The following is a 224913-nucleotide window of genomic DNA, read 5'->3' as shown; positions in this document are numbered from 1 at the left end:
ACCCGATCGCCGCGCTCGTCGTAGACGTAGGCGCCCAGGCAGCGGGCGGGCGCGTCGGGCATGGCCGAAGCATGGGGTTCGAGGATGCGGCTGGTGATGAGTTCCACCCCCGAGTGATATTCCAGCAGCGTGATGTTGCGGTGCGCCCGCACCTGCTGTTCCAGCGTCAGCTGCACCAGGTGGCCCGTCTCGTCGGCGGCGTGGATGATGCGTCGCTGGCTGTGGCCGCCCTCGCGGGTCAGATGAAAACCCAGCTCGGCGCCCTGGTCGGGCGTGAAGGGCACGCCCAGCTTGATGAGCCAGTCGATCGCGGAAGGCCCCTGTTCGACGATGTGCCGCGTCGCCTGCGCGTCGCACAGGCCCGCGCCGGCCACCTGGGTGTCGGCCATGTGCTTGTCATGGCTGTCCTGGGAATCCAGCACGGCGGCGATGCCGCCCTGCGCCCAGTTGCTGGCGCCGTCCAGCAGGGCTTTTTTCGACAGGACGGCCACTTTCTTGTCGGCCGCCAGGTGCAGGGCGACGGTCAGGCCCGCCAGGCCGCTGCCGATGATCAGTACATCGTAATGTGGATTCACCCATGTGCTCCGGTGCCATCGCCGCCGGCATGGAGCCGGCGGCGGCTGAGTTGATGCGTTCTGATGAAGGGAAAGTTCAGGAGTCCAAGCAAAAAACCCTGCGGCGGCCCGGAGCCGCGCGCAGGGTTCGGGACGAGCCGTCGATCAGCGGGGCGCGCCGGCGACCAGCCATTCGACCACGGTCTTGATGTCCGCGTCGGAAATGCCGACGTTGGGCGGCATCGGGATCGGGCCGTAGTTGCCGGAACTGCCTTCCTTGATGTGCTTGGTCAGGATGGCGGCGGCATCCGCCTGGCCTTTGTGCTTGGCGGCGACTTCGTCGTAGGCCGGTCCGATGACTTTTTTGTCGACGGCATGGCATGCCAGACAGGCGTTCTTCGTGAGAATGTCGTTGACCTGGGCGAAATCCGGAGCGGCCTGGGCAGTCTGACCCAGGGCCAGCAGGGGAATGCACAGAGCCAGTGCAGACAGTTTCATGAGTAAGTCTCCAGTATGCGGAAAAGAGAGATCGGGATCCTATCCCGCCGGGTGGCGCGGCTGCGCCCGGCCGGCGGACAAACCCCTTCGGGGCTTGTGGCTTCATTACACCATGGCTTGCGGTGCGATGCCGGAATACCGCCACGCATTGTAGGTCTTCCCTCGCCCTCATGGGCGGCCTATGATGAAGGCTGGCATACGTGAAGGAAACGGCGATGATCACGGGTGAAGCGGCCCCCGACTGGGATGTGGCAAGCTGGCTGAATACAGACGCCCCGCTGTCGCTGGAGGACCTGCGCGGTTCAGTCGTGGTCGTGCACGCCTTTCAGATGCTGTGCCCGGGCTGCGTGTCGCACGGCATCCCCCAGGCCAAATCCATCCGCCAGGCTTTCCCGCCGGGCCGGGTGCAGGTCATCGGGCTGCACACGGTCTTCGAGCATCACGCCGCCATGGGCGAAATCGCGCTGCGGGCCTTTCTGCACGAATACCGCATTCATTTCCCGGTGGGCATCGATCGCCCCGATCCCCGGGGCAACCCCATTCCGCTGACCATGCAGGCCTGGCACATGCAAGGGACCCCGACGCTGTTCATTCTGGACGAACAGGGTCGGATCCGCCTGCATCATTTTGGCCAGCTGGACGATCTTCGGGCGGGCGCGGTGATCGGCCAGTTGCTGGCGGAGTCGGACGCGTCTGGCCAATGAAACCGGCCAGCAGATCGATGGGAATCGGGAACACCAGCGTGGACGACTTGTCGCCCGCCACCTGGGTCAGGGTTTCCAGATAGCGCAGCTGCATGGCGGACGGTTCCCGGGCCAGGGTGTGGGCCGCCTCGGACAGGGCCTGCGCGGCCTGGCGTTCGCCTTCCGCATGGATGACCTTGGCCCGCCGGTCGCGTTCGGCCTCGGCCTGGCGCGCCATAGCGCGGACCATGGTTTCGTTCAGGTCGATGTGCTTGATTTCGACGTTGGTGACCTTGATGCCCCAGCCGTCGGTCTGGGTGTCCAGGATCGTCTGCACGTCCAGATTCAGTTTCTCGCGCTCGGACAGCATCTCGTCGAGTTCGTGCTTGCCCAGGACGGCCCGCAGCGTGGTCTGCGCCAGCTGGCTGGTGGCTTCCAGGAAGTGTTCCACCTGGATGATGGCCTTGCCGGGATCGACCACCCGGAAATACACCACGGCATTGACCTGCACCGAGACGTTGTCGCGGGAAATCACGTCCTGGGGCGGAATGTCCATGGTGATCACGCGCATGTCCACCCGCACGACCTGCTGCAGGAACGGAATGACGATGATCAGGCCGGGCCCTTTCGCGCCCGTGTAGCGCCCCAGCGTGAAGATGACGGCCCGCTCGTATTCGCGCAGGATGTGAAAGAGCTTGAACAGCACCAGCACCAGAAAAATCAGCACCAGCAGGCTGACGCTCGAGCCCAGATCCAGAAACATCATGTGGATTCTCCTAAGGAAACATCACTGTCCGCCACCAGTTCCACCTGCAGCGTCAGCCCCCGGGCCCGCACGACCCTGACGGTCTGTCCCGGGCGCAGCGGGACTTTGCACTGCACCTGCCAGACTTCGCCCCGCACCAGCGCCCAGGATTTTCCCCGCGCGTCGGACGGCTCGGTGACTTCGCCCAGCATGCCGGGCAGCTCTTCATTGCCGCCTTGCGCGCGGCTGCGATGGGCCTGGATGGCGATGAACACGGCCAGCAGCAGCACCAGGCCCAGCAAGCCCAGCGCCCAGGCCGATTGCGCCCCGAAATAGACCAGCAGCATGCGTTCTCCTGCCCTGCCCGCCCCGACGGCGGACAGTCGATGATTGGGGGCGGTCGCGCCGCCCCTAGTGGCGCCGGGCGCGGTCCGCCAGCACCTGCGCCAGCACGACCGCCTGATTGTGTTCGGTATCCCGGGCGCCGTACAACAGCGTGATCCTGCGGCCCCCGGCCGTCGACAGGATCTCGTCCATCAGGCCCTGGGCCGCGTCGGCCCGCAGTTCCGCCGTGTAGTCGCGGCGGAACTGTTCCCAGCGTTCGGGCTTGTGCCCGAACCAGGTGCGCAGATCGGCGCTGGGCGCCAGGTCCTTGCACCAGAGATCGTGCTTGAACGAAGCCTTGGACAGGCCCCTGGGCCACAAGCGGTCCACCAGCACCCGCAGGCCGTCGCTGTCGGCCGGCGATTCATAGGCGCGCTTGATCTGCACAGGGGTGGTCATGGTTCAGCCTTTGCTGGGATGGGTCATATCCAGGGGGACGATCCATTCATCGTACTGCGCATCCGTCAGGAAGCCCAGCGCCAGCGCGGCCTGACGCAAGGTGCTGTGCTCTTTGTGGGCCTTCTTGGCGATGGCGGCCGCCTTGTCGTAGCCGATGTGGCGATTCAGGGCGGTGACCAGCATCAGGTTCTTTTCCAGGTTCTGTTCGATGCGGTCCGTGTTGGGCTCGATCCCGACGGCGCAGTGCTCGTCGAAGGACAGGCAGGCGTCGGCCAGCAGCCCGATGCTTTCCAGCACGTTGTGCACCATGACGGGCTTGTAGACGTTCAGCTGGAAGTTGCCCTGGGACCCGGCGAAGGCCACCGCGGCGTCGTTGCCGTACACCTGGACGCAGACCATGGTCATGGCTTCGCATTGGGTCGGGTTGACCTTGCCCGGCATGATGGAGGAACCGGGTTCGTTTTCCGGGATGACCAGTTCGCCGATGCCGCAGCGCGGACCGCTGGCCAGCCAGCGCACGTCGTTGGCGATCTTCATCAGGGCGCCGGCCAGCGTGCGCAGAGCCGCCGACAGGCTGACCAGGGCGTCATGGGCCGACAGGGCGAAGAATTTGTTGGCGGCGCTGCGAAACGGCAGTCCGGTGATGTCGGAGATGCGGGCGGCGGCCAGTTCGCCGAAGCGCGGATGGGCGTTCAGGCCGGTGCCGACGGCCGTGCCGCCGATGGCCAGGTCGTACACGCCCGGCAGCGCCGCCTGGACGGCATCCAGCGCGAAGTCCAGCTGGGCCACCCAGGCGCTGATCTCCTGCCCCAGCGTGATGGGCGTGGCGTCCTGCAGGTGAGTGCGGCCGGTCTTGACGATGTTCTGGTAGGCCTTGGCCTTGGCGTCCAGCGTGGCGCGCAGCCGGCCGACCGCCGGGAAGAAATGCCGGGCCAGTTCGGTGGCCACCGCGATGTGCATGGCGGTCGGGAACGTGTCGTTGGACGACTGGCCGCGATTGACGTGGTCGTTGGGATGCACCGGGGCCTTGCTGCCGACGACGCCGCCCGCCAGTTCGATCGCGCGGTTGGCGATGACTTCATTGGCGTTCATGTTGGACTGCGTGCCCGAGCCGGTCTGGAAGACGACCAGCGGGAATTCCGCGTTCAGCTTGCCTTCGATGACTTCGTCGGCGGCCCGCACGATCAGGTTGCCGATGTCGGCCGGCAGCTCGCCCAGTTCGGCGTTGGCCTGGGCCGCCGCCTTCTTGAGCACGCCCAGCGCGTGGATGATGGGGGCCTGCCAGCGGAAGCGATCCACGCCGATCGGGAAATTCTGGATGGACCGCTGCGTCTGGGCGCCCCAGTAATGCGCAGCGGGGACTTCGATCGCCCCCATGGAATCGGTTTCGGTGCGGCTGTCAGCCATGATGTCGAGCTCCTTATCGTTTCGATGGAAAAATTTAGTGCGCCGGTCTGAAGAGGTCCGCCCAGATCCGGGCGATGTCCAGCATGCGGTTGGCAAAGCCCCATTCATTGTCGAACCAGACCAGCAGATTGGCAAAATGCCCGTTGTTCACCCGCGTCTGCCCCAGGTCCAGGATCGCGGAATGCGCGTCGTGGTTGAAGTCGACGGAGGCATGCGGCTGGCGGGTGCAGGCCAGAAGATGCGGGCAGGCCTGGGCGGCCTGCGCCAGCAAGTCGTTCAGGGCGTCGACCGAGGTCGCCTGCGCCAGGTTGACGGTCAGGTCGATGGCCGAGACGTTCAGGATCGGCACCCGGACGGCCTTGGCCTGGATGCAGCCGGCCAGCTGCGGCAACAGGCGTTCCACGCCCTGGGCCAGGCCCGTCGTCACCGGCACGATGGACTGCATGGCGGAACGCGTGCGCCGCAGATCGGAATGGTGGTAGCCGTCGATCATGGGCTGGTCGTTCATGACGGAATGCAGCGTGGTCAGGAAGGCGCTCTTCACGCCCAGGCGGCGGTCCAGCAGATCCAGCACCGGCACGATGGCGTTGGTCGTGCAGGATGCCGCCGAGACGATGCGCTGGTCGGCGCGCAGATCGGCGTCATTGATGCCGTGGACGATGGTGGCTTCCACGTCGGCGGCGCTCTGCCCGGGATTGGACACCAGCACGCGCGGGCAGCCCGAGTCCAGGAAGCCCTGCAGGCTTGCGCGGGTGCCATAGATGCCGGAACACTCCAGCAGCAGGTCCAGGCCCAGTTCCCCCCAGGGCGCGCCGGCGGGTTCGCGGGTGTGGAAGACCGGAATGTCGCGCCCCTGTATCCTCAGGCCGCCGTCGAGGGTCCGCACCTCGCCCGGAAACACGCCGTGGGTGGAATCGAAGCGGGTCAGGTAGGCCATGGACTCGAGATCGGCGGGTTCGTTGATGGCGACGATCTGGATCGCGTCCGGATCGCCGGATTCCATCCAGGCCCGCAGCACGCAGCGTCCGATGCGGCCATAACCGTTGATGGCCAATCGTAAAGGCAAAGACATGGGTTTCGATCCAATCCTAGAGGCAAGCGAGGCGGACGCCGGCGCGCCCGCCCCCGATGAGGTGTTCAGCCATGGAAGCCGGCCACGACGTTGCGCGGCGCGTCGCGGCAGAAGGCTTCGATGTTGTCGCGCACCTGGTGGGCCATGGCGCGGATGGCTTCTTCGCTGGCCCATGCCACGTGCGGCGTCAGGATGAAGTTGGGAAAGCGCAGCAGCCGCAGGATCGGATGATCGGGCGGAGGCGGTTCCCGCGTGGCGACGTCGAACCCCGCGCCGCTGATCTGGCCGGTCTGCAGCGCGTGTTCCAGCGCCTGTTCGTCGACCAGGCCGCCCCGGGCCGTGTTGATCAGCAGGGGCTTGCGGTCCATCAGGGCGAATTCGGCGGCGCCGATCATGCCGCGGGTCTGGTCGTTGAGCGGACAATGCAGGCTGATCACGTCGCTGGTGCGCAGCACGTGGGTGAACGAGGTGTAGTCCTCGACGGGCGATCCGGCGTCCCTGCGGGCGGCGAACTGCACGCGCATGTCGAACGCCCGGGCGATTTCGGCGACGGCTTCGCCCAGGGCACCGCGTCCGATGATGCCCAGGGTGGACCCCGCGAGGTCGCGCACGGGAAAATCGAAATAGCAGAACTGGCCGCTTTCGTGCCAGCGCCCGTCGGCCACCGACTGGCGATAGGCCAGCAGGTTGCGCCGCAGGGCCAGCATCAGGGCGAAGGTGTGTTCGGGCACGGTGTGAACGGCGTAGTCGCGCACGTTGGACACGATGATGCGGCGCTGGTTGCAGGCGTCCAGATCGACGTTGTCCGTGCCGGTGGCGGCCAGGGCCACCATGCGCAGGCGCGGCGCCTGCTGCAGCACGTCCGCGGTCAGGGCGACTTTGTTGGTGATGATGATGTCCGCATCCAGGATACGCTCCGCCACCTGGTCCGGACGGGTCCGCGCATGGGCCACCCATTCGTGCGGCACCGCCGGCGCCGGGATGTCGATGGAGGCCGGCAGGGTATCTCGATCCAGGAAGACGATGCGCAGAGGGTCCATGGGGGGCCTTTGAATGAGTGTTCCGTATTCAGAGAACCCTAGTCTACTCTAAGCGGACGCCCTGAGCCGGGGCCGCGGTGGTATAACAGCCCTGACATCCTGAACCCCTTTTTTTGGTCGGAAGCTTTATGAAACTCTATTATTTTCCGGGCGCCTGCCCGCTGGCGACGCATATCGTTCTGGAATGGATCGGCAAGCCCTACGAGACCGAGCGCCTGACTCGCGAGCAGACCAAGGAGCCCGCCTACCTGAAGCTGAATCCCGCGGGAGCCGTGCCGACCCTGGTGGATGGCGACTTCGTGCTGACGCAAAGCGCCGCCATCCTGGACTATCTGGCCGAACTGCATCCCGAGGCCAAGCTGCTGGGCGACACGCCCCGCGCCCGCGCGGAAACCCGCCGCTGGCTCGGCCTGTGCAATTCCGACCTGCATCGCACCTTCAACATGGTGTTCAGCGCACCCTACTTCAGCGGCGGCGATGAATCCTTTGCCAAGGTCCTGGCCGCCAAGGCCGGCGAGAAGCTGAAAAGCCTGTTCGCCATCGTCAACGATCGCCTGAAGGGCCGCGACTGGCTGACCGGCGAACGCTCGATCGCCGACCCCTACCTGTTCGTGCTGCTGATGTGGGCCGACGCCAAGCAGATCACCCTGCCCGGCATGGAGGAACTGCGCAAGTTCCAGCAGCGCATGCAGGCCGATCCCGGCGTCCAGGCGGCGCTGAAGGCTCAAGGGCTGATCTGAAAGAAACCGCCCGGCCAAAGGCCGGGCGATTTTCCATCCTGACCCGAACGGCGGTCAGGCCCCCAGGTATGCCTTGCGGACCTCGTCGTTGCTGAGCAGGTTTTCGCCGGTGTCGGCCAGCACGACCTTGCCGGTTTCCAGCACGTAGCCTCGATCGGCCACCTGCAGCGCCTTGTTGGCGTTCTGCTCGACCAGGAACACAGTGACGCCCTCTTCCCGGATCGTGCGGATGATGTCGAAGATCTGCGCGATGATCAGCGGCGCCAGGCCCAGCGTGGGCTCGTCCAGCAGCAGCAGCTTCGGACGCGTCATCAGCGCCCGGCCGATGGCCAGCATCTGCTGTTCGCCGCCGGACATGGTGCCGGCCCGCTGGTTGGCGCGTTCCTTCAGGCGCGGGAACAGGTCGAAGACGTGATCCATGCTTTCTTCGGTCTGGGCTTTGTCCAGGAAGAAGGCCCCCATGTTCAGGTTCTCCGCGACCGTCAGGTCGGGGAACACGCGGCGGCCTTCCGGAGAAATGGCGATGCCGCGCTGCATGATGGTGTGCGTGGGCTGTTCGGTGATGTCGTCGCCCAGGAAGCTGATGCGCCCCGACCGGGCCCGGGGATTGCCGCAGACCGTCATCAGCAAGGTGGTCTTGCCCGCGCCGTTGGCGCCGATCAGGGTGACGATCTCGCCTTGGTTGACTTCGACGGAGACATTGTCCAGCGCCTGGATGGCGCCGTAAAACGTGCTGACGTTTTCAAGTTTGAGCACGGTCATTCCCCCAGATAAGCTTTGATGACGCGGGGATCCGTGCGGACCTCCTGAGGCAGGCCCGTGGTGATGGGCTTGCCGTGTTCCATGACCAGGATGCGGTCCGAGACCCCCATGATCAGGCTCATGTCGTGCTCGATCAGCAGCACCGCGACGCCATATTCGCGCCGCAGCTGGTCGATCAGCGCCGACAGGTCGCGCTTTTCCTGGGGATTCAGGCCGGCGGCCGGTTCGTCCAGCATCAGCAGGCGCGGCTGGGTGATCATGCAGCGGGCGATTTCCAGGCGCCGCTGGTGCCCGTAGGCCAGGTTGCCGGCTTCCCGGTTGGCATACTGGCGGATGTCCATGAAATCCAGCCACTGGACGGCGCGTTTCTTCGCGTCGGCTTCGGAATGCCGGTACGACGGCAGTTTCAGCAGGCCCTGGATCAGGCCGGTCTGCATCAGGGTGTGCTGGGCCACCAGCAGGTTTTCCAGCACCGTCAGGTTCTTGAACAGGCGCACGTTCTGGAACGTGCGCACCAGGCCGTGGCGGGCGACCTTGTGGCTGGGCAGGCCCGTGATGGGCTTGCCGTCCATGGTGATGGTCCCGGTGGTGGGCTTGTAGAAGCCCCCCACGCAGTTGAACACCGTCGTCTTGCCCGCGCCGTTGGGGCCGATGATGGCAAAGACTTCGTTCTTGCGGACTTCGAATGCCACCTGGTCGACGGCCAGCAGGCCGCCGAAGCGCATGGTCAGTCCGCTGACTTCCAGCAAAGATTCACTCATGATTCCAATTCCACTTGCGGACGTTTCACCGGCAGCAGGCCCTGCGGGCGCCACACCATCATGACCACCATCACCAGGCCGAAGATCAGCATGCGGTATTCGGCGAATTCGCGGGCGATTTCGGGCACGACCGTCAGCAGCACGGCGGCCAGGATGACCCCCAGCTGCGAGCCCATGCCGCCCAGCACCACGATCGCCAGGATCAGGGCCGACTCGATGAAGGTGAAGGATTCGGGATTGACCAGGCCCTGGCGGGCGGCGAAGAACGCTCCGCCGAAGCCCGCGAACATCGCGCCCATGGTGAAGGCGGACAGTTTGATGTTGCGCGGATTCAGGCCCAGCGATCGGCAGGCGATCTCGTCTTCGCGCAAGGCTTCCCAGGCGCGGCCGATCGGCATGCGGATCAGGCGGCTGGTGAAATACAGCGTGAACAGCACCAGCACCAGCGCCATCAGATACAGGTACGTGACCACGTCCTGGCTGTTGAAGGACCAGCCCATCAGCTCGTGGAAGGTGGGCGACCCGTCCATGGAGCGGCGCACCATCTGGTAGCCGAAGAAGGACGGCTTGGGAATGCCAGAAATGCCGTCCGGGCCGCCGGTGAAGCTGTACAGGTTGATCAGCATCAGCCGGATGATTTCACCGAAGCCCAGCGTCACGATGGCCAGATAATCGCCCCGCAGCCGCAGCACCGGAAACCCGAGGATGAAGCCGAACATCGCCGAGACCATGCCGGCGAACGGCAGGGCTTCCCAGAAGCCCCAGCCCGCCCAATGGTACAGCAGCGCATAGGTATACGCGCCGGTGGCGTAGAAGCCCACGAAACCCAGGTCCAGCAGGCCGGCGAAGCCGACCACGATGTTCAGCCCCAGGCCCAGCATCACGTAGATCAGGACCAGCGTGGCGATGTCCACCTGGGCCCGGCCGGTGAAGAAAGGCCAGACCACGGCGAACAGCACCAGCACGATGATGGCTTTGTGGCGCGCCTTGTCGGAGAATGTCGGCAGCGTGAACAGCGGCTTGCCGCCGGGCTTCCTGCGCTTGATCAGGGGGCGCAGCATCTGCACCAGGAAGACCAGCAGCATGCCGCCGATGATCATTTTCCAGTCGGGTTGCAGATAGGTTTCCTGGCCGCGGCGCAGGATCTGCAGGCCATAGACCGGCGCGATGATGACGCCGGCCATGACGGCGGCGATCAGCGAGTTCTTGAGGTTGTGCATCATCAGACCTTTTCCACCTCGGGTTTGCCCAACAGCCCCGTCGGACGGAACATCAGGATGAAGACCAGCAGCAGGAAGGCCACGATGTCCTTGTACTGCGAGGAAATGAAGGCCGCGGCGAAGGTTTCCGCCAGCCCCAGCAGGACGCCGCCCAGCATGGCGCCGGGAATGCTGCCGATGCCGCCCAGCACGGCGGCGGTGAAGGCCTTGATGCCGGCGATGAAACCGATGAAGGGGTTCAGCTTGCCGATGGCCAGGGCGATCAGCACCCCGCCCACGGCCGCCATCATGGCGCCGATCATGAAGGTGTAGGAAATGATCCGGCTGGTGTCGATGCCCAGCAGATTGGCCATGTGCAGGTCCTGGGAGCAGGCCCGCGAGGCCTGGCCGGTGCGCGAATACTTGATGAAGAGCGTCAGGCCCAGCATCATCAGCACGGTCACGACGATGATCAGGATGCGGGAATACGGCGCCGTCACGGTGAAGTTGCTCAGGCCGATGGTGAAGTCGACGGATCCGCTGATCAGGGCCGGGACGGCCATGTCGCGGGCGCCCTGCCCCGTGGCCACCCAGTTCTGCAGGAAGATCGACATCCCGATGGCGGAAATCAGGGGCACCAGCCGGGGGCTGTTGCGCAAGGGAGCGTAGGCGATCTTTTCAACCGCGTAGCCGTACACGGCGGTCACCAGGATGGCCATGATCAGCATGATCAGGATCATGACGGGCAGCGGCAGGCCGCTGTTGACGCCGATGGCCGAGAGAGTCACCAGGCCGACATAGGCACCGATCATGTAGATCTCGCCATGGGCGAAATTGATCATGCCGATGATGCCGTAGACCATGGTGTAGCCAATCGCAATCAGCGCGTAGATCGCGCCCAGCGACAAGCCGTTGAACAGCTGTTGCGTCAATAGGGGGAGCAAGTCGGACATAATGGCAGGGGATGTGCAGGATGACGGCCGGGCCCGGGGACCCGGCCAGGAAAACAGCCCCGGCTGCTGCCGGGGCGCCGAGCCTTTACGGCTGGATCTGGGTCAGATTGCCGTTGGCGTCCCAGCGGAACACGGCAAATTCAAAATGCTTCAGATCGCCCTTGGCATCGTAATCGACTTTGCCGATGCCGGTGTCAAAACTGTGGCTGTGCATGTAGTCGGCCACTTTGGCGGGGTCGTCGCCCACGGCGGTGATGCTGTCGGCCAGCACCTGCATGGCGGCATACGCCGTCATGGTGAAGGCGCCGTCGGGGCTGCGCTTGTACTTCTTGAAGTTTTCCAGGATCTGCTCGTTGCCCTTGCGCTTGGTGAAGTCGGCGGGCAGGGTCACCAGCAGCTTGTCGACGGCCGGGCCGGCGATGGCGGCCAGGTCCTTGTTGGCGACGCCTTCGGGGCCCATGAACTGGGTATCCAGGCCCTGTTCGCGCGCCTGGCGCAGCAGCAGGCCCAGTTCGGGGTGGTAGCCGCCGAAGTAGATCAGGTCGGGGCCCAGGGCCTTCAATTTGGAGATGACGGCGGAATAGTCGCTGTCGCCCACGTTGATGCCTTCGAACATGGCGATGTTCACGCCGTTCTTTTCCAAGGTCTTCTGCACCTGGGTGGCGACACCCGAGCCGTAGGTCTGCTTGTCGTGCAGGATCGCGACTTTCTTGGGCTTGAGCGCCTTGGCGATGTATTCGGCGGCGAACGGGCCTTGCTGGTCGTCGCGGCCGATGGTGCGGAAGAAGAAGTGCGGCTTGATCGTGTCCGTCACCAGCGGCGAGGTGGCGCCCGGGGTGATGGCGACGATGCCTTCCTGTTCGTAGACGTTGACGGCCGGCACGGTCGTGCCGGAGCAGGCGTGGGCGATGGCGAATTTCGCCCCGGAGTTGACCACCCGGTTGGCGGCCGGCACCGCCTGCTTGGGTTCGCAGCCGTCATCGATCAGCAGGGGCTCGATCTTCATGCCCTTGACACCGCCCGCGGCGTTGAGCGCATCGATGGCGGTGAGCGCACCAGCCTGGATCTGATCGCCATACTGGGTGTTGGGGCCAGTCATCGGCTGGGGGATGCCGATCTTCAGCGTATCGGCATGAGCGCCAGCAGCCAGCGACAGCGCGCCAAATGCCAGAACGACGGGGGTGATGCGCAACGTGAACTTCATTGGGTATGTCTCCGGTAGAGGCGCCACTGGCAGCTGTAATGCCGGGTGCGGCATTGGGGCCAGGAGCGTCAAGCTTTGGTTTTTGCTTCCGCCCTGAGCGGCACGCGTATTCTGACGATTCGGTCCCTAAGTGTCACTACGGTTAATCCCTGATGACCAGGTGTAATCGACACCGGGTGACGGACCGCCCATCGACCGCGCGCGTCCGGCGGCGGGACGGCGACGGATCAGTCCGAGAATTCGCGGGCCAGCTCGCCCGCCCGCCGGGCGGCCGCGGCGACGGCTTCGCGCAGGATGTCGGTCTGCCCCCGCTGCTGGAACACGGCCAGCGCGGCCGCCGTCGTGCCGCCCTTGGAGGTCACCCGTTCGCGCAGCACGGCCGGGGAATCGGGCGAGAGCGTGGCCAGCTGAGTCGCCCCGTGGAAAGTCGCCAGCGCCAGCTGGCGCGCCTGTTCGGGCGAGAGCCCCTGGTCCACGCCGGCGGCCATCAGGGCTTCGAGGAACAGGAACACATAGGCCGGCCCGCTGCCCGAGACGGCCGTGACCGCGTCGATGGCGGCGTCGTCGGCCACCCACAGCACGTCGCCCACCGCGCGCAGCAGTTCCTCCGCCAGGGCGCGGTCCTGGGCATCGACGCCGGACAGCGCCGCCATGCCGGTCATGCCGCAGGCGATCAGGGCCGGGGTATTGGGCATGCAGCGCACCACCCGCGTATAGGGGGCCCCATCGGCGCCCAGCCAGCCGGCGATCGCCGAGCCGGGAATGCCGGCCGCGATGCTGATGACCAGGGTGTCCGGCCGCAGCCAGGGCCGGCATTGCCGGACGACCTGGGCCATGACCTGCGGCTTGACGGCGAAGAACCAGACCCGGCAACCGGAGAGCCTGGCGTCCGGCGCCGGCGCCGTCGTCGTGCCCAGGGCTTCCCAGCGCGCGCGGGTGTCGTCGCCCGGGTCGATGACGTGGACGTCGGCCGCCGCGCAACGCCGGCCGATCAGGCCGCTGGCCAGGGCGTTGGCCATGTTGCCGCCGCCGATCAATGCAAGTGAGAGTCCTTTTTCCATAGCGGAACATTGTACGATCATGTCCCCGGAAACAGAATCCCGCGATGTCACGAAGCCCGGCCCGCCCTTTGCGCCGGAACCCCGCCGCCGGATCGGCGGCCGCGGCCCGCGGGCGGCGCTTATTGCGGCAAACAGGGATTGTCAAAGCTGACATGAACTGGTCACAATACCTGCCTACAATCCCCCCGCCGCCACCCCGGCAGGCTTCGGGGAGGCATACACAGGAGACTCTGATGGCATTTTCCCTTTTCCGCATGACTGCGCTGGCCGCCTTGCTGGCCAGCGCCGGCGCCGCCCAGGCCGCCACCGACATCACCTTCTGGCATTCCATGGAAGGCCCCCTGGGCGAGCGCGTGAATTCGATCGCCAAGGCCTTCAACGCCAGCCAGTCCGACTACGTGGTGCATGCGGTCTACAAAGGCGCGTACGGCGAATCCATGAACGCCGGCATCGCGGCGTTCCGCGCGGGCAATGCGCCCGACATCCTGCAGGTCTTCGAAGTCGGCACCGCCACGATGATGTACGCCAAGGGCGCCGTCAAGCCGGTGCAGGAACTCTCCGAAAAGGTCGGCGACCCGATCAATCCCAAGGACTTCCTGGGCGCCGTCGCGAGCTACTACTCGTCCCCGGAAGGCAAGCTGGTCTCCATGCCCTTCAACAGCTCTACGCCGGTCCTGTATTACAACAAGGACGCCTTCAAGAAAGCCGGCCTGAACCCCGACGCGCCTCCCAAGACCTGGCCCGAAGTCGCCGACGCCGCCAAGAAGCTGCGCGCCGCCGGCATGGAATGCGGCTATTCCAGCGCCTGGCCGTCCTGGATCCTGCTGGAGAACTTCGCCGCCTGGCATAACGTGCCCTACGCGTCCAAGGACAACGGTTTCGGCGGCCTGGATGCCCGCCTGCTGCTCGACAGCCCGCTGTTCAAGAAGCACATGACCTTCCTGGCCGGCATGGCCAAGGCGGGCGAATTCACGTACGGCGGCCGCGGCGACGCGGGCAACGCTCTGTTCACGTCGGGCAAATGCGGCATGTACACCGGCTCCAGCGGCATGCGCGCCTCGATCATCAAGAACGGCCAGTTCGCCTTCGGGACCTCCACCCTGCCCTATTACCCCGACGTCAAGGGCGCTCCTCAGAACTCCATCATCGGCGGGGCTTCGCTGTGGGTGTTCTCGGGCAAATCCGACGCCACCTACAAGGGCGTGGTCAAGTTCTTCAAATACCTGTCCAACCCCGAACAGGCGGCCGCCTGGCACCAGGGCACCGGCTACGTCCCGGTGACCAAGGCGGGCTACGAGCTGACCAAGAAATCCGGTTTCTATGACAAGAACCCGGGCACCGAAGTCGCCGTCCGGCAGCTCAACGCAGATACCACGGCCAATTCGCGCGGCATCCGTCTGGGCTACCTGCCCCAGATCCGCGATATCGAAGACGCCACGATGGAACAGATCTTCGCCGGCAAGATGGATCCGGAGGCCGGTCTGAAGAAAATGACCACCGAAGGCAACGCCCTGCTGGAACGCTTTGAAAAGAGCGTGAAGTAAGCAATGGAGAAACGCGTCGTCTTCCACCATCGGACCCTGCCCTGGCTGCTGCTGGCTCCCCAGCTCATCATCACGCTGGTGTTTTTCTTCTGGCCGGCCGGGCAGGCCATGTGGCAATCGTTCCGCGTGGAAGATCCCTTTGGCCTGTCCTCGCAGTTCGTGGGCCTGGCCAACTTCGCCGATCTGTTTTCCAGCGCGGATTATCTGGCTTCGTTTCGCACGACGGCCGGGTTTTCCGCGCTGGTGGCGCTGGGCGGCCTGGCCATTTCCCTGCTGCTGGCGGTCATGGCCGACCGGGTGGTGCGAGGCGCCGCGATCTACAAAACCCTGCTGATCTGGCCCTACGCCGTGGCGGCCGCCGTGGCAGGGGTGCTGTGGCTGTTCCTGTTCTCGCCCTCCGTCGGCATCCTGGCCGTGGCCATGGTGCAGCTGGGCCTGCACTGGAACCCCCGCCTGGATGGCGGGGACGCCATGGCCCTGATCGTCTTCGCCTCGATCTGGAAGCAGGTGTCCTACAACTTCCTGTTCTTCCTGGCCGGGCTGCAGTCCATCCCCCGGTCCCTGATCGAAGCCGCCGCCATCGACGGCGCCGGGCCGGCGCGCCGATTCTGGTCCATCGTCTTTCCCCTGCTGTCTCCCACCAGCTTCTTTCTGCTGGTGATCAATTTCATCTATGCCTTCTTCGATACCTTCGCGGTGATCGACATCGTCACCCAGGGCGGGCCCGGCCATGCGACCGACATCCTGGTCTACAAGGTCTACAACGCGGGCTTCAAGGGCCTGGATCTGGGGTCCTCGGCCGCGCAATCCGTCATCCTGATGCTGATCGTGATCGCCCTGACCGCCATCCAGTTCCGCTACGTGGACCGCAAGGTCAATTACTGACAAGGACGAATATCATGGTTGAACGTCGTCCCCTGCTGGACCTGGTATCCCATGCCGTGCTGATCCTGGGCGTGGTCGTCATCGCCTTTCCGCTCTACGTGGCCTTCGTCGCCTCGACCCAGACGGCCCAGGAAGTCGCCCAGGCGCCCATGTCCCTGATCCCGGGCGGGCATTTCCTCGGCAACTACTGGACGGTGCTGACCGGCAATGCCGTCAACACCCCGCCGGTGGGCCGCATGCTGTGGATCAGCACCTTCATGGCGCTGGCCATCGCCATCGGCAAGATCATCATTTCCATGATGTCGGCCTTCGCCGTCGTGTACTTCCGCTTCCCCCTGCGCATGCTGTGCTTCTGGATGATCTTCGTCACCCTGATGCTGCCGGTGGAAGTGCGCATCGCCCCCACCTACGCCGTGGTGGCCAACCTGGGCATGCTCAACAGCTACGCCGGCCTGACCCTGCCGCTGATCGCCTCGGCCACGGCCACGTTCCTGTTCCGGCAGTTCTTCCTGACCGTGCCCGACGAACTGGTCGAGGCGGCCCGCATCGACGGCGCCGGCCCCATGCGGTTTTTCAAGGACATTCTTTTCCCCTTGTCGCGCACCAGCATCGCCGCCCTGTTCGTCATCCAGTTCATCTACGGCTGGAACCAGTACCTCTGGCCGCTGATCATCACCACCCAGGAAAACATGTATCCGGTGGTGGTGGGCATCCGCCGCATGATCGCCGGCGGCGACAGCGTGACCGAATGGAACCTGGTCATGGCGACGGCCCTGCTGGCCATGATTCCGCCCGCGGCGGTGGTCGTGCTGATGCAGAAGTGGTTCGTCAAGGGCCTGGTCGACACAGAAAAATAGGATAAACGTTTACATGGCAACCCTGAGTTTTCGCAATGTGCGCAAGACCTATCCCGGCGGCGTCGCGGTCATCCACGGCATCGACATGGAAGTCCAGGATGGTGAATTCGTGGTCATCGTCGGTCCGTCGGGCTGCGGCAAATCCACCCTGATGCGCATGGTCGCCGGCCTGGAATCCGTCACGGACGGGGACATCGCCATCGGCGACCGGGTCGTGAATACGCTGGAACCGGCCGAGCGCAACATCGCCATGGTGTTCCAGAATTACGCGCTCTATCCCCACATGAGCGTCTTCGACAACATGGCCTACGGCCTGAAGATCCGCCGCATGGACAAGGCCGAGATCCGGCGCCGGGTCGAGGACGCAGCCCGCATCCTGGAACTGGACCACCTGCTGGATCGCCGGCCCCGCCAGCTGTCGGGCGGCCAGCGCCAGCGCGTCGCCATGGGTCGCGCCATCGTGCGGGAGCCTTCCGTGTTCCTGTTCGACGAACCGCTGTCGAACCTGGACGCGAAGCTGCGCGTGCAGATGCGGCTTGAAATCCAGAAACTGCACCAGCGGCTGAAGACCACCAGCCTGTACGTGACCCACGATCAGGTGGAAGCCATGACGCTGGCGCATCGCATGATCGTCATGAACCAGGGCGTTCCGGAACAGATCGGCACGCCCGCCGAGGTCTTCGAGCGCCCGGCCACGACCTTCGTCGCCAGCTTCATCGGTTCGCCGCCCATGAACCTGCTGCGGGTCGACGCGGACGCCCAGGGCAATGTCCTGGGGCCGGAGGGCCATGCGCTGCCGGTGCAGGCTCCCGCCTCCGCCAGGGGCTCGTCCCTCATCCTGGGCCTGCGTCCCGAGCATCTGCGCCTGAACGCCCCGGGACTGCGGGCGCAGGTGGAAACCGTCGAGATCCTGGGATCGGAACAGCTGATCCATGCCCGCTGGGGAGACCAGGCCGTGATCCTGCGATGCGCCGTGACGGAAACCCGCGACCATCCCCTGACCCATGGGGATGCCATCACGCTGGGTCCGGACGGCCAGCATCCGGCCCACTGGTTCGACGCGCGGACCGGCCAGCGGATCGACGGCTAGGACGCCGCGCCCCAAAAGAAAAACGGGATCCCTGTCGGGATCCCGTTTGCCATGCGCTCGGGCCGGCTTACTTGAAGACCGTCTTCGAGCCGTCCGCGTGCCAGGTGAACACGTCGAACTTGAAGGACTTCAGGTCGCCCTGCTTGTTCCAGGCGATGTTGCCGATCGGGGTCTTGACCGAGTTGGCATGCAGCCAGGCGGCGACCTTGACCGGATCGTCCTTGCCCACGCCCTTGAGGCCGGCAGCGATGGATTCCAGCGCGGAATACGCAGTCAGCTGGAAGGCGCCGCCCGGATTGCGGTTCTTGTCCTTGAAGGCCTTGACCACGGATGCGTTGGCGGGATCGGTCGTGAAGTCGGCCGGCAGCGTCACCAGCATGCCTTCGACGGCCGGGCCGGCGATGGCATTGATGTCGGGGTTGCCCACGCCTTCCGGACCCATGAACTTGGCCTGCAGGCCTTGTTCGGCGCCCTGGCGCAGCAGCAGGCCCATTTCGGGGTGGTAGCCGCCGTAGTAGACGAAGTCGGCGCCCGCCGATTTCAGCTTGGTGATGACGGCGGAATAATCGCTGTCGCCGGCATTGATGCCTTCGAACATGACGACCTTGACGCCGGCTTTTTCCAGATCGTTCTTCACGGCCGTGGCGATGCCCTGGCCGTACGATTGCTTGTCGTGGAGGACGGCCACGGCCTTGGGCTTGATCTTCTGCACGATGAATTCGGCAGCGGCGGGACCTTGCTGGTCATCGCGGCCGATGGTGCGGAAGATCATGTCGTAGTTCTTGCCGTCCGTCACGGCGGGCGAAGTCGCGGACGGGGACACCATCACCACGCCTTCGTTGTTGTAGACGGGAGCCGCCGCGATCGTGGCGCCCGAGCACACGTGCCCGACCACATAATGGATCTTTTCATTGACGACGCGGTTGGCGACGACCGGACCCTGTTTGGGTTCGCATGCGTCGTCCATCACCACGGCTTCGAGCTTCTTGCCCAGCACGCCGCCATTGGCGTTGATGGTTTCGATTGCCGTGTCCACGCCTTCTTTGACCATATCGCCGTACTGCGTCAGCGCCCCGGTGTAGGGCCCCGCGATGGCGATCTTGATTGTGTCAGCGTTCGCCGCGGTAGACATCATCATGCCGGCAGCCAGCCCCAAAGCGGCGACCATCGGCGTCAAGCGAATGTTCATACAACCTCCTGTGAAAGACCCAGAAAGAATACACGAAACCCCCGCAGGGCGGATCATGCCACATACGGGGGTTTTCCCGATACCTTGACGCCGGCAGCGCTGCCGGCGCGCACGAATCGGCCGGATGAACGCGTCAGGCCAGCAGACTGCGCAGCATCCAGGCGTTCTTTTCGTGAATGTCCAGGCGCTGCGTCAGGAGGTCGGCGGTCGGCTGATCGTTGACGGCGTCGGCGCACTTGAATGCCTTGCGAGCGGTCTTGGCGACGGCTTCGTTGCCGGCGACCAGCAGACGCAGCATGTCTTCCGCCGAGGGCACCGACGCGGGTTCCTTGATGGAACTGAGGCGGGCGTATTCGGCGTAGGTGCCGGGCGCGTAGTGCCCCAGGGCGCGGATGCGCTCGGCGACGGCGTCCAGGGCCTGCCAGGTTTCCGTGTACTGCGTCATGAACAGCTGATGCAGGGTGCTGAACATGGGACCCGTCACGTTCCAGTGGAAGTTGTGCGTCATCAGGTACAGCGTGTAGGTGTCGGCCAGGGTGTGCGCGAGTTCGGCCGCGACGGCGGCGCGGTCCTTGTCGGAGATGCCGATGTCGATCGGCAGACCGGAAGGGGTCGTCTGGGCTTTGGGGGAAGAGGTCTTTTTGACGGCTTTTGCCATGAAATGCTCCGTTAAGACAAGACCGTTCCAGCATAGCACGGCCAAGGGGCCGTCCGGCCGCGCGGATCCCGTCGCGGCGCCATGTCTTGCGCGGCGTCAATCGGCCACGGCGGCGGCGATGGGTTCCTCCAGCATCGTGACGCCGGGCATGCCGCAGCCCCGGACGGCCTGCACCAGCGCCTCGATGGCCGCCAGCCTGGGAAAACTTTTGCGCCAGATCAGCACGACCCGCCGGTCCGGCGCCGGCGGCGCAAAGGGGATGAAGCGCAGCAGCTTGCTTTCGGCCCCCTGCATGCCCAGGGCGCTGGCGGGCATCACGGTGATGCCGATGCCGGCCGCCACCATGTGCCGGATTGTTTCCAGCGACGATCCTTCGAAGGTGCGCTGGATGCCTTCGCTGGACGCCGAATAGCGGGACAGTTCCGGGCAAACCTCCAGCACCTGATCGCGAAAGCAATGGCCGGCCCCCAGCAGCAGCATGGTCTCCTCTTTCAGGCGTTCCGAGGCGATGGTTTTTTCGTGCGCCCAGGGGTGATCGTGCGGCAGGGCCACATAGAAGGGTTCGTCGTACAAGGCGCATTGCGCCAGGCCCGTTTCCGGCAGCGGCAAGGCGACGATGGCGCAATCGATCTCGCCCTGGCGCAGCAGCTCCAGCAGGCGGGTCGTATAGTTTTCCTGCAGCAGCAGCGGCATCTGCGGCGTGCGGCGGATCTGCTCTGGCACCAGGTGCGGCAGCAGGTAGGGACCGACGGTGTAGATGACGCCCACCCGCAGCGGCCCTTCCAGGGGATCATGGCCCTGGCGGGCGATTTCGCGCAGATTGGCGCCCTCTTCCAGGACCTTCTGCGCCTGCGCCACCACCCGCAGGCCGATGGGCGTGATGCCGACCTCGGCGCCGCCGCGCTCGAACAGCACCACGCCCAGCTCTTCTTCCAGCTTGCGGATCGCCACGGACAGCGTGGGCTGGCTGACGAAGCAGGCTTCGGCGGCCCGGCCGAAATGGCGCTCCCGCGCCACCGCGACGATGTACTTCAGTTCGGTCAGAGTCATCAGATCCCCTTGATATTCTTGGTCTAACTTCGCAGATACTGGATGGCGCCCGCCATCCAGCGCTGCTGATGCGCCTGCGCATGGTCCGGGAAGTCCGCGGACAGCCAGGCGGCCGCCGCGCGCGCCTGTTCCAGCAGGTCTTCGTCCGCGTTCAGGTCCGCGAAGCGCAGCAGCGCCTGCCCGGACTGGCGCACGCCCAGCAATTCGCCCGGCCCGCGCTGGGCCAGGTCCCGCTGCGCGATCTCGAAACCATCCGTGGTTTCATACAGGGCCCGCAGGCGCTCGCGGGCCAGCGCCGAGAGCGGCGGCTGGTACAGCAGCACGCAAGTGGATTCCCGGGCGCCGCGCCCCACCCGGCCGCGCAACTGGTGCAGCTGCGCCAGGCCGAAGCGTTCGGCATGCTCGATGATCATCAGGCTGGCGTTGGGAACGTCCACCCCGACTTCGATGACGGTGGTGCTGACCAGCAGGTCCAGTTCGTTGCGGCGGAAGGCCGCCATGGTGTCGGCCTTTTCCTGGGCGGCCAGCCGTCCGTGCATCAGGCCGATGCGCAGATCCGGCAATTCGGCCCGCAGGTGCTCCCAGGTGTCGACGGCCGTCTGCAGCTGCAGGGCCTCGCTTTCCTCGACCAGCGGGCAGACCCAGTAGGCCTGCTGCCCTTCGCGCACGGCGGCGGCCACGTGCATCAGCAATTCGTCGCGCCGCTGGTCGGCGAACAGGCGGGTGCGCACAGGCGTGCGCCCCGGCGGCAGTTCGTCCAGCACGGAGACGTCCATGTCGGCGAAAAAAGCCATGGCCAGCGTGCGCGGGATCGGCGTGGCGCTCATGCTGAGCTGGTGAGGGACGTGCGTCGCCTGGTCTCCCTTGCGGCTCAGGGCCAGCCGCTGGCCGACGCCGAAGCGGTGCTGTTCGTCGCTGATCACCAGTCCCAGCGCCTGGAACCGGACCTTGTCCTGGATCAACGCCTGGGTGCCCACGGCCAGCCGCGCCTGGCCCGACGCGATATCCTGCAGCGCCTGGCGGCGCCGCGCGGCGGGCAAGGCCCCAGTCAGCCAGCTGATCGACACGCCCAGGGGCTCGAACCATTCGGAAAACTTGCGCCAGAGCTGTTCCGCCAGGATTTCCGTCGGCGCCATGACGGCCACCTGGGCTCCCGCGTCGATCGCCTGGGCGGCGGCCCAGGCCGCGACCAGGGTCTTGCCGCTGCCCACGTCGCCCTGCAGCAGGCGGTGCATGGGATGGGCGCAGCGCAGATCGGCCTGGATGTCCGCCATGGCGCGATCCTGAGCGGCGGTGGGGCTGAAGGGCAAGGCGGCCAGCAGCCGCCGGCCCAGCTGCCCGTCTCCTTGCAGAGGCAGGCTGTGCTGCGCGCGGCGGCTGGCCCGGGCGTCGGCCAGGGCCAGCTGCTGGGCCAGCAGTTCGTCGAACTTGATGCGCCGCCAGGCCGGGTGTTCGTGTTCGGCCAGCGAGGCCAGGGAAATGTCCGGGCCCGGATGGTGCAGCAGCCGCAGCGAGGCCTCGAAATCCGCCAGGCCGTAGGCCTGGCGCACCGCGTCGGGCAGCGTGTCGCGCAGGTCGGCCCGGTCGAGGGCCTGGGCGATGGCCTTGCGCAGGCTGGCCTGCGACAGGCCCTGGGTCGTGGGATAGACCGGCGTCAGGGTGTCGGGCAGCGGCGTGCCCGGCTCGGAGATCAGGGGATGGACCATTTCCAGGCCCTGATAGCCCATGCGCACTTCCCCGCGGATGCGCACGCGGCGCCCCGGTTTCAGGCGCGCCTGCTGGCCGGGATAGACATGCAGCCAGCGCAGCTGCATCCGTCCGGTGTCGTCCGACAGCGTGGCCTGCAGTTCGCGGCGCGGCCGCATCCGGATGTCGCTGTCGAGAATGTCGCCTTCGAACAGGGCGTGCACCCCCGGTCGGGCCTGCGCCACCGGGGTGACGCGGGTCTCGTCTTCATAGCGCAAGGGCAGATGCACGATGAAATCCGCCGGCGTACGCAAGCCCAGGCGCTCGAACAGGCGCGCCTGCTGGGTGCCGGCGGCCGGCTTGCCCGGGCGTCCGGGAGCCCGGGCGGCGCCCGCCGAGGGTCGTGGGGCCATCGGATGCCGCGCAATCAGAGCGCCAGGACGGCTTCGACCTCGAATTGGGCGCCCTTGGGCAGGCTCGCGACGCCGATGGTGGAGCGGGCCGGATAAGGCTGGGGGATGATTTCCGCCATGATGGCGTTGGCGCTGGCGAACTTGCTGAGGTCCGTCAGGAACAGCGTCAGCTTGACGATGTTGTCCAGAGAGCCGCCGGCCGCCTGGATCACGGCCTGCATGTTGGCGAAGGATTGACGCACCTGGCCTTCGAAGTTCTCCGACACCAGTTCGCCCGTGCCGGGCTCCAGGCCGATCTGCCCCGACAGGAAGACCAGCCGGTTCGAGGTCGTGGCCACAGCCTGGGAATAAGGGCCCACGGCGGCCGGAGCCGAGTCGGAGTGAACGATTTCCTTGCTCATGATGGACTTCCCTGAATAGGTTTCATAACTATCAGAGTTTACCGATCAATAGCAAAAAATAAAAGGCGGATCATTTTTCGGCGAAGGCGCGCTCGAAGACGTAATCGCCCGGCTCGCCCACCCCCGGGGACACCACGAAGCCCCGGGTATCCAGCATGGCGCGGATGTCCGTCAGCATGGCCGGGCTGCCGCAGATCATGGCGCGGTCGCGGGCCGGGTCCAGGGGCGGCAGGCCGATGTCCTGGAAGATCCGGCCGGTTTCCACCAGCGTCGTCAGGCGCCCCTGATGGACGAAGGGCTCGCGCGTGACGGTCGGGTAATAGATCAGCTTGTCGCGCACCAGTTCGCCCAGGAATTCATCCTGGGGCAGTTCGCGGGTGATGTAATCGGCATAGGCCAGTTCGCTGATGAAGCGCACCCCGTGCATCAGGATGACCTTCTCGAAGCGGTCGTAGACGTCAGGGTCCTTGATGATGCTCATGAAGGGCGCCAGACCCGTGCCCGTGGCGAACAGGTACAGGTGGCGGCCCGGCTTCAGGTCGTCGACGACCAGGGTGCCGACCGGCTTCTTGCTGACCAGCACCGCGTCGCCCGGCTGCAGATGCTGCAGGCGGGACGTCAGCGGACCGTTGGGCACCTTGATGCTGAAGAATTCCAGGTTCTCTTCGTGGTTGGCGCTGGCGATGCTGTAGGCGCGCATCAGGGGCTTGCCTTCCACTTCCAGACCGATCATGACGAAATGGCCATTGTGGAAGCGCAGGCCGGGGTCACGCGTGGTCTTGAAGGAAAACAGCGTGTCGTTCCAGTGATGCACGCTGAGGACTTGCTCGGAAATGAAGGCGGCCATGACGAAGGTCGATTGGAAATCGGGAAAGGGCGATAAAGGAATGGTACGGCGCGGGTCCTGGAAAGCAAAGATAGGCCCGGCGGGTTCAAGGGTTTTCTTGATCTGGCGCAAGAACATGCGTCAACGGCGGGCGCTCGCGCGCTCTCGGGCCTCATTGTAGCGCGCCCCGCTTGCTTTAAGCCGGGCGGCATGCTAACTTCCGCGCTAATTATGATAATCATTATCATTCATTGATGACCAGGTCGTCTTTTTTACGGAACCCCGCGATCATGCAGCCTCGTTTCAGCCCGTTTTCCTTTGCCCGCCGACTGACCCTGTGGGCCGCCGCCCTTCCCCTGCTGGCAGGCGGCGCCGCCATGGCCGCCGAGGTCAATCTCTACACCACGCGCGAACCCAAGCTGGTCGAACCGCTGCTCGCCGCCTTTTCCAAGGACACGGGCATCAAGGTCAATACGGTCTTCATCAAGGACGGCCTGCTGGAACGGGTGCGCACCGAAGGCGCCCAGTCGCCCGCCGACGTGCTCATGACCGTGGATATCGGCAATCTGCTGGATCTGGTGGACGGCGGCGTCACCCAGGCGGTCCGGTCCGAGCCGCTGGAAGCCGCCATTCCCGCCAATCTGCGGGGCGCCGACGGCCAGTGGTTCACGCTGTCGCTGCGCGACCGGGTCGCCTATGTCGCCAAGGACCTGGACATCAAGGCCCTGAACTACGAAGACCTGGCCGATCCCCGCTGGAAGGGCAAGGTCTGCATCCGTTCCGGCCAGCATCCCTACAACACCGCGCTGATCGCCGCCATGATCGCCCACGACGGCGCCGAGGCGACCGAACAGTGGCTGCGGGGCGTGAAAGCCAATCTGGGGCGCGCCGCGACCGGCGGCGACCGGGACGTGGCGCGCGACATCCTGGGCGGGATCTGCGACGTGGGCATCGCCAACGCCTACTACGCCGGCCATATGAAGAATGCCGCCCCGGACACCGACGCGCGTCGCTGGGGCGACGCGATCCGCGTCATCCGCCCGACCTTCAAGGGCACCCAGGGCACCCACGTCAACATCTCCGGCGCTTCGGTGGCCCGCCATGCGCCGCATCGCGCCGAAGCCGTCCAGCTGCTGGAATACCTGGTGTCGGACAAGGCTCAGAGCCTCTATGCGCAGGCGAATTACGAGTACCCGGTCAAGGCCGGCGTGAAGCTGGATCCGACGGTCGAGAGCTTCGGCCCGCTGCAAATCGATTCCCTGCCGCTGACCGAAATCGCCCGCAACCGCAAGCAGGCCAGCGAACTGGTTGATCGCGCCGGCCTGAGCCAGTAAGGCGCTGCCATGGCGGCGCCGGACTTCCGGGCCTGGCCGTGGCATGCCGGCATGCTGGCCGCCGCGCTGGCCGTTCTGGCGCCGATCCTGGCGCTGGTCGGCCAGGCGGCCCAGGGCGCCGGCGCCCACTGGACCCATCTGCTGCAGTTCGTGCTGCCGGGCGTGCTGGGCCAGACCCTGCTGCTGCTGGCCGGCGTGGGCCTGCTGGCCGCCGCGCTGGGCGTAGGGGCGGCATGGCTGGTGACGGCCCATGATTTTCCGGGACGCGCCATCCTGTCCTGGGGGCTGCTGCTGCCGCTGGCCGTGCCGACCTACATCGTCGCCTACGCCTACCTGGACATCCTGCATCCGATCGGTCCCGTCCAGGAAACCGTCCGCGCCCTGCTGGGCTATTCGAGCCCGCGCGAATTCCGTCTGCCGGACGTGCGCGGCCTGCCCGGCGCCATCGTCCTGCTGGCCTTCGTGCTGTATCCCTATGTCTACCTGACGACGCGCAGCATGTTCGCCAATCAGGCGGCCCATCTGATGGAGGCCGCGCGGCTGCTCGGCCATGGCCCCTGGTCGGCGTTCCGGCGCGTGGCCCTGCCGATGGCGAGGCCGGCCATCGCCGTCGGCCTGTGCCTGGTCCTGCTGGAAACCCTGAACGACATCGGCGCCTCCGAATTCCTGGGGGTCCAGACGCTGACGGTGGCCATCTACACCACCTGGGTCACCCGCTCCGATCTGGCGGGCGCCGCGCAGATCGCCCTGGTGGCCCTGGCGCTGGTGACCGCGCTGATCGCCATCGAACGCCACGGGCGTCGGCGGCTGCGCTACACCGGCGGCCGGCGCGGCGCTTCCATCAGTCCCCGCCGGCTTCACGGCGCGGCCGGGTGGCTGGCGACCGCGCTGTGCCTGGCGCCGATCCTGATCGGCTTCGTCGCGCCGGCCGGCTATCTGCTGGCGCTGACGCTCGAGCGCCTGGGCGCCGGATCCTGGCCCTCGCCCGCCCTGCTGCGCGCCGCCTGGCAGACGCTGGGCGTATCCGCCGCCGCCACCGCCGCCGCGCTCGCCATCGGCCTGGCCGTGGTCTGGAGCCGCCGCATCATGCATCGCGTGCCGGCGTGGCTGCGGGCCGCGCCCCGGCTGGCGACTCTGGGCTACGCCCTGCCCGGCACCGTGCTGGCCATCGGCCTGCTGTTTCCCGTCATGGCGGCCGAACGCGGTCTGGCCTGGCTGCGCGCCGCGGTCGGCCTGGATCCCGCCGGCCTGATCCTGCTGGGCACCCCGGCCGCGCTGGCGCTGGCCTACGTCATCCGTTTCCTGACCATTCCGGTGGGAACGCTGGAGTCCGGGCTGGAGCGGATTCCAGCATCGTTCGAGCAGGCCGCCCGACTGCTGGGCGAGAACGTCCACGGCACGCTGCGGCGTGTCCACCTGCCATTGCTGCGCCCGGCCCTGATCGCCTCGGCGCTGCTGGTCTTCGTCGATGCGATGAAGGAACTGCCCGCCACCCTGCTGCTGCGGCCCCTGAATTTCGACACGCTGGCCACGTGGCTGTACGGCGAAGCGGCGCGCGGCACCTACGAAGAAGGGGCGATCGCCGCCCTGGGCATCGTCGCCGCCGGCCTGATTCCCGTGCTCATCCTGGCCCGGCTGCTGGACCGCCCGACTCCCTGAGACTCCCACGACATGCTGGAACTCGATCATATTTCCCTGAGCTACGCCGCCGATCGCGGCCGGAACACCGTCCTGCGGGACCTGGATCTGTCCCTGGAGACCGGCCAGATCGCCTGCCTGCTGGGCGCTTCGGGCTGCGGCAAGACCAGCGTGCTGCGGGCCATCGCGGGTTTCGAGCCGCTGGATCGCGGCGCCATCCGCCTGGACGGCCGCCTGCTGTCCGACCGGGACACCCGCGTCGCCCCCGAACACCGGCGCGTGGGCATGATGTTCCAGGACTACGCGCTGTTCCCTCACCTGAGCATCGCCGCCAACGTGGGCTTCGGCCTGCGCCGCGAGCCGCCCGCCGGGCGCCGGCAGCGCGTGCGCGAGATGCTGGCCCTGGTCGGCATGAGCGGCCTGGACGAGCGCTATCCCCATGAACTGTCCGGCGGCCAGCAGCAGCGCGTCGCCCTGGCCCGGGCGCTGGCGCCCGAGCCCGCCCTGCTGCTGCTGGACGAGCCTTTCTCGAATCTGGACGTCGATGCGCGCGAACGGCTGGCGTTCGAACTGCGGGATCTGCTCAAGGCCTCCGGCCATACCGCCCTGGTGGTGACGCACAATCAGGCCGAGGCCTTCGCCGTGGCCGACAGGATCGGCATCCTGCAGGACGGCCGGCTCGCCCAGTGGGCGACGCCCTACGAAACATACCATCACCCGGCGACGCCCGAGATCGCCACCTTCGTGCGCCGCGAGGCCCTGCTGGCCCAGCGCACCCAGGCCTGTCTGCGCGGCGCGCCCGCCGCCGCCTGACCGCCTAGGCCCCGGGCGCCTTCGCCTGGGGATCGTCCAGGCCCAGTTCCTGGCACTTGCGCGTCAGGGTGTTGCGGCCGATGCCCAGCATCAGCGCGGCCCGTCCCCGCTGGCCGCCGGCCTGCGACAGCGCCTGGCTCAACAGCACGCGCTCGAAGTCCTTGCGCAGGGACTCCATCAGGTCGGGATCGCGCTCCTGCAGGCGGCGCAGGACCTCTCCGGCCAGCGCCGCGCGCCAATCGGCTGGCGGCGAGCCCGCACTGGCCGACAAAGCAGCAGCCGGCGCGGGCGCGGCGCCGCCGGCCGCCAGAATCTCGGGGGGCAGATCCTGCGCCTGCACCTGAGGGCTGGCGGTCATGACCGTCAGCCATTGGCAGATGTTCTCCAGCTGGCGGATGTTGCCGGGGTAATCGAATCGTTCCAGAGCCAGCAGGGCGTCGGGCCCCAGAGAACGGACGGGCACGCCCAGCTGCGCGGCGCTGCGGGCCAGGAAGTGATGGGCCAGGCGCTCGATGTCCTCGCGTCTCGCCCGCAGGGGCGGCAGGCGCAGGCGGATCACGTTGAGCCGGTGAAACAGGTCGGCGCGGAACAGGCCGGCCTGCACCCGGTCTTCCAGGGGCTGGTGGGTCGCCGCCACGATCCGCACGTCGACCTGCACGGCGCGGCTGCCGCCCACCCGATAGAAGCTGTTTTCGGCCAGCACGCGCAGCAGCCGCGTCTGCAGTTCTGCCGGCATGTCGCCGATCTCGTCCAGGAACAGCGTGCCGCCATCGGCCTCTTCGAAGCGTCCCCGGCGCATCTGCACGGCGCCGGTGAAGGCGCCGCGCTCGTGGCCGAACAGTTCGGCTTCCAGCAGATCTCGAGGGATGGCGGCGGCGTTGACGGCCACGAAGGGTCCGGCCGCCCGGCGGCTGTGCTGATGCAGCGCGCGCGCCACCAGTTCCTTGCCCGTGCCGGATTCGCCGGTGATGAGCACGGTGGCGCTGGACTGGGCCAGGCGGCCGATGGCGCGAAAGACCTCCTGCATGGCCGGCGAACGGGACGGCAGCATGGCGCCCTCTTCTTCCCGGGCGGCGTTCGCCGCAGCCGGCGCGGCGGCGGGCTGTCCGTCCTGCGACGGCGGCGCGGCGGCGCCGGAGGGCGCCTGAGCGGACCGGGCCGCGCGATCGACCAGCGCCACGGCGGCCTGGATGTCGAAGGGCTTGGTCAGGTAATCGAAGGCGCCCCGGGAAAAGGCGGCCACGGTGGTTTCCAGGTCGGTATAGGCCGTCATCAGGATGACGGGCAGCTCCGGCAGTTCCGCGCGGACCTGCGCCAGGACGCCGAAGCCGTCCACTCCGGGCATGCGCACGTCGGACATCAGCACCGCCGGGGTGCGCGGATCGTCGGCGCCGTTCAGTTCGCCCAGGGCCGCCAGCAGGGCCGCGCCGTCGGCGAAACACCGGACGGCCCAGCCGGCCTTGTCCAGGGCGCGTTCCAGCACCCAGCGCATGCCGGGTTCGTCGTCCAGGATCCAGATGGGTTTCATGCCGTCTCCAGGGGCAGCAGCAGGCGGAATTCCGTGCGGCCTGGTTCAGAATCGAATTCCAGCACGCCGCCGTGCAGGTGCAGGCACGCCTGGGCCAGGTTCAGGCCCAGGCCCGTGCCCTGGGCGCGCCCCGTGACCAGGGGATGAAAGAGTTTGTCCCTGAGGGCCGCGGGCACCCCCGGGCCGTTGTCCGCCACCGCGATCATCAGCCCCATGCGGCGCCGGGTTCGCAGGAACACCGGCTGATGGACGATGCGCGTGCGCAACTTCAAGGTGGGCGAAGCGATGCCCGGCGTCTCGGTCAGGGCCTGCGCCGCATTGCGCACCACGTTCAGCAGGGCCTGCAGCAGGCGGTCCCGGTCGGCGACCATGTCGGGCACCGAGGTGTCGTAGTCGCGCACCAGGGCCAGCCGGTCGCCGAATTCCAGCGCCGCCAGGGCCAGCGCCCGTTCGCAGATCTCGTGCACGTTGAAGCGCTGCGGTTCGATCTCCTGCCGCTGGGGCGATACCAGCCGGGCGACCAGGTCCGCCAGACGATCGGCTTCCTCGATGATGACCCGGGTGTAATCGCGCAGATCGTCGCGCGGCAGTTCCATGTCCAGCAGTTGAGCGGCGGCCCGCAGGCCGGCCAGCGGGTTGCGGACTTCGTGGGCCAGGTTGCGCAGGGTTTCGCGCTGCGCCGCCTGGTCGGCCAGCGCCTGTTCCTGGTCGTCCAGGCGGGCCGCCTGGTGCACGGGGATCTCGACCAGGCAGGCCCAGGGCTGCCCGGACAGCGGCGTCTTGAGCACGCTGTCCAGGCCGCCGAGATAAGGATCCAGCGCCTGGCCGACGAGTTGCCGCCGGGACGATCCCAGCAGTTCTTCGGCCGCGCTGTTGGCATAGGCGATCCGGCCGGATTCGTCGAGCAGCAGGACCGCGGTCTGCAGCAGTTCGAAGCCGGCCGGATCCATCGCCAGAACCCCTTACAGGGTGTAGTACATGTCGAATTCGACCGGATGCGGCGTCACGCGCAGGCGATTGAGTTCGTTTTCCTTCAGGTTCAGATAGGCGTCCAGCAGATCGTTGCTGAACACGCCGCCGCGCGTCAGGAATTCGCGGTCGCGGTCCAGGGCTTCCAGGGCCTGTTCCAGCGAAGAACAGACGGTGGGGATCTTGGCGTCTTCTTCCGGCGGCAGGTCGTACAGGTTCTTGTCGGCCGGGTCGCCCGGGTGGATCTTGTTCTGCACGCCGTCCAGGCCCGCCATCATCAGCGCCGAGAACGCCAGGTAGGGGTTGGCCAGGGGGTCGGGGAAGCGGGATTCGACCCGGCGGGCCTTGGGATTGCTGACGTAGGGGATGCGGATCGACGCCGAGCGGTTGCGGGCGGAATACGCCAGCTTCACCGGAGCTTCATAGTGAGGCACCAGGCGCTTGTAGGAATTCGTGCCCGGATTGGTGATGGCGTTCAGGGCGCGGGCGTGGTGGATGATGCCGCCGATGTAGTACAGGGCGAATTCGGAAAGGCCGCCGTAGCCGTTGCCAGCGAACAGGTTCTGGCCATCCTTCCAGATCGACTGGTGGACGTGCATGCCCGAACCGTTGTCGCCGACGACGGGCTTGGGCATGAAGGTGGCGGTCTTGCCGTAGACGTGGGCAACGTTGCGGATCACGTACTTCATGATCTGCGTCCAGTCGGCGCGCTGCACCAGCGTGGAAAAGCGCGTCCCGATTTCCAGCTGGCCGCAATTGGCCACTTCGTGGTGGTGCACTTCGACGGGCACGCCCATCTGTTCCATCAGCAGGCACATCTCGGAACGCATGTCGGCGAAGGAGTCGATCGGCGGCACCGGCACGTAGCCGCCCTTGACGGCGGGACGGTAGCCCTGGTTGGTGCCGTTGGCGTCGTCCGCATTGGACCAGGCGCCTTCGTTCGAGCTGATCTTGACGAAGCTGCCGGCCATGTCCGAATTCCAGCTGACGCCGTCGAACACGAAGAATTCGGGTTCCGGGCCGAAATACGCGGTGTCGCCCAGGCCGCTGGACTTCAGGTAGGCTTCGGCGCGGCGCGCCAGGGAACGCGGATCGCGGTCATAGCCTTTCAGGTCGGACGGCTCGACCACGTCGCAGGTCAGGATCAGCGTCGTTTCTTCGCGGAAGGGATCCATCCGCGCCGTGGCGGCGTCCGGAACCAGGATCATGTCCGAGGCCTCGATGCCCTTCCAGCCGGGCAGCGAGGAACCGTCGAAGGCCACGCCCGATTCCATGCGGTCTTCATCGACCTGGCTGGCGGGAACCGTCAGGTGGTGTTCCCGACCCAGGGTGTCGGTAAAGCGGAAATCCACGAACGCGACTTCGCGTTCGGCAATCATCTGGACGACGTGTTCAGGGGTGGACATACAGGCTCCTGCGCCAAAAGGGATAAGAAGAAAATCAAGCCTGAGGCTTTGTCATGGGCGGCGTTCGCGCCGCCGATATGGTTTAAGCAAATGCCGTGCCAGGTTTCTGGTCCGGCGCGGATGACTGCATCACGCAGCGATTGGATGCGTCGTTCGCACCATTGCCCGTCACAATGCACCAGATCGGTGCATATTTTAGAGCAGGACGCACCAGATCAGGGCAAAAATTCCATTTGCAGGTCGTTCAGGAAGCGCCAGCCCTGAGGCGTCGCCTGCACCCGTTCCAGACCGGGCATCAGCAGGCCGCGATCCACGGCGCGGCGCATGGCCGGCAGGATGGACATGAGCGACAGGCCGGTGCGTTCGATGAACAGGCCGCCTTCGACGCCCTGCCTGAGGCGCAGGGCGTTCAGCATGAACTCGAAGCCCAGATCGGCATGGCTCAGTTCCCGTTCCTCGACGACGTGCTTGCCGGCGCGTTCCTGGGCAAGCCGCATCCAGGCGTCGGGCATCTTGGCGCGCGCCTGGCGGATGATGCGGTTCTGGAAGGAGATCTTGGAATGCGCCCCGGGGCCGATGCCCAGGTAGTCGCCGAACTGCCAGTAGTTCAGATTGTGCAGGCAGGCCTGGCCGGGCCGGGCGTAGGCGGATACTTCGTAGCGCTCGAATCCGGCGGACTGCGCCAGTTCCGCCACGCGATCCTGCATGACCGCGCTCTGTTCGTCGTCGGGCAGGCGCGGCGGATACTTGGCGAACACCGTGTTGGGTTCCAGCGTCAGGTGGTACAGCGACAGGTGCCCGGTCTGGAAGGCCAGGGCCTCGCGCACGTCCTGCTCGCACTGTGCCAGGGTCTGCTGCGGCAGCGCGAACATCAGGTCCAGGTTCACGTGGTCCACGGCCCGCTGGGCCATGCCGATGGCCGCCCGGGCCTGGGCGGCGTCATGGATGCGGCCCAGGCGCTTGAGCTTGTCGTCGTCGAAGCTCTGGATGCCCAGCGAAATCCGGTTGACGCCGGCTTGAGCGTACCCCTGGAAGCGGGCGGCCTCGGCGGTGCCGGGGTTGGCCTCCAGGGTGATTTCCGCATCCGGCGCCAGGCTGAGCGTCGCGCGCAGCAGGCTGATGATCTGATCGATGGCGTCGGCCGACAGCAGGCTGGGCGTGCCGCCGCCAAAGAACACGGTGGACACCGGGCGCCCCCAGACGTCGGGCAGGGCCTGTTCCAGGTCGGCTTGCAGCGCCTGCAGATAGGCCTGTTCCGGGACCTCGCCCGAGCGTTCGTGCGAATTGAAATCGCAGTACGGGCATTTGTGCACGCACCAGGGCACGTGCACGTAGACGGACAGCGGCGGCAGGGCCGCCAGCCCCGGCTTGCCCCGGACCGCGGGGCGGCCGTCGCTTTCCGGTTCGGCCTGAGGAACGCGCACCAGCTTTTTCATGGCGGAGCCTTCAGGATTGCCGCGGACCGGCGTATTCGCTGCGCAGGGCCTGCAGCAGCTGGCGCAGGGCGCGCGCCCGGTGGCTGAGCTGGTTCTTCTGTTCCAGCGGCAGTTCGGCAGCGGTCATGCCCAGGTCCGGCAGGTAGAAATAGGGATCGTAGCCGAAGCCGTTGGCGCCCCGGGGCTGCGCCAGGACTTCGCCGTCCCAGGTGCCCTCGACCACGATGGGGCGCGGATCGTCGGCGCTGCGGATGTAGACCAGGACCGCCACGTAGCAGCCGCGCCGGTCCTCCCTGCCCGCCATGTCGGCCACCAGCCGGGCATTGTTGGCCGCATCCGAGCGCGCGCCGTCGGCGGTCGCGGCGTAGCGGGCGGAATGCACGCCGGGGGCGCCGCCCAGGGCGCGCACGCACAGTCCGGAATCGTCGGCCAGGGCGGGCAGGCCCGTGACCCGGCTGGCATGCCGCGCCTTGGTCAGGGCATTTTCGACGAAGGTGCCGAAGGGCTCTTCGGCCTCGGGCACGCCCAGGGCTCCCTGGGGCACCATCTCGATGCCCGCCGCCGCCAGACTGGCCGAGAATTCCTTGAGTTTGCCGGGATTGTTGGAGGCGAGCACGACCTGGGTCATCGGGCGGCCTCCAGGGCGTCGGCCTGGGCCCGGATCAGCTGGCGGATGCCGACGTCGGCCAGGTCCAGCAGGGTGTCGAGCTGCCGGCGCCGGAAGCTGCCGCCCTCGCCCGTGCCCTGGACCTCGACGAAGTCCCCCGCATCGGTCATGACGACGTTCATGTCGGTATCGCAGCCCGAGTCTTCCGCATAGTCCAGATCCAGGACGGCCGCGCCGCCGACCAGCCCCACGGAAACGGCGGCCACCTGGCCGCGCAAGGGATCGACCGCCAGCAGTCCCCGGGCCTGCAGGCCGCGCACGGCCAGGGCCGCCGCCACCCAGGCGCCGGTGATGCTGGCGCAGCGCGTGCCGCCATCGGCCTGCAGCACGTCGCAGTCCAGCTGCAGCGTGCGTTCGCCCAGGGCGCCCAGATCGAAGACCGCCCGCAGGCTGCGGCCGATCAGGCGCTGGATTTCCTGGGTGCGGCCGCTTTGCTTGCCCCGGGCGGCTTCACGGTCGCCCCGGGTATGCGTGGCGCGCGGCAGCATGCCGTATTCCGCCGTCACCCAGCCCTGCCCCCTGCCCTTCAGGAACGGCGGCACCTTGTCCAGCACGCTGGCCGTGCACAGGACGCGGGTGTCGCCCATGCAGGCCAGCACGGACCCTTCGGCGTGGCGCGTATAGCCGGTCAGCAGTTGGACGGGGCGCAGCGCATCGGCGGCGCGCCCGGACGGCCGGACGGCCGCGGCGGACAAGGAGGATTCGGACATGAATGAGATTCCAGACAGAGGAGCAGACTACAATGACGCCCTTATTGTAGAGAATCCCGAGACCCCCGATGATCCGTAGCATGACCGCCTATGGCGCAAGCCGCCTGGAAGCCGCGCAGGGAGCCCTGGCCGTTGAGGTGCGCAGCGTCAACAACCGCTTCCTGGATCTGAACCTGCGCATCCCCGAGGACCTGCGCTTCGCCGAAGGCACGGTCCGGGATCTGGTCGGCCGCCACGCGCTGCGCGGCAAGGTCGAGGTCAAGATCAGCTACGGCCTGGCGGATCAGAACACGCCGCGTCCCTTCGACGAGGCGGCCGTCCAGGCGCTGGCCGAGCAACTGGCCTGGGCCCGCCGCCGCATTCCGGACCTGCCCGCGCCCACGCTGGCCGAACTGCCGCGCGAAGGCCTGGCCCGCAGCGGGCTAGATGCGGACGTCTGGCTGCCCTTGTGCGAGCAGGCCTGCGCCCAGGCCCTGCAGGAATTCCAGTCCGCGCGCGAACGCGAAGGCGCCCGCCTGGCCCAGGCCATGCTGCAGATGGCCGATGACGTCGTCGGCATCGTCGATCAGGTCGAGGCCGTGCTGCCCGAACTGGTGCGCCAGCACCAGGACCGCATCGCCCAGCGGCTGCGCGAAGCCCTGCTGGCCGCCAGCCCGGAAGGCTTCTCCGCCATCAGCGGCGCCGAACTGACCGCCCGCATCGCCCAGGAAGCCAGCCTGTTCGGGCTGCGCGTGGACGTGGCCGAGGAACTGACCCGCCTGCGATCCCATCTGCAGGAACTGCGCGACATCCTGCGCGGCGAGCACCCGTCGGCCCGGCGCGGCAGCGGCAAGCGGCTGGATTTCCTGTTCCAGGAAATGAACCGCGAAGCCAATACCCTGGGGTCCAAGGCGGCGGCGCTGACCGTCACCCAGGCGGCCATCGACCTCAAGCTGCTGATCGAGCAGATGCGCGAACAGGCGCAGAACATTGAGTGAGATCGCCGTCCGGGGCGCCAGGTTCCGGCGCCCCGACGAAAATCCAGGGCTCCTGATGGAAAATCCCCGTTTCATCATGGATTTGATGCGCATCAATGCTTCTCGCCGCCTTTCCTGGCAGCCAGGGGCAGGATGCCTATCGGCATCCTGCCCGTTCCACGCCGGTTTTCGCCGTATCGCATATCGCGCCGCAGCATGAAGATTCGACAAATGTTGCGATCAACGTCCAACTGACAACATCCTATCTCCTTCCCCGCAGTGAGGGCACCTCCGCCGCGCGCCGATTGCCGTCCTAGACTGGATTCGCCATTCAGCCTGCAAGGGAGGACACCATGGCGCAGCGCGTGATTGATCTGGTCTTGTCCGCCATCGCCGCCTTGGTCAGCGTACTGCTGTCCTGGCCGTACTGGCGCGGTTACAGCTACTGGGCCGAATCCCCAGGCATGTGGCGGCTCTATTTCGGCCTGGGCTTCGTGCTGGCTGTCTACGTCTTCTATGTTTTCCTGGGCAGCCTGCGCACCCTGTTCCTGCACGACGCCCAGGGCCGCAATGCCGCGCCCTCGTCCCCGGAGAACGAATCATGAGCTGCCTGAACGGAACGGATTGCCGGGAAACCGCCAAGCGCCGCATCGCGCTGGCCATCCTGGCCCTGATGCTGGCGATTTTCCTGGCCCTGTCGGCGTGGTCCTTTCTCCCGTCGCGCTCGCAGGCGATCCCCTCCACGACACGGTACGGCGAGGCTGATGCGGTCCAAGGCAAGCGCGTCTTCCAGGCCTACAACTGCATGGGATGCCACACCGTCGTCGGCAACGGCGCCTATTTCGGCCCCGACCTGACCCGCATCTACGCCGAGGCGGGCCCCGCCTGGCTGGCGGCCTTCCTGCCCTCGGCCGGCGGCTGGCCCACGGCGGCCGCAATACAGGCGCAGCTGCAAAGCGCCACGGTCCGGAAAGAAGCCGGAGCCCAGGACACGCAAGACTATCTGAAGCGCTATCCGGGAGCGGAGGAACGGGTCCGGCAGCGCGGAGGCCAGCGCAGCCTGATGCCCAATCTGCCGCTGCAGGCCTCGGAAATCACCCAACTGATCGCCTTCCTGAAATACACGTCCGCCCTGGATACCGAAGGCTGGCCGCCCAAGCCTCGCGAAGGCCGGCGCCTGCCGGCGGCCGTCGTGGAGAGCGCCGCGCCGGCCGCCGGCGGCGCGGCATCGCTCCCGCGGACGGCGGCGACGGCGGACGCCGCGGCGGACCTGGTCGCAAGAGGCCGGCAACTGGTCAACGAACTGGGATGCGTCGCCTGCCACGCGACCGACCACAAGCGCCTGGTCGGGCCTGGCTGGGGTGGACTGGCGGGATCCCGGGTCGCACTGGCCGATGGCGGCACCGCGACGGCCGACGACGCCTACCTGGCCGAATCCATCCGCCAGCCGGACGCCAAGATCGTGGCGGGCTACCCGCCCCACGTCATGCCGCCTTACGACACGCTGATCGACGAGTCCGACATGAAGGCCATCGTGGCCTATCTGCGCAGCCTTTGACGGGGAAGCCATCATGATCAAGATCGAATACCACACGCAGCGGCTCAGCCTGCGCTTCTTCCTGCTGATGCTGGTGCTGTTCCTGTTCCAGACGCTGTTCGGCCTGCTGATCGCCACCCAGCACGTCGATCCGCGCCTGCTGGCCGGCATCGCCAATTTCAACATTCTGCGGGCGGAACACACCAACCTGGGCATTCTCTGGATCCTGTCGGGCTTCATCGGCACGATCCTCTTCATCGGCCCGCTGCTGTCGCGCCGAGAACTGGCCGCCCCATGGCTGATCCGCGTGCTGTTCTACGCGTTGGTGGCCGTCACGGTCTGGAACGTGGCCACCCAGAGCCTGGCGGCCGACGGTATCGCGGGATGGTGGCTGGGGCAGCCCTGGCTCCAGGAAGGCCTGGAGTACCTTGAAGCCGGTCGCGCGGCCGACGTGGTCATCTTCATCGGTTTCGCCATCCTGGCCTGGGTGGTGCTGCGCACTTTTCCACCGCGCCGCGACTGGAACGAAATCCACTGGGGGCTGGCCATCGGCGTCACGGCCCTGACCTTCGTCTGGCTGTTCGGGGTCTTTTTCGTCGAGCGCCTCGACTTGCAGGAATACTTCCGCTGGTACGTGGTGCACTATTGGGTCGAAGGCGTCTGGGAAGTCATCCACATCAGCCTGGTGGGCTTCCTGCTGGTGCTGATGTTCAAGGCGGACGTCAAGGCGGTGGGCTACGCCGTGTTCTGGGGGGTCGCCATGGTCTGGCTGTCGGGTCTGATCGGCAACGCCCACCATTACTTCTGGATCGGCACGCCCGCCTTCTGGCAATTCTGGGGGTCCTTGTTCAGCGCGCTGGAGCCGCTGCCGCTGGTATTCTGCTTCTGGCACATCTACCTGGACGCGCACCAGGACGGCAAGCCGCTGGACAATGCGCCCGCGTTCTATTTCATCCTGGGATCCGTGGTGCTGGAACAAGTGGGCGCGGGCATTCTGGGCTTCACCATGACTTTCGCCCTGACCAACGTCTGGTCGCATGGCACATGGGTGACGCCCAGCCACGCCCACCTGGCCATGTTCGGCACCTTCGGCATGCTGGGCATCGCCGCGGCCTACTACGCCGTGCCGCTGCTGCGGGGAGCGAAGGACTTCGACCAGCGCCTGGGAAAGGTCGCCTTCTGGCTGGTGTTGACCGGCATGCTGGGCATCGCCTTCGCCTTCGCCATCGGCGGCACGGTCCAGGTCTTCCTGTACCGCTCGATGGGCCTGAACTGGTTCGGCGGCCAAGTGTTTCCCGCCATGCAGCTCTTCAAGGTCCTGATCCCGCTGTTCGGCCTGGTCTTCGCGGTGGGCGCCGGCCTGCTGGTCTACGACCTCTTGACGCTGGGGCTGCGCCAGCGCTCGCCGGCCGCCGCCGAATCGCGGCCCGCGCCGGACGCGTTTCATCGCTCCGGCTGGCGATCCGCCTTGAAAGGCGCGGAAGCCAGCCTGTGGCTCATGGGCATGTGGATCTTCGGCGCCATCATCACGCTGGGGCTGCTGAGTTTCAACCTGGACACCGTGGCGGCGGGCGATCCCACCATTCCCTACGTCCTCGCGGGACTGGGCTACCCGGGCCTGCTGCTGATCACGTTGCTCTTCGTCTGGCGCTTCCTGGCCTCGCTGGCTGCGCGGCCGGCAGTCCGTCCCGCAAAGGTGGCCGGGCTGGCGGCCGCGCGCGGATCATGATCCGTCCCGAGCGCGGCGGCGCCGCGCCCGCATGCGCCGCCAGGTGCGCAGGCTGATCTGCCTGCGCCGTCGGTCGTTTTCGCGGATCCGCCGCGTATGCGCGGCGATCACATCGCCGCGGGTCAGCATGCCCAGCAGCCGGGACGGCTCGGCGGGGTCCACCACCAGCAGCCGGCCCACGTTCTCGATCGCCATAAGATCGGCCGCCCGCCTCAGGGTGTGGGTCGGCGAGATGACGACGGGCGGGCGCACGATCAGGTCCCCCAGCCGCGCCTGGTCCGACCACTGAGCGTCGAAGAAGGCCCGCCGGGTCAGAACCCCCAGCGGCCGGCCGCGGGCGTCCAACACCGGGTAACCCTGGTGCTGGGCGTCGATGCCGCCCTGGGCGATCCATTGCCGGATCTCGCCGATGGTCTGGTCGGCCCGCACCGTGACCATGTCCCGCGCGCAGGCGGCCCCCACCAGGATCTGTTCCAGGTAGTCCGCCTTGTACTCAGATGGCACCCGCACCCCGCGCCGGGCGATTTTCTCCGTCATGATGGTGTTGCGCATCATCAGGGCGGAAATCAGGTAGGCGGCCGTGCAGGCCCCCAGCAGGGGCAGCAGGCCGGCGGGCTGGCCGGTGGTCTCCAGCGCGAAGATCACCGTCGTCAGCAAGGCGCGCGAGGCGCCCGCGAACAGCGCCGCCATGCCGATCAGGGCGGCGATGCGCGGATCCACGCCCAGCCAGGGCATGGCGTGCGCCAGCAGCAGGCCGAACATGGCGCCCAGCGAGCCGCCGATCGTGAACAGAGGCGCCAGCGTGCCGCCGGAGGTGCCGCTGCCCAGGCAGATCGACCAGGACACGAATTTCATCAAGCATAGCCAGGCCAGCGCCCCCATGGCCAGATGGCCGTTGAGGATGTCCTCGATGTTGGTGTAGCCGACCCCCAGCGTCAACGGGGCCACCCAGCCCACCAGCCCGACGACGACGGCGCCCAGCGCCGGCCACCACATCCAATGCACCGGCAGACGCTCGAAGCCGTCCTCGATGGCGTAGACCAGATGCGTGACCGCCACGCTCAGGATCCCGATCAGGGCTCCCATCAGCACGTAGGCCACCAGGGCGCCGCCGCCCGGCGTGGTCACGGTGTCCATCAGGAACACGGGGGTGGAACCCATCAGCAGGTCGCGCATGCCGGTCGCCGTGACGCAGGCCAGCGCCACGGGGATCAGGGACCGGCCCCGCAATTCGAAGAGCAGCAGTTCGACCGCCAGCGCCACCGCGGAGATCGGCGCGGCGAACACCGCCGCCATGCCGGCCGCCGCGCCGGCCGCCAGCAGCACCTTGCGTTCGCTGGCCGTGACCTTCATCAGTTGGCCGATCAGCGAGCCCAGGGCGCCCCCGGTGGCGATGATGGGGCCTTCGGCGCCGAAGGGCCCGCCGGTCCCGATGACGATGGCAGAGGACAGCGGCTTGAGCCAGGTGATGCGGGTGGGAATCCGGGATTCGTTCAACAGGACCTGCTCCATGGCTTCGGGGATGCCGTGGCCCCGGATGGCCTTGGACCCCCAGCGCGCCATCACGCCCGCGATCAGGCCGCCCGCGACCGGCACGAGGATCACCCAGGCGCCCAGGTGCTGCACGGCGCCGGCCGGGGACGAGAAGTCCGTGGACCAGGTGCCGTAGAAGCTGATATTCGTGATCAGCCCGATGAGCTTCATCAGGCCCCACGCCACCAGCGCCGCGACGAAACCCAGGCCGATGGATACCGCGATCATGCGCAGCAGCCGCCAATCCATGCGCGTCACGTCGCGCGGCATCCGCGCCTGGACCAGGCTGGGAGCCAGGTCAGGCGCCAGCGGCAGGCCGCCGGACTGGCCCTGCTCCTGAAGCTTCGGGGCGGCGGGATCTGTCGTGGAAAGGGTCGGATCGGACATCAAATGGCGGGATTCTGCTGAAAACAGGGGAACCCGACATTATGACGATTCAAGCTTTAAACAAGCTGAGCGCCCGATGGGCGCAGCGCACCATCCAGGCGGCCAGCACGAAAGGAGCGGTCAGCGCGGGAAGATCCGCCCACTGGAACCCGCGCATGATCAGCAGGCTCAACCCCACTCCCGCCCAGAGCGCGATCCGGCGCCCCGGCAGGGCCTGGTGCACGGCTTCCGCCACCAGCACCGCATTGAATCCGTACAGTCCCATGCGCAGGGCGTCCATGGGAAAGCCGGCGACCCAGGCCGCGGCCAGCATGGCCGCCGACGCCCCCAGCGCCCTGAGCGCCGCCCCGGGCGCCGCCCATGCGAGGCCCAGGACGCACAGCGCTCCGGACCCGGGATCGTCCAGGAACATCACCTGCCCCACGCCGCGCAGCAGGCCGACCGCGACCGCCGCCAGGCCCTGGGCCGGCTCGGCGGGCAGGGCCGCGGCGGCCGGCGCCCAGCCCGCGACCGGCATCACGGCCAGCAGCAGCCAGATCATCAGGATGAAAGGGGCCGTGTAGGGCGAACCCGGCAGCCGCCGGCGCCAGGCCTGGGCCAGCGCGGTGGACAGGCCCGCCAGCGCGATCACCAGCCCCCAGGCCAGCAGCGAAGGAGGCAAGGCGACCAGCACCCCGATGCCGACCAGGGCGCCGTTGTAACCATGCAGGCCCATGACCGTTTCCGTCCGGTCGGCGCGCAGCGCGCCCCAGAGCGTGCCCGTGGCGGCGCCCAGCAGGCAGCCCGCGGCCAGCGTCGGAGACTGCCAGGCAATGGCCGCCAGCAGGCATGCGCCGGCGCCCGCATGGCTCTGCAGAAATATTTCCGCGACGCCCCGCAGCAGCGGACGAACGGCGTCCACCGCCCTGGTCCATGCCGTGCCCGGCCCCGCGCTCGCGATATTCATCCCGATCCTTTCCAGAAATCCTGCCTGTCTGCAAAATCCGAAATCGTACTCCGGGAACGCGCCGCAGCCATCATGATCCGCGCATAATTCTCATGCACCGGACGCGCGAAGAAGCTCCCGGCCGTTGTGGAGCGCCCCTGAGCAGGGTTTTCCCGGCGTACAATCAAGCGGGTGCGCCCCTGCCCGGAACCCTCATGAAAAACACGCTCGCCCCCGCCTCGTCCGCGCCCCTGATCCACCCCGACCCCCCGGCCGCCCAACCGGGGGTCGCCTTTCCTGTCCTGGGCGCCATCAGCCTGACCCACCTGCTCAACGACATGATGCAGTCGGTGCTGCTGGCCATCTACCCGGTGCTGCAAGGACGCTTCGACCTCAGTTTCGCCCAGGTCGGCGTCATCACCCTGGCCTTCCAGTTTTCCTCCTCCCTGCTGCAACCCCTGGTCGGTCGCTTCACGGATCGGCGGCCGCTGCCGTATTCCCTGCCGATCGGCATGGGCTTCACCTGCTGCGGGCTGCTGCTGCTGTCCCAGGCCTGGAACTTCCCGCTGGTAGTGCTGGCGGCCACCCTGGTGGGCGCGGGCTCTTCGGTCTTTCACCCGGAATCCTCCCGCGTCGCCCGCATGGCGTCCGCCGGCCACCACGGCCTGGCTCAGTCGATTTTCCAGGTCGGCGGCAATATCGGCTCGTCCATCGGCCCGCTGCTGGCCGCCCTGCTGATCGTGCCACATGGCCAGGGCAGCGTGGCCTGGGTGTCCCTGGCGGCCCTGCTGGGCATCTGCATCCTGCTGGGCGTCAGCCGCTGGTACGCCGCCAATCTCACCAGCAGCCGGGGGCGCAATTCCCTGAGCAAGACCGACAACGGCCTGTCCGACACCCAGGTACGCTCGGCGCTGGCGATCCTGCTGCTGCTGATCTTCAGCAAATATTTCTACCTGGCCGGCCTCAACAGCTATTTCACCTTCTTCCTGATCGATCGCTTCGGCCTGGACATCCAGCAGGCGCAGTATTCCCTGTTCGTCTTCCTCGTCGGCGTGGCCACCGGCACGCTGGTGGGCGGTCCGGTGGGCGATCGCATCGGCCGGAAACGCGTGATCTGGGGTTCCATCCTGGGCACGGCGCCCTTTTCCCTGGCCCTGCCCTACGCCAATCTGCAATGGACGCTGATCCTGGTGTTCTGCGCCGGGGTCATGATCGCCTCCGCCTTCCCGGCCATCATCGTCTACGCCCAGGAACTCATGCCCGGCAAGACCGGCACGGTGTCGGGCCTGTTCTTCGGGCTGGCCTTCGGCATGGCTGGCATCGGCGCCGCCGTGCTGGGCAAGCTGGCCGACGCCACCAGCATCGCCTTCGTCTATCACCTGTGCGCCTTCCTGCCCCTGCTGGGGATCGCCGCCTTCTTCCTGCCCGACACCCGGCGCCGCCCCGCATGAACGCGGGCCGACCCGCGACCACGGGGCGCTGGCTGGTGGCGGCCAGCCTCCTGCTGCTGGCCGCCAATCTGCGGCCGCTATTCTCCAGCACGGCCGTGCTGCTGCCCGACATCCGGCTGAACCTGGGACTGTCCGCGGCCGCCGTGGGCTACCTGACCACCTTGCCGGTGCTCTGCATGGGGCTGTTCGCGCCACTGGCGCCGCGCTGCGCCCGGCGCATCGGGGTGGAACGCACGCTGCTGCTGGTGCTGCTGCTGATCATGATCGGCACGGCCCTGCGCGGCGTCCTGGGTTCGACGGGCCTGTTCCTGGGCACGGCGCTGGGCGGGGCCGGCATCGCCCTGGGCAACGTGCTGCTGCCCAGCCTGGTCAAGCGGGACTTCTCCGACCGCGCCGCCCTGATGACCGGGCTTTACACCATGAGCCTGGTGGGCGGGGCCGCCCTGGGGGCGGCCAGCACCCTGCCGCTGGCCCATCTGCTGCCCGGGCACTGGGCCGGGGGTCTGGCCGTCTGGGCCGTCCCGGCGCTGCTCGCGTTGCTGGCCTGGGCGCCCGTCGCCTGGGCGGCCGGCGCCCGCCGGACCGGCGGCGGGCCGCGCATCCTGCCGGTGCAGGGGCTGCGCCGCGACCGTCTGGCCTGGGCCGTGACGCTGTTCATGGGCTTGCAGTCCGCCCTGGCCTATTGCGTGCTGGGCTGGATGGCCCCCATGCTGCGCGACCGCGGCCTGAGCGGCACCGAATCAGGCCTGATCACATCGGTATCCATCCTGGTGCAGGTGGCGGCCTGCCTGTTGACGCCGCTCCTGGCCGCGCGCGGCCGCGACCAGCGCGGCCTGGCCATCTGGCTGACCGCCATCGCCACGCTGGCCCTGATCGGCATGGTGCTTGGCCCCGCCTGGACGGTCTGGCCGCTGGCGCTCGCGCAGGGCATCGGCCAGGGAGGCCTGTTCGCCCTGGCCCTGATGCTGATCGTGCTGCGCTCGCGCGACGAGCACGTCGCCGCGCATCTGTCCAGCATGGCGCAGACCACGGGCTACATCCTGGCGGCCAGCGGACCGCTCCTGATCGGCATCCTGTACGCCTGGGCCGGCAGCTTCCGGGCCGCGACCGGCCTGATCGGCCTCCTGGGGGCGGCGACCGCCCTGGCCGGCTGGTATGCCGGGCGCGACGCGCTGGTGCGGGCGCGCACGGTCGCGGACCCCGCCCCGCCCGTCGAAACCCTTGCCGGATAAGAGCCGTTCATGAAAAAAGGCCTGTGACGTCGCATCACAGGCCTTTTTTCATGGGATCATGCCCCGTGGCGAAGCGCCGCTGCGCTACAGCCCCGCGCGCGAGAACACCAGGGTGGCATTGGTGCCGCCGAAGCCGAAGCTGTTGGACAGCGCCGTCCGGATGTCGGCCTTGGCCACGGTTTCGCGCAGGATGTTCATGCCTTCGGCGGCGGGATCCAGCGTGTCGATGTTGGCGGAGGCGGCCACGAAACCATGCTTCATCATCAGCAGGGTGTAGACGGCCTCGTTCACGCCGGCGGCCCCCAGGGCATGGCCCGACAGGGACTTGGTCGAGGCGATCCAGGGCTGGTCGTTTCCGAACACGGCGCGGATGGCTTCGAGTTCCTTCACATCGCCCACCGGCGTGCTGGTGCCGTGGGTGTTGATGTAATCGATCTTGCCCTGCACGCCTTCCAGGGCCTGGCGCATGCAGCGTTCCGCGCCTTCGCCGGACGGCGCGACCATGTCGTGGCCGTCGGACGTCGCCCCGTAGCCGACGATTTCGGCCAGGATGTTGGCGCCGCGGGCCTTGGCGTGTTCGTATTCCTCGACCACCAGGATGCCGCCGCCGCCGGAGATCACGAAACCGTCGCGGTCGGCGTCATACGTGCGCGACGCGCGTTCAGGGGTGTCGTTGTAGCGCGTGGACAGGGCCCCCATGGCGTCGAACATGAACGACAGCGACCAGTGTTCTTCTTCCGCGCCGCCGGCGAAGACGATGTCCTGCTTGCCCAGCTGGATCTGTTCCACGGCGTTGCCGATGCAGTGCGCGCTGGTGGAGCAGGCCGAGCTGATCGAATAGTTCACGCCTTTGATCTGCGCCCCGGTGGCCAGGCAGGCCGACACGCCGCTGGCCATGGCCTTGGTGACCATATAGGGCCCCACGCGGCGCACGCCTTTTTCATGCAGGGTCTGGATGCCGTCGTTGATGGCGGAATGCGAAGCGCCGCCCGCGCCGACGATCAGGCCGGTGCGAGGATTGGATACCTGCTCGGGCGCCAGGCCGGCGTCCTGGATGGCTTCCTGCATGGCCAGCCAGGCGTAGGCATGGCCGTCGGCCATGAAGCGGCTGAGCTTGCGATCGATCTTGTCGAGTGCATCCAGGCGCACCGAACCCGCCACGTGGGAACGCAGCCCCTGCGCGGCGTATTCGGGTTGATACGAGATGCCCGAACGGCCCGCGCGCAGACTGTCGAGGACTTCGGACTGGTTGTTGCCCAGGCTGGAGACGATGCCCATGCCGGTGACGACCACACGACGCATAATCGGGCCTCCTAGAAATTGTCCGTGCGGGTGAACAGCCCCACCCGCAGATCATGGGCCACGTAGATTTCGTGGCCGTCGACTTCCATGCGCGCGTCGGCGATCCCCATGACGAGCTTGCGCATCATGACGCGTTTCATGTCGATGTGATAGCGCACCTTATGCGCCGTCGGCAGGACCTGGCCGGTGAACTTGACTTCGCCCACGCCCAGGGCGCGGCCGCGGCCCTGGCCGCCGCAGCAGCCCAGGAAGAACCCCACCAGCTGCCACATGGCGTCCAGCCCCAGGCAGCCCGGCATGACCGGATCGCCCTGGAAGTGGCAGCCGAAGAACCAGAGATCGGGGCGGATGTCGAGTTCGGCGATGATTTCGCCTTTGTCGTGGGAGCCGCCGCGGTCGTCGATATGCACGATGCGGTCACACATCAGCATGGGCGGCAGCGGCAGTTGGGCGTTGCCGGGACCAAAGAGTTCCCCGCGCCCGCATGCCAGCAATTCGTCGTAACTATAGCTGTTTTTTTCCATGATGCCCCGTGTCAAAACCGGTCTGCCGGCAGCTGCGCCCGATGCCCGGGCGCAAGCCTTCAGAGTAAGTAAGCCTAAGAGTATAACCCGAGGTATCAGGATGTTCAGACTAGGGCCGCCCCGCGGCGTACCAGACCGTCACGGTCCCCCGCACGAACAGCGGCGGGCTGGCCGGCCCCCAGTTCTCGACGCGGTGCACCAGCAGCAGCGGGCCCTGCGCGGACCGCCCGTCGAAGGCGCGGGTATTCACGTGGGAGCCTTGCAGCGGCACGCAGGGCCCCTGCGCCGATCCCCAGCACAGGTCCGTGGCGACCCGGGCGGGGCCGTCGTAGCTGCGGGCGGCGTAGACCCGGGTGATCCGCGCGTTCGCCGGCAGCGGCGCGTCCATTTTGCCGGGCTGGAACGGCACGACCACGGCCCGCCCCACGGCCTGCAGCCCCGGGCTGACCTGGTCCAGCGTCCAGGCCCGGTCCGCCGCCGGCGCCAGGGCGGGCCACGCGGCCGCCCCCAGAACCAGCAGCCGGACGAGTATATTGTGCGTCATGTGCATCGCCTACCTATCGCTGGGCCGCCCGGACTGGCCCGTTCTGATCGCCGCCAACCGGGACGAATTCCACGCCCGCCCCGCCCGGGCCGCCGGCCCCTGGCCCGGACGCCCCGACGTCATCGCGGGCCAGGACCTGGGCGCGGGCGGCGCCTGGCTGGGCTGGGCGGCCGGCGGGCGCTTCGCCCTGCTGACCAACTATCGGGAGCCCGGCCTGCCGACGCCCCCCGGCGCGCCTTCTCGCGGCGTGCTGGTGCGCGACTATCTGCTGGGCTCGGCCTCCGCCGCTGATTATAGTCAGGCGATCGCGGACCGCGCCGGGGACTGGGCCGGCTTCAACCTGATCGCGGGCGACGCGCAGGAGGCCTGGTACCTGGGCAACCGCGACCCCTCGGGCAGCCCTCGCCGCCTGTCGCCGGGCTGCTACGTGCTGTCCAATCATCTGCTGGACACGCCCTGGCCCAAGTCCAGACGCCTGCGCGAAGCGCTGGACGCCCTGCCCCCCGAGCGCTGGGCGCGGGAGCCCGACCGGGTGTTCGAGCTGCTGCACGACACCACGCCGGCGCCGGCCGGGGACCTGCCCGCCACCGGGCTGTCCCCGGATCGCGAGCAACTGCTGAGCAGCCCCTTCATCGTCAGCCCGGACTACGGCACGCGATGCTCTTCCCTGATCGTCCTGCGCGCGGACGGCGCGGCGCTCTTCAGCGAGCAGAGCTACGACGCGTCCGGGCAGCCCGCCGAACGGCATGACTGGCGCTCGCGCGCCTGGAGCGCGTCGCCGCGCTGCGCCTAAAATATCGGTTTTCCCTTTTTACAGGACATTTTCCATGAGTACCGGCCTTGCCAGTCAGATTGCCGACGCCGTCAAATCCGCCATGCGGGCGCACGACAGCCTGCGCCTGGGGACGCTGCGCCTGTTGCAGGCGGCGATCAAGCAGAAAGCGGTGGACGAGCGCATCGAGCCCGACGATGCCGCGATCATCGCCATCATCGAGAAGCAGGCCAAACAGCGCCGCGAGTCGATTGCGGCCTTCGAATCCGCGGGCCGCGCCGACAGCGCCGACCAGGAACGCGCCGAACTGGACATCCTGAAGGAATTCCTGCCTCAGGGCGCCAGCCCGGAAGAAATCGCCGCCGCCATCGAAGCGGCCGTCTCGCAGGTCCAGGCCAAGGGCCTGCAGGGGGGCGCCGCCATGGGCGCCGTCATGGGCCAGTTGAAGACCGCGCTGGCCGGCCGCGCCGACATGGCGGCCGTATCCGCCCAGGTCAAGGCCCGCCTGGCCCTCTAGGCGGCCGGGACGGCTTCCGCGCAGGGCCGCAGCGCGACGCCGTCGGCCAGGCGCTGCACCAGGTCGGGGTTCGACACGAACGCCCGACCGAAAGCCACGGCATCGCCTTCATGTGTTTCGACGGCCTGCTGCGCCAGCCCCAGGTCGTATCCTTCGTTCAGGATCAGGGCCCCGCTGAACGCCTGGCGGATCACCGGCGTCAAGGCGTCGGCCCCCGGATATTCGCGCACGCAGATGAAGGCCAGGCGCCGCTTGCCCAGTTCGCGAGCCACGTGGCGATACAGGGACACCGGATCGGAATCCCGCATGTCGTGCCGATCGCCCCGCGGCGACAGATGCACGCCGATGCGCCCGGCGCTCCAGACGCCGATGCAGGTATCGATGATGTCCAGCAGGAACCGGCTGCGGTTGCCGACCGAGCCGCCGTATTCGTCCTGGCGGCAATTCGACCCGTCGTGCAGGAACTGATCGATCAGGTAGCCGTCGCCGGCATGGATTTCCACGCCGTCGAATTCCGCCAGCCTGGCGTAGCGGGCGGCCTGGTCGAAATCGGCCACGATCCGGCGGATTTCGTCGGGATGCAGGCTGCGCGGCACCACGTAGCCCGCAGCATCGATCAGGCTGCTGGCGCAGGCTTTCCGGCACGGGATGGCGCTGGGGGCGACCGGCATCTCGCCGGACAGGAATTCGGGGTCGGACACCCGGCCCGCATGCCACAGGCGCAGGAAAATGCGGCCGCCGCGCGCGTGCACGGCCTCGGTCACGCGCCGCCAGCCCTGGACCTGGGCCGAATTCCAGATGCCGGGCATGTCGGGGTAGCCGACTCCCAGGGGAGACACCGATGCGGCTTCCGTGACGATCAGCCCCGCCGCCGCACGCTGAGCGTAATACGCCCGCAAGGCATCGCTGGGCACGCGGCCCTGGGCGGGCCGGATGCCTGCGGACGGCGCCATGACGACGCGGTTGCGCAGCAGCACGTCGCCCAACTGCAGCGGATCAAGCAAACTTGTCATATCATGCGATCAAAACAGGGAACGCCGGAGCTGCGACACAGTTTGCTGCAACGCACAATCCAGACATCAAAAATCTTTAAAAATCCATCAGGGTTTTTACCAGATTTTTCGCCGTCTGACTATCGGAGGAGTCGCCCGACACATGGGACAATTTGCCGTCATCGGATTGGGGCGCTTCGGCGCCGCCACCTCGCTGGAGCTGATGCGCCTGGGCCATTCCGTGCTGGGCGTGGACGCTGACAACCGCGTCGTCGACCAGCACGCCGAACAACTGACCCGCGCCGCCATCGCCGACGTCACCGACCGCAACGCCCTGGCCGAACTGGGCCTGGACGAATACGACGTGGTGCTGGTCGCCATCGGCGAGGACCTGCAGGCCAGCCTGGTCTGCGCCGTGCATCTGAAGTCCATGGGGGTGCGGGAACTCTGGGTCAAGGCCTCGTCCCGCGCCCACCATCTCATCCTGACCAAGCTGGGCGTCAGCCGGGTCATCCATCCCGAAGAAGAAATGGGCATCCGCATCGCCCAGGTGCTCAGCTACCCGATGGTCAACGACTACATCGCCCTGGGCAACGGCGATTTCGTCGTCGAGATCGAAGCCAGCAGCCAACTGGACGGACGCACGCTGGGCGACGCCCTGACGACCGAACCTCCGGGACTGATCCAGGCGCTCCTGGTCAAGCGCAAGGGCGCGACGACCCCGCACCCGCCGGCGCAGTTCGTCTTGCGGGCCAAGGACACGCTGATCCTCTTCGGCCCCCTGCAGCAGCTGAAGCTGGCTGCGCCGAAGCTGAGCTGACGCCCCGGCATGGCCAGACTGACCATCCATCCCCTGAACGCCTATCGGCGCGCGCGGCGCACGGGGCAACTGCAGGCCAGCCCGCCGGCGGTCCTGGCCGGCAGCTTCCTGTTCCTGATCCTGCTGGGAACGCTGCTCCTGCTGCTGCCCGCCGCCCAGCAGCGGCCTCTCGGCCTGTTCGAAGCCCTGTTCACGGCCACCTCGGCGGTCACCGTCACCGGCCTGACTGTGATCGATCCCGCCCGCGATCTGAGCTTCCTGGGGCAGGCCATCCTGCTGGGGCTGGTCCAGGTGGGCGGCATCGGCTTTGTCACCTTCGCCATCATCGCCTCGCTGACGCTGGGGAAGCGGCTCAGCCTGAAATACCAGGCCCTGGCCCTGGAGGCCTTCAACCAGACCAGCGTCACCCGCATTCGCCACACGGCGCTGACGGTGCTGAAGTTTTCCCTGGCCATCGAAGGGGCGGCCATCCTGATCCTCACGCTCTGGTGGTGGCGCAACGACTCCCTGGAACATGCCTTCCTGCTGGCCGGCTTCCACGCGGTGTCGGCCTTCAACAATGCCGGCTTCACGCTGTTTCCCGACAGCCTGGCCGGTTTCACGGGCGACCCGGTCACCACCTTCGTCATCACGGGCTGCATCATCCTGGGGGGCCTGGGCTTCGGCGTCCTGGCCGATCTCTATCACAAGCGCGCCTGGCAGACCCTGGCGTACTACACCCGCCTGATGCTCATCGGCACGCTGATCCTGAACCTGGCGGCGCTGGCCCTGTTCTGGCTGATCGAATCCCGCAATCCGGCCACCCTGGCGCATCTGCCCTTGCCCAGCCAGGGGCTGGCGGCCTGGGCTCAGGTGATCAGCGCCCGCACGGCCGGCTTCTCCAGCATGGACGTGGACCAGCTGCGCGACAGCTCCCGCCTGCTGCTGACGGCCCTGATGTTCATCGGCGGCGGGTCTCTGTCCACGGCCAGCGGCATCAAGGTGGGCACCTTCATCATCCTGCTGGCCGTCGTGCGCGCCTACATCCTGCAGCGCAAGGAGGTCGTACTGATGCACCGCACGATCGCGCCGGAAACCATCCACAAGGCCCTGGCGCTGCTGATGGTGTCGGGCCTGCTGGTGTGCGTGGGGACGTTTCTCGTCAGTCTTTTCGAATCCCAGCCTTTCATCGCCATCGCCATGGAGGTGGTGTCGGCTTTCACCACCACGGGCCTGAGCCCGGACCTGACGCGCTCGCTGAGCCTGCCCAGCCAGGCCCTGCTGATGGCGCTGATGTTCATCGGCCGCCTGGGACCGCTCACCCTGGTCTACAGCCTGGGCACCCAGCGCTACAGCCGGGTGCGCTACCCGGAAGCCTCCATGCAGATTGGCTGAACCGCGTCATGATGTACTACTATTGTTACTTTTCCGACCCTCAATACAAAGGATCCCGTCCATGGTGACATCCATTGCACGACAGGCGGTGCTGTGCGCCGCACTGGGCCTTGCGGGCCTGGCCACCGCCGCCTCGGCGGCGACTCTGAAGATCGGCACCGAAGGCGGCTATCCGCCCTGGAGCATGGTCGACGCCCAGGGCAAAGTCGCCGGCTTCGACGCCGACGTGGGTCATGCCCTGTGCCAGAAACTCGACATGAAATGCCGCTTCGTCGTGCAGGCCTTCGACAGCCTGATCCCGGCGCTGGAAGCCGAGCGCTTCGATCTGGTGATTTCGGGCATGTCGGTCACGGCGGAACGCGCCAAGGTCATCGCCTTCAGCATCCCCTACGCCACCGAAGACTCCTCCTTCGTGCTGCCGGCCGGCAGCCCGCTGCTGAAGGCCGCCGACCAGAAAGCCTTGCTGCAGGGCCTGGCCGGTAAGACGGTCGGCGTGCAAAGCGGTACCACCCAGGGCGCTTTCCTGCAAAAATACGCGCCGGACATGAAGCTGAAGACCTACGAGACCCAGGACCAGATGCAGATGGACCTGTCGGCGGGCCGCCTGGACGCCACGTTCTCCGAAGTCACGCCGCAAAGCCAGTTCCTGGACACCGCGGGCAAGGGCAAGTTCGCCATGGCCGACTACGTGGTCAAGAGCAGCGCGGATCCGGACATCCTGGGCCTGGGCATCGGCGCCGGCATCAACAAGAAGAACACGCAGCTCAAGACCAAGGTCGACAAGGCTCTGTGCGAACTGATCCAGGACGGCACCATCAAGAAGTCCAGCCAGAAGTGGTTCGGCGTGGACCTGTCCAACTACGCCGCCTGCAAGTAAAATCCAGCTCTACGACCAGCCTTGGCCGTGTTCCGCCCGATTCGCGTCGGGCGGGCACCCAGGGCTGATTCTTTTCGATCCCGATTCCCCCTACCCTCCGGGCGACGCTCCGGGCCCGCTGATTTCATGAACGCATCCCTGCACGACATCCTGAGCGCCGGCTGGGGCACCCTGCTGTTGCGCGGCGCCGGCATGACGGTGTTCATCAGCTTGTGCGGCATCGCCCTGGGCATGGTGATCGGCATCGCCGGCGCCGCCCTGAAATCGAACGGCAACTGGCTGGCGCGCGGGCTGATCAGCCTGTACACGCTGCTGGTGCGCAGCGTCCCCGAACTGCTCATCATCTATCTCCTGTTCTTCGGCATGGTCCAGCCGGCCGCCGATCTGGCCGACTGGCTGGAATGGGACGACCTGATGAGCAAGATCTTCCCCATGCTGGTGGGCATCGTGGCCATCGGCCTGATTTCCGGTTCGTACAGCGTCGAGGTCTTCCGCGGCGCCTTCAAGGCCATCGACCCCGGCCAGATCGAGGCCGCCCGCGCCATCGGCATGCGCCGGCGCCAGATCCTGCGCCGCATCACCCTGCCCCAGCTCTTCTGGTACGCCCTGCCGGGCGCCAACAACGTCTGGCAGAACGCCCTGAAGGACACGGCGCTGATTTCGCTGGTCGGCCTGGTGGAATTGATGCGAGCCGCCGTGCTGGGGTCGGCCGCCACCCGGGCGCCGCTGACGCTCTACCTGATGGCCGGCATCCTGTACTTCCTGATCGGCGCCTGCAGCCAGGCGCTGTTCGTCTGGGCGGAACGCCGCTTCGGACGCGGCATGCAAGGGGCGGCCCGATGATCGAACTCCTCGAAAAGGCCATGCCGGTGCTGATCGAAGGGTTCTGGATCACCCTGCGCATCGGCCTGTTTTCCATTCTGTTCGCTTCGATGCTGGGCCTGGCGGCCGCTCTGATGCGGACATCGGAGCATCGCGCCGTCGCCGGCCTGTCCTTCCTGTACAGCACCGTGTTTCGCGGCACGCCCCTGCTGATCCAGCTGTTCCTGCTGTACTACGGCATCGGCACCCTGGAATTCGTGCGCGAGCAGCCCGCGCTGTGGTGGCTGTTCTCGGACGGCGCCCGCTGCGCCATCCTGGCCATCAGCCTGAACAGCGGCGCCTATATGAGCGAGGCCATCCGGGGCGGCCTGCAGTCCGTGCCCACGGGGCAGATCGACGCGGCGGTGTCCTGCGGCATGAGCCGGCTGCAGGTGTTCCGCCGCATCCGCTTTCCGCTGGCCGTCCGCCAGGCCTTCCCCGCCTACAGCAACGAACTGGTCCTGGCGATCAAGGGCACCAGCCTGGCGTCCACCATCGCCGTGATGGAACTGACCGGCTTCGCCCGCCGCCTCATGAGCCAGAGCTACCTGATCGTGGAAACCTTCATCATCGCGGGCCTGCTGTACCTGGCGATCAACGTGACTCTGCTGGGCTGCGCCTGGCTGGTCGAACGCAGCCTGGGCATCCGGACGCAGCGCTGAACGCGCGCCCGCGCCCGCCGCCATCCCGCCTGCGCGCATCCCGCGTTACCCTTCCATACAGCCGCCCCGCGCGGCTTGCCGGACAATAGTCGCGGCCTTTGGCCGTCCCGCCGACAACGCGCGGCGGCCGAAGGCCCGCCCATTCACCCAGGAGAATCTTCATGCGCGCCCCGTTTCCGCTTCGCCCCCTGATCCGCGTTTCCATCCTGCTGGCCGCTCTGCTGCCCCTGGCGGCCCAGGCGGGCGGCACGGCCCAGGTGCGGGCGGGCGGACAAACCACGCAGCTCGCGTGGCAGACCGGCGGCGCCGTGCGCCTGAGCCAGGACCAGAAGCCGGACTACCTGATCGTGCGCGACGGCAAGGCCTATTCCGTGTCGATGCGGGGACCGACGCCGGTGGTCATGGAAGTCGGCGGCCTGATCCAGGGACTGGGGGCGCTGGCGCAGTCCCGTCCCAACCAGTACCTGCCCGACCGCGTCGACCAGGTGCAGGACACTCAGCGCACGGAAACCGTCGCCGGCATCACCGGGCATGTCTACCACCTGACCGTGACCGATACCCAGGGCAGGACCCATCCCACCGATGCGGTGCTGACCAATGACCGCCGGGTCGTGGACATGACCTCCAGCTATCTGGCCAGCATGCAGATGCTGCTGGGCCAGGCCAAGACACAGCAGCTGACCGGGGCGCTGCCCGCCAACCGGCGCGGCATCCTGCGCCTGGGACAGGACTTCGTCGTGCAATCGATTTCCGGGCAGGAGCCCGCCGCCAGCGAATTCACCCTGCCCGCGCAGCCCACCAGCCTGCAGAACCTGCTGCAGGGCTTGCAAGGGTTGCAAAAGCAGTAGACTGCGGCATGCCCTCCCCGAACCAGCCCGCCATCCGCCGCATTCCCGCCTTCACCACCATTGCCTTGGCCCTGCTGATGATGTCCGTGGATTCCACCATCGTGGCCACGGTGCTGCATGAACTGCAGCGCGGCCTGGACACGTCGATCAACTGGGTGGGCTGGACCATCACGGCCTTCGCCTTCGGTTTCGTCCTGATGCTGCCGGTCAGCGGCAAGCTCAGCGAACGCATCGGCCGCCGCCGCGTGTTCCTCGCCTCCGTCGCGATCTTCACCCTGGCCTCGCTGCTGTGCGGTCTGAGCGACAGCATCGCCGCGCTGATCGTGCTGCGGGCCCTGCAGGCGGCCGGCGGCGCCGGCATCACGCCCTCGGCCACCGGCATCGTCGTGGATTACTTCGGCGACGGCCGCGACCGGGCCGTCAGCCTGTTCGGCAGCATCTTCCCCATCGGCGCCATGATCGGCCCGATCTTCGGCGGCCTGTTCGTCACCTACTGGAACTGGCGCGGCGTCTTCTTCGTCAACGTCCCCATCGGCCTGCTCATCCTGTGGATGACGCTGCGCTACATTCCGCCCGATGCGCCCAGGGCGCGAAAGACCGGCGCGAGCATGGACTACCCGGGCCTGGGCTATCTGGGCGTCTGCCTGCTGGCCGGCATGCTGGCCACCAGCTTCCTGGGGGAAAGGGACCTGCCCTTCACCTCGCCCCGGATCCTGCTGCCCGCCGCCGCGGCGCTGGCGGCGGGCTGGCTGTTCTTTCGCCACATCCACCGCAGCGGCCAGCCCTTCATCGCGCCGCACCTGATTCATGGCCCGGGCTTCGGCGTCGTGAACCTGATCAACATGCTGTTCGGCGGCATCACCATCGGGGCCGTGGCGCTGATTCCCCTGTACGCCGCCAATCGCTACGGCATGGGGGCGCTCGGCTCGGGCACGCTGCTGGTGTTCCAGGGCATCGCCGCCATCCTGCTGTCGCTGGCCTGCACCCTGACCATCCGGCGCACCGGCTACCGCCGGCCGCTGTACGCCGGCGGCGCATTGATCGTGCTGGGCATGATCCTGCTGGCGCTGCCGCCCGTCCCGGGCGTGTCGCCCTTCGTCTGGCTGGCGGCCACGGCCTTCCTGCTGGGCATGGGCACCGGCACGGTCAATCCGGCCAGCCGCAATGCCGGCCTGCAGCTGGCGCCCCAGTCCGCCTCCACCCTGGCCGCCTTGCGCACCCTGGCGATCCAGATCGGCACCATCACCTTCATCTCGGTCGTGACCATGGTGCTGTCCTCTTCCTCCGACCCGGGGCGCAGCCAGGCCTGGGTGTACGGCATCTGGAGCCTGCTGGTCCTGGCCTCCCTGCCTTTGATCGCCCGCGTGCCCGAACACCGGGGCGCCTGGTAAGGTCCGGCGGATCAACCTCGACGCCGGCAGGCGTACTGGTCCGCGAATGCCGGCGGGATGGCATCATGGGCTCCCGTCCTGAAGGAGTTTTCATGAACAGAAGCAGCGTGTGTTTCGGCTCGGGCCTGGCGCTGGCCCTGAGCGCCTTTGCAGCCGCCGCGGGACCGATTTCCGGCGACGTCATCCGCATCGGCTTCATCACCGACATGTCCGGCGTCTACGCCGACGGTGACGGACCGGGCGGCGCGCATGCCATCCGCATGGCGATCGCCGATGCCGGCGGCGCCATCGACGGCAAGAAGATCGAACTGCTGGTGGCCGACAGCCGCAACAAGGCTGACGTGTCGTCGGCCCTGGCGCGCGACTGGTTCGACACCCAGCAGCTGGACCTGCTGATCGGCGGGACCAATTCCGCCGCCAGCCTGGCCATGTCCGCCGTGGCGGCGGAAAAGAAAAAACCCTTCATCACCTCGGGCGCGGGCGCCTCGGCATTCACCAACGGCCAGTGCACCCCCTACACCATCCAGTACACCTACTCCACCCGCGGGCTGGCGCGCGGCACCGGCGCCGCGGTGGTCGGGCACGGCGGCGACTCCTGGTTCTTCCTGACGACGGACTACACCTTCGGCCACGAACTGGAACGCGACACCAGCGCGGTGGTGCGGGCCGCCGGCGGCCAGGTGCTGGGCTCGGTGCGCACGCCCCTGGGCGCCGCGGATTTCTCGTCCTTCCTGCTGCAGGCCCAGCAATCCGGCGCCAAGGTCCTGGGGCTGGCCAACGCCACCGCGGATTTCGTCAATTCCCTGAAAACCGCGGTGGAGTTCGGCCTGACCCGCACGATGACGCCCGTGGGCCTGACGACCACCCTGCTGGACATCCATGCCCTCGGACTGGACGTCACCCAGGGCATGTATTTCACGGTTCCCTGGTACTGGAACAAGAACCCGGACGCCGAGGCCTGGTCGCGCCGCTATGCCGATACGATCGGGCGCATGCCCACCTACAGCCAGGCCGGCGATTATTCCGCCGCCACCGCCTACCTGAACGCCGTGCGCCAGACCGGCACGGACAACGCGGACACCATCATGGCCTGGCTGAAATCGCATCCAGTGAACGACTTCTTCGTGCGCAACGGCGTCATCCGGGCGGACGGGCGCATGATGAACGATCTGACCCTGCTGCAGGTCAAGACCCCCGCCGAAAGCACCGGGCCCTGGGACCTGCACAAAGTCGTGGCCACCATTCCCGCCGAAACCGCCTACGGTCCTCCGAGCGAGTCCTCCTGCCCTTACCTGAAGGCGCAAAAGGGTTCACAATCGTAGGCAATCCGGACGCCCGCGCGGCGGCGCGCCACGCCGCCACGCGATATCATCGAGTCCTCCGCATCAATCCGACCACACGGGACACCGCCATGGACGCCACATTGCTCATCGACCGCCGCACGCACGATCTGGGGGGCGGATTCCTCGTCGGCCGCGTGCTGCCGTTTCGCAAGCGCCGGATGGTCGGCCCCTTCATCTTCTTCGATCACATGGGTCCGCTGGAGATCGCGCCGGGCGCGCCCCGCGAACTCGACGTCCGGCCGCACCCCCACATCGGCCTGTCCACCGTGACCTATCTGCACAGCGGCGCCATCACACACCGCGACAGCGTGGGATCGCTGCAGGAGATCCGTCCGGGCGAAGTCAACTGGATGACGGCCGGCAGCGGCATCACCCACAGCGAACGGCTGGAATACGCCCGCACCCACGGGGCCACCATGCACGGCATCCAGGCCTGGGTGGCGCTGCCCCGGGAAAACGAGGAAACGGCGCCGTCCTTCCATCACCACCAGGGCGCGGCGGACCTGCCCGAAATCCACGAAGACGGCGTGTCGGGCCGGCTGATCGCCGGATCGATCGACGGCGCCACGTCCCGGGTTCCCACGCACTCGCCGCTGTTCTATCTGCACTGGGACATGCAGGCGGGGGCGCGGCGCACGCTCAGCGCGCAATACCCCGAACGCGCAGTCTACGTCGTCAGCGGCGAAATCGAAATCGACGGCCACATCCTGCCCGAAGGCCGCATGATCGTCCTGGAACCCGGGCGCGACGCGCCGATCCTGGCGCGCCAGGCATCCACCGTCATGCTGCTGGGGGGCGAACCCGTCGGCGAGCGCTTCATCTTCTGGAATTTCGTATCCTCGTCCAAGGACAGGCTGGAGCAGGCCAGCGAGGACTGGCGCCAGCAGCGCATGACCCTGCCCGCGGGCGACGATCAGGAATTCATTCCCCTGCCCGAGGGCGCCGCCTGATCGGCCGGGTTCCGGCCTTCCCTTCAACCGGGCCGCCCGCTCGAATCCGGCGGCGGCCGCGTTCCTCCTTCCGGAGACACCATGCACCAGTACCAGGCCCAGGTCCGGGACGACCGGATCCACATCACCCGGCAAGACGCCGCGCTTCCCCTGCCCGGCCCGCGGCAATTGCTGGTGCGGGTCCAGGCGGCCGGCCTGAACCGGGGGGAAATCCTGGCGCTGCGCCAGGCCAAGGCCGGGTCCCCGGCCGCCGGCCTGGGCATCGAGGCGGCGGGCGAGATCGTGGCCGTCGGCGCGGACGGCGGCCCGTTCCAGGTCGGCCAGCGCGTCATGGGACGATGCAAGGGCGCATTCGCCGAACACGTGCTGCTGGACGCGCGCGATGCCATGCCGGTGCCCGACGCCCTGTCCTGGACCCAGGCGGCCGCCATCCCGATCGCCAGCATGGTGGTCTACGACATGCTGGTCATGCAGGGCCGTCTGGAGGCCGGGGAATGGCTGCTGGTCACGGGGATCTCCTCGGGCGTGGGGGTCGCCGCGCTGCAACTGGCCAAGGCTCTGGGCGCCCGGGTGATCGGCACGTCGGGCTCGACGGAAAAGCTTGCCGCCCTGAAAAAGGAAGGCCTGGACCTGGGCATCCAGACGCGCAGCCCCGATTTCCACGACGCCGTGATGAGCGCCACCGAAGGCCGCGGAGCGGATCTGGTCGTCAACATCGTCGGCGGCTCCGTGCTGGCCGAATGCGTGCGCTCCATGGCCTTCCAGGGGCGCCTGGCGACCGTGGGCTACGTGGACGGCGTCACCAGCGGCCCGCTGGACCTGGCCGCCCTGCACAGCCGGCGGCTGCAGCTCTTCGGCGTGTCCAGCAAGGGCCTGAACGCCGCGCAGCGCCAGGACATCGTCCAGGGGGTCATCCGCGACGTGTTGCCGCTGATCGCCGACGGCCGGATCCTGCCGGTCGTCGACCGGGTCTATCCGATGGAACAACTGGCGCAGGCCATCGAGCACCTGGAATCGAACGCGCAGTTGGGCAAGATCGTCGTATCCGGGGCTCAGGCCGGCTGAATGCTGCCCTCGACGTTCGGGTAGTCGACGTAGCCTTCGGCGCCGCCGCCGTAGAACGTCGCGCGATCCGCATCGGCCAGGGGCAGTCCCTCGCGCAGGCGCCGCACCAGGTCCGGATTGCTGATGTAGGGGCGGCCGAACGCGACCAGATCCGCCCGGCCCGAAGCCAGAGCCTGCTGCGCCAGATCCAGGTCGTAGCCGTTGTTCACCATCCAGGCGCCTCGCCCGCCGGCATCCCGGTAGGCGGCCCGCAGGGCGTCGTAATCGAAGGCCTGAAGGCCCTGCCGATAATCCCGATCGCCGCCAGTCGCGCCTTCGATGACGTGGATGTAGGACATGTCATGCCGGGCCAGGCCGCGCGCCACGTACTCGAACAGGGGCTGCGGTTCGGGGTCGGACAGATCGTTGGACGGCGTGACCGGCGACAGCCGGATGCCGGTGCGGCCCGGGCCGGTTTCCGTCGTCACGGCATCGACCACCTCCAGCAGCAGGCGGGCGCGATGGTCGATCGCCCCTCCGTAGGCGTCGCTGCGCCGATTGGCTCCGCGCCGCAGAAACTGGTCCAGCAGATAGCCGTTCGCGGCGTGGATCTCCACCCCGTCGAATCCCGCATCCAGCGCCGCGCGCGCGGCGCGGCGATAGTCCTGCACGATGCCCGGCAGTTCGGCGGCATCCAGGGCGCGGGGCATGGACGTCGGCACGAACCCGCCCCGCCCGTCGGCTCCGATCACGTAGGTCTTGCCATTGGCCTGGACGGCGGACGGCGCCACCGGCGCCTGGCCATCCGCCTGCAGGCTGACGTGCGACACCCGCCCGACGTGCCACAGCTGCACGACGATCCTGCCGCCCTGCGCATGCACCGCATCGGTCACCGTCCGCCAGCCGGCCAGGGCCTCGGCGGTATACAGGCCCGGAACGTCGGCATATCCCTGCCCCTGCCGGGTGATGGCCGTGCCCTCGGTGACGATCAGGCCCGCGCTCGCCCGCTGGGCATAATACCGGGCCGTCATGGGCAGGGGAACCGCGCGAGGGGAACGGTTTCGCGTCAGGGGGGCCATCACGATACGGTTGGCCAGCTTCAGGCCCGCCAGATCGAAGGCGTCGAACAGGGAAGTCATGCGAAGATACCTCGGTTGAAACGCAACAGTCTAACTGTACCTGTACCGCGCCCGACGCGTGCGGAAAGATCGGGAATCAAAGATCCAGATCCAGCAGGATGCTGCCCAAGGTCTTGCCGTGGGCGTCCAGCGCGAGCGAGCGCGTGACGCCGCCCCGCAGGACGCCCGCCACCACGAAATTCAGGGCATGGACGCGCGGCAGCTCGTACCGGCGCACCCGCAGCCGGACGGGAACGGCCTCTTTCGGAAAAAGCTTTTCAAGATAGGCCTGAACGCGTGCCTCGCTCAGCGCGGCGCACAGCCGCGGATAGTCGTCCGGCCGATAGGCGATCACGGAGATGTTGGAGGTGTCTCCCTTGTCCCCCGTCCGGGAATGAGCCAGTTGTCGAAGTTTCATGCCGATACCTCCAGATGCACGGAAACCCTGACCCGGTCCGCGGGCCAGAGCAGCGACGCGACGGCGACCACCTGGCGGACGGACTTGCCGGCCCCGCCGCCGCCGGCGGGGCCGTTGGTGTAGAGCGCCTCGACTTCACGGCCCACCTTGTCGGCGTCGAGCCGCTTGGCGCACCGCGCCGCGACACGCACGCGAACCTCCGGCGGCGAGGCCTGGAGACCGCTCAGGGCGTCGCCATACAAGGAATCCACGCCGATCAGATCGGCCCGGATCTCGTCCGCCTCCACGCCCACGATGGACAGGCGCTCCAGCACGATGTCCCTCGCCAGCCGCGCGCGTTCCAGGGCGCCCGGCCCGCCATAAGACATCTGTCCTTCGCCGATATACCCGTCCAGGTATCCGACGCTGACCTTCAGCGTGGAGGGCTTGGGATGTCCCGCCGCCCCTGCCGCGCGCACGCGATCGAAGGCGGACTCCTCGAAACCCACCCCGGAAAAATCGGCCACGACGTCGGGCGTGAGGTAGGCCGATGGGTCGTGGATTTCGTAGATGAGCTGCTCCGCGCACGTTTGCGTCGTCACCCGTCCGCCCGATCCGGGCACCTTGGTCACGGTGATCGCGCCATCGGCTGACACCTCGGCGATGGGAAATCCCAGGCGGGCGAGGTTCTGCACATCCTTGAAGCCCGGGTCGGCATGGTAGCCGCCGCTCACCTGTCCGGCGCACTCCAGCAGGTGCCCGACGAGCGTGCCTCGTCCGAGCGCATCCCAATCGTCCCAGTCCAGTCCGAACTCCAGCACCTGGGGCGCCAGGAACAAGGCCGGGTCGGCGACCCGCCCCGTCAGCACCACGTCCGCGTCCTCCCGCAGCGCCTGGACGATGCCGGCGGCCCCCAGATAGGCATTGGCGGAAACGAGTCGATCCCCAAGGTCCCGCGGCGTCACGCCGATGTCCAGCATGACGGATTCCTGTCCCTTGAGGGACTCGAGCACATCGTCGCCCAGGACGGCGGCGACTCTGAGCCCCCGGATACCGAGCTCCGAAGCGATCCTGCAGACTTCCCGGACGGCCCCCAAAGGGTTGGCCGCCCCCATGTTGCTGATCACGCGAAAGCGCCTGCGGCCGTGTTCGTCGCGCAGATGCGGCAGGACCGCTTTCATCCGGTCGGCCAGCAGGGGATCGAACCCCAGATCCGGATGGTGCAGGCGTTCCAGCTGGGCCAGCGCGATGGTCCGCTCCGCCAGGCATTCGAAGATCAGGTAGTCGATGTCGCCGTCGCGCGCCAATTCAACGGCGGGTTCGATCCGGTCGCCCGAATAGCCGGCGCCGGAACCGAGACGGATCGAACGTGTTGCGGTACTCATGTTTCATGCTCCATGGATATGCCGGCATCAAAGGGGGAAGAGCCCGAACGCCACGGCGGCAAAGGTCATCACCACGGAAATCGCCAGCAGGAACGGGATGGTGAAGCGCTGATGCACGCCGAGTTCCAGGCCGCACAGCCCGACCAGCAGGAAGGTGGCGGGCGTCAGGGGACTGACGGGAAAGCCGACCGTCATCTGGCCCAGCGCCGCCGCATGCGCCACTTCGACCGCCGTCCCGCCATGCGCCTGGACGACCTGGGCCAGCACCGGCATGACGCCGAAGTAAAAGGAGTCGGGGTCGAACAGCAGGCTCAGGGGCATGGAGATCAGTCCCAGGATGAACGGCAGGTGCGTGGCGGCCGCCGTCGGGACGTGATCGGCGGCGAAGACCGCCATGGCTTTCAGCATGCCCGTGCCGCTCATGATGCCGGTAAACACGCCAGCGGCAAGCAGGATGCTGGCCATGAGCAGCGCCGCCTTGGCGTGCGCGTCGATGCGCCGGCGCTGCTGGGCCGCGTCGGGGTAGTTGATGACCAGAGCCAGCACGGTCCCCGTCATGAAGCACACCACGGGCGCCACGATGCCGGAAATCATGGTGCCGATGACGGCGACCACCAGCAAGGCATTGATCCAGAACAGGCCCGGCCGGCGAGGATCGTCTTCAGGAGAGACCGGATCCGGGGACGACGGAGCGTCCGTCCCGGAGGACCCGAAGCCTTGCGCCTGCGCCGTCGCGGCGTCGGACCCGAGCGGGCGCTCGCAGCGCCGGCCCAGCCACCAGGCCGTCAGCAGCACCATCGCGAACCCGACCAACTGAACGGGCAGCAGCGGCAGATACAGATCGATCACGGGCACTTCGAGCGCGGCGGCGGCGCGCAGCACCGGCCCGCCCCACGGCAGCATGTTGCCGACTCCAGCCGCCATGGCGACGACGCAAGCGAGAATCCGCCGGTCGATCCGCAGGCGATCGTACAAGGGCAGCATGGCTGGAATCGTCACCATGAAAGTCACGGCCCCCGAGCCGTCCAGATGCACGATGGCCGCCAGTACGGCCGTGCCGAGCACGATGCGCGTGGGGCTGTCCCCCGCCATCTTCAGAACCCGGTTGATGATGGGGTCCAGCGTGCCGGCGTCCGTCAGGATGCCGAAGAACAGGATGGCAAAGACGAACATCCCGGCCACGGGCGCGATGTTCTTGATGCCCGCCACCATGAAGCCCCCGGTCTGCGGAGCGAATCCGCCGATCAATGCCGCAAGCACGGGCACCGCCGTCAAGGCCACCAGGGCCGACGTGCGGTTCGTCATGATGCCGATCAACAGCACCAGCACCGTCACCAGTCCCAAAAGCGCCAGCATGAGAAGTCTCCTGATATGAACGTCGGCTCGGGCCGACTGTTATGCGAATGATGGAGGCCACAGCTTAGGACCGATCATTTGATAATAAAATTGAATTTTTTATATCTCTGTAATTTGAAAAACAAATGAAACAAGGGTTCCGGCAGATCCGCGCCTTTCTGCAGGCCGCCGAATCGGGCAGCTTCACGCAAGCCGCATCGGCGCTGCACGTCTCGCAGCCGGCCCTGACCGTCCAGATCAGGCAGCTCGAAGAAGAACTCGGTGTCAGGCTGTTCGACCGGGACCGGCGCCGCGTCACCCTGACCCCCGAGGGACGCAACATGCTGGCGCCCCTGCAAAGGATCCTGGATGAATTCCAGAGCGCCGTGGCGCAGGCCCACGACCTGGCCGGGCTTCGACGCGGCCGGCTGACCGTGGCGGCGCTGCCTTCCATCGCGGCCGCATGGCTTCCCGATCTGATACGCGACTTCCGCGCGGTGCATCCGGGCATCGAGATCCGCGTCGCGGACGTCCCCGCCGCCCGGCTGCAGACGCTGGTCCGAGACGAAGAGGCCGATCTCGGGCTGGGTCCCTGGATCACCCGCGATCGCGCGCTGCGCTTCGAGGCATTGCTGGAGGACCGGATGCACGTCTTCTTTCCCGCCGGCCACGCGCTGACGGTCAGCCGGCAGCCGACCCTGAAGGGCCTGGCCCGCTATCCGCATATCGTGACCAGCCCGGGCACCAGCGTTCGCGAGGCGCTTCATCGCGCGCTGGAAGACGGCGGCCTGGACATCGAAGTCGCGTGCGAGGTCGCCTATCTCTCCACGGCCATCGGCATGGTGCGGGCGGGCCTGGGAATCGCGATTCTCCCCCTGTCCACGCTGTCCGCGGCGTCCTGCCAGGGACTGGAACACAGGCCCGTCGCCAACGCGCACCTCAGGCGCCGTCTGGGGCTGATCACCGCCAAACGGAAAACGCCGTCGCCGGCCGCCCGGGCCTTCATCGCCGCACTGCAGGCCGCCCGGATCAGCCGGCCTTGCGGAACGTGAGATTGATCCGCTGACTGCCCAGCCGTTCATGGGGCGCGTCGGCCAGGGCCATGACGCCGTGATACCGCAGGCGATCGTCGCCGCCCCAGACGGCCACGTCGCCGTGGTACAGGGACGCCTTGAACGCCCGATCTCCGCGCTCCAGGCCGCCGAACAGGAAAATCGCCGTCATGCCCAGCGACACGGACACGATGGGGGCGCTGAAATCGCGTTCGTTTTTGTCCTGATGCAGCGACAGCCGCGTGCCGGGCAGATACTGGTTGATCAGGCAGGCGTCCGGCTCGAAGTCCGGAAAACCGGCATCGGCGGCGGCCTGCCGCGCCAGTCGCGCGAAGCATGCGGGCATGGCCGGCCAGGGCCGTCCGGCCGCAGGATCCAGGCCGCCATAGCGGTAGCCGCGCCGGTCGGACGTCCATCCCAGCGCGCCGCAATTGGTGGAAGCCACCGCGATCGTCAGGCCGCCGGGCGTCACCATCCGGCGAAACGGCGCCTGAGCGACGACGGCATCCAGGGCGTCCAGCAGTTCATCGACGCAGGACAGGGCACGGCCCCGCAGGATGACGGCTTGCGGCCCCATCCAGTCGCGATCGCCTTCGGCGGGACCGCCGAACAGATCCAGCGTCGTCATGCCGGGCTTCCCGAATCCGCGGCGACGGAATCCGAAGCGTTCCCGGCGATGCCGCTGAGGAATGCGCGGGGACTCATGATTCCGCCAGCCATGCCTGGAACATCAACACTCCCCACAGGCGGTACTGCCAGTCGCGCCGCCCCGAGAGGTGCTCCTCCCATTTCCGCCGGATGGGAACCGGGTCCAGGAAGCCTTCCCGGCGCAGGCGCGATTCATCCAGCAGGCTTTCCGCCCAGTCGCGCAGGGGGCCGCGCAGCCAGTGGTCGACCGGCACGCCGAAGCCCATCTTGGGCCGCTCGATCAGGGTCCTGGGGACATGCCGGTACAACACCTGGCGCAAGATCCATTTGGTTGCGCCGTCGCGCACTTTCAGCGACTGCGGCAGGCGCCAGGCGAATTCCACGACCCGGTGGTCCAGGAAAGGCACGCGGCTTTCCAGGGAAACGCCCATGGCGGCGCGATCGACCTTGACCAGGATGTCGTCCGGCAGGTACATGAGGGCGTCCAGGGCCATCAGGCGCTGCATGGGATCCAGGCCTTCGAGTTCCAGCGGCCGGCCGCGCAGGCTGGTCAGGGGTTCGCGCCCGCCCAGCACCAGATCGGCGGGATCCCAGCGCGAAATCGACTCCAGATACAGATCGTCCACGCGCCGGGCAGCCAGCGCGCCGGCCGCCCGATGCAGCTTCTCGCCCAGATGAGCCTTGCGCAGGGAATGGGGCATCAGCGGGCGCGCGGGCCCGAACACGGCCTGCCAGGCATCCGGCGACAGGGCGCGCAGGCCGGCGGCCGCCATGCGGCGAACCCCGTAAGGCAGGCGGCTCACCCGGGCCCAGCGCTGGCTGTTGCGCGCATAGCGGCCGTATCCGGCGAACAGTTCGTCCCCCGCATCGCCCGACAGGGACACCGTCACCTGCTGGCGGGCCAGCTGCGACACCAGGAAGGTCGGAATCTGCGAAGAATCGGCGAAGGGCTCGCAGTACAGGCCGGGCAGCCGGGGAATGACGTCCAGCGCCTGCTGGGGAGTCACGTAGAGTTCGGTGTGGTCGGTGCCCAGGTGGCGGGCCACGGCCAGGGCATGCTCGGCCTCGTTGTAGTCGTCTTCGTGAAAGCCGATGGAGAAGGTTTTCACCGGACGTCCCGACTGCGCCTGCATCAGCGCCACCACCGTGGACGAATCGATGCCGCCCGACAGAAAGGCGCCCAGGGGCACGTCCGCCATCATCTGCTGGCTGACGGCGGACTTCAGCAGTTCTTCCAGCGCATCGGTCGCCTGTTCGGCGGAGCCGGAAAAAGGCGTCCGCACGCCGGCGACCGCCACATCGGCCAGCGACCAGTAGGCTTCGATCCGCGGTTCGCGCCGGCGCTGCGAGACGGTCAGCAGACAGCCGGCGGGCAGCTTGAAGATATCCCGGTAGATGGAATGCGGGGCCGGGATGTAGTTGTGGCGCATGAGCAGGCACAGCGCGTCCCGGTCGATGTCGGCCGTGAAGCGCGGATGCGCCTTCAAGGCCTTGAGTTCCGAGCCGAACAGAAAGCAGGTGGCGTCCCCCTGACCCTGCCAGCCGTAATACAGCGGCTTCTCGCCCAGGCGGTCCCGCCCCAGGGTCAGAGCCTGCTCCTGGCGGTCCCAGACGGCGAAGGCGAACATGCCGATGCAGCGTTCGACGGTCGCCCGGATCCCCCAGGCGACAAAACCGGCCAACAGGGTTTCGGTGTCGGAATGCCCCCGCCAGTCCGTGAAGCCGGCGGCCTGCAGTTCGCGCCGCAGATCCCGGTGGTTGTAGATCTCGCCGTTGAAGACGATCATGTACCGGCCGCCGGCGCTGGCCATGGGCTGGTGGCCCGCGGGCGACAGATCCACGATCGACAGGCGCCGATGGGCCAGGCCGATGCCGCAGGCATCCGCCCACACGCCGGCATCGTCGGGGCCGCGCGACACGATGGTATCGGCCATGCGCCCCAGGACGGCCGCAGCCTCGTCGCCGTTGCCGCTACGCGCACTTTCCAGAAATCCCACCAAACCGCACATCCGGCATTCCCCTTGACTCTTCGATTCCGAGGTTTCCGACCGGCCCGCCCGGACCTGTCGGCAAGGTATTTTAAAGCGGGCGGACCCGCGAATTGAATCAAGTATGATTCGCCAGATGATCACCCAGGATTCCACCCCGGCCGCCGAGGCCGTTTCTTTTGCCGACGACACCGACGGCAGCTCATTCGAAGCTTACTTCCGCGATCCGGCCCTGGCGGCCGAATCGCCTCTGGCATGGCGGCTGGGCCAGCGGCTGGCGGCGCTGGACGCCTTGCGCGGCCTGTTGTCCGGCGGTCAGGCGACGGCGCAGCTGCGGTTATGGGTATTCCTGGAACTGGCCGCCCTGCCCCGGGGCCGCCTGCAGCGCGACGATCTGAACCAGGCGTTTTTCAGCCTGCGGCCCGAGGCGCTGGACGCAAGTCTCAAGCGTCTGCGCGACCTGGATCTGCTGATCTGGGACGCCACCGCGCAGGACTACCACCTGTCGCCCCTGGCCCAGCAGCTGCAAGGCCTGCTGGCGCCGCTCGCCCGCGCGACGGACGAGGACGACGAGATGGCCGCCCTGCTGTCCCAGGTGGCGGGCGCCCAGGCGCTGGGCCTCTCCGATCCAGGCCAGATCCAGCATCTGCACGCGCAGCTGGCGCGGCGCTACGACGAGTTCGCCGACGTCATCGCCAGCGGCTCGGAAGCCCGGCTGCGCGAAGCCCAACCCCGTTTCGAGCGGGCTCTGGCCCTGGTCGAGCGCGCCGGCGAAGCCCTGACGGCGCTGATCCGCAGCGATCATGACGATCCGCGTCTGGAACGCGAGGCCCGGGCGCTGGGCGGCGGCCAGGCGCGGCTCCTGTCGATGGCGAGCCAGTTCAACCGGGCGCTGCAGCAGGCCGACCGCCAGCGCGTCACGCTGGGCACCACCGGCATCACCAGTTCCGATGTCCGGCAATGGCTGCAGTCCCGGGGGGCGCTGCACGAACTGCTGGGCGACGCGCTCTCGGTCAATCCGCAGCCCGTCTTCATCAGCGGCCATGAGCTGGTGGACGTCGCCGAAGGCGAGTTCGAGCGCGACCGGCCCGACCCGCGGCGCAGCCAGGGCCTGCCGCCGGCCGCCCAAGCCGCATCCGGCACCCTGGAAACCCTGAGCATGCCGCAGGAACTGGAAGATCTGATTGCCCAGCTGGGCGACTGGACGGCGACGGCCACGGCCGAGGACGCCGCCGTGCCGCGCCCCATCGGCCAGGCCGTGCTGGGCGGCCGCTACGCCCAGGCGGCCTACCGCCTGCAATTGCTGCCCCTGCTGGGCGACCGGCAGGCCCGCGCGCTGAAAGGCCTGACGGGCGATCTGGCGCGTTCCGCCTGGCGCGCTGTGCTGCTGCCCGAGATCGCCGCCGTGCAGGACCCTTATGTCGCGGCCCTGAGCGCCGGCCGCCTCGAACCCGACACCCCGGATGACACTCATGCATGATGCTTTGGACGCCGCCGCCCTGCTGGCCGCCGAATTGCTGGCCCGCCGCTGGCTGCCCCGGCAGCACCCGCGCGTGCGCCGCGCCCTGATCGACGCCGAAGTCTGGCAAGCGGTGCAGGACCGCCTGGCCCAGGTGGGGCTGCGCCTGGTGGACAACATCCACGCCGACCACGTCGCGGTCGCCCTGCTGCGCAGCGCCGAAACCGCCGTCTTCGGCGAAACGGGCCTGAACGCCAACAACAACGCGCATCTGCCGCGCGATGCCGTCTCGCTGCTGGTGCTGCTGTGGTCGCTGATCGTGCTGCCCAAGCGCGAACGCCAAGCCGCGCGGGCGGCCACGGCCGACGCCGATCCCCAGGCCGACATGTTCGCCGCCGAACGCCCGCTGCCCAGCGCCGCCAGCGTCAGCCCCACGGTATCGTACAAGGCGCTGCTGGCCGATTTCGGCCCGCAGCTGGGCCGCAAGACCCGCATGGACGGCAATCTGAAGCGCCTGGAGAATCGCGGTTTCATCGCGCGCCATGGCGACGACATCGCGGAAGGGCCGCTGCTGGACCTGCTCCTGGACTACGACGCGCTGGCGCCGCGCATCCTGGAAGGCGCGCTGGGCGACGTGCTGGCCCGCACCCGGCAACAGGCCGGCGCCGACGACTCAAAGGACGATCTCTGATGTTCCACCTGCAATCCCTGGAACTGCTGCAGTGGGACTACTGCCAGCGCCTGACCCTGCCCCTGGACGGCGCCATCATCACGGTGGCGGGTCCCAATGGATCGGGCAAGACCACCCTGCTGGACGCCATGCGCACCCTGCTGGGGCTGGACTGTTCGGGCGGGCGCAACTACAAGACCTATGCGCGGCACGCCAACGCCGACACGACCTGGCTGCGCGCCGTGGTCGACAATCGGCCGCATACCCGCCAGACCTCCAGCCGGCCCTTCGCCCGCAACCTGCTGTACGCCGACCAGGTGACGCTGGCCTGCCGCATCGACCGCAACGGCGGCGACTGGCAGCGCCGCTACCTGATGGCCGACGGCGACGTGCCCATCGAAACCCTGATCCAGTCTGCCGACAAGGACTGGCTGGGCATCGAGCACTGGCGCAAGCGCCTGGAAGGCGCCGGGCTGTCGCGGGCCATCGCCCGCGTGCTGGCGCTGGAGCAAGGGCAGACCGACCGGCTCTGCGAATATTCCCCCAAGGAACTGCTGCGCCTGGTCTTCGACGTGTTCGGCGATCAGGAAGTGCTGGACCGCTACGAAGAAGCCCGCCGCCACCTGCGCGACCAGGAAGCCGAAGTGGAACAGGCCGAGCGCGAACTCTCGCACGGCCGCGCCCAATTGGCGGAACTGGAAGCCCGCGTCAATCTGTACCGCCAGCATCAGGGCAAGCTGCGCGAACGCGAGATCCTGGCCGCTGAAGTCATCCCGGTGCTGGACTGGCACGAAGCCCGCCGCGACATCGCCGCGCGTCTGGCGGAACTGCACCGCCAGCGCCTGCACCAGTCCGGCCAGCGGCGGCAGCGATCCCAGGACCGGCAGCGCCTGCTGCAATTGCTGGATGAACGCCAGATGCTCGACGCGCGCGTGCGCCAGCTGGAACAGGACAGGGACGGCGCCCTGAGCGCCCAGCAGCAGGCCAGGGAGGCCGAGCGTCCCGTCGAAGAACTGGTCAGGCACGCCGAAGAACTGCGGAAACTGGCCGCCATCGAAGGCGACAGCGCGCAACTGGCGGACCGCGTGCGCGAACTGGAACAGCGGAACACGGAACTCGGCGGCCGTTGGCATGCCGCCAGCGCGCAACGCAGCCAGCTGCAGTCCGACCTGGATGATCTGCAGGGCCAGCGCCAATCGCCCACGCCGCCCGAAGTCCAGCGCTTCCAGCGCCTGCTGCGCCAGCACCAGATCGATCATCACCTGATGGCGGACGTGATCGACATCACCGATCCGCAATGGCGGGCCGCAGCCGAAGGCGTGCTGCGCGCGGCCCGCTGGGTCGTGGTCCTGCACACGCCCGGCGACGAGGGCCGCGCCATGGCGCTGGCGGAAAAAGAACGCTATCGGCACTATCTGGTGGCGGAATCGGCGCCCGCCCCCGCCAAGCCGCCGCCCGACAGCCTGCTGGCCGTCCTGCGATTCTCCGACACGGCCCCGGCCTGGCTGCTGCAGCAACTGGCCCAGATCCAGCGCGTCGCCAACACCCAGGCCGGCGCGCGGCTCGGCGGCGAGTGGATCACGCCGGAAGCCTACTGGCGCGACCGCCGGGGCGGGCGCAGCGTCTGGGTCGATCCCTCGCAGCACCAGTTCGGCGCCGCCGCCCTGGCGGCCCGTTCAGAAGCCATCCGGCAGCAACTGGAGCAACTGGACCGGCAACTGACCGAACTGGCTCAAGAGGAACAGGCCTTGCGCCGCCAACTGGACGCCGCCCGCCAGGCGGGCCAGGGGCGCCTGGCCGCCGCGGAACTGGCGGAACGCAGCGATGCCTTCGAACGAGCCCGCCAGCAATGGCCGGCCCTGAAGCAGGCGCGCCAAAGCGCCAGCGAACGCTGGGCGACGCTGGAAACCGAACTCAAGCAGGCCATCATTGCGCGAACCCAGACCAGCGACCGCTATGACGCTTTGCAGTCGCGCCTGTCCGACGGCGATCGCGACGCGGAACGCGCCGAACGCGACTGGCAGGTCCGCCGCCACGAACAGCAGAGCCGGGCCGCCGCGTCGAAGCAGCGAAAGCGGGACTTCCCCGCGACCTGGATCACTCCGGCCCGGATCAAGTCCCTGGTGGAGCATTATCAGTACGCCAAGCTGGCCAGGCTGCGCGGCGAAGCCATCGAACAGGAATTGCGGGAAGGCCAGTGGGAAACCGACGGCACGGTGGAAGACAAGCAGATCCTGATGCAGGCCACCGTCGGCGACCAGGAATCCCGGCTGTCCACCTGCAAGGCCCGCAACGCGGCGGCCACCACCGCCGTGGACAATGCCCGGGAACGCTACATCGACGTGCTGCGCACCACCGTGCGCCGCTACCGGCGCAACATCACCGAACTGGGCGAACTGGCCGGCGTGGAGGTCAATGCCGACATGCCGCACCTGGACAACGACGACACGGTGCTGCGCCAGGCCGAACTGAAGGTCAGTTTCAATTTCGACGGCAAGGGCAGCATCGGCCTGAACGACGGCGAAGCGTCCGGCGGCCAGCAGGTGATCAAATCCCTGATCCTGCTGGTGGGGCTGCTGAAGGACGATGAAATGTCCGGCGGTTTCGTCTTCATCGACGAGCCCTTCGCCCACCTGGACGTGCGCAACATCCAGCTGGTGGGCCACTTCCTGAAATCCACCCGCGCCCAGTACGTGCTGACGACCCCGATCACCCACAACGTGGAAGTCTTCGAGCCGGCCGACATTACGCTGGTGACCAGCAAGAAGCCGCGCGACGCCCGCTGGGCGCCGCCGATCGGGGTCCTGCAGCGCCGGGCGGAAGCCGTGGCCTGAGACACCGCCCGCATCGATGCGGCGCCTCGCCGGGCCGCCCGTCCGGGGCCCGGATCACCGTCGCTGGGAATCCAGGGCTTCGCCGTTCTTCGCGACGTCCTGCGCCTTGGCGTAGCTCTCGATCAGCAGCTGATATGCCGGGAAGATCCGGGTGTAGACCTGGGCCCATTCCAGAGCGTCCTCGCGGTTCCAGGTCTTCTGCAGCTCGGACGCCACGGCGCCGGTGTCCATGGGCACCACGCCCGCCAGCCGCCCGTGCTTGAAGTCGTCGAAGGCCTGGACGATCTCCTCTTCGCTGTTCATGACGAAGGGGCCATAGCCCACGATGGGCTCGTCGATCGGCTCTCCGCTCAGCACCAGCAGCACCGCGTCGGTGTTGGCCTCGATCGAGACATCCCGGCCGACGCGATCGAACTCCACCATCTGCCCTTCTCGGGCGATGACATCGCCATTGACCAGGACCGTGCCGTGCAGCACGGCGATCGACCCGGTCCAGCCATCGGGCAGCGCCAGCGAACCGTGACCGTCGCTCACAAGGCGCAGATCCCACACGTTCATGGGGCTGCGGGTCCTTGCCGGCCCCTGGCGCCCGTCGCAGGCGCCGGCGATGACGCGCACCGACCCGGCGCCGCCGGGAAGATCGACCACCGGAACATCCGCATTCCGGATCGCCTGGTAAGCGGGCGGCGTCATCTTGTCCCGAGCGGGCAGATTGACCCACAGCTGAACCATTGTGCGGCAGCGAGGCCTGCCCGCATCGCCCGCCGAGCTCGACGACTGGGCTCCGCGCAGGGAAATCATCCACGCGGTATTTCCCTCGCGCCGAGGGCTTCTGCCCTCGGTCCGGCTGCTGATCGACTATCTCGCGCAGCGCTTCGACGCGCTGGCGGACGATTGACTGGATCGGAACGGGCGCGGATCAATTATTCACTGTTAGTTGAATATCCATCAATCATGACGGGAATTATCATTCCAGATTCGACTAAATACACTGGCGGCTGACATCCAACATCCGGGAGCCCGCCATGACCCATCCAGCCATCGCCTTGATCCAGCAACGATTTTCCGGCAACCGCTTCGACGAATCGCACGACATGGAAGACGATCTGATCCGGCAACTGGTCGACCTCGCCACACGGGCGCCCAGCGCCTACAACCTGCAGAACTGGCGCTACATCGCCGTGCGCGCGACGCCGTCCAAACGCCGCCTGTGCGAACTGGCCTACGGGCAGACCAAGGTGTCCGCCGCCGCCGTCACCTTCATCGTCTGCGGCCTGCCGCCCGACCCGCAGGCGCTCGGCCGCCGGCTCCAGCCTTTCGTGGATACCGGACACATGCCGGCCTCGATGGCGGCTTCCTGGCAGGACGATGTGCGCAAAAAGTATGCGGATCCCGGCGCCGCCCGGGATGAGGCCATCCGGTCCGCCTCGCTGGGCGCGGCGACGCTGATCCACGCCGCCTCGGCGCTGGGCCTGGCCTCCAGCCCCATGACCGGCTTCGACGAGGCCGGCGTCCGCCGCGCCTTCAAGCTGGCCGATGAGGAACTGCCCGTCATGCTGGTGCCCGTGGGCCGCGCCGCGCCCGGAAACTGGCCGCAGAAACCGCGCCGGCCGCTCTCCGAAGTGCTGGAGATCGCATGAGAACCTCAACGCCCGACCTGCTGCTGACCGCCAGCGCCCCGGCCATCTGGGGCAGCACCTACATCGTCACCACGGAATTCCTGCCGGGCTTCGATCCCATGGCGGTCGCGCTGCTGCGCGCGCTGCCCGCGGGACTGCTGCTGCTCCTGATCGCGCGACGCCTGCCCACCGGCATCTGGTGGCTGCGCAGCCTGGTGCTGGGCGCGTTGAACATCTCCATTTTCCTGAGTCTGCTGTTCGTCGCGGCCTACCGGCTGCCAGGCGGGGTCGCCGCGACCGTGGGCGCGATCCAGCCCCTGATCGTCGCCCTGATCGCCCCCGCGTTGCTGGCCACCCGCCCGCGCATGGCATCGCTGCTGGCCGGACTGGCGGGCATCGCAGGCGTGGGCCTGCTGGTCCTGGGCCCCGGCGCGGATCTGGACGGGCTGGGCATCGCCGCCGGGCTGGCCGGCGCCGTGTCCATGGCGCTGGGCAACGTCCTGGCCCGGAAGTGGCAGGCGCAGGTGCCGATGCTGACCATGACCGCCTGGCAGCTCTGCCTGGGCGGCCTGTTGCTGGTCCCTGTGGTGCTGGTGTCCGGCCCCGCCCTGCCCGCGCCCACCGCGGGCAATCTGCTGGGCCTGGCCTGGTTGAGCCTGGTCGGCGCCGCCCTGACCTACGCGCTCTGGTTCAGAGGCATCGGCCGGCTCAGCCCCGTCGCGGTGTCCTCATTGCTGTTCCTGAGCCCCGTGACGGCGGCCATCCTGGGATGGCTCTTCCTGGATCAGGCGCTCAGCCCGCCGCAGCTCGCCGGGATGGCGATCGTCGCGGCCAGCGTGTGGCTGGGCACGAGGCCCGAAAAGGAAAGCGGCGCCGGGCGGGCGATCGCTTTCCGAAAGATCAAGCGGGCCGACGGTCAATCGTCGTCGTCATAGTCGCCGTAATAGGAGCGGCGGTATTCTTTCCACGCCCGTTCCTGATGCTTGCGCCAGCGCTTCTGGGCATGCTTGTAGGCATGCTGGTCGTAATAATAGGGCACGCCGGGCACGTAGACCGGATCCGGAACCACGACCACGCGCGGAGGAGGAGGCGGCGGCGCATAGTACACGGGAGGGCCTCCGAAAACGACGCCCGGGATGCCGATGCCAATGCTCAGATCCACGCCGCCCGCCCACGCCATCGGGGCTGCCGCCGATAGTCCCAGCGCCAGCGCCGCTACAGATATCGCTTTTCTCATCAGCCGTCTGCCAACAAATTGAGGTAGCGCCATTGTCGTGCAAGCGCGGACGAACGGGCGGGCAATGTACGTCAAGTTATTACCCGATCCCGCGTCTCCTTCGCCCGCGGTACAAACATTCACTTTTATTGCCTGAAAATACAGAATGTTCATGGCGCGATGTGGCGCCCGGGCCACTCGGGCCGCGGCCGGAACCCGCCTTACGCCTTACGTATGCCGATGCCGGTGATGGATGTCCGGATAGTGCGGATGGCTGTGCGTCAGCGGCGCGTGGGTGTGCTCATGCGTATGGGGCTCGCGCCCGTCCCACGGGAAATCGTGAGCATGCTGATGGTGGGCGTCGTGCACGTGACGGTGCGTGTGCGTCATGGATTCATGCGTATGCGGATGTTCGTGGCGTTCGGTCAGGTGCAGCCACACGCCTGCCGCCATCAGCAGCGCGGCCGCCCAGAACATCCAGGACGGATGCTCGCCGAATCCGAGAACCGCCACGGCGGCGCCGATGAAGGGCGCGGTGGAAAAGTACGCGCCCGTCCGGGCCGTCCCCAGGCCGCGCAAGGCAAGGACGAACAGCACCAGGCTCACCCCGTAGCCCAGGAAACCGACGACCATGGCAAGCCCGACGAACGGCGCCTGCGGCCACTCGGCGCCCAGCCACAGCGCCATGCCGACATTCACGACACCCGCGCTCAGACCCTTGAACCCGGCCACGAAAAGCGCGTCGGTGGCCGACACCTTGCGCGTGAAGTTGTTGTCCAGCGCCCAGCACAGGCAAGCGGCCGCCACCAGGGCTCCGCCCGCGTCGAACGAGGCGCTGTCGGCCACCCCCGGCAACGCGAGGGCGACCGCGCCCAGGACGATCAGCGCCATGCCGGCGACGATGCGCCGGTCCGCGTTCTCGCGGAACACCACCCAGGCGAGCACCGCCGTGAGCACGGCTTCCAGATTCAGCAAGAGGGAAGCCGCCGACGCCGACGTGCGGGTCAGGCCCAGCAACAGGGCCACCGGCCCCAGCACGCCGCCGAAGCCGACGGCCAGCAGCAGCCACAGCCATTCGGAACCCGGCATGGCGGGCGCCCGCCATCCTCGGTCCCGCAGCAGCCTGACCAGCCCCAGGCCGACGCCGCTGCCCAGATACAGCAGGCCCGCAAGCAGCACGGGAGAGCCGCCGTGCAGCAGCGCCTTGGCGATGGGCGTGCTCAGGCCAAAGAGCACGGCTGCGCCGAGCGCCGCCAGCACGGCCGGCGAACGCGGCGAGAAAGAATGCATCATCATCCGGACCTCTCTGAAAGCAAGGCAACCGCGCAAGGATGCCATCGCGACAGTTATACAACGACCGCCCCGCCTGCCGCCTCATGACAATTTTGTCATCGAACCGCCATGCTGCCGACAGAACCCGGCCCCTAAGATGCGGAGCACGGCACGAACTTCGTTGAACGAGCCGCGTCCAGTCACCTTCAGGAGTCACGATGGCATCGAACAATCATCTGCAAACCTCATCCATCCATTCCCGTCGGTCCGCGTATCGCTGCGCCCTGGTCGTCGCGCTCTGCGCAGCGGCTTCCTGCGCGCAGGCGGCAACGGCCTCCGATCTTTTTCCTCAGCCTGTCTACGTCACGGTCACCAAGGCCAACGCCGTGGAAGAAATGGCGACGTCCAGGACGATGGACGGCCTGCCCACCGCCCATTACGACGCCATTTCGGCCGACGGCACGCTGTTGCTGACGAGCAGCAGAGACCAGACCGAGGCTTATCTGACCGACGCTCGAAGCGGAAAGAAGCTCGCAAGCTACGAAATCGGCAAAGTGCCTCAAGGCGTTGCGATCAGCCCTGACGGGCGCTGGGGCATGGCCGTGGCGGCCGGCGAAAACACCGTGTCGATCATCGATCTGAAAACCAGGAAGCGGGTCAAGACGATCATCGTCGGCAAAACGCCCCACAACGTGCGATTCACCCATGACAGCCGGATCGCTTACGTGACCCTGCAAGGGGGGACCGGCGTCGCGGTGGTGGACATGGCATCCCTCAAGAAAGTGGACGAAATCCCCGTGCCCGGCGTCAAGGGCCCCCACAATCTGGACCTCTCGCCCGACGAAAAGACGCTCTGGGTGCGCGACTTCGTCGGCAAGGTCGCCGCCGTGGACATCGCTTCGCGCAAGGTGGAAGCGGTCATCCCCGTCGGTCGGGGCCATGGAGGCATCGACGTCACGCCCGGCGGCAGATACGTGGTCACCGGCGCAATCGCGGATCATCTCGTCGACGTCATCGACCCCAAGACCCTGAAGGTCGTCAAGCGCATCGACGTCGGCCAGGGGCCGCACGGCGTGCGGGCCAGCGCGGACGGACGCTGGATATACGCCTCCGTCACCGGCACCAACCGGATCGCCGTCATCGATGCGAACACGCTGACTGTCGCCAGGCAGGTGCCCACGAGCGGCGAAGTGCCCTTCTGGCTCTCCGTCCTGGGCAACGATTAGCCCCCGCCGATCGCCAGGGCTGCGCTTCGCGGCGCCGCCCCCGGCAAAAACAGGAGATCACCATGAAAAACGCGCAACCACGCGTCATCCCGCGCCGCCAGGCCCTGCGCGCGCTCGCATTGACGGCGGGCGCCGCCGCGGCGCTTCCCCTTGCGGGATTGCTGGGCGGTTCTCGCGCCGTCGCGGCGGAAAGCTCGGGCAAAGCCAGCAAGGCCGAAGTGAAGTACCAAGACCACCCCGACGGCGCAGCCTTCTGCGCCAACTGCGCCAACTTCACGCCGGGGCCCGCTCCCGACGCCCCCGGCGCCTGTCTCGTCGTGGCGGGCGAAATCAGCCCCAAAGGATGGTGTCTCGCCTATGCCGCAGGCTGATGCCGCCCTAAAATAGCGCTTTCGCGGCAGAGACTTGCAAATGGCCATTCTCGTCATCGAAGACGACATCAAAACGGGCAACTACCTTCAGAAAGGCCTGTCCGAGGCGGGCCATCACGTGGATCTGGCGCGCAACGGCATCGACGGCCTGCATCTCGCGCGCGAACAGGACTACGAGCTGCTGATCCTGGACGTGATGCTGCCCGGAAAGGACGGCTGGCAGGTGATGGAGGAAATACGGCGCTCATCGGATGTGCCCGTCATTTTCCTCACCGCGCGGGACCAGGTGGACGACCGCATTCACGGCCTGCGACTGGGCGCGGACGACTATCTGGTCAAGCCATTTTCCTTCACCGAACTGGTCCTGCGGATACAGACCCTGCTGCGTCGCGGCGTGAAGCACGAATCCGCCACCCTGACGCTGGCGGACCTGGAGCTGGACCCGATCCGGCGCAGGGTCACGCGAGCGGGCACCGCCGTCGCGTTGACGAACAAGGAATTCATGCTCCTGCACCTGCTCATGCAGAGACAGGGTGAGGCGCTGCCGCGCACCGTCATCGCTTCGCAGGTGTGGGACATGAACTTCGACAGCGACACCAACGTGGTGGACGTCGCGATCAAGCGCCTGCGCGCAAAAATCGACGCTCCCTTCGACCCGAAGCTGATCCACACGGTGCGCAGCATCGGTTACATGCTCGCGGAGCAGCCGTGAAGCTTCCGGCGCCGCAATCGCTCACGGCGCGCACCGCCATTCTTTTCACCCTCGTCTCCTGCCTGGTGGTGTCCGGCCTGGGGCTGTATCTGTATACCTCCGCGAAACAGGCGCTCGAAACGCGCGCGGACTACACGCTCGTCGGCCGCGTGGAGCGCTTTCGCACGTTGCTGCAGGATCTCTACAACGTCCGGCAGATGGAACAACGCCCGGCCCTCTTCGAGAGCATGCTGGGCAACGAACAGGATGTGCGCATCTTCCAGCGCACGGGAGAAAAGCCGTTCATCGACGTGAATCCCGACCGCATGACGGTGCCTTCCCTGACGCCCGTTCCGGTGGACCGGGAAGTGAGCGTCGGGGCGCTGCATGCCGGGACGCGCGCCGATGGCGTCGGTGTGCGCTGGGTGTCGGCGCTGGCCACCGTGGGAGGCCAGGCGGGCACGGTCAAGATCACGGCCGCCTATGTCATGACCCAGGAGTCGCGGATGCTCGCGGTCTACCGGCTGCGCGTCATGGGCGCCATCGCGCTCGCCGCGCTGCTGAGCTCGCTGCTGGGGTTCCTGCTCCTGAGGCGCGGCCTGAGCCCGCTGGACGTGATGAGAAAACGCGCCAGGCAGGTCTCCCCCGCCAACCTCGCCGTGCGGCTGCCGGAAGAAGACATGCCTTCCGAACTGCGCCAGCTCGCCCGCACGTGCAACGCCATGCTGGACCGCATCCAGTCGGGCTACGAGCACCTATCCCAGTTCTCCTCCGACCTCGCTCACGAGATCCGCACTCCGGTCAATGTCCTGGCGGGGCAAACCCAGGTGGCGCTGACGCAGCCGCGAAGCGCCGCCGAGTACGAAGCCCTGCTCGCATCCAATCTCGAAGAGCTGACGCGCATCACGCACATCGTGGAGAACATCCTGTTCCTGTCGCGCACCGACCATGGCGCCGTCACGCTCGAGCGTCAGCCCATCGCGCTCGCCCCGGAACTGGAAAAAACCGCGGAATATTTCGAAGGCCTGGCCGAAGAACGGGGCATGACTTTCGAGATCGAGGCAAGCGGCGCCGCCCATGTGAACGCGGTCATGTATCGGCGCGCCGTCAACAATCTGGTCATCAACGCGATCCGCTACGGCGACGCGGGCACCCGCATACGCCTGACGGCGCATTCCGGCCCCAGCGGGCTTACTGTCACCGTCGAAAACCAGTGCCCTCCCGTGACACAGGAAGAAGCCGAGCGCATGTTCAGGCGCTTCTACCGCGGGGATGCCTCCCGCAGCCTTCCCACCGAATCCAGCGGCCTGGGCCTGGCCATCGTGGCCGCCATCATGGACATCCACGGCGGCAACGCGCGGGTCGAGACCCAAGGCGACGGGCGCATCCGGTTCCGCCTGGATTTTCCGGCAGGAAGCGCGGAATGAATCCGCCATCCGCCCGGTTCGTCTCGTTCGGGCGTGACAAGGCGCCGTGCTGATACCATAGTCGTCCTCGCGCAACACCCAGAAACAGGACCGGACCATGAAACTCGCCACCTGCACTGCTGATTAGCGTCTCAAGTTGCACCAATACGTTCCTAACGTGCTGATATTGCGCGGCAACGTCTTGAATACTGGTTTCCGAACATGCCATGATGTCCCCTGACATCGAACCCGAACTGGGTAGCCAGGTGGGTAGCTAGCCGCAATATCTGCGTGCTAGCTACCCAGATCACCTGGCCAGGGAACAGGCTTGGCAAAATCAACGAACAAACTCACAGACATCCAGCTACGCAACTGGGTTTCGCGCGGCGATCCAGTGGCACGCTCGGACGGTGACGGACTCACCTTCACGCTCTCTCGCGCCGGTACTGCAACCTGGGTGCTGCGATATCGTCTGGGCACCCGCCACAACGGTCAGGTGCTGCGGCGAGAACTTACGATCGGCAACTACCCCGACATCTCCTTGCGCGAGGCACGGGAACTGGCCAGCAGACACCGCGCCGCCATCGATACAGGCGAAGATCCGGCGACCAACAAGCAAGTGGGGAAAACTCAGATCCGAACCGACTGGACCGTACGCGAACTCGTGCGGGACTATCAGAGCAAGATCCTGGTTGAGCCGCACTACGCAACAAAGACGATTGCATATCGAAAGGCGGACTACAAGCAGGTCATCCTGCCGCTACTCGGCAGACGCCCGGTATCCAGCGTCACATCCACCGACATCGTCGAAATGCTCGTGTCAGCACAACGCAGTTGGACCATCAGCAAGCGCATCCTGACGTCGGCATCCATGGCCTTCGACCACGCCTGCGGGCAAATGCTGATCCCTGCCAACCCCTGCACCGGAATCCGCCTCTCTGCTGTTCTCGGACCTCGCCCCCCGGTGCGCAAACGCATCATGCTGCAGGAGGATGAGCTCAGGGTTCTGCTACCGGATATCGACGTCATCGGCATCGAGAACGCACTGGCCTTCCGCATTCTGCTCGCCACCTGCGTACGCGGCATCGAGCTGGCCAGGGCAAAAAAGGAGCACCTGTTCCTGGATCGCGGGATCTGGTGGATTCCTGACGAGTCGGTCAAGACCCGAAAAGGATTTCTGGTTCCCATCGTCCCGGCCGTCGCGTCGTGGTTCCAGGCACTGGTCAACTTGTCCGGCGATTCCATCTACCTGCTGCCTGCTCGCCAGGAGCGGCGGCGGCGCAATCAACAAGGGGACACCCACGTTGGTTCCACCACCCTGTGGGCTGCCTTCCGACGGGCTTTCGACCGTCGGGAGATTCCCATCCGGCAATTTACGCCACATGACACCCGATCAACCGCCAAGGGGCACCTGAGAAACATGGGCGTTTCCAGGGAAATCTCGGAGATCGCACTGAACCATACGCTCAAGGGCATGGAAGCCATCTACGATGTCCGCGAAGAAATCCCCGAGCGGCGACAGGCGCTGACCATGTGGGCGGCGTTTCTGGTTGCATGCGAGGCGGGAGCACCATCCCCGCAAGCCTCCGTATCCACAATCAGCAACATCATCCAGTTGAGAAAGGCAGCAGGAGCCAGAGCATGAGACCCAAATTGAGCTTCCATTCGTCGCCCGAGTCGGATATAATCCTTCATGACAAAACCCGCCAAGGCTACGTACGAAAGTACGCCCTCAAACCGGCGGGTTACTCATTTCCGGCCCCAGAAAAAGCAAGCAGAACACGGACGGGCCCACAATGACACACCAGCATCATCCCTTCGCCAAGCCCGCGACAAACTATGCTGAGCAGGTAGCCATCCTCGAACGACGGGGGATGCGTGTCGATGATCATGCAGCAGCCGAATTCTACCTGCAGCACCTGAACTACTACAGGCTCAGCGCCTATTGGCTGCCCTTCGAGACCACCCACGCACCCCACGCGTTTGCCCCCGGGACCCGATTCACCGACGCCCTCAACCTGTATCTGTTCGATCGCAACCTGCGTCTGCTGATGCTTGACGCGATAGAACGCGTCGAGGTGTCGATCCGAAGCCAGTGGGCATATCAAATGTCCCATCGACACGGCCCCCACGCCTACCTGGACGCCAGCCTGGCAGCAAACCGAGGCCGCTGGGAATCTAATCTCGCCAAGCTCGAAAAGGAAGTGCAAAGGTCCGACGAAGTTTTCATCCGTCACCTGCTGGCAACGTACTCGGAGAAACTGCCCCCAGCCTGGGCCGTATGTGAGGTCATGTCCCTGGGCCTGCTCTCGCGCTGGTACGGCAATCTCAAGCCTATGCCCACTCGCAGTGCCATCGCATCGGTCTACAGCGTCAACGAACGAGTCCTGGGTTCCTGGCTGCACCATTTGACGACTGTCCGGAACACGTGTGCACACCACGGCCGCCTATGGAACCGGGAATTCACCGTCACACCACTCATTCCAAAGACGAAACCGCTGAGCCTGCAGCACCAATTCCAGCCTGGGTCACGTCGGCTATACAACACACTGACGATCCTGCTGCACTGCATGGATATCGTAGCTCCGCAACACAGCTGGAGGCGGCGGCTGAAGACCCTGATTGAGCAGCACAGCCCGCCCACTCGGGCCATGGGCTTCCCGCCACAGTGGGATCAATTCCAGATTTGGCAGTAAGCAAAACGGTCACCAACACCTACCTATCCAGTGAGCTGGCCCTACCGAGGACCCACCATGAACGAACCTCTCTCCGAGGTCATCCGCATCCGGGTGACCCCGTCCCATGCTGCGCGCCTGGGCGAGGCAGCCGCCCTGTCCGGGCTGTCCCTGTCCAACTATGTCCGGCGCCGCCTGGTGTCTGACGACACCTTGCAGGAAGAACTGACACTGCTGCGTCAGGTGATCGCCAGCCTGGATCAGCTGCGCGATACCCGTATCGCTGCTATAGAAACCGTCCATCTGGTGCGGGCCATGGCCAAGCCGGAACAAATCGACCAGGCACAACAGAACCTGCAACGCTTGCGCTGATCTACAATAGTCAACAACAAGACCCGCCAAGGCTATGCGCAGTGCGCATCCTCAAACCGGCGGGTTACTCATTTCTGCGCCCCTAATTAGACCAGCGCGGTCTACGTCTCATTCCAAGCCCAACTGCGGCTATCTGTTCCCCCTTCCCCCGGAGACATCCCCATGCAAACCCTTCCCGCCCTGCGGGCTGGGGCGCTGGCGTTCGCCTGCGCTCTGGCTCCTGCCGCCCATGCTGCCGACGCCACCGACCTGCTGACCGGCATCCCGCGCCTGGCCTGCGAAGCCACGCTGTGCCTGTCCTCCAGCCTGCGGCCTGGTGAATGCAGTCCATCGCTGGAGCACTATTTCGGCATCAAGCGATTCAACCGCCACGGCCTGGACTGGGGTGCAACCGTCGCTGCCCGCCGATCCTTCCTGGGCCAGTGCCCGGCGGCAGCCGATCCAGGCATGCCGGAACGGGTGGAGGCCATCTCGCACGGCGCGGGCAAATGCGATGCCGACTACCTGAACCGCAGCTATGCCGACACCGCCTACAAATGGCGCAAGAGTGGCTATCGATATGATGCCGCGACCGGCAATCAGGAGCCCATCTACGAAGTTCAAGCACTATCCACGGTGACGCTCACCCAGCTGCCGACCTGGTGCGTGGCCTACAACGATCACGACTGGACCTATGAACTGTCCGTGCGCTATGTGGGCAGACCCACGATGGGCGGCCGCTGGGTCAAGGCCGAAGACTACGAGGCCGCCCAGGCTCGCTGGGATGCAAAACACGGCGGCCAATGGGCCCAGGGCTGGAACTTCTCGATGTCTGACCCCAGGCAGCGGGCTGGCCTCTGAGCGAGGGGACCCATGCTTGCCGAACTAGCCGCCCTGGCCCTGGCCTGCGCACCCAATATCCACCCGGTCACCCTGGAAGCCCTGATCCGGCATGAATCCGGTACCCGACCCTACGCCATTGGCGTGAACCGCAAGGGCAAGGCCTTGTCTGAGCAACCACACGATCTGGAAACTGCAAGCCAAGTCGCCGAAGATCTGATCGCCGAAGGCATCGACTTCGATGCGGGCCTGGGCCAGATCAATGTGCGTAACTGGAACTGGCTCGGCCTCGACAGCACCACGGTCTTCGATCCCTGCCGGAATCTGGCGGCCGCCCAGACGGTGTTATCTGATTGCTATGCCAGGGCGCTGAATGGCCATCGGGATCAGCAGCAAGCCCTGCGGGCGGCACTGTCCTGCTACAACACGGGCAATTTTCGCCGAGGCTTTGCCAATGGCTATGTGGGCAAGGTGCTGGCACAGGCCGGGATCCGGGTGCCGGCGCTGAAACCCGTAGCTCAACCCGGCGGCCCATCAGTGGATCCCGCAGCCGCTCTGGAAGCGGGCACTGCCGCATCACATCCGGCCGCTACGACGGCGGGCAACGATTCGGAAATTCCGGATCGTTCACCCAAACTGCAAGACGAATCCTTGAAAGCCACACCCCAAGGCAGCCCAGACGGCTTCACCGCCAACCCGGCAGCCGACGGCTTCACGCAACCTGCCCGCTGATTCAGCCCCCTGACCCAGACCGCTGACCAGGCCATCAAACCTGCGTCAGGCCTGACCCGATCACTTTCCATTCCTTTTCCCATCACCCCAGCGCACCGCAGCGCCTGGGGCAGGAGTCATGCCATGCCGATACTGCAACGCATCAAGAACAAGACACTTCAAGGGCGATTCGCCCGCACCCTGGCGACACTCTGGATACTGGTCGGGGTCCATCAGGGGGCATTCGCCCAGTCCATGGGCGGTCTTTCACGCGCTCAGACAACGCTGCAGACCCTCAAAGACAATCTGGACATCATCCTGCCGATTGCCGCCGTCATCATCGGCGTCATCATCTTCGTGCTGTATTCCGCGGAAGTCATGAGGAAGGACGATGCAATCCGCTGGGGCATCGGCGTGCTGCTCGCGGGTTCCGCTGCAGAACTGGTCGTGCTGCTCTGGAAGTAAGCCATGGTCACACACACCAGCAGCCCACGGCCTGGCCACCAGGATGCCACCGGCCAGACACCCGCCACCCACCAGAATCCCAACACCTACCCCGTGTTCAAGGGCCTGGGGCGCAAGGCCACCTTCATGGGCATTCCCACCACGCTCATGCTCGGGGCCTTTGTCTGCGTGGCGGTCATCGCCATGACGGCGGGTCTCGCCTGGTGGGGACTGCTCTTTGTGGTGATGCCAGCGCTGGCCATTGCCACCCGCGACGACGACAAGGCGCTGGACATTCTGTGGCTGGAGTTCAAGACCCGCCGCATGAACCGCAACCAGCGCTTCTGGCGCGGATCCAGCTACGCCACCCAGGACTATCACTGCGATCGACCCTGGCGCAGCCTCATTCACCGAAGGACTCACTCATGACCGCAGCTGCAGCTCTCGCCGTCGATGAACGGCTGGTTTCCCGCTACCTGCCCTATTCCCACCACGTCACAGACCACATCATCGCATGCGACAACCATGAATACCTGGCGGTCATCAAAGTGGCGGGCCGTGCCCCGGACGCCTACGCGCAAGGCGAACTGAAAGAATGGATCGAAGCCCTGCACAATGTACTGCGCGGCCTGCCCATGGGGTCGTTGGGCCTGTATTCGCACATCATCCGCCGCCGGGTGACGGAATATCCGGAGAGCACCTTTGCGCAGCCCTTTGCCACCCGGTTCGATGCGGCCTACCGGGCGACGTTCGATACCTCGGGCCTTATGGTGAACGACCTGTATCTGACCGTGCTCATTCACCCGGTCGAAGACCCGGTCTTGGGCACCTTTGCGAGCCTGGAGAAGGCCAACGGGCAGCGCCTGGCGCACTGGCAGGCGGAATCCATCGAACGGTTGACCAGCACCCTGCGCGCGCTCACGGCGGGCCTGTACCGCTACGATCCGCAGATCCTTGGCATCGTGGACCGCAACGGCCTGGCCTTCAGTGAAACGGCTGAGTTCCTGAGCTTCCTGCTCTCGGGTACCCACCGGCCCGTGGCAATCAGCCAGGAGCGCCTGCGCGAGACCCTGCCCCATGCTCGACCGATTTTCGGGCGGCACGGGGAGCTCGGCGCACTGCGCACTGTGGCCGGATCCCGAATCTTTGGCATGATGGAATTGCGCGACTATCCCGAAGCCACCAAGCCTGGCCATCTGGACCGGCTGCTGGGCCTGCCCCATGAATTCGTGCTGACCCAGTCCTGGGGCAGCCACACGGGGGCCGCAGCCAAGAAGCTCGTGAAGAAGCACCACAAGCTGCTGGTCGATTCCGGCGACGATTCGGCGAGCCAAGTGGCACAGCTCTCGGGCGTGATGGATGACCTGACCTCGGCCCGTCTGGGGCTGGGGGATCACCACGCAACGATCCTGATTTACGGCGACACGGCAGAGGGTGTGCGCCAGGCGCTTGCTCAGACAGCCACGGCACTGGCCGAAGACGCCGTGGGCTTTCGGCCGCTGGATCGGGCCCTGGAAGCGGGGTTCTGGGCGCAGCTGCCGGGCAACTGGCACTGGCGGCCCCGGCCGGTGCCGGTCACCTCGCTCAACTTCCTTTGCTTTTCGAGCCTGCACAATCAGCTCACCGGCAAGCCCGCAGGCAACCCCTGGGGGCCGGCGGTCACCATGCTGAAGACCCAGACCGGATCGCCCTTTTTCTTCAACTTTCACGCCTCCACCGAAGACCTGGACGAGACGAGCAAGCGGCGGCCTGGCAACACCATGATCATCGGCATGACCGGCACCGGCAAAACTGTGCTGCAGGGCATGCTACTGACGCAAGCCCAGAAGTTTGGTGCAACCTGCGTGGTCTGGGACAAGGACCAGGGCATGCAGGTGCTCATCATGGCCCTGGGCGGGCGCTACTTCAACATCCGCCTAGGCGAAGCCACCGGCTGGAATCCGTTTCAGATGGAGCCGACCAAGGGCAACGTCGCCTTCATGGTGCGCCTGGTCGTGTACCTGGCCGAGCGCCGGGGCGAAGCGGTCAGCACGCGCCAGCGAGCCGACATCACCCAGGCGGTGCAGCAGCTGGTGACACTCATCGACCGGCCTGCCCGGACCTTGTCCACCCTGAACACGCTGCTCCCGAACCCCTACAGCGAGGACGAGGCGCACAGCACCATCCATGCGCGACTCGCCCCCTGGTGTCAGGGTGGGGAATACGGCTGGGTCTTTGACAATCCCGCAGATCACCTGGATCTGGAGACCACGAGCGGCAAGCCTGCGATCTTCGGGTTCGACCTGACCGAACTGCTGGATGACGGCGAAGTACGGGGGGCCGCCACCCTATACCTGAAGCATCGGATCGACGCCCTGCATGACGGGCAGCGCATCATCAATCTGTACGACGAGTGCCAGCATCCCCTGAAGGACGCGCATTTTCAGGAGTCCATGCAGGACGCGAGCCGAACCATTCGGAAAAAGAATGGGGTGCTCGCCTTTGCAACCCAAGAACCGGGCGCCATCACTGAAAACCCCGTGGGGCCGTCACTCGTGCAACAGACCGCAACGCTGATTTTGCTGCCAAACCCCAAGGCCCGCGCCCGCGATTACATCGAAGGCTTTGGCCTGACGCCTGCGGAATTCGCCCTGCTGCAAAGCCTGGGCGAAGCCAGCCACAAATTCCTGGTCAAGCAAGGGGCGAGCGTCACCGTGGCCCAGCTGGATCTGTCTGGCTGCGAAGATGAACTGCTGGTCTTCTCCGGCAGCCCGGACATGGCCGAGATTGCAGAACAGGCGGTGGCCCAGGCGGGGCCGGATCCCGCCGCCTGGCTGCCGGTGTACCTGGCTGCTGTCCGGCAGGCGCATCGGTAAACAGCCCAGCCACCAACGCCGCAGCAGGCCACTTCACAAAGCCTGCCAGACCATTTTCGTGACACCACGAAGATGATCAACCCATGGGCCACTCACAAGGAAACCACACCATGAAGCATGAACCCCATGCTCAGGATCGGCTGCGTGCAGACGAATCGCGCCGTCAGGATCTGGAGCAAGCCCGACAGGATCGTCATCACGACTCCGCCTTTTACGACCGTCTGGGTTTGACTGGCCCTAAGTCAGAACCCGACCCTCCCGAAGAACGCTTCCTGATTTCGATCTACGGCGAACGCTGGACGCCTGAAGACCGAGAGGCAGGTCAATTCAGCGAAGGCACCGCCGAAATCGAACGCGAAACGGTCGATGGGAACGAGCTGCAGCACATCGGCCAGCACTACGGCCTGGACCTGCCCTCTGCCTCCGATCCCCGGCACACGCCGTATCTCTGGTTTTCGTCCAGCACCCCACGCGAGGATCGGGAGTATTTCGGGCAAGGTGTACACAAGTATTACAGCCTGCACATCCACGAAGTGAATGGTCATCGGCCAGAACCGGCGGACATCCAGCACGTAGCTGATCTCATCGGCGTGCGCTTCGATCACCCTCTGCAGCTGCTGGCACCGACGCATGAACAGGAGGGCCCCGACCTATGTCTGTGACCCCTGCAAACCTTGACCGGCCACCCACCGCCGACGAAGCCATGGGCATGGCCTGGTGGAACATCCTGAAACCGACAGAGCGCGCGACCTGGCTTACAAAAGCTGGGCCCGCCTGCAGCGTGGCTGACGCCTGGGCCGCTTTCAAACGGCACCAGGCGAACCCTACCAACCCATCACCACAGGACACCCCATGAACCGACGACATTTCATTGCCGCCACCGGCGCCACCCTGCTGACTCTCCTGGCCGGATGCAAGACGGAGCCAGATGGGGAGAAGTTCATCGGGTATTGGAAATCGGACAGCAAATACGATCCCGACGTGATCCACATTGCCCGCAACGGCGACAGCTTCCTATTCACGGTGGTCGCAAAAGGGCCGCTGGGGGGCGATTATCAGGCACACAAACTGCCCGCCAAGCTGGATGGATCGGAGAACATCCTGATCGTGGGCGAAAAACGCATCGCCTATGACGAGAAGGCCGACATGATTGTCTCGGGCCAGATGAAGGCACGCCGCGCCACCGAAGCCGAGTATCAGGCCATCGCCAAACCAGCCACCACCCAGCCTTAACGCCAGCGCCTACGGGCGCATTCCCCGGAGATTTCCCATGACACGCTGCAAGCAATTCGCGGCGGGCATTGCCCTGTCTGCTGCTTTCATGAACCCCACCCACGCCAGTGGCATCCCCACTATCGACGCGGCCACCATCGCCCAGCTGCAGGAACAGCTGCTCACTGCCCGGGACCAGCTGAAGAACCTGACCGAACAGCTGGCCACCGCCAAAAGCCAGCTGGCTGCCTTCACCCAGTCCAGCGGCTATGGCAACGTCGTGGGCAACCCGGATATCCGCAACCAGCTACGTGCGGCCCTGCCCGCCAATGCTCAGGATCTGCTGGATCGCTCCGGCAGATCCAGCCTGGATAACGATGTCAGCCGGATCACTGATTCAGTGACCGCACCAGTAGACTTTCAGACCGACCGCGCCAAGCTGTCCCAACGCGCCCTGAATATCGAAGCAACCTCCAAGGCCATGAGTCAACGTGCCTACGATTCCATGACCCGGCGCCTGGCCAATGTGGACGCGCTGCAGGACAAGATCAACCAGACCGCCAACCCCAAGGAAATCGCGGAGCTCCAAGCCCGCATCCAGATCGAACAGGCCAATATTCAGGCCGAACAGGTCCGGATCCAGCTTGCCTCCCAGCAGCTGGAAGCCGAACGCAACCTGCTACAGGCCCGTGCCGAGCGAGTGTACGGAGGCTGGTTTGGTGACAGCGAGACTACCGGCGATGGTGCCGGGACGACTGAGTAAGGCCGCATCATGTCTGGCCTGACTCCCCCCATTACTCAGCCGACCGCACCCAGCGATATTGCCCAGTGGGTCATGACCCAGACCCAAAACACCCTGAACGATGCCGTCACGGGCCCCATGCAGGCCCTGTTCGAAGCCCTGATGCCAGTCATCGTCGTGGGGCTCACCCTGCAGTTTGTGGTGTATGCCTTTGCCCTGATGCACGGTCAGGGTGGCATGACCGTCACGGAGTTCTTTCGCAAGGCCATCATGGTCGCCATCATTTCGATCTTCTTCGGAGCCGGTGGCCTGTATCAGGCCGATATCGCCCAGGCCATGATCGCCTTACCGGACGATGTCACCCAGATTGCTCTGGGCACCGGCAGCGTGGCCGAGGAAGTGGACAAGCTGCAGACAGAGACCAGCAAGGCCTCCAACACCATGATCGGCAAGGGTGGCAACGGAGCCTGGTACAACGTGTTGCCATCCACCAAAGAAGTCTTGGTCAGCATCCTGGCCACCTTGGTGCGCATCAATGCCGCCGTCGTGGGCAGCATCATCATGGTGATTGTCGTCGTCTGCAAGGTAGGCATGGCTCTGGTCGTGGCCGCCGGGCCCATCTTCATTGCGGCCACCCTGTTTGAACCCACCAAGCCCCTGTTCAACAGCTGGGTCTCCCAGGCCCTGAACTTCGTGTTTTTGGCACTCCTGGCTGGACTCATCTTTGGCCTGCTGCTGCAATTGAATATCCAGCTGATCCGCATGATCGTCGATCAGATCAATGGCGGTGCCAAGGACATCCTGGGTCTGTACGGTGCCCAGCTCTTGGTCGGCATCGCCAGCCTGGTCGTCATGATCATGCTGCCCGGCCTGGCGGCTGGCCTATCCAACGGCTTCGGGGCCCGCCTGGGCATCGGTGCAGCCGCCCACGGAGCCTTCTCAGTGCTACGCCTGCGCGGCATGTTGCGCCCCCGCGCCAAGTAATCCCTCTGCCAAATCCCTGATCGCATCAGATCGGGGTCCGGCCCCCTTCCTTCCATCTCTGATCCGCCTGCCGCACCACGGCAGGCCAGGAGCCCTGTACCCATGAAATCCCTCATCGCCGCCCTGGCACTCACAGGGCTGCTGGCTGGCTGCGCCTTTCACGCGCCCCAGCCGCCGCAGCCCACCGATTCCCCCCGCGTGCCAGTGAACGCCACGCCGCCCTCGTTTGACGGAGCCTGAGCCATGGCCGAACCCCTCAAATCCGAAGACATCGCGGCCTACCTGGAGCGCTCCCGAGGCCTGGAGCGCGACCATCTGGGTGAACTCATCGCCAGCCGTAAACGGGCCTGGCAGGTGGCACTCGGCGCTGGCGTCCTGGCCCTGACTGCCGTGGGTGCCGTGCTGGGCCTCACGCCCCTGAAGCAGCCGCCGGAAATGTATGTGGTGCGCGTGGACGACGCCACCGGCAGCATTGAGCATGTCAGCCGCCTGGGCCAGCCGCTGGAGGACTACGGCCAGCGCATCGCCAAGTATTTCCTGAACAGCTATGTGCTGAGCTGCGAAGGCTACAGCTGGCAGACCATTCAGGAGCAGTTCGACACCTGCGCCCTGCTGTCATCGCCCCCCATCCAGACGGCCTACGGCAAGCGCTTTGAAGGCCCCGAGGCGGTCACCACCCGCCTGGGCACCCAGGGCACGGTGGACGTGCAGGTGCATTCCATTACGCTCGGGGCCAACCAGGCCGCCATCGTGCGCTTTTCCAAGACCGAGCGCGACATGACCACGGGCGAGACCACCAAGGTGCGCCACCTGATCGCCACCATGGCCTACCAGTACGCTGACGTGCCGCTCACCGAAGCCGTAGCCCGGCGCAATCCGCTGGGCTTTCAGGTGACGCGCTACGACCTGGCCGCCGATCTCTCGCGTTGATGCCCCACTGCGTCAGAAGGAAATCTCATGTTTGACCACCTCCCCAGCCGTCAGGCGCTGGCCCTGATGCTGTGCCTGACGTTTTCAGCGCCTGCCCTGGCCCTGGAAACCCCCAGAGCCTCGCGTCTGGATCATCGCGTGCGCTATGTAAATTACAACGCCGCCGATGTGATCCAGCTCGATGCCGTGATCGGTGTGGCCACCCACATCGTGCTGGCCCCAGACGAACGCTACGTCTATCACGTCTTTGGTGACAGCAGCGCCTATGCCTTCACCTACAAGGACAATCACCTGTTTTTCAAGCCCACGGCCGAGAAGGCGAACACCAACCTGATCGTGGTGACCGACCAGCGCGATTACAGCTTTCGGTTGTCCTACAGCGATAGCCGCGATGCCCCGGCCCTCTACAAGCTGGTCATCCGGTACCCAGACGCTGAAGCCCGCAAGCGCGACCAGGCTGCCCAGAAGGCTGCTGTCCAGCAGGCACTGCAAACCGTGGAAGGCCCTGTGAACTGGCTGGCCTACACCCGCAGTGGCGACGCGGCGATTGCCCCAGTCCACGCCTGGGACGATGGCCGCCAGACCTGGCTGCAATTTGCCCCTGGCGCAGACATCCCGGCGGCCTATCGGGTGACACCCGACGGCCAGGAAGTCATTACCAACTTCCATATGGCCGACGACCGCACCCTGGTGCTGCACCGCACTTCGGCTCTGTGGCATCTGCGCCTGGGCAATCTGGTGCTCGCCATTCACAACGAAACCTATGGTGCAACACCGCCACCGGCGCATACCGGGACGACATCGCCGACGGTCAAGCGGCGGGTCAAGGGCCAGTCTTCGCGGCCCAAGTCGGTCGAATCACAGGCAGTAAGCAGCCAGTCCTCGGGCATGCCCGTACCCTCTTTCCGGGTTCGAGAAGTGAGCCCAGCAAGGAATACCCCATGAACCGTGAACCATACGGCGGGCCGCTGAACGATGCGGCCAACACCCCTGACCAAGCGGGCCAACCGGACAATCCTGGCCACCATCACCCGAAGCTGGAGCGCGATCCCCTGGATCTGAGCGCGACCGGGCGCAGCACCCCGCGCGGCGCTCGGGCCTTTCTGTGGCTCACCATCCTCGTGGCCTTTGCGGTCGCCGCAGGCGTGCTGGTGAAGGCCTGGAGCCGCGATACCGAGAAGGCCGGCGCCACCGGCCTGGAGGCCGATCAAAGCGGCATCACCAACCGCCTGACAGCCCCCAAGGTCGAGCGCCCTGCCCCAGCAATCAAGCCAGAAGCACCGCCTCCAGCAGCAGAGCCAAGCCGCACCTACTATGTGCCGCCTCCCATGCCTGCCGCACCACCGCCCGTCGATGAAGTCGCCCAGCGCAGGCTGGCCAGTCCCTTGAATGCCGGTGCTGCCGATGGAAGCGCTGCAGCCAGCCACCCCTCGGGGCCCGGCGGGCCATTGGCCGATGCCGGGCCGCTTGCCGACAAGCTGCGGCCCCTGGAGCTCGCTCCGTCTGTCGCAGGTCAACTGAGCGACCGTAATTTTCTGCTCACCCAGGGCACCATGATCGACTGCACGCTGCAGACCAAGCTGGTCAGCACCCAGGCAGGGCTGTTGACGTGCCTCGCCACCCACGACGTGATGAGCACCAATGGCAAGGTGAAACTGATCGACGCCGGCACCAAATTCACAGGCTATCAGTCCGGCGGTATCGTGCAGGGCCAAGCCCGCGCCTTTGTCACCTGGAACCGGCTGGAAACTCCAGCAGGCGTCATCGTGAACCTCGGGTCACCGGGTACGGGACCCTTGGGCGAAGCTGGCCTGGATGGCCATATCGACAATCATTTCTGGCAGCGCTTTGGCAATGCCATCCTGCTCTCACTGGTCGGTGACTTCGGCAGCTGGGCGGCCAATCAGGGGCAGTCCGGCAGCAACAACATCCGGTTCGATAACACCCGAGAAGGCGGCCAGGAAGTTGTGGCCAAGATCCTGGAAAAGTCGCTCGACATCCCTCCCACCCTCTACAAGAACCAGGGCACACGCATCGGCATCATGGTCGCGCGTGACCTGGACTTCAGCCAAGTCTATGACCTTGAACCCATCCCCTGAGCCGCTGCCCTTTGACCGGGCGATTGCGGTCAAGACCTTTTTGCGGCCGCTCGCCCCCCACCTGGCCGATCCCGCAGTCACCGAGATCGCCATCGTGCGGGCAGGTGAGCTCTACACCCGCATCCGTGGGACCTGGCTGCTGCACGAGTGCGAGATGCTGACCTACCCGCATCTGGAAGCCCTGGCCACGGCCCTGGCGGCCTACAACCACATGGCCAAAGCACCAATTCTGTCGGTGCTGCTGCCGGGCGGCGAACGCGGCCAGATCGTGCAGCCCCCAGCCTGCCTGGACGGGACGATGGCCATCAACATCCGCAAGCACACCCAGGCGGCCTTTACGCTCGATGAACTGCAGGCCCAGGGGGCTTTTGAATCGGTGGCGGACACGGCAGCGGCGTGCACCGCAGGCAGTTTGTCTGACATCGACCAAGAACTGATAGCGCTCAAATCCACAGGCGACATCCCTGCCTTCCTGCACGCGGCCATCCAGGCGCGCAAGAACCTGGTCGTAGCCGGCGCTACGGGCTCGGGCAAGACCACCTTTGCCCGGTCGCTCATCGACCGCGTGCCCGTCGATGAACGGCTCATCACCATCGAGGACGTGCATGAGCTCATCCTGCCACGCCACCGCAACTGCATCCACCTCATGTATGGCGGCACGCGGGGCCGCGTGTCGGCCACCGACAGCCTGGCCGCCTGCATGCGCCTGTCCCCGGACCGAATTTTTCTGGCCGAGCTGCGCGGCCCCGAGACCTGGGACTACCTGGCCGCGCTGAACACCGGTCACCCGGGGTCGGTGACCACCACGCACGCGAACAGCGCAGCCGACACGTTCGACCGGCTGGCCGTGCTCATCAAGCAATCGCCCACGGGCGGCAATCTGAACCTGGCTACCATCCAGGCCTTCCTGCGCCAGACCGTGGACATCGTGCTGTATTTCGAGCGGTTCCGGTTGAAGGAACTGTGGTTCGAGCCGCGACGGCTTGGGCCTGGGTGACACAGTCCCCACCGATAAGGATTCAACACCGCCTGGCATTGGCCAGTGGTGCCTACCGTCCATTCATTCATCCACGGCCACGCAGCCCCGTCTGCTGGCCATATCCCCCTGTACCCGTGTGAGGCGCTGCACACGACCAGGCAGGCCTTCTACGGGCCTGTCTGGAGTATTTCCCATGCTGACCCACACCAGCCACCTGACCCGATCCCCAGCTGCCGCAGCCAAGCGCCTTGAAGACGCCATGCGCTTTGCCCACCGTAAAGCAGCAGAAGCCAAAGCTCAGTCACCCACCGCAGGGCTCGATATCCGGCCCTTCATCGTGCCCGGTATTTCCGAAACCTCCCGTGCCATCCCCAACCATATCGCCCGCTCTGGCATCTTCGCCCCCATCCGGCGCGGGGCCAGCATCATGCACAAGGAAACCGTCTTTCTGTCCGCACGCAACATTCAGATCACGGGCAGTGGCGAACAGTTATCCGAAGACCATGCCGACATCTGGATGCACGCCATGTACCTGCAAGCCACCTGCCCCGCAGGCCAACAGCTCATCGTGAACCGCGCGGATTTCCTGCGCGGGATCGGGCGCAATACCAGTGGGGCCAGCTACCAGTGGTTGCACGAAGGCATGAAGGATCTGGCCCGTTTTACCCTGTGCATCGAAGCCAGGCGGCCGGATGGCTCGGCCAAATACAGCTTCGGCATGCATCCGGCCTGCCGGGTACTGCCCATGATGGGCGGCTTTGACTACGCAGACGGCGTCTACACCCTGGTCATCGACCCACGCTGGGCACAGATCTTCGGCAACCGGGAATATGCCCTGATCGACTGGGAGACGCGCCAGAAACTGCGCGGCAATCTCGCCCGCAGCCTGCAACGCCTGATCGCCACCTCCGCCGACACGCAGCAGCGCTACAGCCTGCAGTGGCTGAAGGATCGTGCGCATCACACCGGACATCTGAGAAATTTCCGTGCCGCCTTGCTCAAGGCACTGGAAGAACTGACAGATCTGAACTTGATCGCCGGCCCCCAGATCGGACTGGAAAAAGGCCGGGAAGTGGCCAGCTGGGTCCGAAATAACGGCCGGTCAGCATCGTAATAACAAGGCGCTCGAAAGCCTGAAACCAGGACCAAAAATCGACCGAAATGAGCCTGTGGATAAGCGACCACGACCATCGTAATAAGAAGGCGGGCGCATCGTAATAACAAGGCGCCTTATCGTAATAAGAAGGCGTTTTCGTCGTAATAAGAAGGCGAGTGCAAGTACTGAAACGCAGCATTCATGCGGGTTTCCAGCCGTCCAAATCATGCTCTACCTTTCTTCTACCTTATTTCTACCAGAAGCGGTCTGTGGATAAGTCCATCTGCCGTCCAACCTGATCGCCTCATCCCCAGGCCATCTCAGCCTGCCACGCAGCGCAGCCGTTTGAACGGCTGCATCGGTCAGCAAGTGATCGACATCTGCCCACTCGGGCCACACCTCACCCATCCCCCCATCACCGCCCTGAACCTGCAGGGCCAGGAGTTCTCATGTCCCAGAACCCACATGCAAATCTCGACACCCGGCTGCTCGCCATCGCTCATCGGGCAGCCCGTGAAGGCATCGGCGCACTGAGCCTTGGCGAAGCGCTGACCGCCGCCCTGGTGCTGGATCGCAGCGACTGGCTGCAGGAGCGCGGCTACGGCATCGCCGACGCGCTGGATCGCATCGGTGGCGACTGGGCCGCCCGCATCCCGACGGTTGCCCGGCAGTTCCAGATGGAGCTGGCCCAGGCCCGGCTGCGCTTTTCGTTCGAGATCGTGCCGCGTGAAGGCGACGGCGAAGGCTACTTGCTGCGCCTGCTCGATCACAACCAGGAAGTCGGCTGCGGGCATTTCCCCGCCCGTGGCCAGTCCGTGCGCTTTGCCGACGATCAATGCGCCTACGACGAAGCCCACGCCGCAGGCCTGGCCTGGCTGGACGGCAAGCAAGCCGCCGTGCTGCCGGCCCTGCACCACTGAATCCTCACCCAAGGCCTTTCATGACTGACAACCCGCTCAAACCCGATCCCATCGCTCGTTATCGTGCCGTGCTGGAAAGCCTGGATCCGCGCCTGCGCCAGGCCGCGAAACTGCGGGCGCTCTACCCGCTCATCGAACCCCAGGTGGCTGCAGGCGTACCACACGCCGCCATCATGGAGGATCTGGCCGCCGCAGACCTGCCGGTGCAGCGCAACACCTACATCACCACGCTGCGCCGCTGGCGCAAGGCCAGGCGGCTGGCCGCTGAAGAAGCAAGTCAGGCAACCACCACACCCGCAGTCGAGCCCAACACGACACCCGCCGCCAAACCCACCCCGCCACTGGATGCCATCCAGGGGCGACCCAGCCGCATCCAGACCCCAGGGGATCTACGCAAGATCCGCGACATGCGCATCGACCTCGATGCCCTGCGCCGCGAAGGCCTGGCCAACCGGGCCAAGGCATCACAAGACACCGAAATCCAACACGACAAGGAATAACCCCATGAAAGTCGCAGTCCTGAACTACACCGGATCGGTCGGCAAGACCGTCGTCGCCTCTCACCTGCTGGCCCCCCGCATGAACGGGGCCCAGATCTTTGCGGTGGAGTCCACCAACGAAACTGGTGCGGACCTGGGCCTGGCAGTCGATCAGCTGCGCGGCGAACACTTCGGCAGGCTCTTTCGAGAACTGCTGACCCGTGACGATGCCATCGTGGATGTGGGCGCCAGCAACATCGAGGACTTCCTGACCCACATGATGCGCTACGAGGGTGCGCACGAAGAGATGAACTACTTCGTGCTGCCCGTCATCAACACCGGCAAGGCCCAGCGCGAAACCATCAAGACCGTGGCTGCTCTGGCCGAGCTGGGTGTGGATCCGGAGCGCGTGCGCATCCTGTTTAACCGGGTCGAGTCCAGTGTCGAGGATGAATTCCCCTCGATCCTGGCCTATGCAGCGAAGACCGGCGAAGTGCAGGCGAACCCCAAAGCCGCCATCTACGAGAACGAAGTCTTCGAGCTGCTGGCCGATCTGCGCACGACGCTTGCCGACGTGTTGGCCGACCAGACGGACTACCGGGCGCTCTTGAAGGCCGCTGACCGCAGCGATCACGCGCGGATTTCCCAGCTGAGCAACCGACACGCCTTGCGCGCCCTGGCCCAGCCCGTGGATCGGCAGATGAATGCAGCTTTTGCGGCGCTTTTTGCCTGATCCCGCCATGGACGCGCCCCATACCTCAGGCCCGGCCCCGGGTCATGCCCGCACGAAGCTGGATCTGCTGTACCACGACGTGCTGGGCGAAGTCGCCAGCCTTGTGGATCGGCTGGAAACCGTCAGCACAAGCCTGGATGCTGCCCAACAGCAAATCCAGGCCGTGGCCGACACCCAGCAGGTCCTGCCCCAGCAACTGGTCCGCCATCTCACAACCTCGCTGGAAGCCACCGCCAAGCCCATCCACCAGCAGCACCAGCAGGCCATCCAGGCCATGCTGGACGCGACTGGCACCCGACTGGATCACCTGGCCCTGGAGGCAGCCCAGTGCGCCCGCATCACGCACCATGCTGCCCGGCGCATGACGGTCATCGCCGTGATCATTGGCGGTGCCGCCGGTGTGCTGGGCGGGTTACTGGCAGGTCTGGCGCTGGGCCAGTGGCTGATCCCCTGATTCCAGGAAGGTACCCATGTCTACCCTGATCTCCCCCATCACTCGGCGGCGTATCGCCGCCTTTTCTCTGACGCTCTTTCCCATCGGGGCCTGGATGACCGCTGCCACCTACGGTAGCGGCATCGCCTGGCGCGACTGGGATCGACAGATGGCCTGGCATTTCGTGAAGCTCACCCCTGGTTATCCCCTGCTCTACGGGGCGTTAGGCGTAGGCCTGGTGCTGGCCCTGGCCTTGATTCTCTTTGTCGGCCGCACCGCGAAAACCGAAGGTTTCGAGGGGGCCGCCTACAAGCGTTTCGTGCGCGGCACCCGCATGACCACGGCCAAACACCTGGCAAAGCTCTGCACAGAACCCGGCAAGCAGCAGATCGATGTAGCAGGCATCCCCATGCCCACAGCGAACGAAAACCTGCACCTGCTGGTGAGCGGTGCCACGGGGTCCGGCAAGTCGGTGCTGCTGCGCAATATGGCGGCGTCCGTGCTGGCGCGATCACGCACGCATCGTCACCACCTGACCGGCCAACCGCCCATGCGCAATGACCGCATGATCGTGATCGACCCCAACGGCGATCTGCTGAGCAAATTCTGGCAACCCGGCGACGTGATCCTCAACCCCTACGACGCCAGAAGCGAGGGCTGGTCCTTCTTCAACGAAGTCCGCGCCGACTACGACTGGAAGCGCCTGGCGCATTCCCTAGTGCCCATGAGCCAGGACAAGAACGCCGAGGAGTGGAACGACTTCGGGCGGCTGTTGCTGCGCGAAACCGCCAAGAAGCTGCACCAGCTGCAGGGGACGGACGCCAGCATCATGGATCTGTTTCGGCTGTGCACCATCGAGGATCCCAAGGTGTTGAAGCAATTCCTGGAAGGCACCCTGGCTGAATCCCTATTCGTCGGCTCCAGCGAAGCCACCAAAGCCCTGTCATCGGCCCGGTTTGTGCTCTCCAACAAGTTGTCGGAACACACCAGCATGAAGCCCGGCCCCTTCTCCATCCGTGACTGGCTGGACAGGCCGGGCGGCGGAAACCTGTACATCAACTGGCGCGAAGACATGATGAGCTCCATGCGGCCCCTGGTGTCGTCCTGGGCCGATGTCTTCATCACTTCGATTCTGTCCATGCCCGAAGGCACCGGCAGGCGCTGGTGGCTCTTCATCGACGAGTTGGCCAGCCTGGAAGCCTTGCCATCACTGGAAGCGGGGCTCACCAAAGGCCGCAAAAATGGGCTGCGCATCGTGGCTGGCCTGCAGAGCACATCCCAGCTGGAACACCTGTACGGCAGGACGATGGCCACCACCATCCGGGCGAGTTTCCGCAACCTGGTCGTGTTGGGCGGATCCCGTACCGACCCGCAGACCGCCCGCGACATGAGCGAAAGCCTTGGCAAACACGAGGTCGAGCGGCCAAAATACAGCGTCAGCCGCAGTGTCGATCATCGGAATACGTCCGATAATATGGATCGGACAGTTGAGGATGTGGTGACACCGGCGCAGATTCAGGCGCTGCCGGTGCTGGAGGGGTATGCGGCCCTGGCGGGGAATTTGCCGGTTGCGAGAGTCAGAATGCCATTTCAGGATTTTGGCAACCAGACAGCGGCATTTCGAGACGAAGAATGACCACAGGACCGGCCAAGAGGACATCTAGCGCACTCAAGTTCTTAGAAAAACACCATCGATCTGCTACGCGCTGCAAATAACCCCAAGGTCACATCCAATAGTTTCTTTTAGGAACGTGGCGGCAGCGGCAATAACCATGTTCTGGTCAGCCGTCCGGTTTTCCAATGAGAGCCCCGGCTGAACCACGAGTATCTCCGCATCGACCCGTTTGAACCGATAGGCCTTCACAATATTGTTCAACTCCACCGAACTGCCGGCGAGAAACCGGCTGGTTCTAACTGCAGTATTCGCCAATTTCAGATTTCTGCTGTTGATATGTTGGCCAAGGTCCCTGAACCGCCATTTCCATTTTGCAGAGCGCACAGCCTGTGAGCAGACCTCCACCACATCCTTCACGCGTTCTCCAGGCGTCGAACCTCCCGAAAATTTGCAGTGGATCAACACAAGTCGAATACGATCTGGCTCCTCCTTGAGGCAAACTAAATCTGCCGCTTCACCCGCACCATCGTCGTCGAACACCACGTCGAAGCCACCGTGGACGAAATGTTGCGCAGCTTTCCATTGAATCGAGTTTCTGCACACCTGTCCGTTTCGCCAGAGCGACTCCACCGTCATATCCACCCCCTGCCAATCCCATACTTCGAACTGCTTTTCATTAAGTGCCAGTTCTCGTGGATCCTGGGGCTTGATCAGGAGATTTCCATCCAACTCAGAAAGATCCACAAAGCGAATCAAAGGCGGATAAAAGCTGAAATACTCCGACGCACGGTAGTCGTGATTCCCGATCTTGATCGACAGCACATCCCCCTCTGTCTGGCGAACCTGAAAACCGTGTTCGCCTCCAATCGTCAATGCAAAGGCGGCGAACTCAGGATAGTCGTCCGTGCCAAGTACAAACTGCACGACGTTCCCTTCCCTCTCACGAAGCTTGAGGTCGAGCAGGTATAGCGGCCATTCCTCATTTCCGACTGTGAATACAACCCGTTCCTCCGATATACCCAACAGTTCTGCCGGCCACTCTACAGCGAGTACTGTTGCATCTGGCAGTCTGTCGACCTCTTCCGGAATCAGGACGTTAGCAATAATATTGGCAACGTTAATCGTATCGTCCACGAGCTTCGAACCAACTGCCTTGCACCAACGGACAAGCGAAGGAATAGAACCTTGTTCTCTCGACCATACGCGTCCTTTGTATGAGCACCCAATCGCGATCTTGCTTCCCCCCTCCCAGCCTGTTCCGCTGACATTGTTCTTGACGGAACCAGCTCGCTCGGAAACCCCAAGCGCCTCCGCTACATCCGCACCTGTGTACATGGCAAAGCTCAGATTTCGCCTTCCATGTTTCTTCACACCCAAGCTATGGAACATCAGCCGGTTTATTCGGCCGAGTGACCGGAATACTTGTTCTCCGCTGATCAGGGCAACCTCGTCGGACACTGCCTGAGCCAATTCCTGGAACATGGATCCGTGATCTGTTGACGACAGGAATAAAAGCCCTGCATCCTCATCGTGATGCAGCACGAAGAGAGCCCATTCCCGATCACGAACTTCTTTCGACTGCATCCAGCGCAAGCGCGGCTCCTTCCTTGTCACGAAGTACAAGGTCTTGGTCTGCTCATGCAGCCAAACTGCATGAACATGACGATCCTTTCCGAGGCCATTATGAAACCTAGCGGGAGCGAATTTCGCTACGCGATAGGCCACCGTACTAAAGATCGGGCGGAGCAACTGGTGCGAGATAGAAACTTCATCGTCTGCTGACTTATCCAGTCTTTGCGATGACTGAAGGAATTCGATCAGTTCCGCATGTTCTTGTGCTGCTTCTGAGCTAAGTTCGCTCAGCAATTTATTCCAGTCGGCGTCTTCGCTATACAGGCGTTCTAGCGCACCAGAAACCCTGGAATCGGCAATATTTGCGACAACGGTAGCATCACCGATATTCTTGCCTGCGACACGGGTAAACCGGCCGGTAAACTGCAGAAGGATGGCCAGGCTGCGATGCATATCGTGAACAGCCGCCACCTTCAGGCTAGGAAGATCGAACCCCTCCCCAAGCATATTGACGCAGACCGCGATCTTCGATCGGCCCGCTTTCAACTCCTCTATCTTGGTATCAGCGCCATGGCTCTCTGAGTGAATGAGGAGGGGCTCCAGGTCTGGAGCGAGCTTTCGATAGATCTGTTCCACGACCTCAGCCCGCCCGATATTCTCGCACCGAGCCATGAGCAGATGGTCATATCCAGCCGCCAAGTCCTCCCGAAGCTGCTGAATGGCCACCTTGGCAATCACCTGATCTGCCCACGCAGCGCCGCGAACTTCGTAGACGGGTTCGAACCGGATTGGCTTGAAGTACCCATCTCGCTGGGCATGGCCAAGCGGGTAGTTAAAAATGACCTTCCCATCGACGAGTTTCCCATCTCGCCTGAATGGCGTCGCCGTGAACTGGAGGATAGGAACGTTCTTAAATGCCTCCCTGACACGCGACCAATTGGTCGCCGGCACATGGTGAGCTTCGTCTAGGATGAGTGCCCCACACTTCTGCGCCAACGCATCAAGGATTGCACTTTCCGTGCCCACACCGATGGCGCTCGCAGTGACCACCACGACATTGCATGCGTCGACCAGTTCAAGATCCTCAATCGTTTGCGGACGTCTGTTGATGATCCCAACAATAGGATTTTGTACTACTTCTGGTAGTACCTTCAGTTTTCTGAGCAACCCGAAGGTCAGGAATTTATGCACAGTCTGAGTACGAAGAGAATCCCACGGAACCACCACCAACAGCGGCGCCTTGCCAAAGGCTGCGAGAGTCGCCAGCATGGTCTCTGTCTTTCCAGTTCCGGTCGGCATTACGACCGTTGCTGGCTGGTGTTCCAGGCTCCAGTGCGCCCCAATCGCATGCAATGCGCCCAGTTGCGGTGGCCTTAAACCTTCCTGCCCCGGCTGTACGGTTCCATCTTGCTGTTTAATTTCGGACCGAAAGGAAAGTCGTCCGATCCAAGAGCCAGTAATTTCTCTGGCAACACGGGACCAACCGTCCCGCATAACCATCGCATCAAATTCCTCGAGCAACCGATGACTCTTCCACTGATAGCCACCTTCTGGACGTTCCCTCAAGACACCATCCACGTTAACTGGGCGAGCAATGCTAGGTCGCGAAGTCACAAGCACTCGCTCACCGCTCGCTAAATGTAAAACCGGCAACGTGGTTCTCGATGTAATCCGTTCTTCACTTCGCTCTAGGACTTGGACTTGGGCAGCCGGTCGCAAGACATGCCGTATCCGCCCTTTCGAGAACGGTATATTTACCACCAAAGGCGGCAATTGAATCATAGTCGGGCTCCCTACCTGCACTCGCCATACCTAATGTAACTTATGTCCACTTGGGCCATCAGCAGCCATCCACAATTCCTGTGGAAAACCCTGTGTAATCCCCCTGCCCTTTTCCCCAACAGCCAGCATCGGCACGCCTTTCGCGCCTGCTGGCTGATCTTTTACCACCCCCACTTCCCGGAGCACCCCATGATCTCGCACAGCCAGATCTATCGGGCCCGTGCGGCCCTTGCGACCCACTACTATGCCGAGCAGGCCGACGACTATTACAGCCGAGACGGCAGCGCCGCGACCTGGCAAGGCGATGGTGCCCGACGCTTGGGCGCGGTCGGGGCCATCGATCCCGCCCGCTTCAAGGCCATGCTGCAGGGTGATTTCGGCCATGGCATCACGGCCAGTCAATCCGTGCGCAAGGACGCCAAGGCCCGCGCGGCGCTGGACCTGACCTTCGGTGCGCCCAAAAGCATCACGCTGCAGGCCCTGATCGGGGGCGACGAGCGCCTGATCCAAGCCAATGATGATGCCGTGGCTACGGCGCTGGCCTATGTCGAGCAACACCTGACCATGGGCCGCAGGAAAGAGAACGGCAAGTCGCGGGTGGAGCATACGGGCAATCTCATCATCGCCAAGTTTCGCCACGAAACGGCCCGGCCCACGGAGGACGCTGCACCGGACCCGCATCTGCACGTCCACGCGCTGCTCATGAACCTGACGCAGCGGGCTGACGGCCAATGGGTGGCGCTGTCCAACGAACAGATCTTCCAGTTGCTGCGGGTGACGGACTCCATCTACCAGGCGACGCTGGAGCGCAATGTCCGGGCACTGGGCTATGCCGTGCGCCACGAAAAGAACCACATCGAGCTTGCCCACATCAGCCGGGAAGAGATCGAATTTTTCAGCAAGCGCAGCGCGGGCATCACAGCAGAGCTGGCTGCACGCGGGACCAGCCGCGATCAGGCCCCGCACGCCCTGCGCCAGGGCATCACCCTCGCCCACCGGCAGCAGAAGACCCAGGCCTACAGCCGAGTCGAGCTGCAGCAACAATGGCAGGCAGCCGCCCAAGCCATCGGTATGCGGTTTGACCAGGCAGGCCTGCAGGCGACCATCCCGCCACGGCAGGAAACCAGCAGAACTTCCGATCTGGTGGCCCAGGCATCGCTGGACTGGGCGATCCAGCACCTGGCAGAGCGCGAATCCGTCATGCCGCTGGCTGATCTGCTGCAAAGTGCCGTGCGCCACGCGGGCGGTCATACGGATGTCACCGCCATCCAGTCGGCCATCCAGTCACGGGTACAGGCAGGGGCGCTGATCCAGGAAGCCCCACACTATCGCAGCACACAGGACATAAAGGCAGCGCCCATGACCCGCGACGGCTGGGCGGCTGAGGTCGTGCACCTGCGCGGGGTCTCGCAGGGTGCAGCCCTGCAGCTGGTTGATCAGGCCATCACCCAAGGGCGGCTCCTGATAGAAAGCCCGCGCTACGCCACCCGCAAGGCCTATGAGGCCGAATCCCGCATCTTGGCTGCCGAGGCCAGCGGCCGCCGTGCCTGGCAGGCCCCCATCGCCAGCACCGTGACCGAGGCCGGTCTGGATGAGCGCCTGACCCCAGGCCAGCGCGAAGCCGTGATGCTGATTGCCAGCGACACCGACCAGATTGCCGGCATCCAGGGCCTGGCGGGCACTGGCAAATCCTTTGCCCTGCAAAACGCCCAGGCCATCCTGCAGCAGCAGGGCCACAGCCTGGTGGCGCTCGCCCCCTATGGCGGCATGGTTCGCAATCTGCGCAAGGATGGCGTGCCCGCCAATACCGTGGCCTCGGTCCTGACTGCCCGCGACAAGCGCCCCTTCACCAGCCAACTGAGCCCGCAGACCGTGGTGGTGATCGACGAGGCCGGGGTCGTGCCCGTGCGCCAGATGGATAAGCTCCTGGCGCTCATCCAGCCCACCGGCGCGAAGGTGGTGCTGCTGGGCGATACGGCCCAGACCAAGGCCATCGAGGCGGGCCGCGCCTTTGCCATGCTGCAAGAACACGCCATGAAGACCGTGCTCATGGGCGACATCCAGCGCCAGCGATCCGAGCGGCTGCGGCAAGCCGTACAACTGGCCGCCCAGGGCCAGGCCAGCCGCTCCTTACCCTTACTGGATCGAGTACTGACTATCCCGGATCAGTTCAGCGTTGATGAACACGGCAACAAGACCCGCGACAGCTCGGCCCGATACGAAGCCATCGCCCAGGCTTATGTGGGGCTGCCTGCCGATCAACAGGCCAGCACCATCGTCGTGACTGGCACCAACGCCTCGCGCCAAGCGATCAATGCCCACATCCACGCCCTGCGTGGGCTGGAGGGCAAGGGCCAACGCTGCCAGCTGCTTGCCCGCCACGACACCACACGGGCCGAGCGTAGCGTCGCCCGGTATTACACCGTGGGCGACATCGTCGTGCCGGAACGTGATTACCAGTGCGGCCTGAAGCGTGGCGAACTGTACCGGGTGACCGGCATGCCCCGCCATGATTGCATCACGGTGGAGGCGGCGAATCCAGGCGCATCAAACCTTGAGCCCATCGAAATCATCCCCCGCACCATAGGCAAGCTCTCGGTCTATCACCTGAACGAATCCGAACTGTCCGTGGGCGACCAGGTGCGCATCACGCGCAATGATGCACAATATGACATGGTCAACGGTCAACTGGCTCGGGTCGTCGGCATCGAGGCCACCACCGTCACTATTGAGACAAGCGGTCGCCACATCACCCTGCCCACCGATCAACCGCTGCACCTGGACTACGCCTACACCACCACGGCGCACAGCGCCCAGGGTCTGACCTGCGACCGGGTGCTGTACAACGCGGAAAGTTTCAGCCGCACCACGGCCCAGGATACGTACTACGTCAGCATCTCGCGCGAGCGGCATGAGGTCGTGGTGTTCACGGATGATGCCGACAAACTGCCCGAGCGGGTGGATCGGCTGGGGGTCAAGGGGCTGGCGCATGACCTGGCACCGGCGCAAGTCGAAAGCCCTACCCTGCACCCACAGGAGCCTGATGCTGCCCTCGAAAAGGAGTCAGAACCTTCAATGGAGATCAGTTGACGCCCTTCTGCACTCAAACCGTATGCTGGAAGACCTCAGGATGGCCCCTAATCGCCTCCGAAGTATCCTTATCCCGTCCTGAAGCTGTAGCCGCTCTGGCTCCGTCGCGTATCTGGTTTGTATTCGTGGTGTATCCGGCATGCCTCCAAAATGAAACTTCTTGCCCTGATCAGAATGTCTACACGTCATTCGGCCACAGCCGTGGCCGCCGCTCTCCCCGCCGGATCAATGGTTCGCACCATTCCAGTGCCCTATCTGTCCTACATCACCAAAACCGGCCTGCTTCCAGCAAGCCATTGATCCACAAAGCCTTTCCTCACCCCACCAGGGGTGCGTCATGTGTGGGACGTTTAAGGCCACAAATGAGCGTAGCGAATTTGGGGACTGAACGGCCCAGCCTGACCGGAAACCGGGCAGGCAGCGTCACAGTACAGGGCCCCAGGCGAAGCCTGGGAACGGGGCCAGGGATCAGCACCAGGCAGGCCACAGGATGCACAGGACGGATCCAGAATGGCCATCACCAGGCACACAGCAGCAGCCCGCAAACACCACAGACCAGAACGCAACAAGGCCCGGACAAAGCCGGGCCAGGGTGTCATGCAGAACCCGACCAGGATCACCCAGCCGGGACCTTGCGATTTTCAAAATGGAATATCCGACTCCTCCAGCGCGGCGGATCCAGCCGCAGAAGCCGAAACTTGGGCCTGCCCACGACGTCCCTTCGCTCGGCTTCCCGCTGCCTTCACCTCTCCTGCCTGGCCGTCATCCCGGCCACCCAGCATCTGCATCTGGTCGGCGATGATCTCGGTGCTGTAGCGGTCGGTGCCGCTGTCCTTGTCCTGCCATTTGCGGGTTTTCAGTCGCCCTTCCACAAACACGGTGCGGCCCTTTTTCAGATATTCGCCGGCGATCTCGGCCAGACGGCCGTAGAAGACGACGCGGTGCCATTCGGTTTCTTCGCGGCGCTCGCCGCTGGCCTTGTCGCGTCAGGTGCTGGTCGTGGCAATCGACACGTTGCAGACGGCGGCGCCATCCGGGGTGTAGCGGATCTCCGGGTCCTTGCCCTGGTTGCCGATGAGGGTCGCGCGGTTCAGTGATGCCATGGTGATGCTCCAATGATGAAAGTCTAGGGGGTGATGCCCCAGGCCTGGATCCGGCCCAGGGCAGATAAGTCGCTCAGGCCTGATTCAATGCGTCCAGATGGCGGATCACGTCCTTGGCGGCCCATTGAGCATTGCCGGTCAACTGGCGCACCCAGGCGCTGCGCGTCGGGCTCCAGCGAAAGCCGCAGCGTTTGAGCACGTCGCGGATATCCTTGGCCGGTTTGCCGTCAAACAGGAACATGGCGCGGTTTTCCTGCGGATCCTCGCGGTAGGTGTAGCCGTCCCCTGCCTGCTCGGTCTCGGTGCGCTCGGCCGCACGTTGCAATTCCTTGATGCGGGCTGCGATGCGGTGGATGTTGGCGTTGTTGTTCTGCAGCTGGAACGGGGCAAAGCCGATGCGGTTCATATAGTCCGGGGTCACCAGCTCGCGGGCGCGTTCCGCGTAGGTCAGGCCGGAATCTACCAGGGCCGCCACCTGCGCATCAGCTCCGGCCTTGGCATGGCGGCGCAAAATGGCGTTGATGGCCTTCATGGTTTCCTGAATCGTCTGCAGGCTGGCGAGCTTCGCCTGCAGTTTCTCGATGGCGGCCGGGTCGTCGCTGGAAATCCCGCCCTTGCCCACAGCTGCGGCCTTGTTGGCGTAGTGCTCGGCCTTCTTCTGCAGCTCGATGGACTTTTCAAAGCCTCGGCTGATCCGTTCCCGATAGCGGCGGTCGCGTCCTTCGGAATAGTGCCCCACCAGGATGGGCTGGCCCATGGGGATGGCGTCGGCCATGCGGCTGGCCTGTGACGCGACCGCATCGGATTGTGCATGCGCCTGCCCTGCGCGGGCTTCATATCGGGCCTTGCGGGCTGCCTGCTTGGCTTCATAGGTGTTCATGGTCTGATTCTCCAAAACAAGGGTTGAACTGCTTTTCAGCTGACCGGATCCGAAGATTCTTGAGCCGGAACGACAATCTGCCGTGTGGGGTCTACGCTGGTTTTCCGGTCTTGCCGCCGTCTTCCGTGAGTTCCGTCGCCGTGCCGATCTGGACCACGCAGCGCAGAGCGGAAAGGGGCAGGCACGCAAGCCGCAGCCCGAAGCCACCGGCGCAGGGACCGGGTGAGTACCTGGCAAAGCGCACCCCTTGCAGAGAGAAGCGGAAGTGGTACACGTCGGCGTTTCAGGCGGCGGGAGTCACGGAAGACGGGATCACGGCCCGATCCCCAAGCGATGACCCCACACGGCAGCCGCGCGGCAAGCGCCCCCAGCCCCGCACCCTCGGGGCTCTGACTGGGCCATGGCCCGCATTCCCGCAGAGACCCTTGCCATCGGCACCAGATGACAACACCGACCGGGGCACCCTGACCCGGTCGGTGTTGTCGTTGTGGCACTGCACTACTTCCTGGCCCCTGGCGGGCGACCCCAGACGCACGGCAGGGGCCGGCTGAATGCCCCCATCCTCATGATCAACCGATCATGCCATCTGCCGCCTTGGCCGATGATCAGGCTCAATCAGCCAGGCGACCAGGACAGGACGGATCCCCGCCCTGCCCCATGCCTTACATCTGCCCGCGCGAGGCCAGCGACGTGGTCTCAGTGGCGCTCACGATGATGTGATCCAGAAACCGCACATCGATCAAGGCCAGCGCCTGCTTCAGCTGCCGCGTCAGGGCCAGATCCGCCGGGCTGGGTTCAGCCAGACCCGAGGGGTGGTTATGGGCCATCATGAGCGCGGCCGAATTGAGCCGAAGCGCCGTCTTCACGATCTCGCGCGGGTAGATGCTGGCGTGGTTCAGCGTCCCATTGCCCTGTTCAATGTATCGGATGGGCTTCAGCTGTGTGTCCAGATACAGGAACGCGGCGCATTCATGGCCCAACCCAGCCAGCTTCGATTGAAAGAACTGCGCCACCCGGTCCGGATTTCCCATCATGTCGGTCGCGGGAATCAAGCTTTCGGCCGCGATCCGGCCAGCGGCCAGGATCTGATCATCCGTGGCGGGCTTGTAGCGGCCGTTGGGGCTGCGCACATACAGGGGGTGTGCGTCATTCATGTTGTCATAGCTCAGCGCGGCAATGCTGTTCGTCTTCATGGGTGCTTTCTCCTTTCTGGGTTAACCGGCTACCGGGGCCGAAGATTCCGAGCCTTTCGTAGGTTTTGCGGTGTCCGCAGACCTACGTCTGGCCCGGAGTGCCACCGTTGCCGTGAGTTCGTCGCCTTGCCGCGCTGGATCACGCAGGGACGACCGGAAAGGGGCGGGCACGCAAGCCGCAGCCCGAAGGAGAACGAAGAGAGACGAAGGGACCGGGTGAGTACCCGGCGAAGCACACCCCTTGCAGGAAGGAGCACAGTGATACAGTCGGCGTTTTAGGCGGCGAGATCAGGGCAATGGCTGCCCGCGCCGTGAAGATGGACAGCGGATACCGGCCGCGCGGCGAGCGCCGCTACTGGACGGAGGACGGTCTGACTTTAGAGCACCTCGAGTTATCAATAAATCTGGGTCTCATGGCGGTGTCGGTCAGTGCCTAGATGGCCGAGTTCGCCAACTCCGCAGCGAGTACCAACGCGACGCATAGCACGATAAGTGCCCACCAAAACGCGGCTGGCCGAACAATGGAAAACACGCCAAAGACGACCGCGACGAGAACCACCTGCGCGCGAAAATTTTGTTCTTCAGCCCACGCGAAACCGATGCCGGAGAGCGCATTGCGGACTTTTTTCGGGAACGACTGGTTTTTCATTGCCTCGACCCGTGAGCGCCGCAGATATCTGCGGCATCGGTGCGGCCACCCGGATCGAGCAGCCATAGCTGTCCCCGTGTGAAGAAACGGTCGCCCATCAGGTACGAGCCCGTCATCGGGGCGGTCAACGCGCGTTGGCAGATCGTGAGCGGTCGTCCGGACTGTTTGAGCGATTCGACGAATCGCTCGGCTGCCGCATCCACATCGGGCGAGACCGTGTGCAGAATGCCCCAGCGGATACCATCATATGTCCGCGCCACCCCCACAAAGATCTGGTTCGGACCGACACGAAAAGGGGTTTGCCATAGTCGGACGGTGGCGACCGCCTTATCCTGCGAATTCTGAATCGGCCGTTCGAAAGCCAGATCGTTGACACGGTTGTTCCAGAACGCCGGCGCGAGCGGTGCCGTGGTGTAGTCCAGACCCTGTCGGGCAAGGCGCAGCAGGTTTTTCGGATCCGGACTGTCGGCAGGGAACCAGCCTGCTCGGCTCAGAAGAGCGGACAATGCCTCCGCGCTTGGTGTGACGACGGCAAACGATAGCGGTTGTTCAGACGCGCCGAGCAGAGACGATGTGCTCGCAAGTTTTTGAGCACGCAGCATTTCGTCCAATGGACGATTGACCTGGATGACTGTTTTCGCCGCGGGAGGCGGGGCTGGCAGCGTGCGAGTGTGGACATAGGTAACGAACCCGGCGGCCGCGATGGCGACTAGGCCGAACGCCGCCGTTTTTCGGCGGCGTTCGGTTGGTGTATTCCAAGCAATTTGCCCGCCTGCACTCAGCCATTCCGTCAGGCTGATGCCCACAATAAGCCAAAGTGCACCAACCAGGTAACCTGCCCAGACGTCACTCAGATAGTGCACGCCGAGCATGATGCGGCTCAAGCCGACCAGGAGGACAAGCGCAGCGGCCGCCTTCTGAAAATGACAGTGAAGGTCAAGTACCAGGCATTGATCTTGTCGCCGGTGTTTGTTGGGGTGGAGTCGCCTCGACGGTCAGCAACGCGAAGTAAGCTTCGGCCACGGCGTCGGTCATCGCATATTCAGGCGGTGCACACGCTTCAATGGCGGCCAGCAGATGCTCGGCGACGATCCAGTTATCTTGACGGACAGCCTGCCGATACACCTTCAGCAGACTCCGCTCCAGAGAAGTTGTTTTCATTGCGACTCCTGCAACAAGAATTAATTACGATCGATCTCAGTCTTCGAGACGGCCTCAAGTGGGCAATATCATCTCGAATGTGATCAGATTCTCCGACGATGAGGCACTCACTGAACCGCCATGCGCCTCAACGATGGACTTGACGATGGCCAGGCCAAGACCGGCGCCGTCCTCACCGCGCTGCCTGGAGCTATCGGGCCGATAGAATCGGTCAAAAAGATGAGGCAGGTGTTCGGGCGATATTGCGGATGCCGGGTTCTGCACGCGCAGCACCCCGGTGTCATCGGTCGCGCTTATCGAGACCCTGACGGCGGCGCCCTTCGGCGTGTGGCGAATCGCGTTGGACAGCAGATTGCTCAAGGCGCGGCGGATCATCAGGCGGTCGCCTTGCACGCACACATCCGGGCCGGCCAGGATGAGCGCCACAGCGCGCTCCTCGGCCCAGGCCTCGAAGTAGTCAAACAAGCCGCGCACTTCGTCAGCGAGGTCAACGGCAACCATTTCCGGTTTGAGCAATTTATTATCGGCCTGCGCCAGAAACAGCATGTCGCTCACCATTTTGGCCATGCGCTCATATTCTTCCAGATTGGAGTACAGGACTTCACGATACTGCTCGACGCTACGCACCTGGGATAGCGCAACTTCTGTTTGAGTCATCAAGTTGGTGATGGGGGTGCGCATTTCATGGGCAATATCTGCCGAAAAGTTGGAAAGCCTGCGAAAGACGCTTTCGATGCGGTCAAGCATGTCATTGAACGATATCGCAAGCTCCGTCAGTTCCGCCGGCACAGCCTCCGGTGCGAGCCGAATATACAATTGATCGGATTTGATGCGCCGCATTTCCCGACTGATTCGTCGTATGGGCGCGTGGCCCTGATACACCGCGAACCAGATGGCCAAAATGGCAATCAAAGCGGCAGCAAGCGTTATCAACCTCAGATAATCGCGAAAGCTCCGGAAATAGCGTAGGTGAAAATCGATGCCTGTCGCAACGGTAACGGTCCAGGGTGTATTGGCTGAAGCCGCGTGCGGCACAAGCCGTACGACCGCCCCTCGATACGTCCGACCATCATCTTGCCAGATTCTTACCGACCCGATATCCACCTTGTTTCCCGACGGTGGCAAGCGGGAAAACCTGTCAAGGGCCGAACCAGGCGTTGCGTAGATCACGGCACCGCTCGCATCCGATATTCTGTACTCGGCATCATGATGTCCCGACACGGCAGCGGCCAGCCGGCGCCGAAGCGCTGCTGGCGCTTCGTCTATGGGAGAGGCCGACAACGATTGCTGCAGGGCCTGAACGACCGCGTTGAGCTCGTCGACATCCTGTTGGGCAAAATGATCGCTGATGGAGCGCTCAACCACCCATCCGAACGTCAGCAGGACCACCGTAATGACGGCCCCAATGGACAAAGTCAGGCGCAGTGCCAGAGAGGCGGGGCGGTGCGTCACGGTTCAGCCGACCTTGCCACCGATGTCGAGCATATAGCCCATGCCCCGCACGGTATGAATGAGCTTGGGCTCAAATGCCTCATCGATCTTGGCACGCAAACGGCGAATGGCCACATCGATCACATTGGTGTCGCTGTCAAAATTCATATCCCAGACCTGCGAGGCAATGAGGGAGCGCGGCAAGACCTCGCCCTGGCGCCGCACCAGAAGCTCCAGAAGCGCGAACTCCTTGTTTGTCAGAGTGATGCGCACGTCCTTGCGCCGGGCTTGCCTGCGCGGGATGTCCAGCACGAGGTCCGCGACCTGCAACTGGTCATTGAACACCGGCGCGGCCCCCCGACGCAGCAAGGTACGCACCCGGGCGAGCAGTTCCGAAAATGCAAAGGGTTTGATCAGATAGTCGTCGGCCCCAAGTTCCAGTCCTTTGACACGATCCTCTACGCTATCGCGTGCAGTCAAAAAAAGCACCGGGGTACACAACTTCGCCTCGCGCAAGGCTTGCAAGATGTGCCAACCATCAACGTCCGGGAGCATGACGTCAAGAATGATCAAGTCATAGAGTTCCGTCAGGGCGAGATGGCGCCCATCCAGACCCGTGCGGGCCAGATCGACCACAAAACCGGATTCCACCAGGCCTTGACGCACGTAGTCGCCGGTTTTTATCTCATCTTCAACAATGAGCAGTTTCATATCGGTGATCGCTCCTGCAACGCGCTTCTGTGCCACACCCGACTTGCGGCCAACACCCTGACCCGACATCGTCCGGGCCCATATAACACTCTACTGACCTGCGACTGACAGCAGGATGACAGACGGATTACAAAATTGTAATGTGCCTTTTCAATAAAAAACGCCTATCCTCAAGCTCGGAGCACGTGAAGCCAGGAGCAAGAGGTAAGGAAAATGAGGATACGAATTTTAAGCTTGGCAATCTCAGCAGCCGCTTTTCTAGCCAGTGCAAGCCCTGCAGTCCTGGCGGCCGAGCCTGCTCAGCAGGGCCAGGCCATCACACAAGCGTTCCAGCAGCCCATCGCAAACGCTCCGGGCAAATCACTGACCGGAGTCATAGTGGACTACGCACCGGGGGTAAAATCTCCACCACACCGCCACGGCGCTGCATTCATTCTCGCCTACGTCCTGTCCGGTGCCATTCGCAGCAAGGTCAACGACGGCCAGGAGATGGTCTTTCACGCGGGCGAGAGCTGGACCGAAAAGCCGGGTGATCACCACGTTGTCAGTGAAAACGCGAGCGACACCGAACCTGCAAAGCTGTTGGCCATCTTCGTTGCCGACAGCAATGACCATGACTTCGTCATCTGGGATACGCCCAAGGGTCAATAAGGAATGTTGGAATCCGCATGATATCTTTTCGCGTAATAGCATTGTTTGCCGCTCTGGTCTCGGGATCGGCACTGCTGGCGGCCCCCAGCCTGGGCGCTGAAGGGGCTGTCTCGGCCGCTTCGCTGAAGGATGGTGTGACACTCAAGGTTAAAAATCCGGACGAACTCGTCTTTAGCGCTGCGCCTGGCCCCCAAGTGGACCATCTGCACGTCTACGTGGACGGTGAACTGGTGGGACAAACACGCCAGCTCAAGGGCAGTTTCACGCTCGACGGTATGGACCTGTCACCAGGAAAGCACGCCATCTGCATCCAGGTGGCCAACCGGGCTCACGTCGCTACCGGCGCCGAGGATTGCGTCAGCATTCAGGTCGGATAAGTGCTTTGAACTGGCAAAACCTTGTCTACGCGCTGACCCAGGTTGGCCACAACTTTGGCGCAGTGGTCGTGGTGGCTGCGCCGCTCTATCGCCTGATCACCGGCCAGCCTGCACGTGAGCGCGGCGTACTGTGGCTGACCTTGTCGGGGTGGGCAGTACAAATCGCCAGCGGCACCTTGTTTGGGCTGGTGAGTCTCTACTTCTACCGCCAGCTGCCCGACATTCACGGCATTGCCATCGTGGCGCTGACCGTCAAGATCGTGTGCGCCATCACCGCGTTTGTGCTTATTGCCGTATCGCTGCGCGCGCGTGACCTGTACACGGGCCGACGCGCCACGATGGTCTGGCAAACCCTGGCCGTGCTGGCTATCGTCGCACTGACTGCGGCCGCCTTCCTGCGGTGGTATTCGTAAAGCATTGCCCCCAAACCGGGAGTTCAAGGCAGGGCACGCGCACGCCGTATGCCCCTACGTACCGTATGCGTATGTGTATGCCCTCACATGACAAAGTTGTAATGAAGGCGTCATCCGATTGCAAGCAAGGGAACGATAAAATGTCCTGCTTGTCGCCCATTCATGGTGACCTCGGCAATCTGGACCCATGACAAACTCATGGAAGAATATTTCGGACTAACGGATATCACGTGATGCGTTCTAAAACAATTTTTACCGCTCTGGCGGCAACAAGCTTCGCCACACTATTGACATTGGGCGGATCTGGCGTCGCAGTCGCCGGCACGCAGCCAGCCACGGCCGATGCGCAAAGTACAAAGGTTTCGGCCCAGACAGCGCCGGTTGAACTCGCGCACGTGCACGGGCTTGCCTATAGTGCGGACGGTCAACAGCTGTTCATCCCGAGCCATTACGGCATTGCGGCGTATGCGGAAGGACGATGGGCAAAAATGCCCGGGCCCGAGCATGATTACATGGGGTTCGCGGCCACCCGTGACGCGCTTTACAGCAGCGGCCATCCCGCGGCTGACTCGAATCTGGTGAACCCGTTCGGTCTCATCAAAAGCACCGATGCGGGTAAAACCTGGCAGCAACTGAGCCTGGAAGGCGAGTCCGATTTCCACACCTTGGCCACCAGCTACGAAACCAATGCGGTTTATGTTCTGAATTATCGTCCCAACACCCGGATGCGCCAGCCTGGCCTGTATATGACCCGGACAGACGGTCTGATCTGGACGCAGGCAGCCGCCGATGGCCTGAAAACTAAAATCAACAGCCTGGCGGTGCACCCCAATGATGCCAATATCGTGGCCGTGGGCGCTGCCGACGGCTTGTACCTGTCGCGCGATGCAGGCAACCATTTTGAACCGCGGGTCGGGAACACTCAGGTGCTCGCGCAGTGGTTCGATCTGGATGGAGAGCACCTTTGGGTCAGCAGTTATGCGAATTCCCCCATGCTGACTCGCATGAGCCTGAAGGACGGTGAGGCCAATGAAAAGATCAAGCTTCCCGCACTGGACGAAGACGCCGTGGCGTTCATTGCCCAGAACCCTGCCCGCCACGACGATCTCGCGATCGCCACCTTCAAACGTAATGCCTATGTCACTCAAGATCGTGGTGCGACCTGGACGCAGATTGCGAAATATGGCACGACGCTTGATAAGTAAGACGCAGAATGCTTTGAATGATGGACGCTTGCTGTGAACGTGACACGATTGATTGCCACCCTACTCTTGCTGGTCTCATCGTGGGCATACGGCGCCAGCCACGAACCACCCCGTGACGCTTCGCCTGGCTCTAGTAGTACGCAAACACAGGTCTTCACCCCTTCAAAAGGTCTTTTCAAATCGATAACCGGTCTTTTTGATGGGTCGTCCTCCGAGCCAGGGCTGTTGCCACCCGAGAAGGCATTTCAGATTTCGGTCGTGGCGCGGGATTTCAACACGCTTGTCGCCACACTGACCCCCGCCAAGGGCTATTATTTGTACCGTAGCCGGATTGCGTTCAGCCTGCCGGATTCTCCGGACATCACGATTGCCAGCACATCGTTACCCTCCGGCAAGCTCAAAGACGACCCAACCTTCGGGGAAGAAGAGGTCTATTACGAGCCCGTAGAAGCCGTCATTGCCCTGGACCGGCCGGCTGACAGTGCGGCCCGGCAATCCCTGACCTTGTTCGCATCCTATCAGGGTTGCAATGATCCCTCAGGTGTTTGTTATCCGCCCATCGAGAAGACGCTCACGGTGCCACTGGCCCAGGCCAATGCCTCCGTTGCTTCTACTCGCACGGCTCCCACGGCGCCAGCCGCTGCGACCGATATCCGTGAACCGCGATCCAACACCAGCCTATCAGAGACCAGCGTAATCGGTAATTTGTTCGCACAAGGCAATGCGTGGGCACTGGTTACCGCATTCTTTGGTTTTGGCCTGATCCTGGCGTTCACCCCGTGCATGCTTCCCATGATCCCGATTCTGTCGGGGATTATCGTCGGACAGGGCCACCACGCCACGCGACGCCAGGCCTTTGGCCTCTCATTGGTCTATGTGCTCGCCATGGCAATGACCTATACGCTGGCGGGCATTGCGGCTGGACTTGCCGGTACGATGCTATCGGCCTATCTGCAAAACCCGTGGGTCCTGGGCGGCTTCGCGACAGTCTTTGTATTGCTTGCGTTATCCATGTTCGGTTTTTACCAGTTGCAGATGCCCGCTGCGATTCAAAGCCGCCTGACGCGCGCAGCCAACCGCACACCAGGCGGCAGGCTGTTTGGCGTCTTTCTGATGGGCGTGCTGTCTGCCGTGATCGTGGGGCCGTGCGTGGCTGCGCCCCTGGCAGGTGCGCTACTGTACATTGGGCAAACGGGTGACGCCGTGGTCGGCGGCATGGCGCTTTTCTCGCTCGCCATCGGCATGGGCGTGCCACTCCTGATCTTTGGCACAAGCGCCGGCGCCTTGCTGCCAAAAGCCGGCCCCTGGATGAAATCCGTCCAGCATTTCTTTGGCGTGACCCTGCTGGCCGTGGCCATTTACCTCGTCTCCCCAGTCATCCCCGCCGTGGTGCATCTGTTCTTATGGGCCATTCTGCTCATCATATCGGCGATGTATCTCAGGGCCTTGGACCCCTTGCCTGCGAGCTCGGCAGGATATATGCGTTTCGGAAAAGGTATTGGGATCATTGCCTTGACACTCGGCCTCGCGCTACTCATCGGCGGCCTTTCGGGCAGCCGAGATGTGCTGCAGCCCTTGGCTGCCCTCAGGAGCGTAAACACCACCACGCCAGCAGGCAGCGCTGCAACCGAGATTACATTCAGGCCCATCAAGAATCTGGCTGACCTGGAGTCACAATTGCAGGCGGCAGACGGCCGTTACGTGATGCTCGATTTTTGGGCGGAATGGTGTATATCGTGTAAGGAAATGGATCGTTTCACCTTTACCGACCCGCGAGTCCGGGGGCGCTTGAAGGACGTCATCCTGCTGCAAGCTGACGTGACGGCAAACAATGCGGATGATCAAGCGCTACTCAAGCGTTTTGCACTTTTTGGGCCTCCCGGGATCCTTTTCTTTGACAGGAAAGGCAAAGAAATCGACTTTCAAGTCATCGGCTTCCAATCGCCAAAACAATTCCTGAAGTCGCTGGACTCGGCCATCCCGCTTTGATTGGTGTCGTCGGATAATAAAGTTGGTAACTTGAGAATAAAGTTGGTAATTTACGAATAAAGTTGGTAAATTCCAGGCATGACTTTGATACGAGAATGACGCTGACCATGGCCGGTTCCAACCTTGATGCCCGTACCGAGAAATGGATTAAGCAAGGGCGAGGCGCGGGTGTTGGCAAAGATTATCGGCCGTGGCTGACGGTGAGGGATCTGCCTTCTTCGGGAAGATCCCACCGCGTGTGGGGATTTCAGGCGCAGCGAACGCACCATCTGCTTTCAGACCTGGAGTTGGCGGCTTTTTTTCTGTTCGACTGGCACCCCGCCGTAACCGACATTCGAGAACAGTACCCGCTCAGGATGACCGATACGGTTGAGCTTGCCGCCAAGGCGGGTATCCGTCACCCGGAGGTGGGTGGCAAGCTTCGGGTCATGTCGACGGACTTCCTCGTGGATACCAGCATGCCGAGCCTGCCTAGAATGGCGGTTCAAGTTAAGCCCTCGTCAGACCTTCTCAAGCATAGAGTCGTTGAAAAGCTGGAGATCGAGCGTCGCTATTGGGAGATGAAAGGCGTGCCGTGGTATTTACTCACGGAAAAACAGATACCCAAGGCGGTGGCCAAGAATATCGAATGGCTGTACCCCGCTCAAACGCCGTTGGGGGACATCGAAGGCCTCCTTGATGTGGCACCCCTGTATCTGAACTATTTTTCGCAGAATCCGGCACTACGGTTATCCGAGGCCGCAATGAGGCTGGATCAGGCCTATTCGCTGGAATTGGGCGAGTCGCTGCAAAAGACCCGCACGCTTCTGGCAATGAGAATGGTGCTCTTTGATATCAGAAGGCCCTGGGCGGATCTTGTGGTGGGTGACCTGCATGCCTCGTCGGATATTCACGCGTTGAGGGATCGCTGTGCTGCGAATCAATGATGTGGTGGCGCATGGAAAAGCCCGATATCGTGTTCTCCTGATCTCCGAGGGCAGGTATACGTGGATCGATATCGACTCGGGCAGCACCCTGCCTGAGCGCATACCCGTCTCGCAAGTCGAGGCGGAGATTCTCTCAGAAACCCTGAGAAAGGTCGATGATCCGTTTGCTGACTTGGCGTCGCAATTGCCCGTGCAGGGCTCGGTTTCTCAGCAGATTCGAGACCAGCGCTTCGCAGTGATTGAAGCCCTGATCAAGCATCCCGACATCGTGCGTCGACGAGGCCGGGGTGCATTGATCAAGGAGGCTGCGGACAGATCAGGCGCGGCACCGAAAACGATTTATGCTCTTTTACGCCAATACTGGCAGCGTGGCGGCACACCAAACGCGCTGTTGCCAGACTACAAGCATTGCGGCGCCAAAGGGAAAAAGCGTAAGAGTTCCAGAAAGAAGCTGGGCCGCCCCAGAAGCGTGTCGCCGGGCACGGGCGCCACGATCAACGCCGATATTGAACGGATGTTCCGGATTGTGCTCGACCGCCACTATCTGACGGATAAGGGTCGCTCTTTGCCCTATACCCACCGCCGTTTTGAGGACATGTACGAGGCGTCTTACCCCGACGTTGAGAAAACGGACTTTCCGACCGTGGCGCAGCTTCGCTTTTTTTATGAACGCGAGTACCTTCGCGCCGAGCGCATCCGGTTGAAAGCCAACAAAATTGAGTATCAGAAGGACATCCGGCCGATACATGGCACGGCCACTGCAGGCGCTCATGGACCGGGTGCCCGCTATGAGATTGATGCGACAATCGCCGACATATACCTGTTGTCCGCTGACAGGCGGAAAATCATCGGACGCCCGACACTGTATGTCGTGGTGGATGTCTACAGCAGGTTGATCGCCGGGTTTTATGTGGGGCTTGAAAACCCGTCCTACGCGACCGCCGTGTTGGCTTTGGCCAATGCCATGACCGACAAGGCGCAGTTGTGCCGCGCGTATGGGTACGAGATAGCCTCCGAGGACTGGCCCTCGGTCGGGCTGCCCGATGCGATTCTTGCCGATCGTGGCGAGCTGCTGGGCCACCAGATCGAATATCTGGAGCAAGCCTTTGGCGTCAGGATCGAAAATACGCCACCCTATCGGGGCGACGCCAAAGGCATTGTGGAGCGCCACTTTCATACGATCCAGGCAGACTTCAAGCCGTTTGCGCCGGGCGTCGTCACGGGCACCATCGTCAAAAAGCGAGGCGGCAAGGATTATCGGCTGGATGCCACCCTGACATTGAATGACTTTACGCAAATCATACTGGGATCAATTCTGCATCGAAATTTGCATGCCGTGTTGGTCAAATATGACCGCGAGCCGGATATGCCCGATACGCTTTCTAGTGTTCCCATCAACCTCTGGCGCTGGGGCATTGCGCACCGAAGCGGACGCTTGAGAACGGTTGCCGACGAGGCGTTGAAATTAGCGCTGTTGCCTCGCGTCAAGGTGACGGTATCGGACTATGGTATCCGGTGTTTTGGCGCCTTTTACTCGTGCAGGGAACTGATGGTCTCTGGCTGGCTGCACAGAACAAGACAAGAGCGGCCCAACACGATGATGGCCGCCTATGATCCGGCAAGTGCGAATACGATCTATGTTTACCCTGACTCAGCTCAGTCGGACTACTGGCGTTGCACCTTGACGGATCGCTCCAGACAGTACCGTGATCAATCCATGTGGGAGCTATGGGCAAGTCAGAAGGCACAACGGAGAACAACCGCATCGGCCCAGTTGCAGGAGCGGGAAAGCAAAAGAAATCTGGATCGCCGCATTCAGGCGACCATCGATCAGGCACAGAGGCTTCGCCCCGCGAGCTTGGGCGACTCAAAGGCGCAGGCCCTGGCGGGCATGAGCAAGAATCGGGAGCGGGCTCGTGAGATGGAGCGTAAGCATCATCGATCATCGGCGCAACCTGAGGGCGGCAAAGAGAGCAAGCCCACATCGCAGGTCATCTATTTGCAGCCCGAGCCCGAAGATGGGGCCTTTCCCGATTTCCTGGATGTTTTGTTTGAGGACGACACGTGACGCTGCCCCAAGGCATGGTTCAGGCCATGTATAGCGATACCGGCGTGAGCCAATATCAGGGAAACCCCCTGATCGAGGCCTTGCCGCCCATACTGGATAAGCGCCAGCTGCGCGACGGGCTATCGGGCCAGATTGCTTTTCGCCCCACCGATGCCTATCTGGATGGCCAGACGAGAATCCACGTCATCGCCCAGTTGCTGGATCGCTTTTTTCAGCCGTTATCGCGCCACATCGAACTGGAGTCAAAGCTTTCCATCCTGCTCAGGCAGGGCTATGTGGGCAGAAACCTGGCCACCGGAGCGCTCAACGCCCACATCCAGAATGGCTATGAGCGCATCATGCTGGGCGATCTGGGTGTTTTTCGGTTTGAACACGTGCAATCGACTGCCAAGAGCCTGGCCTTTATTGGCTGCTCGGGCTCGGGCAAGACCAGTTCGATCAACCGCATATTGGCGACCTACCCGCAGCTCATCTACCACAAGCAGCACAACTTCACCCAGATTGTATTTCTTAAAATTGACTGCCCCCATGACGGTTCGCTGAAAAGTCTATGCCACAATTTTTTCCGGGAAATTGATGCGGTGCTGGCCACGAACTACGTGCGTCGTTATGTCGAGAAGCGCCATAGCGTGGAAACGCTGATCGCCGTGATGGCGCATATTGCCAACACGCACGCCATAGGCCTGTTGGTGATCGATGAGATTCAGCATCTGAGCGTGCGAAACTCGGGCGGCGCTGAACGTATGCTCAACTTTTTCGTCACCTTGGTCAATGAGATTTCGGTGCCCGTGGTGATGGTGGGTACGCCCAAAGCCAGGCCGATCTTTGAGCTGGATCTGCGCTCGGCGCGTCGCGGCGCCGGGTTTGGCTCGATATTGTGGGAGCCAATCAGCAAGCCCGCCGCCGATGAGGATGCCTTGCGTACCGAGTGGGGCGCGTTCACTGGCCGGTTGTGGAGGTATCAATGGCTCACCAAAGCGGCCCCCGAGATGCCCGATGACATCCGCGATGTCTGGTATGACCTCTCTCAAGGCATCATGGATGTGGTCATCAAGCTGTTTGTCCTGTCTCAAATCAGAGCGGTCGTCACAGGCATTGAACGCATTACGCCGGCCTTGATGGAAAAAGTCTATCAGGATGAGCTAAAGCCGATTCATCCCATGATCGATGCGATCCGCTCGGGTGATGTGATGCGGATTGCCCGCTACTCGGATTTGACGATTCCCGATGTGGACAAGAAGATTCTGGAGTTGGGTAGTCTGTTGCACAGCAAGCAGGAGCGTCTGGATGCCACCGCCTTGTACCCGGGCAATGAGCAGGCGATTCGTTTGCACAACTTGCTGGTTGATTTGGGGTGCGCGTCGAGCTTGCTCGAACCGCTGATCAATCGGGTGTTTGAGCGTTTTCCCGGGCTGGCCATGAAGGACATGATGCCCTTGATCCTTAACTGGTATCAGGATGCTGAAAAATCCAAGCCCGCGCGGTTGGCAGCCAAACCACCGCTGGTGCTCCGACGGGTTCGAGTTTCGCTGCGATGATGGCAGCCCTTTGCGGGTGACCTTTGCCCTGGACTGCTGCGACCGTGAGGCCATGAGCTGGTCGGCGACCACGGTTGGACACAGCGGCGATGTGGTGCGCGATGTGATGCTGGCGGCGTTGGAGCATCGGTTCGGCAATACAGATCAAACGCCGCAGCAGATCGAGTGGCTGAGCGATAATGGCTCGGGCTACATTGCAGCAAAGACTCGTGAGTTTGCCAGGCGCATTGGCCTGAAACCGCTGACCACGCCCGTGCGCAGCCCCCAGAGCAACGGCATGGCCGAGAGCTTCGTGAAGACGATCAAGCGCGATTACGTCGCTTTTATGCCCAAGGCCGACGTGCCCACCGCGTTGCAGAATCTGGCGATTGCCTTCGAGCATTACAACGAGCAGCATCCCCACAGTGCGCTGAAGTACAGATCCCCCAGGGAGTTCAGGCGTCACCAGGATTTATCAACCCAAGGGTGATTCCGTGTCCGGTAATACGGGGGCAAATCCACCCGCCACGTACATCAAGCAGATACTGGCTGATCACCTCCCCGTAAAGGGTCTCTCCATACCGGGAATGCCTGTGGGCGCCCCTGGCATGGCGGGCACCGCTGCCGGGCCGCTGAATGTCTACGTTCTGGGCACCGGCTCGGCACCCAAGGTCTTTGCTACCTTTTGAAATCGGCGGGCAATGTACACAAACGAGTTATCGTGCAGACTGCACACACTCAGTGGAGTCACCATGAACCCCAAAAAATATGCAGCCGTCGCGTCACTTGGTCTCGCTATCACGCATTGCTGAGCATTGGCATGTCTGATGGCGTGACCATTAACCGCATTGCTGGACTGGTCGGCGAAGCCCTGATTATGACGGGCGTAGGGCTTGCCGTCGCAATTCCGGCGGTGCTGGCCTACAAGGGGTCGTCTCAGAAAATGGAAAATAAAGCACGCTAAGGCTTAGCCGAACCCGTCAGGTTTGCTCCGCCCTGTAGCGACGCGACCAGCGGACAGGAAACATTCCCCTGCCGCGCGTGGCAGGCGCATACCAGATCAGACAGTACGGCCTCCATGCGCGCCAAGTCGACCATCTTCTCGCGCACGTCCTTGAGCTTGTGCTCGGCCAGACTGCTGGCTTCCTCGCAGTGGGTGCCATCGTCGAGCCGCAGCAAATCGGCGATTTCATCCAGGCTGAAGCCCAGCCGCTGGGCCGATTTCACGAATCGCACTCGCGTCACATCCGCTGCGCCATAGCGGCGAATGCTGCCGTATGGCTTATCCGGTTCCGGCAACAGACCCTTGCGCTGATAGAACCGGATGGTCTCCACGTTGACCCCGGCCGCCTTGGCAAAGACGCCAATGGTCAGGTTCTCCAAATTGTTTTCCATATCGCTTGACTCCGTACATGAGTACGGAAGTAAGGTTACGCTATCCAATTCAAATTCGAAAGGACAAGCGCATGTCTGAACCACAAACCGGGCGCGGCGCGCTCTTCGCTGGCGGGCTGGCCGCCATCCTCGCCTCGACCTGCTGCCTCGGGCCGCTTGTCCTGGTCGCCTTGGGATTCAGCGGGGCATGGATCGGCAACCTGACCGTGCTGGAGCCGTATCGCCCGCTTTTCATCGGCGCAGCGCTTGTGGCGTTGTTCTTCGCCTGGCGGCACATCTACCGCCCTGCGCAAGCCTGTAGGCCGGGTGAGGTCTGCGCGATTCCCCAAGTGCGAGCGACCTACAAGCTCATTTTCTGGGTCGTGGCCGTGCTGGTTCTGGTCGCGCTCGGATTTCCCTATGTCATACCATTTTTCTACTGATCGGAGTTCACCATGAAGAAGCTGTTTGCCTCCTTCGCCCTCGCCGCCGTTGTTGCACCTGTGTGGGCCGCTACCCAGACCGTCACGCTGTCCGTACCGGGCATGACGTGCTCGGCATGCCCAATCACCGTCAAGAAGGCGATTTCCAAGGTCAATGGCGTCAGTAAAGTTGCCGTGACCTTCGAGACCCGCGAAGCGGTTGTCACCTTCGATGATGCCAAGACCAGCGTGCAGAAGCTGACCAAGGCAACCGGGGACGCGGGCTATCCCTCCAGCGTCAAGTAGTGAGCCACTGAACCCGACCCTGGGGCGATCATGGGACTGATCACACGCATTGCCGACAAGGCTGGCGCGCTCGGCAGCGTTGTTTCCGCGATGGGCTGCGCCGCCTGTTTTCCGGCCATCGCCAGCTTGGGCACAGCCATCGGCCTCGGCTTTTTACAGGAATACGAAGGCTTGTTCATTTCCACGCTGCTGCCGCTGTTCGCCGTCGTGGCTTTGCTGGCGAATGCACTGGGCTGGCTCAGTCATCGGCAATGGCACCGCAGCCTGCTCGGCATGATCGGGCCAGCCATCGTGTTCGCCGGGACTGTCTGGTTGCTTGGCAACTGGTGGACAGCGCGCCTCATATACACCGGCCTGGCCCTGATGATCGGCGTGTCGATCTGGGACTTGGTTTCGCCGGCAAATCGCCGCTGCGGCTCGGGCGGCTGCGAACTCCCAGCAAAACATAGCTGACGGCGTGAGCCAGCGGTCAACACAGAAAAGGAACGATGAATGATCACCCTCAAAATCACCGGCATGACTTGCGACTCGTGCGCAGTGCATGTCAAGGAAGCCCTGGAGAAAGTGCCAGGCGTGCAGTCGGCGGATGTCTCCTATACCAAGGGCAGCGCCAAGCTCGCCGTCGAGGCCGGCACATCGTCTGACGCGTGGACTACCGCCGTGGCCGGACTCGGTTATCGGGCCACGCTCGCCGACGCGCCCGTGCCTCCGGTGGGCGGCGGCTTGCTCGTCAAGATGCGCGAATGGCTAGGTAGCGGCGACAAGGCTGGTGGTGACGGTGGCGGATTGCATATTGCCGTTATCGGCAGCGGCGGCGCGGCGATGGCGGCGGCGCTGAAGGCCGTCGAGCAAGGCGTGCACGTCACCCTGATCGAGCGCGGCACTATTGGCGGCACCTGCGTCAATATCGGCTGCGTGCCGTCCAAGATCATGATCCGCGCTGCACACATCGCCCACTTGCGCCGAGAAAGCCCGTTCGATGGTGGCATGCCGCCCACACCGCCGACAATCTTGCGCGAGCGGCTGCTGGCCCAGCAGCAGGCGCGCGTCGACGAACTGCGCCACGCCAAATACGAAGGCATCCTGAATGACAATCCCGCCATCTCCGTGCTGCACGGCGAAGCCCGTTTCAAGGACGCACACAGCCTGACCGTGCAACTCAACGGTGGTGGCGAGCGCGTGGTGACTTTCGACCGTTGCCTGATTGCCACCGGCGCGAGTCCGGCCGTTCCGCCGATCCCCGGCCTGAAAGATACACCCTACTGGACTTCCACCGAGGCGCTGGTCAGCGACACCATTCCTGAGCGGCTGGCCGTGATTGGTTCGTCGGTGGTAGCGCTGGAACTGGCGCAGGCGTTCGCCCGACTGGGCAGCAAAGTAACGATCCTTGCACGCAACACCCTGTTCTTCCGGGAAGACCCGGCCATCGGTGAGGCAATCACGGCGGCGTTTCGCGCCGAAGGGATCGAGGTGCTGGAGCACACCCAGGCCAGCCAGGTCGCGCACGAGGGCGGCGAATTCGTGCTCACCACGGCGCACGGCGAGCTGCGTGCCGACAAACTGCTGGTCGCCACCGGTCGCTCGCCCAACACGCGCAGCCTGGCGCTGGACGCGGCAGGCGTCGCGCTCAACCCGCAAGGCGCTATCGTCATCGACGCCGGCATGCGGACCAGCACGCCGGACATCTACGCGGCCGGCGACTGCACGGACCAGCCTCAGTTCGTCTATGTGGCGGCGGCGGCCGGCACCCGTGCGGCGATCAACATGACGGGCGGTGACGCGGCGCTTAACCTTACCGCCATGCCTGCCGTGGTGTTCACCGATCCGCAAGTCGCCACCGTGGGCTACAGCGAGGCAGAGGCTCATCACGACGGGATCGAGACCGACAGTCGCACTTTGACCTTGGACAACGTGCCGCGTGCGCTCGCCAGCTTTGACACACGCGGCTTCATCAAGCTGGTCATCGAGGAAGGTAGCGGACGGCTCATCGGCGTACAGGCGGTGGCCCCGGAAGCGGGCGAACTGATCCAGACGGCGGTACTCGCCATCCGCAACCGGATGACCGTGCAGGAACTGGCCGACCAGTTGTTCCCCTATCTGACGATGGTCGAAGGCTTGAAGCTCGCGGCGCAGACCTTCAACAAGGATGTGAAGCAACTATCCTGCTGCGCCGGGTAAGGAAAAGGAGGTGTTCGATGAACTCCTACACGGTATCCCGGCTGGCTCTTGAGGCCGGGGGGAGCGTGCATATCGTGCGCGACTACCTGCTGCGCGGGTTGCTGCGGCTGGCATGGTCACAGAGGATGGAGTCTGAAATGGCTTTCGGAAGTTCTGACTCAAAAGGTCCGAACACCGCGATGTCCGAGCTTCAGCCTGATGTGCAGGCGTAAAGCGCCTGGGCTTTGCGAGCCAACCCTGGGGAAGATTTGCCGTTGCCTGCACCACGCCAAAAATTACCAACTTTATTTGCACGAAATCATGCCTGTTCCAGACAGACACTTCGAAAATTTACCAACTTTATTAATTCCAGACTTTTCAGTCGTAACGTATTTGCTAGGGTTCGAGACGTAAAATTTACTAACTTTATTTAGATACCACAATTGGGTTCTTCCAGAACCGTCGCATTGTGCCGTAACCCTTGCGCATCGGGCAGTCTGCCCGGCGCCGGGACGCCTCGCATGTCGATAAAACACGTGAATCGCGCCACATTACAAGATTGTAATTAGCGCGTCATCAATCCGTCAGGGATGGATCGATACAGTGATCGATGGGCAGCACTGCTGCTTTCAATGACATGACTTTCAATGGTTACAACCGTTTCGAACCGGAGATCCGACAATGCTTCAAATACACCCTCTTCTTGCTTCGATTGCCCTCACGCTGGCTGCCGGGGCGGTCCAGGCGGCAACGCTACCGAACGGCGTTGTGTACAGCGCCAATGAAGGCGACGGCTCCGTGAGCGAGATCACCTTGCGTACCGGCGCCGTACACACGGCGAAGGTATCCGTCATCCCGCATAATGTCCAGATCTCCCCTGATGGAAAGACGGTTCTTGCCGTTGGCATGCCGGCGATGACCGGTATGGCCGGGCACGGTATGGGCAATGACCAAGCTGGTGAGAAGACCGATACGCACGCCAGTTCTGAAGATGGTAACGACGCCAAATTACTATTGATCGATGCCGGCCAGATCGACAAGACATTGGCGACGCTGCCTTCAGGCGGTCACCCTGCCCATGTTGTGACAAGCGAAAAGGGTGATCGTGCCTATATCACCAACTCCGAGGCCAATCAGGTCTCGGTCGTTGACATTCAGCACAAGAAAATCATCGCCGAGATTCCCACCGGAGCGTTTCCTCACGGCTTGCGTCTGAGCCCCAATGGGCAAGAACTGTATGTCGCCAACGTCACCGATAACAACGTATCCGTCATAAATACCCAAAATCTCAAAGAATCCGCACGCATCCCTGTTGGCAAGGCCCCGGTTCAAGTTGCCTTTACGCCTGATGGAGCACAGGTCTATGTATCGCTGCGGGATGAAAATAGTGTGGCGATCATCGACACCGTCACCAGACAGGTGCTCAATCGCATAAAGGTTGGCCGCAATCCCATCCAGCTATACACAACCGCGGATGGCAGCAAGGTTTACGTCGCCAATCAGGGCAGCGAGAGCGAGCCCGACAACACGGTCTCTGTCATTGATGTGAAAAGCCAAAGCGTTCAAGCCACGGTGACCACGGGCATGGGCGCCCATGGGGTTGTCGCCAGCAGTGAGGGGGGCTTTGTCTTTGTCACAAACAATCAGGACGACACGGTCAGCGCGATAGACACCAGCACACAGGAGGTTGTCGCCACATACCGGGTGGGGCCCAATCCCAACGGCATTACCTATCGGTCCATCCCGTAAGCCCCATTCCCAGCTCTCTCACATGGAGACCCGAACATGCGGATACTGAAGGCCATTTTTGCGGCGATACTGGCTCTGAGCCTGGCCGGCTGCGGCTACAACACATTCCAGAGTTCAGACGAGCAAGTCAAGGCGAGTTGGTCAGAAGTGGTCAATCAGTATCAGCGCCGCGCGGACCTGATCCCCAACCTGGTGAACACGGTCAAGGGCGAGGCAAATTTCGAACAGAGCACATTGACGCAAGTGATCGAGGCACGCTCAAGGGCCACCTCGATTCAGGCGACTGCCGAGCTGCTCAACAACCCCGAAGCGTTCCAGAAATTCCAGCAGGCGCAAGGCCAGCTGACGGGCGCCTTGTCGCGGCTCATGGCTGTCTCCGAGAACTACCCGGCCCTGCGGAGCAACCAGGGATTCCGCGACCTGTCGGCACAGTTGGAAGGCACCGAGAACCGCATCACCGTAGCGCGCAACCGTTATATCAAGTCCGTGCAAGACTACAACGTGACGGTACGAACCTTTCCTTCCAATCTGACTGCAATGTTGTTTGGCTACAAGGAAAAGCCCAACTTCACTGTCGAAAACGAGAAGGAAATAGCAAAGCCACCCAACGTCAGCTTTGAGAAACCGGTCGGCGGTGCGATACCGGCAACGTCCGGGGCGGTGCGGTGACCATTGGCGAGACGGTAGGCCGGATTGTCGGCGCCCTGCTGCTGGCCAGTTCGCTCGTCTGGAGCGCGCTTGCCATAGCGCAAGTGCCCGTGCCCCCATTGACGGGGCACGTCATCGACCAGACCAAGACCCTGGACACTGAGCAGAAGGCCACGCTGGAGCAGGCGCTGACCGACTTCGAGGCCAGGAAAGGCACACAAATCGCGGTGCTGATCGTCGCATCGACTGCACCCGAGCAGATCGAGCAGTTCTCGTTGCGTGTTGCCGAGCAATGGAAACCGGGACGCGCAAAAGTCGACGACGGCGCGATTCTTGTGGTGGCCAAAGACGACCGCACAGTGCGCATCGAGGTCGGCTATGGTCTGGAAGGCGCACTCACTGATCTCACCTCCGGGCGCATTATCAGCGAGCTCATCCTGCCCCGATTCAGGCAGCAGGACTTCTACGGCGGCATCGCCGCCGGGGTTGGGCAGATTATCCGCACTGTCGACGGCGAGGCCTTGCCAGCGCCAGAAGACAGGGGCCCTGCCCCCCAGGGTGACATCCAGCGCTACGGCCCTGTTCTCTTCATCGTGGCCCTCGCCCTGGGCGGTCTGCTGCGCTCGACGATAGGTAGGGTACCGGGTGCTGTCGTCACGGGCGGTGTGGTGGGCGCGGTGGCATGGCTCATGGTCGGTGCGCTATCGATCGCGCTTTTTTCGGCCATCGCGGCGCTGCTGTTCACCTTGATGGGTGGCGGCCGGGCCTTGCACGGGTTGGGGGGTCTATACCGCGGCGGCCGTGGTCATCGTGGCGGCGGCTTTCGCGGCGGTGGTGGTGGCTTCGGTGGCGGTGGCGCCTCGGGCAGGTGGTGACCATGAAGAGCCCGCGCATCGTGTGTCACCTGCTGACAACCGACTGGTATGTCCAGCGGTGCTTCCCCCGCAGTGCAATGGTGGCGATCGAGCGGGCGATCAAGGATAGCGAGGCCAGGCACGACGGCGAGATCCGCATCGCGATCGAGGGTTCGCTGGAGTTTCGCGCGCTGTTGCACGCACAGTCGGCCCGTGAACGGGCAATCGAGCTGTTCTCGCAGCTTCGGGTGTGGGACACCCAACACAATAACGGCTTGTTGATCTACCTGCTGCTCGCCGATCACGCGGTAGAGATCGTGGCGGACCGGGGCATTCACGAGAAGGTCAGCCAGGGCGAATGGAATGCGGTGTGCCGTCAGATGGAATCCGCCTTCAAACAATTCGAGTTCGAAAGTGGTGTGGTGGATGGTATCCGGATGGTGACACAACACTTGGTAACACACTTCCCGGCCAGTGGCCAATACGCAAACGAGTTGCCCGATGAACCAGCGGTACTGCGATGACACGGCCAGGGCAAGAGCATCAATCGCAAAGGCAGCCCAGACGAGTCATCAAATCATGGGGTCTCGGCTCACTGACGGTCACCGGTCACGATGCACCAACCAAGCTTGCGCCACCATGACATTACAGAATTGTCATGATGGTGTCATCTGATTGACATGAACACCTCGCTAGACTCTTATATATCAATGCAATAGCTGCGTGGGTTGCTTATTAGCGCCCAATGCCAGGCGCCAGCGTGATCTTATGCATCAACGATTTTTGTGTAGACGGCAACGCAATATTGGTTACGCGAAACAGGACCGTACGTGCCACCGCCTTACCCACAGTAACGGAGACGACTCCATGACTCAGCAGCAGCCCATAAAACGACCCGAACACGCGCAGCACGGTAAACAAGGGGCTGCCCAATACACCACCTCTACCCAATACACCTGCCCGATGCACCCCGAGGTGATCTCCGATCAGCCCGGTGACTGTCCGAAGTGCGGCATGCACCTGGTGCCCGTGCAAAGCGGCGAGCCACAGGCGCAGTCCCGCCATGACAAGGGTCATGGCCATGGTCACGGGCACGGGCACGCCCATCAAGCCGGCCATGAAACCGCTGCGCCGGTTCGCGGCGGCCAGTACGACCAGGTGCCCGCCGGCTATGTCGGTGCGGTCTACACCTGCCCGATGCACCCCGAGGTGCGGCAGACCACGCACGGCGCCTGTCCCCTGTGTGGCATGGGCCTGGAGCTGGAATCCGCCGCGGCCGGCGACGAGGGGCCCAATCCCGAACTGGTGGATTTCACCCGCCGCTTCTGGGTCGCGGCCGTCCTCACGATCCCGGTGCTAGTGCTGGCGATGGCTCCTTATCTGGGCCTCACGGCGATTCGCGACTTCTTCGGTGAACGAACCTCGATGTGGATCGAGCTCGTGTTCAGCACCCCGGTGATCCTGTGGTCGGGCTGGCCATTTTTCGTGCGCGGCTGGAATTCGTTTCGCACCATGAACCTCAACATGTTCAGCCTGATCGGCATGGGGGTCGCCGCGGCCTATCTCTTCTCGATCGTCGCGGTGCTGGTGCCGGGCATCTTCCCGGAAGGCTTTCGCGACCCCGTAAGCGGCCAGGTCGGAATCTATTTCGAGGCCGCGGCAGTCATCGTTGCCCTGGTGCTGCTTGGCCAAGTCATGGAGCTGCGTGCCCGTGAAGGCACCGGCAAGGCGATCCGCGCGCTGCTGGACATGGCCGCCAAGACCGCCCGGGTAATCCGCGCTGACGGCACCGAGGAAGAAATCCCCCTGGAAGCCGTGCGGGTGGGCGATCACCTGCGGGTGCGCCCCGGCGACAAGGTGCCGGTGGACGGCATGGTGCTCGAGGGCCGCTCTGCCATCGACGAGTCAATGATCTCCGGTGAGCCAATTCCGGTGGAAAAAACCAAGGACGACAAGGTCACCGGTGCCACGATCAACGGTACCGGCAGCCTCATCATGGAAGCCACCCGGGTCGGTGCCGATACCACGCTCAGCCAGATCGTCGAGATGGTGGCCAATGCCCAGCGCTCGCGCGCGCCCATCCAGAAATTCGCCGACCAGGTGGCGGGCTGGTTCGTCCCCGCGGTCATTGGCGTTGCGGTCTTGTCCTTCATCGCCTGGGCGATCTGGGGGCCGGTGCCGGCCTTGGCCTACGCGCTGGTCTCGGCGGTGGCGGTGCTGATCATCGCCTGCCCCTGCGCGCTGGGGCTCGCCACGCCGATGTCGATCATGACGGCCACCGGGCGCGGTGCGCAGTTGGGGGTGCTGATCAAGAACGCCGAGGCGCTGGAGCGCTTCGCCAAGGTCGACACGCTGATCGTCGACAAGACCGGCACCCTGACCGAAGGCAAGCCCAAGCTCGTCGCCGTGCTGCCCGAAGCCGGGCACGACGAGACCGAGGTGCTGCGGCTGGCGGCGACGCTGGAAATAGGATCCGAGCACCCGCTGGCCGACGCCATCGTCGCCGGCGCCGAGGAGCGCGGAGTCGAATTGGGCAAGGCCGATGATTTCGAGGCGGTGACCGGCATGGGCGTCAAAGGTGTGGTCGATGGCCACCAGGTGGCGCTCGGCAATGCCAGGCTGATGGCCGAGCTGGGCCTCGATGGCGGCCCACTGGCCGCCGTCGCCAACGCTCGCCGCGACGAGGGCGAGACGGTCATGTTCGTGGTGCTCGACGGCGCCATCGCAGGGCTGGTCAGCGTCGCCGACCCGGTGAAAGCCACCACGCCCGATGCCCTCAAGGCACTGCACAAACTGGGCTTTCGCATCATCATGGCCACGGGCGACAACGAGCGCACCGCAAAGGCGGTGGCCGAGCGCCTGGGAATCGATGAAATCCGCGCCGACGTGCTGCCCGAGGACAAGGCGCGCATCATCCGCGAGCTGCAGGCCAAAGGCCACAGGGTGGCGATGGCGGGCGACGGCGTCAACGATGCCCCCGCGCTGGCGCAGGCCGACGTCGGCATCGCCATGGGCACCGGTGCCGATGTGGCGATCGAAAGCGCGGGTTTCACCCTGGTCAAGGGCAATCTCGATGGCATCGTGCGCGCCCGCAAGCTGGCGCTGGCCACCATGCGCAACATCAAGCAGAACCTGTTTTTCGCACTGATCTATAACGGCGCGGGCGTGCCGATCGCCGCCGGGATCCTCTATCCGTTCTTCGGCATCCTGATCGGACCCATGTTTGCCGCCTTTGCGATGACCGCCTCCTCGCTGTCAGTGGTCTTGAACGCGCTGCGCCTGCGCCGCGAGAAGATTTGATCCAGGCCACCTTAATTAAATCAGATTTGCACACCGCGAGGTAAGCCACAATGAATGCCAAACTATCGACAGTCAAAACCCCTGCGGTGCGTAAAGCTCCTCGCGGGCGCCAATCCGCCTCCTCCCAGACAGCGGCCGATCCGAAAACCGCCCGTGCGTTCGACCACACCACCATTCCAAGCAATCCCGCAGCGGAACTACTCGCCTACCAGGCCGACCTGTGGCGACGCGGCGTGCGCTACCTGGATACGCTGCGCCAGCGTGCCGACAACATGCTCGAGCATGAGCAGGCCGGCATGCCGCCACTGCTCGACTTCGACTACGAGATGCTTCTGGACGGCCGCCGACTGGAGCGTCCCACCAACTATGCGCTGCTGCGCATCACCCGGGTCGGCGAAGACTGTCTGGAAGACTGCCTTGACGAGACCAAGCCGCCGGTGATGATCGTCGACCCGCGCGCCGGTCATGGCCCGGGCATCGGCGGTTTCAAACAAGACTCCGAAGTGGGCATGGCGCTGCACGAGGGGCACCCGGTCTACTTCGTGATCTTCTTTCCCGAGCCCATGCCCGGGCAGACGCTGGAAGACGTACTGCACGCCCTGCGACGCTTCGTCGAAACGCTGACCGAGCGGCATCCAGGCAAGCCACCGGTGCTCTACGGCAACTGTCAGGCGGGCTGGGCCATTGCGCTGCTCTCGGCTGATTGCGTAGGTCTGGCCGGACCAGCGGTACTCAACGGCTCACCGCTGTCTTACTGGTCTGGCGAATCCGGGGTCAATCCCATGCGCCTGGCCGGCGGACTGCTGGGTGGCGCCTGGATGACGCACCTGCTGGCGGACCTGGGGGACGGGCGTTTTGACGGCGCCCATCTGGCGGCCAACTTCGAATCCCTCAAGCCAGCAAATACCTTGTGGCAGAAGGATTACCAGCTGTTTGCCGACATCGACGGCCAGCGCGAGCGCTTTCTGGATTTCGAGCGCTGGTGGACCGGCTTCTATAGCCTGAGCAAGGAAGAGATCGTTGCCATTGTCGAAAACCTCTTCATCGGTAATCAGATCGAGCGTGGCGAGTTTGAAATCTGCCCCGGTTGTACCGTCGACCTCAAGCGTATCCGCAACCCGCTGGTGATCTTCGCCTCCAGCGGCGACAACATCACCCCGCCGCACCAGGCGCTCAACTGGATCCCGGCGGTGTACCCAACCACCGAGGCACTCAAGGCCGCCGATCAGCGCATCGTCTATCTGCTCAACCCACACGTGGGCCATCTGGGAATCTTCGTGTCCGCCAAGGTCGCACGACTGGAGCACCGGGCGATCCTCGAGAGTGTCGGCGATCTCAATGACCTTGCCCCTGGGCTCTACGAGATGAAGATCGACAATCCCACCGGCGACCCGGACTGCCACAAGCCCGAGTTCCAGGTGCGTTTCGAGGAACGTCGAGTGGAAGACCTGGATTACGCCGACCAAACGGCGGCGTTCAAGCAGGTAAAAACCCTCTCCGCGCGCAACGTGGCCCTCTACGAGACCTTCGTCGGACCCTGGGTGCGGCTGGCCACCACCCCCTGGTCAGCCGAGATGCTGCGTCAGTTGCATCCGGCACGAACCAGCCGGCTGATGTTCTCGGAGCGCTTCTCACCCTGGATGAGCGGCGTGAAGTGGCTGGCCGAGAGGGTGGAAACCACGCCAACGCCGGTCGATAGCAGCAGCCCCTACCGGCAATGGGAGACATTGATGAGCGACTCGATCGCCTCGACACTGACGCAGGCTGGTACGACTCGCGACAGCGTCTTCGAGAGGGTGTTCGAGGGGCTCTATGGCGGGTCATGGCTTGGCAAGGGCGAGACAGAGACACCCCATTTCCACGAGAAGGAGATGTAAGGAAGTGTCGACGCGCCCATCCATCCTGGTGGTCAACTGCGGCTCATCCAGCCTGAAATTCGCCGTGTTCGGCCTGGCCGATGGCCTCAATCGTCAGTTGTGGGGGGAGGCCAGCGGCATCGGCACTGAACAGGGACGGTTCCGCGTGGTGGACGCTCGGGAACAAGTCCTCGCAAACAACGACGTGCGATTCGCGGATCATGCGGCAGCCATTGCGCGTCTCGACGAGATCTTGCGTCAGCAAGGTGAAGGGCTGAATCTGGTTGGCATCGGGCACCGAGTGGTCCACGGCGGGGCGGACTGTGACTGTTCGCAGCGTATCGACGACACACTGCTGCGTCGTCTGGACACGCTGATTCCACTGGCTCCGCTGCATCTGCCGCACAACCTGGCCGGCATCGCCGCCATGCGCGCGCATTTTCCCAACGTACCCCAGCTCGCCTGCTTCGACACGGCGTTTCATCACGGCCTGCCTGAGGTCGCCCGGCATACCGGACTGCCTCGGGAGTACGAGGCCCAGGGCGTGCGTCGCTATGGCTTTCACGGGCTCTCCTACGAATTCATCGTCGAGGATGTGGTGCGCCGCCACGGTCCAGCGGCACTTGACGAACGCCTGATCGTCGCGCACCTGGGCAACGGCGCCTCCTTGGCGGCGATCCGCGGTGGGCGCAGCGTCGAGACGACGATGGGTTTCAGCGCTCTGGGCGGCATGCCTATGGGTACCCGCAGCGGCGATCTGGATCCCGGCATCCTGCTGTATCTGGCCGGGCAGCAAGGACTCGATCCTAAAGCTCTCCAGTCATTGCTCTACCAACGCTGCGGCTTACTGGGCCTCTCTGGCGTGAGCGCCGATATGGGCGAGCTCCTGGCGCGCCGTCAGGACACCCCAGAGGCCGCGCAGGCGATCGACTTCTTTTGTCATCGCGCGCGCCACTTCATCGGCGCCCTGAGCGCCGCCCTCGGCGGGCTGGACCGGCTGATCTTCACCGGCGGCATCGGCGCGAACGCGCCGGACATCCGCGCGCAGATCTGCGATGGCCTGGCGTATCTGGGCGTGACACTGGACCCAGGGCGCAATCGCAAGCCCGAGCCGCTGATCTCCGCCGCCGAGGGCCTGGTCCAGGTGGAAGCCGTGACCACCGATGAAGAACGGATGATCGCGCGGCACGTGCAGCGCCTGTATGCCAACCAATGAAAGGAAACATGATCAATAACGCCGTCCAACGATTGGCCACGCTTGATGACCTGGTGCAGCAGGCACGGCACGGGGACCCGATTCGGGTCGCCGTGGTCAACGCGGCACAGGCTGCAGTGCTGGAAACACTTCGCGATGCGGTACGACTCGGAATCGCTGAACCGGTGCTGATCGGTCGCTGCGTCGAGATCGCCAAGGTCGCAGCCACGCTCGGCTGGGAGCTCGACCTGGCCTCCGTGATCGAAGCGGACTCGGAGGCGGATGCCGCCCGCCGCGGGGTGGAACTCGTGCGCGCCGGTCGCGCCGACGCGCTGATGAAGGGACACATCCACACCGATGCCTTCATGCGCGCCCTGCTCGACAGCGAGCACGGCCTGCGCCAGCCCGGCAGCCGCGTCAGCCACGTCTTTCTGGTAGATATACCCAATTACCCACGGTTGCTCGCCATCAGCGATGCAGCGGTGAATATCACGCCAGACCTCAACGCCAAGGCACAGATTCTGCAGAACGCCATCGCACTGATGCACATGATCGGCGTCGAGGTGCCCCGGGCGGCCGTAATCTCGGCGGTAGAGACCGTCAACCCGGCCATCCCCTCCACTCTGGACGCGGCCTGCCTGACGCTGATGGCCCGCCGCGGGCAAATCATTGGCGCCGAGGTCGACGGGCCACTGGCCTTTGATAACGCCATCTCCGAACGTGCAGCCCGGGAAAAAGGGATCGAGTCATCGGTGGCAGGCCAAGCGGATATCCTGCTGATGCCGGACCTGGTCTCGGGCAACATTCTGGCGAAAAACCTGGAGTACCACGGTGGCGCCACCGCAGCGGGGGTGGTCATGGGACTGACGGTGCCGGTAGTGCTGAGTTCTCGGGCCGACCCGCCGGCGGCACGCCTGGCGGGACTGGGCGTCGCGGCGCTGATGTACCGGGCGGGAATCCGGCTGCCGATCCCAATCGTGCCGGAGACGGAATCCGCCTTCCCCTGTGCCCCGCAACCCGAGTCGGCTTGTTGCCCCAAGGAGGTGTGCTGATGGACGCCCAGACGTTGGAACATGACTAATCCACGGTAATCTTTTAATCGGGCCACATCCATGCTGCAATACCCCCAGATCGACCCCATCGCCTTGCAAATCGGACCACTTGCCATCCACTGGTATGGCCTGATGTATCTCACCGGCTTTGCCCTGGCATGGCTGCTGGGCCGCTGGCGCATCCGGCATCACCCCTGCGGCCTGACCCTACGCGATCTCGAGGACATCATCTTTTACAGCGTGCTAGGCGTGGTGATTGGCGGGCGCCTGGGGTATGTACTGTTTTACAAACCGGGCGAGTACCTGAGCCACCCGCTCTCGGCGCTCTACCTATGGGAAGGCGGCATGTCGTTTCACGGTGGTCTGCTGGGCGTAATCGTGGCCATGCTGATCTTTGCCCGCAAGCGCGGTCGCACACTGCTGGAGATTGGCGACTTTGTCGCGCCACTCATCCCTTTGGGCCTGGCTGCTGGGCGCCTGGGCAACTTTATCAATGGCGAGCTATGGGGCCGCGCCACCACAGTGCCTTGGGGCATGGTGTTTCCACAAACGGGGGACGGCATCGCACGCCACCCATCGCAACTCTATGAAATGGGACTCGAAGGCTTTGCGCTGTTTGCACTTATCTGGTGGTTTGCACGCAAGCCACGTCCGATCGGGCAAACAAGTGCGGTGTTCTTGATGGGCTACGGGGTCTTTAGATTTATGGTGGAGTTCACCCGCGAGCCGGATAACTATCTCGGCTTATTCGCGGGTGGCCTGTCGATGGGCCAGTTACTTTCATTACCCATGATTCTCTTCGGAATTTTTATTTACTGGTGGGCCGCAAGACGATCGGCCCACGCACTGACGCCGTGACTGTCTCAGTCTGAGGTGGTGAACATTGCAAAGTTGTCATCGCAGCGTCATCCGATCGACATGAGCGCTTCACTAAACTCTTATACATCAATGCAATAGTTGCGTGGGTCGCGTATAAGCGGCCGACCTCGATATCTTGCTCGTTCCGATCACAGGATGCACACACGTGAAACACCAGCCACCACTTTCCATCGCTTTACCCTCCTCGGCGTCGTACGCGCTCAAGACTCGGACATCCGGCTTCAAACGGAGTCTGGCACCGTACACAGGGCGATCCCTCACAGCGCTTCAAAAGGACATCCATCATGGATGAATCGATCTCTCATTCAAGCGTCTGGGGCATTGCAGCGATCATGATCGTGATTGCGTCCTGGTTCTTCTACCGCTACCTGGCTCCGAAGACCTGGCGTGAATGGGCCAGCGCGGGACTCGTGCAGGCATTCATCATCGCACTGTACGCCGAGATGTACGGCTTCCCGCTCACCATCTATCTGATGGTCCGGTTCTTCGGGCTAGACAGTGCAAATCTGAGCGCCAGTCTCTGGTCCACGCTGCTGGGCGTGGGTGAGCTGGGCATGATGATCTCGATGCTGCTCGGCTATCTCTTGCTGTTTGTCGGCATTGGTTTGTTCGCCCAGGGCTGGCGCGAGCTCTACCGTGCGCAAAAGGAGAAGCGTCTCGCCACCGGTGGCTTGTATGCGCTGGTCAGGCACCCTCAGTACACCGGCCTGTTCATTGGCCTCTTTGGCGAGGGCGTCGTGCATTGGCCGACGATCTTCTCGGTGACGCTATTTCCCGTGATTGTGCTGATCTATTGGCTGCTTGCACGAAATGAGGAGAAACGCGTGCTGGCGGAATTCGGCGATGAGTATCGCGCCTATCGGCGACGCGTTCCGATGTTCATTCCGCGAATCGGCCAGTGGCGGCGACTGGTCGAGCGCTCCAGGGGCGGCAGCGAGCAGGAACTGCCGCGGCATTGACATGCCAAGACCAATCGCTCGCCGCCTTGCGCGGCTGTCCAGAACGAAAGGTCGACGTCTGAACGATCTCAACGAAAGGAGCTGGAAATGGCTTGGCTAACAGAGAACTGGATCTGGGTACTGTTTGGAGTGGCGTTCATTGCCATGCACTTGTTCGGACACGGGTGCCATGGAGGACATGGTGGAGGCCATGGCTCGGGTTCTGGCGAAGATCGCGACGCGAACAGGACCGCCGACCCAAAGGCCGTAGGGAACCCGCCGAGCGCCACGGGCGGTAGCCGCGAACCACATCCTCATTAGGAGAGCTTCCTGTACGGGGCGTATGCCGGGATGGTGTACGTGCCGATCTACAACTTCTTCAAGCGGCGCTGGGACACCGGACAATGACGAATATCTCGCACGCGTTCCACATCACACTGCGAGTTTTGAGGAGGATCCCGAGGGCCACGATGCCATTTGAACACATCCAGGCAGGCAGAGCAGATCCTGCGGGACTCGTTGACGACCACGACCTACTAACCAAGCCTGCACCGCCATTACATTACGACATTGTCATGCTGGTGTCATCAGATCGACATAAGCGCTTCGCTAAACTTTCATATATCAATGCAATACATGCGTCAGTTGTTTATTAGCTGCCGCACCCTGACAGTCGCAACTGTCTCTAGCTGACCAGGAGTTCAACATGACCTACCTCCGTACCTTTGCATCTATTGCCGTTCTGACCAGTGCAGCCCTGACCGCCCCGGCCTGGGCTGCCAATGGCGATCAAAACGACAGCCATCATCCGGCAAATGACACCGTCGCGCAGGCTGCTCAGGCGCAATCGGGTAGCCCGGGCGCAGGTATGCGCGCGGGCACGACTGCCCCCGACTATGCCAGCCAGATGAAGGCCATGCAGCAGATGCACGATGCAATGCTGGCCGCGAAGACGCCCGAGGAGCACAGTGCGCTGATGGCCAAGCAGATGAAACTCATGCAAGGCGGCATGAATATGATGGGTAGCATGGGCGGCATGAGCATGATGGGCCGCGGCATGGGCAGTGGCATGAGCACAGGCGCAGCGCCGGGCAAGTCGGCCGACATGGCCACCCGCCAGGACATGCTGGAGCAGCGTATGGACATGATGCAGTCCATGATGCAGATGATGACAGACCGCCTGCAGGCGCTTCCTGCAACAAAATGAGGAATCAGCCATGAGTACTTCAAATTCCCCTCACACGGCAGCAAGCGCGCAACAGCCACCTGCCACCCCCTATGGTTTTCGCTGTGACATCCAGGACAAGGACTTTGTGACGGCCGTCGCCCGCGTCACCGAAGCGCTGAAAGCCGAAGGCTTTGGCGTCCTGACCGAGATCGACGTGCAGGCCACGATGAAGGCCAAGCTGGGCATCGAGGGGCGACCCTACCGCATCCTCGGCGCCTGCAATCCGCCGCTGGCCCACCGCGCCCTGGAGGCTGAACCCGACATCGGCCTGCTGCTGCCCTGCAACGTCGTCGTGCGTGAAGAGGCCGACGGTCGCCTGGTCGTTGCCTTCATGGACCCCGTTGCGGTGTTGCAGATGACCTCGAACCCCGAGGTCGGGCGCATCGCCCACGAGGTGCGCGATCGGCTTGAGCGGGTGAAATCTGCACTGGCCAGTAGCACAACCCCGGCAGCCAAGGGCTGAGGGAGTGCACATGGTTTACAACGGCGGCTTCTTCATGGGCGGCATGCACTTTTTCTGGTGGATCTTCTGGTTGGCGCTGGTCGGCATCATCGTGTTCTACGGCTGGGGGCGTACGAGCGGGCGGCACAGACGCGCGCGCGAGTCGCCCCACGAAATGCTGCAGCGCCACCTGGCGAACGGTGAGATCACGCCCCGCGAGTACGAAGAACGCAAGGGCTTGCTTGATCGCGATGCCAGGCACACAAAATAAACCAGGCACAGGACAAAGATATCTCGTCAAACAGTTAAAAGCTTTCATGCGATGTCAGGGCCTGTCTTGAAACTACAGGCCAGTGCCGTTTGTATCAACCGAACAGATCAGGACTGCCTTGATCACCAGATACGGTTTAATCCGTTCGAATTGGCATGTATACCATATCAAGAAATCTGTTTCTTATCGCCGGCTTTTTTTTGACAAGCACTGCCGCCGCATCAGGCGTGAGGCAAATCTCTATCGTCGATGATCCAGCTCATGTACTCGGTCAACACTCGCACAAAGCGACTTCCCGGCTGGAAAATCTGCGGAAGATTTTTTTCGACACGCCACTGAGCGAACGAACACGCATCAGCTCGGCATTTGGTTATCGATTCCATCCCGTGTCTGGCAAGTGGGCAGGCCACCAAGGTATTGATTACCCTGCCCCGAAAGGCACACCCATCCGGGCGACAGCTCGCGGCAGGATATCCTTCATCGGCATTCAGAGCGGATATGGAAAAGTGATCTTTGTAGAGCATAACAATATCTATTCTACTGTCTACGCCCACCAAAGCCGTTTCAAAAATAGTTTGGAGAAAGGCGAATATGTCGACAAGGGACAAATCATTGGGTATGTCGGTTCTACCGGAACGTCCAGTGGCCCCCATCTGCACTATGAATTGCGTGTCAATAATCAGCCGGTAGACCCTGTTCGACAAAAGCGGCAACTGGCCGCCCACACCCAAAAATGAAGCGTCAGGTCCGGCGCCCGAACAATCGTAGTCCATCAAGCTACATTCACCGTACAGCAAAGTGAGCAAGGACGATTCCAATGACAATAGTCACGAAAAAAGCCGCTGTGTTCCTTGGTGCGCTTGGTTTTTTGGCACTCGGTACCGGTCTGTTCATGTACCAGTCGGCATCGAGTTCAAAACTGGCTTATATTGACCCGTCCGATCAAACACTCTTGGTCCGTGGTAGACAAATCTACACCAATAATTGTGCCGCATGCCATGGAGCACGGCTTGAAGGCCAGAATGACTGGCGCACGCGCAAGCCAAACGGACGATTACCCGCGCCGCCGCACGATAAAGCAGGGCACACTTGGCATCATCCAGATGCGCTTTTGATTGACATTGTCAAAAACGGCCTGGTGCCTGGGAAAACCGCGCCACCCGGATATGTGAGCGATATGCCAGCCTATGGCCAGTCATTGAGCGACCCCGATATAGCGGCGGTGTTGGCCTATATCAAGAGCTCCTGGCCACCTAAAGCACTGGCTGCACAGAAAGAAATCACGCTGCAACCGAGGCAGTAAGTGCCCGGCGAAGATGCTCTATTGCTTTGCCTTGTGCAATCGCTGCGCATCACCTGCAACCCATGCGATTCAATCCTCCCCCCGCAACTCCGGCCAGATCTGCCACCAGTCATCCGGACGCAGCTGCTTCCGAGTGACAGCACCGCCCGTCAATTCCTCGATCTCCACACAGCGGATGATTGGCACCGGACGTGTACCTGCCGCCCAGCTGCTGACTACCTGTACAGGTAACCCTAACTTCTTGGCCAATGGGGTCATCCCGCCCATCACTTCACAGGCATCACGAACAGGCTGAAAATCCCGCATATGCTTCCATAACCATGTGTTTAACATGGATTTTATTAGATAAATTCGTTATTAAGATATGACGACGCGTTGTTTATTTGTGCCGTTTTGCAGCGCCAAAGTTCAGCACCGGCTAGTCAATTTGTAACTGCAGGTCAGAAAACGGCATTCATCGCATGAAACAATCTGCACCGATCTGAACCAAGCGTTTTTCCTGCCCCCCTGGGGGACTGACGATTTTATGATCTTTCGTTTGCCGCGGGATAGTCACAGCCGTAAACAATTTGCCCTGGCCTCGTATCCTCCACTCGTAGTGGTATTCGCTAAGCTTTAGCACCCTCCAGTAGAACCTTGAATTGCTTGAAAAATCAATCAGCTGATTACCTATTGACAAAACTAATCAAAATGCTGACAATAGCTTTAACTGCTCAACGCAGACCAGCTCTTTAACAAGCAACAAGCGATGAATACTGCGCCCTGCCCGATCACGCGGCACGCGACTGCGCAGCAACCTGTAAGGCATCGGGGTTGAAGCAAAACCGATGAAATCCGCCAATCACAGCCAGCCCCTCGCGTGGGGCATGGATGGCCGCGTGCGGCGAGGACTTCCCACAACGGGACGCGCCCGGTGCATTCATATGAATGCCCAAACTCAGGGATGGCGACGTAATCCTTTGACGACAGCGGGAAAGACCGCAGTCCCCGGCATCCAGACGAGCCGCCACCGGCGGGCCAGCGTCTGGCCCTACCGGGGGTGATCCAAACACCCGACCCCCATCGCGGCATCTTGGCGGGTCGGCCCCCAGGGCTCCGGCGAGCCCGCTTTGGCAGGCGTCCCTCCGGGCATCTACCAAAGTGCCCGTACTTACATTTTCGAACCCCTATTTTTACCAGCCATCCCGAAAGGATCGACTTATGACAGTAGCACGCACCTTCACCGCTCACCCTCCCCACCGCCCAGCAACACGGGCGCTGCTTTACCGCATCAACGTGGCGGAGGCAAAACTGGGGGTCTCACGCTCCACCATCTATCGACTGGTGCATGACGGCGAGCTGGAGCTGGTCAAGATCGGCAAGCGCTCCAGCGGCATCACCGCCACCAGCCTCCATGCCATGATCGAGCGAAACAAGACGCCGTGCTGATACCATAGTCGTATTCACGCAACACAGAGAAAAACGCCCACCGGGTTCAAACTGGGTAGCCAGGTGGGTAGCTAGAGCAAAAACGCGGCTTGTGCTGATGTGATAACTATCTGATTAACAAAAGTAATACTCATCGCATGAAACTCGCCACCTGGAACGTCAATTCCCTGAACGTCCGCCTGGGCCACGTCCTGGAATGGCTGCAAGCCAATCCCGTCGATGCCCTGTGCCTGCAGGAACTGAAGCTGCCGGACGAAAAATTCCCGCACGCGGCCCTGGAGGCCATCGGCTACCACGCCTGCTGGGCGGGGCAGAAGACCTACAACGGCGTGGCGATCCTCAGCAAGTCCGAACCGCTGGACGTGCAGCGCAACATCCCCGGCTACGACGATCCGCAGCAGCGCATCATCGCCGCCACCCTGCCCGATGCCCAGGGCCGTCCGGTGCGCGTCATCAGCGCCTACTGCCCCAACGGCCAGGCCGTGGACAGCGACAAGTACGTCTACAAGCTGGACTGGTTCGGCGCCCTGCAGCGCTGGCTGGGCCGGGAAATGGCCGCCCACCCCGATCTGGCCATCCTGGGGGACTACAACGTGGCCCCGACCGACGCCGACGTGCACGACCCGGTCGCCTGGGCGGGCGGCATCCTGGTGTCCGACCCGGAACGGCAGGCCTTCCAGGACCTGCTGGACCTGGGCCTGCGGGACACTTTCCGCCTGTTCGAACAGCCGCCCAAGATCTTCAGCTGGTGGGATTACCGCATGATGTCCTTCCGGCGCAATGCAGGGGTGCGCATCGACCACATCCTGGCCACGCCCGATCTGGCCGCGCGCTGTCTGGGCTGCCAGGTGGACAAAGTCCCCCGGGGCTGGGAAAAGCCGTCGGACCACGCGCCCGTGGTGGCCGAGTTCGCGCCAGGCGACCGTCTATAATGCGAGTTACCGCTCACTACACGTTTGAACGCATTTTCCATGCCGCTCGATAGCCGATTGATCACCCGCCTGGACCAGGGAATGGTCCTGGACATCACGCTGGAAGACCTGCCCTTCCGGGTCTACGTGGCGCAGCGCCCCGCGGACGTCGAACAGGTCGCCGACCTGGTCCCGGCCGAACAGTTCCAGGGCGACGGCGACGTGCACGTCGCGGCCATCCATGACGGCGACGACGCCTCCGAACACATCCAGGACGTGCTGTTCAATCTGAACCCGGGCGATGCCATCGTCTTCCTGTGCACCGGGCCGCAAGCCTATGCCGACACGCTGGCCGAACTGGGCCAGGCGCCCGGCCCGGACGCCGCAGTCGACGGGGCGCGGCAATGACGACCGACACCCAGGCCCCGCACGCCGGCAACATCTTCATGGTGGTCGCCCCCAGCGGCGCCGGCAAATCCAGCCTGGTCAACGCCCTGCTGGCGCAGGACGCCACCCTGGCCCTGTCGATCTCCTGCACGACCCGCGATCCGCGGCCCGGCGAACGCGACCAGGAACACTACCGCTTCGTCTCGGTGGACACCTTCCAGGCCCTGCGCGATCGGGGCGACATGCTGGAATGGGCGGAAGTCCACGGACATTTCTACGGCACGCCGCGCGACCGCGTGGCCCAGGCCATCGCCAGCGGCACCGACATCATCCTGGAAATCGACTGGCAGGGGGCGCGGCAGGTGCGCCAGCATTACCCCCAGGCCATCGGCATCTTCATCCTGCCGCCTTCGATCGAGGCGCTGGAGACCCGGCTGAACAAGCGCGGCCAGGACGCCCCCCAGGTCATCGCCCGCCGCCTTCTGGCGGCCGGCGGCGAGATGGCGCACGCGTCAGACTGCGAATATGTTATTATTAATCAAGACTTTAGCATTGCATTACAGCAGTTGCAGGCCGTCGTTTCCGCCGCCCGCCTGCGGTATGCCGCGCAATCCATCCGCCATGCCGATCTGTTCATGCAGCTCGGCATCCGCAAACCTCTCGTCAACGCTAGCTGATCAGGAAAATTATGGCCCGCATCACCGTCGAAGACTGCCTCCAGCAGATTCCCAACCGCTTTGATCTGACTCTGGCGGCCACCTACCGCGCCCGCGAACTGGCCCAGGGCCACGAAGCGCGCATCCAGAGCCACAACAAACCCACCGTGACCGCATTGCGCGAAATCGCCCAGAGCCAGGTCGGCACTGAAATGCTGCGCAAGGTCCCCACCTGATCCGATAAGGCGGGCTCATGGCGTTTTCAGGCATTCGCGGCGCATCTTCAGGCTTGTTGGCGGTTCTCCGCAAAGGCCCCAGACTGCGCCGGCGAAAGCCCCATAGCGCCCCCGCCTCGCTCCCCGCCGCCGCGCCCAGCCCGATCGCCTCGCTGGCGGGCCTGCAGCAGATCATTTCCGGCTATCTGTCGCCGCGCGACATCGAACGCGTGCGCGAAGCCTACCGTTTCGCGGACAACGCCCACCTGGGGCAGTTCCGCGAAAGCGGCGAACCCTACATTTCCCACCCCATCGCCGTCACGGAAATCTGCGCCGGCTGGAAGCTCGACGCCGATTCGCTGATGGCGGCGCTACTGCACGACGTCATCGAAGACCAGGGCGTCGCCAAACAGGAACTGGCCGAAAAGTTCGGCTCCGACGTCGCCGACATCGTCGACGGCCTCACCAAGCTCGAACGCCTGGAATACGCCACCAAGGCCGAACAGCAGGCGGAATCCTTCCGCAAGATGCTGCTGGCCATGGCGCGCGACGTGCGCGTGATCCTGATCAAGCTGGCCGACCGGCTGCACAATATGCGCACGCTGGACGCCGTCGTGCCGGAAAAGCGCCGCCGGGTGGCCCGGGAAACGCTGGACATCTACACGCCCATCGCCCATCGGCTGGGGCTCAACGCCCTGTTCCGCGAACTGCAGGACCGCTGTTTCAAGGCCATGTACCCGAACCGCTACGACGTTCTGTACAAGGCCATGATGGCGGCCCGAGGCAACCGCCGCGAGGTCATCACCAGGATCGCCGACGCCGTGCGCACGGCGCTGCCCGCCGCCGGCCTGGACGCCGAAGTCAGCGGGCGCGAAAAATCCCTGTACGGCATCTACAAGAAAATGGTCGAGCAGAAAAAGTCGTTTTCCGACGTGCTCGACATCTACGGTTTCCGCATCGTGGTCCATACCCTGCCGGAATGCTATCTGGCCCTGGGCACCCTGCACCAGCTCTACCGGCCGGTCCCCGGCAAGTTCAAGGACTACATCGCCATTCCCAAGATCAATGGCTACCAGTCCCTGCACACCACACTGATCGGCCCCTACGGCACCCCGGTGGAGTTCCAGTTCCGCACCCGCGACATGGACCACGTGGCCGAGGAAGGCGTGGCGTCCCACTGGCTCTACAAGGAACAGGGCACGTCGCTCAACGATCTGCAGAAGCGCACCCACCAGTGGCTGCAATCCCTGCTGGACATCCAGAGCCAGACGGGAGATTCCGGCGAATTCCTGGAACACGTCAAGGTCGACCTCTTCCCGGACGCGGTGTACGTCTTCACGCCGCAGGGCAAGATCCTGTCGCTGCCGCGCGGCGCCACGCCGGTGGACTTCGCCTACGCCATCCACACCGACGTGGGCAACCACGCCGTCGCCTGCAAGGTCAACGGCGATTTTTCGCCGCTGCGCACCGAACTGCACAGCGGCGATGCCGTCGAAATCATGACCTCAGCCGCTTCCCGGCCCAGCGCGCAGTGGCTGAACTACGTGCGCACCGGGCGCGCCCGGTCTGAAATCCGCCATTACCTGCGCACCGAACGCTACGAGGAATCCATCGCCTTCGGCCGCCGCCTGCTGAACCAGGCCTTCGACCAGCTGGGCATCGTCTACCCCAAGGACGACGATCCCCAATGGGAACGCCTGGCCAAGGGCTCCGGCGGCGCATCGCGCACCGAGATTCTGGCCGACATCGGCCTGGGCAAACGCCTGGCGGCCGTCGTGGCGCGGCGATTCGCCCCCGAAAACGCCATGCTGGAAACCACGGCCATGGCGGTGGACGAATTCAACGCGGTCAGCGGCGCCCCCATCGTCATCCACGGCAACGAAGGCCAGGCGGTGCAGCTGGCGCCGTGCTGCGGCCCCCTGCCCGGCGACGCCATCATCGGCGGCATCCGCCTGGGGCACGGCCTGGTGGTGCACATGAGCGACTGTCCGGTCGCGCAACGCCAGCAGGCCAAGGAACCCGAACGCTGGATTCCCGTCGTCTGGGACGCCACCACGGCGCGCCACCTGAGCACCCGTCTGGACATCACCGTCCTGAACGAACGCGGCGTGCTGGGCCGCCTGGCCGCCGAAGTCACGGAAGCCGATTCCAACATCACCCAGCTGACCATGCCCGACGAGGCCGTCGCCACGGCGCTGCTGCACCTGACCGTCCAGGTCGACAGCCGCAAGCACCTGGCCCAGGTCATCCGCGCCATCCGGCACGTCCCCCAGGTCCAGAAAATCATCAGGGCGAAGGGATGATCCCGGACTAAAAAAGGTCCTTGCGGACCTTTTTTTGCCGGGATCATCGGAGCGGCTTGCAAGCCGCGACGTGGAGGGATGCCCCAATCCAAGACAGACCCCTGCGGACCTTTTTTTGCCGGGATCATCCGAGCAGCCCGCAAGCCGCGACGTAATGAAATACCCCAGCCATAGAAAAAGGGCCTTCCGGCCCTTTCTCCATCAGCAACACTTCCCGATCAATTCGACCCGCTGTCGCCCTTGTCGATCAGCTGGCGGCCCTCGTCCGTGATCTTCACGCCCAGGGCCTTGCGCAGGTCGACCAGCAGAGCCTGCTCTTCCACGCTGCCCCAGACGCGGGCCATCTGCGCCCCCAGCCCGTCCAGCGCGGGCTTGCCGGTGCTGCCCGGCTTGACCTGGTCAAGCTGCACAATCGCATAGGCGTCGGGCAGCGACACGCCGCCATACGCCGGCAGCGTCTGGCGAGGGACCGTGAACGCCGCGTCCATCACGGCCTTGCTCAGGCCGGCCGGATCCAGGCGGCTGAGGGTCACGGGGTCCTGGAAGCCTTCCGACGACGCCTGCTGCTTCAACGAGGCCAAGACCTTTTCGCCGGCGGCCACGGCGGCCGCATGCGCGCGCTCGGCCTGCAATTGCGACTGGATGTGCGCCTGCACCTTGTCCAGCTCGGGCACGTGCGCCGGCGTCATCGCATCCACGCGCACCACGACCATGGTGTCGGGGGAAATCTCGATCACGCCCGAATTCTGCTTGTCGGTCAGCACCTGGCGACTGAACAGGGCCTGGCGCACCCGCACGTCGCCCAGGGTGGCGGCGTCCTTCGACGCGGCGGCGGCCTGGGGGCCGGCCTCGTCGGCCGTCAGCAGACGGTCGCGCGCGATCCCCTGGGCCTTGCGCACCTGCAGCCCCAGTTCCTTGGCGGCGGGGTCCAGGCTGGAGGCATTGTCATACACCAGGCTGGTCAGCTTGGTCGCCATGTCGGCGAAGCGGTCGGCGGCCAATTGGCGGCGGACTTCGGATTCGACCTTGCCGCGGGCTTCGTCGAAGGTCTCGCCCTTCTCGGGCTGGACCTGATTGGCGATGAACACGTGATAGCCGTCCGGCCCCTTGACAGGGTCCGAGACTTCGCCCTGCTTTAGCGCGAACACGGCCTGTTCCATGGGCAAGGGCAAGGTGCCGCGCTGGATCCAGCCCAGCGCGCCGCCGTCCCGGGCCGTCCCGGCATCCTGGGATTCCTTGCGGGCTAGATCGGCGAACTGCTGAGGTTCGGCGCGGGCCCGGCGGCTGAGGTCCTGGGCGCTGGCGAGGGCGGCCTTGGCGGCCTCGTCCGAAGCGCCCGAGGGCAGCTTGATCAGGATGTGGCTGACGTTCACCCGGGCAGGAACCACGTACCGGGTCTTGTTCTGCTCGTAATAGTCCTTCAGTTGAGCGTCGCTGATCGCCGGCACGCTGGCCACGGCGGCGGCCTCGTCCAGCACCAGATAATCGGCGGAGACTTGCTCGGGCAGACGCAGCTCGTTCTGGTGCGCGTCGTACCAGGCCTTGATGTCCTGCGGCGTGATCGCCACGTCCTTCGTGTAGTCCTTGGCCTGGAAGACGCGCAGGCGCACGGTGCGCTCCTCGGTCAGGGCGCGCTTCAGGCTCTCGATCACGGGCTTGGGCAAGGCGGCCGTATCGCGCACCGGCCCCAGCACGGTGTCCAGGGCCAGTTCGGCGCGCTGGCTGGCTTCGAAATCCCGGGGGCTCATGCCGATCGACGCCAGGACCTCGTGATAGCGGTCGGCAGAAAACTGGCCGTCCACCTGGACCTGCGGCATGGCGGCAATCGCGCGGCGCAAGGTGTTGTCCGACACGCTGAAGTGGTCCTGGGTCGCCACCGCGACCTGGACCTTGCGGTTGATCAGCTGGTCCAACAGCGCCTGGCGGGCCTGCGGATTATCCAGCAGCGCCGGATCGAAGCGGCCCTGGCTGCTCTCCTGCATCTGCTGCAGCTGATTGCGCTGGGCCTGGGTGAATTCCTGCTTGGTCACGGACAGCTTGCCGATTTCGGCCACGGCCGGATCGGCCGTGACGAAGGAGTATCCGCTGATGCCGAGAAACACGAAGGACGGCACCACCAGGATCAGGAGGATCAACTGCATCAGGCGCTGGTGCGTGCGTATGAAATCAAACATGGGCGAAGGTCCTGCAAAGGATGACGGACGACGAGGCCGGCACCACCCGGAACAAAAAAGGCGAACACCGTCGCCCCCGCTGGCTGGTCGAATCGGCAGCCTGAAATGTCACGCAGTTTAACACTGTGGTGCTGACGCCGTGTGGCCGCGCAGGCCGACGGCCGACGGAACGGGCGGACGGACCGGACCCGCGCGCCGCGGTCCGCCCCGCCAAACCGCTAAAATGGTCGGATTCCCCTTTCCTGCCATCCCGATCCCATGACGACATCGCATCCCGCCTGGCCCTGGCCCGCCTTCATCGCCCATCGCGGAGGCGGCCGCCTGGCGCCCGAAAACACCCTGGTCGCCATGCGCACGGGCGTGGCGCACGGATTCCAGATGGCTGAATACGACGTCAAGCTCAGCCAGGACGGCGTCCTGTTCCTGCTGCACGACGACCGCATCGACCGCACGAGCGACGGGCAGGGACTGGCCAGCGAACTGGACTGGAAGACCATCGCCCAGTACGACTTCGGCGCCTGGCACAGTCCCGATTTCGCCGGCGAACCCGCCCCCACCCTGCTGTCCGTCGCCCGGTACACGCAGGCCCGCCGCATGCACAGCAACATCGAGATCAAGCCGACCACCGGCTGCGACCACGACACGGGGATTGCGGTCGCCCGGGCCGCCGCCCAGCTCTGGGCGGGCGCCGCCCTGCCCCCGCTGCTCTCATCTTTTTCCGAAACGTCCCTGGAAGCCGCCCGCACGGCGGCCCCGGACCTGCCCCGCGCCCTGCTCATCGAAGGCCCGGTGCCTTCCGACTGGAGAGCGAAGCAGACCGGCCTGGGCTGCATCGGCCTGAACATCGACGTGCGGCACGCCGATCCGGCCGTGGTGCGCGACATCCTGGACCAGGGCGCCACGCTGGCCGTCTGGACCGTCAACGACGCGGAGCGCGCCCGCGAATTGCTGTCCTGGGGCTGCCAGGCGGTCTTCACCGACGCGCTGGACAGCGTCCGCCCCCGCGCCCCGCGCCTGAACCCCTGAGCCGCGTCCATGTTCAGCTACCGCCACGCCTTTCACGCCGGCAACCACGCCGACGTCCTGAAGCACGCCATCCTGGTGCAGATCCTGGATTACTTCAATCGCAAGGACACCCCCTATTGGGTGATCGACACCCATGCCGGAGCCGGGCTGTACGCCCTGGACGGCGACTGGGCCGGCCAGAGCGGCGAAGTCGCAGAAGGCCTGGACCGCCTGCTGGGCGCGCCCCGGCCGCCCGCGCTGATCGAGCGCTATCTGCGGGCCGTCCAGGATTTCAATCCCGACGGCGTGGCCAACCTCTACCCCGGATCTCCCTGTCTGGCGCTGCGCGCCATGCGTCCCGACGACCGCCTGCGCCTGTTCGAACTGCATCCCACCGAGGGCCAGGTGCTGGAAGATACGCTGCGCCGGCAGATGCATGCGTCGCCTCGCCAGGTGGCGGTGGCCCGCGAAGACGGCTTCGCCGGCCTGAACCGCCTGCTGCCGCCGCCGCCCCGGCGCGGCCTGATCCTGATCGACCCGTCCTACGAAAACAAGCAGGATTACCGGCACGTGATCCAGGCCGTCAAGGACGGCCTGCAACGCTTCGCCCAGGGATGCTTCATCGTCTGGTATCCGCTGGTGCAGCGCATCCAGGCCCACGAAATGGCGCGTTCCCTGGAACGCCTGCCGGTGGACTGGCTGAACGCCAGCCTGACCGTGCGCAAGCCTTCATCGGACGGCCTGGGCATGCACGGCAGCGGCATGTTCATCGTGAACCCGCCCTGGACCCTGGAAGAGGAATTGCGCGAAGCCCTGCCCTGGCTGCAGGCCGCCCTGGCCCAGGACGATCAGGCGAAGTTCGGCCTGACGACCGTGGCGCAGGCCAGATCAGCCAAGGCCGCCGTCAAGGCAGCGGAAACGAAGGAATCCGGCGAATCAGGCCGCCGCGAACGGCCGCCCGCCGGACAGGCGCCGCAGCGCAAGCATCAGAAGCGTTCGCCTTCGCGCAGATAGCGCCACTGGCCCAGCGGCAGGTCGCCCAGCACGACCTGCCCCATGCGCACCCGCTTCAGGCCGACGACTTTCAGGCCGACCTGTTCGCACATGCGCCGGATCTGCCGCTTGCGGCCCTCGCGCAGGATGAAGTGCAGCTGGTCCTCGTTCTGCCAGCGGACCTTGGCCGGGCGCAGCGCCTGGCCGTCGAGCATCAGGCCGTGATTCAGCAGCGCCAGGCCGCCGGACGACAGACGGCCGTCGACCCGCACCAGATATTCTTTTTCGATGCCGGAATCGTCGCCGATCAGCTGGCGGGCGATGCGCCCGTCCTGGGTCAGCACCAGTAGCCCCTGGGAATCGATGTCCAGGCGGCCCGCCGGCGCCAGGCCGCGCACGTGCGCCGGGTCGAAGGCGCGCCGCGCCTGCCCTGCGTGATACTGGGTATCCGCCCGCACCAGGGACGCCGCCAGGCGATAGCCATGGTCGGCCTGGTGCGACACGTAGCCGACGGGCTTGTTCAGGATGATCGTAACCTTGTCGGTCTGGCGCCGCGCCGCCTGCCGCTCCAGCGAAATGCGGGCATTGGGCAGCGCCTTGGTGCCCAGTTCGCGCACGATCTGGCCATCCACGCGGACCCAGCCGCGCTCGATGTAGGCGTCGGCCTCGCGGCGGGAGCACAGGCCGCGCTGGGCCATCAATTTTGAAATTCGGACTGGTTCCATGATGGGGCGCATTGTAGCGTCCGCCGTGCTATCGTGTCGCCCCGATGACTCCGCAAACCGCCAGCCCCCGTCTGTGGGGCGATCATCCCGCTTCCCGCCTGGACGGCCTGCGGCGAACCTGGCTGAGCCAGCCCGGCGCGCTGACGGCGGGCCTGCGCGCGCTGGGTGAAGTCCGTCTGTTCGTGCGCCGCGAAGCCGTCGCCGCCCTGCCCCGCATCTGGGCGGCGGAAGCGGGCCTGCGGCCCGGCACGGCCGTCTGGTGGCGCGAAATCCTGATGACGATCGACGGCAGCCCCTGCGTGCAGGCCTGCAGCTTCACGCCCTGGCCGGCCAGCCTGGGGGCCTGGAAAGCCATGCGCGGCCTGGGCGGTCGGCCGCTGGCCGATATCCTGTATCAGGATGCGCGGATCCGCCGTAGCGCGTTTCGCTTCGGCCGTCTGCGGGCCCGCCAAGCGGATTCGCCCTGGGCGGTGCCGCGGGCCGGCTGCATGATCGAGGCCCGCCATTCGGTCTTCACGCGCCAGGGCGCGCCGCTGCTGGTGGCGGAATACTTCCTGCCGGCATTCTGGTCGCTGGCCGCCCGGCCGGGCGCTACAGGGCCTCGACGCCGGTTTCCCCGGTGCGAATGCGGATCGCCTGTTCGACCGGCGTGACGAAGATCTTGCCATCGCCGATCTTGCCGGTGCGGGCCGCGCGGATGACGGCCTCGATGACCCCGTCGGTCTGATCCGCCGCCACCACCACGTCGATGCGGATCTTGGGCAGGAAGTCGACGACGTATTCGGCCCCGCGATACAGTTCCGTATGGCCTTTCTGCCGGCCAAAGCCTTTGACTTCGGTCACGGTCAGGCCGTTCACCCCCAGTTCGGACAGGGCTTCGCGCACTTCGTCGAGCTTGAAGGGCTTGACGATGGCTGTGATCTGCTTCATGTCGGGCTGCGCCATGATCTCGGGTTTCCGCTGAAAAGCTTTTAATATAGCGCAGGTCATGCCTCCTTTATAATTTCCGCACTATGTCCAATACCCCATCCGCACACAATCAATTCGACAACAAATCCCAGGCCTGGTCGGCGCGGTTCTCCGAACCCGTCTCCGACCTGGTCAAGCGCTACACGGCTTCGGTCAACTTCGACCAGCGCATGGCCGCCTTCGACATCCAGGGATCCCTGGCGCACGCCGACATGCTGGCGGCGGTGGGCGTCATCGGCGCGACCGACCTGGCCGACATCCAGCGCGGCATGGCGCAGATCCTGCAGGAAATCCAGGCCGGCCGGTTCCAGTGGTCGCTGGATCTGGAAGACGTGCACCTGAACATCGAAAAACGGCTGGTCGAACTGATCGGCGACGCCGGCAAGCGCCTGCACACCGGCCGCTCTCGCAACGACCAGGTAGCGACCGACATCCGCCTGTGGCTGTGCCACGAAATCGACCTGGCCGTCGACCTGCTGAGCCAGTTGCGCGCGCGCCTGGCCACGCTGGCGCTGGAACACGCCGACACCATCCTGCCGGGCTTCACCCACCTGCAGGTCGCCCAGCCCGTAACGTTCGGCCATCACCTGCTGGCCTATGCCGAAATGTTCGGCCGCGACGCCGAACGCCTGGCCGACTGCCGCCGCCGCACCAACCGCCTGCCGCTGGGCGCGGCCGCTCTGGCCGGCACCAGCTACCCCATCGACCGCGAACGGGTCGCCCGCACCCTGGGCTTCGACGAGGTCTGCCGCAATTCCCTGGACGCCGTGTCCGACCGCGACTTCGCCATCGAATTCTGCGCGGCAGCCTCCCTGATCATGACGCACATCTCGCGCCTGTCCGAAGAACTGGTCCTGTGGATGAGCCCGCGCGTCGGCTTCATCGACCTGGCCGACCGCTTCTGCACCGGCAGTTCCATCATGCCGCAGAAGAAGAACCCCGACGTCCCCGAACTGGCCCGGGGAAAGACCGGTCGCGTCCACGGCCATCTGGTGGCCCTGCTGACCCTGATGAAAGGCCAGCCCCTGGCCTACAACAAGGACAACCAGGAAGACAAGGAAGGCCTGTTCGACACCGCCGACACCATCCGCGACACGCTGACGATCTTCGCCGACATGATCGGCGGCATCCGCGTCAAGGCCGACGCCATGCGCGCGGCCGCGCTGCAGGGCTACGCCACCGCCACGGACCTGGCCGACTACCTGGTCAAGCGCGGCGTGCCTTTCCGCGACGCCCACGAAACGGTCGCGCTGGCCGTGCGTTCCTGCGAACAGCGCGGCTGCGACCTGGCCGACCTGTCGCTGGACGAACTGCGCGGCTTTCACGCGGACATCCAGGATGACGTCTTCCAGGTGCTGACGCTGGAAGGCTCGGTCGCCGCCCGCAAGCACATCGGCGGCACCGCGCCCGAGCGCGTGCGCATCGAAGCGCAACGGGTGCTGGACGCCACTACGCAAAAATGAGTCCGGACACGGATCGGCCCCTGCGGACCGGTCCGCGCCTGACGGATCCACGCCGCCTGCAAGCGGCGCGGTGGCTGTTCGGCGCTTGCTAAGCCGCCGGCACGGCCAGGTCCGTCCCCAGCGCTTCACGCTCGTCGAAGACGAAACAGCGGCCTTCGAACCCCGGGCCGCCGGTTTCCTCGAAATATTTGAGGATGCCGCCTTCGAGCTGGTAGACGTGGTCGATGCCTTCTTCAGCCATGAAAATGGCGGCTTTTTCGCAGCGGATGCCGCCAGTGCAGAAACTGACCACCGTCTTGCCCGCCAGTTCAGCGCGATGCTCCCGAACCGCCGCGGGAAATTCTGAAAACTTCGTCAGCCGCCAGTCGACGGCATGGCTGAATGTGCCCGCATCCACTTCGAAACCGTTGCGGGTGTCCAGCATCACGACTGCGCGCCCTTCGTCATCCAGGCCCTGCGCCAGCCAGCGCGCCAGGGTCGGCGCATCCACCGCCGGCGCCCGCCCTGCTTCGGGCCGGATCGCCGGATGATTCATGCGGATGATCTCGCGCTTGATCCTGACCCGCGCGCGCCGGAAGGGCACGGCATCGGAATAGCTGTACTTGGCCTGCAGAGGCGCGAAGCGGGCATCCGCGCGCAGCCAGTCCAGGAACGCCTCGATGCCGTCCTTGTCTCCCGCCAGGAATGCATTGATGCCTTCCGGCGCGAGCAGCACCGTGCCCTTCAGGCCCAGCGCCAGGATCCGGGCCATGATGCGCTCGCGCAGATCCGGCAGATCATCCAGGGAAACGAACAGGTAGGCGGCGATGTTGGTGACGAGGGGCATGGCGGCGGGCGGGCAATGGATCAGGCCGCATTTTAGAGGCAATGCGTCGAAGAAGCCTGTCACCCGCCCCCGCGCCGGCGCCCCGCCGGCACGCCCAGTCCCAGCAGCGCCGCCGCGGCGAATGCGGCGCCGGCCAGGAAGGTCGTCGACGGCCCCCAGGCCTGCCACAGCCAGCCGGCCAGGACGCTGGCCAGCAGCATGCACACGCCGCTGGCCAGGTTGAAAATGCCGAAGGCCGTGCCCTTCATGCCTGCCGGTGTGGTGTCCGCCACCATGGCGGACAGGATCCCCTGGCTGAACCCCATGTGCAGCCCCCACAGCGCCGCGCCGGCCAGCAGCGACCAGACGCCGCCGGCCTTGAACGCCAGGGCCAGGTCGGCCAGCACCAGCAGGACCAGGCCGGCCGCCAGGACGGCGGAGCGCGGCATGCGGTCCGACAGCCAGCCGGCCGGATAGGCCGACAGCGTGAAGAACAGCGACATCACGATCAGCACGATGGGCGCCCAGGCGGCGCTCAGGCCCATGTCTTCTCCGCGCAGGATCAGGAACGCCTCGCTGAAGCGCGCCAGCGTGAACACCGCGCCGATCGCCACCACCCGCCAGTAGGCGGCGCCGAAGTCGCGCGACGCGCGCCAGCGGATGGGCGAGCGGAACGGTTTCGCCTCGTCCCGGTCCGCGCGCGCCTCGTGCACGCCCCAGAACAGCAGCCCCATGGCGACGACGCCCGGAACCACGGCGAACCACAGGACGTGCCGGATATCCGTGAAGACCAGCATCAGGACGACCGCCATCGCCGGCCCCAGGACCGCGCCCACGGTGTCCATGGACTGGCGCAGCCCGAAGGCCGCGCCGCGGATCGCCGGCGGCGTGACGTCGGCCACCAGGGCGTCGCGCGGCGCGCCCCGGACGCCTTTGCCGATCCGGTCGATGAAGCGGGCGGCAAAGACCATGTCCACGGTCTGCGCCAGGGGGAACAGGGGCTTGCTGAGCGCGGCCAGGCCGTAGCCCGCCAGCAGCAGGCCCTTACGCCGGCCCAGGAAATCGCTGATGGCGCCCGAGAAGACCTTGACGATCATGGCCGTGGCTTCGGCCACGCCTTCGATCACCCCCACCGCCAGCACGCTGGCCCCCAGGCCCGACACCAGGAAGATCGGCAGCAGGCTGTGGATCAGTTCCGACGACAGATCCATGAACAGGCTGACCAGGCCCAGCATCCAGACCGTGCGCGGAATGGCGCGCTTCCTGCTCGCATCCGGGGCGGAATTCCCGTGGATCATGCAATTTGCCTCAGGGTTCGAATACCGCGATCGACTCCACGTGCGCCGTGTGGGGGAACATGTTGACCGCGCCCGCGGCCTTCAGCGTCCACCCGCCCACATGGCACAGCATCCCGGCATCGCGAGCCAGGGTTGCGGGGTTACAGGAGACGTATACGACGCGGCGCGGACGTTCTTCCGGCGCCAGGTCGGCCAGGGCCTGCGCCACGGCCAGCGCGCCTTCGCGCGGGGGATCGATCAGCATGCGGTCGAAATGGCCCAGGCCGCGCAGCCAGCCGGCATCGACCTCGAACAGATTCAATTCGGCGAATTCGGCCTTGTCCGCCAGCCCCTGGCGAACGGCGTCCTCGCGGGCGCGGGCCACCAGCGTGGCGCTGCCCTCGATGCCCACGACCGCGCGACTGCGCGTGGCCAGCGGCAGGCTGAAATTGCCCAGGCCGCAGAACAGGTCCGCCACGCGGTCGTCCGGCTGGATCTCCAGCAGGTCCAGCGCCCGCGCCACCAGCACCTGGTTGATGTGCGGATTGACCTGGGTGAAATCGGCGGGCTTGTAATGCATGCGCAGGCCGTACGCCGGCAGCGCATAGGCCAGCGCATCGGCTCGCGCCGGGTCCAGGGGATGGGCCGTTTCCGGCCCCTTGGGCTGCAGCCACCAGTCGATGCCGTGCCGCGCGCCGAACTCGCGCAGGCGATCCAGGTCGGCCGGCGTCAGCGGTTCCAGATGCCGCAGGCAGAAGACGGTGGATTCGTCGCCCACCGCCACTTCGATCTGCGGCATGCGCTCGGGCCGCGACAGGCCGCCGATCAGTTCGCGCAGAGGCATCAGCAAGGCCGACACATGCGGCGGCAGCACCAGGCAGGACTGCATGTCGGCCACGTAGCTGCTGGCGCGTTCGCGGAATCCGACCAGCACGCCGCCTTTCTTCTGCACCAGCCGCACGGACAGGCGGGCGCGATGGCGGTAGCCGAAGGTCGGCCCCTGCAGCGCCGGCAGAATCTGCCGCGGACGGACCTTGCCGATATGCTCCAGCGCGTCTTCCAGCGAGCGCTGCTTGACGGCCATCTGCGCGGCGGGCTCCAGGTGCTGCATGGCGCAGCCCCCGCAGACGCCGAAATGCGGGCACGGCGGCCGGGTGCGCTGCGAGGACGGCCGCAGGACGCGTTCGACCTTGGCCTTGTCGTAGGAGGGCTTGCGCCGCGTCACGCGGGCCAGAACCTGTTCTCCGGGCAGGGCGCCCTCCACGAAGACGACTTTGCCTTCGTGATGGGCGATCCCCTGCCCCTCGAGATCCAGCGATTCGATATCCAGGGGGTACACAATGGGTTCAGGCATGATTCCAGGCGGAAAGGAATTCCTTCCAGTGCGGAGCGTCGATGGCGGCCAGGGTGTCGCGCACCAGGTCGAGTTCGGCGGCATAGGACGTGGCGTCCAGATCGCCTTTGATCAAGCGATAGCGGCAATAGACCAGCCAGGTGTTGACCACGTCGGTTTCGCAGTAATTGCGCACGTGATCGCGGTCGCCGGCGTGCCAGGCCTGCCAGACCTGGCCGCCGTCCATGTCCAGCTTGCCGGGAAAGCCGCACAGCTTGGCCAACTGGTCCAGGGGCGCGTTGGCGCGGCCGTTGAACTTCGCCAGCACATCCATCAGATCGACGTGGCGCGTGTGATAGCGGTTCAGGTAGTTGTTGAAGCGGAAATCGCGATCGTCCTCGCCGGTGTCCCAGTACCGCGGAGCGGCCACGCCATGGATCAGGCTGCGGTAGTGCAGCACCGGCAGATCGAAGCCGGAGCCGTTCCAGCTGACCAGCGTGGGGGTGTAGTGGCCGATCGTCTTGAAGAAGCCGGCGATCAGGGATTCCTCGGGATCGTCGGCCTGGCCCAGGGTGCGCACGCGAAACCCCTGATCGTCGCGGAATACGCAGCCGATAACGGCGATCTTCTGCAGATGCAGGGGCAGGAAATCATTGCCGTGCGTCTCCCGCCGCTCGGCCAGGGCGGCCTCGATCAGCTCGGCATCGGCCAGATCGGCCCACCGGGGATTCAGGCGCCGCAGCCCGGCCGCGTCCGGAATGGTTTCCAGATCGAAGACCAGGGTGGGCGTCATCGGGAAGGCAGATAGGACAAGGGGTTGACCGGAGTGCCCCGGCGGCGGATCTCGAAGTGCAGACGCGGCGAGGTGGTGTCGGACTGGCCGATCGTGGCGATCTTGGCGCCCTTCTTGACCGTTTCGCCGGTCTTGACCAGCAGGGACTGGTTATGCGCATAGGCCGTGATGAAGCCGTTGCTGTGGCCCAGCAGGATCAGGTTGCCCAGGCCCCGGACGCCGTTGCCGGCGTACATGACCTTGCCCCCCGCGGCCGCGACCACCGGCGCCCCGATGGCGCCTTCGATGTCGATGCCCTTGGTGTTGCTGTTGAAGCCCTGGATGATCTTGCCGTCGGCCGGCCAGCCCCAGGACACCAGTCCGGCATCGCTGGCGCGGGAGGCCGAGGTGTCCACCGGAGCGGATGCGCCGGCGGCGGCTTCGGGCGCGGGCGCGGCCGTGCCGCCGGCCGGCTTGGTCTGCACGGGCGTGGCGACCGCGGTGGAAGATCCCGGGTGCTGGGGCGCGCTGGTGTTGGCATCCAGGCGCAGGACCTGGCCGATGGCCAGTTGCGTCGGGTCGGAGATATTGTTCAGTTGCGCGAGGCGCGCGGGTTCCATGCCATGGCTCTGGGCGATCTTGTAGAGCGTGTCGCCGGCCCGCACCACGTAGGTGCCGCGCGCCGCGGCCTGCGCCCCCGAGGATGAAGAGGCGTTGGAGTGGTCCGCGACCGGGGCCCGCTGCGAGCGCGAGGCGCACCCCGCCAGGGCCACGGCCGACAGCACGGCGGCCAAAAGCATCATGCGCCCGGTGCGCGGCGGTTGGGTGAACGGAGCATCTGTCACCAGCGTCCCATCGAGCATATGGTTCTCCTACTTAGGTCTGCGTGCCAGGACGCAGCGGTACGAATCGGACATCCTCGAGTTCCACCCGATGCCAGGAAGACGGACCGGTGCGCTCGAAGAGAATAAGCCTCTGGTGCGTCGCGCCTTCGGGAGCGATCAGGCGCGCACCGATAGCCAGCTGATGCAGCAGGACTTCAGGGATTTTAACGCCCGCAGCGGCCACGACAATGCCATCGAAGGGGGCCCGGTGTTCCAGGCCCTGCATGCCGTCGCCAAAAGACAGGCGCACGCGTCCCCGGGAACGCCCCTGGGACAGGTTCAGACGCGCCTGATCGTAGAGTCCCCGGATGCGCTCCACCGCGTAGACCTCGGGCACGAACTGCGCCAGCACCGCGGCCTGATAGCCGCAGCCGGCGCCGATTTCCAACACCCGCTGGGGGGCCCGGCCCTCGCACATGACGGCCAGCATGTATGCCACCACCCAGGGCTGGGAAATCGTCTGCCCGTATCCGATCGGCAAGGCGGCATCTTCATACGCGCGGCTGGCCAGCCCCTGGTCGACGAAGTCGTGGCGAGGCACCGTCTGCATGGCCGCCAGCACCCGGTCGTCGGTGATGCCCTGCTCGCGCAGGCGGCGCACCATCTGGGTGCGCAGGCGATCCGAATTCAGACCCAGGTTGGCCGGCAGCGTCGACGCCAGCGAGGAACCGGTTCCGGCGGACGCCTGCTTGTGCGGCCCCAGGATGCGGGTGTTGCTGTTGGCCACGGAATAACCCGGCCCCAGCGCGGAGCTGCGCACCGGGCTGCGGCTGATCCGAAAGGCGCGATCCGGAGGGTTGCGCGGTTTGTTCATCGATCGCCCATCCAGTGGGCCACGGCCTGGGTCTGGGCGTGATCGGTCAGGTCCAGGCGCAGCGGCGTGAGCGACACGGCATGGGAGGCGATGGCGCCGAAGTCCGTATCGGGCCCGCCGTCCAGGGCCAGGCCGACCGGCCCGATCCAGTAGACCGTATCGCCGTACGGGGTCGTGCTGCGGATGACAGGCTCGGACGGGTGGCGGCGCCCCAGGCGCGTCGCCCGAAAGCCCGACAGCTGCTGATACGGCACGGCCGGGATGTTCACATTGAGCAGCAGCGGAGTCTGCCAGGGCTGGTCGCGAAACCGCGTCACCAGCTCGCGGGCGACCCGCGTGGCGGTATCCAGGTGCTTCCAGTCGCGCTCGACCAGGGAAAAGGCCATGGAGGGCACCCCGAACAGATAGCCTTCGGAGGCAGCGGCCACCGTGCCGGAATACAGAGTGTCTTCCCCCAGGTTGGCGCCGTTGTTGATGCCGGACACCACCAGGTCGGGGCGAAAGTCCAGCAGGCCGGTCATGGCGACGTGCACGCAGTCGGAAGGCGTGCCGTTGACGAAATAAAAGCCATTGGGAACCTGACGCAGCGCCAGGGGGCGGCGCAGGGTCAGGGAATTCGAAGCCGCGCTGCAATTGGTCTCCGGCGCCACCACCGTGACGTCGCCCAGCGGACGCAAGGCCGCCGCCAGCGCCTCGATGCCCGCCGCGTTGTAGCCGTCGTCGTTGGTGACCAGAATGCGCATTGCCTTTTCTTCCTGCCTGAAACCGGATGGTGCGAATTGTACTCGGGGATATCCCCTGTCTGGATGACGGAGCCCGCCGGGCGCTTTAGAATGGCCCCCATTCCAATTTTCCGCGATGGCGCAGTCGCCCTTTTCCATGTCCGAACTCTCTTTCACAGGCGGTACCATCCTGGCTCTGGCGCTGGGATACCTCATCGGGTCGGTTTCTTTCGCCGTCGTGGTCAGCCGGGTGATGGGCCTGCGCGATCCCCGCAGCTTCGGTTCGGGCAACCCCGGCGCCACCAACGTGCTGCGCGGCGGCAACAAGCTGGCCGCCTTGCTGACGCTGCTGGGCGATGCCGCCAAGGGATGGCTGGCCGTCATTCTGGCCGCCTGGGCGGCCAGCCGGGGCTGGCTGCCCGGCGCCGCGCTGGCGCTGGCTGGCCTGGGAGCCTTCCTGGGGCACCTGTACCCTCTATTCTTGCATTTTCGCGGGGGCAAGGGCGTGGCCACGGCCCTGGGCGTGCTGCTGGCCCTGCAGCCCTGGCTGGCGCTGGCCACGGCGCTGACCTGGGTGATCGTGGCGGCCGTGACCCGCTATTCCTCGCTGGCCGCCATCATCGCCGCCGTCTTCGCGCCGTTCTACTACCTGCTGGGCGACAAGGTCGCCTGGCGCATCGACGTGCTGACCGCCATGGTCATCGTCGCCATCAGCGTGCTGCTGCTGTCGCGCCACCATGAAAACATCGCCCGCCTGCTGGCGGGCAAGGAAAGCCGCATCGGCGGCAAGAAGAAATAGGTTCAGGCCGGGACGCAGACGTCCTGCAGGTCCCAGCGGGGCCGTACGGCAAAGCCCGCATCCTGCGGCGCCGCCAGGTCGACCAGTCCCGCCCGCGCCCGCAAGGCGGCTGCCCAGGCGATCATCGCGCCATTGTCGGTGCATAGATGCAGGGGCGGAAAATACACTCGCCCGCCCAGCCCGGCGAGCGCCGCCTGCAGCTGCTCGCGCAGATGGCGGTTGGCGCCGACGCCGCCGGCCACGACCAGGGTCTTCAAGCCCGTCCGGCGCAAGGCCTGCAGCGATTTGGCCGCCAGCACGTCGACGATGGCCGCTTCCGTCGAGGCCGCCAGATCCGCCCGCGCCGCGGGATCGGCATCGCGGCCTTCGGCCTGCAAGGCCCGCATCCGCGTCAGGACGGCGGTCTTCAGGCCGCTGAAGCTGAAATCCAGGTCGCCGCTGTGCAGCATGGGACGCGGCAAGGCGCAGGCGCGGGGGTCGCCCTGCTGCGCCAGGCGCGACAGTTCCGGCCCGCCCGGATATCCCAGCCCCATGAGCTTGGCGCTCTTGTCGAATGCCTCGCCCGCCGCATCGTCCAGGGTCTCCCCCAGCAGCTGGTAGCGACCCACCCCGTCGACGCGCATCAACTGGGTGTGCCCGCCGGACACCAGCAGGGCGACGAAGGGAAACGAGGGAACGTCGTCCGCCAGCAGGGGGGACAGCAGGTGGCCCTCCAGGTGGTGGATCGGGATCGCGGGCAGGTCCTGCGCCCAGGCGAAGGCGCGTGCGAACCCGGCCCCCACCAGCAGGGCGCCCGCCAGCCCCGGGCCCGCCGTGTACGCCACAGCGTCCAGATCGGCGGGCCGCACGCCGGCTTCTTGCAGGACCTGCCGGGTCAGGGGGACGATGCGCCGGATGTGATCGCGCGAGGCCAGTTCCGGCACCACGCCGCCGTATTCCCGGTGCATGGCGATCTGGCTGTGCAGGGCGTGCGCCAGCAGGCCGCGTTCCGTGCAGGCGATGGCCACGCCCGTTTCGTCGCAAGAACTCTCGAATCCGATGATCAGCATAGGCCGAAGTGTACCGCTGTTCACAAAAGGGTTTTGGCCGCCGTAGAATGATGCCGTTGCACAGAATACGCAGTCAATAAACCGCTTCCACCTCTGGGGACATGATCATGTTCGAACAGCTCTTCAAGCTCAAGGAACACGGCACCAACGCCCGTACCGAACTGCTTGCCGGCCTCACCACCTTCCTGACGATGTCCTACATCGTGTTCGTCAATCCCGACATCCTGTCGAGCACGGGCATGGACAAGGGCTCCGTCTTCGTGGCCACCTGCCTGGCGGCGGCGCTGGGATCGCTGATCATGGCCTTCGTGGCCAACTGGCCCATCGGCATGGCCCCCGGCATGGGCCTGAACGCCTTCTTCGCATTCACGGTGGTCGCGCAGATGGGCTATTCCTGGCAACAGGCGCTGGGCGCCGTGTTCATTTCCGGGGTGGTGTTCGTCATCCTGACGGTCACGGGCGCGCGGGAATGGCTGGTCGCCGGCATTCCAGCCTCGCTAAGGGCCGCCATCGCCGCCGGCATCGGGTTGTTCCTGGGCATCATCGCCCTGAAGACCGCGGGCATCGTCGTCGCCAATCCCGCCACCATGGTGGGCCTGGGCGACCTGACCCACGCCAGCACCCTGTTCGCCATCCTGGGCTTCTTCATCATCGCCGCCCTGGGGGCGCTGCGCATCAAGGGAGCGATCCTGATCGGGATCCTGGCCATCACCCTGCTGTCCATCGTCACCGGCCTGACGCAATTCCAGGGCATCTTCTCCGCGCCGCCCAGCCTGGATCCCACCTTCCTCAAGCTGGACATCGCCGGCGTGCTGAACACGGGCTTCTTCCACATCATCCTGGTCTTCGTCCTGGTGGAAGTCTTCGACGCCACCGGCACCATGATCGGCATCGCCACGCGCGCCGGCCTGGTCAAGCCGGACAATCCCGGCCGCCTGGGCCGGGCCCTGCTGTCCGACAGCTGCGCCATCGTCGCCGGCTCCTTCCTGGGCACCAGCAGCACGACGGCCTATGTGGAAAGCGCCTCCGGCGTCCAGGCGGGCGGGCGCACCGGCATGACCGCCCTGGTCATCGCCGTGCTGTTCCTGCTGGCGCTCTTCCTGTCGCCGCTGGCCGGCATCGTGCCCGCCTACGCGACGGCCCCCGCCCTGCTGTACGTGGCCTGCCTGATGCTGCGCGAACTGGTCGACGTGCAATGGGACGACATCACCGAATCCGTGCCCGCCGCCATCGCCGCCGTGGCCATGCCCCTGACCTACTCCATCGCCAACGGTCTGGCCTTCGGCTTCATCAGCTACGTGGTGATCAAGGCCCTGTCCGGGCGCTTCCGCGACATCCACCCCGCCACGCTGCTGGTGGCGGTGCTGTTCGTCATCAAATACGCCTTGTTTCCTGGTTGAGCTTGCAAGGCAGGTACACTGTCCCCATATGATCAGCAATCCGGTCGGCGGCCTTTTGCCGCCTTCCACAGACAGGAGCCCGCATGAGCATCATTGAACTCACCCAGGAAACCTTCCAGGACGCCACCAAGGCTGAACAACCCCTGATCATCGACCTCTGGGCGCCCTGGTGCGGTCCTTGCCGCCAGTTCGCCCCCACCTTCGAGGCCGCCGCCGAGAAACACCCGGACGTCACCTTCGCCAAGATCAACACTGAAGACCAGCAGGAACTGGCCGCCGCCTTGCGCATCCGCTCGATCCCGACGCTGATGGTGTTCCGCGAAAACGTGCTGCTGTTCCAGCAGGCCGGCGCCCTGGCGGCATCCCAGCTGGAAGAACTGATCACCCAGGTCAAGGCGGTGGACATGGCGCAGGTGCACGCCCAGATCGCCGAGCAGGAAAAGGCGTCCTCGACGACGCATTGAACCCCTCTCCTTCCCGCCCTTCCCAGACCCACCGGCCGGACCCCGGCCGGTGGCGCATTCTGGCCATCCTGCTGACCACCATTTTCATGTCCCTGATCGGGGTCAGCATCGTCAACGTCGCCCTGCCGTCGATCCAGATCTCCCTGAACGCTTCGCAATCCGACATGCAATGGGTGCTGTCGGGCTACGCGCTGACCTTCGGCGTGGTGCTGGTCGCGGCGGGCCGCGCGGGCGACCTGATGGGGCGCGGCGGCCTGTTCCTGGCCGGCGTGGCCCTGTTCACGCTGTCTTCTGTGGCCGCCGGCCTGGCGCCGGACGCGGCCTGGCTCAACGGCGCGCGCTTCCTGCAGGGGGTCGGATCGGGTCTGCTCAACCCGCAGGGCCTGGGCATGATCCAGCACTATTTCCGCGGCGCCGAGCGGGGCCGCGCCTTCGGCTACTTCGGCACCGTGGTCGGCTTTTCCGTGGCCATCGGCCCGGTGCTGGGCGGCCTGCTGATCGAGCTGGGCGGCCTGCACCTGGGCTGGCGGCTGACTTTCCTGGTCAACGTGCCCATCGGCATCGCCGTCATCGCGCTGGGGCTGAAATGGTTCCCCCGACCCCTGATCCAGTGGCCGGGCCGCGCCGGACCGCGCGGCGACGCGGACGCCCCCGACGCCCAGGCCGCGGCGCGGGCTGGCTGGCGCTCCCTGGATCCCGTCGGATCCCTGCTGCTGGGGCTGGCCGTGCTGTCCGTCCTGTACCCCTTCGTCGAATCCCGCACCGCCCCCCTGACCTGGGCCCTGCTGCCCCTGGGCCTGGCGCTGACCGGCCTCTGGGTCTGGTGGGAACGCCGCACGGCGCGCCGGGGCGACAGCCCCATGGTCGATCTGCGCATCTTCGCCACCGCCAGCTTCAGCAACGGCGTCCTGATCATGGCGCTGTATTTCCTGGGCATGACCAGCGTCTGGGTCCTAGTGGCCCTGTACGTGCAGGAAGGCCTGGGCATGTCGGCCCTGGAATCGGGGCTGTTCGGCATCCCCGCCGCCCTGCTGTCGTCCTGGGCGGCCGACTGGGCCGGCCGGCGCGTCATGACCTACGGCCGCAAGATCGTCATCGGCGGCCTGTTCCTGGCCCTGGCCGGGCTGGGCCTGAGCATGGGGGTGATCCTGCTGCAGGCCTACGGCCTGGTCAGCGCCTGGTGGCTGCTGTTGACCCTGTCCTTCATCGGGCTGGCGCAGGGATCCGTCATCAGTCCCAACCAGGCCCTGACCCTGATGGACGTCCCCCTGGATTACGCAGGCAGTTCCGGGGCCATCATGCAGACGGGGCAGCGCATCGGCACCTCGATCGGCATCGCCATGATCACCGCCGCCGTATTCTGGACGCTGGACGGGTTTTCGTCCTGGCACATCGCCACCGCGACAGGCTTCGGCGTCATTTCCGCGGTCGTCGTGCTGGCGCTGGTTTTCGCCTACAAGGACCAGAACGACCGCCGTAAAAGCGGCCGGGCGATCATCGGGAACTGAGCGCCTTTTGCGGCACCAGCCCCAGAGGCGAGGCTTCCTGCTTCGCAGTCATCCGGCTGCTCAGCACCCGCCGCACGCGCACCGCGTCGCCGAAGCGGGAACCGCTCATGCCCTGGGCGTTCAGCAGCACCATGGCCAGCTGGCGGCCGTCCAGCTCCAGCATCATGACCAGGCAGTCGCCCGCTTCGCGGGTGGTGCCGGTCTTCGACGCCAGGATGGTCCAGCCCGGCCGGCCCACCAGCATATTGGTATTGTGGAAGACCTGGCCCGCGAGCTTGTCCTCGGGATCCGTCGTGAACTGCCGGATCAGAGGCTGCCCGGCGACGGCCTTCAGCAGCCGCGCCAGATCGCCGGCCGAGGACACGTTTTCATTGGACAGGCCGACAGGTTCCACGAACCGGGAATTCGTCATGCCCAGCGCCTGCGCCCGCGCGTTCATGGCATCGACGAACGCCCTCATCCCGCCCGGATAGGTGCGTCCCAGCGCATGGGCCGCGCTGTTCTCGGACGACATCAGCGCCAGGTGCAGCAGATCCGAGCGGCTCAGGCTGGCGCCGACGGCCAGGCGCGACGGCAGTTCGCTGGGCACGCCATCGTCGCTGGCGTCGATGCGGACCATCTCGTCCAGGGGAAGGCCGGCATCGAGCACGACCAGGGCCGTCATCAGCTTGGTGATCGAGGCGATGGGCCGCACTTCGTCCTGGCCCCTGGCGAACAGGACTTCCGCCGTGCCCGCGTCCTGCACCAGGATCGAGGTGGACTTCAGCTTTTCGATTTCCCCGGCCGGATCGCGCGTGACCAGCGAAGCGCGGATGGCGGCGTCCGGGTCCAGCGGGTCGGGTTGGGCCCCCCAACGCTTGACCGCGACGCGCTTGCCGTAGCCATGCTGGCAGATCGGCAAGGCCGGCTGGGCATTGCAGGGATGGAAATTGGCCGATTGGGCCGATGCGGCCGGCGGCAGGATCCCCGAGATCGCAAGAACCGCCATGACGCAGAATGCCGCCCGCGCGCGCTGCCATGCCATGATCGCCCCCGATTCCTTGGCGCGGCGCAGGACCGCGCGTCACCTGTCAGATATGACTTGCAAAATATCTTACTTTTGCTGAATAGACAACGGGCGCCCGCTTGGGGCGCCCGTGTGTCAGAGGCCGAAGCCTACGAGAACAGTCCCGGCAGCCAGAGGCTGACGATGGGGACGTAGGTGATGAACACCAGGTAGACCAGCAGCAGCGCCAGCCAGGGCATCGCGGCGCGGATGACCTGGCCGATGCTCATCTTGGTGATGCCCGCCGTCACGAACAGGTTCAGACCCACGGGGGGCGTGACCATGCCGATCTCCAGGTTGACCACCATGAGCACGCCCAGGTGCACCGGATCGATGCCCAGCTGCGTGGCGATCGGAAACAGGATCGGCGCCAGGATCAGGATGATGCCGGTCGGCTCCATGAAGGCGCCGGCCACCAGCAGCAGGATGTTGACCACGATCAGGAACTGCCAGCTGCTCATGTCCCAGGCGATGATCTGCTCGGCGATGGCCTGGGGGATGCGCTCGGTGGTCAGCACGTGGGCGAACAGCAGCGCGTTGGCGATGATGAACATCAGCATGATGGTCACCTTGGCCGCGTCGATCAGGACCTCGGGGACCTGCTTCATGCCGATGTCGCGGTACACGAACACGGCGATGAAGAAGGCGTAGACCGCGGCCACGGCCGCCGCCTCGGTGGGCGTGAAGATCCCGCCGTAGATGCCGCCCAGGATGATGACGATCAGCAGCAGCCCCCAGATCGAGTCGCGCGCGGCCGAGAGCACTTCGGCCAGGCTGGCGCGCGGCTGGCGGGGCATGTTGCGCATGCGCGCCACCACGTAGATGGCCACCATCAGCACCAGGCCCAGCAGCAGCCCCGGGATGACGCCGGCCATGAACAGCGCGCCCACGGACGTTTCCGTGACCGCGCCGTAGACCACCATGACGATGGACGGCGGGATCAGGATGCCCAGGGTGCCGGCGTTGCAGATCACGCCCGCGGCAAAGCTCTGGCTGTAGCCGGCGCGCACCATGCCGGCGATCACGATCGAGCCCACCGCCACCACCGTGGCCGGGGACGAGCCCGAGACCGCAGCAAACAGCACGCAGGCCATCACCGAGGCGATCGCCAGCCCGCCGTGCAGGTGGCCCACCGAGGCGATGGCAAAGCGGATCATGCGCTTGGCCACCCCGCCCGTGGTCATGAAGGCCCCGGCCAGGATGAAGAAGGGAATGGCCATGAGCGTGAAGTGCTCGGAGGTCTCGTAGAGCTTGAGCGAGAGCGAGGCCAGCGAGTCGGTGCCAAAGGCCATGATCGTCAGCAGCGACGACAGGCCCAGGGCCACGGCCACGGGCAGGCCCATGAACATGAACAGGAACAGCAGGATGAACAGGGCGATGGTGGTCATTTTTGGTCTCCGGCGTCGTCGCTGCGGTATTTCATGGCGTCGGCGACCTCATCGCCCAGCAGGGAGGCGTGATCGCCCTTGAACAGGTGCCAGAGCACCTCGCCGAAGCGGTAGATCAGCAGCAGAAAGCCCAGGGGCATGACCAGGCGCGGCACCCACTGCGGGATGGGCAGGTCCTGGGCCATGATGCCGATCAGGTGGATCTTGCTGACGTAGATCCAGCTGCCGTAGAGCACGATGGCGGCGTAGACGATGCACAGCAGCGTGCTGGCCACGGCCATGACGCGCGCCGGGCGCGGCGCGAGCAGGCGCACGAAGGCGTCCACGCCGATGTGCGCGCCCACGCGCACGCCGTAGGAGATGCCCAGGAAGATCAGGGCGCCGAAGAAGTACATCGTCAGTTCGAGCGCCCAGACGAAGCTGTAGTTGAAGACGTAGCGGGCGACGACCTGGGCGAAAGTCACCACGGTCATCGCCGCCAGCAGAAAGGCGATCAGGCCTTCCTCGATGTGTTCCAGCCAGTTTCTCAACATGGTAAGGAAATCCTTGGGTCGGGATGGAAAACGGCCGCGGGAAAGCAGCCGCGGGATCGATGCGATGACGCATCCGGCCATCGGGCCGGATGCGTCGTGCGGCTCGATGGCGAAAGCCCGCTCATGCGGCGCCACCGAAACGCGGTCATCAATCCTCGTTGGACGCCCGGGCCTTCGCGATCAGGTCTTCGCCGATCTGGCTCGAGAACTTCGTCCACACGGGGCGGACAGCCTCGCGCCATGCGGCGACATCCCGCTTGGTCAGGGTCTGGATCTTGGCCTTGCCGGCTTCGGCGATGCGCTTCTGGTCGCGATCATTGATCTCGGAGGCCAGCTTGTTGGCGTGTTCCGTGGCGCCCGCCATGGCCTTCTTCAGCGCGTCACGAACGTCCGGGGCCAGGCCGTCCCACCAGCCGGCGTTGGTGATGACCATGTAGTCCAGCGCGCCGTGATTGGTGACGGCGATGGTCTTCTGCACTTCATGGAGCTTTTGCGAGTAGATGTTCGACCAGGGGTTCTCGGCCCCGTCCACCACGCCGGTCTGCAAGGCCTGGTAGACCTCGGAGAAGGCGAGCTTCTGCGGGTTGGCGCCCAGCTGGCGGAATTGCGCCTCCAGCACGTCGGACGACTGAATGCGGAACTTCAAGCCCTTGATGTCTTCCGGACGGACCAGCTGGTCCTTGTTGGTGGACATCTGCTTCATGCCGTTGTGCCAGTAGGCCAGGCCCTGGATGCCCTTGGACTTCATGGAATCCAGCAGTTCCTGTCCGGCCGGGCTGGCCTGGAAGCGGTCCAGGGCGGCCACGTCGTCGAACATGAAGGGCAGATCGAAGACCTGCAGCTTCTTGGTGTAGCGGTCGAACTTGGCCAGGGACGGGGCGATGATCTGGACGTCGCCCAGCAGCAGGGCTTCCATTTCCTTGCCGTCGCCGAACAGCTGCGAATTGGGGAACACCTGGACCTGCACCTTGCCGGGCAAGGCGGCTTCGGCCAGTTCCTTGAACTTCAGGGCGCCCTGGCCCTTGGGCGTATTTTCGGCCACGACGTGGCTGAACTTGATGACGACGGGCTTGTCGGCGGCGAGCGCCGTCGAGGAAAAGGCCAGCGCGAGGCACACGCCCAGCGTTTTGACGAAGGGGATACGGATGCTCATAGGAAGGTCTCCTTGTGTTATGGAACTGATGGAACTGATGAAAGGGAAAACTGGATGATCGCGCAGGTTTGTCAGGGGGCCGCGATCGCTCGCCGGATGTCGGAAATCAGGTCTGCGCCGATGTGGGCCTCCATGTCGACGCCGACGGACGCCAGGGCCTTCTTCCAGGCCTCGCGCTCGGGCTCCGTCAGCACGTGGACCTGCGTCTTGCCGGACGCGCGGATCGCCGCCAGGGCCCGGTCGTTTTCTTCCTGCGCAATCGAATTGGCATAGCTCGTCGCTTCCCGCATCGCGCCCTCGAGCTGCCGGCGCACGTCGGGAGGCAGGCCTTCCCAGAATTTCCTGTTGACGATCACGGCATACCCCAGGTAGCCATGATTGGACACGGTGAAGTGCGACTGCACCTCCTGCATGCCCTGCGTGTAGAAATTGGAGGGCGGATTCTCCGTGCCGTCCACCACGCCGGCCTCCAGCGCGTCGTGGACCTCGCCGAACTGCAGGGTCATGGGCTGGGCGCCCAGCGCCCTCATCTGCGCGTCCAGCACCCTGGAGGGCTGAATGCGCATCCGCAGGCCGACCATGTCGGCGGGCGAGAGCAAGGGGCGGTTGGCGGAAAAGGACTTGAAACCGTTATCCCAGAAAGCCAGGCCGATGACGCCCTTGAGCCGCAGCCGCTGCAGCATGCCCTCGCCGATAGGACCGTTCGTGACCCGGTGCAATGCCGCCCGGTCGGGAAACATGAAGGGCAGATCGAAGACCTGGAATTCGCGCGCGCCCAGCGGCCCGAGCTTGGACAGGGACGGCGCGATCATCTCGACGGCGCCCAGCTGCAGCGCTTCCAGTTCCTCTCGGTCGCGGTACAGCTGGCTGTTGGGATAGATCTGCACGCGAACACGGCCCCCCGTGGCCTGCTCGGCCAGCTGGCGGAAGCGCTCCGCGGCCTTGCCCTTGGGCGTGTCCGAGGCGACCACGTGGCTGAACCTGATCAGGATGGGCTCCTGCTGCGCGATTGCCGCTTGGGAGCACGTCAGCGCGCAGGCGAACAGGATGGCGAGCAACTTCATTGCTGGGGCGGTATCCGGGATCTCTGGGTCTGGGGATGAAAAATACGTCGCCATTGTCTGCAAGCGAGACCGGCGCTTCAACTGTGGAAATCCACAATCCGGCCCCGCGTCCGGCGCGGCTGCGCCGCATGCCGCTCGGCTACACTGGGGCCACACGAATCCGCACGACCTCCGGCGCCGCCCGGAGACCGGCCGCACGCCTTCCTCTTCGGCATGAGTCCCTTCTCGTCCTACGTTCCGCTCGTCCATCGACGCACCTGGCAATGGCTGGTGCCGATCCTGTGCGTGCTTCTGTTCCTGGCCACCGCGATCTGGCTGCCGCGCCAGGCGCAGCAGATGGAATCCACGGAACGCCAGGAACAATTGATCGCTGACACGCTGTGGGTCGAGCAGACCATCCGCTTCCAGCTGGGGCGCAACGAGGACGACATCCGCTCGCTGGCCAATGCCATCGCCGCGGGCGACCTGGCGGGCGCGAAACTGCAGGACCGGATGCGTTTCCTGCAGCGGACCCACCCCGAGCTCAAACGCATCGCCTGGATAACAGCGGACGGCAGAGGGACGGCATCCGACCGCAAGGACATCCTTTCCCCGGCGGACCTGCCCGAGCCGCTGCGCCTGAAGCTGGAGCGCGTGCGCAGCACCAACACGCCGGAATACACCCAGCCGGCGCCGCCGGAGGGCGGGCAGCATCCCGTGCTGATGGACTATCTCTTCCCGGTCCACCAGGACGGGCGCTACGTCGGTTCCGTGGTGGCCACCTACTCCCTGAGCGGCATCCTGGAACAGATGGTGCCCTGGTGGTTCGCCCAGAAAAACGAGATCCGCCTGACGGACCGCCACGAGAACACGCTCGGGCAGCGCACGGCGGGCGGCGCGGGACGCGGCGTCTATACCTATGCGCACGACCTGAACCTGCCCTACGCGGACATCACGCTGCGCACCGACAGCGTCCGGGGCGCCCCCAATCTCCTGTCCAACCTGCTGGTCATCATCGTCGTCGCCCTGACGCTGGGCCTGTTCTGGAGCCTCGCGGCCCTGTGGCGCGACATCAACCGCCGCACGGCCGTCGAACGGGCGCTGCGCGAACAGATCGCCTTTCGCACCGCCATGGAAGACTCCCTGGTGACCGGCCTGCGGGTATACGACCTGAACGGCAGGATCACCTACGTGAACCCCGCCTTCTGCCGCATGGTCGGCATACCGGCCGAAGAGCTGGTCGGCTGCTCGCCTCCCATGCCGTACTGGGCGCCGGAAGTCATGGCGGAATACCGGGAACGTTTCGCGCAGCGCATGGCGGGCATGATCAGCCCTCAGGGCTTCGAGACGGTGTTCCTGCGCAACCGCAGCGAACGCTTTCCCGTGCTGGTCTACGAATCCGCGCTGGTCGACGAGAGCGGCCGGCAGACCGGCTGGATGAGCTCGATCCTGGACATCTCCGACCGCAAGCGCTTCGAGGAACTGAACCGGCGCCAGCAGGAAAAGCTTCAGGCCAGCGCCCGGATGGTGACCATGGGGGAAATCGCCTCGACCCTGGCCCATGAACTGAACCAGCCGCTGGCCGCCATCACGAGCTACACGACCGGCGCCCTGAACCTGCTGAGCGACCCCGCCGCGCGCCCGGACGACGCAAGCCTGGAGCGCATCCGGGGCGCCCTGGAAAAAGCCAATGCCCAGGCGCAACGCGCGGGACACATCATCCGCAGCGTCCACTCATTCGCCAAGCGGCGCGAGCCGCATCTGGAAACGGTGCGGCTCCCCGCCCTGATCGCGGACGTGGCCCAACTGGCGGAACTGCAGGCCAGCCAGCACTTCATCACGATCAAGGCCGAGATCGGGCCGGACACGCCGGCGGTGCTGGCCGACCCGATGATGCTGGAACAGGTGCTGCTCAACCTGACCCGCAACGCCATCGAGGCCATGCGGGACGTGGAACCCGAACGCCGCGTCCTGCACATCGGCGCCAGCGTGGATCCGCTCGTTCCGGGCAGTGTTACCATCAGCGTGGCCGATCATGGATGCGGCATTCCGCAGCACGCCCGGGACCGCCTGTTCTCGCCCTTCTTTTCCACCAAGTCCGACGGCATGGGCATGGGCCTGAAGATCTGCCGCACCGTCGTCGAGTTCCACGGCGGCGCCCTGGCCTACGCGGACAACCCCGGCGGAGGCACCATCTTCCGCTTCTCGCTGTCCGCGTCCGCCGCCGCTGAAAACATGAAAAAATAGGGTTGCCGGGCCGTCCACGGGCCCGACGCACCCAGAGGAGGGAGACAGCAAGGTGCTACACATCGTCGACGATGAAGAAGCAATACGGGATTCGCTGATCTGGCTGGCGGAGTCGCGCCGGATCCAGGCCGCGGGCTACGACGGCGCGCAGGCCTTTCTCGACATGCTGGGAGAGGACCCCGCCTTCAGTCCCGAAGGAGACTGCCTGCTGCTGGACATGCGGATGCCCGACATGAGCGGCGCGCTGCTGTTCGACACCCTGGCGGCGCGGGGGCTGACCGGGCGCATGCCGGTCATCTTCCTGACCGGCCACGGCGACGTGCCGATGGCGGTCGACAGCCTGAAGCGCGGGGCATTCGATTTCTTCGAGAAGCCGTTCAACGACAACAAGCTGATGGACCGGGTACAGGAAGCGCTGCAAGCATCGCTGGACGCGGGCGATCAGGCGCTGGTGCAGGCGCGCCTGGCCTCCCTGTCGTCGCGCGAGCGCGAAGTCATGGACCTGATCCTGGACGGCAAGATGAACAAGGTGATCGCCGACATGATGGGCATCAGCATGCGCACGGTGGAAGTGCACCGGTCGCACATCCTGGCCAAGATGCACGTGCGCACCGCCGTGGAACTGGCGCGCCTGCTGAAGTAGCCGCCGATCCGCAGCCGGCCCTCGGGTTCCCCGGCAGCCGGCCGCCCTGCCCGCTCAAAGACTCTAGCGAAGGCTGGCCCCGTCGTAGTGAACCAGCTCGAGCGCATCCAGATCGGCTTGCGGCACGCAGCGCAGGTTGATGGCGCGGGAAGGCGTGCCATCGGGCTGCGCGCCCAGGGCGAACGCCTGGGTCCCGCACACGGTGCAGAACTGATGCTCGATCATATGCGTGTTGAAGCGGTAGCTTTGCAGCTGATCCCCGCCCTGCGTCAGGGTGAACTGATCCGCCGGAAAGAAGGCGAGCAGAAAGCCCTTGGCGCGGCAGTGCGAACAATTGCAGCTGATCGCCCGCGTCGGCAGGGGCGCGTCCACAGAGAATGTGACGGCGCCGCAGTGGCATTGGCCTTGAAAGGACATGATGTCTCCCGGGAATGATACGCATCCATCGGAGCATGATAATCGCCGCCGGGCGGAAATGCAGACATTTCACGCCGCGCGCCATCCGGGCCGGGCGGCGCGGGCAGGACGGCGGCAGCGGGCCCATGCCCGCCCCGCCGCGTTTCAAGGCTAGATCTTGAACTCGGGCCCCGAATAATCCGTCTTGACCCGGATCTGGCCGTTCAGGATCTGCTGCCGGAAGTCTTCGATCTTCCGCCGGACCGCCGCAGGGGTGTTGTTCGCCATGATCAGCCGCACCGCCTGGTCGTTCTGCAGGCCGACCTTGGAGATCTCGCCGGGCTTGAAGCGCTTCTGGACGAAGTCCTCCGCCGCCTGGAACACCCCGATGCCCACGTCGGCATACGCCGAAGCGATGAAGACCTGGGGATCCCTGGCCACCCAATCGGCCACATTGCCGATCTCGTGAATGCCCAGGGCGCGGCAGGCCTCGGTGGTTCCCGAACGGCCGGCGTTCAGCATGGTGAAGATGATGTCGGCCCCCTGCTTCGCCTGCGCCCGCGTGACCCGCTCCGCCAGAGCGACGTCATCCTGATTGCCCGAGAAATTGGTCAGCAGGCGCACTTTCGGATTGGCCGTATGGACGCCGTCCGCATACGCGGCGCGACCGCGCAGGCCCGGCGGGACGCGGATGCCGGACTGGTGAGCCACCACGCCGGTGCGCGTCATCATCGCCGCATACGCGCCGGCCAGCCATGCCGACTCTTCCTGCAGCACGTCGTAGCTGGACAGGTTCGCGCCGGTGACGTGGCCCTGCGTGACGACAAAGGAGATGTCCGGGAACTCCGCCGCGACCTGCTCGACCGCCTTGTTGTTCTGCCCGCCGTGCGCGATGATGAGCGCGGGACGCGCCCGCGCCAGTTCCCGCAGCGCCACGACCTGCGCGCCGGTTTCGTTGGGGATCTTGTCGATATAGGCTGTCTGGACGCCAAGCTTCTGCTTGGCCAGCATCAATCCCTGATAGCCGGCCTGCATGAAGCCGCCGTCATTGACCTGGCCGCAGAACAGCGCCGATACCTTGGTTGCGCCGCCGGCGCCTTTGAAAGACGAGCAGGCGGCCAGGGAAGCCAGGGGGATCGCCGCCAACAGGCGCCGCCGGGTGTGATTCATCATGTTGTCTCCGTTTTCTGGTTTCTGCGTTCCTTGAACGTTCAAGGACTTTAGCAAAGAAGCCCTTCAGGAATATGCATATTCCCGCATAAGGCCCATACGGAGATGGCGATAGGCGTCGTTGCGCCACTACGCGCCGCGAGCCCGCCGCCACGGCGCCGGGATGGCCGGATCAGGCCCCCTGCGCCTTGCGGGCGGCGCGCTCCGCCTCGATGCGCGCCGTCACGTCGCGCGCCATGGCGACCGAGCCGATCGCGTCGCCCTGTTCATTCTTGACCAGCGCGAAGGTCATTTCCACATAGCACTTCCCGCCGTCCTTTTTCGCCCCCCGCGTCAGGGTCGGACGCCCATCGAGCTTCATCCGCCCGCTGGCAAGCGCGGCGTTGTAGCCGGCCCAATGCGCGGCGCGCAAATGCTCCGGAATGATCAGGTCCAGGCTGGCGCCCAGGGCCTCGTCCCGGGAAAAGCCGAACAGCCGGCTGGCGGCCTGGTTCCAGCGCACGATCCTGCCCGGGCGATCGGCATAGATCAGGGCGTCGGTCGTCTGCTCGACGATCCGTTCCGCCAGGTCCTGCGGCGACGCCGAAGCCTCGCGGATGTCGCTCAGGATGCGGCAGAACAGGGCCGCCGGCAGCGAGGTCCGATCCGGTTCCGGCCCCTCGCCGGTCTGGTGGAGGATGTCCAGGCCGCGGGTGGATTGCAGCACGCGGCGCAGGCCTTCGTTCTGGTCGAAGCGCGCGCGCAGCGCCCGTTCGACCAGGCGATGGTGCGCATCGGAGCCGAATTCGACGCTGGCCTCGTCCCAGTAGGCGAAGCGCTTGTCCGCCCCTTCCCCGCACGCCTTGGCTTCCCAGGCCGACGACACGAAGGCCTGTTCCCGCGCGGGATGCCCCGGGGGAAACTTGATGCCCTGGATGAAGCCTTCCACCGAGGCCAGCGGCACACCGTCCAGTTCGAACGGCGACAGCGTGAAATTGGACAGGGCCACGCCCCGCCAGTCATCGGACGTGAACGCGACATTGATCGTCTTGCGGGTCATGCTGGGCCTCTCCTTCTGCCATAGGGTGAAAGCATAGCCCAACGCGGCCTGTGCCGAGCGGCCCGCGCCCCGATCACTCTGCGGCCGAGGACGGAATCTGCATGCTGACGTGATCCATGATGGCTGAATGGAGCGAAGGATGGTGGAAAGATCCTGGGATCAAGCGATCTGGCCCTGCAAGGTCACCGCGACTGCAACTGGTCGAGCCGCAGCAATGCCGCGTCCCGGTTCTGAGTCGCAAGCAGATAATGATTGACGCTGGCTTTATCGGGCTCGTGCGCCACAATGGCCCCGATCGTGTCCCGCCAGACCTTGAGTGATTTTTCCCGCCGGGCAAGTTCCGTCAGTCCCAGTGGAACATACCGACCGATTCGCGCCGCCAGATCGTCCGCATATTGCTTGAGGATCTCGTTGCCGGCGATCGTCGTGATCAAATCAATCAGATCACCGCTCTGGCGTACATACCGGGCAGCATCGTCCAGACTTCCGGCCAACTTGTCGAGCCTGGTGCGCAGTTGCGCCGCCTGCTGCGGTGTACAGACTTCCGCGGCAAGGCGGGAGGCGGTGGACAGCAAGGCTGCCCGTACAGCGAACAGCTTGTAGATCTCATCGCGCGAGGGACACGTGACATAGGCCCCGCGCTGCACCCGGATTTCCACCAATCCGCGCAGCTCGAGGATGCGTAAAGCCTCGCGGATGGTCGAGCGGCTGACTGCGTAGAATGTGGCGAACTCCACTTCGCGAAGCCGGCTTCCCGCTTCGATCTCGCCGCTCAGGATAGAGGCGGCGAGATTCTCCGCAATCTGCTGCGGCAACGTACGCAACAATGGCCCACTTTGTTTTCGTATCTGGTTCACGACACTGCTCAGAAGCCTTCCCGGCCCGATTTTACACTGCAGCCATCACCCAGCATCCAGGGCCGTTCAACTGCGCAGCAGGTCCGGAAGGAACGTGACACTGGCCGGGAACACGGCCAGAACCAGTACCACAATCACCGCGATGACGATGAAGGGCAGCAACTCCTTGGAAATACTCTCGATCGACGCACCCGACACGCCCACCATGGCGAAGAGATTGGTCCCGACCGGCGGAGTGAACAACCCGATCATCAACGCAACGATGGACACGCACGCCATATGCAGCTGATTGATGCCGGCGACCGTCGCGACGCCAGCCAGGATCGGCGCCAGGATGATCACGAGGGAAGTGGCTTCCACCAAGGTGCCGAGCCCCAGGAGGACCACCGTCACCAGCAGCATCAGAACAACCGTATTACCGCTCGATATCGACGTAAGGTAGGCACCAATCGCCTCGGGCGCCTGAAACAGCGACATCAAGAAGGAAAACGGCCCGGCAGCCGCAATGATGAAGCCAAAGATTCCACAGGCGAACAGCGACGATTTCAATGCATTGAATAGCGCGCCAACACTCAACTTGCGAACGATCACCCCATAACAGACAACATACACCGCGGCCGCAACCGACGCTTCCGTCACGGTCGAATATCCCCCGAAGATCAGATAGAAAATGATGACAGGAACACCGAAGGCCGGCAGCGACCGCCACAGCACACGACCGCCGGCAGCTTGTTGCGGCTGCACCGGCGATCCTGCACGAAGCGATTCTATTTTCCGAGAGCGCCACCCCACCACGATCAAGAACCCGATCCCCAGCATCAGGCCGGGGACGATCCCCGAGATGAACAGGGACGTGATCGAAACCGTAGGGGCGATACTGGCATAAATGACCATGGGAATGGATGGAGGAATGACAGGCCCCAGACTCCCACCGGCGGCGATCATGGCTGACGAGAAGGACTTCGGATAACCATGGGCGGCAAGCAATGGCACCATGAGCGAGCCAATGGCGACCGTTTCAGCCAGGCCCGAGCCGGTCATGCCACCAAACACCATGCAGGCGATGATGGTTGAATAACCCAAGCCGCCCCGTAGCCGGCCAACAAGGAATTGAGCCGCCTCGCCAAGGTTCTTGGTCATTCCGACGACGTTCATGAGTTCCCCGGTCAGAATGAAGCCCGGGATGGCGAGCAGCGGAAACAGCGACACCTGCGTCACCGCCTTCTGTGCAATGACGGTGAGAGGGACCAATGGCTCGATCAGCAGCAAGGAGGCCGATCCGATCAGCATGGCAATACCAATATCCACGGAGAGCAATACCGCTCCGATGAAAATGACACCCAGGATGATGATTTCCATGTTCAGTTGTCCTCCGAACGTCGTCCGGTCCGAAACCGGCCCTCGGACAGCCACCCGACCATGGCGATGAGCATGCCGACTGGCAATCCTGCCATCTGCCAAGCAGTCGAGATGGCCAGCGTTTGAAAACGCTGCCCGGCGCTATCCACCACCAGATCGACCGACAGCATAAACAGGGCGCCCAGCACGACGATACCGACCCACGACACCACGACATCCAGAAAGTCGGAAGCCCTGGCCCCGAGCCGCTCCACGATGAACGTAAAGCGTATCCGCCCATTCTTGGCGAATGCGACAGCCGCGCCGATGAAGATGATCCAGACGAAGAGAGCCAAGCTGACTTCATTAGCCCAGGTCATGGGCGCCGCGCCGATCTCCCGCGACACGATGCTCGCGAACAGGATGAACACGGTCGCGCCAACCAGGATGGCACCGAACATTTCCGCGCCAGCGATCAGTTTGCGAGCTGCATTCTTCATTTTGCGCCTGCCTGCGCCGCCAACACGCGATCAACCAAGCCAGCCCGCACGCTGTCTTTCGCCAGCGGCAACTGCCGGAACTTGGCGCCCAGCTCTTCCCACTGCTTCATCTCGTCAGGGCTGAGATCCACCGTCTTCACCCCATGCTTGGCCATTTCCGCCAGAGACGTCTTGCGTTCTTCCTCGTTGTATTGATAGGCCTTGTCTTCGAAATAGGCCATCGCTGCAGTGAGTGCCTTCTTCTGCGCCGCATCCAGCTTGTCGTATGCTTTCTTGTTGATGACAACGGCTCGGTAGACGTACAGAGCATTGATCTCCGTGGCGTATCGAACCACTTCATCGTGTTTCAGCGTTGTCGTCCACATGGGCTGCAAATGCTCGGCATCCACCAACCCCTGCTGCAGCGCGGTGTACGTCTCGCTGATGTCGACCGGCGTGGGGATCGCACCAGCTTCCTTCCAGAACCCCTGTTCCAACGGCGTAGCCGTCGTCCGGATCTTCATCCCCACGATGTCGGCAGGCACCTTGACGGCCTTCTTTGTATTCAGAAACTGACGAGCCCCGCCGCCACTCGGCGCGAAGGCCAGTGCAATCAGATTTGTCTTTTCCGCAAAGCTGGCCCTGGCTTGCGCTCCGATGTCGCCATCCCAGACCTCCCGGGCCGATGCCTCAGACTTGAAGACGTAGGGCAGATCCGCGAATAGAAAGGCTTTTGTGAGTTTCGTGAAATTGCAGGTGCAGGCGACTGCCATATCCACCAAGCCGTTCTGCGCAGCGCCTACTCCGTCGACCTCACCGAACAATGAAGCAGACAGATAAGGCTTCAGAATGACCGACCCGTTCGTCTCCTTTTCCAGAAACTTCGCAGTATCTTGCAATGCTCGGCTGTCTTCCATCTGCCTCGGCGACGCGGACGTGATCCTCAACGTCACCGTTGATGCCGCCGCCTGCGCCGACATCAGCCCGGCGCACACAGCCAGCAAGGCCGGTGCCAAAGTATTCCTCTTGAACTTGAACATGACCACACCTCCTCCGGTTTTCTATTGAATTGAATCGTGAATCGATGATCGTGATGCAAACGCGTGCTGTCATTCTCCTGGTGTGCTGCCGCCCGCTGATTCGGGGGCGTCGCAGACCAGACCCTGCTCGGGATCGTGTCCCGTATAAATACGATACGGCCGCATGGCGCGAATGAGCTTCCTGCCTTGAACGACCGCCAGCAGGTCCACCAAAATTCCCGTGGGAATGGCCTGCGTATAGTTTCTGTTCATGGGGATCAGGTCCCCGGTGATGATCTCCAGGCCGTGACGCGTCGCGACCACCACGATCTGGGACCCGGGGGTATGCCCGCCCATCTTCATCAGGCGGATGCCCGGCAACGGTTCCGCACTGCCGTCGACCGCAACCGCCCTGCCCGACGACACGAGATACGTCAGCATTTTCCGGTGACTGAAGAACCGCGACGTCGCCGGGTTATCCCAGGCATCCTTTAGGAAAAAGTCGATCTCGGCCTGCTGGACATGGAACCTGGCCTTCGGAAAGGCAATAGCGGCCGAAGCATGGTCCCAGTGCAGATGCGTCAGGATCACAGTGTCGATCGTCTCAGGATCAATCCCGTGCTCCGGCAACACATCCACGATCGAACGCATGTCCTCGAAACCGCGCGCCTGCGCCTCTTCCACGGAAGGCCCGGTGTCGACCAGGATGGTCCGGCTTCCGTCCGAGATCACCCAGGCATGATAGGCAATCAGGATCGGCTCTTGCCGGTCTTCCAGGTAATTGAACCAAGACCAGATCGCCCGCCTGCTCCCCAAGGCCACCGGGGTGATGGTCCAGGCCGCCTGTTGCTGGCCATTCCCTGATCCGGCAGAGTCAGCCAGCGTCATCGATCAGTCCCTCCTTGGCTGCTTCCTCAAGCAAGATCGGCATGGCGACGTTGCAGGAATGGATACCCATGACGGAAATGAGCTGAATGACTTCCAGCACTTCTTCCACGGACGCACCGGCGCGAAACGCGTTTTGGACATGTCGCCGGATCCCGTCGCGATAGAGATGCGTCGTGGCGGCATTGATGGCGACCATGATCAGCTCCACGTACTTCTTCGGAATGGGCCCATGCACCCGAGGCACTTCGCGAAACGCCAGATACGCATCCACAAACTCCGGCGCGGCCTGACGCAGCTTGTCCCACAGCGGATTCCATTCCCCTTTTTCCAGATACTGCTCATACAGGGTTTGCTGTTTCGGCTCCGTGCCCGACGGGCCGGGGATCTGTTCGCTCTCATTTGCCATGCCGCGTAGCCTCCCGCAAGATGAAATCCGATGCTCTTTCGCCGATCATGATGGCCGGCGCATTCGTATTCGACGAGGCGATCGTCGGCATGACGGACACATCCGCCACTCGCAAACCGCGCGTGCCGTGGACACGCAACTCCGAATCGACAACCGAATCGCCGGGTTGGCCCATGCGGCACGAACCCACCGTATGCCAAGCGGTCTGCCCCGTCCCCATGATGTAGTCGAGCAACCGTCCCTCGTCCTTGACGGCAAGTCCGGGCTGGTCCTCTTCAATGATCACCTTGCGCAGCGCGGGGCAATCCGCGATAGCCCTGATCCGTGTCAGGAGTTCGACACATTCGGTACGGTCGCTGGCTTCACTCAGGTAGTTGTAGGTGATCGCGGGCGCCTCATCAGGGTCCAACGATCGGCTGTGGACCGAGCCTCTCGTCTTGGGATACAGGACGAAGCCCCCGATGGAGAAACCCGAGAACCGATCGATCCCTGCCCCGGGCGAACGTGAATATCGATCGCGACCGCTGATATGATAAATACGGATCATGACGTTGGGGTGCGGGCGTGTCGCGGCGCTGCGCGTGATGGCGTGCGCCGTCGACGATGTGTTTGCCAGCAGTCCCTTCCTGGCCACCGCATACTGGCAGGCTGCCATTGCCTTGCGCAAGGGGCTGCGCATCAAGTCGTTGATCGTTTCAGGGATCTGCGTCCGGTACGTGCAGCGGATCTGCAGGTGGTCGCTGATGCCCTCACCCACCGCGGAATTCGCCACGACCAGCCCTCCCCCCAGTCGACTGATCACTTCCGGATCCCCCACGCCCGACAGCTCGAGCAAATGCGGCGACTGGATCGCCCCGGCGCTCAGCACCACCTCTTGCCCGGCGCCGGCGCGGTGGATCGACCCACCCTGCTCGTACTCGACGCCGACGCACCGGACGCCTTCGAACAAGAGGCGGCGCGCTGTCGCCTGAGTGCGAACAGTCAGATTCCCGCGCCCCCTGGCCCGCTTCAGATAGCCTTTATTCGCGCTCCAGCGGACGCCGCGGTAAGCGTTCTGCTCCAGATACCGGACTCCTTCATAGGCGCCTGCGTTGTAATCCGGAGTACCCGGAATCCCGTTCTGCCTGCAGGCCTCGACGAATGCGTCGGAAAGCACGTCGCGCTCGCGCGCGCCCCGATCGGTGATCCGCATGGGGCCGTCGTGGCCGCGCATCCTGCTGTCGGTATAAGCATTGCTTTCCAGACGCATGAAATAGGGTCGAAGCTCGTCGAACGTCCAGCCGCTAATGCCGCGTCCCGCCCAGGCGTCATATTCTCGAGGATCGCCCCAGACATAAGCCATGCCATTGACGCAGCTGGAACCGCCCAGCACCTTCCCTCGCGGCCAATAGATCTGCTGGCCGTGCATGTGGGCCTGCGGCTCGGTCCTGAAAGGCCAGACATAGCGGTCGTCGGTCAACAACTTGCCGACCCCGAGCGGGATATGGATCCAGATATTGCGCTCTTCCTTGCCGGCCTCCAAAACCAGTACGGTGAACTGGCCCGACGCGCTAAGGCGATCTGCGAGCACACAACCTGCTGATCCCGCTCCCACCACAATATAGTCATATGCTTCCATGGACGTTCAACCACCATTCCGATTTTTGAACGAATCTTTCCTGAAGCTGTATAGCGCCTCGGGATCGACACGGATATCGACCACGGCGGGCCGGCCACAACTGAGTGCCTCTCTGACCGTGTCAGCAATGGCGTCCTCGGCGTCAACCCGATAGCCGGCGGCCCCCCACAACCGAGCCAGTTCGTCGTACGGCGGATTCCGAACGTCTGCGCCGATGTAGCGCTGGCCAAAGAAATCCCGCTGGTAAGCTTTTTCCGCTCCCCAGCAGCCGTTGTTCATGACTATGCAGACCACGTTGATGCCATGCTCCACAGCCGTGCCGAGTTCGCTGCAAGCCATGCCAAAGCCGCCATCGCCCATCAGGCTGACCACGGTGCGGTCAGGCAAGGCAAGCTTGGCCCCTAGCGCGCAGGCAAAGGAAAACCCTACCAAACCGAAATCCAGCGGCGTGAACAGTGAGGGCGTCCGGTGATAGCACAACTGATCCGTCGCCTGCAGGCATAAGGTCCCGGCATCAAGGGTGTACAGCGAATCCTCCGGGCAGACCGACCGTAAGGCCCTGAAAAGCGCGCTCGGCTGAATACGGCCATTCGCCGACGACACTGCCTTGTCGCGCTCGGCAAGCAGCGCGGCCCGTTCCCGCACGAAGGTTTCCGTCCATTGCCGCACCGGCGCCGCCGCCTCATGACCGGCGAGGCCTGCCAGCAGATCTTCGGCAATATCGCCCTCATTGCCCTGAATGCCGACGGCGATTGCTCTGAAGCGCCCGATTGCCGTTGCTTCCTGCTCAGTCTGGATAATCTTGGCGGACGGGTTGAGGCTATCCGCCAAATAGAACGTCGTATTAAATCCCAAGCGCGTGCCCAGTGCGAGGATCACGTCTGCGGATTTCGCCAGATCCGAGGCAACCGCATTGCCTCTCGGCCCCACCTGACCAGCGTACAGCCGGTGGCTGCAAGGGAACGCATCGCCGTGACCCGGCGATGCCGCCACCGGGGCATTCAGGCATTCGGCCAAGGCCATCAGCGCAGCTTGGTGACGCCCGTTCTTGACGCCCCCGCCTGCAATGATCAAAGGCTGTTTCGCCTGACTGAGCAGGCGGACGGCTTCTCTGATCGACTGGCGCGCTCCGGTAGAGTGATTCGCGATGAATACCGGGCTGTCCGCTTCCAGACAAGCGTCATCCACTTTTTCTGCCAACAAATCGCGCGGCAGATTCAGCACTGCGGGGCCCGGCCGAGGCGACAGAGCGTTGCGGAAACTCTCCGCCACCATTTCTGGAATCCGGTCCGCCTTCGTCAGCGTATAGGTTTTCTTGGTGATAGGCTTGAAGAGCGCCTGCTGATCGACCTCTTGGAACGCGTCACGGCAAACGTGCGCAGACGATAGGAACCCCGTCAAAGCAACCACCGGCGAGTAGGCCGCATAGGCTTGGGCAAGGCCCGTCACCAAGTTTGTTGCCCCCGGACCATTTTGCCCCGCCAGAAAAACCCCAGCCTTGCCAGAAGCGCGGGCATAGCCGTCAGCCATATGCACACCCGTGCGCTCATCGCGCACGCCGATGTACTTGATGCCGGGCGCCTTGTACAAGGCGTCGAACACTTCCATTCCTGCTGATCCAATCAGGCCGAACACATGATCGACTCCTTGCGCCTTCAGCGCGCCCACGACAGCTTCACCACCCGTAATCAACGACATATGAAGAATCCTCGCATCAAGTAAACGATTTCGCGCCACGATCAGCAGCGAGCCAGCATGCCGCTGTCGATCTGTAGCCGTTGCGACCTACCGGCCTTTTGGAGAAAAGTATACATATGGAATGTCGACATTTCAACACCAAAGAAGATTTACTTAGCGGCTGTCATGCAACAACTCGTTCGGTGTCCGAAAGCCTGAACGGCCGGGTCCGGACTCGCGCCCCTTGAGCCCCATGCAAGCCCGCCAGCGGCATTACGCGAGATCCTGGCCAGGCGCCGGATCGCCGCGGCCGGGCGGGCGCGGAGCGACGCGTCTCAGAGCCTCGCCTGGTCCGGCTCGCGCCGCCAGTGTTCGGGGCTCAAGGCATCCGCGGGCCCAGGTCTCCCGAACAGATAGCCCTGCGCCTCCTCGCAGCCATATTGATGCAGCTTGTCGCGCTGCGCCTGCATCTCCACCCCCTCGGCGATGACTTGCAGGCCGAAGTCGCGCGCGATGTCGACGACCGCGCGGACGACCGCCTCGTCCTGCCGCGACTCCGCGATCTGCTGCACGAAGGAGCGATCGATCTTGAGGCGCGTCAACGGATAATGCTTGAGCAGGCTGAGAGAGGCATACCCTGTGCCGAAGTCGTCGAAAGCAATGCCCACCCCGATGTCGCGCAGCTCCCGTAGAGGGGAAAGAACGACTTCCTCATTGTCGAGCGCGATGTTTTCCGTAATCTCCAGTTCCAGGGCATGCGGAGGCAAGTTGTGCCGAGCGAGGGCGCCCATCACCTTCTCCGGCAGATCCCCGGCGCGGAACTGCGCCTCGAACAGATTCACGCCCATCCGGAAACCGCCCATGCAGGCATTTCGCCAAAGCGCGGCCTGGGCGCACGCGGTTTCAAGAATCCAGTCGCCCACGGCCACCGCCAGCGGCCCTTCCGCCAATACATCCAGAAAGTCTCCGGGCATGAGCAAGCCACGCTGAGGATGCTGCCAGCGTATCAAGGCCTCGGCTCCGGCCAGCGCCCCGTCCCCGATGTGAACCTGAGGCTGGTAATGGAGCAACAGTTCTCCACGAGCCACGGCGCGATGCAGCTCGCTGTCATACAGTCTGCGCGAACTGGCTGCCGACCGCAGCTTGGGATCGAAGACCAGGGCATGTCCTCTCTTGTTCGCCTTTGCGCTGAAAAGCGCCAGGTCGGCATTTCCGACCAGCTCGATCGCCTCTTCCGCATGCTGCGGCGCCAGAGCGAAGCCGCAACTGGCGGCGATATACAGATCGTGCCGGTCGATATCGATGGGACGCCTGATTTCCTGAATCGCCGCATCGGCGACTTTCTGGACGGCCTCCACGGTATCCTCGTCCAGAACATGGAGGGCAAACTCGTCGCCCCCGATGCGGGCGACGACATCGCCAAGCCCGACGACGCCATGCAGCCGGCGACCGATCTCACAGAGAATGCGATCCCCCACGGAGTAGCCCAGGGTGTCGTTGATGTCCTTGAACCCATCCAGGTCCAGGATCAGGGCTGCGCTCCTGCGGCCGGCAACGATGCTGTCGTGGATGGACCGGTGATAGATTCCACGATTGGCCAGGCCGGTCAAGGTATCGAAATTCGCCAGCCGCGTCAGTTCCTCCTGCTGCCTCAGACGCTCGCTGATGTCTTGCGCGATGGCGCCGAACCGGATCTGGCCATGGTCGTCCCACAAGGATGCGGCCAGCTCGACAGGAAATTCGGAGCCGTTCTTTCTCAGGCCGGTGATCTCGATCGGCGTATCGCACCGCACTTCTCCAAGAGCCACCGCGCCGGCGATGCGCAACCGGAACGCCGCCCGCTGGTGTTCGGGCATGAGCATTTCGATGCTCTGCCCCACCAACTCGGCCGACTGATAGCCAAACATCCGGGTCGCAGCGGAGTTCCACGCGACGATCCGGCAATCCGCGCCGAACGAGACTATCGCCGATGGAGAATGTTCCGCCAGAGCCTCGAACCGGGACGTTCCTTTCTGCGATGCCCTTTCCATCCGCCGCAGTTCCAGCTTGTCGGAAACTATGCGGGCCAGTTCGCGCAGGGCATCCTTATCGTGATCGGACAAGCCTCCGCGAGGCTGGTGATCGATGATGCACAGCGCTCCCAGGGGCCATCCCTTGGGCGAAACCAGGGGCACCCCCGCGTAGAACCTGATCCCCGAGTCCCCGCGCACCAAGGGATTGCCATGAAAGCGCTCGTCGCGCGCCGCGTCCGGCACGACCATGACATCTTCCTGGGCCATGGCATGCGCGCAGAACGAAACGTCCCTGCGCATGTCGGCTTCACCGATGCCGGTGCTGGCGGCGAAGAACACATGATCGTTGCCGACGATGTTCACCGCCGACACCGGGACGCCGAAGATCTTCGTCGCCATCGACATGATGGGTTCCAGGCTCGGAAGCTCCCGACCCTCATCCAGCTCATACTCTGCCAGTGCCGCCAGGCGCTGCGGCTCACTGTCAAAGACAGGTGGGCATTGCATGGATTCTCTCCGGAATAGGGATGGTCGGTAATAATCTAATACTAATCAACACGCTTCGAAAGAGGCTTTGAAGTCTTTTGTAACTATTTCATGCCCGAGGCCTTTTCATGGGAATTTAGGCGAAGATAAAAGGTCGCAGGCGTGCCGAAGGCAGGAATCCGGCCAGAGACGCACTGGACCTGATCCAGGTCTTCCCAGTGATATTGAGACAGCCACTCGTACCGTACAGTCCCCATGATCTGTTTTAACGAACGGATGACCCGCTCCGGCGGCAGGGAGAAGTCGATCTCGATGCCCAGCGCTTCGCGGTTGAAACCATCGATTGCGTTGAACAGCCGGATGCCACGACCGTCGGCCGGTTGATGATCGCATTCAGGATCTGGCTGTCCGTGAATCGTGATTTCTTCATGCTGTAGAACTCCTCAATGAGAAAATTCTACTTCTGACCGCACCGCTTTATTGGGGGGATTACCGCCACGCCAGAGGACCCCGTACAACCGAACGTTAGTTAATCTCGATCGTGCGGCCTACTGACTGCGCCGACTCCGGCTCCGACTTCGGCACGGTCAGCGTCAGCACCCCATTGCTGAATTTTGCCAGCGTGTGGTCCGGATCGGCATCCGCGGGCATGGGAATGGTGCGCATGAAGTTGCCATACGCACGCTCCAGCCTATAGCAGCCGTTCTCTTCACTGCGGATGTCCTGCTTCTTTTCACCGCGAAGTACGAGCATGCCATCCTCGGCACTTACGCTGAGATCCTCACGATCCAATCCCGGAAGTTCAACGGTTACGCGTAATACCTGCCCCTCGTCAACCACGTCGATACGCGGTCGAAAGCGTGACGGGCTAAAGTCTCCGAACCATCTGTCCAGCATACCGTGCCCCGAAAACGGATCGTGAATAAAATCCTCCATCAAGCGCCACTGCTCGCGCGAAAAGAGCCGTGGGATATCGGGCCGGTAGGCCCGCTTCTGCTTGTTTGGCGGGGCCCCATCCGAATTGCCCGGTTCCGCTTCACGAGCTTGTCCACGAAGAAATTTAAATGGATTCCACTTTTTCAAGTCGGTATTCATCATCTTCTCCTTTGCCGTCCCGGGAGAGCCAGATTTGCACTGCGACATCCCTATCGCCGGAGCGTGGCGGTTATCGGCCGCCACGCTCCGCCTACCGTCTGTCGCGCCCGCGACCTGGTTCAGCCTGCCTGCACCTCGATCCGGCGCGGCCGGGCTTCCTCGCGACGCGGGATGGTCAGCTTCAATACACCATCCTTCAAGATCGCATCAATCTTCGATGCGTCCAGATCAGCCCCAAGCGAAAATGCCCGGGCAAAGTGAGGTTGAGGAACCTCCGCATGCTGCAAGCGCAACCCTGCCGGCGTGGGCACCACCGATTCGCCTTCAATAGACAGGTTGCCGTCAGACACCTTTATGTTGAGCCGATCCTTTGTCACACCTGGCAGATCCGCCCATAGCGTCACTTTTTGGCTGTCCTCGAAGATGTCCACGGAGGGCGTCACCGTGATCCGGCGTTGCGCCGGGTCGCCTGCGCGGCGACTCACCGCAATGTCGTCCTTTCTGACGAGTTCCGTTGTGTTGCTCATGATATTCTCCTCAATGCTGTAATCACCTCATTGGACGGTAATGGCCCGCGGCCTGGACGTCTCCTTCTTGCCAATGCGTATGGCAAGGCAGCCGTCGGCATACCGCGCCGTCACCTTCTCGGGATCTGCTTGTTCGGGCAGCTCGACGACCCGGCGGAAGGTGCCCGCGAAGCGCTCTCGCGCGTAGACTCGCGTGTCATCCGTCGCCTCCGACCGTACCGTTTCACGCTCGCCGCTGATGACCAGCAGGCCCTTGTCGATCGATACATCGAGGGCCTTCGGATCGATACCCGGCGCAAACGCGACAATTTCGATCGAGTCGTCGGTCGAACCGACATTGATTTGTGGAAACGTACCGAAGCGCCCGGAGCGTATGCTGGATGGAAAACCGTTGAAGAGGCTCGCCATCTGCTGCTGCAGGCGATCGAACTCGTTGAAGAGGTCGCTTCCAAAGAAAAGATCGCTCATGGTCTGTTCTCCCTTGCAATGGCAGGAAGACGGCACCGGCTCATACGCCCCAACCCGTCCGCCATGCCAACAGCCAACAAGTCAAAACACACAGCGCACGGATCGGACACGAACCCTGCGCTGGCCTGTACAAAACTCCAAATGAGGATTCCGGTCCGGTTTTTCAAGCGCGCGATGCACGATGAAAAGCACACCATGACCGGAAAACCGTGCGTCGAGCAGAACGCCCCGCGGGCACCTTGGCGGCACCCGCGGGGACGATCCCCGCTGATCGATCAGGCGACGTCGGGAAGAGAACTAGTAGTCCATGCCCGCCGGCACCGGCGCAGGTTTCTCTTCCTTGGGCTGTTCCGCGACGGAGGCTTCCGTCGTCAGTACGAGGCTCGCGATCGAGGCGGCATTCTGGAGCGCCGTACGCGTCACTTTCGTCGGATCTACGACGCCCATCTCGACGAGATCGCCATAGCTGCCGGACGATGCGTTATACCCGAAGTTCCCCTTGCCCGCGGCAACCTTGGCAACCACCACGGAGGGCTCTTCTCCGGCGTTGGCGACGATGGCGCGCAAAGGCGCCTCCAGGGCACGGCGAATGATCTGGATACCAGCGTCCTGATCGGCGTTAGCCCCCTTGAGACTCTCGATCGCACTGAGGGCACGGAGCAGCGCCACCCCGCCGCCCGGAACGATGCCTTCTTCGACAGCAGCGCGCGTCGCGTGCAGCGCATCGTCGACCCGGTCTTTCTTTTCCTTCATCTCGACCTCGGTCGCCGCGCCCACCTTGATCACGGCCACACCGCCGGAGAGCTTGGCAATGCGCTCTTGCAGCTTCTCGCGGTCGTAGTCGCTGGTCGCCTGCTCCACCTGGGCTTCGATCGTTTTGACCCGCGCCTGGATCTTCGAGGCCTCGCCGGCTCCATCGACGATGATGGTGTGCTCCTTGTGGACTTCGACACGTTTGGCGCTGCCGAGATCTTCCAGCGTGGTTTTCTCGAGCTGTTTGCCGGTTTCCTCGGAGATGACCGTGGCGTTCGTCAGGATGGCGATATCCTCGAGCATGGCCTTGCGCCGATCGCCGAACCCGGGCGCCTTGACCGCCGCCACCTTGAGTATGCCGCGCATCGAATTCACCACCAGGGTTGCCAGGGCTTCCCCCTCGATGTCTTCGGCAATGATCAGCAGCGGCTTCCCTGCCTTGGCTGCGATCTCCAGCACCGGCAGCAAATCGCGCACGTTGGAGATCTTCTTTTCGTGCACCAGGATGAGCGGATCTTCCAGAGAAGCTGTCTGCTTCTCGGGTTCGTTGATAAAATAGGGACTCAGATAACCCCGGTCGAATTGCATGCCCTCGACCACATCGAGTTCATTGTCCAGCGATTTCCCGTCTTCGACGGTGATCACGCCTTCCCGGCCCACCTTGTCCATTGCATCGGCAATGATCTTGCCGATGGCCTCGTCCGCGTTGGCCGAGAGTGCTGCGACCTGGGCAATTTCCTTGCTGGTCGAAATCGGCTTGGATTGCGCCTTCAGCGCCTCGACGACTGTACCTACGGCCTTGTCTATCCCACGCTTCAGATCCATGGGGTTGAGGCCCGCGACCACATAGCGCGCCCCTTCTTGAATGATGGCTTGGGCCAGCACGGTCGCCGTGGTCGTCCCGTCTCCGGCGACATCCGCCGTTTTGGAGGCCACTTGTTTGACGACCTGGGCACCGAGGTTTTCGAACTTGTCCTTGAGTTCGATTTCCTTGGCAACGGAAACCCCGTCCTTGGTGAGGACAGGTGCGCCGAAGCTGCGCTCCAGCAATACGTTGCGCCCCTTGGGGCCCAACGTCACTTTTACCGCGTCGGCCAGTACGTTCACGCCCTTGACGATACGATTGCGGGCGCTGTCATGAAACAGTACGTCTTTTGCACTCATGTCAATACTCCTGAATCGTTGATGGGGCCGGCTCAGGCGGCCTTTTTCAAGGGCTGGCCGTCCTGCTCGACAACGGCCAGAACGTCGTCTTCACGCAGTACGAGCCACTCCTCGCCATCGATCTTGACTGCCTGGCCCGCGTATTTCCCAAACAACACCTGGTCGCCAATCTTCAGATGCAGAGGAAGAACCGAGCCATCCTGCAGACGCTTGCCGTCGCCGATGGCGACCACCTCGCCTTGTTCAGGTTTTTCCGTAGCGGAATCGGGAATCACGATACCGGAGGCCGTCTTGCGCCGTTCGATTCGCTTGACGACAACCCGATCGTGAAGGGGACGAATCTTCATGATTAATCTCCTCGAAGAATCAGATCATCAAAAAGGAATCAGGAAGACGCCCCCCTTACACAAGAAGCAATAGGCGCGCGTCTTCCAGGCAACATATGTTGCGTCGAAGGAAATAAAGCTTGGTCGGAATTTTTCAATAGGCTGGGGTTAGCCTAAATTGCAACTTTTTATTTCATTGAAAAGCGCGTCGCATGGCTCAGCCGGTACACGTCGCGGCCCGCACGGTGCCGATCGTAGGGGCGGGGTAAGACAGGACACGGCAAAGGCCGGGTATCTCCGGGCGCGAGCGTGTCGTCGTCTTGTGGGATCTCACGCCACAAGCCGCTCGCCCTGGGACGGAACAACCAGCGAACGTAGCCGTACTGCGCGGCCATTTCCATCAGGACTGCCTGGTCAGGCGCTTCCATGATTACCGTCGCGCCGTCGTCGCCGCAGTCCGCGTATGCCCCAAAGGCCCGGTGACACGCCAGCGCCTCGCGAAGTGGCGCATTCAGCCGCCACCAGGGCCGGTGGTTGGCCCGCTCCAGATCCCAGGCTCCTAGCTGCCAGGCAGCGTCGAGCGCCTCCCGATCCCAATATTCCATGCGATCCCAGGGGGCGTTTATCTGCAAGGCCGACCCGGCGACCGGTCGCGGCGGCAAGCTGACACCGGCGAGCTTGAAGGCCGACGCCCGCAAGAACCCATGCCAATGCAGCATCAACAAGACCGGTGTCCCAGCTTTGGGCACAGCGCTGAGGGACACCGCATACAGCGGCAGGTGCATGGCAGAGGCATGCGCCCTTATCGTGTCAAAGATCTCCATGAGGCCTCCGATTCGATATCCTGGAGCCTATTTTACAGGGATGAGCCATCCTCAAGGGAGAGGACGCTGCTACCTGAAACCGCCTGCGCCATGGGCGTCGCAATCGTATCTGGCCCCGTGTGTGAATGCCAACCCACCTGACATGCCGGCTTGAAAACATTCGCCGGTCCACCGTCTACGGGGTTCGCCAGGACCGCACCTGGAGGCAAGCCGCAACACGTTTTTTGGAGGAGTATTCGCACCAACGACCGATATGGCATCCGGCGATTTTCTTGAAACAGCTTGACCTCTATATCGGGGAGATTGAAATGTTCAGCGAGAAAGGTAGCCGTCAGCCCCACCCGCTTTCTTGGGAAGAGCGGAAAGCGTTCTTTCTGGAACTGCCGCCACGCCTGAGAACAATGGCGCTCTACAAGGTCAGCACGGGATGCCGAGAAGGTGGTCGCAACAGGGGGGCATACCCCAACGCCCACTGTTCTCAAGCGTAAGGCTGCGTGATGAGGTCACGCAACACTCACGCAAAAAGAACAAGGGCCTACAGACCGAAATCTGTAAGCCCTTGATAATGCTGGTCGGGACGGCGGGATTCGAACTCGCGACCCCTTGCACCCCATGCAAGTGCGCTACCAGGCTGCGCTACGCCCCGAAAGAACGAGATTCTAGCACAAAAGTTCACGGATCTGCTGGCGGCCCAGGAGGATTCGCCAAAGACGCAGGATGGCCACCGACCCACTACCCAGGAACCGTCTCAGGCCGCCGCGCCCGTCGGCGCCCGGCGCTCGATGAACAGGGAGGACCCGGCCTGCTTCTTCGCCTGGGATTTGGCTTCGCTGGCGGCCTGCGCGATCTGGTGACGCGAATGGTAGGCGCCGGGCTCGACCGGCACCGCCCCCAGGGACAGCGCGGGCAGGTCGTAATGCCGGGGCTGGCCCTGGCGGTCTTCGGCCACGTAGCCGTGGACGTCGCCCCGCCCTGCTTCCACCATCAGCTGGGCCATGCCCTGGTGGAAGGATTCGATCATGCGCCGGCAGCGCTGCTGCCAGTCGCCGCTGCGAAACAGCACGATGAAGTCGTCCCCGCCGATGTGGCCCAGGAAATCCTGCTGTCCGTCCACCTGCTGCGACAACACCTGGCTCAGCAGCCGGATGACGTCGTCCCCCATGCGGTAGCCGAACACGTCGTTGAACGGCTTGAAGTGGTCCAGGTCGGCGTAGCAGACGGCAAAGCGCAGGCCGCTGGCCAGATAGCGCTGGATCTGCCGGTCGATGGGCACATTGCCCGGCAGCTGCGTCAGTGGATTGGCGTGGCGCGCGGCCCGCAGCTGCAGGCGGTTCAGGGCCTGCAGCAAGTCCCGGCTGGATCCGATGCCCAGATAATGCCCACGCGCGGTGATGATGAAATCGGTCGCCAGCGCATGGCTCTCGGTCTCGGCCAGCCAGCGGCTGAGGGTCAGCAGCGGCGTGTGCATGTCCACGATCAGGGGCTTGCTGTCCATGAACAGGCGGCAGGGCCGGCCGCCGTACAGTTCGCGCTGGAACGGCAGGGAGAAGCGTTCCACCAGGCTGCTGCGTTTCAGCACTCCGACCGGGATGCCGTCTTCCACGACCGGGATGGTGTAGAGATCGGGCTTGGCCAGGAACAGGCTGAAGGCCGCCTCGCTGGAGAGCTTCGAAGTCACGCTGTCGACGCGCCGCAGCAATTGCAGCGCCCAGCCCTGGGCGTCATCCTGGGGCAGCCCAGGTTCGGAGCAGCAGTGCAAGGCATCCAGCCGCAGGGCCGACACATCGGCCAGCAGGTCCGGCCAGTGCCGGCGCGTCGGCTGCGCCTGTGGGCGCTCGATGTAGTAGCCCTGGACACAGGCGATGCCCTGGTCGCGGGCGCAGGCCAGCTCTTCCAGGGACTCGATGCCCTCGGCCACGACGATGGCGCCGGCCACGGCCGCGATGTCGCTGATCGAACGCAGCATCTGCTGGCGCAACAGATCGTCCTGGATGCCGCGGATGAAGGACTTGTCGGTCTTGATGTATTTCGGCCGCAGACTGACCCAGCGGCCCAGATTCGAGAACCCGGCGCCCAGATCGTCGATGGCGAACTGCGCGCCCTGGGCCTGCAGCCGGGCGATCGCCGAGGCCAGGTCGGGCCAGTTGCCGCCCAGGCTCTGTTCCGTCAGTTCGATCACCAGCCGACTCGCGTCCAGGCCGGCCTGCCGCAGCAGGGCCGCCAGATCCAGCGCGTGCTCCTCGGCGGCCAGCAGGGCCTGGGGGCTGATGTTCAGGAACAGGCGCCCCGGCAGGGCCAGTTCGGAGAACCGCCGCACGACCGTCCGGCAGGCGCGGTGTTCCAGGGCGACGTCCCGCCCCTGGGCCCGGGCCGATGCGAACAGCTGATCGGGAAAATGCAGCGGGCTGCCCTGCGGTCCCCGGATCAGGCCCTCGTGCCCCAGCACCGACCCTTCCCGAAGCCAGACGATGGGCTGAAAGACCGCGTCCAGGCGGCAGGAAAGGACGTCCTCTGGGTCGTCCGGGCGGCCCGCGCCCGGGGCGGCCTGTGGCGCCAGGCAGACGGCTGGCTCCGAATCCGGTAGAAACGACATCGAATGACAAGCGCAGAATGAACACAGGATGCCGGCCGCCCCGTGGCGGATGCGCGCCGACGCGGCCGATGACGCCGGAGGGAATCCGGCCGCGCGACCCCTACAGCAGGCCCAGCTGCAGCTTGGCGGGTTCGCTGATCATCTCGCGGCTCCAGGGCGGATCCCAGACCAGGTCGACGGTCGCTTCGTCCACCCCTTCGATGTTCAGCAGTTTGTTGCGGGCTTCGTCGGCGATCATGGTGCCCATGCCGCAGCCGGCCGCCGTCAGCGTCATCTTGATTTCGATGCGGAAGCGGTCCGGCGTGCTGGCGGGCAGCACCTTGCACTCATAGACCAGGCCCAGGTTGACGATGTCCACCGGGATTTCAGGGTCGTAGCAGGTGGACAGCATCGTCCAGGCGGCTTCCTCCACGGATTCCTGGGTGGCCGGGCCTTCGTGGACGTGCTTGAGTTCTTCGGTGGGCTCGAAGCCCAGGGCGTCGCCGTCGGCGCCTTCGATGCGATACAGATTGCCTTCCACCATGACGGTGTACGTGCCGCCCAGCTGCTGGGTGATGACGGCTTCGCAGCCGGCCTCGATGGTGACGGGCGAGCCGTAAGGCACAGTGACCGCCGGGCAATCCCGGTTCACGATCACTTCCTGACGATTGAAACTCATGTTGTTAACCTCTGGTTCATCGCATTATTCGGTGACGGCCGTATCCTGCGCCCGGGTGATGGCGTTGTGCAGGGTATGCCAGGCCAGCGTGGCGCATTTCACCCGCGAGGGGAATTCGCGCACCCCGGACAGGACTTCCAGCTTGCCCAGATCGCAATCCGGATGGGCTTCGGTCAGCATGGCGTGGATGTTGCGAAACAGCGTTTCGACTTCGTCGATCGTCATGCCGCGCACGGCTTCGGTCATGAGCGAGGCGGACGCCGTGGAAATGGCGCAGCCATGGCCGACGAAGCTGACTTCCCGCACGACGCCGTCCTGCACCTTGGCATAGACGGTCAACTGGTCGCCGCACAGGGGATTGTGGCCGTCGGCCCGGTCGGAGGCATCGTCCATCGCATGGAAATTGCGCGGATTGCGGTTGTGATCGAAGATGACTTCCTGGTAGAGATCGCGCAGGCCGTCGTCGGTGTCCCTCATGCTTTACACCCCAAACAGTTTCTGGGCCTTGCGCACGCCAGCCGCCAGGGCGTCGACGTCGCGCAGGTCGTTGTACAGGGCGAACGACGCCCGCGCCGTGCCCGGGATGCCGAAATGCGACATCAGCGGCATGGCGCAGTGGTGCCCGGCGCGGATGGCCACGCCCTCGGTGTCCAGGATCGTGCCCAGATCATGCGGGTGGATGCCGTCCACCAGGAAAGACAGGATGCCGGCCTTGTGCGCCGCCGTGCCGATCAGGCGCACGCCGGGGATGGCCTGCATCACTTCGGTCGCCTGCGCCAGCAGGGCGGCCTCGTGGGCCGCGATGCGGTCCAGGCCGATGCCGCGCACGTAGTCGATGGCGGCCCCCAGGGCCACGGAACCGGCGATGTTGGGCGTGCCGGCCTCGAAGCGCTGCGGCCCTTCGGCCCAGGTGCTGCCGTCGAAGCTGACGGTGCGAATCATGTCGCCGCCGCCCTGCCAGGGTGGCAGATCCTTCAGGATGGCGCCGCGCACGTACAGGGCGCCGATGCCGGTGGGACCATAGATCTTGTGGCCGGAAAAGGCGTAGAAATCGCAATCCAGGGCCTGCACGTCCACCGGCGCGTGAGCCACCGCCTGCGCGCCATCGACCAGCGCCAGGGCGCCGGCCTCGTGCGCCAGGCGGACCAGTTCGGCCACCGGGTTCACGGTGCCCAGCGCATTGGACACGTGCGCGACCCCGACCAGGCGGGTGCGGGCATTGAGCTGCGCCTTGAAGTCGGCCAGGTCCAGTTCGCCGGTGTCGGTGATGCGGGCATGCCGCAGCACGGCGCCCGTTCGGGCGCATAGCAGCTGCCAGGGCACGATGTTGGAATGGTGCTCCATGCCCGTGACCAGGATCTCGTCGCCCGCCCGCAGGCCCTGCCCCCAGGTCTGGGCGACCAGATTGATGGATTCGGTGGTGCCGCGCGTGAAGATCACATGCTGGCTGTCGGGCGCGTTCAGCAGCCCGCGCACGCTTTCCCGGGCCTCTTCGTACAGATCGGTGGCATGCTGGGACAGCCAGTGCACGCCGCGATGGATGTTGGCGTTGGACTGCTCGTAGAACCGATCCAGGGCCTGGATGACGACGCGCGGCTTCTGGGTGGTTGCGCCATTGTCCAGATACGCCAGGCGGCGCTTGCGCACCGGCCGGGCCAGGATGGGGAAATCGTCCGCCACGGGGCGGCCGTCGGCGGCGAGCAAGGCGCCGGCGGCGTCACGCGCCAGACCCGCGGTTTCGGAAGACGTCAGCGGAGCGTTCATGCGGCCTCCAGCGCCATGCCGCCCGGCAGCAGGGACCGGATGGCCCGTTCGACGCGCTGGCGCAGCACGGGCACTTCGATCCGCGCCACGCTGGCCGCGGCAAAGGCATAAGTCAGGATATCGCGCGCATGGGCTTCGTCCAGGCCCCGCGTGCGCAGATAGAACAGGCTGTCGGCATCGATCTGGCCGACCGTCGCGCCGTGCGCGCATTTCACGTCGTCGGCGTAGATTTCCAGTTCCGGCCGGGAATCGGATTTCGCCAGGCGCGACAGCAGCAGGCTGTCGTTGCGCTGGATGGCGTCGGTGCCGTCGGCGCCCGGCGCCACCAGGATGCGGCCGCTGAACACGCCGTGCGCGGTGTCGGCCAGGATGCCGCGATAGTTCTCGTGGCTGACGCAGCGGGGCTTTTCATGGCCGATCAGGGTGTGGTGATCGACGTGGCGCCGCTGGTCGACATAATAGAGGCCGTTGAACAGGGTCTCGCAGCGTTCGTCGGCGAAATGCGTGGCGATGTCGTGACGCGCCAGCCGGGCGCCCAGCGACACAGAATGGGACGCGAAGTAGGAACCGCGCGCCTGCACGGCGTCGATGTCCCCCAGGTGCCAGGCCAGGGCGGATTCCTGCTGCAGCTTCAGGTGCGTGATGCGGGCGTCCTGATCCAGGGTCAGGCGCGTGGCGGCATGGCGGAAATTGCTGGCCTGGGCCACGCCGATGTAGTGCTCGACGATCGTGGCCTGCGCCCCGGCGGCGGCCTGGACGACGTGCCGCAGGAAGTGCGCCGCCTGTGGCGAAGCGGCCGCGCACACCACGTGGATGGCCTGTTCGACGGCCACGCCCCGGGCCAGGCTGATCCAGGCGCCGTCGCTGGCCAGGGCCAGGTTCAGGGCGCTGGTGCTGTGCCCCTGCCCCGCCTGTCCATAGGCGGCCTGAATCGCATCGGCATGGCGGGACCAGGCCTGCGACAGCGGCAGGACGGTCGCGCCGTCCGGCAGCGCGCCGATGTCCGACAGACCGGCGTCGAAGGCGCCGTCCACGAACACCAGCCAGTGGCCGGGCTCGCCGGCCTTCAGCGCGGCGACCTGCTCGGCCACCGGCTGTGCGCCGCCGTCGGCGAACACGGCGGCCGCCAGCGGCGACAGGGACGTGTGGCGCCAGGCTTCGATCTTCGTGGTGGGCCAGCCTTCGCTCATGAAGCGATCCAGGGCCCGCCGGCGCGTATCCGCCAGCCACGGCACCTGGGCGCCGGGCAGTTCCCCCGATCGCTGGGCGAATGCGTCGGCCCAGGCTTGCAGGCCGGCGCTCATGCCCGCGCCCCCGGTTTCACGCCGATCTTCTTGCCGTCGTCGGCGGGCTTGGCGCCGCGGGCGGCCGCCGGGGCCTGATTGACCCCTTCGATCCAGCCGTAGCCCTTGGCTTCCAGTTCGAGCGCCAGCTCGCGCCCGCCGGAGCGCACGATCTTGCCGTGAGCCAGCACGTGCACGAAATCGGGCACGATGTAATCCAGCAGACGCTGGTAGTGGGTGATGACAATCATGGAGCGGTCCGGCGAGCGCAGGCGGTTCACGCCGTCGGCCACGGTCTTCAGGGCGTCGATGTCCAGGCCCGAGTCGGTCTCGTCCAGGATGGCCAGCTTCGGTTCCAGCAGCGCCATCTGCAGGACTTCATTACGTTTCTTTTCGCCGCCCGAGAAGCCTTCGTTCACGGAGCGGTACAGGAATTCGTCGCGCATGCCCACGAGCTTCATTTCGGCCTTGGCGCGCTTGACGAAGTCCATGGCGTCCAGCTCGGGCTCGCCGCGATGGCGGCGGCCGGCATTGACGGCCGCCCGCAGGAAATAGGCATTGGACACGCCGGGAATTTCGATCGGGTATTGAAAGGCCAGGAAGATGCCGGCGCGGGCGCGCTCTTCCACGGGCAGGGCCAGCAGGTCCTGCCCTTCGAATTCGACGGCGCCGCCGGTGACCTTGTAGTCGTCGCGCCCGGTCAGCACCTGCGACAGCGTGCTCTTGCCCGCGCCGTTGGGGCCCATGATGGCGTGGACTTCGCCGGGCTTGATGTCCAGGCTCAGGCCACGCAGGATTTCCTTGTCCTCGATCGAGGCGTGCAGATCATTGATTTTCAGCATGAGATGGGTTCCTTAACCGACGCTGCCTTCCAGGCTCACGCCGAGCAGATTCTGCGCTTCGACGGCGAATTCCATGGGCAATTCCTTGAAAACTTCCTTGCAGAAGCCGTTGACGATCATCGACACGGCGTCCTCGGCCGACAGGCCGCGCTGCATGGCATAGAACAACTGGTCTTCCGCGATCCGCGAAGCCGTGGCTTCGTGCTCGACGCTGGCACTGGGATTCTGCACCTCGATGGTCGGGAAGGTGTGCGCGGCGCATTCCTTGCCGATCAGCAGCGAATCGCATTGCGTGTAATTGCGGGCGTTTTCCGCCTTGGGCGTCATGCGCACCAGGCCCCGGAAGGTATTGCTGCCATGGCCGGCGGAAATGCCTTTGGAGATGATGGTGCTGCGAGTGTTGCGGCCCATGTGCACCATTTTCGTGCCGGTGTCGGCCTGCTGATAATGGTTGGACAGGGCCACGGAATAGAATTCGCCCGTGGAATCGTCGCCGCGCAGGATCACGCTGGGATACTTCCAGGTGATGGCCGAGCCGGTTTCCACCTGGGTCCAGGAAATTCGCGAACGCGGCCCGCGACAGTCGCCGCGCTTGGTGACGAAGTTGTAGATGCCGCCCAGGCCGTTCTCGTCGCCCGGGTACCAGTTCTGCACCGTGGAATACTTGATGCGGGCGTCGTCCAGCGCGACCAGCTCCACCACGGCGGCGTGCAGCTGGTTTTCATCGCGCATGGGCGCCGTACAGCCTTCCAGGTAACTGACGATGGCGCCTTCGTCGGCGATGATCAGCGTGCGCTCGAACTGGCCGGTATCGGCGCTGTTGATGCGGAAATAGGTGGACAGTTCCATCGGGCATTTCACGCCCTTGGGAATGTAGACGAACGACCCGTCCGAGAACACGGCCGAGTTCAGGGCCGCATAGAAGTTGTCGCCCGGCGGCACCACCGACCCCATGTACTTCTGCACCAGATCGGGGTAGGAGCGAACCGCTTCCGAGAACGAACAGAAGATGACGCCGACATCGGCCAGCTGCTTGCGGAACGTGGTCGCCACGGACACCGAATCGAACACGGCATCCACCGCCACCCCCGCCAGCTTGGCCCGCTCGTGCAGGGGCACGCCCAGCTTTTCATAGGTCTTCAGCAGTTCGGGATCGACCTCGTCCAGGCTCTTGGGGCCGTCTTTCTTGGACTTGGGCGCCGAGAAATAGCTGATGTCCTGGAAATCGGGTTCCGGGAAATTGACCTTGGCCCAGTTCGGACGCGGCATCTTCAGCCATTCGCGGTAGGCCTTCAGGCGCCATTCCAGCATGAACTCGGGTTCGCGCTTGACCGCGGACAGGCGGCGAATCACATCCTCGTCCAGCCCCTTCGGAAAGGTCACGGCCTCGATTTCGGTGACGAAACCGGCGTCGTAGTCGCGGTCGAGGAAAGAATCGAGCTTGTCGTTGACAGTACTCATTTGGACAGACTCCAGTTCGGGGTATTCGGGATGGGGCGCACGGCGCCCGCGGCGGCCACGGACGCCGGAGCCGGGCCGCCTTCGTCGAGCATGTCGGCCAGCGTCACGGATTCCAGGGTGCGCCGCACGATCAGATTGATGCGCTGCCAGTGGGTGCGGATGTGGCAGCCGCTTTCGACGCTGCAGGCGCCGGGCATGGCCGTGCATTCGGTCAGGCCGAAGGGCTGCTCTTCCAGGGCGTCGATGATTTCGGCCACGCTGATCAGGTCGGCGGCGCGTTCCAGGCGATAGCCGCCATGTGCGCCGCGCGTGCTGGCCACCAGGCGATGCTGGGCCAGCAGCTTCAGGACCTTGCTGACGACGGGCTGACCCAGCCCCAGGCTGGCGGCCAGGTCGGCGGCGCTGCAGACGTGCGTCGGACGGGCCGCCATGTGCGTCAGCACAAGGATTCCGTAATCGACGATCTTGCTGATCCGCAGCATCGGCTGTTCCAGGGGAAAAATTCGGTAAACCAAATAGTACTGCTTTGGTACGGTATAGGTCAAACCCTAATGCGATCTCAGACGGGCGACGCATCCGGCGCCGTTGCGGAATCCGCAACGTCCGGGACGGAGCCGGGGGCGTCCGTCGGACGGGATTGCTGCAACTGCCACATCCGCGCATAGCGCCCGCCCCGGGCCAGGAGGCTGGCGTGGGACCCCTGCTCCACCACCCGGCCGGCGTCCAGCACCAGGATGTGGTCGGCATGCACGATGGTGGACAGGCGATGCGCGATGATCAGCGTGGTGCGCCCCCGGGCGATGCGCTCCAGCTGGTCCTGGATGGCCCGCTCGGTGCGGGTGTCCAGGGCGCTGGTCGCCTCGTCGAAGACCAGGATGGGCGGGGACTTCAGCAGCGCCCGGGCGATGGCGACCCGCTGCTTCTCCCCGCCGGACAGCTTCAGGCCGCGCTCGCCCACCGGGGTGTCGTAGCCCTGGGGCAGGGACGAGACGAACTCGTGGATATGCGCGGCCTGCGCGGCGCGGATGACATCGTCGGGCGAGGCATCGGGGCGGCCGTAGGCGATGTTGTAGCCGATGGTGTCGTTGAACAGCACCGTGTCCTGAGGCACGATGCCGATGTGGGCCCGCAGGCTGTCCTGGGTGTAGTCGCGGACGTCCCGGCCATTGATGCGCACGGCTCCGCCGGTGGGATCGTAGAAGCGGAACAGCAGGCGCGACAAGGTGGACTTGCCCGCCCCCGACGCCCCCACCACGGCCAGGGATCCCCCGGCCGGCACGCTGAAGCTGACTCCATGCAGGATCCGCCGGTCGGGCTGATAGCCGAAATCGACGGCATCGAAACTCAGGCTGGCCTGATCCGCCCGCAAGGCCGTGGCGTCCGGCCGGTCGGCCACTTCCTGCTGATGGGCCAGCAGGTCGAACATGCGCTCCATGTCCGCCAGGGCATGCTTGATCTCCCGGTACACGAAACCCAGGAAATTCAGGGGAGCGTACAGCTGCGTCAGATAGGCCGACACCAACACCACGTCGCCCACGGTCATGCTTCCCTGGACCACGCCCCGGGCCGACTGCCACAGCAGGGCCGTCATGCCGATCGTGATGATCAGGCTCTGCCCCATGTTCAGCAGGTTCAGCGAGACCTGGTTGCGCACGGCCGAATCCACCCAGTTGCGCATGTCCGTGTCGTAGCGCCGGCTTTCATAGGCTTCGTTGCCGAAATACTTGACCGTCTCGTAATTCAGCAGCGCATCGATGGCCTTGCCGTTGGCCTGGCTGTCCAGGGAGTTCATGGTGCGCCGGTACACCATGCGCCGTTCCGTGACCTTCAGCGTGAACAGCACGTACGCCGCGATCGTGGCCAGCGTCAGTGCGGCGAACACCCAGTCGTAGCGCCACAGCAGCACCCCGGTCACCATGGCGATCTCCAGCAGGGTGGGCAGGATGTTGAACACCGTGAAATTCAGCAGGAAGCCGATGCCCTTGGTGCCGCGCTCGATGTCGCGCGTCAGCCCGCCGGTGCGGCGCCCCAGGTGAAAGCGCAGCGACAGCGACAACAGGTGGGCGAACAACTGGCTGGCCACCTGCTGGATGGCGCCCTGCGTCACCCGCGCGAACAGGGCGTCGCGCAATTCGCCGAACACGCCCGTCAGCAGCCGCGCCAAGCCATAGCCCGCCAGGGCGGCCAGGGGAATGGCCAGCAGCGCCGGCGCCACGCCCAGGGCGTCGATCAGGTCCTTCAGATAGATCGGCGTCAGGACGTTGGCGACCTTGGCGACGACCATGCAGGCGAAGGCCAGCAGCACCCGGCCGCGAAACGCCCAGACATAGGGCCAGAGATTCTTCAGGGTCTGCCAGTCGTCGCGCCGCTCGGGCGCCGGGCCGGTATGGGAAAAACGCATGGAAACGTCCGGAAATCGGGGGTGACAATCTGTCCGTCCGCCTGTCGGGACAAGCGGGAGGCTGCGCATACAATAGGGAGCATTGACGAGAACCCGGCAAGGCCGGAAAGATTGTATGACTGTTTCGGTATTCGATTACGAGGCGGAGCTGACGGCCTGCGCGGCCGGGGACAGCGCGGCCTTTCACGCGCTGTACCGCCATGAAGCGCCCGTCATGCGGGCCTTGGCCCTGGCCATGCTGGGCGCTCCCGACGAGGCCGACGCAGTCCTGCACGAAGCCTTCGTGCTGATCTGGCGCAATGCCGCCGGCTACAGCCCGTCCATCGGCACCGCCCGGGCCTGGATGTACAGCATCCTGCGCTATCGGGCGCTGGATCATCTGCGCCGACAGCGCGCCGCGGGCGACACCGCCGCCGAACAGCAGCCGCTGCCCGAACTGTCGCTGCCCGGCGCCGGCCGGCCCGGCACCATCCAGGGCGTGCTGGCCGCCCTGCCCGCGCCGCAGCTCGACGCGCTGCTGCAGGCCTATCTGCACGGCGGCGACCCGGCGCGCATCGCCGACCGGCTGGACCGATCCGAGCCCGACATCCAGGCCTCCATCGAATCCGTCCTGACGCACATCGACGAGGCCGTGCGCGCATGAAACAGCATCGTTCCTATTCCGACCACGAAATCGCCTGCTACGTCCTGGGACTGGACATGCCCGAGCACGCGGGCGACATCCAGGCCCGCCTGGCCCACGACGACGCGGCCGCCGCCTGCGCCCTGAAGTGGGAAGCCTATTTCCTGGGAATCGTCGACGCCCTGCCCCCGGCTCCGCCGCCCGAGGCGCTGCTGATGCAGATCCGGACCACCCTGGGCATGGAAGAAACGCCCATCGCGGCGGAGCCCCGCCGCGTGGCGGACGAGCCCGCCCCCGATGCGGCGCTCCACGGGGAGCCTGCCATCGGCCGACGGATCCGGCGCCTGTCCTGGCGTCGCGTGCTGGCGGCCGCGGGCATCGGCGCGGCCGCCGCCGTCATCGTGCTGCTGATCTGGGCCAGCCTGAAGCCGGCTCCCAGCGGCACGCTGGTGCAGCAGCCGCTGCACCTGGAATCCAACTGATCGCCCTGGCGCCTTACAGATTCAGCAGGCCGTCGGCCTGATTGGAAGGCTTGGCCTGCCCCAGGGCCTTGCCCAGGCTGTCGCGGATGGACTGAAGGTCGCCTCGCAGGGCCTGCAATTCGGCGCCGCTCAGGCGCACGGCCGCATCCTGATCGTGAGGAACGTCGCCGCCCTCGCCCAGGCGGTTGCGGGCGCCGGCGATGGTGAAGCCCTGCTCGTACAGCAGATCGCGGATGCGGCGCACCAGCAGCACTTCGTGATGCTGGTAATAGCGGCGGTTGCCCCGGCGTTTGACCGGCTTCAGCTGGGCGAATTCCTGTTCCCAGTACCGCAGGATGTGCGGCTTGACGCCGCACAGTTCGCTGACTTCGCCGATGGTGAAATAGCGCTTGGCGGGAATGGGCGGCAGCGTGGTGGCGGGCGTGACGGGCGTCATGCGGAACCTCCGGCCATTTCAATGCCATCCTTCAGCTTCTGGCTGGCATGGAAGGTGACGACCCGACGGGCGGAAATCGGGATGACCTCGCCGGTCTTCGGGTTGCGGCCCGGGCGCGGCGGCTTGTTGCGCACCTGGAAGCTGCCGAACCCCGACAACTTGACCTCGACCCCCTGGACCAGGGCGTCGCGGACCTCGGAAAAGAACGTGTCGACCACGTCCTTGGCTTCGCGTTTGTTCAGCCCCACCTGCTCGAACAGCAGTTCGGCCAGATGGGCTTTGGTCAGCGTCCGATCCGTATTCACCCGAAATTCTCCTATGTGCGCAAGCGTGCCCCGTGGTTGCGGGACAGCGCGTCGATCAGGCCCTGCATGCAATATTCGATCTGACTGTCGTCGAGCGTGGCGTTGCGCCCCTGGAACCAGAAGCGAAGCGCCAGGCTGCGTTGATCGCCGGACGAAGCATCGCGCCAAATGTCAAACAGTTTAATGTCTTTGACGACCGCCAGCGCGGGATCGGCCGCGATCTGGTGTTCAAGTGTATCAAGCAGGGACTGCCAGGGCTGGCCGGCATCCACCCAGATGGCCAGGTCCCGCACCACGACGGGCTGGCGGGACAGTTCGGCCGGCTGGGGAAAGACCCGATCCGCGAGGGCTTCGGCGTCCAGTTCGAAGACGACCGGGGCGTGCGGCAGATCCAGCGCCTGCGCCCAGCGGGGATGCACTTCGCCCAGCCAGCCGATGGGCCGGCCGTCCAGCAGCACGCGGGCGCCGCGGCCGGGATGCAGGGCGGGATGGCTGGCGGCTTCGCAGCGCAGGCCGGCGGCCCTGGCGCCCAGGAGCGATTCCAGATCGCGCTTGAGGTCGAAGAAATCGACCGGACGGCTGGCCTCGCCCCATTGCTCGGGCAGTGCCGGCCCCCAGGCCGCGGCGGCCAGATGCGTGGGCTGCGCAACGCCCGCCACCGAGAGATCGCCGTCGGCCACGGCAGCGTCCCGGGCGAAGACCCGGCCCAGCTCGAAGACGCGGACCCGGCTCTGCCGGTGCTTGGCGTTGTGGGCGATGTTGGCCAGCAGGCCGCCGATCAGGCTGGAGCGCATCACGGCCAGCTGGCTGGCGATCGGGTTCAGCAGGCGGATGGGCTGCTCGTTGCCGCAGTAATCGCGTTCCCACGCCTCTTCGACGAAGGAGAAGTTGATGACTTCCTGGAAGTCCAGCGCCGCCATGGAGGCCCGCATGGCGTGCGGGCCGTACAGCGTTTCGGGCGGCACCCGCATGCGGGCGGGCGCCACGGGCGGCAGGTCGGGAATCCGGTCGAAGCCGTAGATGCGTGCGACTTCCTCGATCAGGTCTTCCTCGATCGTCAGGTCGAAGCGCGCGGCCGGCGGCGTCACCACGAAGGCGTCGCCCTGCTGCTCGAAATCGAAGCCCAGGCTGCCGAAGATGCCGGCCACCTGTTCGGCGGACAGCGCCACGCCCAGCACCTTGGTGCAGCGCGACAGACGCATGCGCACCGGCTCGCGGGCGGGCAGGCGGATGATCTGGTCGTCCAGGGGGCCGGCCTGGCCGCCGCAGATGTCCAGGATCAGCTGCGTCATGATGTCCAGATGCGCGGGGATCGTCGAGAAATCGACGCCGCGCTCGAAGCGGTGCGCCGCTTCGGACGTGAGCTTGAAGCGGCGCGTCAGACCCATGATGGCCTCGGGCCACCAGAAGGCGGCCTCCAGGAAGACATCGGTGGTGTCCAGGGTCACGGCGGACGCCTGCCCGCCCATGACGCCAGCCAGGCTTTCGAGCGCCTGTTCCGTTTCGATCACCCCGACGTCCGGCGCCAGTTCGACCGTCTGGCCGTTGAGCAGTTCCAGCCGTTCACCCTCGCGGCCCCAGCGGACGTTCAGTCCGCCCTGGATGCGCTGCAGGTCGAACACGTGCGTTGGCCGCCCGAGTTCCAGCATGATGTAGTTGGAAATGTCCACCAGGGCGGACACGGACCGCTGGCCGGCGCGTTCCAGCCGGGACTTCATCCAGTCGGGTGTGGCGGCGCGGGCATTGACGCCGCGCACGATGCGGCCGGCGAAGCGGCCGCACAGATCGGGCGCCTGCACCCGGACCGGCAGGCGGTCGGCGATCGTGACCGGCACGGCGGGCGCGTCCAGAGGCCGCAGATCGCAGCCCGTCAGGGCGGCGACTTCGCGCGCCACCCCCAGGATGGACAGGCAGTCGGCGCGATTGGGCGTGAGCTTCAGGGTGAAGATCGTGTCGTCCAGATCCAGCGCCTGGCGCAGGTCGGCGCCGGGCGCCAGATCCGCAGGCAGCTCCAGCAGGCCGGCATGGTCCTGGGACAGGCCCAGCTCGCGGGCCGAACACAGCATGCCGCGGGATTCGACGCCGCGCATCTTGACCGGGCCGATCTTCATGTCGCCGGGCAGCTCCGCGCCCACTCGGGCCAGAGGAACCACCAGGCCGGCGGCCGCGTTCGGAGCGCCGCAGACGATCTGCAGGAGCGTGCCCGAACCGTCGTTCACCTGGCAAACGCGCAGCTTGTCGGCATTGGGGTGCGGTTCGGCGGATTCGATCCGCGCCGCCACGACACCGGAAAACGGCGGCGCGTAGGGATCGGCATCCTCGACCTCCAGGCCGGCCATGGTCAGGCGATGGGACAGGGTCTGGCTGTCGATGGCGGGATCGGCCCAGGCCCGCAGCCATGATTCTGGAAATTGCATGATTCAGATTCCGTTTCGCGGGGACACTAGGCGTTGAACTGGCGCAGGAAGCGCAGGTCGCCCTCGAAGAACTGGCGCAGGTCGTTGACGCCATAGCGCAGCATGGTCAGGCGTTCCAGCCCCGAGCCGAAGGCGAAGCCGATGTAGCGTTCCGGATCCAGCCCGAAGTTGCGCACCACCTGCGGATGCACCTGACCCGAGCCGGAGATTTCCAGCCAGCGGCCCTGGTTCGGTCCCGAGGTGAACATCATGTCGATTTCGGCCGAGGGTTCGGTGAACGGGAAGAACGACGGCCGGAACCGCAGCGTCAGGTCGTCGGTCTCGAAGAAGGCGCGCAGGAAATTCGTGTAGACGCCCTTCAGGTCGGCGAAGGAGATGTCCTCCGCGATCCACAGGCCTTCGACCTGATGGAACATGGGCGAATGGGTGGCGTCGCTGTCCACGCGATAGGTGCGGCCCGGAGCGATGACCTTGATCGGCGGCTTGTTCATGCGGGCATAGCGCACCTGCATGGGGCTGGTGTGCGTGCGCAGCACCAGCGGCAGGCCGCCGGCATCCTGCATGTCCACGTAGAACGTGTCCTGCATGGAGCGGGCCGGGTGATTCTCGGGATTGTTCAGGGACGTGAAGTTGGTCCAGTCGTTTTCGATCTCCGGACCGTCCGCGACGTCGAAACCGATGGAACGGAAGATCTGCTCGACACGCTGCCAGGTGCGGATGACCGGGTGGACGCCGCCCGTGCCCCGCCCGCGCCCGGGCAGGGTGACGTCGATGGTTTCGGCGGCCAGGCGCTGGTCCAGCGCCGCCTGGGCCAATTCGGCGCGACGCGCGTTCAGCAGGGCTTCGACCTGCTGCTTGGCCTGATTGATCTGCGCCCCGCGAGTGCGTTTTTCCTCGCCCTGCAGGCCCGCCAGGCCCTTGAGCAGCGCCGTCAGGGAGCCCTGCTTGCCCAGAAAGACCGCTTTTTCATTTTCCAGCGTGGCCGCGTCCCGCGCCTGGGCGAAACGCCCCTGCGCCTGGGCGATCAGCTCGTCGAGCGTCGTGTCCATAGTTCCTTCCAAAACGCAAACGGAGCCCGAGTGAGCTCCGTTTGCGATGAGACAGAATCGAAAACGAAACTGTATCGATTAGGCTGCCAGTGCGGACTTCGCCTGGGCCACAATGGCAGCGAAGCCGGCCTTGTCCTTGACGGCCATGTCGGCCAGGACCTTGCGGTCGAGTTCGATCGAAGCCTTCTTCAGGCCGGCGATGAACACGCTGTAGGTCACGCCGAGTTCACGGCAGCCCGCATTGATGCGGGTGATCCACAGAGCGCGGAAGGTGCGCTTTTTATTGCGGCGATCGCGATAGGCGTACTGGCCGGCGCGCATGACCGCCTGCTTGGCGATCCGGAATACGTTGCCGCGGCGGCCGCGGTAGCCTTTGGCGGCCTTGAGAACTTTTTTATGGCGTGCACGAGCCGTGACGCCGCGTTTGACGCGAGGCATGAGAAATCTCCGATCAGGCGAAAGGCAACATCGCCTTTACGGAGGCGATATTCGTTTCATGGACAGCGGCCGAACCGCGCAGTTGACGCTTGTTTTTGGTGGTTTTCTTGGTCAGGATGTGACGCTTGAAAGCCTGGCCGCGCTTGATGGAACCACTGCCGCGCACCTTAAAGCGCTTGGAAGCGCCTTTTTTGCTCTTCATCTTGGGCATGACGATACTCTGTTGGCTTGGGCGAACCTAGGTGGCCCGACACATCGGGCGCTTGTCTGACCTGTTATCCGCCAGTCTGATAAACCCGTCATGCGCAACCTGCATGACCGGGCTTCCATCCCCCCATGCAAAAATATACACAGACGCAAAAAGCATTTGTGAACATGGGGGAAAGCCCTTGATTATAGGGTTATTTATTCCGTTTTGTCCAACTGCTGTTCCAGGGCCTGCACACGGGCTTCCAGGGACTGGACGCGGTCCAGCGCCCGGGCCAGCAGGTCTGTCTGGACGTCGAACTCTTCCCGGGTGATCAGGTCCATGCGGGCGAAGGTCTGCGCCATCAGGGCCTTCATGTTGCGCTCGATGTCGGCCGCCGGAGTCTTGGCCAGCAGATCGGACATGTTCTTCTGGAAATCGTCGAACCATTGATTGGGGGCGATCATCGCGGTCTCCTGCCACAGATAAAAGCCCATTTTAACGGTTCAGCGGTTCCCCAGGCCCGCATCCGGCCGGAACTGGATCGCCTGCGCCAGATCCTCGGCCCCGACCGCGGGCTCATCCCGCAGGTCGGCGAGCGTGCGCGCGACCCGCAGGACCCGCTGCGTCGCCCTGGCTGACCAACCCCAGGCCTCGACGGTCCGGGCCAGCAAGGTCCGGCCCGCCGCATCCAGGCGGGCATGCGTCGCCAGCGCCGGCGCGTCCAGACGCGCATTCAGGCAGGCCTGGCGTTCCGTCTGGCGGGCGCGGGCCGCCGCCACCCTGGGGCGGATCCGGGCCGATGGTTCCCCCGGCGGCGCCTCGTGCCAGGCGCCTTCGATGGATAGCGCGACATGCAGATCGATGCGATCGAGCAGCGGTCCCGACACCTGCGAGCGATACCGCGCAATCCGATCCTGAGGACAACGGCACGCCTGGCGCGGGTGTCCCAGCCAGCCGCAGGGACAGGGGTTCATGGCCGCCACCAGCTGGAAGGACGCCGGAAAATGGCAGCTGCCGGCCGCCCGCGCCACCGTCACCTGGCCGGTTTCCAGCGGCTCGCGCAGCGCTTCCAGCGCCCGGCGCTCGAATTCCGGCAGTTCGTCCAGAAACAGCACGCCATGGTGGGCCAGGCTGATCTCTCCGGGACGCGGGCAGGCGCCGCCCCCCACCAGCGCGGACCGCGAAGCGCCGTGATGCGGAGCCCGGAACGGCGGCGCGCCCGGCAGGGCCAGCAAGGGCCGCACCAGGCCCTGGACGGCGGCCACCTCTAGGGCCTCGCGCCGCGTCAGGGGCGGCAGCAGGCCGGGCAGGCGCTGGGCCAGCATGCTCTTGCCCACGCCGGGCGGCCCGCTCATGATCAGGCTGTGCCCCCCGGCGGCGGCGATTTCCAGCGCCCGGCGGGCCAGCGCCTGGCCGCGCACGTCGCTCAGGCACGGCGCGGCATGCGCCTCATCGCGCAACGGCGCCGGGCTGGCCTGCGGCAGAGGCTGGCGGCCGGCGAAATGCGCCACGACCTCGTCCAGGCTGCCCGCAGCCAGCACCCGCAGGCCGGGCACCAGCGCGGCGATGCCGGCGGCCGGCGGCGCCATGACGAGCGTCGCCTGCGGATCGTCCCGCGCCACCGCCAGGGCGATCGCCAAGGCGGAATCCGCCGGCACCAGCGCCCCGGTCAGGGACAGTTCGCCCGCCAGCACGTAGTGGCGCAAGTCCGGACTGCCGCCCTGCCCGTCGGCCACCTGCCCCGAAGCCAGCAGGACGCCCAGGGCGATGGGCAGGTCGAAGCGCCCGGAATCCTTGGGCAGGTCGGCGGGCGCCAGATTGGCGGTGATCCGCCCCGCGGGGAAATCGAAACCGCAACTGAGGATTGCGGAACGCACCCGCTCTCGGCTTTCGCGCACTCCCGCGCCGGGCAAGCCCACCAGGGAAAAAGCCGGCAGGCCGGCGCCCACGTGGACCTCGACCTGGACCGGCCGGGCGTGCAGACCGAACAAGGCCCTGCTGGCCAGCACTGCAAGCGACATGCCGTTCCTCCCGCCTTGATGCGTCTGCATCGCACTATACGGGGCGCGCCCATGAAAAAGGGCGCGGATGCGCCCTTTTTGTCATGCCTTCGCGCACGGCGAAGACGCAGACGGTTTACTTGCTGTCGTTGCCCACGGCGCCCTGGATGGCGGCATCCGCCTTGGCGGCGCCTTCCTTCACGGATTCACGGGCGTCATTGGCCGCTTCACCCGCCTTGGTGGCCAGTTCGCCGGCCTTGGCGGACACGGCCTGGCCCACTGCCGCCGCCTTGTCCTTAACGGATTCGGCGGAATCTTCCATCTTGTCCTTCATGGACTGAGGTTCGCCCTGAGGCGCCGCCGAGGGATCCTGCGGCGCCGGCGGCACAGGCGCGGGAGTGGGAGTCGTGGAGGGAGCGGGAGCAGCCGGCGGAGCCTCGGGCTCGTCGCTCTTGGAGCAAGCCGCCAGCAGGCCCAAAGAAGCCACCACAGCAGCCATTGTCAGCGTTTTGCGTATCGTGTTCATGATCTTCCCTATTCAAAGTTCCGCTTTCGGTACATCGCGGATCATTTTCGAAGGCCGGCCGTTCATGGCCGGGTCAGTTACAATTCTAGTGGCCCAACCCACAGGGTAAACCCTGACATGTAAAGACTGATGTCACGCGCGCCGGCGCGGCCTCGCCCTCATCCGCCAGGCCTCCCTGGGGAAACCCGGCGCCCGGCGGGCGGCACGTCCCGCAGCCCGGCCAACAACTCGACACAAAACACGGCGCTTCAGCAGGGTTTTCGCAACCGGGCGCCGGACGCATCCATGCCCCGGCATGGGGCAAGGCCCGCCGCCGATGCGCCAAAATGGGGCGCTTTCCCCGCCCCTCTTCCCTCCGAAGCCTCCCTGCATCGACCTGGCATGGCTTTTGCTTAAAGTGTTCCGCATCCCGCCTCAACAAGGAACGCTCATGAAACTCATCACCGCCATCATCAAGCCTTTCAAGCTGGACGAAGTGCATGCGGCGCTCGTCGCATCCGGCATCCAGGGCATGACGGTCACCGAGGCCCGAGGTTTCGGCCGCCAGAAGGGCCACACGGAACTGTATCGGGGCGCCGAATACCAGGTGGACTTCCTGCCCAAGCTGCAGGTCCAGGTCGCCGTGCCCGACGACTGGGTGGAACTGACGCTGGAATGCCTGTGCCAGGCGGCCCACACGGGAAAGATCGGCGACGGAAAGGTCTTCGTCACGCCGCTGGATCAGGCCGTGCGCATCCGCACCGGCGAAACCGGCGAAGCCGCCCTTTGAACACAGGAGCACTTCTCATGGATAAAGCTGACGTTGTCTGGACGATGGTCTCCACCCTGCTGGTCTGGCTGATGTGCGTGCCGGGGCTGGCGCTTTTCTACGGCGGGCTGGCCCGGGAGCGCCACGTGCTGTCCGTCATGAGCCAGACGCTGGCGGTCTGCGCCCTGGTCATCGTGTTGTGGTTCCTCTACGGTTATTCCCTGGCGTTCACGCCCGGCTTCGGAGGGCTGGGAGGCTGGTCGCGCCTGGGCCTGGCGGGGCTTTACCAGCCCGCGGCCACGACCACCGAGCCTTTGCTGGGCTCCATCCCCGAACTCCTGTTCGCGTTGTTCCAGGCCACCTTCGCGGCCATCACCTGCGGCCTGATCACGGGCAGCATCGCCGAGCGCGCGCGCTTTGGCGCCGTGCTGTGTTTCACCGGCCTGTGGTTCACGCTGGGCTACCTGCCCATCGCCCACATGGTCTGGGCGGGAGACGGCTGGCTGCACCTGCGGGGCGCCCTGGACTTCGCGGGCGGCACCGTCGTGCACATCAGCGCGGGCGCGGCCGGCCTGGTCGCCGCCCGCTACCTGGGGCCGCGCCGGGGATACGGCCGCCAGGCCATGCCGCCTCACAGCCTGCCCCTGAACCTGGTGGGCGCCGCCCTGCTGTGGGTGGGCTGGTTCGGCTTCAACGGCGGATCCGCCCTGGCCGCCAACGAACAGGCCGTGCTGGCGCTGGTCAACACCCTGCTGGCCGCCGCCGGCGGCACCCTGGCGTGGGCCCTGGCGGAAGGCCTGCTCAAAGGCAAGGCGTCCCTGCTGGGCGCCGTCTCCGGCGCCATTGCCGGCCTGGTCGGCATCACGCCGGCCGCGGGCCTGGTGGCGCCGGGCGCAGCCCCCCTGATCGGCGCGCTCACCGCCTGGGCCGCCCTGTACGGCGTCAACGGACTGAAACGGCGCCTGGGCATCGACGACGCCTTCGACGTGTTCGGCATCCACGGGGTGGGCGGCATCGTCGGCGCCCTGCTGACGGGCGTGTTCTATTCCGGCAGCCTGGGCGGCCCCGGCGCGGCCGGCTGGGGCGCCCTGCTCTGGCAGACCTGGCTGCAGGCCGAAGCCGTCCTGGTCAGCCTGCTGTGGGCGGGCCTGACGGCCGCGCTCGCCATCCGGTGCGCCGACCGCCTGATCGGACTGCGCGCCAGCGGCGAACAGGAAAGCCAGGGCCTGGACCAGGTGGATCACGGCGAAACCGCCTACCCGGCCTGAACCGCGGCGCGCGGCCCGGCGCTCCGCGCGCCGGGCTAATCGCCGTGCGACGGAGCCGCTTGCAGCATGTCCGGGGAAAACAGGCAATACCGGTTCCTGCCCTTTTGCTTGGCCGCATACATCGCCAGATCGGCGCGCTTGAGCAGGGTCGCGGCATCCCCGCCGTCGCGCGGATGGAAGGCCACGCCGACGCTGGCGGAAATATGCACGGTATTGCCGCTCAGCGTGTAGGGCTGCGCGATGGCATCCAGCACTTTCCGGCAGATCGGCCGCACATCGTCCGGATGATTCAGCCGCTGGATGATCAGGGTGAACTCGTCGCCGCCCAGGCGGGCCGCCAGGTCGGAATCGCGAATGCAGCCCGTCAGGCGCCGGGACACCAGGCGCAGCAGCTCATCGCCCTCGTCGTGGCCGAAGGTGTCGTTGACTTCCTTGAACAGGTCCAGATCCAGGAACATCAGCGCGAAATACGGACCGCTATTGTGCGCATCCTCGATGCACCGCTGCAGGCTGGCGTGGAACATCTGCCGGTTGGGCAGCTGCGTCAGGTGATCGTAGTGGGCCTGGCGCCAGATCAGCGCCTCGCGGCGGCGTTTCTCCGTCACGTCGGAAAACAGGCCGATGCGGCAATTCACGCTGCCGTCCGGGTTGTACGAGGTATTGATCGTCAGGCGCTCGACGAACTCCTCTCCGGACTTGCGCCGGTTCCAGATGTCGCCGCTCCAGCGCCCGCTCTGCGCCAGGCTTTGCCACATGTCCCGGTAGAAATCCCGATCATGCCGCCCCGAGCTGAGGACATTCAGGCGCTTGCCCACGATCTCGGCCGCCCGATAGCCGGTGACGGCCGTGAAGGCCGGATTGATGTTCTGGACATAGCCATCGACGTCCGTGACCACCATGGCCTCGCTGGTGTGTTCGTATACCAGCGCAGCCTGCTGAAGCGAGACCCGTTCACGGGCGACTTCGGCCAGCAGCCGCTCGATATGGGCGGCGGATTCGTCCAGCGCCCCGCCCAGGCTTCCCAGTTCATCGCGGCGGCGCAGACGGGAACGGACCGCGAAGTTGCCCGAAGCCAACTCCCGGCATTGCTCCACCAGGCGGCGGATCGGGCGCAACACCTGGCGGGATACCAGCGCATAGGCCAGCAGCAGCAAAAACAGATTCAGCGCGAACAGGATGTAGGAGTTGTACAGGGCGTTCCGCTGGACGTCGCGGGCATGCCGGACCAGCGCATCCAGCAATGCTTCGGCGCTGCCCAGCAACTGATCCCCCGCCGCCAGAAGCGGCTCGGGATCGGCGCCCGCGGCGCTTCGGGCCGCCTGCGAAAAGACGGCGACGGATTCCTGGTAGATCTGCCAGTCATGGCCCACGGCGGCCAGCTGCCGCGCCTGGGACAGGCCCACCTGCGGAACGCGCAGGCCATAGGCTTCGCCGCCCGACATCAGGGCGCGGTAGGCCTGATCGAACGTGTCCCGATATTGCCGCAAATGGTCGGCGCGCTGCGGCACGGCCGCGCCGGCCAGCGCTTCCAGGGTGATGCGCTGGCTGAGCATGCGCATCTTGCCCGCCACGTTGACCGCCGCCGCCAGGCCGTCCGACTCCCGCAGCAGGGACTGGACAACCAGGATATTGCCCACCGCCAGAAACGCCGCCAGCACGAACGCCAGGATGACCTTCCGCCTGAGCGTCCGGGGCCAGGGGAAACCGTGAAACCGGCGTTTCGCCGGATTGGGAGCGGTCATCGGAGCCTCAAGGTCGATAGTCCGCCGGACCGGGCCGGCAGCATGCACGGAGTGTAACGGGCCTGGGCCGGGGAACGGATCCGGCGGCCGGTGAAACTTTGGCCGGATTTGATCCGCATCAAGCCGACAGGGCGGCCAGGTCGATGCGTTCTGCGCGGTTCAGGGCCGAGGCGACCTTGACACGCAGCGCGTTGGAATGCGCCCGGCGGATTTCCTTCTTGACGTCCAGCAGCTGCTGCGGGTGCATGGAGAATCCCGTCAGGCCCAGCCCCAGCAGCATGCGGGTGACGCGCACGTCTCCCGCCATTTCCCCGCACACCGACACGGGCTTGCCCACGCGCTCTCCGGCATTGATGGTGTGGGCGATCAGGCGCAGCACGGCCGGATGCATGGGGTCGTACAGCGAGGCGACGTCCGTGTCGCCCCGGTCGATGGCCAGGACGTACTGGATCAGGTCATTGGTGCCGATGGACAGGAAATCCAGCGTTTCCGCGAAGGGCTCGATGGCGATCGCCATGGCCGGGATCTCGACCATGGCCCCCAGCTGCACGCGGGTTTCGTGGGCCAGCCCCGCGTCCCGCAGTTCCTCGGCCGCGCGCGCCAGCGCCCGGCGGGTGGCGACGACCTCGTGCATGTGCGACACCATGGGAACCAGAATCCGGACGGGACCGTGCGCGGCGGCCCGCAGCAGGGCCCGCAGCTGGGTATTGAAGAGTTCCGGGTTCGCCAGGCAATAGCGGATGGCCCGCAGGCCCAGCGCCGGGTTGGTGGCCACGGTCGCCTCGCCGTCCAGGGTCTTGTCCGCCCCGATGTCCAGGGTGCGGATCGTCACCGGGCGCCCCGCCATCGTGCGCACGACGGCGGAATAGGCTTCGTACTGCTCGTCCTCGCCGGGTAGATCCGCGCGCCCCATGAACAGGAATTCGCTGCGAAACAGGCCGATGCCTTCGGCGCCCGCGGCCAGGGCGTCGGCGGCCTCTTCGGGCAATTCGATATTGGCTTCCATGCGAATCTGGATGCCGTCCAGCGTCATGGCGGGCGCGAAGCGCAGGGCCTTGAGCTCATCGCGTTCGCGCAGGAACGCGGCCTGGCGTTCCTGGTATTCCCGCAGAATGGCCGGCGACGGATTGACCAGCACCAGGCCCCGGATGCCGTCGACGATCAGCAGGTCGCCATCGCGCACCAGCGCGCGCACATGCCCCATGCCGACCACGGCGGGCACGTTCATGCTGCGCGCCACGATGGCCGTGTGCGAGGTCGCCCCGCCCAGGTCGGTCAGGAAGGCCCCGAATTTCCCGCCGCGCAGGCGCATCATGTCGGCGGGCGAAATATCGCGCGCCACGACGATCAGGCTGCCGTCGGCATCGACCCCGTCCAGATCGGGCAGCCATTGGGCCGAACCCGACAGGACGCGCAGGACGCGCTCGATGACCTGACGCACGTCCGCGCTGCGCTCGCGCAGATAGGCGTCTTCCATGAGGGTGAATTGTTCCGCGAGGGTCTGGCCCTGGGTCGTCAGGGCCCATTCTGCATTGACTTGGCGTTCCTCGATCAACTGGCAGACCGACTGCACCAGCATGGGGTCCTGCAGCAGCATGGCATGCACCGACAGCAGCACGCCCAGTTCGCGCGGCGCGTCGTCGGGCAGCGCTTCGACCATCTGGTGCAGGTCATGGACGGCGGCGTCGATCGCCTGGCACAGGCGCTGCTTCTCGGCGGCGGTGTCATCGTCCGCGATCCGGTAGTGGGCGACTTCCAGCGCGGCGGCGCTCATGACGACCGCGCGGCCGATGGCATAGCCGCGCACGACTCCCTGGCCGAACAGGCAGAGGGTGGAATGCAGGGCCGCCGGGGTCGTCTCGGGCGCAGTCATGGTCGTCATGTCGAAAAAGCCCGGGCGAAGCGCGCGCCCGCAGCCGCGTGGATCATTCAGGTTCCCCGAACTTGCCTTCGAACAGGGCGCGGATGTCCCCCAGGGCCTGGTCCTCGTCGGCGCCCAGGGCCTCGATCTTGACCGTGACTCCCAGGCCAGCCGCCAGCATCATGACGCCCATGATGCTCTTCGCATTGACGCGCTGCGCCCCGCGGGAGATGAAGACGTCGCTTTTGAAGCGGCCCGCCAGCTGCGTCAGTTTCGCCGCCGCGCGGGCATGCAGGCCGAGCTTGTTGGAAATCACCAGGTCGATCATGGGCATGGGCAAAACTCCTAACTAGCAGTCGGGAGGGGGATCTGCGTTGACGATCCCGCGCAGCGCCCCCTGTCGCACGCGTTCGCTGAGGGATTCCGGATTTTCCTGCTGATCGGTCAAGGCCTTGAGCACCATGCAGGCGTTGGTGCCGGTCAGCAGATGAATGATATAGCCTTCTTCGAGGGCCTGGCGCAGCGCCTGGGCCGCGATGTTGAACGGCGTGGCGCCGTACAGGTCGCACAGGATCAGGATGGGCTCTTCGATCCGGCCCTGATGCACCCAGTCCAGCACCCGGCCGGTCTGTTCCCGCGGCGGCGCGTCGGGCATGATGTCGAAGACCTGCAGATCCGGCACCCGGCCCAGCACGTGCTGGGCGCAGGCGCTGAACGCCGAGCCCAGAGGCTGGTGCATCACCAGGGCCAGGCGGGTCTTCATGCCGCCTCCAGGGCCTGTTGCAGCGCGTCGACGAAGCGGCCGGCCACGTCGAAGCCAGTCTGTTCCGTGATTTCCACGAAGCAGGTCGGGCTGGTGACGTTGATTTCCGTGATGTAGTCGCCGATGACGTCCAGGCCGATCAGCAGCAGGCCGCGTCCCGCCAGCCGGGAACCCACGGCGCGGGCCAGTTCCAGGTCGCGCGCGGACAGGGGCTGCGCCACCCCGCGCCCGCCGGCGGCCAGATTGCCCCGGGTTTCCCCCTGCAGCGGAATCCGCGCCAGCGCGAACGGCACCGGTTCGCCGCCGATGATCAGGATGCGCTTGTCGCCCTGGACGATCTCCGGAATGTAGCGCTGCGCCATGATGGTGCGCTCGCCCAGATCGGTCAGGGATTCCAGGATGGCGCCCAGATTGGGCTCGTCGGGCCGCAGGCGGAAGATGCCGCTGCCGCCCATGCCGTCGAGCGGCTTGACGATGACGTCGCCGTGTTCCGCGTGAAAGGCCCGGATGCGGGCCATGTCGCGGCTGACCAGCGTGGGCGCCGTGTACTGCGCGAATTCCGTGATGGCCAGTTTTTCGGGATGGTTGCGGATCGCCGACCCGGCGTTGAATACCCGGGCGCCCTGCGCCTGCGCGTAATCGAACAGGTGCGTGGCGTAGACATATTCCATGTCGAACGGCGGGTCCTTGCGCATCAGGACCGCATCGAAATCCGCCAGGTCGCGATCCTGCGCGGCGGCGTCCTGGGTCCACCAGTCATGCCCGCGCCAGTCGGCATCGTCGCGCAGGCGCATTGCCGTTGCGGCCACCCGCACGCGGCCCTGATCGACGAACAGGTCGCCCATCAGGGCGAAGCTGAAGACGTGCCCCCGCGCCGCCAGGCTGCGCATGACGGCCACGGAGGAATCCTTCCAGGCCTTCAGGCCGGGCAGCGGATCGATGACAAACAGGACATGCATGAAAGAAACCTATGGATGAACAAACGACCCGCGACCGCGGCCCCCCGGTCAACCGCCGCGATCAGGCCGCATCGCCCTGCTTGCCGGTCTTCCGGCGCGGCGCCAGCACCATCACCATCTGGCGGCCTTCGAGCTTGGGCATGGCTTCGACCTGCACCAGTTCGCCCAGATCGTCGCGCACTCGTTCGAGCACCCGCATGCCCAGTTCCTGGTGAGCCATTTCGCGGCCCCGGAAACGCAGCGTGACCTTGGCCTTGTCGCCGTCTTCGATGAAGCGGCGCAGGTTGCGCAGTTTCACCTGATAGTCGCCTTCGTCGGTGCCGGGGCGGAATTTGACTTCCTTGACCTGGATGACCTTCTGGCGCGCGCGGGCTTCGGCCTGGCGCTTTTGTTCCTGGTACTTGAACTTGCCGTAATCCATCAGCCGGCAGACCGGGGGATCGGCCGTGGGCGAGATCTCGACCAGATCGACGTCGTTCTGTTCGGCCTGCGCCAGGGCGTCGGACGTGCGTACGATGCCCAGTTGTTCACCGTCCACGCCAATCAGACGGACCTCATGGATACGGATTTCACCGTTGATGCGGTGTTTCTTTTCGGTTGCGATGTCAAAGACTCCTAGATGTTGAAGAAACGGAGGGTTCAGGCCTGGCCCGAATCGCCCCCTTGGTAGCGGGAAACGATTTCCTGCTGCAGGCGGGCGGCGAAATCGGCCACCGGCATGGTGCCCAGGTCCAATTTGCCGCGACCCCGCACCGCGACGGCGCCGGATTCGCGTTCCTTGTCGCCCACGACCAGAATATACGGAATTTTCTGCAGGCTGTGCTCGCGGATTTTACGGGTGATTTTTTCACCGCGCAAATCTGAACTGACCCTAAACCCTTGTTTAACAAGGGTTTTGGCAACCTGGTCCGCGTAATCGGCGGAACTGTCGGAAATACAGCAGACGACGGCATGGTGCGGCGCCAGCCAGGCGGGCAGCGCGCCGGCATGGTTTTCGATCAGCATGCCGATGAAGCGCTCCAGAGAACCCAGGATGGCGCGGTGCAGCATGACCGGCGTGCGGCGCTGGTCCTGGGCATCCACGTATTCGGCCCCCAGGCGCGCCGGCATGGAGAAATCGACCTGGATCGTGCCGCACTGCCAGTGGCGGCCGATGGCGTCCTTCAGGGTGTACTCGATCTTGGGGCCGTAAAAGGCGCCCTCGCCTTCGGAAACCTCGTAGTCGCAATGCGACAGGTCCAGGCTGTCCATCAGGGCCTTCTCGGCCTTGTCCCAGACTTCGTCGGCGCCGATGCGCTTTTCGGGGCGCGTGGCGACCTTGTACAGGATTTCCGTGAAGCCGAAATCGGCGTAGACCTTCTGCAGCAGGCGGGTGAACGCCGCGCATTCGTCCTGCAGCTGGTCTTCCGTGCAGAAGATGTGGCCATCGTCCTGGGTGAAGCCGCGCACCCGCATCATGCCGTGCAGCGAGCCCGAGGGTTCGTTGCGGTGGCACTGGCCGAATTCGCCGTAGCGCAGCGGCAGTTCGCGATAGGAATGCAGGCCGGCGTTGAAGATCTGCACGTGGCCGGGACAGTTCATGGGCTTCAAGCCATACACGCGGTTTTCGGATTCCGTCGTGAACATGTTTTCCTTGTAGTTGTCCCAGTGGCCGGTTTTCTTCCACAGGGACAGATCCAGGATCTGCGGCGCCTTGACTTCCTGGTAGCCGTTGTCCTGGTAGACCTGGCGCATGTACTGTTCCACCTGCTGCCAGACGGTCCAGCCCTTGGGGTGCCAGAAGATCAGGCCGGGCGCTTCGTCCTGGAAATGGAACAGGTCCAGTTCGCGGCCGATGCGGCGGTGATCGCGCAATTCGGCCTGTTCCAGCATGTGCAGGTAGGCGTCCTGGTCGGCCTGGCGCGCCCACGCCGTGCCGTAGATGCGCTGCAGCATCTCGTTCTTGCTGTCGCCGCGCCAATAGGCGCCCGCGACCTTCATCAGCTTGAAGACCTTCAGGCGGCCGGTGGACGGCACGTGCGGCCCCCGGCACAGGTCGATGAAATCGCCTTCGCGGTACAGGCTGATTTTTTCATTGCTGGGAATGGAGGCGATGATTTCGGCCTTGTAGGCCTCGCCGATGCCGTGAAAGAACTTGACGGCCTCGTCGCGATCCCATTCTTCCCGCACCACGGTTTCGTCGCGCCTGGCCAGTTCGGCCATTTTCTGTTCGATGGCCTGCAGGTCTTCGGGGGTGAAGGGCCGCTTGTACGAGAAGTCGTAATAGAAGCCGTTGTCGATCACCGGGCCGATCGTGACCTGGGCGTCGGGAAACAGGGATTTCACCGCATAGGCCAGCAGGTGCGCGGTGGAGTGGCGGATCATGTCCAGACCGTCGGGGTCCTTGTCCGTGACGATGCTGAGCGCCGCGTCCTGATCGATGACGTGGCTGGCGTCCACCAGCCGGGCGGGCTGTCCGTCCACGGCGATCTTGCCCCCCAGGGCCGCCTTGCCCAACCCGGTCCCGATCGACTTCGCGACGTCGTGCACGGAAACGGGATGATCGAACTCACGTTGTGAGCCGTCGGGCAAGGTGATGCGAACCATGAATGTGTGTCCTGAAAATACAAAACGCGGCCTGCGCCGCGTCGGTAAAAGTCTATATTGCCATGCAGGAAGGATATGAAACAGTTTAGCAACCGGACCGGCAACAATCAATTTGACGCGGCCCCCGGCGCGCGATTCGCCGCTCTTCCCGAAGCCTGCCGGCGGATTATTGTTGCAAACAAGGCAAAAGCCGCTGCCACCCGGGGATGACAACGGCTTTTTGTATTCTGGTAGGCAGTACTGGATTCGAACCAGCGACCTCTACGATGTCAACGTAGCGCTCTAACCAACTGAGCTAACCGCCTGAAGAAAGAACGTGATTGTATGGGTGATTTCCATGGCTGTCAAATGACCGGCAGCCCGCCTACATCAACGCCAGCAGGGACCGCGCCCAGCGCCGGGCGGGCAGGCCGGTGCGGGACTCGACGCGCTCGGCGCGGTCCAGCAGATCGGCGGCGGAACCGTCCAGCGCGTGGCCCTTGAAGGCCAGCGCCACGGTATTGCCTTCGTCGATTTCCGGCAGGCACAGCACCCGGCCGTTGAATGCGTCGCGAATGCGCCGCAGATTGCGGTCGAAACTGTCGTGCCGGCCGAACAGATTGACCGCCATGACACCTGGCTCGTCCAGGATCCGGTAGCAATCGTGATAGAAGGACGCCTCGTCGCAGACCGGCCCCTGGGCCTGGCTGTCGTACAGGTCCACCATCAGGGCGCGGTAGCGCCCCGCCCGGTGGGGCTCGGCCGCCCAGTCGCGGGCGTCGGCATGGTCGATGACCGAGCGCTCGCTGCCCGGCAGGCGGAAGAACGCCCGGCACATGGCGGTGACGGCCGGATTGCGCTCGACCGTGTCCACCTGGGACCGCGTATGGCGCAAGGAAAACCGCAGCAGCGAACCCGCCCCCAGGCCCAGGATGCCCAGGCGGTCGCGGGCGCCGGGCTGCACGAACAGCAGCCAGGCCATCATCTGCTGGGTGTAGGCCAGCATCAGTTCCGACGGCCGGGCCACCCGCATGGCGCCCTGGATCCATTCGGAATTGAAATGCAGATAGCGCACGCCGTCCTCCTCGGACAGAGTGGGCTGGTCCGCTTCGACGGCGGCTTGCCGCGCAGACGCGCGGCCATGGCTTCGAGACATGACGATGAATTCCCGCCATCCGCCGCGCCCCGGCATGCGGGCGCTGCGGACGGAAAGCTGCTGATGCCCTGATTGCGGGCGTTTGCTTACCTGTGTTCGATCACAGGCGCTCGAAAATCGCAGC

At 64.8% G+C, this 224913-nt stretch carries 222 protein-coding genes, 2 tRNA genes and 7 pseudogenes (2 of these 231 only partly in view); 115 read left to right on the top strand and 116 right to left on the bottom strand.

What is annotated here, in order from left to right:
* A protein-coding gene (nadB, locus tag Q0263_RS12015) for an L-aspartate oxidase (protein ID WP_298016276.1) crosses the window boundary here: on the bottom strand, positions 1 to 575 show its 5' end (the start). 1060 nt of this gene lie to the left of the window's left edge; 575 of the gene's 1635 nt are visible here — the first part of the coding sequence; the start codon lies at positions 573 to 575; the stop codon falls past the left edge of the window.
* Between the two features lie 144 nt (positions 576 to 719).
* Positions 720 to 1052: a c-type cytochrome gene (locus Q0263_RS12010; protein ID WP_298016274.1), complete on the bottom strand. Its 333-nt coding sequence runs from the start codon at positions 1050 to 1052 to the stop codon at positions 720 to 722.
* 215 nt (positions 1053 to 1267) lie between these two features.
* Between Q0263_RS12010 and Q0263_RS12005 the strand changes: the two genes are divergently transcribed.
* The gene (locus tag Q0263_RS12005) at positions 1268 to 1756 is read left to right on the top strand and encodes a redoxin domain-containing protein (protein ID WP_298016272.1); all 489 of its coding nucleotides are present in this window, start codon (positions 1268 to 1270) and stop codon (positions 1754 to 1756) included.
* Here the strand turns inward: Q0263_RS12005 and Q0263_RS12000 are convergent.
* From Q0263_RS12000 to Q0263_RS11975, 6 genes are all read right to left on the bottom strand, one after another.
* The gene (locus tag Q0263_RS12000) at positions 1641 to 2498 is read right to left on the bottom strand and encodes a slipin family protein (RefSeq protein WP_298019051.1); all 858 of its coding nucleotides are present in this window, start codon (positions 2496 to 2498) and stop codon (positions 1641 to 1643) included. The genes Q0263_RS12005 and Q0263_RS12000 overlap by 116 nt on opposite strands.
* Positions 2498 to 2827, bottom strand: a complete 330-nt coding sequence (locus Q0263_RS11995; RefSeq protein WP_298016270.1) for an NfeD family protein — start codon at positions 2825 to 2827, stop codon at positions 2498 to 2500. Before Q0263_RS11995 ends, Q0263_RS12000 begins: the two co-directional genes overlap by 1 nt.
* Positions 2828 to 2891: 64 nt before the next feature.
* Entirely contained in the window at positions 2892 to 3263 is a 372-nt protein-coding gene (locus Q0263_RS11990) for a DUF488 family protein (RefSeq protein WP_298016268.1), read from the bottom strand.
* Positions 3264 to 3266: 3 nt separating this feature from the next.
* Entirely contained in the window at positions 3267 to 4670 is a 1404-nt protein-coding gene (gene fumC / locus Q0263_RS11985) for a class II fumarate hydratase (RefSeq protein ID WP_298016266.1), read from the bottom strand.
* A gap of 34 nt (positions 4671 to 4704) precedes the next feature.
* Positions 4705 to 5742, bottom strand: coding sequence for a glyceraldehyde 3-phosphate dehydrogenase NAD-binding domain-containing protein (locus Q0263_RS11980; protein ID WP_298016264.1), 1038 nt, complete (start codon positions 5740 to 5742; stop codon positions 4705 to 4707).
* Positions 5743 to 5807: 65 nt separating this feature from the next.
* Positions 5808 to 6782, bottom strand: coding sequence for a D-2-hydroxyacid dehydrogenase (locus tag Q0263_RS11975; RefSeq protein ID WP_298016262.1), 975 nt, complete (start codon positions 6780 to 6782; stop codon positions 5808 to 5810).
* A gap of 128 nt (positions 6783 to 6910) precedes the next feature.
* Here Q0263_RS11975 and Q0263_RS11970 point away from each other — a divergent pair, with 128 nt between their 5' ends.
* Positions 6911 to 7522 carry a glutathione S-transferase N-terminal domain-containing protein gene (locus Q0263_RS11970; RefSeq protein ID WP_298016260.1) on the top strand — a complete coding sequence of 204 codons (612 nt, stop codon included), beginning with the start codon at positions 6911 to 6913 and terminating at the stop codon, positions 7520 to 7522.
* A 54-nt stretch (positions 7523 to 7576) separates the two neighbouring features.
* On the opposite strand, the gene Q0263_RS11965 is transcribed toward Q0263_RS11970, so the two are convergent.
* From Q0263_RS11965 to proC, 6 genes are all read right to left on the bottom strand, one after another.
* The gene (locus Q0263_RS11965) at positions 7577 to 8278 is read right to left on the bottom strand and encodes an ABC transporter ATP-binding protein (RefSeq protein ID WP_298016259.1); all 702 of its coding nucleotides are present in this window, start codon (positions 8276 to 8278) and stop codon (positions 7577 to 7579) included.
* A gap of 2 nt (positions 8279 to 8280) precedes the next feature.
* A complete protein-coding gene (gene livG / locus Q0263_RS11960) occupies positions 8281 to 9045 on the bottom strand; it encodes a high-affinity branched-chain amino acid ABC transporter ATP-binding protein LivG (RefSeq protein ID WP_298016257.1) in 765 nt (254 codons plus the stop codon).
* Complete coding sequence (locus Q0263_RS11955) at positions 9042 to 10268, bottom strand: high-affinity branched-chain amino acid ABC transporter permease LivM (RefSeq protein WP_298016255.1); 1227 nt, start codon at positions 10266 to 10268, stop codon at positions 9042 to 9044. The genes livG and Q0263_RS11955 overlap by 4 nt, the downstream gene beginning before the upstream one ends.
* The gene (locus tag Q0263_RS11950; RefSeq protein WP_298016253.1) at positions 10268 to 11197 is read right to left on the bottom strand and encodes a branched-chain amino acid ABC transporter permease LivH; all 930 of its coding nucleotides are present in this window, start codon (positions 11195 to 11197) and stop codon (positions 10268 to 10270) included. The genes Q0263_RS11955 and Q0263_RS11950 overlap by 1 nt, the downstream gene beginning before the upstream one ends.
* A gap of 85 nt (positions 11198 to 11282) precedes the next feature.
* Positions 11283 to 12401 (bottom strand): high-affinity branched-chain amino acid ABC transporter substrate-binding protein, encoded by a 1119-nt coding sequence (locus Q0263_RS11945; RefSeq protein WP_298016251.1) that lies wholly within the window; start codon positions 12399 to 12401, stop codon positions 11283 to 11285.
* Between the two features lie 227 nt (positions 12402 to 12628).
* Positions 12629 to 13462, bottom strand: coding sequence for a pyrroline-5-carboxylate reductase (proC, locus tag Q0263_RS11940; RefSeq protein WP_298016249.1), 834 nt, complete (start codon positions 13460 to 13462; stop codon positions 12629 to 12631).
* 233 nt (positions 13463 to 13695) lie between these two features.
* Between proC and ugpB the strand changes: the two genes are divergently transcribed.
* The 4 genes from ugpB to Q0263_RS11920 are packed head-to-tail and all read left to right on the top strand — an operon-like array spanning position 13696 to position 17838.
* Positions 13696 to 15006, top strand: coding sequence for a sn-glycerol-3-phosphate ABC transporter substrate-binding protein UgpB (ugpB, locus tag Q0263_RS11935; RefSeq protein WP_298016247.1), 1311 nt, complete (start codon positions 13696 to 13698; stop codon positions 15004 to 15006).
* A gap of 3 nt (positions 15007 to 15009) precedes the next feature.
* A complete protein-coding gene (gene ugpA / locus Q0263_RS11930; protein WP_298016245.1) occupies positions 15010 to 15891 on the top strand; it encodes a sn-glycerol-3-phosphate ABC transporter permease UgpA in 882 nt (293 codons plus the stop codon).
* A 14-nt stretch (positions 15892 to 15905) separates the two neighbouring features.
* Positions 15906 to 16748, top strand: a complete 843-nt coding sequence (ugpE, locus tag Q0263_RS11925; RefSeq protein ID WP_298016243.1) for a sn-glycerol-3-phosphate ABC transporter permease UgpE — start codon at positions 15906 to 15908, stop codon at positions 16746 to 16748.
* A gap of 13 nt (positions 16749 to 16761) precedes the next feature.
* Entirely contained in the window at positions 16762 to 17838 is a 1077-nt protein-coding gene (locus tag Q0263_RS11920) for a sn-glycerol-3-phosphate import ATP-binding protein UgpC (RefSeq protein WP_298016241.1), read from the top strand.
* 67 nt (positions 17839 to 17905) lie between these two features.
* On the opposite strand, the gene Q0263_RS11915 is transcribed toward Q0263_RS11920, so the two are convergent.
* The 6 genes from Q0263_RS11915 to Q0263_RS11890 all read right to left on the bottom strand — a co-directional run bounded on the left by Q0263_RS11915 (position 17906) and on the right by Q0263_RS11890 (position 24082).
* Positions 17906 to 19027, bottom strand: coding sequence for a branched-chain amino acid ABC transporter substrate-binding protein (locus Q0263_RS11915; RefSeq protein ID WP_298016239.1), 1122 nt, complete (start codon positions 19025 to 19027; stop codon positions 17906 to 17908).
* Positions 19028 to 19160: 133 nt separating this feature from the next.
* Complete coding sequence (locus Q0263_RS11910) at positions 19161 to 19685, bottom strand: Dps family protein (RefSeq protein ID WP_298016237.1); 525 nt, start codon at positions 19683 to 19685, stop codon at positions 19161 to 19163.
* Positions 19686 to 19781: 96 nt separating this feature from the next.
* Positions 19782 to 20735: a LysR substrate-binding domain-containing protein gene (locus Q0263_RS11905; RefSeq protein WP_298016235.1), complete on the bottom strand. Its 954-nt coding sequence runs from the start codon at positions 20733 to 20735 to the stop codon at positions 19782 to 19784.
* A gap of 23 nt (positions 20736 to 20758) precedes the next feature.
* Positions 20759 to 22834, bottom strand: coding sequence for an ATP-dependent DNA helicase RecG (gene recG / locus Q0263_RS11900; RefSeq protein ID WP_298016233.1), 2076 nt, complete (start codon positions 22832 to 22834; stop codon positions 20759 to 20761).
* 14 nt (positions 22835 to 22848) lie between these two features.
* Positions 22849 to 23235 (bottom strand): Rid family detoxifying hydrolase, encoded by a 387-nt coding sequence (locus Q0263_RS11895; protein ID WP_298016231.1) that lies wholly within the window; start codon positions 23233 to 23235, stop codon positions 22849 to 22851.
* A gap of 70 nt (positions 23236 to 23305) precedes the next feature.
* On the bottom strand, positions 23306 to 24082 hold the full coding sequence (locus tag Q0263_RS11890; protein ID WP_298016230.1) for a ferredoxin--NADP reductase: 777 nt from the start codon (positions 24080 to 24082) through the stop codon (positions 23306 to 23308).
* 269 nt (positions 24083 to 24351) lie between these two features.
* On the opposite strand from Q0263_RS11890, the gene Q0263_RS11885 reads away from it, so the two are divergent.
* The 3 genes from Q0263_RS11885 to Q0263_RS11875 are packed head-to-tail and all read left to right on the top strand — an operon-like array spanning position 24352 to position 27846.
* A complete protein-coding gene (locus Q0263_RS11885; RefSeq protein WP_366140709.1) occupies positions 24352 to 25395 on the top strand; it encodes a Fe(3+) ABC transporter substrate-binding protein in 1044 nt (347 codons plus the stop codon).
* Positions 25396 to 25404: 9 nt separating this feature from the next.
* A complete protein-coding gene (locus tag Q0263_RS11880) occupies positions 25405 to 27054 on the top strand; it encodes an iron ABC transporter permease (protein WP_298016228.1) in 1650 nt (549 codons plus the stop codon).
* A 12-nt stretch (positions 27055 to 27066) separates the two neighbouring features.
* Positions 27067 to 27846 carry an ABC transporter ATP-binding protein gene (locus Q0263_RS11875; RefSeq protein WP_298016226.1) on the top strand — a complete coding sequence of 260 codons (780 nt, stop codon included), beginning with the start codon at positions 27067 to 27069 and terminating at the stop codon, positions 27844 to 27846.
* A 4-nt stretch (positions 27847 to 27850) separates the two neighbouring features.
* Here Q0263_RS11875 and ntrC read toward each other — a convergent pair whose 3' ends face one another.
* The 6 genes from ntrC to rph form a co-directional block, all read right to left on the bottom strand.
* Complete coding sequence (ntrC, locus tag Q0263_RS11870) at positions 27851 to 29374, bottom strand: nitrogen regulation protein NR(I) (RefSeq protein ID WP_298016225.1); 1524 nt, start codon at positions 29372 to 29374, stop codon at positions 27851 to 27853.
* On the bottom strand, positions 29371 to 30324 hold the full coding sequence (glnL, locus tag Q0263_RS11865; protein ID WP_298016224.1) for a nitrogen regulation protein NR(II): 954 nt from the start codon (positions 30322 to 30324) through the stop codon (positions 29371 to 29373). The genes ntrC and glnL overlap by 4 nt, the downstream gene beginning before the upstream one ends.
* Positions 30325 to 30336: 12 nt before the next feature.
* Positions 30337 to 31749 (bottom strand): type I glutamate--ammonia ligase, encoded by a 1413-nt coding sequence (gene glnA, locus Q0263_RS11860; protein WP_298016223.1) that lies wholly within the window; start codon positions 31747 to 31749, stop codon positions 30337 to 30339.
* A gap of 215 nt (positions 31750 to 31964) precedes the next feature.
* Positions 31965 to 33185 carry a radical SAM family heme chaperone HemW gene (gene hemW / locus Q0263_RS11855; RefSeq protein WP_298016221.1) on the bottom strand — a complete coding sequence of 407 codons (1221 nt, stop codon included), beginning with the start codon at positions 33183 to 33185 and terminating at the stop codon, positions 31965 to 31967.
* Positions 33186 to 33195: 10 nt separating this feature from the next.
* Positions 33196 to 33813, bottom strand: a complete 618-nt coding sequence (rdgB, locus tag Q0263_RS11850) for an RdgB/HAM1 family non-canonical purine NTP pyrophosphatase (protein ID WP_298016219.1) — start codon at positions 33811 to 33813, stop codon at positions 33196 to 33198.
* Positions 33810 to 34562, bottom strand: coding sequence for a ribonuclease PH (gene rph, locus Q0263_RS11845; RefSeq protein WP_298016217.1), 753 nt, complete (start codon positions 34560 to 34562; stop codon positions 33810 to 33812). Before rph ends, rdgB begins: the two co-directional genes overlap by 4 nt.
* Before the next feature lie 68 nt (positions 34563 to 34630).
* Here rph and Q0263_RS11840 point away from each other — a divergent pair, with 68 nt between their 5' ends.
* From Q0263_RS11840 to Q0263_RS11825, 4 genes are all read left to right on the top strand, one after another.
* On the top strand, positions 34631 to 35539 hold the full coding sequence (locus tag Q0263_RS11840) for a YicC/YloC family endoribonuclease (protein WP_298016215.1): 909 nt from the start codon (positions 34631 to 34633) through the stop codon (positions 35537 to 35539).
* Between the two features lie 332 nt (positions 35540 to 35871).
* Positions 35872 to 36123, top strand: coding sequence for a hypothetical protein (locus tag Q0263_RS11835; RefSeq protein WP_298016213.1), 252 nt, complete (start codon positions 35872 to 35874; stop codon positions 36121 to 36123).
* On the top strand, positions 36120 to 37076 hold the full coding sequence (locus tag Q0263_RS11830; protein WP_298016212.1) for a c-type cytochrome: 957 nt from the start codon (positions 36120 to 36122) through the stop codon (positions 37074 to 37076). The genes Q0263_RS11835 and Q0263_RS11830 overlap by 4 nt, the downstream gene beginning before the upstream one ends.
* 13 nt (positions 37077 to 37089) lie before the next feature.
* Positions 37090 to 38784 (top strand): cbb3-type cytochrome c oxidase subunit I, encoded by a 1695-nt coding sequence (locus Q0263_RS11825; protein WP_298016210.1) that lies wholly within the window; start codon positions 37090 to 37092, stop codon positions 38782 to 38784.
* Here Q0263_RS11825 and Q0263_RS11820 read toward each other — a convergent pair.
* Together Q0263_RS11820 and Q0263_RS11815 are read right to left on the bottom strand one after the other, a co-directional pair.
* Positions 38779 to 40704 (bottom strand): chloride channel protein, encoded by a 1926-nt coding sequence (locus tag Q0263_RS11820; protein ID WP_298016208.1) that lies wholly within the window; start codon positions 40702 to 40704, stop codon positions 38779 to 38781. The genes Q0263_RS11825 and Q0263_RS11820 overlap by 6 nt on opposite strands.
* A 49-nt stretch (positions 40705 to 40753) precedes the next feature.
* Positions 40754 to 41650 (bottom strand): urea transporter, encoded by an 897-nt coding sequence (locus Q0263_RS11815; RefSeq protein ID WP_298016206.1) that lies wholly within the window; start codon positions 41648 to 41650, stop codon positions 40754 to 40756.
* A gap of 194 nt (positions 41651 to 41844) precedes the next feature.
* On the opposite strand from Q0263_RS11815, the gene Q0263_RS11810 reads away from it, so the two are divergent.
* Both Q0263_RS11810 and Q0263_RS11805 read left to right on the top strand, forming a co-directional pair.
* Positions 41845 to 43080 (top strand): MFS transporter, encoded by a 1236-nt coding sequence (locus Q0263_RS11810; RefSeq protein ID WP_298016204.1) that lies wholly within the window; start codon positions 41845 to 41847, stop codon positions 43078 to 43080.
* Positions 43077 to 44312 carry an MFS transporter gene (locus tag Q0263_RS11805; protein ID WP_298016202.1) on the top strand — a complete coding sequence of 412 codons (1236 nt, stop codon included), beginning with the start codon at positions 43077 to 43079 and terminating at the stop codon, positions 44310 to 44312. The genes Q0263_RS11810 and Q0263_RS11805 overlap by 4 nt, the downstream gene beginning before the upstream one ends.
* 84 nt (positions 44313 to 44396) lie before the next feature.
* On the opposite strand, the gene fabB is transcribed toward Q0263_RS11805, so the two are convergent.
* The 3 genes from fabB to Q0263_RS11790 form a co-directional block, all read right to left on the bottom strand.
* Positions 44397 to 45614: a beta-ketoacyl-ACP synthase I gene (fabB, locus tag Q0263_RS11800; protein ID WP_298016200.1), complete on the bottom strand. Its 1218-nt coding sequence runs from the start codon at positions 45612 to 45614 to the stop codon at positions 44397 to 44399.
* Between the two features lie 11 nt (positions 45615 to 45625).
* On the bottom strand, positions 45626 to 46141 hold the full coding sequence (gene fabA / locus Q0263_RS11795) for a 3-hydroxyacyl-[acyl-carrier-protein] dehydratase FabA (RefSeq protein ID WP_366140718.1): 516 nt from the start codon (positions 46139 to 46141) through the stop codon (positions 45626 to 45628).
* Between the two features lie 106 nt (positions 46142 to 46247).
* The gene (locus Q0263_RS11790) at positions 46248 to 46682 is read right to left on the bottom strand and encodes a flagellar protein FlhE (RefSeq protein ID WP_298016196.1); all 435 of its coding nucleotides are present in this window, start codon (positions 46680 to 46682) and stop codon (positions 46248 to 46250) included.
* Between Q0263_RS11790 and Q0263_RS11785 the strand changes: the two genes are divergently transcribed.
* Positions 46681 to 47475, top strand: a complete 795-nt coding sequence (locus Q0263_RS11785; RefSeq protein WP_298016194.1) for an NRDE family protein — start codon at positions 46681 to 46683, stop codon at positions 47473 to 47475. The two genes, Q0263_RS11790 and Q0263_RS11785, sit on opposite strands and share 2 nt — an antisense overlap.
* A gap of 34 nt (positions 47476 to 47509) precedes the next feature.
* Positions 47510 to 47971 carry a GatB/YqeY domain-containing protein gene (locus tag Q0263_RS11780; protein WP_298016192.1) on the top strand — a complete coding sequence of 154 codons (462 nt, stop codon included), beginning with the start codon at positions 47510 to 47512 and terminating at the stop codon, positions 47969 to 47971.
* Here Q0263_RS11780 and Q0263_RS11775 read toward each other — a convergent pair.
* Positions 47968 to 48984, bottom strand: coding sequence for an alkene reductase (locus Q0263_RS11775; RefSeq protein ID WP_298016190.1), 1017 nt, complete (start codon positions 48982 to 48984; stop codon positions 47968 to 47970). The genes Q0263_RS11780 and Q0263_RS11775 overlap by 4 nt on opposite strands.
* 142 nt (positions 48985 to 49126) lie before the next feature.
* Here Q0263_RS11775 and Q0263_RS11770 point away from each other — a divergent pair, with 142 nt between their 5' ends.
* The 10 genes from Q0263_RS11770 (at position 49127) to Q0263_RS11725 (ending at position 59154) form a co-directional block, all read left to right on the top strand.
* Complete coding sequence (locus Q0263_RS11770; protein WP_298016188.1) at positions 49127 to 49783, top strand: TrkA family potassium uptake protein; 657 nt, start codon at positions 49127 to 49129, stop codon at positions 49781 to 49783.
* Between the two features lie 9 nt (positions 49784 to 49792).
* Complete coding sequence (locus Q0263_RS11765) at positions 49793 to 51157, top strand: potassium transporter TrkG (RefSeq protein WP_298016186.1); 1365 nt, start codon at positions 49793 to 49795, stop codon at positions 51155 to 51157.
* Positions 51158 to 51218: 61 nt separating this feature from the next.
* Complete coding sequence (locus Q0263_RS11760; protein WP_298016184.1) at positions 51219 to 52034, top strand: transporter substrate-binding domain-containing protein; 816 nt, start codon at positions 51219 to 51221, stop codon at positions 52032 to 52034.
* A 126-nt stretch (positions 52035 to 52160) separates the two neighbouring features.
* On the top strand, positions 52161 to 52877 hold the full coding sequence (locus Q0263_RS11755) for an ABC transporter permease subunit (protein WP_298016182.1): 717 nt from the start codon (positions 52161 to 52163) through the stop codon (positions 52875 to 52877).
* A complete protein-coding gene (locus Q0263_RS11750) occupies positions 52874 to 53557 on the top strand; it encodes an ABC transporter permease subunit (protein ID WP_298016180.1) in 684 nt (227 codons plus the stop codon). Before Q0263_RS11755 ends, Q0263_RS11750 begins: the two co-directional genes overlap by 4 nt.
* 161 nt (positions 53558 to 53718) lie before the next feature.
* A complete protein-coding gene (locus Q0263_RS11745) occupies positions 53719 to 54405 on the top strand; it encodes a hypothetical protein (protein WP_298016178.1) in 687 nt (228 codons plus the stop codon).
* 8 nt (positions 54406 to 54413) lie between these two features.
* Positions 54414 to 55796 carry an MFS transporter gene (locus Q0263_RS11740; protein WP_298016176.1) on the top strand — a complete coding sequence of 461 codons (1383 nt, stop codon included), beginning with the start codon at positions 54414 to 54416 and terminating at the stop codon, positions 55794 to 55796.
* 92 nt (positions 55797 to 55888) lie between these two features.
* Positions 55889 to 57118, top strand: a complete 1230-nt coding sequence (locus tag Q0263_RS11735) for an ABC transporter substrate-binding protein (protein ID WP_298016174.1) — start codon at positions 55889 to 55891, stop codon at positions 57116 to 57118.
* Between the two features lie 89 nt (positions 57119 to 57207).
* On the top strand, positions 57208 to 58089 hold the full coding sequence (locus Q0263_RS11730) for a pirin family protein (RefSeq protein ID WP_298016172.1): 882 nt from the start codon (positions 57208 to 57210) through the stop codon (positions 58087 to 58089).
* Between the two features lie 81 nt (positions 58090 to 58170).
* The gene (locus Q0263_RS11725) at positions 58171 to 59154 is read left to right on the top strand and encodes a zinc-binding dehydrogenase (protein WP_298016170.1); all 984 of its coding nucleotides are present in this window, start codon (positions 58171 to 58173) and stop codon (positions 59152 to 59154) included.
* Here the strand turns inward: Q0263_RS11725 and Q0263_RS11720 are convergent.
* The 4 genes from Q0263_RS11720 to Q0263_RS11705 all read right to left on the bottom strand — a co-directional run bounded on the left by Q0263_RS11720 (position 59142) and on the right by Q0263_RS11705 (position 63389).
* A complete protein-coding gene (locus tag Q0263_RS11720) occupies positions 59142 to 60272 on the bottom strand; it encodes an alkene reductase (protein WP_298016168.1) in 1131 nt (376 codons plus the stop codon). The two genes, Q0263_RS11725 and Q0263_RS11720, sit on opposite strands and share 13 nt — an antisense overlap.
* Positions 60273 to 60348: 76 nt before the next feature.
* Positions 60349 to 60669 carry a hypothetical protein gene (locus tag Q0263_RS11715; RefSeq protein WP_298016166.1) on the bottom strand — a complete coding sequence of 107 codons (321 nt, stop codon included), beginning with the start codon at positions 60667 to 60669 and terminating at the stop codon, positions 60349 to 60351.
* Positions 60666 to 62033, bottom strand: coding sequence for an acyclic terpene utilization AtuA family protein (locus tag Q0263_RS11710; RefSeq protein WP_298016164.1), 1368 nt, complete (start codon positions 62031 to 62033; stop codon positions 60666 to 60668). Before Q0263_RS11710 ends, Q0263_RS11715 begins: the two co-directional genes overlap by 4 nt.
* Positions 62034 to 62060: 27 nt before the next feature.
* Positions 62061 to 63389, bottom strand: a complete 1329-nt coding sequence (locus Q0263_RS11705) for a citrate:proton symporter (protein WP_298016162.1) — start codon at positions 63387 to 63389, stop codon at positions 62061 to 62063.
* Positions 63390 to 63514: 125 nt separating this feature from the next.
* Between Q0263_RS11705 and Q0263_RS11700 the strand changes: the two genes are divergently transcribed.
* Positions 63515 to 64420 (top strand): LysR family transcriptional regulator, encoded by a 906-nt coding sequence (locus Q0263_RS11700; RefSeq protein ID WP_298016160.1) that lies wholly within the window; start codon positions 63515 to 63517, stop codon positions 64418 to 64420.
* Here the strand turns inward: Q0263_RS11700 and alkB are convergent.
* The gene (alkB, locus tag Q0263_RS11695) at positions 64398 to 65048 is read right to left on the bottom strand and encodes a DNA oxidative demethylase AlkB (protein WP_298016158.1); all 651 of its coding nucleotides are present in this window, start codon (positions 65046 to 65048) and stop codon (positions 64398 to 64400) included. The genes Q0263_RS11700 and alkB overlap by 23 nt on opposite strands.
* A gap of 73 nt (positions 65049 to 65121) precedes the next feature.
* Complete coding sequence (gene asnB, locus Q0263_RS11690; RefSeq protein WP_298016156.1) at positions 65122 to 67077, bottom strand: asparagine synthase (glutamine-hydrolyzing); 1956 nt, start codon at positions 67075 to 67077, stop codon at positions 65122 to 65124.
* Positions 67078 to 67180: 103 nt separating this feature from the next.
* Here asnB and Q0263_RS11685 point away from each other — a divergent pair, with 103 nt between their 5' ends.
* The 3 genes from Q0263_RS11685 to Q0263_RS11675 are packed head-to-tail and all read left to right on the top strand — an operon-like array spanning position 67181 to position 72019.
* Positions 67181 to 68536, top strand: coding sequence for a hypothetical protein (locus Q0263_RS11685; RefSeq protein WP_298016154.1), 1356 nt, complete (start codon positions 67181 to 67183; stop codon positions 68534 to 68536).
* Positions 68529 to 69206, top strand: a complete 678-nt coding sequence (locus Q0263_RS11680; RefSeq protein ID WP_298016152.1) for a hypothetical protein — start codon at positions 68529 to 68531, stop codon at positions 69204 to 69206. Before Q0263_RS11685 ends, Q0263_RS11680 begins: the two co-directional genes overlap by 8 nt.
* A complete protein-coding gene (locus Q0263_RS11675) occupies positions 69206 to 72019 on the top strand; it encodes an ATP-binding protein (RefSeq protein WP_298016150.1) in 2814 nt (937 codons plus the stop codon). The genes Q0263_RS11680 and Q0263_RS11675 overlap by 1 nt, the downstream gene beginning before the upstream one ends.
* 231 nt (positions 72020 to 72250) lie before the next feature.
* Here the strand turns inward: Q0263_RS11675 and Q0263_RS11670 are convergent.
* Positions 72251 to 72751: pseudogene (locus tag Q0263_RS11670) on the bottom strand (pirin-like C-terminal cupin domain-containing protein); the annotation flags it as partial.
* 46 nt (positions 72752 to 72797) lie between these two features.
* Here Q0263_RS11670 and Q0263_RS11665 point away from each other — a divergent pair.
* The 3 genes and pseudogenes from Q0263_RS11665 to Q0263_RS11655 form a co-directional block, all read left to right on the top strand.
* Positions 72798 to 72917: pseudogene (locus tag Q0263_RS11665) on the top strand (LysR family transcriptional regulator); the annotation flags it as partial.
* A 127-nt stretch (positions 72918 to 73044) separates the two neighbouring features.
* Positions 73045 to 73659, top strand: a complete 615-nt coding sequence (locus Q0263_RS11660; protein WP_298016148.1) for a nitroreductase family protein — start codon at positions 73045 to 73047, stop codon at positions 73657 to 73659.
* A complete protein-coding gene (locus Q0263_RS11655; RefSeq protein ID WP_298016146.1) occupies positions 73656 to 74573 on the top strand; it encodes an EamA family transporter in 918 nt (305 codons plus the stop codon). The genes Q0263_RS11660 and Q0263_RS11655 overlap by 4 nt, the downstream gene beginning before the upstream one ends.
* Here Q0263_RS11655 and Q0263_RS11650 read toward each other — a convergent pair.
* Both Q0263_RS11650 and Q0263_RS11645 read right to left on the bottom strand, forming a co-directional pair.
* Positions 74555 to 75028 (bottom strand): hypothetical protein, encoded by a 474-nt coding sequence (locus tag Q0263_RS11650; RefSeq protein WP_298016144.1) that lies wholly within the window; start codon positions 75026 to 75028, stop codon positions 74555 to 74557. The genes Q0263_RS11655 and Q0263_RS11650 overlap by 19 nt on opposite strands.
* 54 nt (positions 75029 to 75082) lie before the next feature.
* Positions 75083 to 76150: a DMT family transporter gene (locus Q0263_RS11645; protein ID WP_298016142.1), complete on the bottom strand. Its 1068-nt coding sequence runs from the start codon at positions 76148 to 76150 to the stop codon at positions 75083 to 75085.
* A 194-nt stretch (positions 76151 to 76344) separates the two neighbouring features.
* Between Q0263_RS11645 and Q0263_RS11640 the strand changes: the two genes are divergently transcribed.
* The 27 genes from Q0263_RS11640 (at position 76345) to Q0263_RS11510 (ending at position 99939) form a co-directional block, all read left to right on the top strand.
* Positions 76345 to 77352: a cytochrome D1 domain-containing protein gene (locus Q0263_RS11640; protein ID WP_298016140.1), complete on the top strand. Its 1008-nt coding sequence runs from the start codon at positions 76345 to 76347 to the stop codon at positions 77350 to 77352.
* A 62-nt stretch (positions 77353 to 77414) separates the two neighbouring features.
* A complete protein-coding gene (locus tag Q0263_RS11635) occupies positions 77415 to 77723 on the top strand; it encodes a high-potential iron-sulfur protein (RefSeq protein WP_298016138.1) in 309 nt (102 codons plus the stop codon).
* A gap of 40 nt (positions 77724 to 77763) precedes the next feature.
* Positions 77764 to 78435: a heavy metal response regulator transcription factor gene (locus tag Q0263_RS11630; protein WP_298016136.1), complete on the top strand. Its 672-nt coding sequence runs from the start codon at positions 77764 to 77766 to the stop codon at positions 78433 to 78435.
* Positions 78432 to 79841, top strand: coding sequence for a heavy metal sensor histidine kinase (locus Q0263_RS11625; protein ID WP_298016134.1), 1410 nt, complete (start codon positions 78432 to 78434; stop codon positions 79839 to 79841). The genes Q0263_RS11630 and Q0263_RS11625 overlap by 4 nt, the downstream gene beginning before the upstream one ends.
* Positions 79842 to 80148: 307 nt before the next feature.
* Positions 80149 to 81465 carry an integrase arm-type DNA-binding domain-containing protein gene (locus tag Q0263_RS11620; RefSeq protein WP_298016132.1) on the top strand — a complete coding sequence of 439 codons (1317 nt, stop codon included), beginning with the start codon at positions 80149 to 80151 and terminating at the stop codon, positions 81463 to 81465.
* A gap of 151 nt (positions 81466 to 81616) precedes the next feature.
* Positions 81617 to 82516: an Abi family protein gene (locus tag Q0263_RS11615; RefSeq protein ID WP_298016130.1), complete on the top strand. Its 900-nt coding sequence runs from the start codon at positions 81617 to 81619 to the stop codon at positions 82514 to 82516.
* A 57-nt stretch (positions 82517 to 82573) separates the two neighbouring features.
* The gene (locus Q0263_RS11610) at positions 82574 to 82867 is read left to right on the top strand and encodes a hypothetical protein (protein WP_298016128.1); all 294 of its coding nucleotides are present in this window, start codon (positions 82574 to 82576) and stop codon (positions 82865 to 82867) included.
* Positions 82868 to 83029: 162 nt separating this feature from the next.
* On the top strand, positions 83030 to 83707 hold the full coding sequence (locus Q0263_RS11605) for a TrbM/KikA/MpfK family conjugal transfer protein (RefSeq protein WP_298016126.1): 678 nt from the start codon (positions 83030 to 83032) through the stop codon (positions 83705 to 83707).
* 12 nt (positions 83708 to 83719) lie between these two features.
* Complete coding sequence (locus Q0263_RS11600; protein WP_298016124.1) at positions 83720 to 84418, top strand: lytic transglycosylase domain-containing protein; 699 nt, start codon at positions 83720 to 83722, stop codon at positions 84416 to 84418.
* A gap of 123 nt (positions 84419 to 84541) precedes the next feature.
* Entirely contained in the window at positions 84542 to 84862 is a 321-nt protein-coding gene (locus Q0263_RS11595) for a TrbC/VirB2 family protein (protein ID WP_298016122.1), read from the top strand.
* 3 nt (positions 84863 to 84865) lie between these two features.
* Entirely contained in the window at positions 84866 to 85270 is a 405-nt protein-coding gene (locus tag Q0263_RS11590) for a VirB3 family type IV secretion system protein (protein ID WP_298016120.1), read from the top strand.
* A complete protein-coding gene (locus tag Q0263_RS11585) occupies positions 85267 to 87696 on the top strand; it encodes a VirB4 family type IV secretion/conjugal transfer ATPase (protein ID WP_298016118.1) in 2430 nt (809 codons plus the stop codon). Before Q0263_RS11590 ends, Q0263_RS11585 begins: the two co-directional genes overlap by 4 nt.
* A gap of 110 nt (positions 87697 to 87806) precedes the next feature.
* Positions 87807 to 88358, top strand: a complete 552-nt coding sequence (locus Q0263_RS11580; protein WP_298016116.1) for a hypothetical protein — start codon at positions 87807 to 87809, stop codon at positions 88356 to 88358.
* A 190-nt stretch (positions 88359 to 88548) separates the two neighbouring features.
* A complete protein-coding gene (locus tag Q0263_RS11575; protein ID WP_298016114.1) occupies positions 88549 to 88929 on the top strand; it encodes a hypothetical protein in 381 nt (126 codons plus the stop codon).
* 37 nt (positions 88930 to 88966) lie between these two features.
* Positions 88967 to 89671 (top strand): type IV secretion system protein, encoded by a 705-nt coding sequence (locus tag Q0263_RS11570; RefSeq protein ID WP_298016112.1) that lies wholly within the window; start codon positions 88967 to 88969, stop codon positions 89669 to 89671.
* A gap of 72 nt (positions 89672 to 89743) precedes the next feature.
* The gene (locus tag Q0263_RS11565) at positions 89744 to 90634 is read left to right on the top strand and encodes a type IV secretion system protein (RefSeq protein ID WP_298016110.1); all 891 of its coding nucleotides are present in this window, start codon (positions 89744 to 89746) and stop codon (positions 90632 to 90634) included.
* A 102-nt stretch (positions 90635 to 90736) separates the two neighbouring features.
* A complete protein-coding gene (locus tag Q0263_RS11560) occupies positions 90737 to 90874 on the top strand; it encodes a conjugal transfer protein (protein WP_298016108.1) in 138 nt (45 codons plus the stop codon).
* A 3-nt stretch (positions 90875 to 90877) separates the two neighbouring features.
* Positions 90878 to 91564, top strand: coding sequence for a virB8 family protein (locus tag Q0263_RS11555; RefSeq protein ID WP_298016106.1), 687 nt, complete (start codon positions 90878 to 90880; stop codon positions 91562 to 91564).
* 27 nt (positions 91565 to 91591) lie between these two features.
* Positions 91592 to 92509 (top strand): TrbG/VirB9 family P-type conjugative transfer protein, encoded by a 918-nt coding sequence (locus Q0263_RS11550; protein WP_298016105.1) that lies wholly within the window; start codon positions 91592 to 91594, stop codon positions 92507 to 92509.
* On the top strand, positions 92506 to 93663 hold the full coding sequence (gene virB10, locus Q0263_RS11545; RefSeq protein WP_298016103.1) for a type IV secretion system protein VirB10: 1158 nt from the start codon (positions 92506 to 92508) through the stop codon (positions 93661 to 93663). The genes Q0263_RS11550 and virB10 overlap by 4 nt, the downstream gene beginning before the upstream one ends.
* Positions 93641 to 94660, top strand: a complete 1020-nt coding sequence (gene virB11 / locus Q0263_RS11540; protein WP_298016101.1) for a P-type DNA transfer ATPase VirB11 — start codon at positions 93641 to 93643, stop codon at positions 94658 to 94660. Before virB10 ends, virB11 begins: the two co-directional genes overlap by 23 nt.
* A 175-nt stretch (positions 94661 to 94835) precedes the next feature.
* Entirely contained in the window at positions 94836 to 95756 is a 921-nt protein-coding gene (locus Q0263_RS11535) for a TrfA (protein WP_298016099.1), read from the top strand.
* 431 nt (positions 95757 to 96187) lie between these two features.
* On the top strand, positions 96188 to 96658 hold the full coding sequence (locus tag Q0263_RS11530; protein WP_298016097.1) for a hypothetical protein: 471 nt from the start codon (positions 96188 to 96190) through the stop codon (positions 96656 to 96658).
* A gap of 20 nt (positions 96659 to 96678) precedes the next feature.
* On the top strand, positions 96679 to 97158 hold the full coding sequence (locus Q0263_RS11525; RefSeq protein WP_298016095.1) for a hypothetical protein: 480 nt from the start codon (positions 96679 to 96681) through the stop codon (positions 97156 to 97158).
* Between the two features lie 4 nt (positions 97159 to 97162).
* On the top strand, positions 97163 to 97870 hold the full coding sequence (gene stbB, locus Q0263_RS11520; RefSeq protein WP_298016093.1) for a StbB family protein: 708 nt from the start codon (positions 97163 to 97165) through the stop codon (positions 97868 to 97870).
* A 7-nt stretch (positions 97871 to 97877) separates the two neighbouring features.
* Positions 97878 to 98324: a hypothetical protein gene (locus Q0263_RS11515; protein ID WP_298016091.1), complete on the top strand. Its 447-nt coding sequence runs from the start codon at positions 97878 to 97880 to the stop codon at positions 98322 to 98324.
* A 16-nt stretch (positions 98325 to 98340) separates the two neighbouring features.
* Complete coding sequence (locus tag Q0263_RS11510) at positions 98341 to 99939, top strand: type IV secretion system DNA-binding domain-containing protein (RefSeq protein WP_298016089.1); 1599 nt, start codon at positions 98341 to 98343, stop codon at positions 99937 to 99939.
* A 63-nt stretch (positions 99940 to 100002) separates the two neighbouring features.
* On the opposite strand, the gene Q0263_RS11505 is transcribed toward Q0263_RS11510, so the two are convergent.
* Complete coding sequence (locus Q0263_RS11505; protein ID WP_298016088.1) at positions 100003 to 103272, bottom strand: DEAD/DEAH box helicase family protein; 3270 nt, start codon at positions 103270 to 103272, stop codon at positions 100003 to 100005.
* A gap of 189 nt (positions 103273 to 103461) precedes the next feature.
* On the opposite strand from Q0263_RS11505, the gene mobF reads away from it, so the two are divergent.
* Positions 103462 to 106362 carry a MobF family relaxase gene (gene mobF / locus Q0263_RS11500; protein ID WP_298016087.1) on the top strand — a complete coding sequence of 967 codons (2901 nt, stop codon included), beginning with the start codon at positions 103462 to 103464 and terminating at the stop codon, positions 106360 to 106362.
* Positions 106363 to 107003: 641 nt separating this feature from the next.
* Here the strand turns inward: mobF and ssb are convergent.
* From ssb to Q0263_RS11460, 8 genes and pseudogenes are all read right to left on the bottom strand, one after another.
* Positions 107004 to 107465: pseudogene (gene ssb, locus Q0263_RS11495) on the bottom strand (single-stranded DNA-binding protein).
* Between the two features lie 73 nt (positions 107466 to 107538).
* Entirely contained in the window at positions 107539 to 108345 is an 807-nt protein-coding gene (locus tag Q0263_RS11490) for a DUF3560 domain-containing protein (RefSeq protein ID WP_298016085.1), read from the bottom strand.
* A 662-nt stretch (positions 108346 to 109007) separates the two neighbouring features.
* Positions 109008 to 109538: a JAB domain-containing protein gene (locus tag Q0263_RS11485; protein WP_066459643.1), complete on the bottom strand. Its 531-nt coding sequence runs from the start codon at positions 109536 to 109538 to the stop codon at positions 109008 to 109010.
* 433 nt (positions 109539 to 109971) lie between these two features.
* Positions 109972 to 110187, bottom strand: coding sequence for a diacylglycerol kinase (locus Q0263_RS11480; protein ID WP_084386800.1), 216 nt, complete (start codon positions 110185 to 110187; stop codon positions 109972 to 109974).
* Positions 110184 to 111134, bottom strand: coding sequence for an LssY C-terminal domain-containing protein (locus tag Q0263_RS11475; protein ID WP_350383066.1), 951 nt, complete (start codon positions 111132 to 111134; stop codon positions 110184 to 110186). The genes Q0263_RS11480 and Q0263_RS11475 overlap by 4 nt, the downstream gene beginning before the upstream one ends.
* Positions 111124 to 111348: a hypothetical protein gene (locus tag Q0263_RS11470; protein ID WP_066459637.1), complete on the bottom strand. Its 225-nt coding sequence runs from the start codon at positions 111346 to 111348 to the stop codon at positions 111124 to 111126. The genes Q0263_RS11475 and Q0263_RS11470 overlap by 11 nt, the downstream gene beginning before the upstream one ends.
* 54 nt (positions 111349 to 111402) lie before the next feature.
* On the bottom strand, positions 111403 to 112800 hold the full coding sequence (locus tag Q0263_RS11465) for a Cu(+)/Ag(+) sensor histidine kinase (protein ID WP_066459636.1): 1398 nt from the start codon (positions 112798 to 112800) through the stop codon (positions 111403 to 111405).
* A gap of 3 nt (positions 112801 to 112803) precedes the next feature.
* Positions 112804 to 113490 (bottom strand): heavy metal response regulator transcription factor, encoded by a 687-nt coding sequence (locus Q0263_RS11460; protein ID WP_066459634.1) that lies wholly within the window; start codon positions 113488 to 113490, stop codon positions 112804 to 112806.
* A gap of 213 nt (positions 113491 to 113703) precedes the next feature.
* Here Q0263_RS11460 and Q0263_RS11455 point away from each other — a divergent pair, with 213 nt between their 5' ends.
* The 11 genes and pseudogenes from Q0263_RS11455 to Q0263_RS11410 all read left to right on the top strand — a co-directional run.
* Entirely contained in the window at positions 113704 to 114141 is a 438-nt protein-coding gene (locus tag Q0263_RS11455) for a cupin domain-containing protein (RefSeq protein ID WP_066459632.1), read from the top strand.
* Between the two features lie 17 nt (positions 114142 to 114158).
* Positions 114159 to 114518: a hypothetical protein gene (locus tag Q0263_RS11450; protein WP_298016075.1), complete on the top strand. Its 360-nt coding sequence runs from the start codon at positions 114159 to 114161 to the stop codon at positions 114516 to 114518.
* A 5-nt stretch (positions 114519 to 114523) separates the two neighbouring features.
* Positions 114524 to 114931, top strand: a complete 408-nt coding sequence (locus tag Q0263_RS11445) for a hypothetical protein (protein ID WP_066459625.1) — start codon at positions 114524 to 114526, stop codon at positions 114929 to 114931.
* Positions 114932 to 115164: 233 nt separating this feature from the next.
* Positions 115165 to 116136 (top strand): F510_1955 family glycosylhydrolase, encoded by a 972-nt coding sequence (locus Q0263_RS11440; RefSeq protein ID WP_298016073.1) that lies wholly within the window; start codon positions 115165 to 115167, stop codon positions 116134 to 116136.
* 33 nt (positions 116137 to 116169) lie between these two features.
* Positions 116170 to 118125: a protein-disulfide reductase DsbD gene (gene dsbD / locus Q0263_RS11435; protein ID WP_084386798.1), complete on the top strand. Its 1956-nt coding sequence runs from the start codon at positions 116170 to 116172 to the stop codon at positions 118123 to 118125.
* A 95-nt stretch (positions 118126 to 118220) separates the two neighbouring features.
* The gene (locus Q0263_RS11430; RefSeq protein ID WP_298016070.1) at positions 118221 to 119051 is read left to right on the top strand and encodes a TnsA endonuclease N-terminal domain-containing protein; all 831 of its coding nucleotides are present in this window, start codon (positions 118221 to 118223) and stop codon (positions 119049 to 119051) included.
* Positions 119035 to 121119 (top strand): Mu transposase C-terminal domain-containing protein, encoded by a 2085-nt coding sequence (locus Q0263_RS11425; protein ID WP_298016068.1) that lies wholly within the window; start codon positions 119035 to 119037, stop codon positions 121117 to 121119. The genes Q0263_RS11430 and Q0263_RS11425 overlap by 17 nt, the downstream gene beginning before the upstream one ends.
* Positions 121116 to 122657 carry an ATP-binding protein gene (locus Q0263_RS11420; RefSeq protein ID WP_366140707.1) on the top strand — a complete coding sequence of 514 codons (1542 nt, stop codon included), beginning with the start codon at positions 121116 to 121118 and terminating at the stop codon, positions 122655 to 122657. Before Q0263_RS11425 ends, Q0263_RS11420 begins: the two co-directional genes overlap by 4 nt.
* Positions 122620 to 123126, top strand: a pseudogene (locus Q0263_RS11415) (integrase core domain-containing protein); the annotation flags it as partial. The gene Q0263_RS11420 and the pseudogene Q0263_RS11415, both read left to right, overlap by 38 nt.
* 4 nt (positions 123127 to 123130) lie before the next feature.
* Positions 123131 to 123325: a DUF411 domain-containing protein gene (locus Q0263_RS17425; protein WP_366140706.1), complete on the top strand. Its 195-nt coding sequence runs from the start codon at positions 123131 to 123133 to the stop codon at positions 123323 to 123325.
* 107 nt (positions 123326 to 123432) lie between these two features.
* Positions 123433 to 123600 (top strand): annotated as a pseudogene (locus Q0263_RS11410) (MotA/TolQ/ExbB proton channel family protein); the annotation flags it as partial.
* Here the strand turns inward: Q0263_RS11410 and merR are convergent.
* Positions 123597 to 124031, bottom strand: a complete 435-nt coding sequence (gene merR / locus Q0263_RS11405; protein ID WP_298016066.1) for an Hg(II)-responsive transcriptional regulator — start codon at positions 124029 to 124031, stop codon at positions 123597 to 123599. The pseudogene Q0263_RS11410 and the gene merR overlap by 4 nt on opposite strands.
* A 71-nt stretch (positions 124032 to 124102) precedes the next feature.
* On the opposite strand from merR, the gene merT reads away from it, so the two are divergent.
* The 21 genes and pseudogenes from merT to Q0263_RS11305 all read left to right on the top strand — a co-directional run bounded on the left by merT (position 124103) and on the right by Q0263_RS11305 (position 142610).
* Positions 124103 to 124453 (top strand): mercuric ion transporter MerT, encoded by a 351-nt coding sequence (merT, locus tag Q0263_RS11400; RefSeq protein ID WP_298016063.1) that lies wholly within the window; start codon positions 124103 to 124105, stop codon positions 124451 to 124453.
* Positions 124454 to 124465: 12 nt separating this feature from the next.
* Positions 124466 to 124738 carry a mercury resistance system periplasmic binding protein MerP gene (gene merP, locus Q0263_RS11395; protein WP_298016061.1) on the top strand — a complete coding sequence of 91 codons (273 nt, stop codon included), beginning with the start codon at positions 124466 to 124468 and terminating at the stop codon, positions 124736 to 124738.
* A gap of 30 nt (positions 124739 to 124768) precedes the next feature.
* Complete coding sequence (gene merC, locus Q0263_RS11390; protein WP_298016059.1) at positions 124769 to 125191, top strand: organomercurial transporter MerC; 423 nt, start codon at positions 124769 to 124771, stop codon at positions 125189 to 125191.
* 39 nt (positions 125192 to 125230) lie between these two features.
* Entirely contained in the window at positions 125231 to 126916 is a 1686-nt protein-coding gene (gene merA / locus Q0263_RS11385; protein WP_298016057.1) for a mercury(II) reductase, read from the top strand.
* Between the two features lie 17 nt (positions 126917 to 126933).
* A pseudogene (locus Q0263_RS11380) lies at positions 126934 to 127023 on the top strand (transcriptional regulator MerD); the annotation flags it as partial.
* Positions 127024 to 127576: 553 nt separating this feature from the next.
* Positions 127577 to 128644: a cytochrome D1 domain-containing protein gene (locus Q0263_RS11375; protein ID WP_066459622.1), complete on the top strand. Its 1068-nt coding sequence runs from the start codon at positions 127577 to 127579 to the stop codon at positions 128642 to 128644.
* 36 nt (positions 128645 to 128680) lie between these two features.
* Positions 128681 to 129313 (top strand): LemA family protein, encoded by a 633-nt coding sequence (locus Q0263_RS11370; RefSeq protein WP_066459621.1) that lies wholly within the window; start codon positions 128681 to 128683, stop codon positions 129311 to 129313.
* Between the two features lie 23 nt (positions 129314 to 129336).
* Positions 129337 to 130167 (top strand): TPM domain-containing protein, encoded by an 831-nt coding sequence (locus Q0263_RS11365; RefSeq protein ID WP_066459661.1) that lies wholly within the window; start codon positions 129337 to 129339, stop codon positions 130165 to 130167.
* A 2-nt stretch (positions 130168 to 130169) separates the two neighbouring features.
* Positions 130170 to 130670 (top strand): TPM domain-containing protein, encoded by a 501-nt coding sequence (locus tag Q0263_RS11360; protein ID WP_066459619.1) that lies wholly within the window; start codon positions 130170 to 130172, stop codon positions 130668 to 130670.
* A 343-nt stretch (positions 130671 to 131013) separates the two neighbouring features.
* Positions 131014 to 133446 carry a copper-translocating P-type ATPase gene (locus Q0263_RS11355; protein ID WP_298016052.1) on the top strand — a complete coding sequence of 811 codons (2433 nt, stop codon included), beginning with the start codon at positions 131014 to 131016 and terminating at the stop codon, positions 133444 to 133446.
* A 50-nt stretch (positions 133447 to 133496) separates the two neighbouring features.
* A complete protein-coding gene (locus Q0263_RS11350; protein ID WP_298016050.1) occupies positions 133497 to 135323 on the top strand; it encodes a DUF3141 domain-containing protein in 1827 nt (608 codons plus the stop codon).
* 4 nt (positions 135324 to 135327) lie between these two features.
* Positions 135328 to 136518: an acetate/propionate family kinase gene (locus Q0263_RS11345; RefSeq protein WP_066459618.1), complete on the top strand. Its 1191-nt coding sequence runs from the start codon at positions 135328 to 135330 to the stop codon at positions 136516 to 136518.
* 8 nt (positions 136519 to 136526) lie between these two features.
* Entirely contained in the window at positions 136527 to 137549 is a 1023-nt protein-coding gene (locus Q0263_RS11340) for a bifunctional enoyl-CoA hydratase/phosphate acetyltransferase (RefSeq protein ID WP_066459617.1), read from the top strand.
* 60 nt (positions 137550 to 137609) lie between these two features.
* Entirely contained in the window at positions 137610 to 138407 is a 798-nt protein-coding gene (lgt, locus tag Q0263_RS11335) for a prolipoprotein diacylglyceryl transferase (protein ID WP_066459614.1), read from the top strand.
* A 305-nt stretch (positions 138408 to 138712) separates the two neighbouring features.
* Positions 138713 to 139387, top strand: coding sequence for an isoprenylcysteine carboxylmethyltransferase family protein (locus Q0263_RS11330; RefSeq protein ID WP_066459612.1), 675 nt, complete (start codon positions 138713 to 138715; stop codon positions 139385 to 139387).
* Positions 139388 to 139474: 87 nt separating this feature from the next.
* The gene (locus tag Q0263_RS17420; RefSeq protein ID WP_084386796.1) at positions 139475 to 139687 is read left to right on the top strand and encodes a DUF2933 domain-containing protein; all 213 of its coding nucleotides are present in this window, start codon (positions 139475 to 139477) and stop codon (positions 139685 to 139687) included.
* A 385-nt stretch (positions 139688 to 140072) separates the two neighbouring features.
* Positions 140073 to 140573, top strand: a complete 501-nt coding sequence (locus tag Q0263_RS11325; RefSeq protein WP_066459611.1) for a hypothetical protein — start codon at positions 140073 to 140075, stop codon at positions 140571 to 140573.
* A gap of 10 nt (positions 140574 to 140583) precedes the next feature.
* Positions 140584 to 141057, top strand: coding sequence for a DUF302 domain-containing protein (locus Q0263_RS11320; protein ID WP_084386795.1), 474 nt, complete (start codon positions 140584 to 140586; stop codon positions 141055 to 141057).
* Positions 141058 to 141067: 10 nt separating this feature from the next.
* Positions 141068 to 141307 carry an SHOCT domain-containing protein gene (locus tag Q0263_RS11315; protein ID WP_232305139.1) on the top strand — a complete coding sequence of 80 codons (240 nt, stop codon included), beginning with the start codon at positions 141068 to 141070 and terminating at the stop codon, positions 141305 to 141307.
* 155 nt (positions 141308 to 141462) lie between these two features.
* Positions 141463 to 142044, top strand: a complete 582-nt coding sequence (locus Q0263_RS11310; protein ID WP_084386835.1) for a M23 family metallopeptidase — start codon at positions 141463 to 141465, stop codon at positions 142042 to 142044.
* Positions 142045 to 142124: 80 nt separating this feature from the next.
* Positions 142125 to 142610 carry a cytochrome c gene (locus Q0263_RS11305; RefSeq protein WP_084386836.1) on the top strand — a complete coding sequence of 162 codons (486 nt, stop codon included), beginning with the start codon at positions 142125 to 142127 and terminating at the stop codon, positions 142608 to 142610.
* Positions 142611 to 142679: 69 nt separating this feature from the next.
* On the opposite strand, the gene Q0263_RS11300 is transcribed toward Q0263_RS11305, so the two are convergent.
* Positions 142680 to 142916 (bottom strand): YdaS family helix-turn-helix protein, encoded by a 237-nt coding sequence (locus tag Q0263_RS11300; RefSeq protein WP_066459935.1) that lies wholly within the window; start codon positions 142914 to 142916, stop codon positions 142680 to 142682.
* An 894-nt stretch (positions 142917 to 143810) separates the two neighbouring features.
* Between Q0263_RS11300 and Q0263_RS11295 the strand changes: the two genes are divergently transcribed.
* The 6 genes from Q0263_RS11295 to Q0263_RS11270 all read left to right on the top strand — a co-directional run bounded on the left by Q0263_RS11295 (position 143811) and on the right by Q0263_RS11270 (position 148510).
* On the top strand, positions 143811 to 144038 hold the full coding sequence (locus tag Q0263_RS11295) for an excisionase family DNA-binding protein (protein ID WP_066452519.1): 228 nt from the start codon (positions 143811 to 143813) through the stop codon (positions 144036 to 144038).
* Positions 144039 to 144175: 137 nt separating this feature from the next.
* Positions 144176 to 144970 (top strand): exodeoxyribonuclease III, encoded by a 795-nt coding sequence (gene xth, locus Q0263_RS11290; RefSeq protein WP_298016028.1) that lies wholly within the window; start codon positions 144176 to 144178, stop codon positions 144968 to 144970.
* Between the two features lie 39 nt (positions 144971 to 145009).
* Positions 145010 to 145357, top strand: coding sequence for a hypothetical protein (locus Q0263_RS11285; RefSeq protein WP_298016026.1), 348 nt, complete (start codon positions 145010 to 145012; stop codon positions 145355 to 145357).
* Positions 145354 to 146013 carry a guanylate kinase gene (gene gmk / locus Q0263_RS11280; protein WP_298016024.1) on the top strand — a complete coding sequence of 220 codons (660 nt, stop codon included), beginning with the start codon at positions 145354 to 145356 and terminating at the stop codon, positions 146011 to 146013. The genes Q0263_RS11285 and gmk overlap by 4 nt, the downstream gene beginning before the upstream one ends.
* Positions 146014 to 146024: 11 nt before the next feature.
* Positions 146025 to 146228, top strand: coding sequence for a DNA-directed RNA polymerase subunit omega (gene rpoZ / locus Q0263_RS11275; protein ID WP_298016022.1), 204 nt, complete (start codon positions 146025 to 146027; stop codon positions 146226 to 146228).
* A 17-nt stretch (positions 146229 to 146245) separates the two neighbouring features.
* On the top strand, positions 146246 to 148510 hold the full coding sequence (locus tag Q0263_RS11270; protein ID WP_298016020.1) for a bifunctional (p)ppGpp synthetase/guanosine-3',5'-bis(diphosphate) 3'-pyrophosphohydrolase: 2265 nt from the start codon (positions 146246 to 146248) through the stop codon (positions 148508 to 148510).
* A 218-nt stretch (positions 148511 to 148728) separates the two neighbouring features.
* On the opposite strand, the gene Q0263_RS11265 is transcribed toward Q0263_RS11270, so the two are convergent.
* On the bottom strand, positions 148729 to 150684 hold the full coding sequence (locus tag Q0263_RS11265) for a SurA N-terminal domain-containing protein (protein WP_298016018.1): 1956 nt from the start codon (positions 150682 to 150684) through the stop codon (positions 148729 to 148731).
* 258 nt (positions 150685 to 150942) lie between these two features.
* On the opposite strand from Q0263_RS11265, the gene ugpQ reads away from it, so the two are divergent.
* Positions 150943 to 151710 (top strand): glycerophosphodiester phosphodiesterase, encoded by a 768-nt coding sequence (ugpQ, locus tag Q0263_RS11260; protein WP_298016016.1) that lies wholly within the window; start codon positions 150943 to 150945, stop codon positions 151708 to 151710.
* 9 nt (positions 151711 to 151719) lie between these two features.
* Complete coding sequence (rlmJ, locus tag Q0263_RS11255) at positions 151720 to 152703, top strand: 23S rRNA (adenine(2030)-N(6))-methyltransferase RlmJ (RefSeq protein WP_298016014.1); 984 nt, start codon at positions 151720 to 151722, stop codon at positions 152701 to 152703.
* Here rlmJ and Q0263_RS11250 read toward each other — a convergent pair.
* The gene (locus Q0263_RS11250) at positions 152676 to 153407 is read right to left on the bottom strand and encodes a pseudouridine synthase (protein WP_298016012.1); all 732 of its coding nucleotides are present in this window, start codon (positions 153405 to 153407) and stop codon (positions 152676 to 152678) included. The two genes, rlmJ and Q0263_RS11250, sit on opposite strands and share 28 nt — an antisense overlap.
* A 44-nt stretch (positions 153408 to 153451) precedes the next feature.
* On the opposite strand from Q0263_RS11250, the gene Q0263_RS11245 reads away from it, so the two are divergent.
* Positions 153452 to 154060 carry a chorismate lyase gene (locus tag Q0263_RS11245; RefSeq protein ID WP_298016010.1) on the top strand — a complete coding sequence of 203 codons (609 nt, stop codon included), beginning with the start codon at positions 153452 to 153454 and terminating at the stop codon, positions 154058 to 154060.
* Here the strand turns inward: Q0263_RS11245 and Q0263_RS11240 are convergent.
* Entirely contained in the window at positions 153999 to 154337 is a 339-nt protein-coding gene (locus Q0263_RS11240) for a P-II family nitrogen regulator (protein WP_298016008.1), read from the bottom strand. The genes Q0263_RS11245 and Q0263_RS11240 overlap by 62 nt on opposite strands.
* Positions 154338 to 154420: 83 nt before the next feature.
* On the opposite strand from Q0263_RS11240, the gene argH reads away from it, so the two are divergent.
* Positions 154421 to 155839: an argininosuccinate lyase gene (gene argH / locus Q0263_RS11235; RefSeq protein WP_298016005.1), complete on the top strand. Its 1419-nt coding sequence runs from the start codon at positions 154421 to 154423 to the stop codon at positions 155837 to 155839.
* Between the two features lie 88 nt (positions 155840 to 155927).
* On the opposite strand, the gene Q0263_RS11230 is transcribed toward argH, so the two are convergent.
* From Q0263_RS11230 to surE, 7 genes are read right to left on the bottom strand one after another with little or no spacing between them, the layout of a single operon-like run.
* A complete protein-coding gene (locus tag Q0263_RS11230) occupies positions 155928 to 156665 on the bottom strand; it encodes a sulfurtransferase (RefSeq protein WP_298016003.1) in 738 nt (245 codons plus the stop codon).
* A gap of 59 nt (positions 156666 to 156724) precedes the next feature.
* Complete coding sequence (locus Q0263_RS11225; protein ID WP_298016001.1) at positions 156725 to 157942, bottom strand: MFS transporter; 1218 nt, start codon at positions 157940 to 157942, stop codon at positions 156725 to 156727.
* A 10-nt stretch (positions 157943 to 157952) separates the two neighbouring features.
* On the bottom strand, positions 157953 to 159263 hold the full coding sequence (gene rlmD, locus Q0263_RS11220; RefSeq protein WP_298019046.1) for a 23S rRNA (uracil(1939)-C(5))-methyltransferase RlmD: 1311 nt from the start codon (positions 159261 to 159263) through the stop codon (positions 157953 to 157955).
* Positions 159264 to 159267: 4 nt separating this feature from the next.
* Positions 159268 to 160047 (bottom strand): 3'-5' exonuclease, encoded by a 780-nt coding sequence (locus tag Q0263_RS11215; RefSeq protein WP_298015999.1) that lies wholly within the window; start codon positions 160045 to 160047, stop codon positions 159268 to 159270.
* Complete coding sequence (locus Q0263_RS11210) at positions 160044 to 160889, bottom strand: peptidoglycan DD-metalloendopeptidase family protein (protein WP_298015997.1); 846 nt, start codon at positions 160887 to 160889, stop codon at positions 160044 to 160046. Before Q0263_RS11210 ends, Q0263_RS11215 begins: the two co-directional genes overlap by 4 nt.
* Before the next feature lie 13 nt (positions 160890 to 160902).
* A complete protein-coding gene (locus Q0263_RS11205; RefSeq protein WP_298015995.1) occupies positions 160903 to 161724 on the bottom strand; it encodes a protein-L-isoaspartate(D-aspartate) O-methyltransferase in 822 nt (273 codons plus the stop codon).
* Positions 161721 to 162467, bottom strand: a complete 747-nt coding sequence (gene surE, locus Q0263_RS11200; RefSeq protein WP_298015993.1) for a 5'/3'-nucleotidase SurE — start codon at positions 162465 to 162467, stop codon at positions 161721 to 161723. The genes Q0263_RS11205 and surE overlap by 4 nt, the downstream gene beginning before the upstream one ends.
* Positions 162468 to 162603: 136 nt before the next feature.
* On the opposite strand from surE, the gene plsY reads away from it, so the two are divergent.
* Entirely contained in the window at positions 162604 to 163245 is a 642-nt protein-coding gene (gene plsY, locus Q0263_RS11195; protein ID WP_298015991.1) for a glycerol-3-phosphate 1-O-acyltransferase PlsY, read from the top strand.
* 2 nt (positions 163246 to 163247) lie between these two features.
* On the opposite strand, the gene tsaD is transcribed toward plsY, so the two are convergent.
* Entirely contained in the window at positions 163248 to 164294 is a 1047-nt protein-coding gene (gene tsaD, locus Q0263_RS11190) for a tRNA (adenosine(37)-N6)-threonylcarbamoyltransferase complex transferase subunit TsaD (RefSeq protein ID WP_298015989.1), read from the bottom strand.
* Between the two features lie 107 nt (positions 164295 to 164401).
* On the opposite strand from tsaD, the gene Q0263_RS11185 reads away from it, so the two are divergent.
* From Q0263_RS11185 to Q0263_RS11175, 3 genes are all read left to right on the top strand, one after another.
* Positions 164402 to 165694: an NCS2 family permease gene (locus Q0263_RS11185; RefSeq protein WP_298015987.1), complete on the top strand. Its 1293-nt coding sequence runs from the start codon at positions 164402 to 164404 to the stop codon at positions 165692 to 165694.
* Positions 165695 to 165777: 83 nt separating this feature from the next.
* On the top strand, positions 165778 to 166158 hold the full coding sequence (gene trxA, locus Q0263_RS11180) for a thioredoxin (RefSeq protein WP_298015985.1): 381 nt from the start codon (positions 165778 to 165780) through the stop codon (positions 166156 to 166158).
* Entirely contained in the window at positions 166155 to 167666 is a 1512-nt protein-coding gene (locus tag Q0263_RS11175; protein ID WP_298015983.1) for an MFS transporter, read from the top strand. Before trxA ends, Q0263_RS11175 begins: the two co-directional genes overlap by 4 nt.
* Here the strand turns inward: Q0263_RS11175 and Q0263_RS11170 are convergent.
* The 5 genes from Q0263_RS11170 to Q0263_RS11150 all read right to left on the bottom strand — a co-directional run bounded on the left by Q0263_RS11170 (position 167653) and on the right by Q0263_RS11150 (position 172849).
* The gene (locus tag Q0263_RS11170; protein ID WP_298015981.1) at positions 167653 to 168690 is read right to left on the bottom strand and encodes a serine hydrolase; all 1038 of its coding nucleotides are present in this window, start codon (positions 168688 to 168690) and stop codon (positions 167653 to 167655) included. The two genes, Q0263_RS11175 and Q0263_RS11170, sit on opposite strands and share 14 nt — an antisense overlap.
* A gap of 131 nt (positions 168691 to 168821) precedes the next feature.
* On the bottom strand, positions 168822 to 170099 hold the full coding sequence (locus Q0263_RS11165; protein WP_298015979.1) for a TRAP transporter large permease: 1278 nt from the start codon (positions 170097 to 170099) through the stop codon (positions 168822 to 168824).
* A complete protein-coding gene (locus Q0263_RS11160) occupies positions 170096 to 170632 on the bottom strand; it encodes a TRAP transporter small permease (RefSeq protein ID WP_298015977.1) in 537 nt (178 codons plus the stop codon). Before Q0263_RS11160 ends, Q0263_RS11165 begins: the two co-directional genes overlap by 4 nt.
* Positions 170633 to 170780: 148 nt before the next feature.
* A complete protein-coding gene (locus tag Q0263_RS11155) occupies positions 170781 to 171785 on the bottom strand; it encodes a TRAP transporter substrate-binding protein (RefSeq protein WP_298015975.1) in 1005 nt (334 codons plus the stop codon).
* 71 nt (positions 171786 to 171856) lie between these two features.
* Positions 171857 to 172849, bottom strand: coding sequence for a TRAP transporter substrate-binding protein (locus Q0263_RS11150; protein ID WP_298015973.1), 993 nt, complete (start codon positions 172847 to 172849; stop codon positions 171857 to 171859).
* A 213-nt stretch (positions 172850 to 173062) separates the two neighbouring features.
* On the opposite strand from Q0263_RS11150, the gene Q0263_RS11145 reads away from it, so the two are divergent.
* A complete protein-coding gene (locus tag Q0263_RS11145) occupies positions 173063 to 175075 on the top strand; it encodes an ATP-binding protein (RefSeq protein ID WP_298015971.1) in 2013 nt (670 codons plus the stop codon).
* A gap of 52 nt (positions 175076 to 175127) precedes the next feature.
* Positions 175128 to 175718 carry a response regulator gene (locus tag Q0263_RS11140; protein WP_298015969.1) on the top strand — a complete coding sequence of 197 codons (591 nt, stop codon included), beginning with the start codon at positions 175128 to 175130 and terminating at the stop codon, positions 175716 to 175718.
* 63 nt (positions 175719 to 175781) lie between these two features.
* On the opposite strand, the gene Q0263_RS11135 is transcribed toward Q0263_RS11140, so the two are convergent.
* The 29 genes and pseudogenes from Q0263_RS11135 to Q0263_RS10990 form a co-directional block, all read right to left on the bottom strand.
* Positions 175782 to 176135, bottom strand: coding sequence for a GFA family protein (locus Q0263_RS11135; RefSeq protein ID WP_298015967.1), 354 nt, complete (start codon positions 176133 to 176135; stop codon positions 175782 to 175784).
* A gap of 150 nt (positions 176136 to 176285) precedes the next feature.
* Positions 176286 to 177287 (bottom strand): BMP family protein, encoded by a 1002-nt coding sequence (locus tag Q0263_RS11130; RefSeq protein WP_298015965.1) that lies wholly within the window; start codon positions 177285 to 177287, stop codon positions 176286 to 176288.
* Between the two features lie 169 nt (positions 177288 to 177456).
* Positions 177457 to 178323, bottom strand: a complete 867-nt coding sequence (locus Q0263_RS17415; RefSeq protein ID WP_366140705.1) for a PAS domain S-box protein — start codon at positions 178321 to 178323, stop codon at positions 177457 to 177459.
* Positions 178324 to 178505: 182 nt separating this feature from the next.
* A complete protein-coding gene (locus Q0263_RS11115; protein ID WP_298015963.1) occupies positions 178506 to 179180 on the bottom strand; it encodes a GntR family transcriptional regulator in 675 nt (224 codons plus the stop codon).
* Positions 179181 to 179246: 66 nt separating this feature from the next.
* On the bottom strand, positions 179247 to 180539 hold the full coding sequence (locus tag Q0263_RS11110) for a TRAP transporter large permease (protein WP_298015961.1): 1293 nt from the start codon (positions 180537 to 180539) through the stop codon (positions 179247 to 179249).
* A gap of 2 nt (positions 180540 to 180541) precedes the next feature.
* Positions 180542 to 181018: a TRAP transporter small permease subunit gene (locus Q0263_RS11105; RefSeq protein ID WP_298015959.1), complete on the bottom strand. Its 477-nt coding sequence runs from the start codon at positions 181016 to 181018 to the stop codon at positions 180542 to 180544.
* The gene (locus Q0263_RS11100; protein WP_298015957.1) at positions 181015 to 182037 is read right to left on the bottom strand and encodes a TRAP transporter substrate-binding protein; all 1023 of its coding nucleotides are present in this window, start codon (positions 182035 to 182037) and stop codon (positions 181015 to 181017) included. The genes Q0263_RS11105 and Q0263_RS11100 overlap by 4 nt, the downstream gene beginning before the upstream one ends.
* A 69-nt stretch (positions 182038 to 182106) precedes the next feature.
* Entirely contained in the window at positions 182107 to 182904 is a 798-nt protein-coding gene (locus Q0263_RS11095; RefSeq protein WP_298015955.1) for an N-acyl homoserine lactonase family protein, read from the bottom strand.
* A complete protein-coding gene (locus Q0263_RS11090) occupies positions 182891 to 183310 on the bottom strand; it encodes a carboxymuconolactone decarboxylase family protein (RefSeq protein ID WP_298015953.1) in 420 nt (139 codons plus the stop codon). Before Q0263_RS11090 ends, Q0263_RS11095 begins: the two co-directional genes overlap by 14 nt.
* Positions 183300 to 184928: a GMC family oxidoreductase N-terminal domain-containing protein gene (locus Q0263_RS11085; protein WP_298015951.1), complete on the bottom strand. Its 1629-nt coding sequence runs from the start codon at positions 184926 to 184928 to the stop codon at positions 183300 to 183302. Before Q0263_RS11085 ends, Q0263_RS11090 begins: the two co-directional genes overlap by 11 nt.
* A gap of 6 nt (positions 184929 to 184934) precedes the next feature.
* Positions 184935 to 186626 carry a thiamine pyrophosphate-binding protein gene (locus Q0263_RS11080; RefSeq protein ID WP_298015949.1) on the bottom strand — a complete coding sequence of 564 codons (1692 nt, stop codon included), beginning with the start codon at positions 186624 to 186626 and terminating at the stop codon, positions 184935 to 184937.
* A 314-nt stretch (positions 186627 to 186940) separates the two neighbouring features.
* The gene (locus tag Q0263_RS11075; RefSeq protein WP_298015947.1) at positions 186941 to 189124 is read right to left on the bottom strand and encodes an EAL domain-containing protein; all 2184 of its coding nucleotides are present in this window, start codon (positions 189122 to 189124) and stop codon (positions 186941 to 186943) included.
* Between the two features lie 233 nt (positions 189125 to 189357).
* Positions 189358 to 189486: pseudogene (locus tag Q0263_RS11070) on the bottom strand (IS3 family transposase); the annotation flags it as partial.
* A 142-nt stretch (positions 189487 to 189628) separates the two neighbouring features.
* A complete protein-coding gene (locus Q0263_RS11065; RefSeq protein WP_298015945.1) occupies positions 189629 to 190198 on the bottom strand; it encodes an Hsp20/alpha crystallin family protein in 570 nt (189 codons plus the stop codon).
* 119 nt (positions 190199 to 190317) lie between these two features.
* The gene (locus Q0263_RS11060; protein ID WP_298015943.1) at positions 190318 to 190725 is read right to left on the bottom strand and encodes an Hsp20/alpha crystallin family protein; all 408 of its coding nucleotides are present in this window, start codon (positions 190723 to 190725) and stop codon (positions 190318 to 190320) included.
* A gap of 27 nt (positions 190726 to 190752) precedes the next feature.
* Positions 190753 to 191193 carry an Hsp20/alpha crystallin family protein gene (locus Q0263_RS11055; protein ID WP_298015941.1) on the bottom strand — a complete coding sequence of 147 codons (441 nt, stop codon included), beginning with the start codon at positions 191191 to 191193 and terminating at the stop codon, positions 190753 to 190755.
* Between the two features lie 297 nt (positions 191194 to 191490).
* A complete protein-coding gene (groL, locus tag Q0263_RS11050) occupies positions 191491 to 193110 on the bottom strand; it encodes a chaperonin GroEL (RefSeq protein ID WP_298015939.1) in 1620 nt (539 codons plus the stop codon).
* A gap of 32 nt (positions 193111 to 193142) precedes the next feature.
* Positions 193143 to 193457 (bottom strand): co-chaperone GroES, encoded by a 315-nt coding sequence (locus tag Q0263_RS11045; protein ID WP_298015938.1) that lies wholly within the window; start codon positions 193455 to 193457, stop codon positions 193143 to 193145.
* A 167-nt stretch (positions 193458 to 193624) separates the two neighbouring features.
* Positions 193625 to 194260 carry a diguanylate cyclase gene (locus Q0263_RS11040; RefSeq protein ID WP_298015936.1) on the bottom strand — a complete coding sequence of 212 codons (636 nt, stop codon included), beginning with the start codon at positions 194258 to 194260 and terminating at the stop codon, positions 193625 to 193627.
* A gap of 569 nt (positions 194261 to 194829) precedes the next feature.
* Positions 194830 to 194906: transfer RNA gene (locus Q0263_RS11035), tRNA-Pro, on the bottom strand.
* 102 nt (positions 194907 to 195008) lie between these two features.
* The gene (locus Q0263_RS11030) at positions 195009 to 196853 is read right to left on the bottom strand and encodes a GGDEF domain-containing protein (protein WP_298015935.1); all 1845 of its coding nucleotides are present in this window, start codon (positions 196851 to 196853) and stop codon (positions 195009 to 195011) included.
* 100 nt (positions 196854 to 196953) lie between these two features.
* Complete coding sequence (gene sufT, locus Q0263_RS11025; protein WP_298015933.1) at positions 196954 to 197511, bottom strand: putative Fe-S cluster assembly protein SufT; 558 nt, start codon at positions 197509 to 197511, stop codon at positions 196954 to 196956.
* A gap of 24 nt (positions 197512 to 197535) precedes the next feature.
* Positions 197536 to 197988, bottom strand: coding sequence for a Fe-S cluster assembly sulfur transfer protein SufU (gene sufU / locus Q0263_RS11020; RefSeq protein WP_298015931.1), 453 nt, complete (start codon positions 197986 to 197988; stop codon positions 197536 to 197538).
* A 3-nt stretch (positions 197989 to 197991) separates the two neighbouring features.
* Positions 197992 to 199275, bottom strand: coding sequence for a cysteine desulfurase (locus tag Q0263_RS11015; protein ID WP_298015929.1), 1284 nt, complete (start codon positions 199273 to 199275; stop codon positions 197992 to 197994).
* Positions 199272 to 200579, bottom strand: coding sequence for a Fe-S cluster assembly protein SufD (gene sufD / locus Q0263_RS11010; RefSeq protein ID WP_298015927.1), 1308 nt, complete (start codon positions 200577 to 200579; stop codon positions 199272 to 199274). Before sufD ends, Q0263_RS11015 begins: the two co-directional genes overlap by 4 nt.
* A complete protein-coding gene (gene sufC / locus Q0263_RS11005; RefSeq protein ID WP_298015925.1) occupies positions 200576 to 201400 on the bottom strand; it encodes a Fe-S cluster assembly ATPase SufC in 825 nt (274 codons plus the stop codon). The genes sufD and sufC overlap by 4 nt, the downstream gene beginning before the upstream one ends.
* Before the next feature lie 12 nt (positions 201401 to 201412).
* Positions 201413 to 202861: a Fe-S cluster assembly protein SufB gene (gene sufB / locus Q0263_RS11000; protein WP_298015923.1), complete on the bottom strand. Its 1449-nt coding sequence runs from the start codon at positions 202859 to 202861 to the stop codon at positions 201413 to 201415.
* A complete protein-coding gene (locus tag Q0263_RS10995; RefSeq protein WP_298015921.1) occupies positions 202858 to 203343 on the bottom strand; it encodes an SUF system Fe-S cluster assembly regulator in 486 nt (161 codons plus the stop codon). Before Q0263_RS10995 ends, sufB begins: the two co-directional genes overlap by 4 nt.
* 77 nt (positions 203344 to 203420) lie before the next feature.
* The gene (locus tag Q0263_RS10990; RefSeq protein WP_298015919.1) at positions 203421 to 205262 is read right to left on the bottom strand and encodes an ABC transporter ATP-binding protein/permease; all 1842 of its coding nucleotides are present in this window, start codon (positions 205260 to 205262) and stop codon (positions 203421 to 203423) included.
* Positions 205263 to 205377: 115 nt separating this feature from the next.
* On the opposite strand from Q0263_RS10990, the gene Q0263_RS10985 reads away from it, so the two are divergent.
* Both Q0263_RS10985 and Q0263_RS10980 read left to right on the top strand, forming a co-directional pair.
* Positions 205378 to 205905 carry a sigma factor gene (locus Q0263_RS10985; RefSeq protein ID WP_298015916.1) on the top strand — a complete coding sequence of 176 codons (528 nt, stop codon included), beginning with the start codon at positions 205378 to 205380 and terminating at the stop codon, positions 205903 to 205905.
* Complete coding sequence (locus Q0263_RS10980; RefSeq protein WP_298015914.1) at positions 205902 to 206366, top strand: hypothetical protein; 465 nt, start codon at positions 205902 to 205904, stop codon at positions 206364 to 206366. Before Q0263_RS10985 ends, Q0263_RS10980 begins: the two co-directional genes overlap by 4 nt.
* 13 nt (positions 206367 to 206379) lie before the next feature.
* On the opposite strand, the gene Q0263_RS10975 is transcribed toward Q0263_RS10980, so the two are convergent.
* The 9 genes from Q0263_RS10975 to Q0263_RS10935 form a co-directional block, all read right to left on the bottom strand.
* Positions 206380 to 206802, bottom strand: coding sequence for a MerR family transcriptional regulator (locus Q0263_RS10975; RefSeq protein WP_298015911.1), 423 nt, complete (start codon positions 206800 to 206802; stop codon positions 206380 to 206382).
* Positions 206799 to 207107, bottom strand: a complete 309-nt coding sequence (locus tag Q0263_RS10970; protein WP_298015909.1) for an integration host factor subunit alpha — start codon at positions 207105 to 207107, stop codon at positions 206799 to 206801. Before Q0263_RS10970 ends, Q0263_RS10975 begins: the two co-directional genes overlap by 4 nt.
* Positions 207108 to 207118: 11 nt before the next feature.
* Positions 207119 to 209524, bottom strand: coding sequence for a phenylalanine--tRNA ligase subunit beta (pheT, locus tag Q0263_RS10965; protein WP_298015907.1), 2406 nt, complete (start codon positions 209522 to 209524; stop codon positions 207119 to 207121).
* A 26-nt stretch (positions 209525 to 209550) separates the two neighbouring features.
* Positions 209551 to 210573 carry a phenylalanine--tRNA ligase subunit alpha gene (gene pheS / locus Q0263_RS10960; protein WP_298015905.1) on the bottom strand — a complete coding sequence of 341 codons (1023 nt, stop codon included), beginning with the start codon at positions 210571 to 210573 and terminating at the stop codon, positions 209551 to 209553.
* A gap of 78 nt (positions 210574 to 210651) precedes the next feature.
* Complete coding sequence (gene rplT, locus Q0263_RS10955) at positions 210652 to 211011, bottom strand: 50S ribosomal protein L20 (protein WP_298015903.1); 360 nt, start codon at positions 211009 to 211011, stop codon at positions 210652 to 210654.
* 13 nt (positions 211012 to 211024) lie between these two features.
* Positions 211025 to 211222, bottom strand: coding sequence for a 50S ribosomal protein L35 (gene rpmI, locus Q0263_RS10950; protein ID WP_298015901.1), 198 nt, complete (start codon positions 211220 to 211222; stop codon positions 211025 to 211027).
* A gap of 194 nt (positions 211223 to 211416) precedes the next feature.
* Complete coding sequence (locus Q0263_RS10945) at positions 211417 to 211665, bottom strand: accessory factor UbiK family protein (protein ID WP_298015899.1); 249 nt, start codon at positions 211663 to 211665, stop codon at positions 211417 to 211419.
* A 39-nt stretch (positions 211666 to 211704) separates the two neighbouring features.
* Entirely contained in the window at positions 211705 to 213222 is a 1518-nt protein-coding gene (locus Q0263_RS10940; RefSeq protein ID WP_298015897.1) for a YifB family Mg chelatase-like AAA ATPase, read from the bottom strand.
* Positions 213223 to 213337: 115 nt separating this feature from the next.
* Positions 213338 to 213727 carry a hypothetical protein gene (locus tag Q0263_RS10935; protein ID WP_298015895.1) on the bottom strand — a complete coding sequence of 130 codons (390 nt, stop codon included), beginning with the start codon at positions 213725 to 213727 and terminating at the stop codon, positions 213338 to 213340.
* Between the two features lie 430 nt (positions 213728 to 214157).
* Here Q0263_RS10935 and Q0263_RS10930 point away from each other — a divergent pair, with 430 nt between their 5' ends.
* On the top strand, positions 214158 to 214496 hold the full coding sequence (locus Q0263_RS10930) for a P-II family nitrogen regulator (protein WP_298015894.1): 339 nt from the start codon (positions 214158 to 214160) through the stop codon (positions 214494 to 214496).
* 17 nt (positions 214497 to 214513) lie between these two features.
* Complete coding sequence (locus Q0263_RS10925) at positions 214514 to 215743, top strand: ammonium transporter (RefSeq protein WP_298015892.1); 1230 nt, start codon at positions 214514 to 214516, stop codon at positions 215741 to 215743.
* A 35-nt stretch (positions 215744 to 215778) separates the two neighbouring features.
* Here the strand turns inward: Q0263_RS10925 and Q0263_RS10920 are convergent, their stop codons facing one another.
* The 7 genes from Q0263_RS10920 to thrS all read right to left on the bottom strand — a co-directional run bounded on the left by Q0263_RS10920 (position 215779) and on the right by thrS (position 223654).
* Complete coding sequence (locus tag Q0263_RS10920; protein ID WP_298015890.1) at positions 215779 to 217485, bottom strand: diguanylate cyclase; 1707 nt, start codon at positions 217483 to 217485, stop codon at positions 215779 to 215781.
* A gap of 118 nt (positions 217486 to 217603) precedes the next feature.
* Positions 217604 to 219358 (bottom strand): phosphoenolpyruvate--protein phosphotransferase, encoded by a 1755-nt coding sequence (gene ptsP / locus Q0263_RS10915; RefSeq protein ID WP_298019040.1) that lies wholly within the window; start codon positions 219356 to 219358, stop codon positions 217604 to 217606.
* 52 nt (positions 219359 to 219410) lie between these two features.
* Positions 219411 to 219680: an HPr family phosphocarrier protein gene (locus Q0263_RS10910; RefSeq protein ID WP_298015888.1), complete on the bottom strand. Its 270-nt coding sequence runs from the start codon at positions 219678 to 219680 to the stop codon at positions 219411 to 219413.
* Between the two features lie 15 nt (positions 219681 to 219695).
* A complete protein-coding gene (locus Q0263_RS10905; RefSeq protein ID WP_298015886.1) occupies positions 219696 to 220109 on the bottom strand; it encodes a PTS sugar transporter subunit IIA in 414 nt (137 codons plus the stop codon).
* Positions 220106 to 221068 (bottom strand): glutathione synthase, encoded by a 963-nt coding sequence (gshB, locus tag Q0263_RS10900; RefSeq protein WP_298015884.1) that lies wholly within the window; start codon positions 221066 to 221068, stop codon positions 220106 to 220108. The genes Q0263_RS10905 and gshB overlap by 4 nt, the downstream gene beginning before the upstream one ends.
* A 61-nt stretch (positions 221069 to 221129) precedes the next feature.
* Positions 221130 to 221711: a translation initiation factor IF-3 gene (infC, locus tag Q0263_RS10895; RefSeq protein WP_298019037.1), complete on the bottom strand. Its 582-nt coding sequence runs from the start codon at positions 221709 to 221711 to the stop codon at positions 221130 to 221132.
* Positions 221708 to 223654, bottom strand: coding sequence for a threonine--tRNA ligase (thrS, locus tag Q0263_RS10890; protein WP_298015882.1), 1947 nt, complete (start codon positions 223652 to 223654; stop codon positions 221708 to 221710). The genes infC and thrS overlap by 4 nt, the downstream gene beginning before the upstream one ends.
* 75 nt (positions 223655 to 223729) lie before the next feature.
* Between thrS and Q0263_RS10885 the strand changes: the two genes are divergently transcribed.
* Positions 223730 to 223864, top strand: a complete 135-nt coding sequence (locus tag Q0263_RS10885) for a hypothetical protein (protein ID WP_298015880.1) — start codon at positions 223730 to 223732, stop codon at positions 223862 to 223864.
* 18 nt (positions 223865 to 223882) lie between these two features.
* Here the strand turns inward: Q0263_RS10885 and Q0263_RS10880 are convergent.
* The 3 genes from Q0263_RS10880 to bktB all read right to left on the bottom strand — a co-directional run.
* A tRNA-Val gene (locus Q0263_RS10880) sits at positions 223883 to 223959 on the bottom strand.
* A 59-nt stretch (positions 223960 to 224018) separates the two neighbouring features.
* Positions 224019 to 224789: a spermidine synthase gene (locus Q0263_RS10875; RefSeq protein WP_298015878.1), complete on the bottom strand. Its 771-nt coding sequence runs from the start codon at positions 224787 to 224789 to the stop codon at positions 224019 to 224021.
* 100 nt (positions 224790 to 224889) lie between these two features.
* Positions 224890 to 224913: the 3' portion of a beta-ketothiolase BktB gene (gene bktB, locus Q0263_RS10870; protein WP_298015876.1), read on the bottom strand. It continues 1158 nt past the right edge of the window; the window shows 24 of its 1182 coding nt (coding positions 1159-1182); its start codon lies off the right edge, out of view; the stop codon is at positions 224890 to 224892.

This window comes from uncultured Castellaniella sp. (assembly GCF_937988725.1).
Lineage (GTDB): Bacteria > Pseudomonadota > Gammaproteobacteria > Burkholderiales > Burkholderiaceae_B > Castellaniella.
This window is presented reverse-complemented; position numbering and strand designations above follow the sequence as displayed.

What these genes read in the sequence shown, in the direction of transcription:
- Q0263_RS12010 (WP_298016274.1), bottom strand. Translation starts at nt 1,052, where the DNA reads ATGAAACTGTCTGCACTGGCTCTGTGCATTCCCCTGCTGGCCCTGGGT.
- Q0263_RS12005 (WP_298016272.1), top strand. Translation starts at nt 1,268, where the DNA reads ATGATCACGGGTGAAGCGGCCCCCGACTGGGATGTGGCAAGCTGGCTG.
- Q0263_RS12000 (WP_298019051.1), bottom strand. Translation starts at nt 2,498, where the DNA reads ATGTTTCTGGATCTGGGCTCGAGCGTCAGCCTGCTGGTGCTGATTTTT.
- Q0263_RS11995 (WP_298016270.1), bottom strand. Translation starts at nt 2,827, where the DNA reads ATGCTGCTGGTCTATTTCGGGGCGCAATCGGCCTGGGCGCTGGGCTTG.
- Q0263_RS11990 (WP_298016268.1), bottom strand. Translation starts at nt 3,263, where the DNA reads ATGACCACCCCTGTGCAGATCAAGCGCGCCTATGAATCGCCGGCCGAC.
- fumC (WP_298016266.1), bottom strand. Translation starts at nt 4,670, where the DNA reads ATGGCTGACAGCCGCACCGAAACCGATTCCATGGGGGCGATCGAAGTC.
- Q0263_RS11980 (WP_298016264.1), bottom strand. Translation starts at nt 5,742, where the DNA reads ATGTCTTTGCCTTTACGATTGGCCATCAACGGTTATGGCCGCATCGGA.
- Q0263_RS11975 (WP_298016262.1), bottom strand. Translation starts at nt 6,782, where the DNA reads ATGGACCCTCTGCGCATCGTCTTCCTGGATCGAGATACCCTGCCGGCC.
- Q0263_RS11970 (WP_298016260.1), top strand. Translation starts at nt 6,911, where the DNA reads ATGAAACTCTATTATTTTCCGGGCGCCTGCCCGCTGGCGACGCATATC.
- livG (WP_298016257.1), bottom strand. Translation starts at nt 9,045, where the DNA reads ATGAGTGAATCTTTGCTGGAAGTCAGCGGACTGACCATGCGCTTCGGC.
- Q0263_RS11955 (WP_298016255.1), bottom strand. Translation starts at nt 10,268, where the DNA reads ATGATGCACAACCTCAAGAACTCGCTGATCGCCGCCGTCATGGCCGGC.
- Q0263_RS11950 (WP_298016253.1), bottom strand. Translation starts at nt 11,197, where the DNA reads ATGTCCGACTTGCTCCCCCTATTGACGCAACAGCTGTTCAACGGCTTG.
- Q0263_RS11945 (WP_298016251.1), bottom strand. Translation starts at nt 12,401, where the DNA reads ATGAAGTTCACGTTGCGCATCACCCCCGTCGTTCTGGCATTTGGCGCG.
- proC (WP_298016249.1), bottom strand. Translation starts at nt 13,462, where the DNA reads ATGGAAAAAGGACTCTCACTTGCATTGATCGGCGGCGGCAACATGGCC.
- ugpB (WP_298016247.1), top strand. Translation starts at nt 13,696, where the DNA reads ATGGCATTTTCCCTTTTCCGCATGACTGCGCTGGCCGCCTTGCTGGCC.
- ugpA (WP_298016245.1), top strand. Translation starts at nt 15,010, where the DNA reads ATGGAGAAACGCGTCGTCTTCCACCATCGGACCCTGCCCTGGCTGCTG.
- ugpE (WP_298016243.1), top strand. Translation starts at nt 15,906, where the DNA reads ATGGTTGAACGTCGTCCCCTGCTGGACCTGGTATCCCATGCCGTGCTG.
- Q0263_RS11920 (WP_298016241.1), top strand. Translation starts at nt 16,762, where the DNA reads ATGGCAACCCTGAGTTTTCGCAATGTGCGCAAGACCTATCCCGGCGGC.
- Q0263_RS11915 (WP_298016239.1), bottom strand. Translation starts at nt 19,027, where the DNA reads ATGAACATTCGCTTGACGCCGATGGTCGCCGCTTTGGGGCTGGCTGCC.
- Q0263_RS11910 (WP_298016237.1), bottom strand. Translation starts at nt 19,685, where the DNA reads ATGGCAAAAGCCGTCAAAAAGACCTCTTCCCCCAAAGCCCAGACGACC.
- Q0263_RS11905 (WP_298016235.1), bottom strand. Translation starts at nt 20,735, where the DNA reads ATGACTCTGACCGAACTGAAGTACATCGTCGCGGTGGCGCGGGAGCGC.
- recG (WP_298016233.1), bottom strand. Translation starts at nt 22,834, where the DNA reads ATGGCCCCACGACCCTCGGCGGGCGCCGCCCGGGCTCCCGGACGCCCG.
- Q0263_RS11895 (WP_298016231.1), bottom strand. Translation starts at nt 23,235, where the DNA reads ATGAGCAAGGAAATCGTTCACTCCGACTCGGCTCCGGCCGCCGTGGGC.
- Q0263_RS11890 (WP_298016230.1), bottom strand. Translation starts at nt 24,082, where the DNA reads ATGGCCGCCTTCATTTCCGAGCAAGTCCTCAGCGTGCATCACTGGAAC.
- Q0263_RS11885 (WP_366140709.1), top strand. Translation starts at nt 24,352, where the DNA reads ATGCAGCCTCGTTTCAGCCCGTTTTCCTTTGCCCGCCGACTGACCCTG.
- Q0263_RS11880 (WP_298016228.1), top strand. Translation starts at nt 25,405, where the DNA reads ATGGCGGCGCCGGACTTCCGGGCCTGGCCGTGGCATGCCGGCATGCTG.
- Q0263_RS11875 (WP_298016226.1), top strand. Translation starts at nt 27,067, where the DNA reads ATGCTGGAACTCGATCATATTTCCCTGAGCTACGCCGCCGATCGCGGC.
- ntrC (WP_298016225.1), bottom strand. Translation starts at nt 29,374, where the DNA reads ATGAAACCCATCTGGATCCTGGACGACGAACCCGGCATGCGCTGGGTG.
- glnL (WP_298016224.1), bottom strand. Translation starts at nt 30,324, where the DNA reads ATGGATCCGGCCGGCTTCGAACTGCTGCAGACCGCGGTCCTGCTGCTC.
- glnA (WP_298016223.1), bottom strand. Translation starts at nt 31,749, where the DNA reads ATGTCCACCCCTGAACACGTCGTCCAGATGATTGCCGAACGCGAAGTC.
- hemW (WP_298016221.1), bottom strand. Translation starts at nt 33,185, where the DNA reads ATGAAAAAGCTGGTGCGCGTTCCTCAGGCCGAACCGGAAAGCGACGGC.
- rdgB (WP_298016219.1), bottom strand. Translation starts at nt 33,813, where the DNA reads ATGACCCAGGTCGTGCTCGCCTCCAACAATCCCGGCAAACTCAAGGAA.
- rph (WP_298016217.1), bottom strand. Translation starts at nt 34,562, where the DNA reads ATGTCCGAATCCTCCTTGTCCGCCGCGGCCGTCCGGCCGTCCGGGCGC.
- Q0263_RS11840 (WP_298016215.1), top strand. Translation starts at nt 34,631, where the DNA reads ATGATCCGTAGCATGACCGCCTATGGCGCAAGCCGCCTGGAAGCCGCG.
- Q0263_RS11835 (WP_298016213.1), top strand. Translation starts at nt 35,872, where the DNA reads ATGGCGCAGCGCGTGATTGATCTGGTCTTGTCCGCCATCGCCGCCTTG.
- Q0263_RS11830 (WP_298016212.1), top strand. Translation starts at nt 36,120, where the DNA reads ATGAGCTGCCTGAACGGAACGGATTGCCGGGAAACCGCCAAGCGCCGC.
- Q0263_RS11825 (WP_298016210.1), top strand. Translation starts at nt 37,090, where the DNA reads ATGATCAAGATCGAATACCACACGCAGCGGCTCAGCCTGCGCTTCTTC.
- Q0263_RS11820 (WP_298016208.1), bottom strand. Translation starts at nt 40,704, where the DNA reads ATGTCCGATCCGACCCTTTCCACGACAGATCCCGCCGCCCCGAAGCTT.
- Q0263_RS11815 (WP_298016206.1), bottom strand. Translation starts at nt 41,650, where the DNA reads ATGAATATCGCGAGCGCGGGGCCGGGCACGGCATGGACCAGGGCGGTG.
- Q0263_RS11810 (WP_298016204.1), top strand. Translation starts at nt 41,845, where the DNA reads ATGAAAAACACGCTCGCCCCCGCCTCGTCCGCGCCCCTGATCCACCCC.
- Q0263_RS11805 (WP_298016202.1), top strand. Translation starts at nt 43,077, where the DNA reads ATGAACGCGGGCCGACCCGCGACCACGGGGCGCTGGCTGGTGGCGGCC.
- fabB (WP_298016200.1), bottom strand. Translation starts at nt 45,614, where the DNA reads ATGCGTCGTGTGGTCGTCACCGGCATGGGCATCGTCTCCAGCCTGGGC.
- Q0263_RS11785 (WP_298016194.1), top strand. Translation starts at nt 46,681, where the DNA reads ATGTGCATCGCCTACCTATCGCTGGGCCGCCCGGACTGGCCCGTTCTG.
- Q0263_RS11790 (WP_298016196.1), bottom strand. Translation starts at nt 46,682, where the DNA reads ATGACGCACAATATACTCGTCCGGCTGCTGGTTCTGGGGGCGGCCGCG.
- Q0263_RS11780 (WP_298016192.1), top strand. Translation starts at nt 47,510, where the DNA reads ATGAGTACCGGCCTTGCCAGTCAGATTGCCGACGCCGTCAAATCCGCC.
- Q0263_RS11775 (WP_298016190.1), bottom strand. Translation starts at nt 48,984, where the DNA reads ATGACAAGTTTGCTTGATCCGCTGCAGTTGGGCGACGTGCTGCTGCGC.
- Q0263_RS11770 (WP_298016188.1), top strand. Translation starts at nt 49,127, where the DNA reads ATGGGACAATTTGCCGTCATCGGATTGGGGCGCTTCGGCGCCGCCACC.
- Q0263_RS11765 (WP_298016186.1), top strand. Translation starts at nt 49,793, where the DNA reads ATGGCCAGACTGACCATCCATCCCCTGAACGCCTATCGGCGCGCGCGG.
- Q0263_RS11760 (WP_298016184.1), top strand. Translation starts at nt 51,219, where the DNA reads ATGGTGACATCCATTGCACGACAGGCGGTGCTGTGCGCCGCACTGGGC.
- Q0263_RS11755 (WP_298016182.1), top strand. Translation starts at nt 52,161, where the DNA reads ATGAACGCATCCCTGCACGACATCCTGAGCGCCGGCTGGGGCACCCTG.
- Q0263_RS11750 (WP_298016180.1), top strand. Translation starts at nt 52,874, where the DNA reads ATGATCGAACTCCTCGAAAAGGCCATGCCGGTGCTGATCGAAGGGTTC.
- Q0263_RS11745 (WP_298016178.1), top strand. Translation starts at nt 53,719, where the DNA reads ATGCGCGCCCCGTTTCCGCTTCGCCCCCTGATCCGCGTTTCCATCCTG.
- Q0263_RS11740 (WP_298016176.1), top strand. Translation starts at nt 54,414, where the DNA reads ATGCCCTCCCCGAACCAGCCCGCCATCCGCCGCATTCCCGCCTTCACC.
- Q0263_RS11735 (WP_298016174.1), top strand. Translation starts at nt 55,889, where the DNA reads ATGAACAGAAGCAGCGTGTGTTTCGGCTCGGGCCTGGCGCTGGCCCTG.
- Q0263_RS11730 (WP_298016172.1), top strand. Translation starts at nt 57,208, where the DNA reads ATGGACGCCACATTGCTCATCGACCGCCGCACGCACGATCTGGGGGGC.
- Q0263_RS11725 (WP_298016170.1), top strand. Translation starts at nt 58,171, where the DNA reads ATGCACCAGTACCAGGCCCAGGTCCGGGACGACCGGATCCACATCACC.
- Q0263_RS11720 (WP_298016168.1), bottom strand. Translation starts at nt 60,272, where the DNA reads ATGACTTCCCTGTTCGACGCCTTCGATCTGGCGGGCCTGAAGCTGGCC.
- Q0263_RS11715 (WP_298016166.1), bottom strand. Translation starts at nt 60,669, where the DNA reads ATGAAACTTCGACAACTGGCTCATTCCCGGACGGGGGACAAGGGAGAC.
- Q0263_RS11710 (WP_298016164.1), bottom strand. Translation starts at nt 62,033, where the DNA reads ATGAGTACCGCAACACGTTCGATCCGTCTCGGTTCCGGCGCCGGCTAT.
- Q0263_RS11705 (WP_298016162.1), bottom strand. Translation starts at nt 63,389, where the DNA reads ATGCTGGCGCTTTTGGGACTGGTGACGGTGCTGGTGCTGTTGATCGGC.
- Q0263_RS11700 (WP_298016160.1), top strand. Translation starts at nt 63,515, where the DNA reads ATGAAACAAGGGTTCCGGCAGATCCGCGCCTTTCTGCAGGCCGCCGAA.
- alkB (WP_298016158.1), bottom strand. Translation starts at nt 65,048, where the DNA reads ATGACGACGCTGGATCTGTTCGGCGGTCCCGCCGAAGGCGATCGCGAC.
- asnB (WP_298016156.1), bottom strand. Translation starts at nt 67,077, where the DNA reads ATGTGCGGTTTGGTGGGATTTCTGGAAAGTGCGCGTAGCGGCAACGGC.
- Q0263_RS11685 (WP_298016154.1), top strand. Translation starts at nt 67,181, where the DNA reads ATGATTCGCCAGATGATCACCCAGGATTCCACCCCGGCCGCCGAGGCC.
- Q0263_RS11680 (WP_298016152.1), top strand. Translation starts at nt 68,529, where the DNA reads ATGCATGATGCTTTGGACGCCGCCGCCCTGCTGGCCGCCGAATTGCTG.
- Q0263_RS11675 (WP_298016150.1), top strand. Translation starts at nt 69,206, where the DNA reads ATGTTCCACCTGCAATCCCTGGAACTGCTGCAGTGGGACTACTGCCAG.
- Q0263_RS11660 (WP_298016148.1), top strand. Translation starts at nt 73,045, where the DNA reads ATGACCCATCCAGCCATCGCCTTGATCCAGCAACGATTTTCCGGCAAC.
- Q0263_RS11655 (WP_298016146.1), top strand. Translation starts at nt 73,656, where the DNA reads ATGAGAACCTCAACGCCCGACCTGCTGCTGACCGCCAGCGCCCCGGCC.
- Q0263_RS11650 (WP_298016144.1), bottom strand. Translation starts at nt 75,028, where the DNA reads ATGAACATTCTGTATTTTCAGGCAATAAAAGTGAATGTTTGTACCGCG.
- Q0263_RS11645 (WP_298016142.1), bottom strand. Translation starts at nt 76,150, where the DNA reads ATGATGATGCATTCTTTCTCGCCGCGTTCGCCGGCCGTGCTGGCGGCG.
- Q0263_RS11640 (WP_298016140.1), top strand. Translation starts at nt 76,345, where the DNA reads ATGGCATCGAACAATCATCTGCAAACCTCATCCATCCATTCCCGTCGG.
- Q0263_RS11635 (WP_298016138.1), top strand. Translation starts at nt 77,415, where the DNA reads ATGAAAAACGCGCAACCACGCGTCATCCCGCGCCGCCAGGCCCTGCGC.
- Q0263_RS11630 (WP_298016136.1), top strand. Translation starts at nt 77,764, where the DNA reads ATGGCCATTCTCGTCATCGAAGACGACATCAAAACGGGCAACTACCTT.
- Q0263_RS11615 (WP_298016130.1), top strand. Translation starts at nt 81,617, where the DNA reads ATGACACACCAGCATCATCCCTTCGCCAAGCCCGCGACAAACTATGCT.
- Q0263_RS11610 (WP_298016128.1), top strand. Translation starts at nt 82,574, where the DNA reads ATGAACGAACCTCTCTCCGAGGTCATCCGCATCCGGGTGACCCCGTCC.
- Q0263_RS11605 (WP_298016126.1), top strand. Translation starts at nt 83,030, where the DNA reads ATGCAAACCCTTCCCGCCCTGCGGGCTGGGGCGCTGGCGTTCGCCTGC.
- Q0263_RS11600 (WP_298016124.1), top strand. Translation starts at nt 83,720, where the DNA reads ATGCTTGCCGAACTAGCCGCCCTGGCCCTGGCCTGCGCACCCAATATC.
- Q0263_RS11595 (WP_298016122.1), top strand. Translation starts at nt 84,542, where the DNA reads ATGCCGATACTGCAACGCATCAAGAACAAGACACTTCAAGGGCGATTC.
- Q0263_RS11590 (WP_298016120.1), top strand. Translation starts at nt 84,866, where the DNA reads ATGGTCACACACACCAGCAGCCCACGGCCTGGCCACCAGGATGCCACC.
- Q0263_RS11585 (WP_298016118.1), top strand. Translation starts at nt 85,267, where the DNA reads ATGACCGCAGCTGCAGCTCTCGCCGTCGATGAACGGCTGGTTTCCCGC.
- Q0263_RS11580 (WP_298016116.1), top strand. Translation starts at nt 87,807, where the DNA reads ATGAAGCATGAACCCCATGCTCAGGATCGGCTGCGTGCAGACGAATCG.
- Q0263_RS11575 (WP_298016114.1), top strand. Translation starts at nt 88,549, where the DNA reads ATGAACCGACGACATTTCATTGCCGCCACCGGCGCCACCCTGCTGACT.
- Q0263_RS11570 (WP_298016112.1), top strand. Translation starts at nt 88,967, where the DNA reads ATGACACGCTGCAAGCAATTCGCGGCGGGCATTGCCCTGTCTGCTGCT.
- Q0263_RS11565 (WP_298016110.1), top strand. Translation starts at nt 89,744, where the DNA reads ATGACCCAGACCCAAAACACCCTGAACGATGCCGTCACGGGCCCCATG.
- Q0263_RS11560 (WP_298016108.1), top strand. Translation starts at nt 90,737, where the DNA reads ATGAAATCCCTCATCGCCGCCCTGGCACTCACAGGGCTGCTGGCTGGC.
- Q0263_RS11555 (WP_298016106.1), top strand. Translation starts at nt 90,878, where the DNA reads ATGGCCGAACCCCTCAAATCCGAAGACATCGCGGCCTACCTGGAGCGC.
- Q0263_RS11550 (WP_298016105.1), top strand. Translation starts at nt 91,592, where the DNA reads ATGTTTGACCACCTCCCCAGCCGTCAGGCGCTGGCCCTGATGCTGTGC.
- virB10 (WP_298016103.1), top strand. Translation starts at nt 92,506, where the DNA reads ATGAACCGTGAACCATACGGCGGGCCGCTGAACGATGCGGCCAACACC.
- virB11 (WP_298016101.1), top strand. Translation starts at nt 93,641, where the DNA reads ATGACCTTGAACCCATCCCCTGAGCCGCTGCCCTTTGACCGGGCGATT.
- Q0263_RS11535 (WP_298016099.1), top strand. Translation starts at nt 94,836, where the DNA reads ATGCTGACCCACACCAGCCACCTGACCCGATCCCCAGCTGCCGCAGCC.
- Q0263_RS11530 (WP_298016097.1), top strand. Translation starts at nt 96,188, where the DNA reads ATGTCCCAGAACCCACATGCAAATCTCGACACCCGGCTGCTCGCCATC.
- Q0263_RS11525 (WP_298016095.1), top strand. Translation starts at nt 96,679, where the DNA reads ATGACTGACAACCCGCTCAAACCCGATCCCATCGCTCGTTATCGTGCC.
- stbB (WP_298016093.1), top strand. Translation starts at nt 97,163, where the DNA reads ATGAAAGTCGCAGTCCTGAACTACACCGGATCGGTCGGCAAGACCGTC.
- Q0263_RS11515 (WP_298016091.1), top strand. Translation starts at nt 97,878, where the DNA reads ATGGACGCGCCCCATACCTCAGGCCCGGCCCCGGGTCATGCCCGCACG.
- Q0263_RS11510 (WP_298016089.1), top strand. Translation starts at nt 98,341, where the DNA reads ATGTCTACCCTGATCTCCCCCATCACTCGGCGGCGTATCGCCGCCTTT.
- Q0263_RS11505 (WP_298016088.1), bottom strand. Translation starts at nt 103,272, where the DNA reads ATGATTCAATTGCCGCCTTTGGTGGTAAATATACCGTTCTCGAAAGGG.
- mobF (WP_298016087.1), top strand. Translation starts at nt 103,462, where the DNA reads ATGATCTCGCACAGCCAGATCTATCGGGCCCGTGCGGCCCTTGCGACC.
- Q0263_RS11490 (WP_298016085.1), bottom strand. Translation starts at nt 108,345, where the DNA reads ATGAACACCTATGAAGCCAAGCAGGCAGCCCGCAAGGCCCGATATGAA.
- Q0263_RS11485 (WP_066459643.1), bottom strand. Translation starts at nt 109,538, where the DNA reads ATGAAGACGAACAGCATTGCCGCGCTGAGCTATGACAACATGAATGAC.
- Q0263_RS11480 (WP_084386800.1), bottom strand. Translation starts at nt 110,187, where the DNA reads ATGAAAAACCAGTCGTTCCCGAAAAAAGTCCGCAATGCGCTCTCCGGC.
- Q0263_RS11470 (WP_066459637.1), bottom strand. Translation starts at nt 111,348, where the DNA reads ATGAAAACAACTTCTCTGGAGCGGAGTCTGCTGAAGGTGTATCGGCAG.
- Q0263_RS11460 (WP_066459634.1), bottom strand. Translation starts at nt 113,490, where the DNA reads ATGAAACTGCTCATTGTTGAAGATGAGATAAAAACCGGCGACTACGTG.
- Q0263_RS11455 (WP_066459632.1), top strand. Translation starts at nt 113,704, where the DNA reads ATGAGGATACGAATTTTAAGCTTGGCAATCTCAGCAGCCGCTTTTCTA.
- Q0263_RS11450 (WP_298016075.1), top strand. Translation starts at nt 114,159, where the DNA reads ATGATATCTTTTCGCGTAATAGCATTGTTTGCCGCTCTGGTCTCGGGA.
- Q0263_RS11440 (WP_298016073.1), top strand. Translation starts at nt 115,165, where the DNA reads ATGCGTTCTAAAACAATTTTTACCGCTCTGGCGGCAACAAGCTTCGCC.
- Q0263_RS11430 (WP_298016070.1), top strand. Translation starts at nt 118,221, where the DNA reads ATGACGCTGACCATGGCCGGTTCCAACCTTGATGCCCGTACCGAGAAA.
- merR (WP_298016066.1), bottom strand. Translation starts at nt 124,031, where the DNA reads ATGGAAAACAATTTGGAGAACCTGACCATTGGCGTCTTTGCCAAGGCG.
- merT (WP_298016063.1), top strand. Translation starts at nt 124,103, where the DNA reads ATGTCTGAACCACAAACCGGGCGCGGCGCGCTCTTCGCTGGCGGGCTG.
- merP (WP_298016061.1), top strand. Translation starts at nt 124,466, where the DNA reads ATGAAGAAGCTGTTTGCCTCCTTCGCCCTCGCCGCCGTTGTTGCACCT.
- merC (WP_298016059.1), top strand. Translation starts at nt 124,769, where the DNA reads ATGGGACTGATCACACGCATTGCCGACAAGGCTGGCGCGCTCGGCAGC.
- merA (WP_298016057.1), top strand. Translation starts at nt 125,231, where the DNA reads ATGATCACCCTCAAAATCACCGGCATGACTTGCGACTCGTGCGCAGTG.
- Q0263_RS11375 (WP_066459622.1), top strand. Translation starts at nt 127,577, where the DNA reads ATGCTTCAAATACACCCTCTTCTTGCTTCGATTGCCCTCACGCTGGCT.
- Q0263_RS11370 (WP_066459621.1), top strand. Translation starts at nt 128,681, where the DNA reads ATGCGGATACTGAAGGCCATTTTTGCGGCGATACTGGCTCTGAGCCTG.
- Q0263_RS11360 (WP_066459619.1), top strand. Translation starts at nt 130,170, where the DNA reads ATGAAGAGCCCGCGCATCGTGTGTCACCTGCTGACAACCGACTGGTAT.
- Q0263_RS11355 (WP_298016052.1), top strand. Translation starts at nt 131,014, where the DNA reads ATGACTCAGCAGCAGCCCATAAAACGACCCGAACACGCGCAGCACGGT.
- Q0263_RS11350 (WP_298016050.1), top strand. Translation starts at nt 133,497, where the DNA reads ATGAATGCCAAACTATCGACAGTCAAAACCCCTGCGGTGCGTAAAGCT.
- Q0263_RS11340 (WP_066459617.1), top strand. Translation starts at nt 136,527, where the DNA reads ATGATCAATAACGCCGTCCAACGATTGGCCACGCTTGATGACCTGGTG.
- lgt (WP_066459614.1), top strand. Translation starts at nt 137,610, where the DNA reads ATGCTGCAATACCCCCAGATCGACCCCATCGCCTTGCAAATCGGACCA.
- Q0263_RS11330 (WP_066459612.1), top strand. Translation starts at nt 138,713, where the DNA reads ATGGATGAATCGATCTCTCATTCAAGCGTCTGGGGCATTGCAGCGATC.
- Q0263_RS17420 (WP_084386796.1), top strand. Translation starts at nt 139,475, where the DNA reads ATGGCTTGGCTAACAGAGAACTGGATCTGGGTACTGTTTGGAGTGGCG.
- Q0263_RS11325 (WP_066459611.1), top strand. Translation starts at nt 140,073, where the DNA reads ATGACCTACCTCCGTACCTTTGCATCTATTGCCGTTCTGACCAGTGCA.
- Q0263_RS11320 (WP_084386795.1), top strand. Translation starts at nt 140,584, where the DNA reads ATGAGTACTTCAAATTCCCCTCACACGGCAGCAAGCGCGCAACAGCCA.
- Q0263_RS11315 (WP_232305139.1), top strand. Translation starts at nt 141,068, where the DNA reads ATGGTTTACAACGGCGGCTTCTTCATGGGCGGCATGCACTTTTTCTGG.
- Q0263_RS11310 (WP_084386835.1), top strand. Translation starts at nt 141,463, where the DNA reads ATGTATACCATATCAAGAAATCTGTTTCTTATCGCCGGCTTTTTTTTG.
- Q0263_RS11305 (WP_084386836.1), top strand. Translation starts at nt 142,125, where the DNA reads ATGACAATAGTCACGAAAAAAGCCGCTGTGTTCCTTGGTGCGCTTGGT.
- Q0263_RS11300 (WP_066459935.1), bottom strand. Translation starts at nt 142,916, where the DNA reads ATGCGGGATTTTCAGCCTGTTCGTGATGCCTGTGAAGTGATGGGCGGG.
- Q0263_RS11295 (WP_066452519.1), top strand. Translation starts at nt 143,811, where the DNA reads ATGACAGTAGCACGCACCTTCACCGCTCACCCTCCCCACCGCCCAGCA.
- xth (WP_298016028.1), top strand. Translation starts at nt 144,176, where the DNA reads ATGAAACTCGCCACCTGGAACGTCAATTCCCTGAACGTCCGCCTGGGC.
- Q0263_RS11285 (WP_298016026.1), top strand. Translation starts at nt 145,010, where the DNA reads ATGCCGCTCGATAGCCGATTGATCACCCGCCTGGACCAGGGAATGGTC.
- gmk (WP_298016024.1), top strand. Translation starts at nt 145,354, where the DNA reads ATGACGACCGACACCCAGGCCCCGCACGCCGGCAACATCTTCATGGTG.
- rpoZ (WP_298016022.1), top strand. Translation starts at nt 146,025, where the DNA reads ATGGCCCGCATCACCGTCGAAGACTGCCTCCAGCAGATTCCCAACCGC.
- Q0263_RS11270 (WP_298016020.1), top strand. Translation starts at nt 146,246, where the DNA reads ATGGCGTTTTCAGGCATTCGCGGCGCATCTTCAGGCTTGTTGGCGGTT.
- Q0263_RS11265 (WP_298016018.1), bottom strand. Translation starts at nt 150,684, where the DNA reads ATGTTTGATTTCATACGCACGCACCAGCGCCTGATGCAGTTGATCCTC.
- ugpQ (WP_298016016.1), top strand. Translation starts at nt 150,943, where the DNA reads ATGACGACATCGCATCCCGCCTGGCCCTGGCCCGCCTTCATCGCCCAT.
- rlmJ (WP_298016014.1), top strand. Translation starts at nt 151,720, where the DNA reads ATGTTCAGCTACCGCCACGCCTTTCACGCCGGCAACCACGCCGACGTC.
- Q0263_RS11250 (WP_298016012.1), bottom strand. Translation starts at nt 153,407, where the DNA reads ATGGAACCAGTCCGAATTTCAAAATTGATGGCCCAGCGCGGCCTGTGC.
- Q0263_RS11245 (WP_298016010.1), top strand. Translation starts at nt 153,452, where the DNA reads ATGACTCCGCAAACCGCCAGCCCCCGTCTGTGGGGCGATCATCCCGCT.
- Q0263_RS11240 (WP_298016008.1), bottom strand. Translation starts at nt 154,337, where the DNA reads ATGAAGCAGATCACAGCCATCGTCAAGCCCTTCAAGCTCGACGAAGTG.
- argH (WP_298016005.1), top strand. Translation starts at nt 154,421, where the DNA reads ATGTCCAATACCCCATCCGCACACAATCAATTCGACAACAAATCCCAG.
- Q0263_RS11230 (WP_298016003.1), bottom strand. Translation starts at nt 156,665, where the DNA reads ATGCCCCTCGTCACCAACATCGCCGCCTACCTGTTCGTTTCCCTGGAT.
- Q0263_RS11225 (WP_298016001.1), bottom strand. Translation starts at nt 157,942, where the DNA reads ATGATCCACGGGAATTCCGCCCCGGATGCGAGCAGGAAGCGCGCCATT.
- Q0263_RS11215 (WP_298015999.1), bottom strand. Translation starts at nt 160,047, where the DNA reads ATGACGCCCACCCTGGTCTTCGATCTGGAAACCATTCCGGACGCGGCC.
- Q0263_RS11210 (WP_298015997.1), bottom strand. Translation starts at nt 160,889, where the DNA reads ATGCTCGATGGGACGCTGGTGACAGATGCTCCGTTCACCCAACCGCCG.
- Q0263_RS11205 (WP_298015995.1), bottom strand. Translation starts at nt 161,724, where the DNA reads ATGAACAAACCGCGCAACCCTCCGGATCGCGCCTTTCGGATCAGCCGC.
- surE (WP_298015993.1), bottom strand. Translation starts at nt 162,467, where the DNA reads ATGCGCATTCTGGTCACCAACGACGACGGCTACAACGCGGCGGGCATC.
- plsY (WP_298015991.1), top strand. Translation starts at nt 162,604, where the DNA reads ATGTCCGAACTCTCTTTCACAGGCGGTACCATCCTGGCTCTGGCGCTG.
- tsaD (WP_298015989.1), bottom strand. Translation starts at nt 164,294, where the DNA reads ATGCTGATCATCGGATTCGAGAGTTCTTGCGACGAAACGGGCGTGGCC.
- Q0263_RS11185 (WP_298015987.1), top strand. Translation starts at nt 164,402, where the DNA reads ATGTTCGAACAGCTCTTCAAGCTCAAGGAACACGGCACCAACGCCCGT.
- trxA (WP_298015985.1), top strand. Translation starts at nt 165,778, where the DNA reads ATGAGCATCATTGAACTCACCCAGGAAACCTTCCAGGACGCCACCAAG.
- Q0263_RS11170 (WP_298015981.1), bottom strand. Translation starts at nt 168,690, where the DNA reads ATGGCATGGCAGCGCGCGCGGGCGGCATTCTGCGTCATGGCGGTTCTT.
- Q0263_RS11165 (WP_298015979.1), bottom strand. Translation starts at nt 170,099, where the DNA reads ATGACCACCATCGCCCTGTTCATCCTGCTGTTCCTGTTCATGTTCATG.
- Q0263_RS11160 (WP_298015977.1), bottom strand. Translation starts at nt 170,632, where the DNA reads ATGTTGAGAAACTGGCTGGAACACATCGAGGAAGGCCTGATCGCCTTT.
- Q0263_RS11155 (WP_298015975.1), bottom strand. Translation starts at nt 171,785, where the DNA reads ATGAGCATCCGTATCCCCTTCGTCAAAACGCTGGGCGTGTGCCTCGCG.
- Q0263_RS11150 (WP_298015973.1), bottom strand. Translation starts at nt 172,849, where the DNA reads ATGAAGTTGCTCGCCATCCTGTTCGCCTGCGCGCTGACGTGCTCCCAA.
- Q0263_RS11145 (WP_298015971.1), top strand. Translation starts at nt 173,063, where the DNA reads ATGAGTCCCTTCTCGTCCTACGTTCCGCTCGTCCATCGACGCACCTGG.
- Q0263_RS11135 (WP_298015967.1), bottom strand. Translation starts at nt 176,135, where the DNA reads ATGTCCTTTCAAGGCCAATGCCACTGCGGCGCCGTCACATTCTCTGTG.
- Q0263_RS11130 (WP_298015965.1), bottom strand. Translation starts at nt 177,287, where the DNA reads ATGATGAATCACACCCGGCGGCGCCTGTTGGCGGCGATCCCCCTGGCT.
- Q0263_RS17415 (WP_366140705.1), bottom strand. Translation starts at nt 178,323, where the DNA reads ATGACCCGCAAGACGATCAATGTCGCGTTCACGTCCGATGACTGGCGG.
- Q0263_RS11110 (WP_298015961.1), bottom strand. Translation starts at nt 180,539, where the DNA reads ATGGAAATCATCATCCTGGGTGTCATTTTCATCGGAGCGGTATTGCTC.
- Q0263_RS11105 (WP_298015959.1), bottom strand. Translation starts at nt 181,018, where the DNA reads ATGAAGAATGCAGCTCGCAAACTGATCGCTGGCGCGGAAATGTTCGGT.
- Q0263_RS11100 (WP_298015957.1), bottom strand. Translation starts at nt 182,037, where the DNA reads ATGTTCAAGTTCAAGAGGAATACTTTGGCACCGGCCTTGCTGGCTGTG.
- Q0263_RS11095 (WP_298015955.1), bottom strand. Translation starts at nt 182,904, where the DNA reads ATGACGCTGGCTGACTCTGCCGGATCAGGGAATGGCCAGCAACAGGCG.
- Q0263_RS11090 (WP_298015953.1), bottom strand. Translation starts at nt 183,310, where the DNA reads ATGGCAAATGAGAGCGAACAGATCCCCGGCCCGTCGGGCACGGAGCCG.
- Q0263_RS11085 (WP_298015951.1), bottom strand. Translation starts at nt 184,928, where the DNA reads ATGGAAGCATATGACTATATTGTGGTGGGAGCGGGATCAGCAGGTTGT.
- Q0263_RS11080 (WP_298015949.1), bottom strand. Translation starts at nt 186,626, where the DNA reads ATGTCGTTGATTACGGGTGGTGAAGCTGTCGTGGGCGCGCTGAAGGCG.
- Q0263_RS11075 (WP_298015947.1), bottom strand. Translation starts at nt 189,124, where the DNA reads ATGCAATGCCCACCTGTCTTTGACAGTGAGCCGCAGCGCCTGGCGGCA.
- Q0263_RS11065 (WP_298015945.1), bottom strand. Translation starts at nt 190,198, where the DNA reads ATGAATACCGACTTGAAAAAGTGGAATCCATTTAAATTTCTTCGTGGA.
- Q0263_RS11060 (WP_298015943.1), bottom strand. Translation starts at nt 190,725, where the DNA reads ATGAGCAACACAACGGAACTCGTCAGAAAGGACGACATTGCGGTGAGT.
- Q0263_RS11055 (WP_298015941.1), bottom strand. Translation starts at nt 191,193, where the DNA reads ATGAGCGATCTTTTCTTTGGAAGCGACCTCTTCAACGAGTTCGATCGC.
- groL (WP_298015939.1), bottom strand. Translation starts at nt 193,110, where the DNA reads ATGAGTGCAAAAGACGTACTGTTTCATGACAGCGCCCGCAATCGTATC.
- Q0263_RS11045 (WP_298015938.1), bottom strand. Translation starts at nt 193,457, where the DNA reads ATGAAGATTCGTCCCCTTCACGATCGGGTTGTCGTCAAGCGAATCGAA.
- Q0263_RS11040 (WP_298015936.1), bottom strand. Translation starts at nt 194,260, where the DNA reads ATGGAGATCTTTGACACGATAAGGGCGCATGCCTCTGCCATGCACCTG.
- Q0263_RS11030 (WP_298015935.1), bottom strand. Translation starts at nt 196,853, where the DNA reads ATGTCGTTTCTACCGGATTCGGAGCCAGCCGTCTGCCTGGCGCCACAG.
- sufT (WP_298015933.1), bottom strand. Translation starts at nt 197,511, where the DNA reads ATGAGTTTCAATCGTCAGGAAGTGATCGTGAACCGGGATTGCCCGGCG.
- sufU (WP_298015931.1), bottom strand. Translation starts at nt 197,988, where the DNA reads ATGAGGGACACCGACGACGGCCTGCGCGATCTCTACCAGGAAGTCATC.
- Q0263_RS11015 (WP_298015929.1), bottom strand. Translation starts at nt 199,275, where the DNA reads ATGAACGCTCCGCTGACGTCTTCCGAAACCGCGGGTCTGGCGCGTGAC.
- sufD (WP_298015927.1), bottom strand. Translation starts at nt 200,579, where the DNA reads ATGAGCGCCGGCCTGCAAGCCTGGGCCGACGCATTCGCCCAGCGATCG.
- sufC (WP_298015925.1), bottom strand. Translation starts at nt 201,400, where the DNA reads ATGCTGAAAATCAATGATCTGCACGCCTCGATCGAGGACAAGGAAATC.
- sufB (WP_298015923.1), bottom strand. Translation starts at nt 202,861, where the DNA reads ATGAGTACTGTCAACGACAAGCTCGATTCTTTCCTCGACCGCGACTAC.
- Q0263_RS10995 (WP_298015921.1), bottom strand. Translation starts at nt 203,343, where the DNA reads ATGCTGCGGATCAGCAAGATCGTCGATTACGGAATCCTTGTGCTGACG.
- Q0263_RS10990 (WP_298015919.1), bottom strand. Translation starts at nt 205,262, where the DNA reads ATGCGTTTTTCCCATACCGGCCCGGCGCCCGAGCGGCGCGACGACTGG.
- Q0263_RS10985 (WP_298015916.1), top strand. Translation starts at nt 205,378, where the DNA reads ATGACTGTTTCGGTATTCGATTACGAGGCGGAGCTGACGGCCTGCGCG.
- Q0263_RS10980 (WP_298015914.1), top strand. Translation starts at nt 205,902, where the DNA reads ATGAAACAGCATCGTTCCTATTCCGACCACGAAATCGCCTGCTACGTC.
- Q0263_RS10975 (WP_298015911.1), bottom strand. Translation starts at nt 206,802, where the DNA reads ATGACGCCCGTCACGCCCGCCACCACGCTGCCGCCCATTCCCGCCAAG.
- pheT (WP_298015907.1), bottom strand. Translation starts at nt 209,524, where the DNA reads ATGCAATTTCCAGAATCATGGCTGCGGGCCTGGGCCGATCCCGCCATC.
- pheS (WP_298015905.1), bottom strand. Translation starts at nt 210,573, where the DNA reads ATGGACACGACGCTCGACGAGCTGATCGCCCAGGCGCAGGGGCGTTTC.
- rplT (WP_298015903.1), bottom strand. Translation starts at nt 211,011, where the DNA reads ATGCCTCGCGTCAAACGCGGCGTCACGGCTCGTGCACGCCATAAAAAA.
- rpmI (WP_298015901.1), bottom strand. Translation starts at nt 211,222, where the DNA reads ATGCCCAAGATGAAGAGCAAAAAAGGCGCTTCCAAGCGCTTTAAGGTG.
- Q0263_RS10945 (WP_298015899.1), bottom strand. Translation starts at nt 211,665, where the DNA reads ATGATCGCCCCCAATCAATGGTTCGACGATTTCCAGAAGAACATGTCC.
- Q0263_RS10940 (WP_298015897.1), bottom strand. Translation starts at nt 213,222, where the DNA reads ATGTCGCTTGCAGTGCTGGCCAGCAGGGCCTTGTTCGGTCTGCACGCC.
- Q0263_RS10935 (WP_298015895.1), bottom strand. Translation starts at nt 213,727, where the DNA reads ATGAACACGATACGCAAAACGCTGACAATGGCTGCTGTGGTGGCTTCT.
- Q0263_RS10930 (WP_298015894.1), top strand. Translation starts at nt 214,158, where the DNA reads ATGAAACTCATCACCGCCATCATCAAGCCTTTCAAGCTGGACGAAGTG.
- Q0263_RS10925 (WP_298015892.1), top strand. Translation starts at nt 214,514, where the DNA reads ATGGATAAAGCTGACGTTGTCTGGACGATGGTCTCCACCCTGCTGGTC.
- Q0263_RS10920 (WP_298015890.1), bottom strand. Translation starts at nt 217,485, where the DNA reads ATGACCGCTCCCAATCCGGCGAAACGCCGGTTTCACGGTTTCCCCTGG.
- ptsP (WP_298019040.1), bottom strand. Translation starts at nt 219,358, where the DNA reads ATGACTGCGCCCGAGACGACCCCGGCGGCCCTGCATTCCACCCTCTGC.
- Q0263_RS10910 (WP_298015888.1), bottom strand. Translation starts at nt 219,680, where the DNA reads ATGCCCATGATCGACCTGGTGATTTCCAACAAGCTCGGCCTGCATGCC.
- Q0263_RS10905 (WP_298015886.1), bottom strand. Translation starts at nt 220,109, where the DNA reads ATGAAGACCCGCCTGGCCCTGGTGATGCACCAGCCTCTGGGCTCGGCG.
- gshB (WP_298015884.1), bottom strand. Translation starts at nt 221,068, where the DNA reads ATGCATGTCCTGTTTGTCATCGATCCGCTGCCCGGCCTGAAGGCCTGG.
- thrS (WP_298015882.1), bottom strand. Translation starts at nt 223,654, where the DNA reads ATGGTTCGCATCACCTTGCCCGACGGCTCACAACGTGAGTTCGATCAT.
- Q0263_RS10885 (WP_298015880.1), top strand. Translation starts at nt 223,730, where the DNA reads ATGAAACAGTTTAGCAACCGGACCGGCAACAATCAATTTGACGCGGCC.
- Q0263_RS10875 (WP_298015878.1), bottom strand. Translation starts at nt 224,789, where the DNA reads ATGTCTCGAAGCCATGGCCGCGCGTCTGCGCGGCAAGCCGCCGTCGAA.